The organism is Paenibacillus sp. PvP094 (genome assembly GCF_040546835.1).
In the GTDB taxonomy this organism is placed as follows: domain Bacteria; phylum Bacillota; class Bacilli; order Paenibacillales; family Paenibacillaceae; genus Paenibacillus; species Paenibacillus illinoisensis.
Map to the genome: position 1 here is coordinate 1,845,488 of NZ_JBEPOM010000001.1, position 214,513 is coordinate 2,060,000.

The window sequence follows — 214,513 nt, forward strand, 5'->3', positions numbered from 1 at the left end:
ACCGATCCATCATTCACGCTTTGACTTTTTTAATATTCACTTCGACATTGATGATTCCGAGCTGCGAAGAACGCTGAGCCAGCAGGAATATCGCCTGATTCCCCACAGCAAGGCAGCAACCACTGAACTGCCTGCCTATGTAGCCAAGATTGAACAGGAGATGCAGCATTGTCTGTCCTCGACTTCTTTGTCAGCTCCAAATGGCTCAGAAACCAGAATCACCCTGACCTCTGTTCAGAAAATGGCACTGCAGGCCTACATCCTCCTGATCATTCAGGAGATCATCCTGCTGCAATCCGGAGAAGCTGATTCTATCCCGGACGCCATACCGGAGGTCACCATGCATAAGGCTGATACTGCACATCGCATCGAAGAGCAGCTGCTGAACATGATTTCGAGTGAAGGTTCCATCTCTCAGATGGCCGAAGAGCTGAATCTCAGCCGCAGCCAGTGCACCAAAATATTCAAAGAAATATACGGCATCTCCCCTCGGCAATATGTCACGGAGAAGAAGCTTAACCATGCAAAACAGCTGCTCGTCAGTACCAACAAGACCATTGAGGATATCGCAGATGAACTTGGCTATCACTCCGTCAGCCACTTCTCCAGGCAATTCAGACGGGGAACCGGACTCTCACCAAACCAGTTCCGTCCACGCCCCATGACATAAGGACCGACAAAGCGCATCACTTGTGCATTTGCGGTCCTTTTTCCTCACTGTTTGAAGCTTAACATCCAGGGTAAGAGGAGCTCCTCGCCTCTTCCGTTTTTTCAGTCCTCTGCGTTTCCATCTAATTGTGCAAATTGAATCCATTGCTTATGTTGTTATTTTTGTTATTTATATATCGTTATTATGATTTAGGTTTAGTCTAAAACGTTAGGTTCAGCACGTCAATATAAAAAAAGACACCCCGGAGGGTGTCTATCTTGCCTTGATTTCCTTTTCGGTCATCCTGGCTTTTTTTATTTTTTGCGACGAGCCTTCGTCATTCGATTAAACATAATAAGTGCGGCAATCACCATGGCAATCATGGCGATACTACTTGCTGATTCCTGCGACATGCCGAACAGCATACCCAGATTGGTTACCAGGCTTCTTACAATCAATGCCACTGCAATCAGCAGGATTGGACTCCAAAAATTATACCTTCTCATCCTTCGCAACACTCCTGACCAGATTGTTCAGAATTCCAGGATCTCCTAACAACATCATAACAGTCAGCCTGTCCAGTGACAACATGCCCATCACGGGATGCCTGTATGCCTGTGCTAGACCTGTTTGAACTCAATCCAGTCAATCTGCAGACCCGGTTTGGTGAAGTCCAGCTTCAACTCATACAGCCCTGCTTCCAGTTCTACTTTTACAAGCTTCTGTCTGATCCATTTGCCTTCTGTACCATTGGTCTGAATGGTCGTCATCAACTGGTCATTCAAAAGCACATTACATGCGCTTTGGGCCAGTTCTGGCTCAGGGGACATGATCTGTACGATAATCCGATATTGGCCTGCCTCGTCCACTTTCATGTAGACTGGCTCGTTTACAGCAGGCTTCACCTGTGCATTCTCAGCCAGAGCCTGGGCCTGGTCTGCAGCAAGGGATGCATTGGCCTGGAAGGAAGCCACGTTCTCCACGATTTCGTGTTTTCTCGACGAAACCGGTGCATTCATGATGAACTTGCAAATATTGATCGCCGAGCGCTGGAGCTCTCCGCGTGTCAGGGTTCCATTTGCCAGGGACTCAATCGTGTTATCATCCCAGCCGTTAATCTCTGCGCCATAGTTCGGCACGACCATATACAGATCGTTCTGGGCACGAATCATCCAGTTTGTATATTTGCGGTCAGCCTCTCCGCCTTCGACCACATCGTTCATAATGGCCCACCAGTCTGTCATAACGATCCCGTCGAAATTCCACTCTCCGCGAAGAATGGTCGTGTTCAGATCGTAGTTGGATGCAGCCCAGTGTCCATTAATCGGGTTGTAGGAGGTCATGATGGAATTGGCGCCGCCTTGTTTCACGGCAATTTCGAACCCTTTCAGGTAAATCTCACGCAGGGCACGCTCCGAGACTACGGCATCGACCTTGCTGCGGTGTTTCTCCTGATTGTTGCAGGCAAAGTGCTTCAGGGTCGCGTTGGATCCACCCTTCATAATACCTTTGGTGCATGCTGCCGCAAACACACCCGAGATCAGCGGGTCTTCGGAGAAGTACTCGAAGTTACGACCGTTGAGCGGGCTGCGGCGAATATTGAGTCCAGGTCCGAGCAGCGTATCTACCTGATTTCTTAGCAGCTCCTGGCCTTCCATGACGTACAGCTCTTCAACCAGATCCGTATTCCATGTTGCTGCCAGCAGCGTACCGATCGAGACTTGTGTCGCTTTCTCCCCACTATCCATACGAATGCCGGACGGGCCATCCGCTGTGCAGGCTACAGGAATGCCGTAGTTAAACAGGCTGTCACTGACACCACCGAATGCGGACGCTGTACCGGAGGTAACAAGAGGACTGCTCATACCTTCGCCTCGTACGATCGCAGCCAGATCCTGATCGCTTAATTGGGCGATGAAGGCTTCCAGACTAACTTTTCCGTTTTTGACATCGCTTAATTTGTAACCTTGGTTACCCGTTTGCTCCAGCGTTTGCGGCAGGTTTTGCTCAATCCGGTCTGCCATGGAAACCTGACGCTTCGGTACGTCTACATAAATGAGCTCGTACGACCCATCCGCCTTGCGAACACCTGGCTTCATCCGAGTGAAATCTTCGGTTGGGGCCATCGCCTCTTGCAGCTGCTCTACCAATTGAATCGTTTCTACGATGTACCCTTCCTGACCGTCAATTTCGATGTGGTCTGCTTGTTTTACACTGGTACCGACGTGCAAACAATACGTGCCTTCTTCGAGAACGTAAGCAGAAGCATATCCTGTGACGCCTGCATCATCGTAGGATGCCATGGTATGTACCGGGAAGCTTACCGTCAGCAATTCCGATTCTCCAGGCTGGAGCAGTCCTGTTTTGCCGAAGGCAGCCAGAGCCTTCACAGGTTGTCCGAGCTTGCCTTGCGGTGCTTCATAGTACACCTGTACAACCTCTTTGCCCGCATATGTTGTGCCCGAGTTGGTCACGTTTACACGGACTTCAATGAAGGTTTGGTCTTCTGTGGAAATCGTGCGAGCACCTTGCGGTTGAATGGCAAACGTCGTATAAGACAGGCCGTAACCGAATTCAAACTGCACCTTTTCAGGTCGAAACGTTTCGAAATAACGATAACCCACATAAATATCTTCCTGATACAGGTTCTTGAACTCGTTGCCATAGTTGCTTGTTGAAGGGTAATCTTCGATGGAATACGCAATCGTATCCGTCAGTTTACCGCTCGGTGTAACGTCTCCCGCCAGTACATCAGCAATTGCGTTACCACCCTCCATACCACCATGCCAAGAGTAAATGACGCCCTGAATCGGATGTACATACGTTTCGTTCAACCAGCTCATATCGATAATATTGGAGACATTCAGCACCACAATGGTGTGTTCAAAATGCGCTGTAACCTGCTTCAGCATGGCCTTCTCATCTTCGGTCAGCTGGTAGCTGCCTGGTGCATCGGCATTATCCTGATCTTCCCCTGCAGTACGTCCAATGACCACGATGGCTTTGCCGGACTTGCTTCTTGCCTGTGCAACCAATTCATCTGTCAGAGGCATTTCCTTCTGGTTCCAAGGCTCAGCGGCCCATACTTTACCGCCATCATCAAATGGATTTTCCTCAATCCACTTTTCATAGACTGCTGCCAGCTCTTCATTAACGGTGATATTCTTCTTGCTGCGAAGCCCATCCAGCAGGTTCGTTGTATATGCTACATGCACGCTTCCGCCTGAACCTGTGCCGCTGCGATAGTAGTTAACTTGAATCCGGCCAAAAACTGAAACGTTTTCGTTGTCACGAAGAGGAAGTACCTGACCTTCGTTTCTCAATAGTACCGCGCCTTCTGCGGCAACCGTGCGGCTAAATTCTGCAAACCCTTCCAATGGAACCCCGATTTGATGTGTACTCAATGATTTCCCTCCTGATTGTTCTCCCCATAATCCATGAATCGCTATGTATAAAATGAACTTGGAACCAACCTACATTAGACCACTTCGATTGCAGAACAACCATCCGATCACTCTTATCCCCAGATTTCCTGACTCCCTTTTTTAAGGGAGAAATCCGGTGATAAAGGCGAACGCTTCGCTTCTCCAGGTTATTTCTGCCCTCTCCGTTCTATTGTACTTGTTACACCAAGCCCCTCTTATAAATGAGATATTCAGTGATTTGGTAGATTCACTTGTACATAGTCCCATATTAACAGATTCTATAGAAGAAAATAACTCACGAAACCGCTTTTTCACATTGTCGACATGACATTTTAGAAAAATCAAACCAAAAAGCCACGAACGCAATCCGTCCGTGACTTATAAATTCGTTTTAAACCGCTATTCAAGTCGTCAGCTTCGCATATAGAAGGAAGAATAACATATCTTCACCCACGATAACGTAGTTCGGAACCTGATAGATCAGATCCACAATAACAAATGCAGCCAGTACGCCAACCATCGTTACCAGATGAATCGGACGAAGTCTTAAGTGTGCATGTCGGTAACGATGAAACACGAGCGAGGTTGACAGGAAGTACAGCAGTACAGATCCGAAGCCAAATCCCAGCATGAATACATAATTAAGTTCATTCAGGTACAGCAGTTGAATGGAAGCGGCGATCATGCTCATTGAAATGTAGATGAACAGATGGCCATAGATGATCGCTTGCCCGGCCGTCTGAATTTCCTTGCTGACCTTTTTCTCCACGTTATCGAAATACTGCCACCACATCGCAATGACGAATATGGAAGTAAAGGCGGCAAACAGGATGGATCTCAGATCCCAGTGATCTGCCTGCAGTACGGCAATAATACTAATTACCGACTCACCGAGCAGGATGAGTGTAAAAAGTGCGAAGCGTTCGAGCAGGTGATGCGTCTGGATTGGTACCTTCACCAGATTTTTGCGTCCAATCAGCGGAAGCACGATATCTACGGCAATCCCCGCATACAGCACGACGTAACGCACCCAGGAATCAAAGAACAGGGAACCGGAGGAGATCAGAATACCGATGATAAAGCAGATCCCGAGATAGCGGGCCGCCTGTTGTTGATGTGTGCTTTTGGACTTGTGAACCGTAAGATACTGAATCGCGGTAAACGCCCTCGAACCGATATACCCTACGAAGAATGACAGATAATACTGATCAAAATGGGTGGAAAGACTTGCCGTCATCACGAGAACCGACAGAAGCTGAAGGATGAGAAAGATCCGATGGCTGAGGACATCCTGACCGTATCGATTAATGAATAGGGTCTGTCCCACCCATGCCCACCAGACGGGGATAAAGATCAATACAAATTTCATTAGATATTCAAACGAAATAACGCCGTGTTCGGCATGCAGCAGGACATGTCCTGCCTTGGATACGGCTGCGACGAAGAGCAGATCGTAAAACAACTCCAGCCAGGTAACCTTTTTCTCCATCATCCTTCGATGCTCCTTTGGGTTCAAGTCTTCATTTGTCTTATGTAAAAGTTAATCCATTCGCGGCCGGAACATCGTTCTGGCCGCTATGGTTTATATTGTCCACTTACTTAGCAGCTGTTGCGGCAGGTTCCAACGTTCTTACCACAATCGGCTGCAGATTGCCTTCGATTTGTTCACGGTATGGTTCGAACCACTCTGGCAGCATCAATTTTTCTCCGAGTGCATCGGCAGGTTCATCTTTGGCAAATCCCGGTGGATCTGTTGCAATCTCAAACAGGATTCCGCCTGCTTCTCTGAAGTAGATGGCATTGAAATATTGACGGTCGCGGACTGGGGTTGGTTGGTAGCCATATTGGTATACGGCCCCTCTCCATGCCTCATGCTCTTCAAAATCTTTGGCACGCCACGCAATGTGGTGTACTGTGCCCGAGCCGCCTACACCCAGAGGTATGCGGGTAACCGGAACGTCCACGACGTTACCGATATCTCCGCTGGAGCGGAAACGGACATACTCTTCATTTTCATCCACTCTGACGAATCCCAGAATGTTCTCGAGCGCATCCATCGTTCTCAGTGGATTCACACTGAACAATACAGCACCGCCGAAGCCTTTGATTGCTTTGTTTGCCGGAATTCCTTCATGCTCCCATGTGCTGGCAGCACCCTCTTCCCTTTCAACAAGCTCAATCCGCAAGCCTTCGCTGTCTTCGAATTGAAGAAGCTCTTCATTGAAGCGACTTGTTTTGGTTACCTCAATGTTATACCGTTCCAGTCGATCCTGCCAGAAGCCAATAGTCCCAGGAGGAATGACATAAGAGGTAATGCCGACTTGGCCGCCGCCAATTTTGCCTCGAGGTGATCCGGCAGATGGGAAGAAGGTAATAATGGTGCCCGGGCTGCCTTTTTCATCCCCGAAGTACAGATGGTACACGTCGGGTGCATCGAAGTTGATTGTTTTTTTCACGAGACGAAGTCCCAGAACCCCAGCGTAAAAGTCGACATTGGCCTGTGGATCTCCCGCAAAAGCCGTAATATGGTGGATACCTGCAGTTTGAAGTGTCATAATAAATTCCTCCTTGGATTTTCGAATTGGATATGGTGGTTTTAGTTTTTTTATTTATTGTAATTTGTATTATCTTTATTTTAAGATATATGACCAATTGAACTTAGTTGTTGTTTTGGCTTGCTTGCTCCTGTTTCAATTTGTCCGGAGTAACGTCATCGCCGTTCGGATCATAGATGGTGACATTCAGCAGAATATCATTGATCGAACCGCGAAAGATTTGCAGGTATTCCTGGCGCAGACGAATTTGTTCCGCTTTCTCCATCTCTGTCAGTTCTGCCTCTTTAGCTTTTCTGGAAAGTTCATTTATTCTGGTCAATGTTGGAATCATCATCTTGATCTCTCTCCTTGTAATTGGATTCAGATATTATTCTTTGGTGTCGTTTTCCTTTGAATTAAATATCTTAAATTAAAGATAAATCATTTTTGAGGTATTGTCAACACTTTTATCAAAATGAAATAGCAAAAGAAAAAAAGGCTCCATACAGAGTTTTCACTCCGATGTGAGCCCTTCTTCAATTCCGTTATGTTAAACCAGCTTTTGACCACAGTTGGGACAGAAGTTGGCTCCTTCATTTTTGGCACCACAGTTCGGACAGAAGTTCGGCTTCTTGGCCCCCTCGGAAGAAGATCCTTCCTTGGGCGCGGATGGTTGATCCGTATTTTGGCCTGAACTGTTGTTATTATTATTTTGATTCTGGCCTTGATTCTGGTTCATGTTCTTCATCATTTCGTTAGCCATATTCATACCCATCATCATGCCCGCCATATCCGATGCTGCGCCGCCACCTTTCACCTTGCCGGATGCGATGCCATCCGTCATGCTAACCTGCTGGTATTTCTGCAGATTACCGATCATCTCATGCGAAGCGGTCTTCGTGATCATGTCCTGAATCTCTTGCGGGTAATTGAAACTCATCACTTGGAATCCGGTAATGCCAATCCCGATGTCCATCATTTGCATATCCAGGTCTTCCTGTATGCCTTTGGCAATCTCCGATGCGTTCGCCTGCAGGTTAAACATATCCTTGCCCTCACGGCTAATCCACTTCATAAGCAGCTGATCCAGTACAGAAGTCATGCGGATTTTGACATCCTCGACCAGATAGCTCTGCTTGATGCCAGCAATTTTATCAATGAGCGTGACGTAGTCACTCACCTTGAAGTTGAACGTACCGTTGGCCCGAATCGGCATTCCGCCCGGAAGCTGAGGTGTCGGAATCAGTACAGGGCTTTGCGTTCCCCACCGAACGGTAAATTCCTTTGTATTCACAAACAGCACTTCGACCCGCATGCCGCTGTTGAACCCGAATTTGAAGCCTTTTAATGTAGACAGAAACGGAATGATCTCGGAATCAATATTAAATGAGCCTTCATCTTCAAAGATTCCCTCAACCTTGCCGTTGTTCAAAAAGATTGCATCCTGACCCGAACGGATAATCAGCTTACTGCCCTTCTTGATCTCCCGGTTGCTCCACTTCCAGAAAATCATGTCATCTCTGAATTCTTCCCATTCCACAACATTTGAAAATTGATTTTTGAAAAATCCCATACTCGTTCCCATCCCTTCTATGTGGTACTAATACAAATGTTAAAACGATCTGCTGCTTCCGCTATGTGAGTGACCGCCTCGGGTGGTACCTCCACCACCGCCGCCTCCGCCGCCGTTGTTATTGTTTCTTTCTATTTTTTGTTTGGTGACCGTTGTGCGGATATACCGATCCTGACGATCAATTACACTGGAGGAACCGGAATCCTCATATGTTGCTCGATTGACGGTGACTCTTCCTCCTGAACGGTAGGCCATCACCCCAACTACGATTCCTCCGATAGCCACGGATGCAGCGAGCTGAAACCAGGTTTTGAATAGAATGTTATCCGGGTTCACACCCGGTTTAATTCCCATGTATTCATAGGACAGATCCAGATACTTCTCAAAAGCCAGTCTATAATTCCCTTCCGTTACATCTGAGGCTATTATAGCCGTAATTTTTTTAGCCCTTCCGTTGTCGATGTATTCTTCCCCTTTATAAAAACCAGCTAAATACATCTTTCGATTGTACATATCAAGTGTCAAAATGACCGTGTTTCCGTGAGCCTTATCGTAACCGGGCGCTCGCTCGTCATAGAAATCCTCCGTTAGCAATTGTTCACTCTTGTGCTCTTCATTATTGGAAGTAAAAATAATAAAATCCGTCTGCCTCTCGGCTCCATACTCATTCGCCAGTGCGTTTAATTCGCTTTCTTCCTGCTCGCTTAGCAGATTGGCCTCATCATAGATGAGATTTTTGCTCTCGGCTGCCGAAGCGGTCTGAACATTAAAAAAGGGAAATGCCAGACCAATCACCATCACCACCAGAGCAGTCACCATTGCAAGCTGTTTTACCTGTTTCACAGGAACCCACCTCCCATCATCCAGGAGATCAGTTTCAAGGACAACAAGGACACGGCGGAAACGCCGGCGAACCATCCGGCCACTTTGGCTTTGCTAATGGGCGGTTTGCCGACCACTTTTCCCGTCTGACCATTCATGGCAAAGGTATATTGGGCACGATTGAAATCATAATAGACCATCCATACGGGAAGCAGCACATAGTCTGCATTTTTAAGTGTCGTATCGATTTGTTTGTCCGTGTAACTTACACTGTTATAACCGGATACCGTTGAAGCGATATAAGAATCAATATAAGATCGGGTCTTCTCCTTGGCCCGCGGATATAACTCTTCATCGGTGTAGCTGTATTTCTCTGCAATGTATCCCGCAAGATACGGGGTCTTGAACTCTTTCAGCTGATTATAGGGAAACGGCTCCAGCTTATCCATCAGCTCATCCTTCATTTTCTCCGAAGCATCAATGGGCAGATTCACATAGTTGAGCCGGATTTTCCGGTAAATATCAAAATGCTGTGTCTCCGTATAATGGTAGTCGCCCTGCGTGTAGGTTCTCACCTTGGTTCCGCGGCCGTGAACTTCGATTTTGTTATGTAACTCATATAACCAGAACGGCACATACATCCCGGTAATATTCTGAATCCGGTCTGCACTCATGAATCCGCTCGGAGTCAGCAGACCGTTCCGGCACCACTTTTTGAATGCCTGCTTGGCCTGCTCCTTGCTGATAGAAAAAGGAATAACCATGACGGGTGCCAGATCACCCGTCAGCCGGTCGCTCAGCACAACAGCTGCCCCGCAGAAGCTGCACGTGGTTGCACTTGTCTCCGGTTCCGTGACGATATCCGCGCCGCAGCTGTTACAGTGATATTGCTTCACTTCATTTTCCGTGAACACCTGTTTCTTGAGCGGGTCGGGGATTTGCTCAATGTTGTCCTGCCGCCCACAGCTCGGGCAGGATAATGAACCTGTCGCGCTGTCAAAAACCATACCACTGCCACAGTTGGGACACTTGTATTCAATAACTGGCATCTGCTCACCTCAATATTAACGAAATATAATCGTAAAAATCCTAATTATCCTTCAGCTTCTCCTGAATTGCTGCGAGTTCTTCCTCCGCACTCGGAGCTGTATTGTCACTATTACCCGCTTCCGCGTTCATTTCTCTCTCCAGCTGCGCAATAAGTTCATCCAGATCATCTTCCTGCTTCCCTGCCCGGAGCTCGGCAAGTGCCTCTGCTTCATTCAAAGCCTGATTGGCCTTCTCTTGCATGGCTTGAAAAGCGGCCTCTGCTTTTCCTGCTGAAGCATTCCGGTCATTGGCCTGCTGCTGGGCTTTCGCCTCTGCCATTCTGCCTTTCAGCTCGGTATGTCTGGCTTCCAATTGTCCCAGGTCTGCTACCAATTTCTCATTCATATGCTTCATCATTTTGGCTTTCGCGGAGGCACGTTCATACGCTGCCTGTAATTCGTTCCATTTCTCTGTCTGCTTCACTTTCTTCTCCAGAAAACTCCGGGCCTGATCTTCATCGCCTGATTCTGCCGACTTCTCTGCATACCGCTGCAATTTCTTCATCTCAGCACTGCATTCGTCCAAAGCTCGCTTCGCCCTGCTCTCCTCCGACAGAACGGCCGCCGTCTCTGCCTTTACCTGTCCCAGATCACTGCTTAGACTCCGCATATATTCATTCACGGTCTTCTCCGGATCTTCCGCCCGAGCCAGCAAGCTGTTCACATTGGCCTTCATCACGTCCCTAAACCTCGATAAGATTCCCATTCCTGTGTTCCTCCTCCGAAAAGTTTACATATACCCTATAATACATGAATTCCAAGAACGAGGTTTCATTACCCGGATTGGGAAGGTATTTTCCCAAATGAAAAACCATCAGCTCCTGCTGATGGTTGCTCTTACGCTGCACTATCCTTTTTTAATGGTATGGCTATCCGGATCAGGCGGGAAGACTCTCTACCGCGGTAAAGAATACATCCAGCAGTTCTACACCAAAGTTTGCCTCAACATATGCCGTAATATGCTTCAGGTCCTCCTCATGCTGATACTCCAGACATGGACGACCTTCGCTCCAGAGCACTCTGCACGTAAACTCATTAACCACGCATTGAATGATATGATCCTGCTCTACCGCTTCACGAAATGCTGACATCGCATGACGCTCCTTTCTTCCCTTTCCATCGTTGATGCTTATGTATTCATTTTGAAAAAATGGATTCCGAACTTCCGTGATAATTATCACAAGGTCGTAGTGCAGCAAACAGCATGGCTTATCCCTCCTCTGCGATCTTGCACCTAAAGCTTCTAGAGCAAAGATGCCAATCTCTCGTAAGTTGGCTATAATAAGGGAACCATGAAATGAGATTTCTATAAAAGGCAGGAACATTATGCGTACACGAGTTCATATCATTGCTCCTTACGAATCCATGACTACCATTATACAAGAATGCATTCCCCGGTTTCCTCAATTATCGATTCAATGCGATGTGGGCGACTTGGCAAAGGGGGCCGAACTGGCTTCACAAGCCGAACGAAACGGGGCCGAAATTATCATAAGCCGTGGGGGTACTGCACAGCTGATCAAGGAAGCCGTCACCATTCCCGTTATTGATGTGCAGCTCTCAGGATATGACATGATTCGTTCCTTGACTCTGGCCAGCCAGTTTAACGGCAAAACGGCCATCGTTGGCTTTTCGAATATCACCTCAGGTGCACAGTCCATTATTGATCTGATGGACCTGCCCCTCAAGGTATACACGATTCGCAGTTCCGAAGATGTCGCCAGGCTGCTGCTGGAGCTGAAGGCATCCGGATACCGTCAGATTGTCGGGGACGTTATCACCGTAGATACCGCCAGAACCTATGGGCTCGAAGGGTTACTGATCCAGTCAGGCAAGGAAGCCATTCTGCGCGCGCTTGAAGATGCCCAGCTGGTATTTCGCTATCTGAGCAAGAACCAAGCCATTTCAGTCATTTTGAATAACCTGGTCACACAGGAACACCCCAATCTGCTTATTTTAGATGACCGGAATGATATTGTATTTGAGAACCTGACAGACTTCGAACAGAACCCACTGACGGATAATTACATTCATTTGATTAACACCAATCTGGAGTTTGAGCAATCCGAGGTTCAACATATGTTCATGGTCGACGATTATCAACTGACAGTAACGGCCCATGAAACGACACTGAATAATAAGGGTTATAAAGTCTACACACTTGAAAAAGGACAGCCATACCAGTTTGCACAATTCGGCATAACCACCTACACGGATATATCCATCGAGCCCATTGTTGCCGAATCGCCAGCCATGCAGGTGATGTTGAAGAACATTCAGGCTTTATATGAAAATCACGAACCCATATATCTGCTCGGACTTGCGGATTCAGGCAAATCATTTCTCGTAAAACACATGCATCAGATGTACTCAGGCGGTGGACTGCTGCTGCAAATAAACCTGTCACAGGTACCTGCCGGTCATTTGCATAAAATACCGCTCTCCAAGGTTCGCAACGTGGAGCTGAATCATATCGAACAACGACTCTATGATGAAGAGGTGACCTCCTTCATTCAAACCTGTCTAAACAGGCAGATTGGTGTATTCATTCTGGGAGAAGATCCCTTGAATCCGTATTGGACCCTTGATATCGAGCTCAGTACCATGATGATGCCAAGTCTTGCGGACAGGATGGAGGATCTGGCTCCACTGATCCAGCAGTTCCTTACCGACTATTATCATAAGTATGGAACCGCTGCGGTGAAGATCAAAGAGGATGCACTGCAGTTAATCCGGGAGCAGGTTCCACAGATGACAGTCAGCCAGCTGAAGCATCTTATCAAACAGGCTGCCCTGAATGAGCAGGATTATGTGATCTCGACAGATACGTTGTCCCGCCTGCTGAATCAGCATTCTGCAACGAACACGATGAGGTTGAATGGCACGCTGAAAGAGATCGAGAAGGAAATTATTCAGCACGTTCTGCAGGAGGAAAACAATAATCAATCCAAGGCTGCAGATCGCCTGGGGATTAACCGGGCCACACTTTGGCGCAAACTTAAAGAATAATCTTTAAGTTTGTGCTTTTTTTATGACTCAATGTGTTGCATTATTAAACACTTTAGTGATTACTTAAAATTTACAGCAAATTATTTGTTGCTAAAATAAACAATCTGCTGTAAGATAGTCCCTGCAAGCGCTTCATAAAAACGATTACTTAAATAAGGAGCTACTACTATGAACATTAAAGCGACATTAGATCGTATTCCTGGCGGTATGATGGTTGTCCCGCTGTTACTTGGTGCAACGATTAACACTTTCTTCCCCAATGCCTTGCGGATTGGCGGATTTACCGAAGCCCTGTTCGTTAACAGTTCAAGCACGCTGATCGCTTTGTTCCTCCTGATTGCCGGAACACAAATTACGTTCAAGACAGCTGGTTCATCTGTCGGTAAAGGTATTACACTGCTTGTGTTCAAGTGGGCTGTTGGTGCAATATTAGGTTTGATCGCCATTTTCTTCGCGGATTCCAATGGATTATTCCTTGGTCTGGCACCACTTGCCATTATTGCTGCGATGACGAATTCCAACGGCGGGCTGTATATCGCACTGGCCGGACAATACGGCAAAGAGGATGACAAGGCTGCTTATCCATTCCTCGCGCTCAGCGACGGACCTTTTCTTACCATGGTTGCACTCTCTATTTTCGGTGCGATGGGCTTCGCCAATGGCATGTTCTCCCCGATGGCTTTTGTAGCGGTACTGCTTCCCCTGATCGTCGGTGTGGTTATTGGTAACCTGGATCGCAGCTTGGCTGAATGGCTGCACAAAGGCAGTGACAAGCTCGTTCCATTCTTCGCCTTTTCACTCGGTATGGGAATCAACTTCTCGTCTATCATTCAAGGTGGACTAAGCGGCATCATGCTCGGTGTAATTACAGTATTGATCACAGGCGGTGTTGGCTACCTGCTCTTCAAAGCCATTGGCTGGAATCCCATCGTCGGAGCTTCGGAAGGTTCCACAGCGGGTAACGCTGTAGGTACACCTGCTGCCATCGTGGCTGCGAATGCTTCTTTTGCCCCAATTGCTGAAATTGCTACCGTACAGATTGCAGCAAGTGTTGTAACCACCGCTATTCTATTGCCGATCTTCATTGGTTTCCTCTCTAAACGGCTGGAGAAATCAGGCGGCGTCGAGAAATACAATCAAAGACCGACCACATAAATGGATGTAGCCCTATAACGACCGGACATGAATTCACTTTTTTTGCTCAAGGAGGCGAGAACAGCATGAAATTAGCCATTATTGCAGATGATCTGACTGGTGCCAATGACAGCGGGGTCCAACTTGCCCGTCATGGCTTGAAAACCAGTGTACTATTCGACATGGACGAGAATAACATTCGTCATTACGATGCTGTTGTTTTCGACACGGACAGCCGTTCCATTGCCTCGGATGAAGCTTATCAGCGTGTTCGTAACGCAGCGGAGTTTCTGACGAGAAACGGATTCGATACCATTTTTAAAAAAATGGATTCTACTATGCGTGGTAACATCGGAATTGAGATTGATGCTTTGTACGACGTGATTAAACCGGATTTCATGATGATCGCACCAGGTTATCCGAAAAACAATCGTACGATCCAAAGTGGAGTACATTACCTGAACGGAATTCCACTGGCAGACACTGAGATCTCAAACGATCCAAAAACACCTGTAACTGTTTCGTACCTTCCGGAACTGCTGAAACTACAGACGAAATATGAAATCGGCGAGATTAGCGTATCCGATCTGGAAGCAGGCAAAGACCATATACAGAAGAAGTTAACCCAGTTTAAAGAAAACGGCATTCCATACGTGCTTGTGGATTCGACGGAGGAACTGCATCTGGAGCAAATTTTGCAAATGACCAGCGCACTGGAGTACACCTTTGCATGGGCAGGCTCTGCAGGAATTGCCAATTATCTTCCCGGGCACTACAGTCTGGAGGGTAAATCAACGGAACTGACTATACCGGGAAACTCTGGACCCATTCTAACTGTCGTAGGCAGTGTAAACAAAAACTCACGTGCTCAGTTGAAGAAACTGCTGGGACAGACCAGCGTTTCCTCTGTTGCATTCCACTCCTTCAAAGCCGTATCCGCTGCAGCAGATCGAACAGAGGAAATGGAGCGTGTGTATAAAGAAGTAAAAGCCAAGTCTCTTGAAGGCCATGACGTTGTCTTGTATTCCACGGCAGAGCAGGTCGATATCGAACTGGCACGTGCCACGGGTGAAGCCAGCGGTCTAGATCATACCGAGGTCAGCAACGAAATTGTGCGGGCTATGGGCGAGATTTGTGCCAGATTGCTTGAAGAAGGCAATTTCAAGGGTGTATCCATGACCGGTGGAGACACTGCCAAGCAAATTTGCATGAAGTGGAATATTAGCGGCTTCGAGCTGCTGGACGAACTTGAGATTGGTGTTCCAATATCCAAGTTCATCGGAATAGAAGGCTTACATGTCATTACCAAAGCAGGAGGCTTCGGCACACCAGAAGTCTTCATCCATGCGATTGAAAAATTAAAAGGAGGGATTCCAGTATGAAACCCACAGTTGGAATTACAATGGGCGATGCAGCAGGTATCGGACCCGAGATTATTATGAAGGCACTAGGCCATCAGGAGGTCTACGACAACTGCAACCCACTCGTTATTGGTGATGCAAAAATATTGGAACGCGTTCTGCCCGTTATTGGATCAAGCTTGAAAGTCAACGCTATTCAGGAGCCTTCGGAAGCCAAGTATGAATTCGGCACAGTGGATGTCATTGATCTGGATCTGGTTCCTGCCGATCTCGAATATGGAAAAGTATCTGCCGTAGCGGGAGACGCAGCCTTTCAATTCCTGGCCAAGTCTATTGATCTAGCCAAAAAACAGCAGATCAACTCCATCTGCACTGCTCCTCTGAACAAGGAAGCTCTGCATCAAGGCGGACATCTGTATCCAGGACATACTGAAATTCTGGCTGACCTGACCGATACAAAGGATTTCTCCATGATGCTGACGACACCCAACCTGCGGGTTATTCACCTGACAACACACATGGGCTTGATCGATGCGATCGCCAGCATCAACCCGGAAAGAACCTACACGGTAGTTAAGCTTGCGCACGATACACTCAAAAAAGCAGGCTTCGAAAATCCACGTGTAGCTGTATGCGGCATTAATCCGCACGCCGGCGAGAATGGATTGTTCGGCAATGGTGAAGAAGAAGAGAAACTGCAGCCAGGTATTGAGCGCGCGCAGCAGGAAGGCATTAATGTGGTTGGTCCTCTCCCTGCGGATACATTGTTCTTCCGTGCAGGCCGCGGTGACTTCGATATCGTAGTTGCTTGCTACCACGATCAGGGACATGCTCCGATTAAAGTTATGGGCATCGAAGAAGGCGTGAACATCACCGTTGGCTTAAAAGGCGGCATCATCCGCACTTCCGTTGACCACGGTACGGCCTTTGATATCGCTGGTAAAAACATCGCCGATGATAAAAGCATGCTGGCAGCCATTCGCTCTGCCATTGAGCTTGCTCCAAAAATGTAAATGTAACCGAACGTATTCAAACGTATTTAACTATTGAAGCAAAATAAAGCAGCGACTCTCCCCAGTCGGGAAGAATCGCTGCTTTTTCTTTTGTACACCCTGCATCAATGCCTACCATTCGATCTCCGGTCATACCAGTATCCAGGAATGCCTCGCTCCAAACGCATCAATGCTTCGAGATAGAAATAGTCGCCCCAGATGACATAGTCATCCGGTGAATCCCCACCTCTTACAGAGTAGGAACCATGCTTGAGTAAGCCCTCTTCGGTTTCGGACCCGTGTGTGGAGTAATTCTGTACCAGGGAAGCCATTGAATTTTGCACCGCATCCAGGAAGAACTGACGTTCCGGATCGGTTGGATCCAATCTCTCGGCGATCTCCAGTATCCCGCACGCAGCAATAGCAGATGCAGAGCTGTCACGCTTCGTTTCGGATGTCTGTGGTGCATCAAAATCCCAATAGGCTACATGATCCTCCGATACATGGGCAATGAAGTAACGGGCCAGGCGCCTCGCTGTCTCGAACATCTCTTCACTATGCAGATATCGGCTGCATAACGCAAAGCCATATATCCCCCATGCCTGACCGCGGGTCCATGTTGAGCCATCATTATAACCCTGATGGGTCCCTCCACGAATGGCTTCGCCAGTCGCCTGATCAAAATAAAAGGTATGATAGCTGGAATCATCTCCACGAACCAGAAAACGCCGGCTTTTCTCCGCATGGAGCCTCGCTACACGCCGATATTCTTCGTTATGGGTCTGTTCATACGCCCATAACAATAATGGAAGATTAAGCAGGCAATCGATAATAATACGACCTCCGTTGTTGACATCGCCCTTGCGTCCCCAAGCCTGGATCAGGCCTGACTCTTCACGCCAGCGCTTCATTAGCATATCTGCAGCTTCCAGCGTAAGGTCACGTGCAGCAGGGTCACGTTCCACAATCCATTGGGCCTTGGAGGACAACGAGTAGAGAAAACCTATGTCATGATGGTCAAAAATGCTCTTCCGTTCCATGCGCCCCCGAAAGTTATCGACGGTCTTAACAGCTGCCTCGCGATACAGCGGGTCATGCGTGTATTCTGAGCACAGCCAAAGGATGCCTGACCAGAAACCTGCCGTCCACTCCGTGTTATCATTAAGCACATAATGCTCATCCCCGTTACTCACATGGGGAAATCGCCCCCCAAATCGGTCAATATTGCTTCTCGTGACTTGGAGTGCATCTTCAATGGCATTTTTCCACATGGAACAAGTCCTCCTCTATGAATCTTTTTTCTTCATCCTTCATGTTGGACAAGTCTGCTATTTTGCTTATATTGGCCAGGCGTAATGCCCTCATACTTTTTGAAGACACGAATGAACGAATTGCTGTTGAGAAATCCTACACGCTCGGATACGTCCTGAATGGTCCCTTCCTCTGCCTGTAGAATTTTCTTGGATTGTTCAATGCGATATTGGTTGATGTAATCAATCACGTTGATTCCAGTCTGCTCCTTAAAGTACTTGGAGACATAGGTTGGATGGAAGCGAAAGCGTTCCGACAAATGGGTTAAACCCAGATTGACGTCTGCATAGTTCTCTACAATGAATTCAATCAGCTGATCTTTCAGCTCTTCGTTGCGGGAGCGCTTGCGTTCATTCACCATCTGACAGACGGTCTCCAGGATTCGCAGCAGCTCGGCTTCAATCTCCTCAAACGTCTCGCATGCAAACAATTGCCGAATCAGATCATTACGATGCGTCATCTCGTTCTGGTCATCTGACTTGATCTGTTCCGTGGCTTTCAGAATGGTACCGATTAACTCAAACATCAGGCAGCGTGCCAATTCAACAGACAAGGGCTCTCCTGTAAAATTGGTCATGAGAATTTCGTTCATCACTTCGGTTGAACGGGCATAATTGCCTGTCGCGATATAATTAATGAGCTGTCTCTCCAGATCGAGAGGATAATATAATTCCTCCTTCGGCCTGCGAATCCGGTTTTGGTCAATGATTTGTCCGATCCCCAATATCAGCCGATATTCCAGTGCCTCTTCCGATTCCCGAAAACTGTCTCCAATCGCTGCAATGCCATGATGAACATCGCTTACCCCCACCGAAAAGTACACGCAAAACCGTGATCCGATAAAACGCTGGGCCTCCTCAATGGCGCTGATCAGCCGGTATCCGGTATTCTCCTCATCTGCCCGAATGTTGATGAGAAATGCGATCCGTCCATCAATATCTGCCGAAAACACCTGGCCAATAGGGCCTATCATTTCCTCCAGCACATTGGTCAGAATGAGCTGCACAAATTGTTCTTTCTCCTCCTGGTCCTGCTCGCGTACTTTGGTCCGGAACAACCCATCCACATTCTCAATGTGAAGGAGCAATACGGCAAACGATGGAGTCTCGAAGTGAATACCAAGCCGTTCCAGCGTTGAGGCAAACTCATCACCTGCCTGAACTCTGCCCTTCATCAGCTTGGCAAGCAAATTGCTCCGTACAACATTTTGCTGGTCCTTGAGCCTGCTCGCGAATTGATCCTGCTCTTCCCAGGCACGGACCAGCACGGATTGCAGAATGCCATATTCATCGTCCGGCTGCTCCAGTTTCCATTTGACCTTATCGGAGATAATGTTCATGATCCGTCCCAGCGGACGATAGTTCCTCCTGGTGAACCACCAGGCCGCTACCCCGCCCAGCAGAAGTCCAGCTGCCACGCCTCCAATCGTAATATTGCGAATGACCGTTAGTTTCTTGGCATAGATCCGGGTAGGTATAATCGATATATAATTCCAATCCTGGACCTTGGAAGAGATCTGGGACATGGTGACGGATTCACCGTTCCAATCGATCGTCTCGGTTCTGACTCTCGAATCTTGCCCGAAATTCAGATCTCCATTTATTTTGAAAGGGGTTTCAAAACCTCCTGTGGAAAACAACGTGTTCCCCTCATCATCCAGGATGAATACCGTGCTCTCTTTTTCCAAGCGGACATTATCAATCGCCTGTTGGAATCGATTCGGGTCCAGATTGACCACGAAGGTTGCAGGACTGTCAGCAGCACTCTGGATGGGGAATGGTTGCAGGTAGACAAGTGTATCTTCAATGCGCCGATCTTCACTCCGAACCGCCATTTTCCTGAACCTGCTGGTGTCGGTATCGTGCATAAGTCCGGTCCACGCCTCCTCGGATACATCCGTGCCTTTGTAGAACATGTCATACAGATAGGTCTTCTGAATAAGTGAAGAAGAGGACAAGGCTACATCGGCGTCCTTGATATAAATATATAATTCGCTAATTAGGCCGTTTCCGACGCGTGTTGACTTCAGATTTTTGATGAGCTCCAGTCCCATTAACCGCCACCGGCCATCCTGTTCAGACGCATGATTAATGAAGCTCGTTAACTGAGAGTCGGCCATGAGTTGATTGCTGATGCTGCCAATATCCCCGATCTGGTTATCGATCGTCTCCTGTACCTGGGAGAGCAGCACCATGTTGGAGCGATTCACTTCTTCCTCAAGCAAGATGCGGGACTCGGCAAATACAGCTGCACCGATCACAATCGGGATGAGCAGTATGACCATGTAAGAAATGCTCCAGGACAACAGGATGCTTTTCCTCTTCATGAGTCTCCTCCTCACATGGTGGTTTGGCATGGCCTACGACTGATTTATTCCTTGATTGCTCCGATCATAACACCTTTGACAAAGTATTTCTGCAGAAAAGGATAGATAAACAAAATCGGAAGCGTGGCAACCATTACCGTTGCATATTTTACACTTTCCCCGATTGCCTCTTTGTCCACGGCTGATGCCCCTGTCGTCATGGAGTCCGTACTATTTTGGATAAGGATTTCGCGCAGTACCAGCTGAAGCGGAAACAGATTTCGATCCCGGATGTACAAGATAGCGCCGAACCAAGAATTCCAATGGCTCACTCCATAAAAGAGAATCATCACTGCGATCACCGGCATGGACAACGGTACTACGATCCGCCAGAGGATCAACATCTCTCCCGCACCGTCCATGCGGGCCGATTCCAGCAGGCTTTCTGAGATTTCCTGAAACGAAGTACGCATAATAATGAGATTATAACTGCTGATCAGCCCAGGTATAATCAGAGCCCACAGGCTGTTTCCCATATGAAGCGTGTTGTTGATCAACAGATAGGACGGAATGATTCCCCCGTTAAAAAACATCGTAAACACGATCGCCAGCATGATCGGGTTGCGAAGCATGAAGCTTTTGCGAGACAAGGTATACGCTCCCAGAATGGTGAACAGCAGATTCAGTGCCGTACCCACCACGACGATGAATATGGTGTTTCGGTACCCGGACAGAATGTTCGGGTTACTGAGAACTAGCTTATAGCTCTCCAGTGTCAGTCCTTTCGGAAAGAGCAGCAGACCTCTGTGGGCCATTAGCTGACCGGAATCACTGAATGATGCGTTCAGTACATGCAGCAGCGGATACAAGGTAACAATAATCAGGCCCGTCATCAGAATGGCGTTGGCACCACCAAACAGCCGCTCCCCGAGTGATCGTTTTATTCTCATCTGAACTCCCCTCCTTCACCTCATTCCTGACTAGAATAGCTTGGTATTGGATATCGCCTTGGACAGGCGATTGGCACCAATGAGCAGTGTAAAGTTAATGACGGATTGGAATAAGCCTACCGCGGTTGTATAGCTGAATTCGGCACTTTCGCTAATCCCTTTACGGTACACAAATGTCGAGATGACATCCGCCGTGTCATATACGTTCGGGTTGTATAGCAGAATGATTTTTTCGAAACCGATCTCCATCAATCCGCCAATACGGAGAATCAGCAGAATCAAAATCATCGGAATGATGCCGGGCAACGTAATATGCCAGACTTGGCGAAGGCGACTTGCCCCGTCCACATTCGCAGCATCATACAGCTCGGGATTGATTCCACTAAGTGCAGCCAGATAAATGATGCTGGAGAAGCCAAGCTCCTGCCAGATGGATGAAGCGGTATACATGGTACGGAAATTGGCCGGATCACTGAGAAGCGCACTGCTCTGGCCGCCAAAGTATTCAATAATGGTGTTAAACAGTCCATCCCGGGATGAGAAATCCACAATCATGCCGCAGATGACCACGATGGAAATAAAGTGTGGAATGTAGGAGACGGTCTGCACGGTACGCTTAAATATTTCGTTGCGAAGCTCATTGAGAAGAAGGGCAAGAAGAATCGGTGCTGGGAATCCAAACAACAGTTGATAGAAGCTCAGCACCAGGGTGTTTTTCAAAATCCGCCAGAAATAGTAACTCTGAAAGAAGTCCCGGAAGTGCTGTAGTCCCACCCAATCACTGCCCCATATGCCTTTGCCCACCGAATAATCCTTGAATGCAATGATCGCTCCATACATCGGCAGATATTTGAAGATGAGAAAATACAAAACAACGGGAAGAGCCATCCAATAGATCGCTTTATTCTTTTTGTAATTAAGCCATAACAAGGAAAGCTTGTGCGACACCTTTTCCATCCCCTTCCTTATCAATTCGAAGGAGAGCATCCGTGAGGTAAAAAGTGGGCTTCCCCACGGACAGCTTCTTCGTTATCTGGCGTTATAGCGGTCCAGCGCAGCCTGCTGAATTTCAATGGCCCGGTCGACGTTAAACTTGTTGATCTGGTCGACGTACTTGTCAAAGTTCTCAATCGGCTCGACCCCGATCACAAACTTGACGAACATTTCATCCCGGTACGTTCCAATATCGCTCATGATCTTGCTGTATTCCGTGGACTCTTCTGTTGTCAGACTGGTTGGAGGAAGGCCCACCTTCAGTGTATTCTCGCTGTATTTGGAGAAGAGAATGGCGGCATCCTTCTGCTGCTGGAGCTGATAATACTGCTCATTGTACCGGTCGTCATCTTCACCCACGAAGGGATAGTTCGCAATAAAATGTTTCGCCATCGCTTGGGCAACCGACAATCCATCCGGATTTTTCAAAATCTCATCGGTATAGGTCGGGTAACCGTCCTTCATCGTATATGTGAGGCCTTCCACACCGAAATTTTTCAGCATATGCCCTTCTTCACTGAAGAAGTAATCAAGCGCTTTGACTGTTTCCTCCGGATGTTTATTGCTATTGGTGATCACGACGCCGCTACTGCTCCACTCCCAGGAACGTCCGGTAAACATCGGTTCATCGCCCTTATTCTGCACCGGATATTGGACAGCTGTCAGATTGGCGTTCGGGTCGGTTTCCTGCAGAGCGGGCAGGTAGCGGCCTACACCTCCACCGATGAAGGTGAAAAAGGCACCTGCCTGACCACTCAAAATTTTGGCGTCAAATGTTTTTTGGTCATTGGTGGCAAAATCGGGATCGATCAGCCCTTCCTGATACCAGCGATGGAACATCGTCAGGAATTCCTTGTATTCCGGCTCGATTGGTCCGTAGACCACTTTGCCATCTTTCATAAATATATTGTTGGTTATCCCGTAGGCCTCCAGATAGGTCGGTGCTGCGGGTCCCATCGTTGTCATTTTAGGCGGTGCACCAAACAACAGGGGCGCGGACACGCCTTTTTTCTCTTTGAACGCTTTAAGTACGGTTTCCCATTCACTCAGCGTTTCCGGTTTCTCAAGTTTCAGCTCATCAAGCCAATCCTGACGGATGAATGTGCCGCCGAAGGTTTTATATTCCCCCAGACGCAGATGCGGAATGGCATAGATATCGCCGTTGTCTGCTTTTAACTGTTTAGCGACTTCGGGATTCTCATCAAAAATCTTTTTCAAATTGGGAGCGTATTCATCAATGAGCTCGTTAAGACGAATGATGGTACCATCATTGAACAGCTTGGCGTAATCTCCATTGACAAACATGGCATCAGGCAGCTGATTCGAGGCAATCATGACATTGAACTGTTCGGTCTCGGCACCCACCGCAGGATGCTGGAATTCGATTTTGGTGTTGGTCTTCTTCTCCCATTCCTTAATCGCCGTGATTTCATTCATACTCTTGAGCGTAATGGAAGCATTCGTGTTCATCGACATCCAGATCGATATTGGCGTAGGGCCATCTCCCTCTGCCCCACCCGCGTTTCCATTGTCTCCTGTGCAGCCTGCAAGGATAGTGATTCCCATCATCAGGCAGATTCCAATCGTCAGCCGCTTTCTCCATGACCGTTTCATCGCTTCACGTCCCCCCATGTGTTCGTGTAAGATGTCTGACCCTTGATGTGGAGCTCTCTTCATAAAGGTACTGCCTGACCGCTATTATGGCTATCCTCCATTCTTGCCGAGATATCCAAAATTTGATATTCCCTTATCCGGCGCAGGATTTGCACATGCAGGCAAAAGATCAAGATCATATTCGAGGAATGAACTGTCCGATCCAAATGAAAGCTGATTATCTCCTTTAATCCGTCTAGGTTGAAGCATCTAGATTAATACTGCCATCGACCAAGCCTGTTTCCGAAACCTTAGGGTGTTTGACCAGTCCCCGCCAGAATCCAGGAATACACTAATATCAATTCTTTGACCTGTTCGGCTATCCATAAAAAACATCAACTAACTTAAGGGGGAAATTAGCATGGCGATCCGCTACAGTATCATTATTGCAACCTATAACCGGGCCCATCAGTTACCGCTTACACTGGCGGCTTTTGAGGCGCAGACCTACCCAAAACATCTTTTTGAAGTTATCGTCGCTGATGATGGTTCAACGGATGGAACGAAAGAACTGGTTGAAGCTTATCGTGCTTCATATTCGTTGACCTATGTATCCCAAACAGAACAGCGCGGCAGATCTGCGATCCGTAATTTGGGGCTCCAGCATGCCAAAGGGTTGTACGTTATCTTTTGCGATGCTGACTTTCTGGCACTACCCGAGTTTATTCGAACCGTGCGGCAGTATCATCGTAAAAATCCCAGAGCCGTGGTTTCTGGCTTTCCGCATTCTTTCGATGGTTCATATACCCACTACTATCCGGACTTTTCCCCAGAAGAGAAAGAACATTGTCATGGCGTCCTCACAGCATCAAACTCATGGCGTCCCGAACTAGAAGCTGTGAATGAAATTATCCCGTTGGTAACACCCGCAGATATCATTCATCATACAGATGCTTTGTCACGAGTGGTTTTCCCATCCAAAATGCCGCCAGGTGTCATTAAACAATTTGCAAGCACAGATGTAGCTCCCTGGATGGTATTTGTTACTCGGTGTGTATCCGTCCGGCGTAGTCTGTTGAATCGAGTAGGGGGTTTTAACGAAAGGTATGTACTTTATGGGCTTGAAGACTGGGATTTGGGCTACAGGCTGCACCGTTTGAAAGTGCCTTTCTATTGCATCAAAGAGGTCGTAGGCTATCATCAGGAACACCCAACCCACTTCCGGGGGGATGTGCTCAATACGGAGAATCTGCGAATCATGTTGGAAACCTATGGCTTCAATGATTCCGCACTGAATTTATTTTGCGTTGTGCCTCCATCCGCTGACCTCGAAACCTACAAAAATACACTGAGGATCTTGCGCAGAGGGTTCCGGTCCAGAACAACACGTTCTTCCGCACGATTGTTAAAAAGGACACTACGAATTGCAGCCAAACAGTTCTTACTCCAATCTGATGCAGAGGCATACAAAAAATCGTTAGCTAAAATACAGCGAAGAGCAGCAGGCAGGAAAAGCAGAGTAGCTCGTGTTTTACGGGATATGGTGCAAAGGTCTGAAAAATTGGTGGAGTAGGTTAAGACTCACGTTAGAAGCTTAAACGTACTGATGAGTTGAAAATTCAAATTCTTCTTTTCAAATAAAAACACAACAAAAAGCCTCCTATCTACATCTCTGCAGATGGGAGGCGTCGTTTCCTACATACTCGTTCTTCTTACCCCTATGGTGAATAGTACGGTTCGTTATTTACTTTAAAATTCTTCGTAGTCGCTCGGGTCCTGTCCCCATAACCGTCCATCTTGACGATTGAACGACGAGATCACTTCCATCTCCTGCTCGCTCAGCTCAAAATCGAAGATATCGATGTTTTCCTTCTGGTGTTGAAGGGAGCCTGCTTTCGGAATTGGAATGGAACCCAGCTGGGTATGCCAGCGCAAAATGACCTGTGTTCCCGTTTTGCCATGAGCTTCTGCTATGCGGAGGATCTTCTCATCCTTCACCACATCCTGCACGGCATCATTACCGCGGCCAATAGGACTCCAGGACTCATTCACAATACCATGCTCCGAATCCTTTCTCCGCTGCTCAGCTTGGTCAAAAAACGGATGCAGCTCGATCTGGTTCAGACTTGGGGCTACCCCAGTCTCCTTAATCAGACGCTCATTATGTTCAGGCAGGAAGTTGCTAACTCCGATGGAGCGGATATATCCACGTTTCTTCGCCTCAATGAGTGCCTGCCAGGCTTCAACATACTTATCCTGCTTCGGATTCGGCCAGTGAATGAGATATAGGTCATAGTAATCCAGGTCTGCCCTGTATAACGATTCCTCGATGGCAACGAGAGCCTTATTATAATCGTGATAACGCCCAGGCAGTTTGGAAGAGATCAGCAGTTCTTCTCTCGCAACAGAGCTCTGCTTGATGGCCTTTCCGACTGTCGCCTCGTTCTCATAGTTATAGGCCGTATCAATTAATCGGTAGCCCACATCCAGCGCAGATACGATGGATTTAACGCCTTCTGCACCTTTTAAGCTATAGGTACCAAACCCGATTGCCGGTACTTTCAAGCCATCATTCAACGTATATTCCGGAATTTGATGATTCATCTGAAGACTCTCCTTTGCTAAAAAGGTATACAAAACGATTGGAAAATTAGTTAGTCCCTCTCGTTTATTCTACCCCTCCATGCACGATTGAATCAATTCTTCCAGACGGTACAGGCCTTCCTTAAGCACATGAGCTGAACTCAGTATCCTTTGGTATTCCTATTTTAGTAGCCACGTGAAAATTGCGGGCTTTCCTTAAGCTGAACGATATCGTGACCCGTTGGGTTTTGGAAAGCACGAAGACCAAACGTCGGTGCCACAGCAAAGATGTGGTCAAAGATATCGGCCTGCACCGATTCATACACTCCCCAGGTGATATCATTGCTGAATGCATAGATCTCGAGTGGCAGTCCGTTGTCTCCTGGTGCTAGCTGTCTCACGATCAACGTCATATCCTGATGAATCTTCGGATGATTTTTCAGATACTGATGGATGTATTCCCGGAATACCCCCACATTCGTGAGCTGTCTGCCGTTTACTTTGCTCTCCGTATTAATCTGATGCTCCATATTGTACTCGTTAATTTCACTGATTCGCGTAGCGATATAGTCGGTAAGATAGTGGATCTTCCGGAATTCCTCAATCATGTCTTCGGTGCAAAAGGTGATACTGCTTGTATCAATATAGACGCTTCGCTTAATCCTTCTGCCGCCGGATACCTGCATGCCTCGCCAGTTTCTGAACGAGTCCGATATCAGGGCATAACTCGGAATCATCGTGATCGTTTTATCAAAATTTCTTACCTTAACTGTATTGAGTGTAATGTCAATGACATCCCCGTCAGCATTATACTTCGGCATCTCAATCCAGTCGCCAACACGCACCATGTCATTCGATGACAATTGAACGCCTGCCACGAGGCCCAAGATGGAGTCCTTGAAGACCAGCATCAGCACCGCTGATAACGCACCAAGGCCACTGAGAATAATCAACGGATTCTGACCGATAAGGCTCGAAATGACGATAATGCCCCCGATGATAAAAAGAATAATCTTGGCGACCTGGATGTACCCTTTGATCGGCCTGATCTTGGAGACTTCATAGGAACGATATATGTCATCAAACACATTAAGTAAGGCATTGAAAACCGTAATCATGATGACAATCATGTAGGTCATTGCAGCCTTCTCAATCAGGGCCTGATAGGATGGAAAGACATAAGCAGAATAATAGATAATAATGGCCGGTACGAGATGCGACAGCTTGTGGAACAGCTTTTTCTCCACAAAGATATGGCCCCATTTGTACCGATTGTTATTGACGATATGATGAATCGTCTTCAGCACGATTTTTTTGGCAATATAATTTGCCAGGATGGAGACCACCGCTATAAAAATAACCATGATGATGTTTGAAAGAATGCCAATGGTTTGTTCACTCATGCCCGTTCCGTCTAGTTGTTTTTTGATAAAATCCATTGTTTCCTCCTAACGCAGTCTAGTTTAGCTTTTCATTATAAATGACTCTCTGGTACGAAGCAAAATTCAAGATAAGAGGCACGTTATAAACGGTATGCTAGTTTGTTGGAATTAAGAATCCAGAGTAACTATAGACATATACAGTGCATTTTTTAAATAATAAAATCCAATTATGGTAGAATATACTTACTTCATATTTTTACTGGAGGGTGATTGATTTGAGGAAATATATTGGTTTGGTTTTCTTATTGGGCCTAATTCTAAGCATAACGGCTGCCTGCTCTTCGAGTGAGAGTGAGTCTGCAATTACTCTTGATGATATTGTCACCAAGTTCCGAGAGGCCGGACTTGAAATTGAAGCTCCGACGGAGCCTTTCAGTGAAGATCATGTATTGGCTAACCTAGGGCTTATAGACGAGCAACCCTTTCTAGTTCCGGCCTTGGGTGAAGGTGAGGGTGGTTATCTATTTTTGTTTGAGAATAAAACGGATCTTGAGAAACTGAAGGATTTTTACGAGGAAACTGGAAAATCAACGCTAATGCCTAATTCGCATGCCTATGCCCAAGATAATATCCTTTTGCAGATGAGTAATCAAATGAGTCAAACGGAGTTTGATCGATATGTAGAGGTTATCAAGGATTTATGAGGAAGTAGATAGCTCATCAATAATCAGATCATCAGCTTACGCTTCATATAAACCGAAAAGCCACCAACCTGGTCATAACCCTGTCAAGTAGACAGTACAAAAAAAGACAAGATTTAAGCTGCGGCCGTTTCCCGGTATTCAACCGGGGAACGGTCGTTTAGTTTTTTCTGAAATCGGTTTTGGTTGTAAAACAGTATGTATTCATTCACTTGCTGCTCAACCTCTGCTTTGTTTGCTGCCTTATTCAAATAAATTTTCTCCGTCTTCAAATGAGAGAAAAAAGATTCAATACAAGTATTATCTAAGCAATTTCCACGCCTGGAATGACTGCCTAGCATGCCGAGCTGGTTTAGTTTACGGTAATAGGGCTTCGAAGTATATTGAAATCCTTGATCCGAGTGTAGGATTACGCCACTCAGATCCACGTGCTGACGGAGTCTATCCAGCGTTTCATGAACCAATGCAAGGTCATTTCGTTCAGAAAGATGCCACGCTACAATTTCGTTATTGTATAAATCCTGAATAACAGAGAGATACACAAATTGTTCTCCAGCACGAATATAGGTAATGTCGGTAACCAGCTTCGTTCGTGGTGTATCCGCCCGAAACTGACGCTCCAGCCGGTTCGGGTTCACCACAGAGACTTGTTTTCCAAAGAATCGACGCTTTTTTCGAATGACAGAACAGATGCCTAATTGTTTCATTAATCGGTACACCTTTTTGTGGTTGACCCGAAGACCTTCCCGTCGTAAAGCAACGCTCATTCGAAGATAGCCAAAGTAAGGATGCACGCGATGGATGGCAAGCAAATGGGATTCTAGTTCATGTTCTTTGTGTCTACGCTCTTTTGCCGCTGCTATGCTTTTTCTCCACTTGTAATAACCCGAGCGGGAAACCGCAGCTAACTTCAAGAGCCGAACCAGACCGTGGTGTGCCCGTAGGTCCTCAATGATTTGAAATCTGGCCGCTTTACTCGTCACTCCTTGTGTAGATTTGGATACTGCTTTTTTAAGTATTCAATCTCCGCCCGCAAGTACGCTATCTCTTCTTCCATACTGGAAAACTTGGTTCTAAGGCGTCCCCGTTTGGGTGTAGCAGGTTCTAGACTCATTCCTTGTTTCGCTTTGGCTGCCCACACTTGTACCTGAGATTTATTTTGAATATCTAAACGTGTCGCTACTTCACGTATACTCATATGTTCTTCGTTGACCAGCCGGACTGCCTCCAATTTCAAATCCAAAGAGTACCGCCGGAATGTTTGCCCTTTTTTAGCCATGAAAAAATCCCCTTCGTTTACATGATTAAGTTCATCTTAATAGATGTCTTTTTTCTCATGTCTACTAAAAGGGGATAATACCAACCAGAATCTCTGGCTGATGGCTTTCTTGTTGTCTCACTCTAATGGAGGCGAGGGGCATCGCCCCCCATATGGTACTTAACAATTAAATAAAAAAGATTGATCTGTTCATAGCCCCGTCAAGTAGATATTAAAAAAAGAGAACTTCCATTTAAGCGGCGACTTTTTCCCCGGAATTCAATTGGGGAAAGGTCGCCAAGTTTGTTTTGGAAGCGGTGGGGGCCCATTTGCTTATTTCTTTAATGAACTGGCACCGGGCTTCGAAATCCAGCTTCCCTCCCCGTGTAAGTTTGGATTGAGCTTTTTTAGATATTCTACCTGCGCTTTCAGATATGCATTTTCTTCTTCAGCACTACTAAAATGCTCCTTTGTCCACCGTCCCCGGTAATCCTCAAAACCATCTCCGTTTTGGTTTTTACGGACCCATGTGATGATTTGACTTTCACTCTTGATTCCGAACTTCTCCATAATTCGGCTGTACGGCCAGCCTTCCTCCAATCGCAAACGAACCGCTTCTTTCTTCGTTTCTTCACTATATCGATTAAATGTTTGACCCTTCTTCGCTGGCATAACAAAAATCCCCTCCGGCAGTGATTGAGTTCATTGTAACATGTACTCTTTTTTCACTGTCTACCGTAAATGAAAGGAGTTGATGTTATCGCACTTCAGTTTCCTGTTTAACCAAACTAAATCTTTAGAATCTTGTCGTAAGATCATGAATGTATTTCTTTTGTTTAAGCACTTTGTGAATATTGTAGCAATATTCACACAATATCTAATTCAACGGATGAGGTGGGTAAAAAAATATGAAAAGATTCAAAATTTCATTGCTAGCTGTCGCCGTTCTCGCTGGATCACTGTTTCAAGCGAGCGTGTTTGCTGCTGATAACACGCCCAAAATTTTAAACACAGTTATTGAGGACCAAGGGATTTCACTGACGGTTGAAGGTTTTAATGAAACGTTGGTGGGTAGAAAAGAAAATAGAAAATCGCTTATGAGCCAAAAATCTTTACATAAACTTGATTTGAAGCTCGGGGATTTCACGTTAAAGGATGAAAGTGTTTCATTTAATGCGAATGTTGGTGAAACCGCTATTTCGTTGTCCGGACCGTTGCATGCGAGTTATAAAATTCAAAATGACATGAACAGTATCGTAGGAGATTTAACGGATGCAACGGGCAATTTTAAAGTATTGCTGTTCGAAATCTTCAATGATACCCAAAATGATAATCTTTTGATTAATCACGACCTGAATGGAAAGCCGCATTTGAAGCTGTATTTGCTCGACAGCAATAATAATATCCTTATTTTCGAGATGGATGTACCTGAAACATTGAACACATTGGAAGCGAAGTCTTTTGCTGAAGTTGAAGATAACAAAAAGGAAATGTTCTGGTTTAGTGGATTGGCAGAGCCTTTATCTGTTAAGGAGATACCTACAAGCGAAACGTCGATTGCTGAGGTTTCAGGTAATACCAATACCAGTATCTCCCCAACGGCGTTAAACGAGTTTTCTACCTGGACTAACCCTACCACTTATTACACTTCATTTTACGTAGGATCCGATTATACACAATGCTACTCGTTGCCTTATCTTAGCTACAAACACGTAAATGTAAGCTCATCAGACTCGACATGGATTGCTCAATTTAAAATTGCTGAGCATACAAAAGTCGGCAACTACACCTATTACGGCAATAACGTTTTTGAATATAAGAATGTAAAAATTGCGTTTGGATCAGGCGATTATTCAACCATGATCAGGACGTTCCAACAAGGAAGAGTTTATGATACTACAAGCGGCTTGAAAAAAACCGGCGATAATATCTCTGCTAACCTTATCAAGAAAACAATAAGCAAAGTTCCTTATGGAAGCACAATTAATGATGTCATTGGATATATTAACACCGCAACGTCTGTGGTAGGAGATGTGAGACTTGGTAGTACAGGTGTGAACTTATCAGGTAGTCCTGTTTCCGCGGCAGGCGAAAAGCTCACTAGTAAATATAAGTTAGAGGAGTGTACCGATCATAGCGGGCAAACTGATAACGGTCATTACTTTACTTATCATGTCGTGCTTAATTATGAGGGAAATGGATCCTCAAAAAGTACAACCGGCAATCTACAATTGAAATTTGATGTATGGAACGCCGAGACATACACAACCACCCCAGTCTCCAAAGATTTCTCTCTTTCTTACACAGCAAAACCATAATATTCTGTTCTTTTGTTTTCATTGTCGAATATACTAAAAGGGCCGGGGATATTATTCCCGGCTTTTGGCTTGAAACATTTATCGTGACCGGTTCGTTAATCTAAGTGGGAGAGAGGTGAATTAATGTATGAAAATGAATATAAAAATATCCATTATGCTGCTCATTGCAATTGCTGTAGGTTTCATTCTTGGATGGTATTTAATGCCAAATAGTGAACAGGAGAAGTGGACTCCAGACAAAATTAATCTTTACTATAATGAAGAACAAAGCCAGGTTACAAAAGTAGAGGATCCGCAATTCTTCGATCAGATCCTTCGTTTAATTGTATTTGAAAAAGGAGATATGATGTCAGGAGGAAATGCTCCATTATCAGAAGAAGAAGTCAATGAGATGAGAAAATCTGCAGTAGAATATTTCTATAATAAACCGATCTCGATACAGATCAATAACGGAGATGGCAAATCCGAAAGCATAGAATTCAAATCTATCCTTTTTCCTATAGATGAAAAATGGAACGGTGCGGCTTATATACAAACAACCGATTCAACTTATTTGTATTTTGTATCACGGCCAAGTTTAGATTCAATACTAAGGCATATGTAGATTTTGACGCTTACCGTTCAATTTATATAGCAGAGTAACCTCAAAGCTATGAATAAAGACCAGACAAATGTTTTATACGAGCTAAAGGAGTGGTGGATTCGATCGCTGGAGGGGAAGCCAGCCGGTGCTCTAGGAATTCCCCAAAAGACATTTTGTTTCTGGACAAGATTCCGCTGCTGGTTGTATTTAAGCTCAGTCAATAGCTTTTGGCTTCAGTTTCAGTTGAGGCTAGCCCAAAAGATAAATTCATTAGATTCTAAAGATAAGATATGCTTTTGATTAAACTTCAACGTAGAAAATCCCACCAGGAATATAGTGGGGTTTTCATTACCTATAAGTGAATGACAATAGTGATTTACCAGAATTAGCGTCAATGACTACATTAAACTGGCTATACGTCGGAGCTTCCTTCCCTTTCATTGCGTGCCCCGTACCTTTTATATCAAAAAATGTGACAATGTATACAGGTTGTTTAGCAAAAACCCAAACTTTAGACTTTTAGCTGAAGCAATTATTATCGCTTCTTCTTCGCTTATTTTGGCAGCAAATAGGGGAGTGCTTAGCTTCATTCCTAGCAACTTTAATCTATCCTTGTCATGAAGAGTTATTATTTCAGATTCTGTAGTCGCATCATATGCCTTTATGTCATAAGGCGCTTCTATTTGCCTAACCTCCTGTACACCTTTTAAAGATATGTCAGAGGTCTGAGCTAACGAAATTCCTGATATGCTTAATACTACAGCCGACAATATTGATGAGATAATAATTGTCTTATTGAGTTTCACTTTATAACTCTCCTGTATTCCACGTTTATTGAGTAAGTGCTAGTATCATTACCGAGCCTAAATCATTACCAAATGTAAGGTTTGGTCTAAAAGTTCTCGTTGAATTTGTTCTAGTATAAACAACAGATAAGAATCTCATTTCTGTTTGGGCTAGTCCAAACAAGGAGTAATGAAAGTAGTGGAACATCCTTCAGATGCTCCACTTGTCTAAATTCCTGTATTTCCTATACGCCTTTAACTTTATATCACAACTAAAAAACCACCAACCAGATGATCTGGTTGGTGGCCTTCACGTACTTAGAAAATGGAGGCGAGGGGAGTCGAACCCCTGTCCGAAGATAACGACACATAAGCTTCTACGGGTGTAGTCACAGTTTTGATGTCACCCGAGTATCGCCCCGTAACCGGCTATACGTTGGGTCAGCCTGATTGTCTTCTTCAGCACACCCCAGGCGGAGATGTGACAGCGTATCCCACTAAAGTTGAGCCCTCATCCCGGTACATGGGCGATACAGAGCGAGAGCACGCTCACAGGTTATTAAGCTGCGAAAGCGTAGTTGTTTTGTTGTTTGCCGTTTAATAGGCTTTAGCGTTGATGAAGCGGACGCGTCCCCACTACCCGCTACCCATGCTCGAACTATCCCCGTCGAATCCATAAACGCCCCCTCATATAAGAAGGGCTCCAGGATTAATCCGTGAATACGGAGCAAAGGTGCTGCACATCTTTTTCCTCCAAGGTAAAAAGATGCTCTTTCAAACTCGGCATTCCTGTCTGCTACATGAATAATCATATCACAGGACCGAATGCAGATATAGTACAGATTACTGGAAGTCATACCAGCAGGCTGAGCATCTGTGCAAGATTAACCAATGCACCATCTGAGGCTCAATCGTCTACATATTATACCGCGTCCCTGGGACGAAGTAAAGTTTACCAGATTGAGGTCGCGAACATTTGTATCTCCTTTATTTTACCCACTATTTGCACAGACTACGCAGACAGCAGCTACATTTAATACATCAGCTGAATCCTTTAGCTCAGCAACTTCACACCTAACTCTATCTTATGCATTCTGTGCTTGAAGGTTTACTTTCTCAAGGCTCTCCCCAAATGTTCAAACAGCGACTTTCACTTAAAATAAAAATCCCAAGCTTTGCCCAATCCTAGGCCAAACTTGAGATCCTCATTTACTTCGCATTTAAAGTTAACTTATGACGCATCCTGCGAAGCTGAAGCAATTCGATCAGCGAGCGATCTTCTGCTTCTCACGCAGTGCCCGTTGAATATCGCGCTGTGCATCCCGCTTCGCAGCAGACTCACGTTTATCATACTGCTTCTTACCTTTACCCAGGCCAAGCAGCAATTTCGCATATCCATTACGTACATAGATCTTCAGCGGCACAATACTGTACCCTTCCTGCTTCGACAATCCAAGCAGCTTGTTAATCTGAGACTTGTGCAGCAGAAGCTTGCGTGTACGCGTCGGATCAAGCGGATTATGTCGGTTCCCTTGTTCAAAAGGACTAATATGCATATTATGAATGTGAATTTCACCGTTACGAATGGTGGCAAACGCATCTCCAATATTCGCACGGCCGTTACGAAGAGATTTGATCTCCGTTCCGGTAAGCACCATGCCCGCTTCATACGTATCTTCAATGAAGTAGTCATGGGAAGCCTTTTTATTCTGTGCAAGCACTTTACTCTGTCCATCATTCTTGCCCATGTCCTCACTCCTTCTCCGTAAAATAAGCCGGTACCAATGCTCTATAGCCGCGCACCCGATGATGCCCAGGTACCCTAGCCAGACCTTAATTGTAGCAAGGACCGCTGTTAAAATCAAGAAAGAGGCAGCATATGCCGCCCCTTCTCATTACACACATTTCATGCTGTACGAAACGAATATTACTTTTTCTTCTTCCGTACAAAAGCGGCTGTTCCATTAGCGGAAGCACCTTTGTTCTTTTTCCGTTTACGGCGCGGAGCTCCGCCTTCCTGTGTACCTCCAGGTGTAGCTGCTTCGCCGATAAAGATACCGCTAGGTGACGTCTTTTTGCGTCCACCGCCACCTTTTCCGCCGCCCTTGCCGGATTTGAAGCTGCCTTCGCCACGGCCTTTACCGCTGTTCAGATCAGTTCCTTGGCCGCCAGTGCCGCTGTCCTGACTGGACGGCGCGGAGCTGTATCCACCTTTACCCGAACCAAAACCAAAGCTAACCGCTCCTGTACCTTTGCCGCGAGCAGCAGCTGGTGCACTGGCATCTCCCGTGCGACGTTCACCTTTCGGTTTACCGCCACCTTTTCCACTGAAGCTGCCACGTCCACCCTTGCTGCTCTCTTCCGGTGCTCTTCCACCGCGACTGCCACCGCCTTTGCCTCCACGTGAGCCACTGAATCCACCAGAACCGCCTTTGGCGCCACTCCGGCCACCACCGCCAGCAGGACGTCCACCTCTGCCGCCTCGGTTGCCGCCACCAAAACCGCCTGGCCGTTCACTGCGTGGCTTCATATCCACCATTTCAAAGTCAATCGTGTACTCTTCCATGCTCACGCGAGCAACACGAATCTTCACCTCATCTCCGATACGGAACACTTTCGAGGTTCGCTCACCAATGAGAGCCATATGCTGATCATCAAAATGGTAATAGTCGTCCGTCAGTGCACTCAGTCGGATCAAGCCTTCTACCGTATTCTCGAGTTCAATGAACATGCCGAAGCTGGTTACACTGCTGATCATGCCTTCGAATTCTTCCCCGACCTTATCGAGCATGTACTCGGCTTTCTTCATTTTCTCTGTATCTCGCTCCGCTTCAACCGCCACACGTTCACGCTCAGACGATTGCTGCGCAATGTCGGACATGCGTGACGCCAGGTATTCCTGACGATTCTCAGGCAGCGCACCCTTGTTCTCAATCACTTCCCGAATGACACGGTGAATAACCAGATCGGGGTAACGACGAATTGGTGATGTGAAGTGACTATAGAACTCAGCCGCGAGGCCAAAGTGTCCTGACATCTCCGCATCATACTTCGCCTGCTTCATGGAACGCAGCATCATCGTACTGATCACCGTCTGTTCCTTCGTTCCATTGATATCCTCAAGCAGGGACTGAAGTGCACGAGGGTGAATCGCGTTACCGCGTCCTTTTACATGGTGTCCGAAGTTCGCTGCAAAAGCGAGGAAGTTTTGCAATTTCTCCTGATCGGGATCTTCATGCACACGATAGATAAACGGAACCTTCAACCAGTGGAAGTGCTCTGCCACGGTCTCATTGGCCGCCAGCATGAATTCTTCAATGATTTGCTCTGCAATCGAACGCTCACGTTTGACGATATCGACCGGTTTACCTTCTTCATTCACAATGATTTTGGATTCTTCAAAATCAAAGTCAACCGCACCTCGGCGCATACGCATCGCGCGAAGCTTGAGGGCAATTTCTTTCATCAGATGGAAGTCATCCACCAGATCCTTGTAACGCTCCAGCAATTCCGGCTCTTCGCCTTCAAGAATTTTGCGAACGTTGGCATACGTCATACGCTCTTTGGTCTTGATCACACTCGTGAAGATGTCGTGTTTCACAACCTTCATCTGGTCGTTGAACTCCATTTCACAGGACAGCGTAAGGCGATCCACCTGTGGATTCAAGCTACAGATCCCGTTCGAGAGACGATGCGGCAGCATCGGAATAACACGGTCTACCAAGTACACGCTGCATCCGCGGTTGTATGCTTCCTGATCCAGTTTGGAGTTCTCGCGTACATAGTAGCCGACATCCGCAATATGAACACCTAAACGGTAGTTCCCGTTCGGCAGCTTCTCCACATTGACAGCATCGTCCAGATCCTTGGCGTCTTCGCCATCGATGGTTACGATGTTTAATCCACGCAAGTCACGGCGGCCCTGCTGCACGATCTCTTCATCCGTAATGGATTCCGGAGCTTGTTCTGCTTCTTCCACCACTTCATCCGGGAAAGCTTCCGGCAGCTGATGCTTGCGAATGACGGACAATATATCAATGCCTGGATCATCCTTATGTCCAAGAATCTCAATAATTTCGCCTTCTGCGGCAGCGCGACCTTCCGGGTAGCTCACGATTTTGGCAACGACTTTTTGTCCATCTACAGCCCCGGCAGAATTCGTACGCGGAATGAAAATATCACGGTTAATCCGCTTATCATCCGGAATGACGAAGCCGTATACCTCATGGTTTTGGAATACACCAACCACTTGGGTAATAGCACGTGTAACAATGCGTACGATCTCGCCTTCCAAACGTCCGTTGGATGGACCCTGAGACGTCACTTTAACAAGGACCGTGTCCCCGTTCATCGCGCTCTTCATATCATTGGCATGGATGTAGACATCCGGATGCTCTTTATCCTCAGGGATGAGAAAAGCAAATCCCTTCGCATGTGCCTGCAGCCTTCCGCGAACCAGGTTCATGCGTTCAGGCATGCCGTACCTGTTGTTACGGGTAAGCAGAATCTTGCCGGATTCCTCCAGTGTATTCAGCATGATCAAAAAGGCTTTGAAATCAGCTGCATCTTCAATCTCGAAGTGCTGTTCCAGCTCCTGATAGGTCATCGGTTTATAAGCGGTTTCCCGCATGAAGTCGAGCAATTGTTGTTCTGTTATCATTAATATTCACCTCGGGAAACGTAAAAGTGTAATCTGGTTTGTATCCTGTCTTTATGTATCGGAAATTTTGCAATTTTCTTGCCACGTAACACATGCCCTCACTATCTCATACCCTAGTATACACGAATTCAATCCACCGCATCCGTACCCCGCAAAATAATCCAAACCTTAGCTGAATGCAGCACTTCACATCATGAGTACACGTTTTCATTGGATTTTAGGATAACAAATTCCTTAAAGAACGACGTTCAAAGATGAAATAAAGATGAAATGTATGGAGCAAAGTCGTTCGTATTGAACCACTAAGTACGCAATTGGGCTAAGTAACGGGAAGGAAAACGAAATGGAAGTGGGGAACCGAAGATTACATGGGTAGAAAAAATTAGTTGGTAAACTTTGGACATGCGCCAATGTATTAAAAAACCTCCGTTTCTTCTCGAAACGAAGGTTCATCATCTTAGGTCGTTCATTCATATATGCTTGATCTACCGATCAATACAGCCTTCCTTACTTGGAAATGACTGTAACAATGATAGCCAAGATCATAAATCCTGCACCCAGTACAACGGTTGCACGTTGCAGGAAAAGATCCAATCCGCGCGCTTTCGTTTTACCGAAAAGATGTTCCGCACCACCGGAGATGGCACCCGCCAAACCAGCGCTTTTCCCGTGCTGCAGCAATACTACAGTGATTAGACCGATCGAGAAAACAACGAGCAGCAATTTCAAAGCAATATCCATTCTTTCCACCTCCTACCCATGTGGGCATAACATCTCACCATAAAAACAGTTACTTTAATTGTACCACAGCTATTCCCAATCTACAACCTTATCCATGATACTGTCTATGTTGGGAAGAAAAGAAAAAGACAAGCCGGTTACCCGGCTTGCCCTAGAAGCTGTGAATACAGCTTATTTTTTAAGGTTGTAGAATCCTTTAAGACCATTGTATTGAGCCAGTTCGCCCAGTTGATCCTCGATGCGGAGCAATTGGTTGTACTTCGCGATACGGTCTGTACGGGAAGGTGCACCTGTTTTGATTTGTCCTGCATTTGTTGCAACTGCGATGTCAGCGATTGTGCTGTCTTCGGACTCACCGGAACGGTGGGAGATTACAGCTGTGTATCCTGCACGTTTAGCCATTTCGATTGCATCGAATGTTTCAGTCAGCGTACCGATTTGGTTAACTTTGATCAGGATGGAGTTACCAATACCTTCGTTGATACCTTTTTCCAGACGCTCCGTGTTCGTTACGAACAAGTCGTCACCAACGAGTTGTACTTTGTCTCCCAGTTTTTCAGTGAGCAATTTCCAGCCATCCCAGTCGTCTTCGGACATACCGTCTTCGATTGTGATGATTGGGTATTTCTCAACCCATGAAGCCAGAAGGTCAACATACTCAGCGGAAGTGTAAGATTTACCTTCGCCAGCAAGTGTGTACTTACCATCTTTGTAGAACTCAGTGGAAGCTACGTCCATACCCAAGAATACGTCAACACCTGGTTTGTATCCAGCTTTTTCAATCGCTTCGATGATTGTAGTGATTGCTTCTTCGTTCGAACCAAGGTTCGGTGCGAAACCACCTTCGTCACCCACAGCTGTGTTCAGTCCTTTGGAGCTCAGTACAGATTTCAGGTTGTGGAAGATTTCTGCGCCTACGCGAAGAGCTTCTTTGAATGTTGGTGCTCCAACAGGAAGAACCATGAACTCTTGAACGTCGATGTTGTTGTCAGCATGCTCACCACCGTTGATGATGTTCATCATTGGTACTGGCAGTGCTTTAGCGTTGAATCCGCCCAGGTAAACATACAGTGGCAGGTCCAGAGCGTCAGCAGCTGCGCGAGCTACAGCCATGGATACAGCCAGGATTGCGTTAGCACCCAGTTTACCTTTGTTTGGCGTACCATCCAAAGCGATCATCATTTTATCGATACCCAGTTGATCCAAAGCGTCCATACCGATTACTTCTGGAGCGATTGTTTCGTTTACGTTCTTAACAGCTTGCAGAACGCCTTTACCCAGGTAGCGGGATTTGTCACCATCGCGAAGCTCAACTGCTTCGTGGGCACCAGTGGATGCACCAGATGGAACGATTGCGCGTCCGATTGCGCCGGACTCCAGGTATACTTCAACTTCAACTGTAGGGTTACCGCGGGAGTCGAGGACTTCGCGAGCGTACACGTCAGAAATAATAGTCATGAGTGATAATCTCCTTTTAATTTGAATTTATTTAAATTTGGGACTACTTGTGCTTGCCCTTATGACCACTACGTCAGCAGAATCGTCTTCCGATCGCTGTTATCCCCTGATTTCTTTGAACTTATTTTTAATAAGTTGAAATCATGTGATAAAGGCGAACACTTCGTTTCTTCAGACCATTTCTGCTTCCTTCGTTCGGGGGCAAACTCCAAACTTCCCACTTTGTATATGTGGCTGTGTAACTTACTTACGGGTAGCGATGACAGAAGTACCTGTCATTTCTTCCGGTTTAGGCAATTGCATCAGGTCCAGAATCGTTGGCGCGATATCGGCCAGGATTCCACCTTCACGCAAGGTTACGTTAGCATCAGTTACGATAAATGGAACCGGGTTCGTTGTATGAGCAGTGAACGGACGTCCTTGCTCATCGAATACCATATCCGCGTTACCATGGTCAGCAGTGATGAGTACAACGCCGCCTTTGGCAAGCACTGCATCAACAACACGTCCCATGCACTCATCAGTCACTTCAACCGCCTTAATGGTAGGCTCCAGCATGCCGGAGTGTCCAACCATATCCGGGTTGGCGAAGTTCAGAATGATCGCATCATGTTTATCCGCTTCAATCTCGCGAACACATGCATCAGCTACTTCGTAAGCGCTCATCTCCGGTTGCAGATCATACGTTGCAACTTTTGGCGAGTTGATCAGCACGCGAGTTTCACCTGGAAGCTCAACATCACGTCCACCGCTGAAGAAGAAGGTAACGTGCGGGTATTTCTCGGTTTCAGCAATACGCAGCTGTTTCTTGTTGTTCTGAACCAGAACTTCACCCAGTGTATTGTCGAGGTTTTTAGGCGAGTAAGCCACATAACCTTCAACCGTTTCACTGAACAACGTCAGGCAGACAAAGTGCAAGCCTTCTGGGAATTTCGGACCACGGTCGAAACCACGGAAATCCTTGTTCGTGAATACTTGCGACAGCTGAATCGCACGGTCAGGACGGAAGTTCAGGAAGATTACGGAATCGCCGCTTTCTACCAAACCTACCGGCTCACCATCCGCTTTAACGATAACCGTTGGCTCAACGAATTCGTCAAATACGGACTTCTCATACGATTCTTCAACCGCTCTGAGTGGATCGTTGTATTTTGGTCCATCACCATAAACGATGGCACGATATGATTTCTCAACACGTTCCCAACGTTTGTCACGGTCCATCGCGTAGTAGCGACCTTGAACCGTTGCGATTTGTCCTACACCGACTTCCTCAATTTTGGCGATCAGCTTCTTCATGAAGTCTTTACCGCTATCCGGCATAACGTCACGGCCATCCAGGAAGGCATGAATATAAACGTCATTCATTTCTTCTTTTTTGGCCAGATCCAGCATGGCAAACAAGTGGTCGATGTGACTATGTACGCCGCCATCAGACAACAATCCGTAAAGGTGAAGCTTTTTACCGTTTTGTTTCGCTTCGCGCACAGCTTTGACAAGTGTTTCGTTGTCGAAGAACTCTCCGTCACGAATCGATTTGGAGATACGGGTCAAATCCTGGTATACGATCCGGCCGGCACCAATGTTCAGGTGACCTACCTCGGAGTTCCCCATTTGCCCTTCTGGCAAACCTACAGCTTCACCGCATGCAGTGAGAGTTGTGTGTGGGAATTGGCTCATGAAGCGATCGTAGTTCGGCTTTTTGGCTTGCGCTACTGCGTTGCCTTCCACCGTGTTACGAAGACCAAAGCCATCCATGATGATCAGTGCTACAGGTTTTGGAGCTGTCATTACTTCGCCCCCTCAACAAGCGCGATGAACGAAGCCGGCTGCAAGCTGGCACCGCCAACAAGCGCGCCGTCGATGTCGCTTTGTCCGAGGTATTCTGTTACGTTCTCTGGTTTAACACTGCCGCCGTATTGAATACGAACTGCACTTGCAACCTTCTCGTCGTACAGATCCTTCACCAGGCTGCGGATGTAAGCAATAACTTCATTCGCATCTTGAGATGTGGAGGATTTACCTGTACCAATCGCCCAGATTGGTTCATAAGCGATAACCACTTGTGCTGCTTGATCTGCAGACAAACCTGCAAAAGCAGCTTCCGTTTGCACTTTGCATACGTCTTTTGTTTGGTTCGCTTCGCGCTCTTCAAGTGTCTCACCAAGACAGAAGATTGGAGTCAATCCGTGACGGAATGCTGCATGCAGCTTTTTATTGACAGTCTCATCGGTTTCCGCAAAATATTGACGGCGCTCCGAGTGACCAATAATTACATAATCCACGCCCAGATCTTTCAGCATTACGCCGCTGATTTCACCAGTGAATGCACCGTTGTCTTCAAAGTGAAGATTTTGAGCACCAATTTTGATGTTTGTGCCTTTCACAGCTTCTACCAATGTAGGCAGATTCGTAAACGGTGCACAGATTACAGTCTCTACGCCTTCAACTTCCGCTTTTCCTTTAACTTCCTGAATGAAGTCATTGGATTCGGAAACCGTTTTGAACATTTTCCAGTTACCTGCGATAATCGGTGTTCTCATGGTTTTCAACTCCTTCATGCTATAGCTTAAAACTTACTTGTCGTTCAATGCAACTACGCCTGGAAGCACTTTGCCTTCCATGAATTCCAGTGATGCACCGCCACCTGTAGAGATGTGGTCCATTTTATCAGCCAGTTTGAACTTCTCAGCTGCTGCTGCGGAGTCGCCACCACCGATTACTGTGTAAGCATCCGTTGTTGCACAAGCTTCTGCCACTGCACGAGTACCGTGGGAGAAAGGCTCGATTTCGAATACGCCCATTGGTCCGTTCCATACAACAAGTTTGGAGTTTTTAACAACGTCAGCATAGATCTCACGTGTTTTAGGACCGATGTCGATACCTTCCCAATCTGCAGGAATGTCGCCAACTTCAACAACTTTTGTATTTGCGTTAGCGCTGAAATCATCAGAAATGACGATATCTACTGGCAGATAGAAGTTTTTACCCAGTTTTTTCGCTTTTTCGATGAAGCCCAGAGCTACATCCAGTTTGGACTCATCCAACAGGGATTGGCCTACTTCGTGGCCTTGAGCCTTCATGAATGTATAGGACAATCCTCCACCGATGATTACGTTGTCTGCAATGTTAAGCAGGTTGTCGATTACATCGATTTTGTCCTTAACTTTGGATCCGCCAATGATTGCAGTGAACGGACGCTCAGGGTTGGAAATGGCTTTGCCGAGCACTTCAAGTTCTTTCTCCATCAACAGACCGGATACTGCTGGCAGCAAGTGAGCGATACCTTCTGTTGAAGCATGTGCTCTGTGAGCCGCTCCGAAAGCATCGTTAACGAAAACGTCAGCCAGTTCAGCAAATTGTTTTGCCAGTTCTGGATCGTTTTTCTCTTCGCCTGCATGGAAACGAACGTTTTCAAGCAACAATACGTCACCATTGTTCAGTTCAGCAACTTGCGCTTTAACGGTTTCACCGATGGAATCGTCAGCTTTAACCACTTTTTTACCGAGCAGCTCGGACAAACGCTCAGCCGCTGGAGTCAAACGCAAGGATTCCACAACTTCGCCATTTGGACGACCCATGTGGCTCGCAAGAATGACTTTCGCACCTTTTTCGATCAAGAAGTTGATCGTTGGCAGTGTTGCACGAATACGTTTGTCATCTGTAATTTTACCATCTTCGAGCGGCACATTGAAATCTACACGGACAAAAGCCCGTTTTCCTGTCAATTCGATATCGCGTACGCTTTTTTTGTTCATCTGTATTTCCTCCGCACCCATGTATTTGGTGGACCGATCAGGAGCCTAATCTCCTGTCCATCCTGGTGTTTTTGAGAAATTTGCAAAATGTTGATAGATAAAGAGCGGAAACAATAGCATCTGTTTCCGCTCTATGTTATTGCAGATATTACTTAATCATTTTTGCAAAGTGCTCCAAAGTGCGAACCAATTGAGCTGTGTAGGACATTTCGTTGTCATACCAAGCTACAGTTTTAACCAGTTGTTGGTCGCCAACAGTCAGAACTTTAGTTTGAGTTGCATCAAACAGGGAACCGAAAGTGATACCTTGGATATCGGAAGATACGATTTCGTCTTCAGTGTATCCGAAAGTTTGTGGATCGGAAGCTTCTTTCATTGCTGCGTTAACTTCATCAGCAGTTACTTTTTGTCCAAGAACAGTTACGAGCTCAGTCAGGGAACCAGTAGCTACTGGTACACGTTGAGCTGCACCATCCAATTTACCTTGCAGTTCAGGGATAACCAAACCGATTGCTTTAGCAGCACCAGTTGTGTTAGGGATGATGTTTTCAGCCGCTGCGCGAGCACGACGGAAGTCACCTTTAGGGTGTGGAGCATCCAATGTGTTTTGGTCGCCAGTGTAAGCGTGAATTGTAGTCATCAAGCCTTGAACGATTCCGAATTTGTCTTGCAGTGTTTTTGCCATAGGAGCCAGGCAGTTTGTTGTGCAAGATGCGCCGGAGATTACAGTTTCAGTACCGTCGAGGATTTCATGGTTTACGTTGTAAACGATGGTTTTCATGTCGCCAGTAGCTGGTGCGGAGATAACAACTTTTTTAGCGCCGCCTTTAAGGTGCTTCTCAGCTGCTTCTTTAGTTGTGAAGAATCCAGTACATTCCAGAACGATGTCTACGCCCAGGTCGCCCCAAGGAAGTTCTTCTGGGTTACGGTTAGCCAGTACTTTAACTTCTTTGCCGTTCACTTTGAAGAAGCCGTCGTGTACTTCAACATCGCCATCGAAGCGACCTTGAGTTGTATCATATTTAAGCAAATGAGCCAGCATTTTAGCGTCAGTCAAGTCGTTGATTGCTACTACTTCAATGCCCTCTACATTTTGAATACGGCGGAATGCCAAGCGACCAATACGTCCAAAACCGTTAATACCTACTTTAATCATGAGTAAGTTCCTCCCAAGTTTTGATTTATTTTTTTATGAAGCTATATATTCAAGACAGACGGTGAAGTCCGTCAAGACAACAAGAGTTGTGGTAAAAGAAAAACCTTATTCCATTTCGGCAACGATGACTTCGGCAGCTGCCTCATCAATAATCAGAATATCTTCCTGTCCGAATCGCAGTACGGAGTGAATGGCAGCCGCCTTACTTTTGCCGCCCGCAATTCCGATCACCACATCGGTCCGTTCAATATCCTGAAGTCGCATGCCCAGAGTTAGCATGGTGTGTACCACTTCACCCTGATCGTTAAAATAATAACCGAAGGATTCAGATACGGCTCCTTGCTCCTGAAGCTCTTCTATGATCTCCGTTGCAAGTTTGCGTCTTCGCGCCATCTCCACGGCATCACCGATTCCGTGAATTACGATGCGTGACTGTCTGATCAGCTGAAGAATCTCCTGGACGCTTGGGTCCTGAATTAACGATTCATAGGCATGATCACTCAGCAAATCCGGTACATGCAGGAGTTTATATTGTGCTCCTACCCGTTTTGCCATTGTCGATGCAATCGTATTGGCCTGAATTTCGAGGCTTTCTCCCAAACCGCCGCGTGCCGGTACGAACCAGACACCTTTAAGCGATGTTGGCGGAGTCAGCTGCTCTGCCACTCCTGCCGTTGTTGATCCGCCTGTAACGGCAACAACGTCGTTATCATTCATTACTTGACTAAGAGCCTTCGCTCCAGCCTTACCCAGTTCCCGTTTGGCAAATGGAGAAATATCCGAATCGCCGGGAACGACAACTACCTTTTGCAGACCGTAGGCTTGCTTGATGCGTTCTTCCAGCTCGGATAATCCGAACAGCTCTTTGGCTACTGGCTCTAACTGCTGCAGCAAATCATGCCCTGCCTCACTGATCTTCATCCCTGCACTGTCAATTTCAATAAGTCCCTGAGCCTTTAACAAATCGGTCTCAGCCCTCAGAACCCGCTCGGTCATCTGCATGGAATTGGCTAACGTCCTTCTCCCGATCACATCCGATAACATGATCTGGTGCAGAATCGTATACCTCTTCTTCAAGACATCCATGAGATCAGGCAGAAGCTGCTTTTGCACTTCTAAAATCGTTCGCATGCTTTCCACTCCCGCAAGCTTCTCGTTCCAAGCTCTCTTTCATGGCCCTAAAATGTCCCGGGTTAACTTTTTAAGTCCCACGTCTATTCTACCTAAAACTGACGTGACATGCAAGTGTTTCAAAAGCCTTATTTCACAACGTTTTGGGCCATTGTACGCGCTTATTTTCACAATCTCCGACTTCCACAGGAAAGTGCAGCCGCATTCATACCATATATAGAAGAAAACCAAATTTCTCATCTATATATCGCTTCTATTGACTCCAGGATCGCGCTTCATGCAACCTGTCCAAAACTTCTCTTAGCATTTACTTAAATACTCTCTTTATCCATTCTTCATCATCATGATCAATTTCAGGTCATTCCAAACCATAAGCTTGATCATATCTCTTGCAATTCAGGATTCCATGAGCTATAATCATTATTGCTGTCACATCAACGTGCGCCCGTGGTCCAATGGATATGACGTAGGCCTCCGAAGCCTGAGATCCAAGTTCGATTCTTGGCGGGCGCGCCATTCTTGATTAGCAGCTCATAACCCTTTTAACCAATGGAACCGTAAAGGTTTCTTTTTTTTCAAAGTTAGTTTGACTTTCTTTGACTTTTTGTTTGAAATTGTTTATGATGTGGGTAATACGGTAACAGTTTAAATAGATACACTATTCCATGTACATTTCCGAGGAGGTTTTTCACGTGAGTTATATTCCTATGGTCGTTGAACAGAGCAACCGCGGTGAGCGCGCCTATGACATCTATTCCAGATTGCTGAAGGATCGTATTATCTTTCTAGGCAGCGATGTAAATGACGTTGTTGCGAATGCCATCATGGCACAGATGTTGTTCCTCGCTGCGGAAGATCCGGAGAAAGACATTCATCTATACATCAACAGCCCAGGCGGATCCATTACAGCCGGTATGGCCATTTACGATACAATGCAATTTATCAAACCTGATGTATCTACCATCTGTGTAGGTATGGCTGCTTCCATGGGCGCATTCTTGCTCAATGCAGGTGCAAAAGGCAAACGTTTTGCACTGCCTAACAGTGAGATCATGATTCACCAGCCGCTGGGCGGTGCACAAGGTCAGGCTTCGGATATCGAAATCCGTGCCCGCCGCATTCTGAAAATGCGTGATACCTTGAACCGCATCATCGCTGAGCGCACAGGTCAACCACTGGAGCGCATCGAGAAAGATACAGACCGTGACTACTTCATGAGTGCTGCTGAAGCTGCCGATTACGGTATCATTGATAAAGTCATCGCAAACGTTGGCTCCCAAGGCGTATAAGCCGAGGTAACTGTATATTGAAGATATATGAACAGGCCAATCTGATTGACCTGTTCATACTACGAAGAAGCGCCCCTTGTCATGATCATGACGAGGGGCGCTCTTTTTTTTAGAATGATATGGAATAATTACTCTGCTGCAATTCCACTGAATGGCTGTTTGCCTTTAGGAAGTAACTCTTTGTACGTAAACGGGAATTCCGGGAAACCTTCTGCATAAGCAGTGTACTCATACAGTTGGAAGAACACGACTACCCCTGTAGGTGTTACATAGAAGTCCTGGTCCTTGTTCAGACCTTTATAGCCGTCCAGGTAACCACCGCGAGCCTTAAGCTGTTCACCAACCTTTTTGCCAAGCGTATCGCGCATTGTTTTGTTGTTTTGCAGCACATCATCAAGACTTAGCTCTTTACCTGTATCCAGCGCAAAGGTGTGACCTGTCCGTGTAGTCATCCCGTGGGCTCCGGCATAATCCTCATAACGCTGAGTAACCAATCCCAGCACGCCGTTCTCGTTGTACGTCACCACATAGGTGCTCTCGAATGCATATGGACGGTTGGCTGCTGCCGTTCCGTATTCGGCCGTTTGCTTCTTGAAAGCAGCTACGAATGCATCCACTTCGTCTTTCAACACTTTGTTGATAGCCGCTTCGGCTTCATCGCTAGCAAGTCCACTCACCTGCGGATATTGAATATCCACCTCAGCATTTTTGATGTCCACTTTTACGGTTGCTGATTTCACTTTCACGCTATTTTGCTTCACTTTGCTCAGCGCCAGTGTTTTGGTTTTACCATCCCAGCTGCCTTGAACTCCCAAATAATCTCTCATCGCTGAAAAAGGAATGTACAGACGTCCCTTGATCAGCTTCGCTTCAACGTTAGGATAATAATTATTTACTCTTAGCGACGGTTCACCATCCGCCAGGCTGATTTTCATCGTGTTATTCGCTGCAGTCAGTGCGTACTCTTTTGTTTTTGCGTTATAGGTTAAAGTACCACCAGCTACATCCTTAACAGCAGTGAGGGATACCCACGTGGATCCACCTTGTAGAAGTCCCTTTTGTGTCAACGTTTTGCCTGCAGACTTCAATGTAACATCTGTGGATGCCGTAACTTTGGACGTAACCGAAGCTGCCTGCACGGAGTTATCCTGCCATACCGCCCCACTACCTACAATAATTCCTGCCGCGAGTAATGCACTTGTCCACTTTTTCCATGATGTCATATATAAAACTCCTCTCGAATTTTCCTATGGTTCATTGCGTATGTATCCTGATCGCATATTTCATACGCTCACCTCTTTATTATAATTAACCCAATTCAGGAAAGGTTTACAGCACCAGTTACAATGTTGTTCAATCCAAATCCATTTGGTAAAGGTTTTGTCACGAACAAATATACAAAAAAGACATCAAATCAACGTCATTATCCTCGTTGTAGCAAGAATGTTAATGGCCTAACTTCATTAAAGCTCTTCTTTATAACAAAAGAGACCCTGCCCGATTGGACACAGTCTCTTCATACCTTCATCTACGTCTACAGTTATTTCATTTCATACGTAATGTTAAGCGTTGTGCTTACTTTTACCTGACCTGTTTCAATTTCTGTACCCGCAGCAGACATTGCCATGTCCTTGGCCGTCGAACTTTCTGTTGCATAGAGCACAGGCACATTGGCATCACCTTGAGTTACAGACAACACAGCACCCAATTGACGTTTAACCGCCTTGGCAATCGCTCCTGCTTTCACCTCTGCATTGGCAACTGCCTTCTCGATCACTTGTGCTTCGAAGTTTTCCGGATTTTCTACCGTAAAGCGTACATTCTCGATATTGTTGGCACCTGCCTGTGAAGCAGCATCCAGCAGTTCACCAATCTTGTCCATTTCACGGTACGTAATCGTCAGCGTATGATGAGCGGTATAGCCTTTAACTTTCTGACCTTCTTTATCGCTATACGTATAGTTTGGCTGTACATAGAATTGACTGGTCTGAATGTCGTCTGCACTGATTTTCCACGTATTCTTCAGCAGGTTGGATACCTTTTGAATTTTTGCAGCATTTGCCTTTTGGGCGGAGGCTGCTGTCTCAGCTGTGCTATTCACTCCGATCGACAGATAAGCGATATCCGGCTTTACCTGAATCTCACCTTTGCCCACTACATTAATCACATTTTGCTGTACCCCTTGTACTTCAGCAGCATAGGCATAATTCCCCGGTGCCACCCACGCTGTACCACCCACGAGCAATGTTCCTGCCACCAATACCGCACCAAGCGGTTTCATCCATTGTTTACCCATTAACGCATAGCCTCCTTATATTTAAGATCTCAATCTCAAAGCAGTTTGATACCTTATCAGACGGAGCTATTTTCCAGAATGTTGCACTTGATTATCCGGATAACGCAAAAAAGCCCCTTGCGGGACTTCTTCATGTCATGTTAATCATATCTTATTGGTTTTCAAGTTCTTCCTTGCTCACCAAACTCACTAAAGCGTTTACAGCCTGTTCGGCGTCCGCGCCTTCAGCACTAATTTGGATTTCTGTACCAGTACTGATTGCAAGGCTCATGATCCCCATGATACTTTTTGCATTAACTTTTTTGTCGTCCTTCTCGACGAACACTTCAGATGAGTACTTATTCGCTTCTTGAACGAACAGTGCCGCAGGTCTGGCATGGAGACCCGTTTTCAAACGGACAACTACCGGGTGCTTTGTCATGGAAACTTACCCCCTATTAGAAATCTAGACATTAAATACACAATTATATTTATAACATTATACCATTAACCCGCGCAGGACACTAGAAGAAAAAAAACCAGAACAATTCTGATTATTCAACCAGGTCCAAATCCGTTAACCGTGACGTTCATTCCGCACTTTCTCAGCCAACTCGTCGATCTTGCGAAGCCGATGGTTGACACCCGATTTGCTGACGGTACCTTTTAACAGCTCGCCAACTTCCTTCAGGTTAATGTCAGGATGTGCCAGTCTGACCTCTGCAACTTCACGCAGCTTCTCAGGCAAAGACTCCAAACCGACTTCCTTTTGCAGCAGCTTGATATTATCAATCTGTCTCACTGCAGCCCCGATCGTCTTGTTCAGGTTAGCTGTCTCACAGTTGACGATCCGGTTAACGGAATTACGCATATCCCGCATAATCCGTACATCCTCAAACTTGAACAAGGCTTGATGCGCACCAATGATGCTAAGCAGCTCAATAATTTTCTCGCCTTCCTTAATGTATAGGATGAATCCTTTTTTGCGTTCTATACACCGGGCGTTGAGATGAAATTCATTAGCCAGATCCACGAGGGCCTGACAGTGCTCTTCATACATGGATGCGATCTCCAGGTGATACGAGGATCCTTCAGGGTTGTTGACTGAGCCACCCGCCATAAACGCGCCGCGTAAATAAGCCCGTTTACAACAGTTTTTCCGTAACAGCTCCTGATTAATTCCTGGAGTGAACAAAAAGCCTTCCGATACAATGTACAGATCCTTTAATATCTCCTGTACCATGGACGGAATACGAACAATATATACATTGTTCTTTTTCAGCCGCATTTTTTTGCGGACAAGCAATTCCGTATGCACTTGAAAATGCTTTTTAAGCAGAGAGTATGCCCGTCTTGCGATCGCGGCATTCTCCGTCGAAATATCCAAGATAACTTTTTTATTCGATAACTGCACCGCACCTAGCATACGGATGAGGGCTGAAAGTTCCGCCTTTTCGCAGCACGGTTCACTCTCAATCATGGTTAATTCTTTTTTGGTCTGTGCTGCAAACGACATGGGACTTCACCTCTTCCGTAACATCCAATTTTGTACCAGTTGATAGATGTGGTGACTAAGCTTATCAGCATCATGACGCAGATAGGTTCTAAACAGAACAAGTGTATCCGCAACCACCTGATAGCCTGAACTTTTTAGTACATCCATATCCAAAACAACCGGTTTGGCTCCTTTTTCCGCATACCTATTCTGTACCTGCAGCGGAATTTCACCATTATTAACAATAACATAGTCAAAGAGCTGATGCCCCACGTGCTCATGAACCGCCTTGAGGTGGTCACTCACCGTATAGTTATCCGTCTCTCCAGGCTGTGTCATCACATTGCATATAAACATCTTCACGGCCTCTGCCTCGACGACAGCCTCTGCCAGTTTGGGAACTAACAAGTTAGGCAGAATGCTCGTATACAAGCTGCCTGGCCCAATCAGGATGGCATCTGCCTGGCGAATAGCCTCCACAGCCTCTGGCAACGGCTCCACGTGATCCGGTTCAAGGAAAACGCGTTTGATGCGTCCGCCTGCTTCAGGGATTTTGGACTCGCCTGTAACGATTGAGCCATCCTCCATCTCCGCATGCAGCACAACCGCCTGCCCAGCTGCCGGCAATACCTCACCACGAACGGCAAACACGCGGCTAAGTTCCCGCACTGCGGTTACAAAGTCGCCTGAAATATCCGTCATTGCAGCCAAAATCAAATTACCCAGGCTGTGGCCTGCAAGCCCCGCGCCTGTATTGAATCGATAATTCAGCATATCCGATAGCAATGGCTCAACATCAGCCAGCGCCGTAAGCACGTTACGAATGTCGCCCGGAGGCGGCATTTGTAGTTCGTTGCGCAGGATGCCTGAACTTCCACCGTCATCTGCAACCGTGACGATGGCCGTGATGTCCAGCGGCTTCTCTTTCAAACCGCGCAGCATCACGGATAACCCGGTTCCGCCGCCCATTACAACAATTCTCGGACGTTCTCTTCGTGGTCCGGCTTCTTTCATCCCTTCACCCTCTTCAATGACGATCACGGTCAGCGTCGCGATGGCTCACGGTAACAGCTTCAGTTTCGCTGCTTCCCAACATTTTGCCCAAATATTCGGATATGGCTACCGAACGATGCTTGCCGCCGGTACATCCAATCCCGATAATCACCTGACTTTTGCCTTCCTTCCGGTATTGTGGAATCAGGAAGTGCAGCATATCGAGCAGTTTGGTCAAAAACGACTGTGTCTCAGGCCATTTCATGACATATTCATATACATCACTATTCTGCCCCGTATTCGGACGCAAATGATCAATATAATGCGGATTTGGCAGGAAACGAACATCAAACACCAGATCCGCATCGATTGGAATGCCATATTTAAATCCAAACGACGTGATATTCACCGACAGCATATGACTTTCCAAATGAGAAAACCGAGAAATAATCCGCTCTTTTAACTGCGCCGGCTTCATCGTACTTGTGTTCAGTACCTGGGTAGCCGAATTCTTAAGCTCCTCCAGCATCTTGCGCTCCAGACGGATGCCGTCAAGCGGCATGCCCTCAGGAGCCAGTGGATGTCTGCGTCTGCTCTCCTTGTAGCGCTGTACAAGGACAGAATCAGTTGCATCCAGGAATAAAATTTCGCAATGAATGGTAAAATGATCTTTTATATAGTTCAAAGACTCGGACAAAGCCGTAAAGAATTCCCGTCCCCGCAGGTCAATTACGAGGGCTACCTTACCGATCTTGCCGTTCGATTGTTCAATCAGTTCCGCAAATTTCGGAATCAACACCGGTGGCAGATTATCCACGCAGAAAAAGCCGAGATCCTCCAGGCTCTGTACCGCAATTGTTTTGCCTGCTCCGGACATGCCCGTAATGATAATGAGCGTGGCGCCTGTGCCCGGTGAAACTTCACCTTCAAGCATAAATGTCCCCTCCTTATCATATTGCTGCCTAATCATATGGTTCCGAGGTTACTAAGAACGCAAGAGAAGTCCTGCCGCGCCAACAATTCCTGCATCGTTGCCCAGAGTTGCTTCCAGGATCTGAACACCTTCCTGCAGCGGTTCAGGTGTCAGTTTCGCAAATACAGCACGTACTTCGTCAAACAGGATATTACCGGCTTTGGATACACCGCCCCCGATGATGAACATTTCCGGGTTTATGACTGCAGCAACAGCCGCCATGGATTTACCCAGATAGAATGCAGCACGATTTACGATGCGCAGAGCCACTTCATCTCCAGCTTTCGCTGCATCGAATACTTCCTTGGCTGCAATTTTGTCCACGAGCGCCAGTGACGTATGATCGCCGCGTTCTACCGCATCCTTAGCCATACGGATAATGCCCGTTGCGGACGATACGGTTTCAACACATCCCATTTTACCACAACCACACTGAATGGCTTCCAGATCAGGCACAACACTGACATGACCCAGTTCTCCCGCCATGCCGGAAAATCCCTGATAGATTTTGCCGTTCAGTATCAAGCCTCCGCCAACACCTGTACCCAGCGTGTAGCATACGCAATTATCCACGCCCTTGCCGGCACCTGCCCAAGCTTCACCCAGTGCAGCAACGTTAGCATCGTTATCTATTTTGACTGGCTTGCCCAGACGCTCTTCCAGAATCGAACGAATGGCTACATTCCGAAATCCGATGTTAGGAGCGAGAACGATAATACCCTCGCGTACATTCGTGAACCCGGCTACCCCAGCCCCTACACCTTCAAGCTGCTCCCAGCTATATGGCGATTCTGCCACGATATGACGGACATACTTCTCGATGTTGGCGATAACCGTATCTACGCCCTTATCCACTTCTGTCGGCCCTTCATACGTATGCATAAGCTGACCTTGTTCATTGCATATACCGACCTTGATTGCTGTTCCGCCGAGATCGACCCCAACGTAGATTTTCTCAGACATGCCGCAAGCCACCTTTATCTATCTAAAATAGTTTAATCCTACGTACCAACTATAATTGAAGGATACGCCTGGGTCAAGACGATAAGACCATTGATACAGAACGCTTCGCCGCGATTGTGAACCCTATCACATCCGTATCATGTATACGTATACAACCTCTCCTCTCTTCTACCAAAACGCAAGCTTTCACGATTCCCTAATAGAAAGGGAAGCCTCAACTCATGATATTTCATGATCACTCGTTCCATGCGTAAAAGATGACAGTTGTCATCTGAAAGTCATGAAACTCTAACTAATCCCGTCAATAATCCCTTAACAGAGCGGGAGAAAGAAGTACTTAAACGGGCGGCAACCGGATGAATGCCAATCATATCGCCACCTCGCTCCATCTCTCGTACGGCACCGTGCGTAATTATCTGTCCGAAGCCTTTAACAAGCTTGGGGCAAAAAATCGGATGGAAGCGGTCAGTATGGCTGAGGAGAAAGGCTGGTTGTAAATGGGATATACGTCATCCAGTGACGCGATCCACGGGCGAACTACATATATATAGATGTGGCCTCTGGCCCATGCGCAAAACGAAAACGCCTCCCCTTACGGGAGGCGTTTTAACTTTTTCAACCGTATAATCCTCACTAAACCGAGTCATCGAGCCTTTCGTTATAGCTTGGTTTCCACACGTACCGGCTCCTCGGTCTTCTCCATTTTGTTGACATCCAGGATATCAAGCAGGAAGACAAAAATCGGAATACCGATAATAAGGCCCCAGATTCCCAGGAAGTGCTGTGACAGAATCAGTACGATAAACGTGTAAAACATCGGCAGCTTTGTTTTATGTGCCATCAGTTTTGGATTAAGGAAATACGTTTCCAGTGCATGAATGATGACAATCATAACGATAACGATAATGCTCAGCTGTATTCCGCCCATTTGATAGCCGATCAGACACAGAGGCACCAATGATATAATAACGCCCGCTACCGGTACAAGGCTCAGCAGGAATACGAGAATCGTCAGAGCAAATAGATACGGGAATCCGAGTATCCATAGACCCAGGATGGTCAGAGCCGTATTGAATACGGCAATCAGCAGCTGTGCTTCAATGACTTTACCAAAAGACGATACAAATTTGTCCCCAAGATAAGCCACTTCATTGTAGAACCAACCGATCTTGCTCGTTTTGAACTTGGATGTGAACTTGACGATCTCCTGCTTCTGCAGCAGGAAGAACAGACTGAGTATGATGACCAGCAGAATAAACTCAAGCCATTTGCTCAGAGCGAATATATACTTCAATGCATCGTTCGCATAGTTCTTGATGTCGTATGATTGGAGGAAGCTGGCCACTTTGGCTGCCAGATTATCCCCTTCGGCGGTATCGAAGAATGTCATAATCTCATTGGTTAACTGAATGACCTGATTGACAATCCTCGGTGAATATCTGGATATACCCAGCACAATGGCTGCAATTACGATCAGATATAGCAGTATGACGACGACTTTATAATTAATCGGAAATAGCCGATTTAGTTTCCCCGTAATAAACTGCTGCAACCGATTCATGACATACGTCACTAGAAATAGCAGCAAGATCATGTGCAGCATACTCCCCATGCTGAACAGGACCAAACAAAACAGCAGCAGAATCAAAAAGCGTCTGACTGTTGCATTTTTTAACCACTCTTTAATCATTTCCCCCAAAATCTTCACCTCGCAGCTAATATGCCCATTATGTATACGATCTCATGTCCATTTGGTTTCAAAAAAAGAGAAGCCTCCCGGCTTCTCTCACGTGATGAGACTTCCCGTTGTCTCTTATTATAGTTTATGCAGCGCACTACCTTGGTCATGCTTACTTATCCAGCGTCTCGCTCCAATCGTGGATAATACTGCCTTCAAGGTACTTCTCACAATCCATGGCCGCCATACAGCCTGAGCCTGCAGCCGTGATGGCTTGACGGTATTTCGTATCCTGAACGTCACCGCAGGCGAATACACCCGGAATGTTCGTTTCGGTGGTTCCTGGCTTCACCACAACATAACCGTGATCATCCAGAGCAATCTGGTTACCCAGGAAGCCCGTGTTAGGCGTGTGGCCAATCGCTACAAATACGCCATCTGCTTCGAGCAGCTCCTCTTGACCTGTCTCGTTATTGCGCACCTTCAATCCCTTGACACCAAGTGCCTCAGGCACAACTTCGAGCGGTGTCCGGTTCAGAGCCCATTTCACCTTCTCATTGCTGCGCGCCCGGTCCTGCATGATCTTCGATGCCCGCAATTCGTCCCGGCGGTGAACGAGTGTCACGTCTGTTGCGAAACGGGTCAGGAAGCTGGCTTCCTCCATCGCGGAATCGCCGCCACCCACAACAATGATTTTCTTGCCACGGAAGAAGAATCCGTCACATGTCGCGCACGTACTTACGCCGCGTCCCACATTCTCCTGCTCTCCCGGAATGCCGAGATAGCGGGCAGAAGCACCGGTAGAGATAATAATTGACTCCGCCTCAAGCTCACCAATGCCTCCGACTTTCACCTTGAATGGCGGCTTGCTGAAGTCGACTTCCTCTACCCAGCCATTCTTGAATTCCGCTCCAAAGCGCTCTGCTTGCTTCCGCATGTTATCCATTAATTCCGGTCCCATAATGCCCTGAGGGAATCCTGGAAAGTTTTCAACCTCGGTCGTGGTTGTAAGCTGGCCTCCAGGTTGCAGACCTTCTATGACCAAAGGGTTCAGGTTGGCACGAGCCAGATATATCGCTGCCGTCAAACCTGCAGGTCCGGTTCCGATCACAATCGTTCTGTATTTAGACATATAGATACAGCCTCCTTGATAAGGTTGAGAGTGTGTTGACTGGAAAACTTCTAGAGTGATATGACGAAGCCTATTCGTTAAGTTTACCCGTTTTGCAGGCAATTGTATCCTTCATGAAATTCCGATCTTTCTCAAACTGTCTCCAAGCGCATCATGTTGCTCATCTATACGGCCAACAAGAAAATGGTACATGTAACCCGGAATGTACTACACGGTTGGCGGGATGCTTCCGCACACCCGAACAATCTGCCGTGCGTATTTGCTAACGGTGGAAGCCGATATGCCGTACCGTTCCGCTATACTCTGATAGGTAACGGGACGACTGTGGATTTTGGCCGCGAGATATTCAAGCCCCGCAGCCCAGCCTTCAATTTGCTTGAGCCCCGGACCATCCGGATGCACTCTGGATACATAATCGGTCCAGATCCGTTCCATCTCCTGCTGCAGCTCCGCTTTCGCTTCTGTCATCTGCAGAGCACGCTCCACAACGGCTTGCCAGTGCGAAGTCGTTTCCGACTTGGCGTGCACTGTGCTTGATTGCATCTTAGGGAGAAGACGGTCTGTTCTCCCGGATACCGGTTGTTGATCATGATTCTTGCCCTGATTCTTCTCTTTCATTTGGAGTCCGCTCAGCACAGATTCAGCCGCAGCAACCAGATCCTGATCTTCATCAGCCTCTTGTACGAAGGATTGCAGGGCTTGCTGCACCTCATAATCACCGATCATGGCCAAGGCATGAATGACCTGAAGCTTGGTTGCACGATCTCCATGGCGCAGCGCCCAGAAGAACGATGAACGGATGAGCGGATCATTTTTCATCTCTTCCGGTATACCGTTACCATAGTTCTCCCATTGTCTGAATTGCTCGTCAAACGGAAGATGGTAGTGATAGCTGAGCTTCTCGGGCTCACGCTCCCCTTCCCGAACTGCATCAAGGCCAGACAGATAGAACTTGGAAACCTCTGAGCCCGGATCTAGCTTGGACACATGGCGCCATAGCCGCTCTGCAACGTCGTAACGCTCCGTATTATAAGCCGCTACGGCCGCGTAATGAGCAAGCGCCGGATCGGCTGCCGTCTCTTCATCCTTCAAGAGTCGGCGGAAATGGGTATAGGCCGAGTCATGCTGCCCAAGAATCCCCATCGTGGTAGCCAATTTATACACCTGCTCCTTCTGGTAAGGCACGATGACACGTAGTTTTTTGATCAATAATAGCACTTGGTCTGCCCGATTCTCGTTCTGGTGGAAGATCGCGAGATTACACAAGGCATGCAGGTTTCCCGGCTCCTGCTCCAGCACTTCGGCAATCGTCTCTCTCGCCTTGGGGAACAGTCCCATATAGTAATAAGCCAGCGCGAGATTGTTCCGGGCTGCCAAATAGTCAGGGTAGTCGGGGGACATGCCCTCCAGAAGTTCGGCTGCCTGAGCAAATTTCCCCTCTTCCAGCAGCTCTCTTGCCTGATCGTGCTCAACCACACCTTTACGGGATTTGATCCGGTTCAGCTTGGCCGGGCGATCCAGCTCATAATACAGAAGCTCCATCATCTCTTCGGCTTCCGTCATGAACTGCCCCTGTGGGTCCTCCTCCAAATACGTAACAAGTGCCTTCTCCGCTTCCTCAAACCGGTCCATATTCGCATAATTATTGGCCATATAGAAGTAGCATTCCGTCATGGACGGATCTACCACCTCCAGCACATGCGCCAGAACGGCATTGGAAGCTTCGTAATCTCCCTTCTCAGATAATATACCCGCCATATTGCAATGGTTCACCGGATTCTCCGGTTCATATTCAACAGCTTTACGAAAATATTTTAATGCCTTGTCAACATGATTACGGTCCAGCGAGCGGACAGCTCTCTCGAAAAAGAAAGAAGCATCCAAGTGAATCGGTATAATATTGGCAAGGGGTCCTTCTGCCCGCACTAGCTTGCCCTTCATCTTCCAAGGCACCTCCTCTTTGCTTTCATTCATACTCTCCAGTATACCACATCTGGCGGCGGTCTTCTCAACATGTAGTTTCAAGAGCTTTATGCAAAAATTGCACATAAAAAAGATGCCATTCCATCCTCCTTGAAGGGTGAAATGCCATCCGGATATCATAGGAATTTATTTTTTGAAAATGGAGATCCCTGTCCATTTACAACTTCGCTGCCATCGTCGGTGACAGTGTAATGTCTATCGTCTTTCTGAACGGTGTCATGAAGTTGACCAGCACAACCTTGCACCTGTCTGGTAACCTCGCCTCGCGTACGGTAGCTGCCAGATGGCCCATCTCGCCTCCGGCCAGCTCGACCCAGTCCTCTCCACAGGAATAGCGAAGCGTTCCGCCCTTCCACAGATAGTGACCTCCATCCGTCTCCAGCAGTTCGCCGGAAGACAGCTCTCCCTCATCTCCGAATACGAAGGACAACTGCATCATGATCTCCTCTGGCTCGGTGCCTGACAGTTCCAGCTTCCGACCCCTTCTCTGTCTGTACAACCTCCGCCTGCGTACGGAATGTCTGTTCATGGGTAAGTTCTCGGTTCTGATGAGGTAACACATACCATGGGCTAGTGGAAGTTTTCACAGTCTCGGGCAGCTGATCTGCAGGAATTGGAGCATAATAGCCTTTCTTCTGCTCACCCCTCAGACGATATCCTGCGGGCAATCGGTCCATCTTCTGCATTGGCACATAGCCGGGATTGAAGTAGGAGGCCAGCTGCACGGCCAGCAGACGCACCGAGCCATGACGAAGAGCGAAAAAGGACGGCACTTCCGTCATTATGGTTATGCTTGTCGCATGATCCCTTATACGGGCAACAGGCGCACCAAAGTCCGTATGCATCCGGCTATGAGCAATATGCCCATAATGTCCTGCTGACGCCATTTGTTGTAAATAACCCTCACGCGCAAAGTGTTCATTCAACATGATCTCATACTGCTTAGGCAGTTCGTCTTCCACCTCATATATCTCCTGCAGCTCCGGCTCCAGCAATAACCGAATGAGCGAATTGACCGAACAGACGCCAGGGTCTGTTAGTGAATCGCCTGCCCATTTCGCCATGTTGGCCAAGAGCGGATCATGGTCCATCCGGGCAAGAATGGCATATGGCAGGTAATAAGGGGACAAGTCATGCATACTGCCCAGATCCTGACGACCCGAGTAATCCGTAACAATCTCACCTGTCGGATGTACCAGGTACACCATCATGCGCAGATTAAGTCTGACGGGCTCAAGCAGTTCAGGACGATTCAACAAGCGAGCCGCATGGATTAGCATCATGTCGCTAACTGCGTTATAGATTCCGTTGCTGCGTTCTGTCCACTCCCCATCTGGAGTTATATCCATTCCTTCAGCGAGCCACTGCTCTGCACGCTTCACTGCCTCTTCCAGATCAAACAGCTGATGCAGGAAACCAAGAGCCGCGCATAGCACCCAGCGATGGTTCGGCGTATGGCAACCTCCTGTAAGCATGACGGGTACAGTTCGTTCCAAAAACAATCGCATGTTTTCCAGCACAGGCTGGAGCTTCTCCCATTCCTGCTGTTGAAGCAGCTGGTACAACTGAGCATACCCCACAATGACAAATGCTGTGTCTGGCGGTGAATGATAGTTGGTCCATCCCGGAGATATGGAGCCGTCTTCATGCTGGTTACGGAGCACAAACTCCGTTGCCAGTAGAAGGCGATGTAACAGCTCTTCATTCCGATAATAGATTGAATCGGGGTTAGCAAGCGCTGCCCCCCAGTAACACATATCCGTAGGGGTTCCGGTCGTATGATTAACCCAGGCGATACCTGTGTAGGGATCGATTGTTCCACCGTAGTATCGGCTATTTGGATCAAGCACCTGCCGGGACAAGCCTCTCTCCACCGCCTTGTCATTGCTATCCACCAGTTGCTTGTACATGTGCCATTCCCTCCAAACTGAGTAGTTGCTCGTAGCTGGGCTGGATTGCCAAAGAAACAGCCGCAGCGCAATCATCCAGCGCGCGGTCTGTTTCCAACATCATCGTCCCTCCCTTGCCGTATCCATCTTCTTCATAAGCAGTTCGTGACTCTCGTGAATTTCATCCGGTGTACAAGCTGATTTCAGTTCATAAACCTTCACCCTTGCCCGGCGGATCATGGGGAGGTATGCATCATAGAAATGCATATCTTGACTGTGCACATAAGGGCACCAGTGATCCGAAAGGCCAAGCGTCTCATGAATATGAACGCCTACGATATCATCCATCAGCCCTTGCATCTCACCCACGCTGTCGTAGAGCCCCAGGCGATCCATCATGATGGCATGCCCGGTATCATACCAGATGCCAACCGGAGCCCCTTGTAGAGCCTCAATAATTGTCTTGGCTTCTGCCAGCGTAGGAATCTGCTGTGGTCTGGAGCGGGTTTCGATGCCGAACCGGACATGGAGACCTTTGGCTGCTGCCTGATTGCAGACATCATCCAGGCTGCGGATAATCTGTTGGACGTAACCGGCGTTCAGTGCCTGCCGCCTTTCAACAAATTCCTCCCATTTGCTGCGATACTTAGGTGAATCCTTCCCCCCGTCATGATACAGCTGTGCAAGCTCCTTGCTGACACTCTCCGGGATAGGTACCTCTCCCGGGTGTACAACAACAGCCTCAGCACCGTAACGATGGGCATATTCTGCGGAACCGACAAGCAGCTGGATGGCCTTTTGACGTTTCGTTTCGTCCTGGAATCCGAGCAGTACCGAATCTGTACCGTAATCCAGATCCGGCACATGAGGAAATGTGTTATGCACACTGGAAACACCAATCTCTCCGCGCTCAATCATAGGCTCAATGGACGTCAGCATTTCCTTCGTCACGTTGTAGTTAAGTTCAACACGGCGGAAGCCAAGCTCGCGAATTTCCTGGATCATGGCCTCGCCCACCTGGTGACGCTTAATATTCCAGCATGTGGAGAACGAATACTCACCCTTGTCATTTTGCTGCATACAAGCTCACTCTTCCTTTCTTTGTTGCAACCTTTCCCACGTATAATGGGTACGGCTTCAAATCAACCTTTTACGGCCCCAAGCATGGCACCACTAACGAAATATTTCTGCAGCCAAGGATAGACAAGCAGGATGGGAACGGTAGCGAATATAACGGTGGCAGCCTTCAGACTTTCCGGCGTGAGCGGTGCGCGGTTTGCACCCTCCATCTGTGTCAGTTCACTCACCATATTGTTCTGTACCATTTGGAACAGCTTGAGCTGCAGCGGATACAGCTGTGGATCGTTAATGTACATCAGGGAATCCTGGAATCCGTTCCAGCGTCCCACCGCATAGAAGAGAGACAGGGTTGCCATTACTGGCAGCGAGAGTGGAAGAATAATTTTCAACAACGTATGAAGATGTGAGCTTCCATCGATCTCAGCCGACTCCTCCAGACTTTCCGGGATGCCATTGAAGAAGGAGATCAGGATAATCAGGTTAAAAGGACTGACCAATCCCGGCAATATCAATGCCCAGACCGAATTCAGCAAATGCAGATCACGAATCAGCAAGTATTCCGGAATGATCCCGCCACTGAAGAACATCGTAATGATGATGACGTACATGAAGAGCTTGCGGCCCTTCATTTTTTTCTTGGTTAACGGGTACGCTGCAGCAACAGTAAACAGCATGCATAATACCGTGGTCGCAATCGTCAAAAGCGCAGTGTAACCAAGTGAATAGAGCATGGAATGGTCAGAGAACACCTTGACGTATGCATCCCAATTAAACTCCTTCGGAAACAGCCTCACTTCTCCCGATGTTATCGCTCGGTTGGAGCTAAACGATATGGCAATCGTGTGCAGAAAAGGAGCTAGGCAGAACACGACAAACAGGGTTACAAAGGAGATATTAACGATATCAAAAATCCGATTTGAGGTGCGGTCACTCATATGCGCACAACTCCTTTACTGATGGTCTACAGCATAACGGGCTCGCGTACGTTCTTTTCCTCTACAAAATCCCTTCACCAGTTACCTTTTTCGAAATGTAGTTGGAGCCCAGCACGAAAATAAGACCCACGACGGCCTGGAACAGTCCGACTACGGTTGCCAGTGTATACTGCCCGGATTCCAAACCCATCCGGTATACGAAGGTGCTTAGAACATCTGAATATTCACGCACCGCTGTGTTCCCGATAATGTAAGGACGATCGAACCCAATCGTGACCATGTGCCCCAGATTCAGAATAAGCAGGGTTACAATGGTCGGCTTAATGCTCGGCAATGTAATATGCCAGATCTTTTTGAGACGTGTTGCTCCATCGATCTCAGCCGCTTCAAACAACTCCTTGTTCACACCCGTCAGTGCAGCCAGATACAGGATGGTTCCCCACCCGGCACTTTGCCAGACACCCGTAAACAGGTAGGTTACAAGCCACGGATTCTTCTCCGTTAGAAATGGGATGGGGTTCAGCCCCATACTCTCGAGCACACCGTTTACCATACCTGATTGGTTGCCAAACAGCTGGTATACGATCCCCCCGATAATCACCCATGAAATGAAGTGAGGGATATACAGGATGGTCTGCGACAGCTTTTTGAACCATTTAAACCGAATTTCATAGAGCATAATTGCCAGGATAATTGGAGCAGGGAAAGATACAATCAGATCCAGAAAGTTGAGCATAAAGGTATTTCGCAGCGTGGTGTAGAAGTCCCTCATCCCAAATACCTCGCGGAAGGCATCAAAGCCAATCCACTCGCTGCCGCCAATACCCTGAAACAGGTTAAAATCCTTAAATGCGATCTGTACGCCATACATTGGTCCGTAACGGAAAATCACGAAGTAAATAAGGGGCAGGGAAATCAACGCGTATAATTGCCAATACCTCTTCAAGTAGGGGGTCATGTCTGTCTCCTCCAATCCGTGAAGATAAACTGTGCCGCCTCAGGTGACGGCACAGGTCACTTCAAAGTTTATCCGCTCTCTCCAGTAAGCTCTGTACCACTTGCGAGGATCATTTTTCTTATTTGGCAGCAAGCTCCTGAACAGCCTGTTCAAGTTCTTTCTTCAGTGCTTCGCCGCCGAGTGACATGTAATCATTCATTTCCCGTTCGTATACCGCTTCGAATTCTTCCGGTTTCGCCATTGCTGTTTTGACGATAATGACATTGAGCTTATCTTTGAGCGCCGTGCCGTACTTCATTTCTGCCTCGATCGGTTTATCGAAGATAATAGGTCCTACCGTGTCCGTATTGGCAATATCAATGGACTGCTTCAACATTTCCTGATTGTTCTGCGGGAATCCCATGACCCAAGCTTTTTCATTCATGGCCTGGTCACCCACATTTTTGCCGTTCGAAATGATGGCCATATCCCCTGCATTGAAAAGACGATCCTTGGCTTCCTGCGTAGCATCCTCTTTGACAACGGGAAGTCCATCAACCAGTTCATAGTTCTCACCTTCAACCCCATTGAGGATATCCGACAGGTTATTGTCTGAAGCCATCCAGTCCAAATATTTAATGGCTTCCACAGCGCGTTTGCTGCTTTTAGGAATCATAATGTACATACCGTTGGAGCCGTAACGAGACTTAATATGTTTGTTGTCTACATTCGCATTGGTATAAGCATCGACTGGAACCAGGTTGCTTCCCTCTACATTTTTGCGCAGATTGTCCAGTGTTCCATCCGCGTAGAAGATGGCATCCACATCTTCAGACCAGTAGCCGATGTTACCGTTCTGCACGTCCTTGGCCAGTTGGGTTTTATCTTCATCCAGACTGAAGTCTTTGCTGATTAAGCCCTCGTTGTACAGCTTGTTCATGAACTTCATGGCATCCTTGAAACCCTCATGCAGTGGCAGCTCAAAACGCTGAGCGTAAGTCAGATCACCACTAACCGGCTTGATAAAGGAGTAGATTAATGTTTCAAATTGAGCTGGAGCCAGCGCCATTCCCATTGGAATGTTTTTGCTGCCAAGCTGGCCAGGGTCCTTCTCTTTAAATGCCTTCAAAGTGGTATACAGCTCATCGGTGGTTGTAGGCAATGGCAATCCCAGTTTGTCCAGCCAGTCCTTACGAATGTACGAGCTGTATCGTCCTGTAATCGCACGTTTACCCGGTATAGCGAACTGCTGGCCTTCCAGCTGTCCAAACTTTAATGTATCCTCGCCCAGGAACTTCTTCAGGTTCGGTCCATACTGATCCAGCAATTCACCGACATCGGTCAGCCCGCCCTGCTGGGCATAGCGGTAGAACACACTTGAGTCATATACAAAAACAATATCGGGAACATCGGTATTGCTGGCCATGAGAACATTCAGCTTCGTCACTTCTTCCGAGCGTTGAATCGGTACGAACTGCACATCAATATTATTCGGGTCACCGAATTTTTCCTGCACCAGCTTTGATAAGTAGTTATTCGTAATGGTGTAAGGTGAAGGACTGTTACCACGATCAAACACTTCCACTTTCAAGGTGACACGCTCGCCATTACCTGACGCATTGCCATCTGCTCCGCCTTGTTCTGATGCGGATGAACAGCCGGCCAGCAAGGAAACTCCCATTACCATCGTAAGCGCAAGTCCTACCCATTTCTTTAGACTCCCTTTGGTTGCTTTTCCTGTCATTTGTGTCATCTCCTTTGCCCTTGTGTGAATGGTTAAATCCTGCCCAGAGTATTCCACATCATTCCTGACATTGGCAATAAACCCGTTTCGTAAACGCTTACATAAGGAGAATGGTTTATCCCAGCGACGATTTTCGTACACTGACCATTTTCATTGGTTCCTTGACCCATGTATTCCATTCATGCTGCACAGTGTTATTACCGCCCAACCGACCTGCTTTCAAAATACGATAAACCATTTTCATACACTGCCTATATTCGCATGAACACAATAAACCGGAATCATGTGAGTTTGTCAGCACGATGAACTGTCCCTCTAACAGCGGAATTGTTATGCTACAACAGCAATAGGGCGAATTCGTGCATGATGCTCTCCTGACGGAGAGCGCCTGCACGAATTCCGCCCTATACATGTCCTGATGTAGTCAGCCGCTCGACTCTTTCTCTTTATAATTGTTCGCGGGATGCTCACGCTTCAAACGGCGATAATCACCTGGTGTAATCCCTGTTACCCGTTTGAACACACGTCCAAGGGTAATTCCGTTGGCGTACCCCACTTTCAGAGCAATGTCCTGCAACGAAAGATCGGTGTGGACCAGAAGTCGTTCAACCTCCTTCATCCGCAGCTCGGTCAGGAAATCCACAAACTTCATGTTAAACTCTGTTTTGAATAAATAACTTGCATGCTTGCCCGAAACCTGGAATCGATCACTCAGATGCTTCAGCGAAAGATCCGGATTCGCAAACTGTTCTTCAATGTATGTTTTCATCTCATTGACCAGTGCTCTGTAACTCTTGGTTTCGGTCACCGATACATAGGTTCGGAACAGTTCGGTCAGATCATCAAACAGCATGGATTTAACATCCTCAAGCGTCTTCGCTTCCTTCATCGATTTTAACCACTGATTCAAGTTCTCTTCGGATAATTTCTCCTGCAGCTCCTCTGACATCATGGCCACTTCGCGGCGAAGCATCTGCAGCATGGCCTCTAGAAGAGAGAGAATATCTTCATCGGGCAGCATGTTGTGCTCGAAGGCAGTAAAAATCTCCTCAAGCAGTTCACGCCACTGGCCGCTCGACATTCGGAATCGCTTCACAAAATCGGCGATCATCTGCAAGTAGGTGTAGGTTTCCAGCAACTGCTGAGAGGTTTCACCAGCCCCGGCCAGAACCACATCTCCATTCATCAGGAGCTTGCGCTGCATTACGGCTTCTGCTGCTGTATATGAGTCACGGATTGCTCCTACCCCTCTGGCAATCGGCCCGATTCCGAAGCTAAGCGAAATACGGAGATTCTGTTCCACCCAAGACCTGAACTCTTCTGCAACTGCACAGATTCGGTCAGTCATATCTTCACTTGGTTCCAGGGACTGAAACAGGATCGCAATTCGGTCCGCACTCACCCACTCCATCCAGCATTGCATTCCTGTGTTACGAGTGAGCTCCTGCAAGACGTTCATCAGAGCGAATTTTAGCGTGTTCTGCTCACCGCGCGTATATCGTTCCTGGAACCCCTTCTCATATCGATTGATTTCTCCCAGTACAACGGTAAAGTGTGATGACTGATCCGTATCCGTTAACGGTGATAGCTCCTTTAATCGTTCCGTGGCACGATCCAGATTGTCACCTTGCAATAGATCGTTGAATAGCTTGCTCCGCTGCAGCAGCGCATTTTCCCTGCTTTTCTCGTCATAATCCATCATGTGATTAATCAGATTTTCCAGCACGCCATCAATCAGCTTCATTTCGTCCACACTTGACCCTGATTGCTCCAATGCTCTAATTTGATGGGCCTCAATTCGGTTCATGATAATCTGAATAGGCTTATAATTGCGGCGAGTAATATAGACAATATAAATGATGGCACAGACAACGGTCAGGGCAGCAATAAACACCCATACATAAGAAATGACCGATACCCAGCCAAAGAGATTGCCTGCCTTAATACCACTATGGAGCGTCCAACCAAGCCTTTCGAGGTGAAGTGTATTTAATGGTTGTCCCCCATGAGCGCCTTCACTGTCGGAGTGGGCATTATATACAACCTGACCCTTCTGATCCGTAACAGTCATGAAGGAAAGCTGTCCATTCACCATGCTGTCGATGCTCTGCTCAATACTGCTCATCTTGATGTTAATGACCAATACACCATCGGTACCAAAGGGTAACGGCATGTCTTTATTAACCGTGAGCACCCGGATTGGGGTACGCTGAACCGACTCCACATCATATACGCGGACGGGCTGCCATCCGGGAGCAAGGGAACCAGACATGATCTGTTCAATCCAGTATTGATCTGCAAAACCTTCTATTTCTCGTGCTCCGCTTGAAGTTAAAGCGCTATCATTCTTTTTATCATATAAATAAATCGATTGAATCCAAGAGGAGGAATTCGTCAGTTCACGCAAACTCTGCGCGATGGTATAGACGGTTTCCTTGCTTGCCTGACCTGGATTGTTGAAGTAGAGCTTATACGCCTGCTCACTCTGTACGGCCTCCGTCACCGACAGTTCAATATCACGTATAGTACGATCAAGATTATCTACCAGATAACTGGCGGATATACGGTCCGCTTTTCTCGTTTCTTCTCGGGAGATATCGTTAATGAACACAAAAGCAATAAAAATGAGTATGGTCACGGTAAGAAAAAAAATAGGGAAATACGAAAAGAGTAACCGATAATACCAAGTACGGGACAATAGACCCCACTCCTCACTCCACTGAGCTAATGTACATCAGCTGTGGTTCTCCTATTATTTATCACATTTTCATTCATTCTTGCTCTGATTGTGGCGTTTTCGGGTAACTCCAAATAAGTCCGATAGATGCAATTTGATGTTATTATAGCACAAGCTTCAGAGCAGCCAAGCAGGGAATTATAGCATCAAGCAGTTCATATATAATTTAGATAAAAAACAAAAAACCGTGCTGAGCAGTTAACTACTCAAACACGGATCAGCAAATTTCCATGAACACTTCAGATGCCCGAATCTTTAAACAATGTCGCCATGGAGCCTCCATCCACAATAATGCGAACGGCTCTTGCCAGCATTGGCGCAACAGGCAGGACTTTGAAGCACTCCGGATGGTCATCAGGCAGCGCAATGGAATCTGTGACAACCACTTCGGCTATGGATGGATGATTAAGCTTGGTTAGCGCATTACCCGAGAATAGACCGTGTGTCGCACACACATACACATTTTTGGCCCCGCGTTCCTTCAACCCTTCCACCACATTCAAAATCGTCGTCCCTGTATCAATGAGATCCTCAATGATAATGGGCGTGCGTCCTTCCACATCTCCAATCACATGTGTAATGATGGATTCATTGTGGCTCGGCCGCTTTTTGATCATAATGGCAAAAGGTGAGTCCAACCGATTGGCCAGCTTCTCCGCCATGGATGCCCGTCCTGCATCCGGGGATACAACCACCGGATTTTCAATGCCTTTGCTGAGCAGGTACTCGCTTATCAGATCAAGCGATGTCATATGATCGACAGGAATGTTGAAGAAGCCCTGGATCGCTGCTGCATGCAAATCAATCGTAACTACCCGGTTTGCACCGGCTGTCGTCAGGACATCTGCCACCATCTTAGCCGAGATCGGCTCACGTGGTGCAGACTTGCGCTCCTGACGGGCATATCCGTAATAGGGAACGATAATGTTCACTGTGCGGGCAGAAGCCCGTTTGGCTGCATCAATCATCACGAGCAGTTCGACAAACAGCTCGTTAATCGGATGAGACAGTGACTGGACCAGAAACACATCACAGTTACGGATGGTTTCTTCGTAATGAACGTATATTTCTCCGCTCTTGAACCGGGACAGCTTAATTTTGCCCAACTGTACACCCAGCTTGTCACATACCTGTTCTGCCAGCTTGGGGTTCGATGAACCGGAAAAAATACGTAACGAATGTTGCATAATGCCCCTCCCGAGGGTTAGATTCCCTATATAATCCCTTATTGAACAAGGTTATTTCCTAACCTCATTATACCCCACTGCCTTATACATTTAAAGGAACGAAAGAGCGGCGGCGGCCTTCAAAAACAGCCACCTCCCTGCAACCCAGCTCATGCAGAAGTTGCTCGGCTTCAGGCAAATGTTCACCCAGTTTAAGTGGGTCGTGGGCATCAGAACCAAGGGTGAGCGGGATACCCAGCTTAATAGCTTCTGTTAACATCCGGCGACTAGGGAACATCTCAGCACAAGGCTTCGACAATCCCGACGCATTAAGCTCCATAACACAGCCACTCTGCGCAATGGCTTGCAGAGCAGCACTCTCCAGTGCAATACGCTCTTCCGTCTGCTCCGGTGAGGGATTGAAACCAAAACGCTTAATAACATCAGTGTGCCCCATAATATCGTACATGCCTGTAGCGGCAGCTTTACTTACAGCATCATAATACTGACGGTATACCTCTAAAATATCTTTGCCTTCCCATTGATGGGTCTGACGGAAGTCGGTGATATCCCATTCCCCAAGGAAATGAACTGAACCGATGATGTAATCCCAAGGATAACGTTCAATAATTGACCGGATTTCGGACTCCCATCCTTCGATGTAATCCCCTTCAAGGCCAACACGCACCTCGATCTGTCCGCGGTACCGCTCTTTTAGCGAGAAGCATTCTTCCACATAGCGAGGCAGCTCCTCCATGGGCATGGCCATTTCGGGATAATAATTCGCTGGATCTACATGCAGCAAAGGCATGTGATCAGACAGTCCAATCTGGGACAGTCCAATCTCCACGCCTCGCTGTACATAAGCCTCAAGCTTGCCGACAGCATGACCGCAGCGCTCATGGTGAGTGTGATAATCAATGCGCATTAGAGCACCCCCTAATCGCGGCGTGGCCGTTCATGACGACGGCTCAGCTCAGCCATAATGTCGTCCAGCGGCAGTTTGCGCTCTTGCAATAGGACGAGCAGGTGATACATCAGATCACTGACCTCAAGTCGAAGCTCGTCATTATCTTTATTTTTGGCGGCGATGATCGTTTCGGACGCTTCTTCACCGATTTTTTTCAATATTTTATCAACGCCCTTATCAAACAGATACGTGGTATATGCACCTTCCGGTCGTTCCACTTCACGTTTGGCAATGACGGATTCAAGTTCAGCAAGTACGTCAAAGCGGCCTTCGGCTCTTGATTCCGAAGAGTCTGCGTTTGTCTCATTTCCGGATTGTTCTGTCGATTTCTGAGGCAGTCCCACAATTTCATTATGGAAACAGGTCACTTCACCGGTATGGCAAGCAGGACCGTTTGGTTTAACCTCTACCAACAGCGTATCCCCATCACAATCGTACTTCAGTGAGGTAATCGTCTGTACGTTTCCGGACGTAGCGCCTTTGTGCCACAGCTCTTGGCGTGAACGCGACCAGAACCAGGTTTCTCCCGATTCCAGCGACAACTTCAATGATTCCCGGTTCATATAAGCCATCATTAATACTTGGCGTGTCTCGGCATCCTGCACGATCGCAGGGACCAGACCATCACTCCAGCGGATATGCTCTACAACCTGCTCCAGGGATAAGCGCTCCCTGATCTCGTTACTTACATTACTCACGGATCTCCACCCCTTGTTCTCTCAAATGTTGTTTTAACGCCGGTACAGCGATCTCTTTATAATGAAATATCGTTGCAGCAAGTCCTGCATCTGCTTTGCCAGCAGTAAACACGTCGTAGAAATGAGATTCCTTACCCGCACCGCCTGAAGCAATGACAGGAATTCGTACTGATTCGGATACAGCAGCAGTCAGCTTCAGGTCGAATCCATCTTTGGTTCCATCCGCATCCATGCTGGTTAGCAGAATTTCGCCGGCTCCCAGTTCCTCAGCCTGTTTCACCCATTCGAGCGCCTTGATTCCTGAAGGTTTCCGTCCCCCGTGAGTGTAGACCTCCCACTCTCCCCAGGCTTCATTGTACTTGGCATCTACGGCCACTACAATACACTGGGAACCGAAGCGGCGAGCACCGTCGGCAATCAGCTGGGGATTCAGCACAGCAGCCGTGTTGACTGCGATTTTGTCTGCACCCGCACGCAGGATGCGCTTCATGTCTTCAACTTTGGAGATGCCACCACCAACAGTAAAGGGGATGGCAATTTCGCCAGCGGTCTGCCGTACCACTTCTTCCATCGTTTCGCGACCTTCGACAGAAGCTGAAATATCGAGAAATACCAGTTCGTCTGCACCTTCACGGTCATACAGTGCCGCCAGCTCGACCGGATCACCCGCATCGCGGAGATTCACGAAGTTAACGCCTTTGACAACCCGGCCGTCCTTAACGTCCAGACAGGGGATAATTCTTTTTGCCAGCATACTCCTCTTCCTCTCTATCCAGTTCCTTTACTTGTTGACTGCGTGCACCGCTTCGGACAGATCGATACTGCCGGTATACAGCGCCTTACCAACGATTGCTCCTCCGATTCCATCATCCGCATGACGGCTGAGGCGAAGCAGATCATCCATCACACTTACACCTCCGGAAGCGATAACATTACGTCCGCTCGCCTTGGCGAGTGATACAATGGCTTCCACATTGGGCCCCTGCATCATTCCATCACGGGAAATGTCGGTGAAAATAAACGTCTCGGCACCGAATGCCGCCAGTTCCTTCGCCAGTACTTCAGCTTGCACCTCAGATGTTTCTAGCCAGCCGCGAGTAGCCACATAACCGTTTCGGGCATCGATACCGATCGCCACTTTATCTCCATAACGTCCTAACACTTCTTCGGTAAATGCACGGTCTTCAATAGCTGCTGTTCCGATAATGAGCCGGCTCACACCAAGACCCAGCAAGCGTTCTACATCAGCTACGGTACGCAGCCCGCCGCCTACCTGAACAGGCACGTTCACTGCGGATGCAATGCGACCAATGAGTTCGTCATTGACGGGGTGACCCGCCTTTGCACCATCCAGATCGACTAGATGAACGTATGTACCACCTTGCTTCTCCCAGGAAAGGGCAACCTGTACAGGGTCATCATTATATACCGTCTCCTGATTGTAATCCCCCTGCACCAGTCTTACACATTTGCCGTCCCGGATATCAATTGCCGGATATATGATAAAAGATGACATACAAGGCCTCCTGATTTGTTCTTTATTTGTTTATCCATCTATATGAGTATGACTGCTTATTAAAAGTAGGATAGGGGCTGCCTATCCTGCATAGCTTCAACCTAAACGGTTCTCCTGCCGGGAAATCCGATTTACCCCTGATTAGGCTTGCCTGTCAAAGCCAGGAAGTTTCCGAGCAGCTTCATGCCCAGTTCACCGCTCTTTTCCGGGTGAAACTGCATGCCGAAGTTGCTTCCTCTTCCCACAATGGCTGTCACCGGTTGTCCGTAATCCGTTACTGCCAGCAGATTACTTTCCACTTCGGTACGTGCATGATAGGAATGAACAAAATAAACATGTCCGGCTTCAAGCCCTTCAAAGAGAGGATTTTCCGAATGAAGGAACTCCAGCCGATTCCAGCCCATATGAGGTACCTTCAGCTCTCCTGCTGCAAAACGCACCACTTTACCTGGCAGGATATCCAATCCGGTGTGCTCCCCATGCTCCTCACTGGAACTGAACAGCAGCTGCATGCCCAGACAGATCCCAAGCAGCGGTTTTGTTCCAGCTGCCGCTTCTTTCACAACAGCGTCCAATCCACTCTCCCGCAGGTGCTCCATGGCATCACCAAATGCACCAACGCCAGGAAGGATGACCCCGTCTGCCTGTAAAATCGTTTCCCTGTCACCTGTCACCAGCGCTTCATAGCCAAGACGTTCGACCGCTTTGCCGACGCTGTGCAGGTTCCCCATACCGTAATCGACAATTGCAATCGCCATCGTCTACAGCACTCCCTTCGTGGAAGGCACACCCGTTACACGTGGATCGATCATCGTTGCTTCATCCAGTGCACGTCCCAATGCTTTAAATATGGCCTCAATCATATGATGTGTGTTCTGGCCATAGTGAACAATGACGTGCAGCGTAATCCGCGCCTCCAGCGCCAGTTTCCACAGAAATTCATGCACCAGTTCCGTCGAGAAGCTGCCCACTTGCTGGGATGGATACTCTGCACGATACTCGAAGTGAGGTCTGTTGCTGACATCTATGACAACCTGAGCGAGCGCCTCATCCATCGGTACAAATACGCTCGCATAACGCTTGATGCCCCGTTTATCTCCGAGCGCCTCGCGAAGGGTCTGTCCCAGACAGATTCCGATATCCTCAACGGTGTGATGATCATCAATATCAATGTCACCACGCGCCTGTACATTCAGATCGAATTGTCCGTGCTTCGTGAACAGATCGAGCATATGGTTGAGGAAAGGGACGTCCGTCTCAATCGTCGATTGCCCTGTACCATCTACGGCAAATGCCAATTGAATATTGGTTTCATTCGTCTTGCGGTCAACCTCTGCCTGGCGCACAGCACCTGTAGTTTCAAGCTCTACTCCGTTATTTTGCTTATCCATTGTCCGATTCCGCCTTCCCTTCCTGTTCTAACCGTACAGCGATTGCACGAGCGTGCCCTTCAAGCCCTTCATGGCGGGCCAGTTCTATGATAGCCGCTCCGTTTTGAAGCAGCGCTTCCTTGCTGTAGTATATCAAACTTGATTTCTTAATAAAGTCATCCACATCTACCGGAGAACTGAACCGTGCAGTTCCGTTTGTCGGAATGATATGATTCGGTCCGGCAAAATAATCTCCTACCGGCTCCGAGCTGTACGGGCCGAGGAAGATCGCACCGGCATTTTCGATCCGGCCGGCATAAGCCATGGGCTCCTGCACCAGAATCTCCAGATGCTCTGGTGCAAGCCGGTTCACCACGTCGATTCCTTCATCCATGGAATCGACCACAATAATCGCACCATACTGCTCCACGGAAGCAGCGGCGATCGCCTTCCGCGGCAGCGCCTCAAGCTGGCGCTGCACTTCGGCCTGCACGGCTTCCGCCAGCACGGCCGAGGTCGTGACGAGAATGGCCGATGCCATCTCGTCATGTTCCGCCTGCGACAGCAAGTCTGCGGCGACATACACCGGGTTCGCCGTATCATCGGCGAGCACCACAATCTCACTCGGCCCGGCGATGCTGTCGATATCGACCGCGCCGTAGACTTCGCGCTTCGCGAGCGCCACGTAGATATTACCCGGTCCACAGATCTTGTCGACCGGGGCAATGCTCTCTGTGCCGTAAGCCAGGGCGGCGATAGCCTGCGCGCCGCCAACCCGGTACATCTCGTTCACGCCTGCTTCCGCGGCAGCTACGAGAATGTACGGGTCAATTCCCTCGCCGCCATTGGTTGCCGGCGGCGTCACCATAACAATCTCCGGCACACCTGCAACCTGTGCCGGAATGACATTCATCAGCACTGACGAAGGATATGCTGCTTTGCCGCCAGGTACATACACTCCGACCCGCTTCAGCGGTCGGATGACCTGGCCCAGCAGACTGCCGTCCGGCTGCCAATCCATCCACGAATTACGTTTCTGTTTCACGTGAAACGCTCGAATGTTGGCGGCGGCTTGCCGAATCGCCGTCACGAAGGAAGGTTCTACAGCAGCGTAGGCCGCCTGAAGCTCTTCCTGCGGCACGCGCAGTCCGGCAGCAGTCAGTTTCGTGCGGTCCAGCTCCTCCGTATAGCGCAGCAGGGCCGCATCTCCTTCCCGGCGGATATCACTGACAATGCGCCGGACTGTATCGTTTTGCTCAGGTGTACCGTAATCCACTTCACGCTTCAGATCAAATTCCCGTGCAGGTACAATTTTCATGCCTTCTACCTCCCTGGCCCTGTATTTTCTGTCAGCCATAAGTGTTCATCCATTTCTCTAACCCTTCTTGCCCGATCATTTATCCCTGAATGCTTCCTGCCGAAAATTCATTAGGCGTTGGAATGACCTGCTGCAATGCATCGCACAATGCCTGAATCCGTCCATTTTTCATCCGATAACTCACCCGGTTCGCGATAAGGCGGCTCGTGATATCCAGAATGCCTGTCATCTCAACCAATCCATTCTCACGCAGTGTCTGTCCCGTCTCCACCAGATCCACAATCCGGTCAGCTAACCCGATCAGAGGTGCAAGTTCAATGGAGCCGTTCAACTTGATGACTTCCACCTGCTGACCCTGTTCGCGGAAATATTGAGAGGCAATTCTCGGATATTTCGTTGCCACACGCTGCTGAATACCCGGTGTCCAATCCGGCAGACCGATAACCGACATGCGGCACTGTGCAATCCCCAGATTCAGCAGTTCGTAGACGTCCCGATTTTCCTCAAGCAGTACGTCCTTACCAACAATCCCGATATCCGCTACACCGTATTCCACATATGTTGGCACATCTACAGGCTTCGCCATGATGAACTCCATTCCTGCTTCGGGTACTTCAATGACCAATTTGCGTGTATCGTCCACATCAACAGGAATATCGAGGCCCGCTTCACGGAAGAGCTTGGAAGCTTTTTTATAGATCCGGCCCTTGGGCATGGCTACCTTCAAAATATCCGACATCTCAGCGTCCTCCTTGTTCAGCTTGATAAGTGATAACCTGATCGTAGACGTCCCTTGCCGAACGTACTGAGCTACCACCGGATGATGCAGCCACTTCTGCTGCTGGTTCGGTTACTTCATGATCCGATAAAAGGCTAGTCACCACGTTTTGTCCGGCGCTCCGTAAACGGGCGGCTTCCGCCAGTGCTTCAGCTCGGCGTGCCTTGTCATACTGGATAAGCACAGGTTTGTTCTCTTCCATCGTAATGCCGTGCACTCCATCGATGATCCGGTTCGTTTTCAGTGCAAATCCCGTTGCCGGAAGCGAGCGGCCAAACTGCTGCAGCAGATTGTCATATCGTCCCCCGCTGCACACCGGTGATCCCAGTTCTGCCGCATACCCTTCGAAGGTCATACCTGTATAGTAGGAGAAGTCTCCGATCATTGTCAGGTCAATCAGTACATGTTCTGATACACCGTAGGCTTCCAGTACTTCAAAGACAGCACACAAATGAGCAATCGATTGCGCTGCTTCAGCACTAGAGCTGAGTTCTGCTGCATGTGCACATACTTCTTTCCCACCACGCAACCGCAGAATGGCTTCCAATTGTTCTTTCGGTTTGGGTTCCAGATTAAGCTCCTCGATTGACTGACGATATCCAACATAGTCGCGTCCGAGCAACCCTTCTTTGAGTGCGGCCTGTTGTGCGGTCTGTCCTGGAATGACTTCCTCCAGTAAACCGTTTAGAAATCCCATATGTCCCATTGCTATTTTAAAAGAAGACACACCCGCTGCCTGCAGCGAGGCAATCGCAAGTGCAACCACTTCGGCATCCGCCTCTGGTGAGTCATCCCCAACCAGCTCTACACCTGTCTGAAAGAATTCGGCCTCACGTCCGGCTTCTTCTTCAATGGAACGAAACACATTCGCATGATAGGACAGACGCAGCGGGAGCGGTTCATCTTTTAATAGAGAAGATACTACTCGCGCAATGGGTGCTGTCAGATCCGATCTCAGTACAAGTGTAGTTCCCCGGCTATTCAGCAGTTTGAACAATTTTCGATCCGAGGTCGAACTCGCCACTCCCACCGTATCGTAATATTCAATCGTTGGCGTTATAATCTGGCGGTAACCCCAGCGTTCCATACATTCCAATACGTTCCGTTCAATCGTTCTCAGCTTGTTTACCACAAGTGGTGTATAGTCACGAAAACCTGTCGGTTTTTCGAAGCCTTTTGGTTTGGACATTGGTATCATTCACCCCGAGTCAGTAGTTTGGTTTATGGGCTTTAGCTTTATCTTAAGTAGGATTTATGTATCGTAAATCCCGATTCCATCTTCTATTACCCTTAAATAAGGGACTATGTTCAGATACTGCCGGGCAGCCTTCTTGATGCATTCTTGATCTGTTCTTGATTGATGATAAGTTCTTACTACTCCATAATGCTTTCGTATGGTAAAGTGCTAACAAACTAAAGGATATGGGATATGATAACATGAATGACTCCTCATCGTCAACAATACCGTCCTTTAGTTTACCGGCTCTGCCTTAACATTTATTTCTGTTCAAACAATTCCTTTCAACAACATCTGTATACGAAAAAAGCTGCCATCAGCAGCTTAACTCATCAGAAGCACAAATGCCGTATGCCTCTGTATATCATGTAATTTTGGGCGACTCCTCATAACTTAGATCCGGTGTCCACTGCTACCTTTTGATACCCTACCCTAATGGACACGCTCATCCATTTTCACGTGAAGCTCCAATTCACTGGTATCCACGTTGCGGGATAGGTCACGAAGTGGATTCCCACCGACAAAAGCTCCTGGGGCTACATCCTTGTGAACGACCGCTCCTGCAGCAACCACTGCTCCATCCCCGATAGTTACCCCCGGAAGGATTGTCGTGTTGGCACCGATCAGCACATTTTCACCGATAATGACTTCTCCCAATCTGTACTCTTTAATGAGGTACTCATGTGCGAGAATTGTTGTGTTGTAACCGATGACTGAGTTTTCACCAACTGTGATCTTCTCGGGAAAGAACACATCCACCATAACCATCAGTCCAAATGCCGTATGTTTGCCCACCTTCATACCGAGCATGTGGCGATAGATCCAGTTCTTCACCGGAAGAATCGGACAGTACCGAGACAACTGAATCCATATAAAGTTGCGAACACCCTTCCACGGACTTACCGTCTTGTAGATATGCCAGAGTGCATTGTGGCCCTCTACCGGATAGCGGGTGACTTTCCTCATGAACGTCCCGTTTCAATACGGGTCAGCGCAAGCAAGTCCTTCATGTCATGTAATATATAATCCGGGCCATATTCACTCAGCGCTGCCTCTCCCTTAAGAGACCAGGCAACGCCTGCCGCAAGTGCACCTGCATTTTGGGCGGATTGGATATCGACCGGGCTATCCCCAACCATCAGCGTTGTAGCCGGGTCTGCACCCAGCTCCTCCATTGCTTTAAGTACAGGTTCAGCATGAGGTTTCGGATGGGTTACATCGGTCACTGTTACAATGGATTTCATATATTTCATCAGGTCAAAACGTTCCAGCACTTTAAGCGTAGATGGGCGAATCTTGGTCGTCACTACTCCCATCACAATACCCGCTTGGTGCAGAGCCTCAACAACCTCATTCACATGCGGAAAAGGTTTTACCATCGCTTCATGATGGATATCGTTATATGCACGGTACCCTTTGACATACTCGGCCACCTCTTCCTGTCCGGAGAAGGTACGCATCTGCTGCTCCAGTGTGCCTCCCATGTGCGGGATGATCTGTTCACGCGTCCACGGAGCAGAATGCTCCCATCCTTCCATGACATGCTGGAATGAGCTGATAATCAGCTCATTTGTATCAATAATCGTTCCGTCGAGATCAAATAATACCGTTTCAATCATGCTGCATTACTCCTTTTTATCCTCAGCTTGCTTCGTCTCCTCTTTATCGGGGCTTGGGCTTGCTTTACTCTCTTTGCTGGCAACCGGGCCTGCTTGCGGCATATCATCCGTTGGTTCAGATGAGACCTTGGAAGATACAATTGGATCACTATAACGTGCATCCGCTTTTCCTGTTACTCTTCTCACTACGATAAATATGATAGCTGCAATAATGATGCCAATGGCGAGCAATTGCGAGATTCTTACGTTCCCGTAGGCTGGATCCAGATAACCCTGTTCGAAGCCCAGTGCAGTCATTGGAGACCATAGACCGTTGACGAGCGAAGCAAGCCATTGTGGTGCCTGGAAGCCCAGACTGTCTGTACGCAGAGCTTCAATGAAGAAACGACCGATGGAGTACCAGATAAAGTAGGACATGAACAACTCACCAGCACGCAGAAACTTTTGCCTACGAAGAACTAACAACAGAACCAAGCCAACAAGGCTCCATAACGACTCATACAAAAATGCAGGATGGTGGAATACACCTTCCACATTCATCTGATTGACGATAAAGTCTGGCAAATGCAGCTTGTCCCGTAAAAAGGACTCTTCCACAGGTCCGCCGTAGGCTTCCTGGTTTACAAAGTTCCCCCAGCGTCCAATCATCTGACCAACAATGAGTCCAGGTGCGCAAATGTCAGCCATGCGCCAAAAATTGTACCCTTTACGTCGGAAGAAAATGACGGCACAAATGATTGCGCCAATCAGCGCACCATATATTGCGATACCACCATTCCATATCTTAAAGACATCCCAGAAATTATCCTTATAATCATCCCATCGAAAAGCTACGTAGTATATACGAGCTCCGATAATGGCAGAAGGTACACCCAGCAGGACCATATCCATAAATACTTCCTGCGGTATGTTGTACCGCTTGCCCTCCCGGATGACCAGCAGCAGGCCAACGAGTGCTGCGGTACCGAGAATAAGCCCATACCAGTGAACCTTTAACGCTCCAATGGAGAACGCAATGGGGTTCAACAGTAATAATGTATCCATTCATTCACACTCCTATAAATTCACTCATCTGTATGCATGACCAAATGGGACCTGCTCCAAATCCGTAAGAAGTAGAGCAGGCCATTTTTGGTCTTTATTTTAAATACGTATAACTCATGTTCCTACATTTCTAATAGATATTTCTACAATCCTAGTCCATGTCTTCCATGTCTTCCGAAATCGTTGCTGTCAGCTTGTTCGTAAATTGCAGTGCGGCGTTAAGTCCCATTTGCTTGAGACGATAGTTCATCGCCGCTACTTCAATAATAACAGCCAAGTTTCGTCCCGGGCGAACAGGAATGGTTACCAGCGGTACATCCGTATCGATGATTCGTGTTGTTTCCTCATCCAGACCGAGGCGATCATATTGCTTGTCCTGCTGCCAAGCCTCGAGACGCACTACCAGGGTAATTCTTTTATTGTTACGAACAGCTCCTGCACCAAATAGTGTCATTACGTTGATGATCCCGACTCCACGAATCTCAAGCAGGTGACGGATAAGCTCTGGTGCGGTTCCGTGCAGCTGGAAGTCTGATGTTTGACGGATTTCAACGGCATCATCGGCAATCAGGCGGTGTCCGCGCTTCACCAATTCAAGTGCCGTTTCACTCTTACCAATACCACTGCTGCCAGTAATCAGCATACCAACTCCGTTCACATCACACAGTACGCCATGAATTGTTGCCGTAGGCGCAAGCTTACGCTCCAGGAATCCGGTAATACGGCTGGACAGAATTGTCGTTGCCATGTTGCTGCGAAGCACCGCCAGATTCTGCTCCTCACTGATCTCGATAAGTTCCTGTGGTACTTCCAGTCCACGAGTCACCAAGATACACGGCGTTTCCTCTGTGCATAAGCGCTGCATCCGGTCACGACGTTCTGCTTCAGGTAACATTGCAAAAAAGGCCAGCTCTGTTCTCCCAAGCAGCTGTACCCGTTCTTGTGGATGGTATTCAAAATAACCGGCCATTTCGAGGCCAGGACGGTTCAAGTCATCTACAGTAATTACTCTCTTCAAACCTTGAGATCCGGAAACGACCTCAAGCTGGAACTGCTGTACCAATTCAGATACTTTCACTTTTTTCGCCATTTGTCTCTTCCTTTCAGCATTCGCTGCCTCTCTATGTACATCAGCATTTTTGCGTCTTTTCCATTCCATTATTAGCGCATTCATTTTGTTTTTTCAGGTTACAGACTTTACAAAACAAAACCAGCCTTCAAATAATCTTAAATGAATTCAGTGTTGAATGCAATCGCGGGCCACAGCCGCCATTAATTAAAAAAGCCCCTTCCAGCAACAACGGAAGGGGCTCTGAATACAATGTATGATTGCGTTAACTGATGTTCCATCGGATCCGAGGAATCCCAGTATGATTAGTCTTGAAGGAGAACGTTCACTTCAGTCTCTTTGTCAAAGATATGAACCTTGTTCATGTCAATTGCCATTTTAACTGTGGAACCATCACGAGTATTGGAACGTCCATCTACACGTGCGATAGTCGTATCGTTACCCACACCGCTCAAGTAGAGGAGCATTTCGTGACCCAGGTTCTCTGTTACGTCTACGTGTGTAGAGAATACAGAGTTCGGGGATGCTTCCAGGAATACTGGCTCTTCGTGGATGTCTTCTGGACGAACACCCAGAATAACTTCCTTGCCAATGTATCCTCTTGATTTCAGCACTTGTGCTTTACCTTGCGGGATTTCAACGTCCACGCCTGGAGCTACGAAGTGCAGGTTAGCACCTTGCTCAGCCAGTTTACCCGAGATAAAGTTCATTGTCGGGGAACCGATGAAACCTGCTACGAACAGGTTAGCCGGGTGGTTGTACAGCTCTTCAGGAGAAGCTGCTTGTTGAATGATACCATCTTTCATAACGACGATCCGATCACCCATGGTCATGGCTTCGATCTGGTCATGCGTTACGTAGATAACTGTTGTTTCCAAACGTTTAGCAAGCTTTGTGATTTCCGCACGCATCTGACCACGAAGTTTCGCATCCAAGTTGGAAAGAGGCTCATCCATCAAGAAGACTTGTGGATCACGGACAATCGCACGTCCCAGAGCGACACGCTGACGTTGACCACCGGACAATGCCTTAGGTTTACGCTCAAGCAAATGCTCGATATCCAGGATTTTAGCTGCTTCACGAACACGTTTGTCGATCTCGTCTTTTTTCACTTTACGCAGTTTCAAACCAAACGCCATGTTTTGATATACGCTCATATGCGGATACAAGGCATAGGATTGGAATACCATCGCGATATCGCGGTCTTTAGGAGCAACATCATTAACGACACGGTCACCGATATAGAGTTTACCTTCAGAAATTTCCTCAAGGCCTGCGATCATACGCAGTGTTGTTGATTTACCACAACCGGACGGTCCAACCAGTACCAAGAATTCTTTATCTTTGATGTCCAGGTTAATATCAACTACTGTTGCTTTATCAGAACCCGGGTATTTTTTGAAAATATGCTCTAAACGTACACCAGCCATGATTATTGCCTCCTCAGAGATCATTTTGTAATCGAATACATTTTGTAGTTTTATATTAACCCATCCATGTGATGTTTGACTATTCGCAAACTGCACAAAAATATCAGAGCTTTTTCGTCACTTTGTACATAAGGAGCAAAAGCCGCACCAGAACAGCACTTTCAAAGCTTCTTACATCGTAACCAATCTCCTGTTTGATCTTGTCCAGACGGTATACGAGCGTATTGCGGTGGATGAAAAGGCGCTTTGCTGTCTCACTGACATTGCAGTCCAGACTAAAATAGGTCTCCAGTGTCGCAAGTGTCTCACTATCCTCAAAAATCGCCGTATCCTTACCTGTCTCCTTGATAAAACGAAGACGCTGCTGTTCAGGAATACTCGCCACCAATCGCTCAAGATGCAGTTCCCATGGTAAGTGAATATGCTGAGCCACGTGAAATGCTCTTCCCAAATGAATACTCTCTTCAAGCAGAGCAGTAATTGTCGATAACTCATGTACTGGAATACACGGCATGGACGCAGATAAATGAAACACACCTGCCCATTCACTCGCCACCAACTCATATAGCCCCAAACAAAAAGCATTTAGTAAATCCTTTTTTGCTTCGAGAGTATCCTCTTCCGCTTCACCTGTTACAATCTGCTCATCGCTCAGAAAGAGCCAGTCCTGCTCTCCCAGAGGAATCAGCATAATGTCCTCACCAAAATAACTCCCCAGTAACTTGTTCAATTCCTTTGAACGAATACGATGGGCGTCTGGTGTCTCACATTGCAGTAGAAACGGGATCTTTTCAGAATGCATCTCATCCCGAAATGAAAAGTGCTCCGGAATGGATTCCTGCTCCGCCGGGTGTTCTATCTTCTGCCGAAGCCATTTCCCCAATTCAGCAAGTTCCTGTTCCCGATTATTCTCATATTTTACTGGCAGCTCTTCAGCTATTCTGTCTGAACTGTTAGTAATCAGCAATTCAATTAAACGTCTTGTTTCCATTGTTATGGAGCTAGCAGAACAACCCCAACATACTAAAGTTCCTTCATTCTCCTTAAACTTAACTTTGAAGTAGATACGTTCCTCTGTATTTAAACTTTTTACACTGGCTATCGCGTCAGAAGCAAACTCCTGATTAGGTTGTCCTTCCTCGGGAGTTTCCATCTCAAGTAAACCACTTTGATTCTGTTCCCAACCGATTAACTGCATTGCAGATTGATTCCATTCTTCTACGGTAATCTCGTATTCGTCCAAGCTAGTGCCGATAATGGATTCAATCTGTTGTTTAAGACCAAGTATGAGCTTCATATAATGAACGCCACCACTTTGCTTTTTTCTATTATTTTATCATATCTTACAATACATCGCCTTCCATGCCTTGGAATCTGTAATCAGCTGTTTAATTTTATATACAAAAAGAGCGATTAATCAAATTAATGATTAATCGCTCTTTTTAACAAGATGAGTCATGAAGGGCTCGAACCTTCGACACCCTGATTAAAAGTCAGGTGCTCTACCAACTGAGCTAATGACTCATAAAACTGGTGGAGGATGATGGATTCGAACCACCGAACCCGTACGGGAGCAGATTTACAGTCTGATGCGTTTGGCCACTTCGCTAATCCTCCAGGATTAAAAGGTGGCTCGGGACGGAATCGAACCGCCGACACGAGGATTTTCAGTCCTCTGCTCTACCGACTGAGCTACCGAGCCTTATTTAATTTTAGATTAATGGCGGAACCGACGGGATTCGAACCCGCGATCTCCTGCGTGACAGGCAGGCATGTTAGGCCAACTACACCACGGTTCCAGGCATTAATGGTGCCGGCGAGAGGACTTGAACCCCCAACCTACTGATTACAAGTCAGTTGCTCTACCAGTTGAGCTACACCGGCGTATATGGTGGAGGCTGAGGGGATCGAACCCCCGACCCTCTGCTTGTAAGGCAGATGCTCTCCCAGCTGAGCTAAGCCTCCTGGGTAATATGGTAGCGGCGGAGGGGATCGAACCCCCGACCTCACGGGTATGAACCGTACGCTCTAGCCAGCTGAGCTACACCGCCATATTAATAAACGCTGATTGCTTGTCCATCTTAGGATAAAGATGGCGGAGAGAGAGGGATTCGAACCCTCGCACCGCTTACGCAGTCTAACCCCTTAGCAGAGGGTCCCCTTATAGCCACTTGGGTATCTCTCCAAACAGTCAATTAAACAATATAACAAGGATTGCTCCCTGAAAACTAGATCCGAAACGAAACGTGCAACTAGAACCTGCAATTTGGATAAGCCCTCGACCGATTAGTACTGGTCAGCTCCATGCATTACTGCACTTCCACCCCCAGCCTATCTACCTCGTCGTCTTCAAGGGGTCTTACATACTGGGAAATCTCATCTTGAGGGGGGCTTCACGCTTAGATGCTTTCAGCGCTTATCCCGTCCGTACATAGCTACCCAGCGGTGCTCCTGGCGGAACAACTGGTACACCAGCGGTACGTCCATCCCGGTCCTCTCGTACTAAGGACAGCTCCTCTCAAATTTCCTACGCCCACGACAGATAGGGACCGAACTGTCTCACGACGTTCTGAACCCAGCTCGCGTACCGCTTTAATGGGCGAACAGCCCAACCCTTGGGACCTACTTCAGCCCCAGGATGCGATGAGCCGACATCGAGGTGCCAAACCTCCCCGTCGATGTGGACTCTTGGGGGAGATAAGCCTGTTATCCCCAGGGTAGCTTTTATCCGTTGAGCGATGGCCCTTCCATGCGGTACCACCGGATCACTAAGCCCGACTTTCGTCCCTGCTCGACTTGTAGGTCTCGCAGTCAAGCTCCCTTATGCCTTTGCACTCTTCGAATGATTTCCAACCATTCTGAGGGAACCTTTGGGCGCCTCCGTTACTCTTTAGGAGGCGACCGCCCCAGTCAAACTGCCCACCTGACACTGTCCCCGTACCCGCTAAGGGCACCAGGTTAGAACCTAGATACGATCAGGGTGGTATCCCAACGGTGCCTCCACACAAGCTGGCGCTCATGCTTCAAAGGCTCCCACCTATCCTGTACAGATCGTACCCAAATTCAATATCAAGCTGCAGTAAAGCTCCATGGGGTCTTTCCGTCTTGTCGCGGGTAACCTGCATCTTCACAGGTATTAAAATTTCACCGGATCTCTCGTTGAGACAGCGCCCAAGTCGTTACGCCATTCGTGCGGGTCAGAATTTACCTGACAAGGAATTTCGCTACCTTAGGACCGTTATAGTTACGGCCGCCGTTTACTGGGGCTTCGGTTCACAGCTTCGGGATTGCTCCCTAACCGCTCCCCTTAACCTTCCAGCACCGGGCAGGCGTCAGCCCGTATACTTCGCCTTACGGCTTCGCACAGACCTGTGTTTTTGCTAAACAGTCGCTTGGGCCTTTTCACTGCGGCCCCCTCGTGCTATTCACACTACCGGGGCACCCCTTCTCCCGAAGTTACGGGGTCATTTTGCCGAGTTCCTTAACGAGAGTTCTTCCGCGCGCCTTAGAATTCTCTTCTCGCCTACCTGTGTCGGTTTGCGGTACGGGCACCTTCATCTGGCTAGAGGCTTTTCTTGGCAGTGTGAGATCATGACCTTCGCTACTGTAATTTTCACTCCCCATCACAGCTCAGCCTTACGATGTGCGGATTTGCCTACACATCAGCCTCACTGCTTGGACAGGCATCCATCAGCCTGCGTCACTACCCTACTGCGTCCCCCCATCGCTCGTAACGATTTACGGTGGTACAGGAATTTCGACCTGTTGTCCTTCGACTACGCCTTTCGGCCTCGCCTTAGGTCCCGACTTACCCTGAGCGGACGAGCCTTCCTCAGGAACCCTTAGGCTTTCGGCGGATCAGATTCTCACTGATCTTTTCGTTACTCATACCGGCATTCTCACTTGTATAATGTCCAGCGCTCCTTACGGTACACCTTCAACCCTTATACAACGCTCCCCTACCCCTGATGCAAAGCATCAAGCCATAGCTTCGGTGGTGTGTTTAGCCCCGTTACATTTTCGGCGCAGAGTCACTCGACCAGTGAGCTATTACGCACTCTTTCAATGGTGGCTGCTTCTAAGCCAACATCCTGGTTGTCTGTGCAACTCCACATCCTTTCCCACTTAACACACACTTGGGGACCTTAGCTGATGGTCTGGGCTGTTTCCCTTTTGACAATGGATCTTAGCACTCACTGTCTGACTCCCGGAAGTAAGTCTATGGCATTCGGAGTTTGACTGAGCTTGGTAACCCTTGCGGGCCCCGCACCCAATCAGTGCTCTACCTCCACGACTCTGTTTTCCGAGGCTAGCCCTAAAGCTATTTCGGGGAGAACCAGCTATCTCCGAGTTCGATTGGAATTTCTCCGCTACCCCCACCTCATCCCCGCACTTTTCAACGTGCGTGGGTTCGGGCCTCCAGTGCGTGTTACCGCACCTTCACCCTGGACAGGGGTAGATCACCCGGTTTCGGGTCTACGTCCACGTACTATGTCGCCCTATTCAGACTCGCTTTCGCTGCGGCTCCGGCTCTTCACCTTAACCTTGCACGGGAACGTAACTCGCCGGTTCATTCTACAAAAGGCACGCCATCACCCCTAAAACGGGCTCTGACTTCTTGTAAGCACACGGTTTCAGGTTCTATTTCACTCCCCTTCCGGGGTGCTTTTCACCTTTCCCTCACGGTACTGCTTCACTATCGGTCGCTAGGAAGTATTTAGCCTTGGCAGATGGTCCTGCCGGATTCATACGGGGTTTCACGTGCCCCGCACTACTCGGGATCCGTCTCGGAGAGAGCAGACTTTCAACTACAGGGCTTTTACCTTCTTTGGCGGGCCTTTCCAGACCTCTTCATTTAACCGGCTCCTTTGTAACTCCATGTGAGACGTCCCACAACCCCAGAGAGCAAGCTCTCTGGTTTGGGCTGTTCCGCGTTCGCTCGCCGCTACTGACGGAATCACTATTGTTTTCTCTTCCTCAAGGTACTTAGATGTTTCAGTTCCCCTGGTATGCCTCTACACAACCTATGTATTCAGTTGTGAGTAACTGGATATTACCCCAGCTGGGTTTCCCCATTCGGACATCCCCGGATCAAAGCTTGCTTACAGCTCCCCGAGGCAGTATCGTTGTTCGCCACGTCCTTCATCGGCTCCTAGCGCCTAGGCATCCTCCGTGTGCTCTTAGTAGCTTAACCAAATGCTCCAGTGGAGCAATGCAGTTATCACTAATATTTGAAACTTGTTTTAACACAAGTTCAGCTAAAAGGAATGTTCTAATTCGCAATTTTCGTTTCGATATCTAGTTTTCAAAGAACAAGCTTGAAATCTTGTTGGTGGAGCCAAGCGGGATCGAACCGCTGACCTCCTGCTTGCAAGGCAGGCGCTCTCCCAGCTGAGCTATGGCCCCATATCAAATTATGAAAGTGTAAATGGTGGGCCCTGGTGGACTCGAACCACCGACCTCACCCTTATCAGAGGTGCGCTCTAACCAACTGAGCTAAGGGCCCGTAATTAATATTGAAACCCAATAGGGTTTACGCTTGGCGGCGTTCTACTCTCCCAGGACCCTGCGGTCCAAGTACCATCGACGCTGAAGGGCTTAACGGTCGTGTTCGGGATGGGAACGTGTGGAACCCCTTCGCTATCGCCACCAAACGTTTGAGAGTTTGAGCTCTCAAAACTGAGCAACGAGTGAGTAACTAGCCGACCTGGCTAGATTTTAGATTTGAATGTTTCCGCTACGGGAAACGATTCTCCATAGAAAGGAGGTGATCCAGCCGCACCTTCCGATACGGCTACCTTGTTACGACTTCACCCCAATCATCTATCCCACCTTCGGCGGCTGGCTCCTTGCGGTTACCCCACCGACTTCGGGTGTTATAAACTCTCGTGGTGTGACGGGCGGTGTGTACAAGACCCGGGAACGTATTCACCGCGGCATGCTGATCCGCGATTACTAGCAATTCCGACTTCATGCAGGCGAGTTGCAGCCTGCAATCCGAACTGAGACCGGCTTTTTAGGATTCGTTCCACCTCGCGGCTTCACAGCCCGTTGTACCGGCCATTGTAGTACGTGTGTAGCCCAGGTCATAAGGGGCATGATGATTTGACGTCATCCCCACCTTCCTCCGGTTTGTCACCGGCAGTCACCTTAGAGTGCCCATCCGAAATGCTGGCAACTAAGATCAAGGGTTGCGCTCGTTGCGGGACTTAACCCAACATCTCACGACACGAGCTGACGACAACCATGCACCACCTGTCTCCTCTGTCCCGAAGGAAAGCCCTATCTCTAGGACGGTCAGAGGGATGTCAAGACCTGGTAAGGTTCTTCGCGTTGCTTCGAATTAAACCACATACTCCACTGCTTGTGCGGGTCCCCGTCAATTCCTTTGAGTTTCAGTCTTGCGACCGTACTCCCCAGGCGGAATGCTTAATGTGTTAACTTCGGCACCAAGGGTATCGAAACCCCTAACACCTAGCATTCATCGTTTACGGCGTGGACTACCAGGGTATCTAATCCTGTTTGCTCCCCACGCTTTCGCGCCTCAGCGTCAGTTACAGCCCAGAGAGTCGCCTTCGCCACTGGTGTTCCTCCACATCTCTACGCATTTCACCGCTACACGTGGAATTCCACTCTCCTCTTCTGCACTCAAGTCATCCAGTTTCCAGTGCGATCCGGGGTTGAGCCCCGGGATTAAACACCAGACTTAAATGACCGCCTGCGCGCGCTTTACGCCCAATAATTCCGGACAACGCTCGCCCCCTACGTATTACCGCGGCTGCTGGCACGTAGTTAGCCGGGGCTTTCTTCTCAGGTACCGTCACTCCTTGAGCAGTTACTCTCAAGGACGTTCTTCCCTGGCAACAGAGCTTTACGATCCGAAAACCTTCATCACTCACGCGGCATTGCTCCGTCAGGCTTTCGCCCATTGCGGAAGATTCCCTACTGCTGCCTCCCGTAGGAGTCTGGGCCGTGTCTCAGTCCCAGTGTGGCCGATCACCCTCTCAGGTCGGCTACGCATCGTCGCCTTGGTGAGCCGTTACCTCACCAACTAGCTAATGCGCCGCAGGCCCATCCTCAAGTGACAGATTGCTCCGTCTTTCCAGCTTCCTTCAGGCGAAGGAAGCAAGTATTCGGTATTAGCTACCGTTTCCGGTAGTTGTCCCAAGCTTGAGGGCAGGTTGCCTACGTGTTACTCACCCGTCCGCCGCTAACCATCAGAGAAGCAAGCTTCTCTTCAAGTCCGCTCGACTTGCATGTATTAGGCATGCCGCCAGCGTTCGTCCTGAGCCAGGATCAAACTCTCCAATAAAGTATCGAAAAGAGCGATTAGCTCATTTTGAATCTGACGAGATTAAAAATCTCATTGTTGATCTTGCAAGCAAGATCATTTACTCACTCGTTGTTCAGTTTTCAAAGATCAAACATTCATTCGTTGTCGTCACTATTTTCTCTCAGCGGCGACTTTTATAATATACCATACTTCGTTTGTTTTCGTCAAGCACTTTTTTGAAGTTTATTTTCAAAGCTCTTAGTGACCTTTGTTTTATTTTCAAATTTTCTCGACCAAGCAAGCAAAGCAACGAGATATAATGTACCATAATTCTCTGCACTGAGTCAACTACCCAAACAAAGTAATTTTCAACCCCAGCAAAAGCCCCACTCCTGGCAGGCCCAAAATACTTACTGTACCGATTGTAGCAGGATTCAGAGGTATGTAGGCACCCGTAATCCAACCGGAATAATTGACAACATAGATCCCGATCGCAGCCAAAGCCAGATGTATCCCAAATGATGTTACCCACGACAATCCGATTCGCTTTCTGAACAATATGATCACAAGCGCCAGTAATGAAGCCACAAGCACGCTTCCTAGAATCAAACTTTTCATATTAAGCACCTCCCTGTCTTATTCTTTCATCACACACTCATGCCCCGATCCATTACAGCCGACTTCTTCATCCCTGCCCGTTTCGCCCGCTTCAGATGAATCTGGTACTTACGCTCTGCTGCTTCCAGAACATATATAGCATAATCAATTTCATCTTCCCCCTGCGCTTCTTCAAACTGCCTTACCGCACGCTCCCACTCCGCTTTTGCCTTTTCAATCTCCAAGTAGATCTGTTCTTCTTCCTGCTCCTTCTGCATTTGGGTGCGTTTCTCCACTGCCCGTCCTGCATTTTTCCAGAAAAACATAAGCTCTCCCCCTTTGATTCAGCACAGCATATTCTCATACTTATCAAGGGAAGGACAAACTTAGAACTATGAGCCACAAATTTCTCCGCGGTACTTCGTTCTCGCCAACAAAAAAAGAGAGCCTCTCGGCTCTCTGGATGAATCCATTCATATCTTCAACTATTTCACTCTTTACCAAGCCATGTTCCACTTAATCGCACATACACGCTTATCGGATCTCTCTGCGGCCTTCCAGCGCTTTCGATAGTGTCACTTCATCTGCATACTCTAAGTCCCCACCTACAGGCAGTCCATGGGCTATCCGGGTCACTGTAATCTCGAACGGACGAACCAAACGGGAAATATACATCGCCGTCGCCTCACCCTCAATATTCGGATTCGTTGCCAGAATCAATTCTTGCACACGTTCATCACTCAGCCGGGTCAACAGCTCTTTCAGCCGAATATCATCAGGGCCGATTCCCTCCATTGGAGAGATCGCACCTTGCAGCACATGATAGTATCCATCAAATTCTTTGGTACGCTCCATCGCAACAAGGTCCTTGGAATCTTGAACCACACAAATGACAGAACCATCCCGGGACTTATCCTGACAAATGCGGCATGGATCGGTATCTGTGATATTACAGCATACCGAGCAATAATGAAGGTTACGCTTCACACTAACAAGCGCCTTGGCAAAATCAATAACATCATCTTCCTTCATGTTAAGCACATGAAAAGCTAATCTCGCAGCTGTCTTGGGGCCAATACCCGGCAAACGGGTAAAAGCATCAATAAGTTTCGCTATCGGTTCGGGATAATACAATCGATTGTGTCTCCTTTGACAGGATCAATTTTAATTAAAACAATCCCGGAATTTTCATGCCGCCTGTGAATTTGCCCATATCCTGGTTAGCAATTTCATCAGCTTTGCTCATCGCATCATTTACAGCAGTCATAACGAGATCCTGAAGCATTTCTACATCTTCCGGATCTACCGCTTCAGGTTTAATGGTAATGGACAGCAATTTCTTGTGTCCGTTAACCTCAGCAGTCACTACACCGCCACCCGAAGTACCTTGAACCGTTTTGTCTGCCAGTTCCTCTTGTGCCTTCAGCATTTGCTCCTGCATTTTCTTCACTTGCTTCATCATTTGGTTCATGTTGTTCATGATTGTTCATCTCCTTTGTTATAGTTAATGATGCGCGCTTGCGCTAGGTACATCTATTCCTTGATCACTACAAGATCTTCACCGAAGAGCTGGATGGCTTCATCAATCCAAGGTTGCTTGCTGCCTGACCCGCCGTCTTCATGCTCAGGTTCAAGCTTAAAGTCCTCCTTTGGCGCTTCAGCAGCTCCTTCCATGGCTCCCGTCCAGTCCTTAAGCATCATCGTCACCAGACGAGCTGAACGCCCAAGCTGTTCAGATAGCACGCGCTCAATCACTTCACGATTAGCCTGCTTCTCTGTCGTTTCACGGTGAATGTTGTTTTTGAAAGCAACCAATACATTGTCTTCCAGCATAGATACAGGCTCACCATCCATAAACCAGGCATGGACCGTAACCTTCTCTTCTTTAACACGCTGCAGGATTTGACTCCACTTTCTGCTGATCTCCACGAATTCTGGAGATCCCTTGCGCGCCACGTATTGATCCAGCTGTGCAGGTAGCTTCGCCGGAGAATTCCCCCTGGATACGGGAGCACGAGTTGCCGGTCGCGAAGGACTGCTTGGTGCAGCCTCTCCACCAGAGAGGCCACTTTTCAGTGCACGATCCAGCTTCTTCTCCAGCTCAGCAAGCTGTTGTTTCAAGCGGTTAATTTCGCCGCTGTCAGCTTGTGAGGACGCCGTCGCTCCTGCTGACACAGCGGCTTGATTCGATACCTTTCCCTGCGCAGGTATACTGCACAGCTTGAGCAGAGCCACTTCAAATAACGTTTGCGGCTGTACTGCATATTTCATCTCACTCTGGTATCGGTTAAGTGTATCAATCATCTGGAACAGCTGTTCCTTCGTGAAGGATTCTGCCATATCACGGAAAGACTCGGGGTTAAGCACCCGGTCTGTCAGTTTATCAGCATCCGGTACCATCTTGATCATAAGTAAATCACGGAAGTAATACAGCAAGTTTTCCATACATTTATCTGCACTCTTGCCTTCATGCATAAATCCTTCGATCATCTGCAAAATATGTCCGACATCACCTTTAAGCAGTGAAGCGGCAAGCTTGGCAAATTGCTCTGAAGGAATTCCTCCGGTCATATCCATAACCTGCTGATATGTTACTCTTCCATCGGTGAAAGAAGAGATCTGATCCAGAACACTGAGCGCATCCCGCATTCCCCCGTCCGACAGACGAGCGATGTATTGGAGCGCATCCTGATCAGCCTCCATACCCTCCTGTTCGCAGATCAGCGTAAGTCTTGCCGTCTGCTCCTCCAGGGAAACCCGGCGGAAATCGAATCGCTGACACCTGGAGATAATTGTGGCCGGAAGGCGGTGTGGTTCGGTTGTTGCCAAAATAAACATGACATGCGGAGGAGGCTCCTCCAATGTTTTGAGCAAAGCGTTAAACGCCTCTGTCGTTAACATGTGCACTTCATCAATAATATAGACTTTCTGCCGGACTTCCGTCGGGGCATATTTAACCTTTTCACGAAGATCGCGGATCTCCTCAACACCCCGGTTGGATGCAGCATCAATCTCCTGCACATCCATTACCGAACCGGCCGTGATCCTGCGGCAAGCTTCACATTCGTTACAAGGCTCAGGCGCAGGTCCGCGCTCGCAGTTTACAGCTTTGGCCAAAATCTTGGCGGCACTGGTCTTCCCCGTTCCTCTGGGCCCGTTAAACAAGTAGGCATGGGAAGTCCGCTGTTCACGAATCGCGTTCTGCAAGGTCTGAATAATATGCTGTTGTCCCACCATATCTTGAAACGACTGGGGACGCCAAGCCCGGTATAACGCGATATGCTCCATGTTGCGTTACCTTCCTTCCACTTCGCATTCGAGTCCTTTGTCGTTCCCCCATTATACTATATTCCAGGGTGATTCCAAACTTTATCTGACCCATGATGCGTAGTTTTTTTGTACATATCAAAAAGACCTCTGCATACATACAACTGCAAAGGTCTCTACAATTTCAAATGGTAAGCCGTGCACCTGCTATCGATAATTGCGATCCAAGTGGCACCCCTGAACAACAGCTCAGGCTAGGCAACCCTCCGGCACAAGAGTGATCTCACTTATGGCTGCTTCCTTCCGGACCTGACCAGGTTCATGAGTACTCATTGCGGAGGACCCAACCGTCAACACCACGTTCAGGGACCAAACCTCACATCGACAAAACCTCTAGCAGGAATTCAACCTCGCTATAGCGGATTGCGAGTTACAGGGCACCGCTACCTCCCCATCTAGCACGGTAAGAAATAGTATAACGTAAGCTTATCCAAATTGCAACCAGGCGTGAACTGGAACCTTTATCCCTATATAAAAACCCCTGCCAATAGGCAGGGGTGGCTTGGATGCAATTAGCAGACAATTCACAGGGAATTGCTGAATTAGATTCCGTATTTTTTCTTGAAACGATCGACACGGCCGCCAGCATCGATAAACTTCTGTTTACCGGTGAAGAACGGGTGGCAAGCGGAGCAAATCTCTACACGAAGTCCTTCTTTAACTGAACCAGTCTCAAAAGTGTTACCGCAAGCGCAGGTTACTTGACCGATCGTGTATTTAGGATGAATTGCTTCTTTCATTACCTTTCACCTCTTTCCGCCCTGAGCCTCAAGCGGACCCAGAGTAAATGGCACAACTTCAGAGATTATAACACGGCCTCATGCGTGTTGCAATCGAATATTATCAAGAGGTGATGAGTCGTTTCGGACGCGCCATCCCAGCTGGAGGAACATGTGTATACGAGCCAATAACGACATCAGGCAGCTCTTCTTCGAAGATCTCAATCATTTGCTTCATTCCGAGAATATCACCTTGAGCTGGAGGGATAAGTTCCAGATAACTCTCCGGGTCAATGTTCAGATTCCGCATTTGAATTAAGCGCAGGTCTGTTCTCCGGGCAAACTCAATCATGGCTTCAATTTCCTCTTCCCGATCCGTGACACCCGGGAAGATCAAATAGTTAATCGATGTGTACACACCTTGTTGAGCCGCATACTTCATTGACTTCTCCACGTTAGCAAGTGTATAACCCCGTGGTTTGTAATACGCATTATAGTGGTCATCCAGTGCACTAATCGTACTGACACGCATCAAATCCAGCCCTGCATCCACGATGCCCCGAATATGATCATTCAAACCAGCGTTGGTGTTAATGTTGATATATCCCATATCCGTAATGGAACGCACCTCACGGATGGCCTCAATAATCAACTTAGCCTGAGTTGATGGCTCACCTTCACATCCCTGTCCAAAGCTGATAATGGACTCTGGTGTTTTCAGATGTTCCAGCATAACCTCAACAATTTCGTCCACACGAGGCCGAAAATTCATTCGGGTCTGCGGGGAAACAAAGCCACTGTCATCTGGTTGTTCAGAAATACACCCGAAGCAGCCTGCGTTACAGGAGTACGATACCGGAACTCCACCTTCCCAACGATTCAGGAACGTATTTGACGATGTCAGACATTCATATCCAAGTGCACAGTTAGACAAATGGGTATACAGACGATTCTCAGGATACTTTTCAGTCATCCGCGTAACTCCAGCACGTACATCATCACGGTCACAGTTCAGCGGATTCCACTGATCTGGATGATCGGACATCCGGGCTGTAACGTAGAATGCATCATCTTTCCATACAACTGCGGAGTACCCGAACAAAGGAAGCTTATACTCTTTATCCGTTTTCACATAACCCGGCAAACACAGCCGAGTAAACCCTTGCGGGAGCAAAGCCCCGACCGCCTGTGTATCACTCGGAAGAGGCATCATCTCGCCAGTGTCTGGATCCATCCCAATGGGACGAGTGCTTGGTAATCCAACCAGAGTTGCACCCTCTGGTAGAGGAATGAGTTCATCCTCCATAATTTCAACGATCATATCTCCACTACGGGCAAGCCCATACAGGGATGGGTGATCAAATACATTTCCTTTTTCATCTGCGTATACTAAATACATGATGTTCTCCTCACATCTAATGGGTTAAACCGAACGACGAGTTTATGGTAAATCCAGCAGCAGAACTGCCAAATTCGAATGCGTAAAAGTACTTTTTAAGTTGTTGTTGCCGAGGTAGCCGTCTGTCTCGGCGAACGCCGAGTCGTTGTGGTCCCCGAATTGCTTGTATTGTTGCCCGCTGCATCAAACGCAGCCAAAAATTCTGCATTCGTTTTGCTGTTGCGCAGTTTTTTCAGGAAGCTTTCCACAAAATCATGGGAGTCATTCATATTTTTACGAATGGTCCAGATGGTATCAAGCTCTTCCTTGCTTAGCAGCACTTCTTCTCGGCGTGTACCCGAACGGCGAATATCGATGGCTGGGAAGATACGGCGTTCTGCCAGTTTGCGGTCCAGATGAAGCTCCATATTGCCCGTACCTTTAAATTCTTCATAGATAATGTCATCCATACGAGATCCCGTATCGATTAACGCTGTTGCCAGAATAGTCAGGCTTCCACCCTCTTCCACATTCCGCGCTGATCCAAAGAAACGTTTTGGGCGATGGAATGCTGCAGGGTCAATACCCCCACTAAGCGTCCGTCCGGATGGTGGGATAACCAGGTTATATGCACGAGCAAGACGCGTAATGCTGTCCAGCAAAATAACTACATCTTTTTTCGCCTCAACCAGACGCAGAGCACGTTCCAGCACCAGTTCCGCAACCTTGATATGATTCTCAGGCAGCTCATCGAATGTAGAAGCCACAACTTCCCCTTTTACCGAACGAGACATATCCGTGACTTCCTCCGGACGTTCATCAATCAACAGGACAAACAGTTCAATTTCTGGATTGTTGGTTGAAATGCTGTTGGCAATTTCTTTGAGGAGAAGCGTCTTACCTGCTTTGGGAGGTGCTACGATCAATCCGCGCTGTCCCAAACCTACAGGAGCCAGCACATCCATAATGCGTGTAGACAAATGGTTGGGGGATGTTTCGAGAACCAGCTTTTTCTGCGGATACAATGGGGTTAATGCCGGGAAGTGAAGTCTTTCCGCAGCAGCTGAAGGATTCTCACCGTTTACCGCATTGACTTGCAGCAAACCGAAATATCTCTCGTTTTCCTTCGGCGTTCTACATTTACCAGATACGAGGTCACCCGTTCTAAGATCGAACTTACGAATCTGCGAGGCCGATATATAAATGTCTTCGGTGCTAGGCAGGTAGTTAATCGGGCGGAGAAAACCGTAACCTTCCGGAAGGATCTCAAGCACACCTTGCATAAACATCAAACCGCTCTGTTCAGCCTGAGCTCGTAGTATGGCAAAAATCAATTCTTTCTTCTTCAGTGTGCCATAGTAGGGAATCTGATATTTTTTGGCCAGTTTGTAGAGGTCCGTTAGTTTCATTTCTTCCAAATCGGAAATTTGTAGATCCATATAATAACCACCTATTCAATTAATAAGTCCGTGAAATGGATAGTTTCGCTTGATGATCGGCTAAGGGAGAACAACACAAATCAGCTGCGTTCTCTTCTGTCCATTGTACGGAATGTAACCGTTATAATGCAAATACTTGTCGTTGAGTGTAAGTTTCCGGGTGGGATGACCATGATACAGTGTTACACACTTGTAAGTGAACATATAATTCACGAGGCTTTCGATCCGGGTACCCAGTCATGGAGCACAGACAAATCGGGGTTTGGGGAAAAGGAATGATGTCAGTTCATACAGCCATATGATATTCGATCCAAAAAAAGACCCTCCGGTTAAGGAAACAAAAACCATTTCATCTTATCCCGGAGAGGCTGAGAACTCTATTAGAATAGGTTTACCCAATTGTTGTAAGGTTATGCAGTTCTGTCAAAATAATAACGTCAAGTCACCAATCTTGCAATATGGTAACTTACGCTATTCCGTTTCACGCCACACATCTGCACCAAGAAGACGCAGGTTGGTGACAAGGTGGTCGTAGCCACGATCAATAAACTCGACGCCTGTCACTTCAGTCACACCTTCTTTAACCGTCAGACCGGCAATGACCAGCGCTGCTCCGGCACGAAGATCCGATGCTTTTACTTTGGCCGCATTCAGTGCACCGCCTTCAATGATGGCTGAACGACCTTCCACTCGAATCTTGGCACCCATACGCACCAGTTCTGGCACATGCTTAAATCGATTGCTGTATACAAAATCGCTCAGGACACTTACGCCTGTCGCTTGAGTTAATACACTTGTCATCGGAGACTGCAAGTCAGTTGGGAATCCCGGGTATACCAGTGCCTTAACATCCACATGACTATAGGAAGGTTGTCCAATGACACGAATACTCTCATCAAACTCTTCAATGCCCACACCCATCTCCAGCAATTTGGCAGTTAACGCCTCCAGATGTTTGGGAATGACATTGTCGATCAAAACATTACCGCGCGTTGCCGCTGCGGCAATCATATACGTACCCGCCTGTATGCGGTCCGGGATAATGGAATGTCGGCAGCCTTTGAGCTCCGACACGCCTTCAATACGAATCGTTTCAGTACCCGCACCCTTGATGCTGGCACCCATTGAATTCAAAAGTGTTGCTACATCTATTATCTCAGGCTCTTTAGCCGCGTTTTCAATAATTGTAGAGCCTTTGGCACGTGTTGCCGCCAGCATAATATTAATGGTTGCACCTACACTGCTTACATCCAGGTAAATCTTAGCTCCACGCAGCTCTTTGGCATGCAGATGGATGGATCCATGTTCGTTCGTTACCGTTGCGCCAAGCGCTTCAAAACCTTTGATGTGTTGGTCAATCGGACGAGGCTCAAAGTTACAGCCTCCAGGCAAACCAATTGTTGCTTCTTTGAATCTTCCAAGCAATGCCCCCATCATATAATACGAAGCACGCAGCTTCTTCACGGGACCATTCGGCATAGGTATAGATTTGATATCGGAAGGATCGATCTTCATCTGACTGCCTTCCCAAAATACACGAGCTCCAAGTTCCTCCAAAATTTCCGCATAAACCGCCACATCACTCAAAAGCGGCAGGTTATCCAGCACGACCTCTGATTCGGCAAGCAATGCTGCAGGAATAAGCGCAATGGCGCTGTTCTTGGCGCCGCTTATGGTTACAGTCCCCTGTAACGGACGTCCGCCACTAATCATCAATTTTTCCATAAAGCTTAATGTCCCCCTACGTGTTTTGCAGCCGATGAACGGCATGACGTGCTGATGGCTCCCTACGTGAAATAAGGTGTGAAAATGGAAAGACACCGGCTAGGCGGTGTTCTTTCCACTTCACAGTATGGAACTGGTAAAGATAAATTACGCTTTGTTGTTGGAACCAAACTCGCGGATTTTACCTTTAACGGTTTCTTTGATTGCTTCACGGCCTGGTACGATGAACGTACGTGGATCGTAAGCATCTGGTTTAGCTGCAAGCACTTCACGAACCGCTTTTGTGAACGAAATTTGGTTCTCCGTGTTTACGTTAATTTTGGAAGTACCCAGGGAAATGGCTTTATCGATGTCATGTTTAGGAATACCTGTACCACCGTGCAATACGAGTGGAACTTGTACCGCATCACGAACTTCTTCCATTTCTTTGAAGCCGAGGTTTGGCTCGCCTTGGTAAGGACCGTGTACGGAACCCAGAGCTGGTGCCAATGTGTCGATACCTGTTTCTTTGACGATACGGATACACTCGTTCAGGTCAGCGTATTGGATGCCGCCGATAACGTCATCTTCCTGGCCGCCAACAGTACCTACTTCAGCTTCAACGGAAACGCCTTTAGCGTGTGCATATTCAACGACTTTTTTCGTCATTTCAATGTTCTCGTCGATGGAGTGGTGGGAACCGTCGATCATAACGGAAGTGAATCCGGCATCGATTGCTTCTTTACATTTATCAAAGCTGGAACCGTGGTCCAGGTGAATCGCAACTTCAACGGTGATTTTCATGTCATGAATAAGTCCTTCTACCATTTTAACTACTGTGTAGAAGCCACCCATGTGACGTGCTGCACCTTCGGATACACCAAGGATTACAGGAGATTTCTCTTCTTCTGCAGCTGCAAGAATCGCTTGAGTCCACTCAAGGTTATTGATGTTGTATTGACCAACTGCATATTTTCCTTCAAGTGCTTTGTTCAACATGTTTGTCATAGAAACTAATGGCATGGTTTCAATCCTCCTAGGGTTTGGGTTGTGTCTATGGTTTTTAGCCGAAATCACATACGGGCTTATTATACCACATCCCATGTCAAATACTAAACAAGCATTTGCAAAAATGCTGTGCTTTGCAGCACAGTTTTCATAGACACCGCATGAAGCCGCTCCCATTTCCAATATTCCCTCGTTAATTGGTCGAAATACCCATTGCCCCCAAGAAGTACATGCCCTATAGAGCACAGACAAAAAAATCCTGTATTCACAGGATTCAGCTGCACCTATTCGCCGTATCATTGCGAAGCTGCATGTTGACGGCCACGCGCATTTCATCAATATCGAACGGCTTCGTGAAATGCATAAGTGCACCGAGATCAGTAGCTTCCTTAATCATGTCCAGTTCGCCATAAGCTGTCATCATGATAACTTTGATATCCGGATCAATTTCCTTAATATGCTTCAAAATTTCAAGGCCATCCATGCCTGGAATCTTCATATCGAGCAACACTAGATCAGGTTTATCTGTATTCACAATTTCCAGAGCGATCTTGCCATTGGGAGCCTGGAATGTGTTATATCCTTCACTGCTGAATACTTCCATTAAGAGGATTCGAATCCCGTTCTGGTCATCAACGATTAACACTTTTTTATTTTCCACTCTGTAACCTCCTGGATTTTAGGAAAGCATGTATTTCTCCGAATCTGGATAACTATCCCATAGTCGTCATGATAAGTATTCTACCCTCCCCATTAAAATCCTGCCCCACGGACAAATTACAGCAAACATTTTATCCGTGTCACACTTGCACGGAAGCTATTGCCGAAATAAAAAAAAGAGGTGCTCACCGCACCAGCCTGCAAACACAGGCCAATCGGCAAACACCCCTCTACATTATAGGGTAAACTCAATATTATTTTTCTGCATTTTCCAAAGAAGCTTTTACGAATTCACGGAACAATGGCTGTGGACGGTTCGGACGGGATGTAAATTCCGGATGGAATTGTACAGCCAGGAACCATGGGTGTCCCGGAAGTTCCACGATCTCAACCAGACGGCCATCCGGAGATGTACCGGAGATGACCAGACCTGCTTTTTCAATCGCTTCACGGTACTCATTGTTAAACTCATACCGGTGACGGTGTCTCTCATATACCAACTCGTCATCATAACATGCCATAGCCAAAGAACCTTCTTGCAGCTTACAAGGATATAGACCCAGACGCATTGTACCACCCAGATTTTCGATATCTTTTTGTTCTGGCAGCAGGTCGATTACCGGGAATTCGGTAGCCGGGTTAATCTCGGAGCTGTTCGCACCATTCAGACCCACAATGGAACGTGCATATTCGATTACGGAAACCTGCATACCCAGGCAAATACCGAAGAATGGAATGTTTTTCTCACGGGCATAACGGATCGCTGACACTTTACCTTCGATACCACGATCTCCGAAACCACCCGGAACAAGGATACCGCCAACACCATGCAGCAGGTCGCCTACGTTCTCGTCTGTAATATCTTCGGAATGGATCCAGCGAATCTTCACATCTGCATTGGATGCAAATCCTGCATGAGACAGGGATTCAACAACACTCAAATAAGCATCGTGCAGTGCTACATATTTACCAACAATGGCAATCTCAACGGTACGCTGCAATTTGCTGATGCGGTCAACCAGCCCTTCCCACTCGCTCATATCCGGTGCAGGAGTGGTCAGCTTCAGGTGATTTACCACGATTTCATCCAAACCTTCTTCACGCAGGTTCAAAGGTACTTCATACAACGTGCTTGCATCGCGACATTCAACTACGGCATTTTCATCAATGTCACAGAAGAGAGCGATTTTGGCTTTCATGTCTTTGGACAGCTCGTACTCTGTACGGCATACAATCACATTTGGTTGAATACCGATACTGCGCAATTCTTTCACGCTGTGCTGGGTTGGTTTGGTTTTCACTTCACCAGCTGCCTTGATGTAAGGAATCAGCGTTACATGGATATACATTACGTTGTCACGGCCAACATCACTCTTGATCTGACGAATAGCTTCCAGGAAAGGCAAGCTCTCGATATCGCCTACAGTTCCGCCGATCTCTGTAATAACAACATCCGAACCTGCTTCACGTCCAGCGCGGAATACACGCTCCTTGATCTCGTTCGTAATGTGCGGAATAACTTGTACCGTGCCGCCGAGGTATTCTCCGCGCCGCTCTTTGCTAATAACGGAGGAATACACTTTACCCGTCGTGACGTTGCTGTTTTTGGAGAGGTTGATATCGATAAAACGTTCATAGTGACCAAGGTCCAAATCCGTTTCCGCGCCATCATCCGTTACAAAAACCTCACCGTGCTGATAAGGACTCATTGTTCCCGGGTCGATGTTGATGTATGGATCAAATTTTTGAATGGTTACCTTGAGACCTCTGTTTTTCAGCAGTCTGCCCAACGAGGCAGCCGTGATCCCTTTACCCAGGGAGGACACAACTCCGCCCGTCACGAAAATATACTTTGTCACTGTTATTACCCTCCTAATATAAATGCAGAAATTCAGGCGATATATGGTGTTATCGTAACCCGTTTCCCAGGTAATCATCGTTAAAAAGAGCAATGGCAGAAATTCCCTGCATCTGCGTACTGCTCTTTTGTGCGAAGACCGTGTGTAAACCTTGTTCTGCAGCTAAGAATGGTGCAAATTTTCCGAAAGCCAAACATCCATGCCTGTCCCCAAGATGGCATCAACCCATCTCTTGTCGACGTTTTTTTATATACAAAAAATGGGCCACGGATGTTTGGCCGGGAGCGTGCGGAAATCAATCATTTTGCAATATTCAGCCTCTAAAAATACAAAAAAAAGTACTCCCGCAGGACGGGGCACTTTTTATAAAAAACATAAATATATTCTCGCTCATTCATAAGCCCATGCAATAGTTTACCCGTTACCCCGTTCGCTGTCAAGGCTGACTATCTGGGGAAAACGGGTAAATTATCGACGTCAAAAATGACGGTTACTTATCGGAATCGTCGTCAAAATCATCCTCGTCTTCGGACTCATCTTCATCGTCTTCATCGAGGTCTTCGTCTTCCAAATCATCATCTTCTACAAGAACTTCTTCATCGCTGTCATCTTCATCAAAGATGTCGTCATCGTCATCGTCATCATCGTCATCATCATCTTGATCGTCATTGGCATTGTCGAAGTCTTCGTCGCTGTTGTAGCTGTCTTCCTCTTCGCCAAAGTCCTCATCTTCCAGATCATCGTCTTCATCGTTGATGATGCGCGGACGCTTCGCACCCGTCATGGAGTCTTCTGTTCCACCTACTGGATACCAGCGTTTCAATCCCCAAAGACTTGTACCGACGCAGGCAAAACGGCCATCGATATTGATCTCGGTATATAGCTGGGCGATAAACTCGTTGATTTCTTCATCAGTCATTCCGCGCTGTTTCGCTACCTCATTCATCAAATCACGGTAGTAGTACGGCGTATTGGCCGCTTTCAGCACCATAAAGGCAAGGTCAACCAAAGGAATTTCTCTTACCTTCTCTTTATCAATTTTCAAATTGAGCGAGGTACTCACTGACAGACACTTCCTCTCACACATAATTCACTTTATATCCCTACGAGCTGGACTGTTACGTATAACATATCCATTAACAAACCTAAGTAAAACCTATTTAGCGGTAAAAAGCAAGTTTTTATGTAGGCATTTGATATAAATTCAAGGTGCTGTGCTTCTCGTTTGCAAATATGTCGATTCTGTAAAAGTTAGCGAAAAATGAAAAAGACGGAGTCCCCTCCGCCTTCTGACTGTATACCCCTGAAGGATCGCTCCTCGCCAGGGTCCCCGCAAGAGCCCTCTAGCCCTCCATCCATCATATGTCCCTGCGCCCGTTTTGACACGGAGAGAACGTCTTTTTGTAAAAAAAGGGCAAGTTCCCCATGCGGCGGGATGAACGCATTCATAGAATACCTCAGCATGTTCATCCCGAAGGGGGCAGCCCATAATGGACTATACTGGTTTTTTGCATCAATTAGTTGAAGGAATGCAACGTCCTGAACCGGAACAGGCAGGGCGATATCTGATCCGGTTCGCCAAACCTGGACAGTATGAAGCCTGTCTGCTTGAGCTCTCGCGGATGCGGAATGAGCATACTCATCTTAGCATGGTACGATCCTCACGGCTGGCCCGCTCCATTATCGCTCCGATCCATTGTCCGGAGGTTCTGGATCCATACCGTGATGAGATTACTGTAGAGGAAGATATGCAAATCTCCCTTCATGCAACAGCACTTCACAACAAGCCGGCCACAGCTCAAGGGGTTCCATGGGGAGTGAAGCAGATTCGTGCACCGAAAGTATGGTCCGTCTCCACAGGACACCGGATCAAAATCGGCGTGATCGATACAGGTGCCGATTATCACCACCCTGATCTCAGGTACTCCCTGGCTCGCGGGATCAACCTGTTAAACCGCAGTCTGCTTCCTCATGACGACAACGGTCATGGTACCCATATTGCCGGAACCATCGCCGCAGCGAATAGCACGGAAGGCATGATCGGTGTGGCTCCGCGTTCCCTGATCTATCCGGTCAAGGCATTTGACCATAATGGTTCCGCCTATGTCTCTGACATTGTACTGGGCATCGATTGGTGTGTGCGTAACCGGGTCGATATTATCAATATGAGCTTCGGTATGAAAACTCGCAGCAAGGCACTCCTTGATGTGGTTAACCGTGCACATCAGGCTGGCATCGTCATTGTCGCTTCGTCAGGAAATGACGGCAAACGCCGCAGCATCGATTATCCTGCACGTTATCCGCAGACCATTTCGGTGGGAGCCACCGACAAAAATCGGCGGATTGCGTCTTTCAGCAACCGCGGCGCATATGTGGATGTCTATGCCCCTGGCGACAAGATCATCTCTTCCTGGGTGCAGGGCAAGCACCATGAGATGAGTGGCACATCCATGGCTACGTCCCATGTGAGCGGCGCTATTGCGCTGCTGCTCGCGAAGCATCCGGGTCTCTCGCCCAGCGAGATCAAGACGCTGGTCAAGCGCGCAACCGTTCCGCTGCGCGCACGCAAGTCCACCACCGCGAAGAGCAAAGTGCGCGGTGGCGAGATTGACGCACTCCGGCTGATGCAGGAGGGCGGCGGGTGATGGGGCAGCTGCGTATTGCCGCTGCCCCTGGGGTCTTGCCAGCAGCAGCCTTTGGCAGGCTGGCTGGCTCGGTGCCCGGCTGGTCCGCCAAGCCTTGGCGGGATGGAGCACCGGGCACAGCAAAAAAGTCTCCATGTCCACGCTGCATAGCAGGTGTGATGCATGGAGACTTTTTGCCATGGGCCAAGCCGCTGCTGCGGTGCTTGGCCTTACGGTTTACATTTTGTCTGGTGCGGATACGCCTACCAGACGGAGCGCTGTCGCGATGACGGTGCGAACAGCACCGATCAGCGCCAGACGCGCTTGGGTTTGACCCGCGTCTTCGGTAATGACGCGTTCAGCACGATAGTAGCTGTGGAACAATGAAGCCAGCTCATATACATAACGGATCATGCGATGAGGCGCATATCCGGTAGCTGCTGCGGCAATCTCTTCAGGCAGCTCGCCCATTTTGCGAAGAAGATCGAATTCATGTTCCGTATTCAGCTTGGACAGGTCAATCTGTGCCAGCGGAAGCAGCTCAATACCCTGCTCTTCAGCCTGACGGTATACGCTGCATACGCGGGCATGTGCATATTGTACATAGAATACCGGGTTCTCATTGGACGTCGAAATCGCGAGATCCATATCAAAGTCCAGATGGGAATCCATGCTGCGCATCGTGAAGAAGTAGCGGATCGCATCAATACCCACTTCATCCATCAGATCTTCCATCGTTACCGCTTTACCGGTACGCTTCGACATCTTCACTTTTTCGCCGTTCTGGAACAAGCTCACCATCTGTGCAATCAATACCACCAGCTTGGATGGGTCATTACCCAGTGCCTGCATTGCTGCTTTCATCCGTGGAATATATCCATGGTGGTCAGCTCCCCAAATGTTGATCATCGTGTCATATCCACGGGAGTACTTGTCACGGTGATATGCAATATCCGGCGTCAGGTACGTGTATGTGCCATCGTTTTTGATCAATACACGTTCTTTGTCGTCACCATATTGCATGGTTTTCAGCCAAGTTGCTCCGTCTTTTTCGTAAATTTCGTCACGATCACGCAATTCGTCAAGGACACGAAGCACTTCCCCATTATCGTACAGAGAAGTTTCGCTGAACCAGATGTCGAAGTTAACGCGGAAGCGATTCAGGTCGCGCTTGATTTTATCGAGCTCTTTCTCCAGACCATAGTCACGGAAATAGGCAGCACGATCACCTGGATGCATCGACAGCAAGCTGTCTCCCTTTTCGGCTACCAGCTCCTTGGCAAATCCTTTGATATCCTCGCCGTGGTAACCATCTTCCGGCATCTCGGCATCCTGACCGAGCTCCTGCAAATAACGCGCTTCAATGGAACGTGCCAGGTTAAACACCTGGTTACCCGCATCATTAATGTAGTATTCACGTGTTACGTCATACCCGGCATAATCAAGGATGTTGCAGAGCGCATCACCCACAGCCGCTCCACGGGCATGTCCCAGATGCAAGCTGCCTGTCGGGTTCGCACTGACAAACTCCATCTCGACCTTGCGCCCTTCGCCGACATTGATCCGTCCGTAGTTCTCACCTTGTTCATGAACAAGTTCAAGCACCGGGTAAAGGTAGCTCTTGTCCAATTTGAAGTTGATAAATCCTGGTCCGGCAATCTCTGCCTTCTCGATTCCAGCTTCCACAAGGTTCAGATTCGCAATGATCTCTTCTGCAATCTGGCGTGGATTGCGCTTGGCAATCTTGGTCAGCTGCATGGCTGCATTGGTCGCCAAATCCCCGTGCGACTTGTCACGCGGCACTTCAAGTGTGATGGCTGGCAGTTCCTCTTGCGTAACGAGGCCGGCAGCAACAACAGCATTGCCGATCGCGGTACTTACCCGTTCGTTAATCGTATCTAGTGGATTACGTGTCATGAAATTGGTTCCTCCTGTATGTGCAAACTGATCTCAAAATGTCCGGCTTCTTCGTCAAAGCGGTAAAAGTCATAGCTCCACGCTGCGCGTGCGCTCAATCCCTGTATGGAAAGGTCCAGCTTATGTGTATGCGTGGACAGGGTAAATGACATGTAAGGTGATCGGTAAAAACCTGGGAGCTTGCGATTCATTTCAAACGTTTGCTCCGATTCCACCTCACCATGGCGTATAATCTTGAGGGATTGTCCACCAAGCTTCAATGTTGTTCGAGTAATACCGCCCTCAGGTCCAGCCTGCGGCTCTTCGTAACGAACGTAGAGCACAGAACCCTTCAACACGGCTTCACCCTTCATTTCCTGCAGCACATCTTCGCCTTCATAACGGCTGTGCAGCCGGATCTGAACCGGTCGCATGTTCGACATGAATGTTAACCTCCAATATATTCGAGGCGGCGCAAAATCGGGCAGGACCGGTGAGAACAGCCCTTCCCGAATTCGAGTACCGCTATACGCGCTAATATGACCGGATAGCTCTCTATCCTACACTCTACTGTATAACTATATCCAGTTCACCCGCTCAATTCAAATCCAAATTCAGAGTTTTTGTCCCATATCATCAAAAAAAGCAGAGCTACACCCTAAAAGTGCAGCTCTGCTTTGTTACATTATAATGAAATCAAACGTTAAAGGTTCGACCACCTGGATTCATAAGGGAACGGGCAGATCGATTCTACCAGCTTGGCACGAACCTGGACCAGACAGCCGCAATAGCGGCAGGTAGTGCCATATTGCAGTCCTGGGCAGTCTGCACAGGTGGATAATCGCCTCTTATATTCCTCGTCCTGAACGACAGGGCGTGAACGCGATGCAATCTCCACCAATCGGGCCATTTTGGAATCACTGATGTTGACAGCATGCTGATCACTGCATCCCTTACATGACTCCTGCTTAGCCCCAAAATGATTTGAATCAGATGTGCTCATCGCATTACTCCTGGATTGCAAGTACCCCTACAGATGCAGGAGGCAGAACAAAACGCAATTCCTGATTAACCAGGGTAACACCCTTCCAATCCGTTGGCTCAACCTTGTTCGGATCTTCAAATGTATTGAATGCACCAAAATCGGCATGATGCAGAATTCGACCAGAGACGGAAGAAGATTCTGCAGCTTCAAGCTGGCATACCACTTCCAGTTCATCTGTGTGACTGAGATTGCATGCCGTTACATGAATCACGCCGTCCTTACTGCGGGAAGCGGACAAGCTAAGCTGAGGAATGGTATCTTCACCAAGAGTATATCCAGGGCTCTCATAGTTCAGCTCCAACCGCTGTGCATCCATATGAACCTGATACATATCAAACACATGATATGTTGGGGTGAGCAGCATACGCTCGCCTTCTGTCAGGACCAGAGCCTGCAGTACGTTAACGATCTGTGCCAAATTGGCCATTTGCACTCGTTTATTGTAGCGATTGAACAGGTTCAGGTTAATGCCAGCCACCAGCGCATCCCGCATTGTGTTTTGCTGATACAGGAATCCCGGATTCGTCCCTGGCTCGACGTTGTACCAGGTTCCCCATTCATCAATAATAAGTCCCACCTTGCCATCCGGGTCATATTTATCCATAATCTCGGAATGCTTCACGATCAATTCTTCCATGCGCAATGTACGCTTCAGGGTCTGGAACCATGCTTGATCATCAAATCCGGTAGATTCGCCCTTATCATTCCACACTCCCGTCGGCAATGTATAATAATGAAGGCTTAAGCCGTTCATGTGCTGTCCCGCTTCACGCATCAATACTTCTGTCCAGTGGTAATTGTCCTCGTTGGGCCCGCAGGCAATCTTATAGATCTGATTATCAGAATAATTACGTACATATGTAGCATACCGACGATACTCATCCGCGTAATACTCGGCACGCATGTTACCTCCACATCCCCAGTTTTCATTACCCACACCAAAGTAAGTCAGTTTCCATGGCTTATCCCTACCATTATCCTTGCGCCAGTTGGCCATGGGAGATTCCCCGTCAAACGTAATGTATTCGACCCACTGCTGCATTTCATGGACGGTTCCGCTACCCACATTGCCACTGATATATGGTTCTGTCCCTAACAGCTCACATAATCTTAGGAATTCATGTGTTCCAAAATGGTTATTCTCTTCCACGCCGCCCCAGTTCGTATTAATCATGCGTGCGCGTTCACTTTTTGGACCTACGCCATCCTTCCAGTGATATTCATCAGCAAAACAACCACCCGGCCAGCGAAGTACCGGAATATTCAGCTTCTGCAGTGCCGCCAGCACGTCATTGCGTATCCCTTCCGTATTCGGAATAGGTGAATCTTCCCCTACCCAAATCCCTTCGTAAATACAACGTCCCAAATGTTCAGAAAAGTGACCGTATATATTGCGATTTATTAATCCTTGATCTGAATTTGCCTTTAAAGTAACCCCAACCATGATTTCAACCTCCCAAAATGTGTTGTTATCGCTTACAATAACTTGTTTTCAAACAGGTTTCAACCGTTTTTATTTTTACAAAAACAAGCCCTTTACCAGCATAATTCCTCTGGAAAGGGCTTGTTTATTGGGCAGAATGAACATAGAGCTACGAAATGGTTTTTTTTCGTTTCCACTAATGAATTTGGTTGATTGTTACTTCAAATTAAAGCGCCATTTAATCCCGCTCTGAAGGTAACAACATTTTTTGTACCCAAGAAGTTCCCCCATCTGTCGTTTGATAGACGGCAGGTGAGTTGTCACTTGTTACAACGAGCCAGCCTGTTTGGGCTGATGGGAATGAGATCCGCGAGCTATAACCCAGATCCTTCAGATCGATATTTTCCCACGTGGAACCTGCATCATACGAACGCCCAATACCCACTTTACCAGCAGCAGGAGATCCACCTGAGAGATAAGCAGCCTGGTCGCCGATTAGCGACATATTCCCAGGATGGCCCCCTGGGTCTGCCGGGCCTTTTCCTTTCCCGATATTGCTGCCACCCGGTGCAGGGCCTCCGCCTGCTGTCGACTGAGCAAAAACCTGCCTCCAGCTTCTGCCTTCATTCCCGCTTGCATATAGGGAATATGATTGTTGAGACATGCCTGCATCACCATACAGGACAGCCCATACCTGCTTCCCGTTTGCATATAGATCTGCCCCATTCCATGTAGCCGAAGCGACTTTGAGAGAGGTTGTCCAGTTCTTCCCCCCATCTGTTGTCCGGAGTAGCTGATATCCCAAGCCCGGTACAACTTGTACAGCATAGCCTTGTTTATTTGTAGCGAAAGCCACCGATCTCGTATTTGCGGGGGTATGGATTTTAATCCAGCTTGATCCGCCGTCTTGTGTCCGATACGCGCCATTATAGGTGTAGCCGTAACCTTCGTTTTTATTTTTAAAGTCAATTCGCTTGAACTGCATGCCAGGGGGTATCAAGTCGGTTCCAGTGTGATCCCCCATCTGTCGTGCGAATAAGATACGTCTTGGCAGAATTCATCATTTGCGCTAAGGCAAATCCATTTACGTTATTCGGAAAATCGATCTGCATGAACTGCCATTGTCCAGTATAGATGGATTGCCATGTACAACCCGCATTCGAGGTGCCAATCAGGAACCCCTCCCCAGCAGCACGACCCGTTGTGTTGTTCAGGAAATCAATGTCTGTAAACTGCAGATGCTGGTCTTCTACACCGCTGCCTTTCTTCAATGTAGCAGACAATCCATGATCTCCACTTCCACAAGTGGATGAGGCTGCAGCAGCACTTACACCGGACTGTGCATATACTGGCCCCAATCCCCAAGCCAGCGTTAAGGATAATGCCAATGTCCCAATCCGTTTCCATGTGATCGCACTCTTTATTGTCATCGCGACACCTCCTTCTATGTTTTACCCGAATTTGCACGTTCTAAGGTAACAATTGGTCTATCACCAATGACATTACTGCAATAAAAAAGCCACCTTCACCTACGATTGGTATCTTGTAGATAAGGGCGGTCGTTCGTAAACGTATGGATAATCTAAATTAAAGGGGATATGTCTTCATCGCAATAATAACAAAACTGATACTAAGAAACAGACATAATCCAAAATTCAATTTGTTGTATCTGAATTCCCGAATACTATACGCTGCAAAAAGCATTGCCAGGTTACACAACAGCCAGGTCAGATTAAAAAATACCGTCATCATGAATATAAGATTGATTATAAATATCACAAGAACGGAGCTAAACCACTTTGGAACCATACTCAAGTGAGCCAGAATCGCTTGCATAGACATCCACCTTTCACTATATCCAATATTATACATCATTAATAGATTCACCCCACTCGTTAAATTGTTCTTGAAGAGCGAGGCATTCATGGTATGCAATAAATGGTAGAGTCATGCGAACATACGTGCTATAATTGATGTTAAGGACTCTGAATTACGGTGGATGTTTTCATAACCACGGCGCAGCTTCCCGAGAGGGGGTGACGTCGATGGTCAAGCTTGTGGCGTTGCTTGATGTGATCCGGTGGATTGCTGCGATTCTCAGTCTGGTACTGAGTGTACGAAGGCTATACCGTTGGTTGCGTAAAAAGTTTCGTAACAAGCGAAAACCCACCTCATAGGTTGGAGCCTGACGGTGGGTTTCGCTTGAACTAAGCTATTAAGTTTAATGCACGCCGTGGCAGTCCACAGCCTTTCTGGTCCTCAGAGTCTTTGTCGCTACCAACGACAAGGACTCTTTTTATAGTGTATGGCCGAACCAGACCACCATATACTTCCCTGATGTAGTACATCAATAATTTGATATATTACCTATTACGTTGTAGCCAGTATAACATAGTCGTGGGCCGAGGTTCAATGAAGTGAACCCCACCCAATCAAATATTCCACTCGCTAAAACAGGATGGTGGAGCATCCTTTACAAGTGTCCTGATAATGAAAACACCCTCCCCTACGCAAAATTGAACCCGCGCAGAAAGAGGGTGTTATGTTCTAACCATTATTCAGGTTATTACTTCACGAAGCCAAGCAGCATCTCACGGATCAGCTTAGCAGCTACAATCTGTGTCTGTTGTGTTGGATCATAGATTGGCGCTACCTCAACCAGGTCACAGCCAACTACATTCACATCCGATCCGGCAATCATGTGGACGGCTTCAAGCAGCTCTTTGGACGTGATGCCGCCCGCTTCCGCTGTACCTGTTCCTGGAGCAGCCGATGGATCAAGCACATCGATATCAATGGTCACATACACTGGACGATTGCCCATTTTAGGAAGAGCTTCCTTCATTGGAGCTGCGACTTCAAACGGGTAGAAGTTAATGTTCTCCCTGCCATACTGGAACTCTTCACGGGAGCCGGAACGGATTCCGAATTGATAAATATTTTTGCCGCCCATCAGCTCAGCTGCTTTGCGTACTGGCGTCGAGTGGGACAACGGCTCACCTTCATAGCTTTCACGAAGGTCTGCATGTGCATCAATATGAATCAGGATGAGGTCCGGATATTTCTTGTACATTTGTTGGATCACTGGCCAAGTGACCAGATGCTCCCCGCCAAGACCGATCGGGAATTTGTCATCAGCCAGCAGGCTGCCGATATACTCGTTGATCACTTCAAGGCTGCGTCCTGCGTTACCGAAAGGCAAGAGCAGATCTCCAGCGTCAAAGTAGGTCATATCGACAATACTCTTGTCGAGGTACGGGCTGTATTCTTCAAGTCCAACCGAAGCTTGGCGAATATGAGAAGGACCGAACCGGGAACCCGGACGGAAGCTGACAGTATAGTCCATTGGCATTCCGTAGATGACCGCTTTGGAATTCTCATAATCCTCGGAACTACAAATAAATACGTTACCAGAATAAGCTTGATCCAATTTCATTAATGATTTCCCCTTTATTTCGTTAAGTCTTCCACGAATTTTGGAAGTACAAAGGCTGCCTTATGCAAACGTGGTGAGTAATATTTGGTGTCCATCTCTGGAATTTGAGTCTCATCCACTTGAAGTGGATCATGTTTCTTGCTGCCCATTGTGAATGTCCACAGACCGCTTGGGTACGTTGGAATGTTACAGCCGTATACATGTACAATGGGGAAGATTTCTTTCACATCCTTGTTTACCTTTTGAATCAGGTCTGCTTTGAACCAAGGGTTGTCGGTTTGTGCAACAAAGATGCCATCCTCTTTCAGTGCTTCATGGATCCCTTGATAAAAACCACGCTCAAACAGTGGTGCAGCAGGACCTACAGGCTCCGTGGAATCCACGATGATTACATCGTACTCATTTTTATGTTCAATAATATGCATATAGCCGTCATTCACGAGCACTTCAACATTAGGCTCGTCCAGTTTACCGGCAATTTCAGGCAAATATTTTTTGGAATACTCAATAACTTTGCCGTCGATTTCGACGAGAACTGCTTTTTCTACTGCAGCGTGTTTGATGACTTCACGGATAACGCCGCCGTCACCACCACCTACAACCAAAACTTTTTTCGGATTTGGGTGAGTGTTCAAGGCAGGGTGAGCCGCCATCTCGTGATATACGAACTCGTCTTTCACAGTTGTCATCACCATACCGTCAAGCAGCAGCATGTTACCGAATTCCTCGGTTTCTACCATGGCCAAGTCCTGAAAGTCCGTCTTCTCGCTTACATATGTCTGCTTAATCTTCGCGGTAATCCCGAATGCCGGGGTCTGTTTCTCCGTGAACCACAATTCCATGATCTCTACCTTCTTTCCGTAAAGTTATTGATCAGCCATATCAAGCATGGCGCTGCACGCCGCCCGGTTCGCACAAGCACGCCCAGCGTTCGGCGCCAAAGCATTAGGGTTGCTGGCTGCGGGAAAGGTCCGCGTTCACTTCATTATATAGATTAAATTGACCACAGCGTGCTAAGCGTCTGACCGATCAACGAATCAATGACAATTGGTGCTGTTCGTCTTTCTGTGCCTTTTTGTATGTTGTGCCGAACTGCTACTTTTCATTACCCTTTTGCATTATACGCGATAGATGTTTATCCTGCAAAACGGTTTTTTCTGCAGAAATGCTACATTTTAAACTGTTCCGCGGCAGACTGAATATCCCTGTCCATGAAATCCCATACTGGGAAGAAAAGAAGAAAGGAGCCCGTTCCATGACTCAACATCGCCAGAAAACCCGCAAACGCGGGTTCCGTTTATTAAAATGGATCAAAAGCCTCTCTCTGCTCACTGTTCTCGGCGTTATTGCAACGATTGCAGGATTGGTCTATCTATATGCGACCAGCCTACCCCTAGCTGATTCGGATCGCAACTCAAGGCTGCTGGATAGCCAAGGCGAAGTCATTGCCACCTTCTCTGCAGGCGGCAAGGATTCCGTACCTGTGCAGCTTCAAGACATCTCAAAAGACCTGGTCAGTGCCACTCTGGCTGTCGAGGATCGCAAATTCTATGACCATTATGGTTTTGACATTCAAGGGGTGGGACGGGCCGTGCTCGTTAACCTGCAGCATATGGAAATGTCCCAAGGTGCCAGCACCCTCACACAACAGCTTGCGCGAAATCTATATCTTTCCCATGAGAAGACCTGGACTCGCAAGGCCAAAGAGGCCATGTACACGGCACAGCTTGAAATGAAGTACAGCAAAGATGAAATTCTACAAATGTATCTCAATGAAATCTATTATGGTCATGGTGCCTACGGAATCGAGGCAGCTTCGCGCATGTATTTCGGCAAATCAGCCAAACAGCTCGATTTGGCGGAAAGCGCCATGCTCGCAGGCATTCCAAAAGGCCCCACCTACTATTCTCCATATAACCATATGAAGAACGCGAAGGATCGGCAGAAAATCGTACTGGCCGCCATGGTTGATATCGGCAAGATAACAAAAGCCGAAGCGGACAAGGCTTATGAGGAAATGCTGTCTTTTAAACCGGAGAGTGAACGGAAAACAGTAGAAAGCGCGCCTTATTTCCGGGATTACATTCGCAGCCTTGCGGTCAAGGAGCTGGGCATTAGTGAAGCAATGCTGGACCATGGAGGACTAAATATATACACCACTCTGGATCTGCGTGTGCAAAAAGCAGCTGAAGACGCTGTAGCCAAAGGCATGGATCCGAGCAGTGAACTGGAGACAGCTCTCGTGTCCATAGACCCTCGTACAGGCTATATCAAGGCTATGGTAGGCGGCAAAAACTACCGGAACAATCAGATCAACCATGTTCTGGCGACGACACGCCAGCCAGGATCTGCATTTAAGCCTATTATGTATCTGGCTGCACTGGAGTCCAAAGAGCTGACAAGCGCCTCTATCTTCAATAGCGAACCAACCCTGTTTCACTATGACAATGATCGCAAGACCTATAAACCTGGCAATTTCGGCGACAAGTATCTGGGGGAAATTGATCTAAGGCAGGCAATTGCCGCTTCGGACAATATCTATGCGGTCAATACAATTATGCAGATCGGGCCTGAGCAGGTCGTGGATATGGCCAAAAATCTGGGGATTACAAGCAATCTTAGTGCTGTCCCTTCTCTCGCCTTGGGCACCTCACCCGTGAGCCCACTGGAAATGGCTTCGGCCTTCTCCGTCATCGCTGCAGGCGGACAACGGATGCCTCCTGTCGCCATTCTGCAGGTGACGGATGCAGCAGGACGTGTAATCTATGAAGCACCACAAACCAAGGCCGAAAATGTGGTAGAACCCGCCGCCGCATATGTACTAACACGTTTAATGGAAAGTGTGTTCGAAAATGGTGGTACAGGGAATCGGGTAGCTACAACGATTAAGCGCCCGGTAGCAGGCAAAACCGGCACGACCAATACGGATGCCTGGATGGTTGGCTTCACCCCCGAACTCTCCACCGCAGTATGGGTCGGTTATGATCAGGGCAAAGCCATCTCCACGTCGGATGGACGCCGCGCAGCACCGATGTTTGCCCAATTTACAGAACAGGCACTTGCAAGTGTGCCGCCTAAGATCTTCCCTGTTCCCGATCATGTGGTTAGTGTGTATATTGATCCCGAGTCCGGAAAACTGGCGGGTAATGGCTGTGAAGAGAAACGGCTTGAGGTTTTCATTGACGGTACTGAACCGACAGAAACCTGCAGCGGGGCAACGGAGAATACGGATCCCAAAAAGAATGAAGGAGATCGTGAGGTACAGAATCAAGAAGGAATCCAGGAAGAAAAGCATTCGTGGTGGAGAGACTTTAAACGTTGGTGGGTAGAATGACGCAACTACGTAATGACTTAATTGCGTCACTGTGATTGACCGGCTTCAGGTTCTTTCTGGAGGTCAAGTAAAGCAAAAGCCCCGAACCGATCATTTCGGTTGCGGGGCTTTTCATGTTCTTTTTAAAGAGAACAGTTATAACGCTTTTATCAGAAAGCTTTTATCAGGAAAGTGCTTCTTTTAGTTCATCCGGAGAAGCATTCCACCACTCTTCATTGTGTGTAATCAACAGCTTCTTGAGAGCTGCACGATCCTCTGGTCCGAGCTCATCCAGCATGAAGCGGCGCTTCATTGCATAATCCATCCGGTTTACATGGTCAGCCAGCAGCTTCCATCCCCGTTTCGCCTCGGTATCGATCCACATCTCGCACGCTGTTGCTCCGCCGTACAACTGTCCCTGTTCCGTGCGGTCCACAGCTACCCAAACCAGCCATACCTGGCGACCGTTAGGTACATCTTCCCGATTCGTCGAAAACTTAATTCCACGTTCTACCTTGCTCTTTGCATGCATGGCACCAATATCAATCTTTGCCTCGCCATTATCAATAATAACCGGCGACAGGTTGTTCAGATCAATGGAGCCTGCACCGAAACCTTTATGTTTGCTCTTGGCACTTACGATATTCAAGGCAATCTGTTTTTTGCCGTTTTGCTCGTTTTGATCCATAGTTATAGCCTCCAAGGGTTGATACAAATATTTTAACTAATAATCGCCCCATTGCAAACATATACATGCTGTAGATGCTTGTCAACGGGAGGTATTTAACGATGATTCCACTACGCGCCAAGAGCTGGCTTACTGCAATTCTGGCCCTGTGTGTGTTTACCGGAGCCATATGGATCACTCTGGATCACACTCGTTCTACGACATCCGACTTGCCAACGCTCGCCCCGGAATTGGGCAAGCCTCCGGCAAAGGTCCAAACTCCGGCACCTCCAGAAAGTGTACAGACACCTACTGCTGAGGTGTTCAGCAACCGCGTGGTGGAATATCACATGGATGTGAAGCTGGTAGACGGCAATGTTTTGGAGGGAACGCAGACGCTGACCTGGACTCATCCGGGTAAAAAAACAGTCAGCGAACTTTATTTCCACCTATACCCCAATGCATTCTCTTCTACTGACACCACATTTATGAAGGAATCCGGCGGAAAGCTTCGCGGTGATGTGATGCCAACGGACGGTTACGGCTCCATGAATATTACGGAGATGAAAACAGAGGACGGGCTTTCCCTCCTGCACCGGATGCAGTATGTACAGCCGGATGACGGAAACATGAAAGACAAAACGCTCATAAAAGTGAGATTACCCAAGCCGGTCAAGGGCGGGGAAACTATTACGCTTCACACCCGGTTTGAGGTCAAGCTGCCCAAAATCTTTGCCCGTATGGGAACTGCTGAAAACTTCGTTATGGCGGGCCAATGGTTCCCCAAACTCAGTGTATACGAGCCTGCAGGCACGCGAGGACGTACGGCTGAGGGCTGGAATCTGCATCAGTACCATGGAAATTCCGAGTTTTATGCGGATTTTGGCATCTATAGTGTGCGTATTCGGGTACCGGAAACATACAAGGTTGCCGCGACCGGGTTTCCAACGAAGCAGGCTGTTATTAAAAATGGTGAGAAGATCTATCAATTCTATGCTGACGATGTACATGACTTCGCCTGGGCAGCCTCACCTGACTTTGTTTATGCAGAAGAACCCTTCTCCGCTCCCAACGTGCCAGGTGTACGAATCAAGCTCTATCTGGACCCGGCCCACCAGGATCTGAAGGAACGTTACTTCTATGCGGCCAAAGCAGCTCTTTCGAATTACAGCAAGTGGTTTGGTCCGTATCCGTATTCCACGCTCTCTATCGTTGTTCCCCCAAAAACGGGCAATGGAGCAGGCGGCATGGAGTATCCTACCTTAGTTACAGCCTTCGGCGCGGACGACACTACACCAGGCTACGATCTGGAACGCACGGTTGTACACGAGATCGGCCATCAGTACTTCTATGGTATGGTTGCCAGCAATGAATTTGAAGAAGCCTGGCTGGATGAAGGGTTCACCTCTTACGCAGAAGACAAACTGATGGAGCAGGAATACGGACTTATTCCGAATCTGCCCGTTCAATCCGGCTTAATTACTTCGCCTGCCTCACTCACGCAGGAGTCCTGGAAGTTTGATTCGCAGAATCATTACGCAGCCAATGTTTACACAAGGGGCAAGCTTGTGCTGCTGGGCATCGAACAACAAGTAGGCGCTAAAACGATGGAACGCATTCTTTCAACTTATGTCAAAAAATATCGATTCAAACATCCTACTTCGGCCGATTTCCAAAAGGTCGTGGAGCAAGTGACCCGTAAGTCCTGGTCTGATTATTTTAATCAATACGTATATGAAGACGGAATGGCCGACTTCGCCGTGGAGAATATCCAGGTCAAGCCTGTTGAGAAAGGCGGTCAAACGTTGTATGAATCATCGGTAACATTAGTAAAGAAAGGTAGCGACTACGAGAAAGTACCCGTTCGCATCGTTTTTGAAGATGGACACATCGTCGCCAAGGAATGGGATGGTAGTAACGGTCGAATTACGTACAAGTTAACTTACAGCTCGCCGGTATCCTGGGCCATGACTGATCCGTTATATACCGTTGTGCTGGAGAACCGTCATATGAATAACTTTTTGAAAGCCGATCTGGATGAACCATCCAAGTTCCGCTGGAGCATGAGTGTAACCAAGCTTATTGAAGCAATATTCGGAGGTCTGTCATGGTGAGGTGGAGACAGTGAAAGCAAAAATACGTGAGGGTTGGTTTCTCGTCCGTCAGCATATGTTCATTGTGGCACTTTTGTTTCTCTATCAGCTGGTGTGGGGTTACTTCATTTATAAAATGGTGCAATCGGCAGTCATTCCCTTGCTGCTGCGCTATCCGGACCCTGACGCCGGGGAGCTGAGTACCATTTTATTCAAAATGGAAAGCCAGCTCAGTCTGTCTACCCATCCCGAGGTGCATCGCTATTTATGGATACTTGGGGCCATGCTCCTGCTCCGCATGCTGATTACCCCTCTCATCCAGGCAGGGCTGCTCTATTCATTACAACACTTCAATCATACAGAAGAACGTATTCCTTTTGTACGTGGGATCAAGGCACTGTGGAAACCGATGATGCTGCTTCATTTCATTAAAACGCTATTATTGCTGCTGCCTGCGTACTGGCTGATCCCCAAGCTGTATAGTATCTTTCTGGATGGATTCCACTCGTTACAGCAGCTGCTGCCAGGCATTCCATATGTAGCCGGATGGATTGTATATGGATGGATCATACATCATGCTTTGTTATATATGCAGTTTGGCGCTACAGCTCCCGAGGATCAGGGCGGGGTAAAAGGTACATTTCTCGGTCTATTGCTCGCCTTGCGTCATATCATTTCTCTCATTGGTATCGCAGTGGTTCTGGGAGGAATTCATCTGCTCATCTTCGGTGCCTTCACATCTGCGTCGTGGTTCCTGACAGGTCTCATGGGTCTGATCCTGCAACAAACCTATCCGCTCGCCAGATGTTTGTTGGATATATGGAAGATATGCGCTCATTTCCGTCTGTGGCAGTCCAAGTCCTCCAAAGGTTAAAAAGTGTAATGAACCGCACGAAAATTGTTACCATCTTCATGTAAACTTATGTCAATGTTAACGCTTCACAAACGCAAACCCCGACCTTTCCCCGTCAAAGGTCGAGGTTTTTTTTGCTAATTTTCTTGTTAAACGTTGCCAAAGGCTTACTCCTCTGTTACAATAATCGCAGTGAGTTTTTAGTAACAACTTTGTAATCTTTACCTTATGAATTGTAACTACTTAAAATTAAATCGTCATTTCTTGATTTCGCAGGTGCACAACTAGCATAGCCAAATTCCTGGCACCTGGGAAGCGGGGGAACCAGTTATGGGTGAATTGATCTTGCTACAGAGGGATCATAGGGGACCTTCAACCGAATCCTTAAGCTAACCTCGCAGGCGTTGGAAGGGGTATATCTCTTGTTCAAAAAGAAATTAACAGCAGCTGTACTTAGCTTAACATTCGCACTATCGCTTGGAGCAGGCAGCGCATTCGCAGATTCAAAAATGGATAAAGTAATTGATTCAGCAATGGGAACTACATACAAAAGTGGTGGAACAACGCTTAACGGCTTTGACTGCTCTGGATTCACACGGTATGTATTCGAAAAGCTGGGCATCGATTTGGCTCGTCAATCCAGTTCCCAATTCGACATGGGTGACTCGGTATCCCGCATGGAAATGAGACCAGGCGATCTGGTATTCTTCAATACAACGGGTAAAGGGGTTTCACACGTAGGGATTTTCGTGGGTGAAGGTAAGTTTGCACACTCCTCGTCTTCCAAAGGAGTTACCATTAGTTCTTTGAGTGAGAACTACTGGGCCAACCGCTATGTTGGCGCTAAACGGATTATGAGCACGGACGCATATGAATCACTGGCCCTCGACTAGGGACAAGCTGAGCAACATCATACTGTAACGAAGCATAAATCAACCGCCCGGTACATTCTCCGCAGGAATGTATCCGGCGGTTTTTTTGTGCTTGTTCGTCCGTGCCCTTATGATGTTTTTACCCATCCTGCTATAATATAAACGAAATTCCAGGAACTTTTGTTTCACTTTTTTTCAATGGAGCAAAACCTTGCCAAATGCCCTCCTCTTTTGTAGAGTAAAATCAGGATTAAATATGAAATGACATATGTTATAAACCATTAGCGTATGACTAGAAGTAGCTTGTTCACAATGAAAGGAGCGTGCAGTGGTGTGGATGAAGCTTCTGTAACGTTTCACGTTGTGCCGATGCAAGAAGAACATGCAGCATTGATCTGCGGCTGGACATATGAACCACCCTATAACGTCTATACCTGGCTGCCCTGGGAACAGATGAAGGCGCTGGAGGTTGAATTCGGCGATGAGCAGCTTCGAAAAGAGCAATATGCTGTTGTACTCGGAGAGCAGGACCAACTTTGCGGATTCGTTCAATTCTTTCCTCTTGAAGGCGTGACGCGGATTGGGCTTGGTATGCACCCCGAACAGTGTGGACAAGGTCGCGGTACTGCCTTCGTCTCTGCTATCGTGAAGGAAGCCATTCGGCGGAACCCTAGTCATGAGATCGATCTCGAAGTGCTCACCTGGAATACGCGGGCTATCCGGGTTTATCTCAAGGCTGGATTTGTCACCAAGGATACGTATGAACGACAGACACCAAGCGGTTTGAAGCCTTTTTATTGCATGGTCTATGAAGGACCTCGTTAACCGTTAAACCGCATAACCAAAAGAAATTCATGCCCGTTTATGTGATTAGTTCAAAAAATTACCACAAAATGCTATGATGTCTTAACAGGTTCCGTTATAATGATATGGACAGTTTCAGTTTAGATGATCTTTCATTCTGGAGGGGACATAACGGATGCACAAATGGATCATGAGCGGGGTATTTTTTGCAGCATGCGCATTGGCTATTGTATTAATGTTTACGCTTCCAGGGAAAGAGGAAGTGGCTGAAGAAGCGAAACCAACCATGCCGGAAGTGGCAATGGATGCTGGACAGGCTGAAGCACTGGTCAAAGCCAATTGTATCACGTGTCACGGGGATCAGCTTCAAGGTGGCGTAGGACCTGCTCTAGCAAACATCGGCAGCAAGGATGATGTGGAGAAGATCTACTCTACCATTGTCAAAGGTAAAGGCGGCGGCATGCCTTCCTTCAAGGACAAACTGAAGGACGAGGAAATTGCCAATATCGCGATGTGGCTCGCTGAGAAGAAATAAGGTTAATGAGATACACAGCAAAGAGGCCCCTGCCTTCCCTCTCGGGAATGGTACGGGCCTCTTCGTTATATCGTTCAGTCTCTGGCTGCGTGTTCTGCCAAAAAGGCTTCCACTTCACGTGCATACGGCATCCCCGACTGGGCACCGAGCTTCGTTACGGATAACGCGGCCGCTCCCATGGCATAGCCTACTGCCGCGTCCAGTGTTTCCCCTCGCGCGAGGGCTACCGCCAGCGCGCCGTTGAAACAATCGCCAGCGCCGGTCGTATCGACGGCGCTTACGGCGTAGCCGGGCGCACGGCAAGCGCCGGCACGCCCTGCCTGTACGCGGCCGCCTGGCGCTGCCGCGTACACAGCCCCCTCGGGGCCGAGCGTCGTGACGACAGCGGCCCCGAGCGATGCGGCGAGCTCTGCGACCGCCGCATCCACGTCTTCCGGCCGGAGATCATCCCGGCCGGTAAGCACGGCAAGCTCACTGCGGTTCGGCGTGATCACGTCGACGCACCGCAGGAGCTCTTGGGGCAGACCCGGCACCGCTGGGGCCGGGTTGAGCACCACCAGTGCGCTGCCTTCTGCCGCCAGTTCGGCGGCGCGGGTAACCGCTGGCAGCGGGATCTCCAGCTGCAGCAGCACCGCTGCGGCTGCAGTCAGGCTTTTTACCGTATCCGCCTCTTCCAGCATCTCCGGCACCACTTGTCCATTCGCTCCAGGAATAACGATAATCCGATTGTCTCCCTTGGAGAGCCAGATGGATGCTGTACCTGTTACAGTGTCTTCCAATACACGAACCTGCGAGGCATCTGCCCCACTATCCGTCAGACTGTGCAGCAAGCGCTCCCCAAAACCGTCCGAACCCACTGCTCCAATCATCGTGGTCTGTCCACCCAGACGTGCAGCAGCAACGGCTTGGTTAGCCCCCTTGCCGCCCGCCAGATAGTGAAGCTCCTCACCGCTTACCGTTTCTCCCTCTTCCGGGATGATATCGGTCTTCACCACGAGGTCCATATTGAGACTGCCTACAACCGCGATCAGAGGCTTATTCTGATTCATGTCTGACATGTATGCTTCCTCATTTCTTGGCAGCACAACGATAACCGATCCCGGCTATGTCGTCCTCATTTTCTCAAACGTTTCGTTAAACTGCTCTGCTTCCTTAATATCTACAGATGTAATTCCACCCTCATCCCACGACGTGAGACGCAGCGTAACCGTTGTATAATCAATCGTAATAAAAGGGTGATGATTAAATGCTTCTGAGATCGCGGCAACCTCATCCACGAATGCAATCCCTTTCATGTAGTTGGAAAATACGAACTTGCGGACAATCCACCGTCCCTCTTCCAGTTCCCAGCCTTCCAGCCTTCCCAGATGAGCTTCGACTTCTTCTTGCGTAAAAACCATACGTTATCTTCCTCCCCATAAAGACGGCACAAAGGTTGTCTCTAACCCTCTCCCTCATGCCATCCGAAACCTTGGTGCTACCACAGTAACCCCAACCGTCATAGGTTAGCCGCTCTGCGGCTCGCCCGTTTCATGACTCTCATCTTACCACGTACAGAACTCAAAATCCAATACTGTAAAATGGCGTTAGAGCCAATAGCCGTGAGGCTTCCAGGCGTTTCCCCTCTCGGCTTCCATACTAGAATTCTCCTTAAATTCGGCCCTAGATTAGGGGTACAAATGTCAATTCTTCTTCCCCAATCAAAATATGAATGCGATGCTGCTCCTTGTCATGGATAACCACACCACTCCCTACAGGAATGACCGACTCTGTGCCCAGCGCATAGAACAAATCCTCTGCCAGAGCTTCGTCTACTTCGAGCTGCTCGTTTTCACCCAAACGGGACCAATCCTCTGCATCCATTTCAAAAAAAACATAACGATCCGGAATGCGGCCGATCGCCTGTGTCAAATCTGTCAATATTCCTTCATAATCCCGTCCATGCTTTACGCCCATTGGCTTTTTCACTCCTGTTTGGCCCCTAAAGAGCTGATTTGTTCTTATTATACCTGAAAATAACCCTTAAAAAAAAAGGGCTTCTGGTCGATAAATACTATACATGACCGTTTCAGCTGTTACAGCATTTCTAAAAAATGCCATAGGTTAAACGGATTGCGGCCAAACATTCGCCCGGAAGCCCGAATACAGCCGCTTGAAAGGATTCAATTTTATCTCATGGATGAGGTGTATGATGGAAATTTCAACGATTATCGGACTAGTTTTAGGGCTGGTTTCACTTGTTCTCGGGATGTTCCTGAAGGGTGCTCCCCTGATCAATCTGGTTAACAACCCGGCAGCCTACGTTATTATCTTTGTTGGTACAGCAGCAACAATCTTCATGGCATTTCCAATGTCTGAAGTTAAAAAAATCCCCAAGCTTTTCGGGGTACTCTTCAAAAAGCAGCAACTGATTGACCGTGTTTCACTGATCGGCACATTTATGGAATGGGCTTCCACTACCCGTCGTGAAGGTTTGCTGGCACTGGAATCAAAAGTCGAAGAGATTGACGATCAATTCCTTCGCAGCGGTATGCGCATGATTATTGACGGCAATGACCAGGAATTTGTTAGTGATGTTTTGATGGAAGATATCCATGCCACCGAAGAGCGTCACCGCGGAGGAGCATTGATCTTCGCACAAGCGGGGATGTACGCTCCAACACTCGGGGTTCTCGGGGCCGTTGTAGGTCTGATTGCAGCCCTGGCCGACCTTAGTGATATGGAAAAGCTATCTCACGCGATTGCGGCTGCGTTCATCGCTACACTCCTTGGTATTTTTAGTGGTTACGTGTTGTGGCACCCGATGTCCAACAAGTTGAAGCGGATGTCCAAGAAAGAGATGGAGATCAAGCTGATGATGGTTGAAGGATTGTTATCCATTCAATCCGGCGTATCCACCATTGCCATCAACCAAAAATTATCTGTATTCCTGACACCTTCCGAACGTAGACAGCTGGAAGAGAAGGAGGGATCATCAGGTGAAAAAGGCTAAAAAACATGAGCCGCATGAAGAACATATAGACGAGAGCTGGTTGCTCCCGTATTCTGACTTGATGACACTGTTGCTTGCCCTGTTTATTACGTTGTTCTCCATGAGTTCTCTCGATGCAGCCAAGTTCGAACAGATGGCCTCGGCACTAAGCAGTGCACTGAATGGCGGCGCAGGTGTATTGGATCATACATCCATGAATCCTACGGAAGCCACAACTGACCTGGGCAAAAACAAACAGGTGCCTGAAGAGATCACCAAGAACAAATCTGCTCAGATTACAGATGCACAGATGGCACAAAAAGAGCAGGAAGATCTGGAAAAACTCAAGAAACAACTGGACCAATATATTAGCAAAAACGGGCTATCCGACCAACTCAACACCAAGCTGAATCAATCTGAACTGAAGATCACCATCAGTGATAACGCTCTGTTCTCTTCCGGGCGTGCAGATGTGAAGCCTGAATCGCGATCACTGGCAAAAGCCATATCCAACATGCTTCAGGAATTCCCGCAATATGAAGTGGTTGTATCTGGCCATACTGATAATATTCCCATCTCTAACAGCCAATATAAGGATAACTGGGATCTAAGTGCGGATCGTGCACTGAACTTCCTTAAAATCCTCTTATTGAACGACTCGCTGGACCCTGCGAAGTTCACACCTAGCGGGTATGGTGAGTATCACCCGGTTGCCAGTAACCAGACCAATGTTGGACGAGCTCAGAATCGCCGTGTAGAGGTTTCTATTATCCGGAAGTATCAAAGCAACAATTCGACTGTGAAAGCAGTCAATCCAGCAAACTAGAAGTGAATGCGAGTTCAAAAGGACGTTTTTCTCTCCGGTAGAGGAAAACGTCTTTTTGATGTGTAAATAAGTAAAGCGTGGTATCAAAAAAAGCTCTGCCTTCTTTTCTTCAGAAAAGATATGCAGAGCTTCATGAATTAAACGATTTATTCCAGAGAGTAGTTTAGCAGGCTGCCCAATTCCGACTTCTCCGCAGCTGTCAGCTCTCTCCACTTCCCTGTAGCCTGTTCACCCAGATGAATATTCATGATACGTACACGCTTCAATTTACGCACCTCGTAACCAAAGGCACTGCACATTCTGCGAATCTGCCGATTCTTCCCTTCGGTCAGTATAATCCGGAATACTCGCTCAGAGATTCGAGTGACGGTGCAGGGCAGCGTCATTTCACCGAGAATTTTGACGCCCGTGCTCATCCCCTTCAGAAAACTCGGCGTGACAGGGCGGTCAACCGTAACGATGTACTCTTTCTCATGGCGTCCCTCTGCTCTAAGTATCCGGTTGACGATATCTCCATCGTTGGTCATCAGAATGAGCCCTTCGGAATCCTTATCCAAGCGGCCAATTGGAAAAATGCGCTCCTTGTGACCCACAAAGTCAACGATGTTGCCTTTGATATGCTGCTCGGTTGTACTCGTAATACCGACAGGTTTATTCAGTGCAATGTATACATGTTTTCTTTTTTCCTTGATAGGCTGACCGTTGATCCGTACGTCGTCGCCTTCTTCCGCCTGGCTTCCCAGTTCGGCGGTTACGCCATTAATGGTCACTTTCCCGCTCTCCACTAATTTGTCGGCTTCACGCCGGGAACAATAGCCTGTCTCACTAATAAATTTATTAATACGCAAAAGGTAATCTCACCTCATCTAGTTCTCTTCGTCTGTAAACGCATCTTCCGCCCGATCGTCCTCTTCCACGCTCTCCGGGAGCTGTTTGGTAGCAGGAAGATCAATGATAACGGTCGTGCCCTTGTTCATGACGCTTTTAATATCCATCATGCCCTTATGTGATTGAATGATGCGCTGACTGACCATTAAACCAAGTCCTGTTCCAGACTCCTTATTGGTAAAGAACGGCTCGCCAAGCTTCGGCATCATCTCTTCCGGAATCCCGATACCCTCATCCTTAATTTCAATCCGCACCCGGTTTAATTCCTCATCATGGTCAAGGCGAATCCGAATGCTGCCTCCGTTCGGCATGGCTTCCATACCATTCTTAAGCAGATTGATGAACACTTGCTTCAACTGATTCTCTTCACAGTGTACCATAGCTGAATCCGATGATGCATTTAATACAAATTCAACCCCGTGCAGATGTGCCTGGCTATCCAGCAGCGAGATCACATCGCCGAGAATAAAGCGGATATCCCGCTCCTGGAAGTGAACAGCCTGTGGTTTGGCCAAAATCAGGAATTCGCCTACGATCAGATTAATGCGGTCGAGTTCCGACAGCATCAAGTCGAGATGTCGATGATTCAGTTTGTTCGTCTCCTGCTGCAGCTGCAGGAAACCACGCAGCGTTGTAAGCGGGTTACGGATTTCATGCGCAACACCCGCAGCCAGTTGGCCTACGGTTGTGAGCTTCTCTGAGCGTCTGAGCAGCTCTTCCATCCGGTTGCGGCTCGTGATATCCCTCGACACACTAATCAGTGCGGTAATTTCGCCTAATTCATCGCGCACAGGCGCTGTACTGACACTAACTTCAACCCGTGTGCCATCTTTTTTCATCCATACAGTTTCATTGGAGGTAATGGATAGCCCTTCGATGAGCTGGGCATGCTGCTGCTTCATTTCCTCTTCCGCTTCAGGCGGGATGATCTTCAGCCTGCGGTTTTCGACCTCTCGGCTTCGCCACCCATATAGTTGTTCAAATGCCCGGTTTACACGCAAGACCTTACCATCTAGATCGGTAATATGAATGGCATCGGCGGTTTGATTAATGATGGATTCCAGATGCTCCTTAACTGCCCTGTTCTCCTCATACATCTGTTTTAACCGGTTGGTATAGTGGCCCAGATTGCGAATCATGGCATTAATCCGATTAGCCAGCTGACCCAGCTCGTCCTTCCTTCTTACTTTCAAACGGAAGTCGAAATGTCCATCCGCTACATCATTCACTTTGCCCAGGATGGATTGAATAGGACGTGTAATATATCCTGCTAACAAGTAGCTGCCAAAGATCACAATTTCCAGCAGCACCAGCGATATGGAAGCATGACTGACCAATTGTTCCGATACCATGGAGGATATTTGTTTATAGTCCATGACAATACTGATGACATATGATGCTTCATTCGGCGTGAAGATGGGGATGAAGCTTTTTAACACCTTCTGCTCATGTGTTTCACTGACAAACGATACATTTTGCCCGGTTCGGATCGCCCTCACGACTGCCCGGTGATCCTCATCTGCCGTACCATACTGATACGTACCAAAACGAATCGGTCTATTATTCAACTTGCTGTAGTTGCTATCCCTTCCATCATCACTCATGTTTGGACTGCCAAAAGTCAATGGATTGATACCCGTGATCTCCAAGATGGAAGGATTCACTTCACGAATTTTGTTCAATATCTCATCCGGACCAGAGATCTTCACATAGTCATCAACTTCAGCATTATTATAGAAGGGATTGATTATGTAGTTCCTCTTGCCATCATGATAATAACCCCAGATATCAATATCCGATGGACTGGATGTGGAGTACTCGAAACCATCGGACCAAAAATGATCCAATTTCTGCCCCTGAGTGATGGTAACCTGATGTTTTTCGAACAATTGCTTAAAGGCTTGATACCAATAGGTCATTTTCTTTGTGGATAAACCAACTTCGCGCGGATCGGAAGAGCGGGTTACAACGATATCATCCTCGGTTTGTTCCATGAGAGAGATATGCGATACCCCCACTTTTTTGCTTAAACGTACAAGTTCCTCATTTGTGATATTATTAATATCCGGGTCGAGTTCTTCTGCAGCCATGACTGAAGCAAGCCATAGATTATTACCAATCTGGCGTTTTACATAATCCAAACTATTTTGATTCTGTTCGACAGAAATTGCAATCTGTTTAGCCGTTAGGACCATCTTGGTTTCACTGTCCTGCCTAAGATTTTCCTCGGTAGTATAATAACTCAGCGCGATATTCAGAATCAAAATAACAAGCACCGAGCACGACATAATCATGGATAACTTCGTTTTAATAGACAACTTTTTTAGTTCACCTCTCGGCTTGTACCCTTTGGCGATATATGGCAAAACCTATCTCCATCATAACGGTTGTGTGTGATTTTGAAAAGGATAAATGCCCCTAGTCCAAAAGTTACCGCCTGGCTAAAAAGCTCGAATTTCATTGTTTTTTGTCTTTGCCGTGCCTACAATGAGATTAATCACTAAAACTATACACAAATCCACAGGCTTGTGGATATCCTGTTCATAACTTTGTGAGCAACTTAGTAGTTATCCACAGACTTATGCACAACATGTTAACAAACGAATATTTGTTCGCCGAATAAATGCTTTGGAAGGAGCTTTAACTGTAATGAACGAACACCCAATCCCGGTTGATCTTTCGCATCTTACAGGGGAACAGCAGCATGAATTCTGGATGCGTGAAGCCATTGCTGAGGCGCTAAAAGCTGAGGCACTTGGGGAAGTCCCTATCGGAGCTGTCATTGTGCAGCATAATCAGATTGTCGGACGAGGATATAATTTGCGTGAGACCACTCTTGATTCCACTGCACATGCGGAGATGGTCGCTATTCGTCAGGCAAGCGAAACGATCGGAGCCTGGCGCCTGCTTGATTGCAGCCTGTATGTGACACTGGAACCTTGCCCTATGTGCGCAGGTGCCATTGTACAGTCCCGAGTGCCCCGCGTTATATATGGCACTGCTGACCCCAAAGCCGGATGTGCAGGAACCTTGATGAACTTGCTGCAGGAGCCGCGGTTCAATCATCGTACTGAGGTGATTCCAAACGTTCTTCAACCCGAATGCTCTACGATGCTGACCCAATTCTTCCGTCGGTTACGCAAGAAGTAATACTTATACTTTTGATCTTGAGAGGATGTGCATTGCTATGGCATTAACCCTGTATGATACTCCCAACGGAATTAGCCTCCGGTTACTCACCACCGACGATACGCAAGCTTATCTTGATCTGATCCAGGTTACTCGCGTTCCCTACCAAGCTGTAGAGCCTCTTCGAGATGATGAGTTCTACACACTGGATGCTCAAACAAGGCGGATTCAGGACCGTCTAAAAGCGGCTGAAGAAGGTACAGGTTATCAGTTCGGCATCTACACCATCAAAGACGACCTGCTCATTGGACAAATCAGCCTGAATAACGTCTCCTATGGCGTTGCCAATTATGCCGATATGGGTTATTTTATCCATCCAGACTATCAGGGTGGTGGACGTATGACAGCAGCTGTTAAACTGGCTGTTGCCTATGCCTTCCGCGCCTTGAAGTTGAATCGTGTTCAGGCCGCAATCCTGCCCACTAATGCCGGCTCCCAGCGTGTACTGGAGAAGAATGGCTTTCAGGCAGAAGGCATCGCCCGTAAATATCTGAAAATCAACGGAAGCTATCAGGATCACCGAATTTATGCCGTTCTTGCTGAAGATTTATCGGAGTCCTTGCAATAACAGATTTAAACTATAACAACAAAAAGCCGCCCGACATAAAGTCGAGGCGGCTTTTTTCACTCATTTCTTGGAATGAGCTTAGTATCCGTAAGAAGAATTCATCAGTTCTTCGAACTCTTGCATCGTAATTACATTTTCACCTGTAGGGATGTTGATTTTGAAGGCAGCCTTCTCATTGATTTTGGTGTAAGTGTTGGATCCAGTAAAGGCCAACTTCACTTCATCTTTGGTATCCACTGGTGTGATCAGCAGATCAGCTGCAATCTTTTGATAAACCGGGAAATCCTGCTTATCGAGTGCGAAATCAATGTTGAATTTGTTGATGGTCAGTACTTCGTTAATTCTATCGATTCTTGACATTTCTTCTTTATCTTCCGCAACGGATTTTAGATCTGCCTTAGCCTGATCAATATCAGTTTGGTTCAGTTGCAACATGTCACGATACTCTTCTTTGGCCACAATATCAATTGCTTTTGGCAATGCTTTAGTTATCATAACCTTAACCGCTTCACTTACGTTGTCGTTAGTAACGGAGAATTGCACTACCTGCTTGGCATCTACACCTTCTGGCAGCTGTGCATCCTTAACATCTACGTTTTTGAAGAATTTGTCTTGGTCATATTCACTAAGAACAGCATCCATAACTTCATTGCTCAGTTTTTGTGTTTTGGCTGTGTCCATAGCATCAGGGTTCCATTCCGTACCCTCTTGCTCAGCCAATTCTTTCAGATCCAGCTCCAGGAACTTACCAACCACCGTTTCCGGAATTGGGAAGAACGGAATGCTTGGCACTTTAACGTAAAGCTTCTCAGCTGTCATCACCATTGGAATGGTGAATGTCATGCCCATATCACCTTTGAGCTCAAGGCTAACTGTCATTTCTGTTTGCATTGGCTCGCTTTGATATACACCAGTTACGTTAAACTGAGCATCCTTCAACATGCTCATAAACTGAGTCATAGTTGGGTCTTGTTGTGACTCGTCTGCAGGTTTATAGCTCAATTCATTAATTGTGAAATTGGAACTCATCTCATACGAAGTCAGTTTAGAAGCATTGGCCGCAGCCGTTTTCAGTGCTTCTTTCGGTTCTTGTTTGCTGCTACATGCTGTCAAAGCCAAAGATACCGTTAACAGCAACGTTAGAAGCAACGCCCCCATACGTTTAGTCATTTGTTTCTCTCCTCTCGTGATAACCCCAAAAAAATAATTCAACCTTAATGATATACCATTTATTCTGAAACGGAAACACGATTTGGGAAATTTGTGATCTTCCCACACTAAAATGGCTACAAAGACCTATGTTAGCTTTTCAATTCCTATCATCATTGGTCATTATTTATGTACGAATACGCAAAAACCCCCTGTTAGGTAACAGGAGGTCTCATTATGCATCAATATATATCTCATAATACGATACTAAAATTTATGGGTATTCTTCTTACCCTTGTGGATTGTTATGATCCACATGATTCTGATTTTTTTACTTTTTTGGACCCCGACAAAGGTTCCTGTCCAGATGAATGCTTTTCCGGACGGCGATGCTGCTCAGCAGCTTGAACTTCCGGTACAGGTACCGCTTTTGGTTTGCTCATGCCGTTACCCCCTCTTCATGATTTTAGGAATGGGATGGGTTCATATCTTCCGTTTTGTCATGATTTAACGAATCCTGATGACGACGATCATTGGTATCTTGCTGAATTTGCTGTGCATGATGGCTGTTCACGGCTGGCTGCTCCAGATCAGCAACAACATTCTGCAAGTTTTTATCGATTCCTGCCTTGGCTTTGCTCACTCGAATCACTCCTTCAATTGGGGCTATGTTCTTGTCTTGGACTGTAACGACTGGGCACATTCATGAATATGCCGTGTATAATCCTGAGCCAGCTCCTGGATGGGTTCTGTACGCTCATCTGTCGTTTGTCCATCCCGTTCTACATCAATCAGTTGTACGCTGACCTCACGGGAGTCCACATACGCGCATTTGAAATCGAATGAGTACATTTGGTGTCCTGCAGTCGCGATATGAATACGAATAGCCTTCTGATCGGCTTCATCCGCCATTACCTGTGCCTGATCGCCGACATTCAGTACTTCCGGCAAACGCTCCTGCCATGCGCCTACAAGCTCTGTCTGATCTATATTTAACTCGCGGTTCATCTAACCACCTCCACTCCTATAAAGTGCGGCGAACAAGATGATTTTATACATGCATATGGAGTCAATTAGAGCCTGTTGATGCCTTTAATAAACGAACCATGGCAGATAGCTCGATTGAGGAAAATGTTATATGCAAAAAAGAACCCGAGCTTATCGCTCGAGTCCCTGTTATAAGTGTTGTTATGGCGGAGAGGGTGGGATTCGAACCCACGTGGAGTTGCCCCCTAACGGTTTTCAAGACCGCCCCGTTATGACCGCTTCGGTACCTCTCCAAAATTTGAAGTTTTATAAACTTGCCACGAAATAGATCATACCACATATACAATTAAAAAAGCAAGCTTTAGAATAAAAAAAACCCGTCATAAATAATTGACGGGCTTTTTGGGTTGGCTTTATCATAATAAAACCCTATTCGCTATGTTAGGATCGACGTGCAATCACACTGATTCCACCCATGTATGGACGCAATGCTTCAGGAATAACTACAGTCCCATCTTCTTGCTGATAGTTCTCGAGAATAGCTGCCACTGTACGTCCAACAGCCAGTCCGGATCCGTTCAGTGTATGGACGAACTCAGGCTTAGCCTTCGGCTCTCTACGGAAACGAATGTTGGCACGGCGCGCCTGGAAGTCCTCACAGTTCGAGCAGGAAGAGATTTCACGATATGTATTGCTTTCTGGCAACCATACCTCGAGATCATAGGTTTTCGCGGAAGTGAAGCCCATATCCGCTGTACACAGGGCCAAAACACGGTATGGCAATTCCAGCAGTTGAAGCACACGTTCTGCATTTTGCGTCATTTTCTCCAATTCCTCGTAAGAAGTTTCAGGAGAAGACAATTTCAACAACTCAACCTTATTGAATTGATGCTGACGGATTAATCCACGTGTATCCCTTCCAGCAGAGCCGGCTTCAGATCGGAAACATGAGCTGTATGCCACGAAATGCTTCGGCAGATCCTCCGCATTCAAAATCTCTTCGCGATGATAGTTCGTTACTGGAACTTCTGCGGTAGGGATCAGATAATACTCCGTATCCTTAAGCTTGAACAGATCTTCTTCGAACTTCGGCAATTGGCCTGTTCCGAAGAGGCTGTCGCGGTTGACGATATATGGAGGCAAAATCTCCTCATATCCATGCTGATCACTGTGCAGATCCATCATGAAGTTAATCAGAGCTCGCTCTAGACGTGCGCCAAGTCCTTTGTAGAACGTAAAACGGGAACCTGTTACTTTGGCAGCAGCCTCAAAATCAAGGATATCCAGATCCTGCGCAATCTCCCAATGTGCTTTCGGTGTAAAACCGAACGACTTCGGTTCAGACCAGCGGCGAATCTCTACATTATCATCCTCAGAGGCACCAACAGGTACACTCTCGTTTGGAATGTTAGGGATGGCCATCGTCAGATCATTGATCTTCGCTTCCAGTTCCCGGACCTCTTCATCCATCGCTTTGATGCGATCAGACACTTCGCGCATCTCAACAATCAAATCATCTGCGTTCTCGCGATTCTTTTTCAGCCTAGCAACTTCACCGGATACTGTATTCCGGCGGTTCTTCAACGTCTCGCTCTCTTGCAGCAGTTCCCGGCGCTTTGCGTCCATCTCGGAAAATCCAGCAATGAGATCGAGTGACTTGCCACGGTTCGTTAACGCTTCTTCTACACGGGCGTATTCATTCCGCAATATCTTTACATCAAGCATTATATACTCCTCCTAAATGACCTCACAGAAAACATATCAATAAACCTAAGCCTATCACATAGCCTTTGTGGAGTCGCGTATAACTTCATCTTAATCATTTTCAACAATAAAAAAACAACCTATAAACCCCTGTGACACCCTACGCTGCGATTCCCGCTGTGTAGAGCAGATACGGGCAACATCAGGCATTCGACCAGATACAGCTCCTCCAGCAGTCTTACAGATTGCAGAAGGAGTGTTCCAATCCACCGGGGTATCATAAGTTGTCTAATATGCACTATTGGTTCTGTAGCGACTGCTTATAGGATTGGGCCATATCTACAAAATAAGAATGCAAACGGTAGTCATCGGTCAATTCAGGATGATATGAGCAGGCCAGCAAGTTTCCTTGGCGCGCAGTAACGATCTCACCCTTATAAGTGGAAAGAACTTCAACCTGTTCTCCAACACTCTCAATCAAAGGTGCACGAATAAACACTGCTCTTACCGTTTCATCAATTCCTTTGACAGGCAGGTCTGTTTCAAAACTTTCCCGCTGCCGTCCGAATGCATTTCTGGAGACAGTCATATCCATTAATTCCAAATGGGCTTCTTCCTGTCCTGAAATACGCTCAGCCATTACGATCAGGCCTGCACAGGTGCCGAATACCGGTTTACCCTTGGCAGCAAAGTCCCGAATAGGCTGCATGAAACCATATTTGCGCATCAATTTACCAATAGTAGTGCTCTCGCCGCCAGGAAGAATCAGACCATCCAGTTCATCCAACTGCTCAACCTGTTTCACAGCCAGTCCCTCTGCACCAGCTCGCTCAACACTGCGAATATGCTCTGTAACCGCACCTTGAAGTGCTAACACACCTATCTTCATTTGCGTTCCCCTCTCCTACCAGCCGCGCTCCTGTTATACGTCTAGAAGCCGTAATTAAGGAGATCCGTGTCCAGAGGTATATGGACACTCCAGCAATCCATTTATCGTCCATGTAATGCGTTGTCGCTCCCACTATAACATGTGCAACTAACAAGGTTGTCCTTAGACTTTTGTGCTGAGTTATACGTAGAATTCTAACTTGATATTTTACCGGAAAAATTGTAAATACACAATGCATCCAATCGCAATTTGGTGGCTTATTGTCCTTATTCAAGTGAGGTAGATCGGAAACTTCTATTATCTGTAGTCATGGCCTATAGCATCAATTAGAATAGGTTTTTGATACCGTCAAACAGATCAACGAAGAAGTCCTTTACCGCACGGAAGAACAAACGGAACCAGCCGCCTTTTTCAGCCTCTTCTGCGGTGATCAGGTTCACTGTTTTCTCCTGTGGTTCAATACCATCAGCCTTATAGGTGTAGGTCACCGTTCCAACTTTCGTACCTGCTTTGATTGGAGCAACCAGCTTGTCTGCTTCCGTTACGTTTGCCTTAAAGGTAACATCCAGGTTTTGAGTGCCTTTGGGAACAACAAAGCTAACTGCATTATCAGTCACTACGGGCACATTCGTTTCTTTACCTTTTTTCAGCGGAACAGCTTCCCAGCCAGTTACTTTGGTTTTGCCAGCGACAGCTTGCTTCACTTCGAAGTTGTTATAACCATAATCCAGTACTTTTTTCGTCTCTCTGAAACGTGCAGGCTCGGAATCGGTCCCCATAACGACACTGATCAGACGCATACCATCACGTTCAGCCGTTCCTGTGAAGTTATTCCCTGCATTCGTGGTATGGCCCGTTTTCATTCCATCTAAGCCTTCATAGGCGTAGCTTTTGAAATTGGTTATATCTTTATTCGCTTCCAACATCCAGTTGTAGTTGATAATTGGAGCTTTGTCATTGGGACGGAATTTATAAGATTGAATTGTTGTAAAGTCTGTGTAGTCAGGGTGATCCTGAATGATATATCTGCACAGAATTGCTGCATCCAATGCAGACATAACTGTCTCTTTATCTTCGGCTGGTTGGAAGTCCTTAGGCATATCCGCACGGTCAAGACCTGTGGAGTTAATAAAGAACGTATCCTTCATGCCCATTCGCTTTGCTTCATCATTCATCATTTTCACAAAAGCTTCTTCGGAACCGGCAACATATTCTGCCAATGCCACTGTTGCGTCATTTGCAGATCCAACGGCCATAGCAATATACAGCTCTTTAACCGTATGTTGATCGCCCTCAGCCAGGAAAATACGTGAGCCTATGCTCTCCGCTGCATTTCTTTTAACCGTAACTACATCATCCCAGCCAAACTTCCCTTGCTTGACCTGCTCAGCCACAATGTACTCGGTCATCATCTTCGTCATGCTGGCAGGCGGCATGGCTTTGTCCGCATTCACATTAAGCAAAATCTGGCCTGTCGAAGCCTCCATGAGTACGGCAGATCTAACTTCAAGTCCAAGTGAGTCAACAGAAGGAACCTGCACGGCTTTTTCGGTCTTCGTGGTTGTCGCAGCAGCAGTCAGCACCTGACCCGAATCATTCGCAGCAGCCATCACCGGCATTACTGCAGACATGCAGAGCATATTGACCAGCATAACCGAGGCTACGCTTTTTTTGAGCATTTGGCGTTTCTTTTTGTTCATTTGTTTAGCTTTCAATGATAATACTCCCTTCGTTCCGAAGCTTCGCTTAATTGATGCTTCAGTGCAGCTTGAGCTGCATTTTTCTTGGTCCTTAACGATCGTAGAAGATGTGGTGAAAAGTAGCTTTTTATGCGCTGTATCGAAAGAGCAATATCATTGCTCCATAAGTTTCATTATCGATTGTCACTTAGTTAGCATTATCCAATGCTTATGTAAAAGGACGTCCGCGCTTCTATCTAGCTGGGCAACCTTTTCGTGGCATATGTTCCATGTGAAACAAGATTCATAGATTCACGTCAAAAAGCCGCCGCAACGCCCTAATCCGATAAAGGATCGTCACCGCTTTTTCTATTCTATCACAGGGGTATCCGCAAAAAAAGACAGGCCCGGCGAAAATCGCCAAGCCTGTCCTGGAAATGATTAACTCTCTTCAGATTACAACGAGTAGTTAGGTGCTTCTTTTGTAATTTGAACATCATGCGGATGACTTTCACGAAGTCCCGCACCAGTAATACGGATAAAGCCTGTATCATTGCGGAGCTGCTCAAGGTTGCTTGTTCCGCAATAACCCATACCCGAACGCAGACCACCAATCAACTGATGAATGGTATCTGACAATGGACCTTTATAAGCTACACGTCCCTCGATGCCTTCCGGAACGAGTTTTTTGTCATCATCCTGGAAGTAACGATCTTTACTTCCTTGTTTCATTGCAGCCATTGAGCCCATACCGCGGTATACTTTGTAGCTACGTCCTTGGAAAATTTCAGTTTCTCCCGGGCTTTCTGCAGTTCCCGCAAACAAGCTTCCGAGCATAACTGCATGTGCGCCTGCAGCCAGTGCCTTTGTAATCTCACCTGAATATTTGATTCCGCCGTCCGCGATGATTGGAACTCCATACTCGCGTGCGACAGTTGCACAATCGTAAACAGCAGTTACTTGAGGTACACCGATACCAGCAATAACGCGTGTTGTACAAATGGAACCTGGACCAATACCCACTTTGACAACCGAAGCACCCGCCTCGATCAGATCACGAGTAGCTTCACCAGTAGCTACATTACCTGCAATAATAGTCAAGCTCGGGAAACGCTCGCGCAATTGACGAACAGCTTCAATAATGTTGATGTGATGTCCATGTGCAGAGTCTACAGTAATCAAGTCTACACCAGCTTGTACCAATGCATCTGCGCGTTCAAAAGTATCTTTGGAGATACCAATTGCGGCACCAACCAGAAGACGACCTTGCGCATCCTTGGCTGCATTAGGGAACTGGATAGCTTTTTCGATATCTTTAATCGTAATGAGACCTTTCAGCGTATTGGACTCATCCACCAAAGGAAGCTTCTCAATTTTGTGCTTTTGAAGAATTCCTTCTGCTTCTTGCAGGGTTGTACCTACAGGAGCAGTAACCAGATTTTCACGAGTCATGACTTCACTAATTTTGATACCGTAGTCATGGATGAAACGCAAGTCACGGTTAGTCAAAATACCAACCAGCTTCTGATCACCTTCGACAATCGGTACACCGGAGATGCGATATTTAGCCATAACTTCTTCAGCATCCGATACCAGGTGCTCAGCAGTCAGTGAGAACGGATTGGTAATAACGCCGCTCTCCGAACGTTTAACCCGATCTACTTCTTCCGCTTGCTGTTCAACTGACATGTTTTTGTGGATAATTCCAATACCACCCTCACGTGCGATGGCAATGGCCAGAGTTGCTTCAGTAACGGTATCCATACCAGCACTGATCAGAGGGATATTCAGTTTTACACTATCGCTCAAACGAACCGATACATCCACTTCTTTAGGCAGTGTCTCGGATTTCCGTGGCACTAGCAATACATCATCAAAGGTCAAACCTTCCTTACCAAACTTATCTTCCCACACGCAGGTGTTCCTCCTTATGTTTGCTCAGCTTTACGGTCCAAAACCCGAAGATCTCAGGCAGTATATATGCCGAAAATACGTTTTCTGAAAAATTTATTATTGCCATCTTAGCAAAGCGATATTTAGACTGTCAAGGAAAAGTGCCTGGTTATATCAGGTGTACTGTCTGATGCATACAACTGTATTTCTTGAGCGGACAACTGCCGAATATGCCAAAAACACCATCCGTTTTTAAATGGCGTTTGTCCTCAAAATTTTTTAACTTTGTTTCAAGTAAAACTACATAGCTTCCATATATTTACCTTTAAAAACAAATAAAAACCACCACCGAGTATCTTCGGCAGTGGTTCTTTGCTTGGCAGCGTCCTACTCTCCCAGGACCCTTCGGTCCAAGTACCATCGGCGCTAGAGGGCTTAACGGTCGTGTTCGGGATGGGTACGTGTGGAACCCCTCCGCCATCGCCACCAAACGATGCTGCTATACTCAGAGATTATTCTCTGAAAACTAGATCCGAAACGAAATTTGCGATCAAAACCTGCAATTTGGATAAGCCCTCGACCGATTAGTACTGGTCAGCTCCATGCATTACTGCACTTCCACCCCCAGCCTATCTACCTCGTCGTCTTCAAGGGGTCTTACATACTGGGAAATCTCATCTTGAGGGGGGCTTCACGCTTAGATGCTTTCAGCGCTTATCCCGTCCGTACATAGCTACCCAGCGGTGCTCCTGGCGGAACAACTGGTACACCAGCGGTACGTCCATCCCGGTCCTCTCGTACTAAGGACAGCTCCTCTCAAATTTCCTACGCCCACGACAGATAGGGACCGAACTGTCTCACGACGTTCTGAACCCAGCTCGCGTACCGCTTTAATGGGCGAACAGCCCAACCCTTGGGACCTACTTCAGCCCCAGGATGCGATGAGCCGACATCGAGGTGCCAAACCTCCCCGTCGATGTGGACTCTTGGGGGAGATAAGCCTGTTATCCCCAGGGTAGCTTTTATCCGTTGAGCGATGGCCCTTCCATGCGGTACCACCGGATCACTAAGCCCGACTTTCGTCCCTGCTCGACTTGTAGGTCTCGCAGTCAAGCTCCCTTATGCCTTTGCACTCTTCGAATGATTTCCAACCATTCTGAGGGAACCTTTGGGCGCCTCCGTTACTCTTTAGGAGGCGACCGCCCCAGTCAAACTGCCCACCTGACACTGTCCCCGTACCCGCTTAGGGCACCAGGTTAGAACCTAGATACGATCAGGGTGGTATCCCAACGGTGCCTCCACACAAGCTGGCGCTCATGCTTCAAAGGCTCCCACCTATCCTGTACAGATCGTACCCAAATTCAATATCAAGCTGCAGTAAAGCTCCATGGGGTCTTTCCGTCTTGTCGCGGGTAACCTGCATCTTCACAGGTATTAAAATTTCACCGGATCTCTCGTTGAGACAGCGCCCAAGTCGTTACGCCATTCGTGCGGGTCAGAATTTACCTGACAAGGAATTTCGCTACCTTAGGACCGTTATAGTTACGGCCGCCGTTTACTGGGGCTTCGGTTCACAGCTTCGGATTGCTCCTAACCGCTCCCCTTAACCTTCCAGCACCGGGCAGGCGTCAGCCCGTATACTTCGCCTTACGGCTTCGCACAGACCTGTGTTTTTGCTAAACAGTCGCTTGGGCCTTTTCACTGCGGCCCCCTCGTGCTATTCACACTACCGGGGCACCCCTTCTCCCGAAGTTACGGGGTCATTTTGCCGAGTTCCTTAACGAGAGTTCTTCCGCGCGCCTTAGAATTCTCTTCTCGCCTACCTGTGTCGGTTTGCGGTACGGGCACCTTCATCTGGCTAGAGGCTTTTCTTGGCAGTGTGAGATCATGACCTTCGCTACTGTAATTTTCACTCCCCATCACAGCTCAGCCTTACGATGTGCGGATTTGCCTACACATCAGCCTCACTGCTTGGACAGGCATCCATCAGCCTGCGTCACTACCCTACTGCGTCCCCCCATCGCTCGTAACGATTTACGGTGGTACAGGAATTTCGACCTGTTGTCCTTCGACTACGCCTTTCGGCCTCGCCTTAGGTCCCGACTTACCCTGAGCGGACGAGCCTTCCTCAGGAACCCTTAGGCTTTCGGCGGATCAGATTCTCACTGATCTTTTCGTTACTCATACCGGCATTCTCACTTGTATAATGTCCAGCGCTCCTTACGGTACACCTTCAACCCTTATACAACGCTCCCCTACCCCTGATGCAAAGCATCAAGCCATAGCTTCGGTGGTGTGTTTAGCCCCGTTACATTTTCGGCGCAGAGTCACTCGACCAGTGAGCTATTACGCACTCTTTCAATGGTGGCTGCTTCTAAGCCAACATCCTGGTTGTCTGTGCAACTCCACATCCTTTCCCACTTAACACACACTTGGGGACCTTAGCTGATGGTCTGGGCTGTTTCCCTTTTGACAATGGATCTTAGCACTCACTGTCTGACTCCCGGAAGTAAGTCTATGGCATTCGGAGTTTGACTGAGCTTGGTAACCCTTGCGGGCCCCGCACCCAATCAGTGCTCTACCTCCACGACTCTGTTTTCCGAGGCTAGCCCTAAAGCTATTTCGGGGAGAACCAGCTATCTCCGAGTTCGATTGGAATTTCTCCGCTACCCCCACCTCATCCCCGCACTTTTCAACGTGCGTGGGTTCGGGCCTCCAGTGCGTGTTACCGCACCTTCACCCTGGACAGGGGTAGATCACCCGGTTTCGGGTCTACGTCCACGTACTACATCGCCCTATTCAGACTCGCTTTCGCTGCGGCTCCGGCTCTTCACCTTAACCTTGCACGGGAACGTAACTCGCCGGTTCATTCTACAAAAGGCACGCCATCACCCCTAAAACGGGCTCTGACTTCTTGTAAGCACACGGTTTCAGGTTCTATTTCACTCCCCTTCCGGGGTGCTTTTCACCTTTCCCTCACGGTACTGCTTCACTATCGGTCGCTAGGAAGTATTTAGCCTTGGCAGATGGTCCTGCCGGATTCATACGGGGTTTCACGTGCCCCGCACTACTCGGGATCCGTCTCGGAGGGAACCAACTTTCAATTACAGGGCTTTTACCTTCTTTGGCGGGCCTTTCCAGACCTCTTCGTTTAACCGGTTCCTTTGTAACTCCATGTGAGACGTCCCACAACCCCAGAGAGCAAGCTCTCTGGTTTGGGCTGTTCCGCGTTCGCTCGCCGCTACTGACGGAATCACTATTGTTTTCTCTTCCTCAAGGTACTTAGATGTTTCAGTTCCCCTGGTATGCCTCTACATAACCTATGTATTCAGTTATGAGTAACTGGATATTACCCCAGCTGGGTTTCCCCATTCGGACATCCCCGGATCAAAGCTTGCTTACAGCTCCCCGAGGCAGTATCGTTGTTCGCCACGTCCTTCATCGGCTCCTAGCGCCTAGGCATCCTCCGTGTGCTCTTAGTAGCTTAACCAATTCGCTCGTGTTCGAGTTGTCTCTTCCCTTGGTTTGCTTATGCAAATCCAAAAGTCGTTCCATTCGATCACTCGCTCATACAGTATCACTATTTATTAAAACTTGTTTTAACACAAGTTCAGCTAAAAGGAATGTTCTAATTCGCAATTTTCGTTTCGATATCTAGTTTTCAAAGAACAAGCTCCATGCAAAAGCAAGCTGTTTTGAGAGTTTGAGCTCTCAAAACTGAGCAACGAGTGAGTTAAAAGCTTTACGAAGTAAAGCTCGCTTCGGAAGCATGCTTCCTGAAGACTTTTTGAATGTTTCCGCTACGGGAAACGATTCTCCATAGAAAGGAGGTGATCCAGCCGCACCTTCCGATACGGCTACCTTGTTACGACTTCACCCCAATCATCTATCCCACCTTCGGCGGCTGGCTCCTTGCGGTTACCCCACCGACTTCGGGTGTTATAAACTCTCGTGGTGTGACGGGCGGTGTGTACAAGACCCGGGAACGTATTCACCGCGGCATGCTGATCCGCGATTACTAGCAATTCCGACTTCATGCAGGCGAGTTGCAGCCTGCAATCCGAACTGAGACCGGCTTTTTAGGATTCGTTCCACCTCGCGGCTTCACAGCCCGTTGTACCGGCCATTGTAGTACGTGTGTAGCCCAGGTCATAAGGGGCATGATGATTTGACGTCATCCCCACCTTCCTCCGGTTTGTCACCGGCAGTCACCTTAGAGTGCCCACCCGAAGTGCTGGCAACTAAGATCAAGGGTTGCGCTCGTTGCGGGACTTAACCCAACATCTCACGACACGAGCTGACGACAACCATGCACCACCTGTCTCCTCTGTCCCGAAGGAAAGCCCTATCTCTAGGACGGTCAGAGGGATGTCAAGACCTGGTAAGGTTCTTCGCGTTGCTTCGAATTAAACCACATACTCCACTGCTTGTGCGGGTCCCCGTCAATTCCTTTGAGTTTCAGTCTTGCGACCGTACTCCCCAGGCGGAATGCTTAATGTGTTAACTTCGGCACCAAGGGTATCGAAACCCCTAACACCTAGCATTCATCGTTTACGGCGTGGACTACCAGGGTATCTAATCCTGTTTGCTCCCCACGCTTTCGCGCCTCAGCGTCAGTTACAGCCCAGAGAGTCGCCTTCGCCACTGGTGTTCCTCCACATCTCTACGCATTTCACCGCTACACGTGGAATTCCACTCTCCTCTTCTGCACTCAAGTCATCCAGTTTCCAGTGCGATCCGGGGTTGAGCCCCGGGATTAAACACCAGACTTAAATGACCGCCTGCGCGCGCTTTACGCCCAATAATTCCGGACAACGCTTGCCCCCTACGTATTACCGCGGCTGCTGGCACGTAGTTAGCCGGGGCTTTCTTCTCAGGTACCGTCACTCCTTGAGCAGTTACTCTCAAGGACGTTCTTCCCTGGCAACAGAGCTTTACGATCCGAAAACCTTCATCACTCACGCGGCATTGCTCCGTCAGGCTTTCGCCCATTGCGGAAGATTCCCTACTGCTGCCTCCCGTAGGAGTCTGGGCCGTGTCTCAGTCCCAGTGTGGCCGATCACCCTCTCAGGTCGGCTACGCATCGTCGCCTTGGTGAGCCGTTACCTCACCAACTAGCTAATGCGCCGCAGGCCCATCCTCAAGTGACAGATTGCTCCGTCTTTCCAGCTCCCTTCAGGCGAAGGAAGCAAGTATTCGGTATTAGCTACCGTTTCCGGTAGTTGTCCCAAGCTTGAGGGCAGGTTGCCTACGTGTTACTCACCCGTCCGCCGCTAAGTATCAAGGAAGCAAGCTTCCTATCAACTCCGCTCGACTTGCATGTATTAGGCATGCCGCCAGCGTTCGTCCTGAGCCAGGATCAAACTCTCCAATAAAGTATTGAAAAGAGCGATTAGCTCATTTTGAATCTGACGAGATTAAAAATCTCATTTGTTGATCTTGCAAGCAAGATCATTTACTCACTCGTTGTTCAGTTTTCAAAGATCAAACGTTGTTTGCGTCCGAGTGTTGTTCTCTTCAGCAACTTTTATATCTTATCATATCCGAACCAATTTAGCAAGCACTTTTTTAAGTTTCTTTCGAAGCTCTTCAGTATGCTTACCGCACCGTGTTTCTCGTGTTTTCTTGGCCGGAATTAGAATATACCATGTACAGATTTTTTATGCAAGTACTTTTTCTAAAAAATTATATTTACTATATACTTCAATAACCTGATCATAATCACTTCCGATACTATGTTTTATAACCTGCCTGGATGTAGCGCTGTAATGGACATGCACAAACGGTCTCAATGAGCACATGTCCATCTGGTGATACGGACGTTCTGAATAAATGAAATATTCCCTACTCCACTTTCTTCACAGGCATCTTCCTGGGCCAAAGGGTATAACTGAAACTGATTATGAAGTCGATGACCAATATAACTCCCCACACTCTTACGATGTTCACGAATGCTTCAGTACGGGCAGGATCACCAATCCACCAGATCATAATCAATAAGAAAGAACTCCCTATGATGTAGGCAGCCAGATGTCGAAACCATCCATTCCGTTCCTGACTTGCATGTTCGCTTCCGTATGCTTTCCTGCTGCGTGGTTTCTCTCCACCTCTAAACCAAAATAGAAAGTATCGATCTGCCCACGCAATCATCTGATGACCAAAAGCAATACTGACACCTATATATATGGCTGCAATACCATGAACCATACTTGCCGTAGCGCCTCTTTGCAGATCCACAACCGTAGCCACTAATAACAATAAATCAATGATAGGCGTCGCCATAAGTAAAGCCACCCCTAGACGCTTCTTTCCTAGCAAGTATCTTACACATAACCCAGCAGCGACGAAAATCCAAAAAGCAATTTCACATCCTATTATAAAATAGGCAATCATCATAATCCCCCCCTTTTTTTATGACACAATTGTGCTAAATACAATTTAACACGTTTGTATTATATTAAGCAATAGTGTTATAATTCACATATGCCTAAAATAGTAGATCATGACAAACAGCGACTCCTTGTCGCTGAAGCAGCTTGGCGCATTATACGCAGAGATGGCATGGAGCAAGCATCTGTCCGAAATATTGCTGAAGAAGCGGGTATATCTGCCGGTTCAATGCGTCACTATTTCTCAACTCAATCCGAATTACTTCTATATGCAATGAATTTGGTATCCGAAAGGGTATCAAACCGAATTAAGCAGATGTCGTTCAACGGTTCACCTATGGAGAATATGAAACTTCTGCTGCTCGAATTCATGCCTAACACGGACGAAAAAATGGCCGAAATGGAGGTGTGGTTTGCTTTTGCAGCCAAGTCCAAAACTGATCCGGCTCTCAAAGCACTTGCTGACAAGGTTTATGATGAAATCAGACAAGCCATAGCCACGGTGATCACGTACCTTGTTAAACTTAATCTCTCACGAGCTGACCTCAATGAAGAACTGGAGATAGAGCGTCTCTATGCCCTGGTGGACGGACTGTCCATTCACGCCGTACTCAGACCCGATCAGATGACCTCTGAAATTATGGAAAATGCTCTTTCACTACATCTTGCAGCATTGTGTCGCGCAGAAGAATAAAAGCTTGGTACTGTTTTATTACAACTAGACTTAACGAAAGCTTGAACAACAGAACCCTGCCCATAAAACAAAAAAACCGTCAGACGTTTCGAGTCCACTTCCTGTTATTGCAGGAGGTAGACCGCTGTCTGATGGTTTTTTCTCTATCCGATAATAATCCGGCCTTCCGGATGACGGTACAACTTCTTCTCTTTGCGTGGACGAAGTGCATATGCAATGGTTAATGGTCCGATCCGGCCAATAAACATCGTAAAACAAATAATGACTTTTCCTATATCTGTTAACTCATGAGTCACTCCTACGGACAGACCCACCGTACCTATCGCGGAAGCAGCTTCAAACATCAGTGGCAGGAATGGGGCATCTTCGGTTGTAAGCAGGAGCATGACCACAATCATGAAGATGATTAACGAGACCATAATGATGGTCAATGCCCTCATGAGCAGTTCTTTGGGAACACGAGAACGGAAAAACACAATATCCTTATTGCCGCGAATCATGGCATACACCGCTCCAATCATAATCAAGAACGTCGTTGTCTTGATTCCGCCACCGGTTGAACCCGGTGAAGCTCCAATAAACATGAGCAGTATGAAGAAGAACTGGGTCGCCTGTCTCATCTCCGTTATATCAATCGAGCTTGTTCCAGACGATCTTGTAGACACAGACTGAAAGATGGAAGCATAGATCTTCTCAGGCCAGCTCAACGAAGCGAGCGTATGTCCATTAGTGAATTCAAAGATAAACACCACAAGGGCTCCAATACCAATCAACGCACCAGACACGGAAAGTACCAGTTTCGACTGAAGCGATAAACGACGGCGTTTATGAAATTCAAACAGATCATTCAGAACCACAAAGCCGAGTCCACCAGATATAACGAGCACAGATGCAGTCAGGTTAAACAACAGGTCCCCGGTATAATACTGAAAGCTGTTGCCAAACAGGTCAAACCCACCGTTATTAAACAGGGAAACCGAGTGAAATATCCCATAGTAGGCTGCTTGTCCCAGAGGCATTTCCGCTGCCCAGCGCAAAGCCAGGATCACAGCAGCCACACCCTCAATCGTGAAGGAAAAGATCAGTACCTTGCGGATAATGCGCACAATACCTTCCATGCTGTCTGCATTAATGGCCTCTTTCAGAAGCAGTCTGTCTTTGAGGGATATCCGTTTACCCAGGACAAGTGCAAACAGCGTTGCAATGGTCATGAAGCCGAGTCCGCCAAGCTGCATGAGTACCATGATGACAATCTGTCCAAACAGATTAAACGTCGTTCCTACATCCACAACGACAAGTCCGGTCACACATGCTGCTGAAGTTGCTGTAAATAACGCATCAATGAACGCCAGATGCTCACCGCTTCGGTTCGAAATAGGCAGCATCAGCAGAATGGTACCAATAGAGATAATCAGCAGGAAACCGCCAACCAAAATAAGCGGGGGTGACAGAAATTTGGCAATGTGAAGCCTGAATTTCATGAAGGGCACCTCTTTTAACATAATACAATCTGTAATCAGATCAAAACGAACCAAGGAGCCTTGGAAAGCGTCCTATGTAAACCTAAAGAGGAACTTGCCCCAGCATGATACTGAATGGCAGGTTCCTCTCTATTATGAACGTGTAATACGTTCCTTATTATTCTTGCGTACGTGGACGCATGTGAGGGAAGAGCAGTACGTCACGAATGGACGGTGAGTTGGTGAGCAACATGATCAGACGATCGATCCCGATACCCAATCCGCCTGTTGGTGGCATTCCGTATTCGAGTGCACGAATGAAGTCGTCATCCATTTCGTGTGCTTCATCATTCCCGTGTTCTTTCTCCAGCAGTTGTGCTTCAAAGCGTTGACGCTGATCAATCGGATCATTCAACTCGGTGAAGGCATTTGCGTGCTCGCGTCCAACGATAAACAGCTCGAAGCGGTCTGTGAAACGCGGATCTGCATCACTTTTCTTCGCCAGTGGAGAAATCTCAACCGGGTGTCCCATAATAAACGTTGGCTGAATCAACGTTTCTTCAACAAACTGTTCGAAGAATGCATTCAAAATGTGGCCAAACGTCATATGCGGCTCTACCGGAACCTTGTGCTCTTTGGCCAGCTGGTGAGCTTCTTCATCTGTCATTTGCACGGAGAAGTCCACACCAACGACTTCCTTAACCGCATCTACCATCGTTACACGGCGCCATTGCGGAGTAAGATCTACTTGGTAGTCAGCATATTGGATCACTTGTGTTCCAAGCACTTCCTGCGCAATATGAGCAACCAGATTTTCGGTCAATTGCATGATATCTTTATAGTCGGCATACGCCTCATACAGCTCAATCATCGTGAATTCAGGGTTGTGACGAGTCGACATCCCTTCATTCCGATAGACACGGCCGATTTCATACACTTTTTCGAGTCCGCCTACAATCAGACGTTTCAAGTGAAGCTCAATTGCAATACGCATGTACAGCTCCATGTCGAGCGCATTATGATGCGTAATGAACGGACGTGCAGCCGCACCACCAGCGATGCTGTGCAGTGTAGGAGTTTCCACTTCAAGATAGCCAAGGGAGTCCAGGTAGCGGCGCATCGACTGAATGATTTTGGAACGTGTAATAAAGGTCTGTTGTACTTCTGGATTCATGATCAGGTCCACATAGCGCTGACGATAACGCAACTCTACATCGGTGAGACCATGATATTTATCCGGAAGCGGGTACAGCGACTTGGACAGTACTTCCAAATCTTTTACTTTAACTGACGTTTCACCGGTTTTGGTCTTGAAGACTACACCGCTAACTCCAACGATATCACCGAGGTCCAGCAGGCTGAAAGCCGCAAACTTGTCCTCAGCTACCGTATCCTGACGAACATAGATCTGGATTCTGCCGCTCAGGTCCTGAATATGCGCAAAGCTTGCCTTACCCATTCCCCGCTTCGCCATAATCCGTCCGGCAATACTGACTACGATCTGCTTCTCTTCCAGCTCTTCCTTGGTCAGTGTTTCATACTTCTTCAGAATAGAACCGGCTTCTTCGGTACGTACGTATTTTTGGCCAAAAGGGTCGATTCCCAATTTGCGGAGCTCGTCCAATTTGTCGCGGCGAATTTGCAAAAGCTCGCTAAGTTCGGTTTCCTGATTCAAGACTTCATCCGTCATGATCTATATTCATCTCCTTATTTACATTGCAGACATCCTCAGATGTATTCTTCCTCAAATGTTGAAAAAAGCTTCCCTAAGGAAGCTTTTGTCTCAGTGCCCGACTGCTTCATTACAATACTAACTATTGCTTCTTAATATCTACAATTTTATATTGAATTACGCCAGCTGGTACGCTTACGTCAACAACGGTGCCTTTTTTCTTGCCCAAAATGGCTTTTCCAACAGGGCTTTCGTTCGATATTTTGTTCTGAAGCGGATTGGATTCCGCGGTACCTACAATGGTGTACTCTGTAATATCTCCGAATTCCAGATCTTCTACAGTTACGGTTGCACCTACGCTTACCGCATCGGTATCAATTTCATCGCTGTTGATGATCCGCGCATTCCGGAGCATTTTCTCCAGAGTGATGATACGACCTTCAATGAAGGCTTGCTCATTCTTCGCGTCTTCATATTCGGAGTTTTCACTGATATCGCCATACCCGATGGCTACTTTGATCCGTTCAGCCACTTCGCGGCGCTTAACCGATTTCAGTGTTTCCAGTTCTTCTTCCAGCTTCTTGAGTCCCTCTTGTGTAAGGATAACTTCCTTATCGCTCATCTCAACCGATTCTCCTGTCATGGGAATAATTTGATTGCACGGGAACGGAACCAATGCTGAATACAGAGCTCCGACCGCATATATCTTCAAAACTATATGAAGTTCTCCAGAGAAACAGAACGTTCCTCCTGATGCACTAGCCTTATAACGCACATGGCGAATTTATACTGTGAAATTATAGGGGAACGGTCTCGAAAAGTCAATGTTACACCCCTTATATCTGTAAACGTTTTACAGGACAGGATCAGGATGCATTTTCGGCTACTGCTGATTCCGCATCAACGTGCTCTTCATTTTGAATCTGGCCTACAAAGTTCTCCAAAATCTGTACCATCTGATCACGTTTGGTTCCTTCCATAATAACGTCCTTGATGCGTGCAGAGCCTTTCAATCCTTTCAGGTACCAAGCCAGATGTTTACGCATCTCCTTAACCGCTACGGCCTCATTCTTCAAAGCAATCAGACGATCCATATGGAGAATGGCAACACGGATTTTCTCTTCTGCACCCGGATCAGGAAGCAATTCGCCGGAACTCAGGTATTGAATAGTACGATACAGCATCCAGGGATTACCCAGTGCAGCTCGGCCGATCATGACCCCATCACAGCCCGTTTCGTCCAGCATGCGGCGTGCATCTTCAGGAGAAGATACATCACCGTTCCCGATCACCGGAATGGAGACTGCCTCTTTTACATTTTTGATATGGGACCAGTCAGCTGTACCTGTATAGAGCTGCTCTCGTGTACGGCCATGCACACTTACCGCCTGACCTCCAGCACGTTCTACCGCGAGTGCATTTTCAACGACGAAAATGTGCTCGTTATCCCAGCCGATACGCATCTTGACGGTCACAGGCTTCTCGACTGCGTCCACAACAGCGGATACCATATCATAGATTTTGTTTGGATCAAGCAACCAGCGCGCTCCTGCATCACAGTTCGTTACTTTTGGCACAGGGCATCCCATGTTGATGTCGATGATATCCGCGTTGGTTTCTTTGTCTACAATCTTGGCTGCTTCTACAAGCGCTTCACGGTCCCCACCAAAAATCTGCAGGCTGAGCGGTTTCTCCCGCTCATCTACAAACAGCATCTCTCGTGTACGCTTGTTGCCATGCACGATGGCTTTGCCACTTACCATTTCCGCACATACAAGCCCTGTTCCGAATTCCTTTGCAATCAGGCGAAAAGCCGGATTACACACGCCAGCCATCGGCGCAAGTACGACCTGGTTTTTCATTTCAATGCCACCGATTTTCAGCATTTCTGTGTTTCTCTCCTTCTAAATACCGCGAATTCTTACATGAATCCCGGTCCTGTTGTGCTATATACAATCAACGATTAACGATATGTGTCTCCATAAAACACGTTATATACTCATGAGTGACTATAGTGAATGAACTCTATTTACCCTGCATTTCTTCAACGCTGATGTTCAGCACGCTCGCAATGCGTTCCAGCTCCTGTTCGGATACCTTGCGGTTCCCCCGTTCAATCGTTCCCAGAATAGCAAGCGATATGCCAGTACCAGCTGCAAGTTCCTGTTGTGTTAAACCTTTCAGCTTCCGAAAGGCCCGGATGCGGCTCGCCAGTTGCACGTTTTCCAAAGCTGTATTCCATCCTTTCCATCCAGTACAGACAACGATGAGTGTACATAGGTATACAAGCCTGAAAGCTCGCCTTCAGGTACGATATCTGACAATGGGACAAGCACAAATGCCCGTTCTCCCATCCGTGGATGCGGTAATTGAAGCAATTCGGTATCCCGACTCTGCCCATTCATCCAGAGCAAATCGAGATCTACTGTTCGAGGACCCCAGCGAATATCGCGAACTCGCCCAAGCCGATTCTCGACATCCAGCAATTCGGTCAGGAGCTGCTCGGGAGTAAGACGCGTCTGTACTGCAGCAGCCATATTCAAAAATGAAGGCTGATCCACATAACCTACAGGCTCTGTCTCATATAGCGATGAACAACGAAGGACTTCTATATCAGGGTGTGCATCGAGTAACGTCAGCGCTTCAAGTAGCGTCTGTTCCCGGTCACCCAAATTGGCCCCTAAAGCAATATAAGCCTCTGAATATTCAGAGGTCGAATGTGCAGTCATGATCGGTTCTCACTTTCTTGTGCGGCGAAGCTCTACCGTTACGCCCTCAAAATGAATATCAAACGGTGGATGCGGCTTCGTCACCTTAACTGTCAATGCATTGATAATAGTATAAGTGTCCAGTAACGAAGATGCAATATGTTCGCCCAAAGCTTCAATTAACTGGAATGATTTGTTTTCCACAATATGTTTCACAAGCTCATGAATTTCGGCATAATTAACGGTCTTGGTCAGATCATCTGTACGCCCAGCTTCCCCAAGATCCATATCCAATTCCAGATCTATGTAGTAGCGCTGTCCGAGCTTCCGCTCTTCTGCAAAAACACCATGATATCCGTAATATTCCATCCGATGCAGTACCATTCTATCCATAGGATTCGCCCGCCTTCTATAATATTGAGATTGTGTGTTACTACTCGTTCGTTACCTCGTGCAAAACGCTGCGCTCCTAGAGCGGGTCAATTGGACCCGCCAGGTTATTTCCTCCGCAGACCCGGAGAGGCATACAACATGGCATCACACATGTCTGCCGTCCGCCGAATCGGCTTCACATCATGAACCCGAACCATCTGGCAGCCTTGGGCGATGCCGAATGCAACCGTTGCTGCTGTCCCTTCTACTGCGTCATTCGCCTGCACTTGAAGAGTGTTCTGAATGAATCGCTTGCGTGAAGTAGCCAGCAGAACCGGATACCCCATCTCGTTAAGAAGCCCAAGGGAGGACATCAGAGTCAGATTCTCCGTAATATCCTTCACGAAGCCAATACCAGGGTCGAGAATAATCTGATCCGGTTGCACTCCGGCGTTCAAGGCAATTTGGATGCTTTCCTGCAAATCTTGAACCACATCATCCAGATAACTTGTGTAATCCCGCTCGGGTCTATTGTGCATTAAAATGATTGGACATCCCAGATCTGCAGCCGTGCGGGCCATATCCGGGTCTGCCTTGGCTCCCCATACATCATTAATGATGTGAGCACCGGCTAGGATAGCCTGCCTTGCAACTTCCGCCTTATAGGTATCCACGGATATCGGAATATGCGGTGCCTGAAGCTTCAATGCTTCGATCACAGGTATGATTCGGCTGAGTTCTTCCTCGGCACTGACGGTCTCCGACCCTGGGCGTGTCGATTCGCCTCCGATATCAATCAGATCTGCTCCATCCTCCATCATCTGTATCGCATGGGCAACTGCCAGGTCTACCTGATTGTAGCGTCCGCCATCGGAGAAGGAATCCGGCGTAACGTTAAGGATACCCATGATCTGTGTCCGTGTACCAAGCTTGAGTTCAGCTGGCCCCCATGAATAGTTCCGTTCGTAAATAACTGGTGTGAGTGTCATGAAGTATACCCCGCTTTCTGACGGTACATACCCAGAAGTGCTGCTGTAACCGGGCCGATATGTCCGTTACTGATTATCGTTTCGTTTCCGTTCTGTCCTCGTAAAGTCGTAACCGGCACAAGCTCTGCTACCGATCCTGTCAGGAATATCTCATCTGCTTCCTGCAGCTCATTCCAGGTGTACAAGCCCTCGGTGCTGGCTAATCCCATATCAGCTGCAAGTTCCAGAACTGCTGCCCGAGTGATGCCTGGCAAAATCCCCGTCTCGGTGGATGGTGTATGGAGAACACCTTGCCTCACCCAGAATACATTGCTGACAATGCCTTCAGCCACATGACCTTCCCGGGTCAGCTGCAGGCCTTCTGCCCCTTGAGCAGGCTTACCGTATCCATTCAATTCCCGTTTGGCCAGGATGCTGTTCATGTAGTGCAGTGATTTGAGCCGTATAGTACCTTCAGGTGTGTTGCGAACCGTCGATAAGCACTGAAGCATTTTGCCCTTCTCGTATAAGAATGGAGAGGGCTCAGGCAATGCTTTTGCAAATACAATATGATTGGGGCGTTCATAATCCCCGGAGGGCAATCCTAGCGCGGCTTCACCTGCTGAAACCGTGTATCGTACGTACGCATCTCGAAGCCCGTTTGCCTGCAGCAGACGATCGATCCAGTCCTTCAGTTCCTCAACTGTCGTAGTAAATGGGATTCCAAGCTCCGCACAACCTGCAGCCATTCGTTCCAGATGTCGATCCAGCAGGAAGGGGACGCCTTGATAAGTCCGAAAAGTCTCGAACAAGCCCAGTCCGTACAAAAAGCCGTGATCCGTTACCGGAACCACGGCTGCCGCCATATGAACCACATTTCCGTTTATCGCGGCGTACTGCATTCCTATACCTTCACCTTCTGGGACAGAAAGTTACGCAGCATCTGATGCCCATGATCTGTAATGATCGATTCAGGATGGAACTGAACGCCCTCAATGGCAAACTCCTTATGGCGCAGTCCCATAATTTCACCTTCTGCCGTCTCGGCTGTGATCTCCAGGCAATCCGGCAAACTGCTGCGCTCTACAATAAGGGAGTGATAGCGGGTTGCCGTAAACGGGGAAGGCAGTCCGGCAAAGACAGACGTTCCATGATGATGCATTTCTGAGGTTTTGCCATGCATCATGCGATCTGCACGAATAACGTTGCCTCCAAAAGCCTGTCCAATGGCTTGGTGTCCCAGACAAACGCCAAAGATCGGAATACTACCCTTGAAATGATCGATAACAGCCAGACTGATGCCTGCTTCATTCGGGGTACAAGGTCCAGGAGAGATCAAAATATGATCAGGTGCCAATGCCTCAATGCCTGCCAAGTCAATCTCATCATTCCGGCGAACCTCCACCGTCTCTCCCAGCTCACCCAGATATTGAACCAGGTTATATGTGAAGGAGTCGTAATTGTCGATAACCAGTATCATATTCTTGTTCCTCCTCTTCTTCCGTCATGTAATGACGGTTGCTTCGATTAGTTTAGTTTGACTGCTTCCGCTTGCTCACTGTAGTTCACGGCCCTCATCATGGCTCTCGCCTTATTCCGGCACTCCTTGTATTCCCGATACGGGTCGGAGTCAATAACAATGCCTGCGCCCGCTTGAACATAGCCCACTTCATCCTTGATGGCAAGTGTTCGGATAACGATGTTCAGCTCCATATTCCCACTGTAGTCCATCCACCCGATGGATCCTGTATAGGGACCTCTCCGCACAGGCTCAAGTTCCTCAATAATTTCCATTGTCCGTACTTTGGGAGCGCCAGTAATCGTTCCACCAGGGAAGGTGGCTGCAATGACATCGAAAACGGATAAACCCTCCGCAAGCCTCCCCTCGACTTGAGAAACCAGATGCATAACATGCGAATACTTCTCGATGGTCATCAGTTCGGGCACATGGACTGACCCATAGGCTGCAATGCGCCCAATGTCATTGCGCTCCAGATCAACCAGCATAATATGCTCCGCCCGTTCCTTCTCACTGTTCAACAGCTCAGCGGCCATAGCTTCATCCTCGGCTACATCACGACCTCTTCTCCGGGTGCCCGCAATTGGTCGTGCACTTACCTTGCCGTTATCCACTTTGACAAGAAGCTCCGGTGAACCACTCACCAGTTGAAAGTCCGGACTGCGAAGCATTCCCATATACGGCGATGGGTTCACAAGACGCAGCCATTCGTATATATGCTCGGCAGTGGATTGGATTTGCTTTTCCTGCCGCAGCGAAAGGTTTACTTGGAACACATCACCCTGCCGGATATATTCCTGTACGGTGCGTACAGCCTGTTCGAAATCTTGTTGGGGAAATGATGTCTGCCATCCTTCCGTTTCCCTGTCCGCCTCTTCCTGCTTCTGCGCCAGATGCATGTGCCTGCTGCGATGCTCCAATGCCTGCTGCTGCTCCTCTGCCTGAGCATAGCCCACAATATGCAGCCACCGCTGCCGCATGGCTTCAGCTCGCTCTTCAGCTTCTGCATACAAGACTTGAAGGTGTGCCTCGTCCGGTTCAGCTCTTAGCGGCAGATGGACCATACAATACAGTGCCTCTTGTTCGTGGTCATAGGCCCAAAGCTCTTCAAAACGCATCCACCAGTAGTCAGGCAAAGCGGGATTGTCTTCAGCGAGCGTTGGCAGCTTCTCCAGTGATCTGGCTACGTCATAGCTGAGGTAACCTGCACTCCCCCCACCAAAATCAGGAGCCTCACTCACTTTAGGAGCACTGTACGGAGCTGACCACCTTTTTAACACGTCCAGCGGCTTACCCGTATCTGTGGACGCCAATCCATTTTTCAGATCATAGATGACCGCTTCATGTCCCTTGCCTGAAATAACGGATACCGGGTGCAATCCCAGAAATGTATATCTTCCGCCCTTCCCGTTCTCCAGCACCATGGAATAGGGCGAAGCCTGGTGCCAAGCTGCTTCCCATGTTAACGGTAAACCGCCATGAACCGGTCCCTCATCCGACTTGATCATGTACGGCATCATGGTCCATCCTTGTCTGGCCCACTCTGTCCAGTCGGCGTATGTTGTCATCAGGTGTGTCATTGCGGTTAGCCGCCCTCCATCTGTCGCTAGTTCTATTGTCTGATAGTATACTAAAGCGCCGCATCTTTTAAAAGCATTCAGCAAAAAATCCCCCATACCCAGCATGTGGGTACGGAGGATTGATATCATTTTGCTTACGATTAAGCTTCGAAGTTGTATAGTGGTGTGCTGAGGTAACGCTCTCCGTTACTTGGCACGATAACAACAACACGTTTGCCTGCACCCAGCTGTTTGGCTACTTGCAGACCTGCACGAATCGCTGCACCGGAAGAAATACCGGACAGAATGCCTTCTTCCTTCGCAACTTGACGAGCCGTTTCGAACGCATCATCATTCTCAATGTGAATGATCTCGTCATAGATTTCCTGATCCAGAATCTCAGGAATGAAGTTCGCCCCGATTCCTTGAATTTTGTGAGGACCCGGCTTGCCACCTGCCAAAATTGGAGACGCAGCTGGCTCTACAGCAACGATTTTAATTGAAGGGAAGGCTTCTTTCAATACTTCGCCTGTACCTGTAATTGTTCCGCCAGTACCAATCCCTGCAACAAAGGCATCCAATGTACCACCAACCGATTGAATCGCTTCTACGATCTCCGGACCTGTAGTTTCACGGTGAATTTTTACGTTTGCTTTATTTTTAAATTGCTCAGCCATGAAGTACGATGGGTTTTCCTTAAGCAATTCTTCTGCTTTTTTGACAGCACCGTTCATTCCCTCGGATCCTGGCGTGAGCACCAGCTCAGAACCATAGGCACGAAGCAAGTTACGACGCTCCAAGCTCATCGTTTCAGGCATAACAATGACAGACTTGTAGCCTTTGGCTGCAGCTACCATTGCAAGACCGATTCCTGTGTTACCGCTAGTTGCTTCAATGATGGTATCACCTGGTTTCAGCTTGCCTTCTTTTTCCGCTTCTTCTACGATGCTGATCGCAATACGGTCCTTAACGCTCGAACCTGGATTCTGATACTCGAGTTTCACGAATACTTCAGCACTGCCTTCAGGTACGATACGGTTGAGACGAACAAGCGGAGTACCTCCGATGAGTTCTGTTACGTTATTAACAACTTTAGCCATATGAATGCCCTCCTTAGTGGGATGAATAATACTTAAGTCCTGTTGCTTGTATTGTGCGGCCGGAGCAGCCTCTTGATGTTATAGAAGAACTGCGGAAATCCCTTACTCCATCTGGCCCAAATGCCTATCCATGGAATGGACATGAGGTTTCCGAAGGTTTCTTAGGGTTAAATATTGCTTTTAATCCGAGTAAACGAGTAGGTATTTATTATTTTTATCTTATCAACGTTGCACGCCATTGTCAATATGAGTACTCAAAAAAATACTCTGTCCTGGGCCCTAAGCCTGTAGACAGAGTATTTTTATCACGGTGTAGCATTTCAAACAACCCATCCATTAATCGGTAAAAATCAGGAAGCAGGAATTTCGGCGATAATCACGGCTTCATATTTGTTGCGCAGCCTCTCTTCCACCTGGGGAAGTGGATCAGCCTGGCTCAGAGCCAGCTGCATCCGGATATCTTCGCGCACCTCTTCTGCGGATTGAACCTGGGCATCCTGCTTATCGTTTAATTTGATAATGGCATATCCATCTTCGACCTGTACTGGCCCAGCAATATCACCAACATCCAATTGTTCAGCCAGATCCATAACGTCTTCCGGCTGAAACGGATCATTCTGTTCAATCCAGCCAAGCCGCCCTCCAGCGTCACGGGTGAAGCTGTCTGTTGATTCAGCTTTTGCCATATCTTCGAAGTCTGCACCCTGCTCCAAATCATCCAGTAACGAATCGGCTTGCTCTTCGTTTTCCACCATAATCATGGACAGATCGTATTTCTCGGGAGAGATGAAGTCCTCGCGATGCTCGTCCCAATAATGCTCAATGTCTGCATCCTTGACCTGAATGCCGCTCGTTGCGATTTTCTCCAACAAAAGCCGATAACCCGCTTCCAGCTCAAGCTCTTGTCTCGTCAGGCCAAGCTGGGACTTCATCTCGTCAAAGTATGCCTGCTCCGAATCATAGCCATCCATCGCAACAGACAGTTCCTTCGCTATTTCCTCCGGGGTGACTGTCAGATCCCGATCAACTGCCTCCGCATAAACCGCTTTGCGGTTTAGCATCTGAAGCAGCATATCGCTCCCATAACGCCGTTTCAGCGCATCGGTCCATTCCTTGTCCGTAATGACCTCTCCGTTGATTGTGGCAATGGCGCTTCCTTCCTCCTGACCTGTTTCATGAGATGCATCTGCATCATCCCTACCGGGTCTGATACCCTGAACCACCATTACCGTCCCCATCACCAGCATGCCGAGCGTCAGGACAATTACAGCCGTCCACAGCCCTTTTTCCTGTCTCGTCATTCCGCGTCCCGTCCCCGCTTATATCAGTTCTTGGCTTGCTCTAGAATGGTCTCGAGTTGTTCTTTATTGAAATCATAAGCTTCATTGCAGAACTGGCACACCACTTCTGCTTTGCCTTCTTCTTCGATCAGCTGTTCCATTTCGTGCTGACCCAGACTGATCAATGTTTTTTCGACCCGTTCCCGGGAACATTCACAGCGGAAATGAATGTCCATTCCATCCATAACCTGTACATCCGGCAGTACACGCTTCAGCAATTCTTCCAGTTCAAGCCCTTGCTCGAGCAGTGTTGTTACAGCAGGCAACGTGCTGATCGCATTTTCAATTACGGTGATTTCATCGTCGGCCAGCCCTGGCAGCAGCTGTATAATGAATCCGCCAGAAACAATGACCGAATTGTCGGTATCTACAAGTACGCCAACGCCTACAGCAGAAGGTGTCTGCTCCGATTTGGCAAAATAGTATGTGAAGTCTTCGCCCAGCTCTCCCGAAACAATCGGTACACTGCCACGATAAGGTTCCTTCAGGCCAAGGTCCTTTGTTACGTTCACGAAGCCTTCGGTGCCCACAACTCCTCTAACGTCAAGCTTACCCAAACTGTTGCTTGGTAAATGCACATGCGGATTCGTCACATAACCACGAACTTCCCCTTTGGCATTCGCATCGGCAACAATCTGTCCAATGGGACCGTCTCCCTTAACCTGAATGGTCAGCTTCTCTTCACCTTTAAGCATTGCACCCATGATGGCTGCAGTGGTTACCGTACGCCCCATGGCAGCTGTAGCCGTGGGAAACGTATCATGTCTTCTGCGCAATTCCTCAACCAACTCTGTTGTTTGGACAGCAAAGGCTCTAACCCGTCCTTCCATTGCTGTACCGCGAATCAAGCGGTCCTGTTTGTTGTTTTCCAAGTCATTCAGCCTCCTTTGGCGTATACTATAGTATCTCTGATACACGATATATAAATTGAATGTGATATTCGTTCAACTTATAAACCCGTTCAATTTACAGAAAAAACGGCACAATACGTAAGACTGTAAAATCAGCCCGCTGCATGCCGTCTCTTTCCTTACCTTTCCCGGTTCCGCTCATAAATGATACGCAGCCCTTCCAGCGTAAGCAGCGGATCAACTTCCTCGATGCTGCGTGTTTCCTCTGCAATCAGCGGTGCAAGTCCCCCGGTTGCAATAACTTTGGGCTGTACACCCATCTCTGTACGAATGCGATCAACAATTCCGTCGACCTGTCCAGCATAGCCATATATGATACCAGCCTGCATGGCATGCACCGTATTGCGTCCTATAACCTTCTTGGGCTTCTCCAACTCGATGCGAGGCAGCTTGGATGCCCGCTCATAGAGCGCTTCAGTGGCAATATGAATGCCCGGTACGATCGCTCCCCCAAGGTAGTTGCCCTTCTCATCAATGCAGTCGAAGGTCGTCGCAGTACCAAAATCAACAACCACAAGTGGACCACCGTATTTCTCAACGGCTGCCACTGCATTCACAATGCGATCTGCGCCTACCTCACGCGGGTTCTCGTACCTTAGGTTTAGGCCCGTTTTGATGCCAGGTCCCACAACCATTGGCTTTTTGCCAACATATTTTTCACACATCGTTTCCATCACATGCACAAGCGGAGGAACCACCGATGAGATGATGACTCCTTCAATGTCGCGTGTGGATATATCCGACATATGAAATAAATTATAAATCAATACGCCGTATTCATCCACTGTGGACTGACGGGATGTGCTCAGACGAAAATGGTGGAGCAACGACCGGCCTTGATACACGCCGAGTACAATATTACTGTTGCCCACGTCTACAACAAGAATCAAAGAGGTTCACCCCTCTTTCTTTTCGTTTAAATCTAAGCTGATATCAAGGCTCTCGAAAGAATAGGTTAACCTTCCAACCGAAATTACATCCACACCACTCTCGGCAATTCCACGGATGGTATCCAGAGAGACATTGCCTGATGCCTCCACCTTCACATGCGGAGCCTGTTTACGAATAACCGTAACAGCCTCACGCATCTGATCCGGATGCATATTGTCCAGCATAATGATATCCGCACCTGCCTGCAAGGCTTCATTCACCTGTGTCAGATTCTCAGTCTCCACCTCAATAGTCATCGTATGAGGAATGACATCTCTTGCCCGCTTCACGGCTTCTTTGATGCCGCCTGCCCCTTTAATGTGGTTATCCTTAATCATAACCGCATCGTACAATCCGAATCGGTGATTCGCCCCTCCACCGATCCGTACTGCATATTTCTCAAGCATGCGGTGTCCAGGGGTTGTTTTACGTGTATCCACCAATCGCGTAGAGAGGCCCTCTAATGCATCAACATATGAACGTGTGCGCGTTGCAATCCCCGACATGCGCTGCAGCAAGTTTAGCGCCAGACGCTCACCTGTAAGCAGACTGTGGGTGCTTCCTTCCACTTCTGCCAGCGTTGTTCCCCGAGTAACCTCATCTCCATCTTGAACCATCGGTCTAAATACGAGCGATGGGTCTACTACCTGAAATACCAGTTCAGCTACCGATATACCTGCGATGAACCCGTGGTCTTTGGCGTGAATAACTGCCTTGGATTGATGGCCTGCCGGAATCGTCACACTCGTAGTGACATCCCCTGCCCCCACATCCTCTCGAAGCCAGTTTTTGATGGATTGGATGAGTCCTTCATTATATCCGTTCAGTATCATGACATCAATTCCTCCACAATCGCTTGTTCTCTTTGCTGCAAACTATGCTTCTGCCAAGCCGCATCATCACGAAGCGGGAAATCCTCACGGTAATGTGCTCCCCGACTCTCCTGACGATGTAATGCTCCACTGGTGACCAGCCAGGCACAGGTCAACAGGTTGGCGTATTCCATCTCTTCCTTGTGTGTCAGCAAATAATTGAAGATGTCCATTTCACTCTCCAGTTTATCCAAGGCTCCCTGTAAGCCGGCACCGTTACGTCTCAGACCCACCTGACGGACCATCATCTTCTGCAAACTCAAACGCCGTTCCGAAATCGGCTGTTGCTCTTCCCATGTTCTATTCCCGACACTATGCGGCGGCAATTGGGAAACAATTTGTATTGAATTTAGCGGTGGCAGTGTTTGAATGCGTTCAACAATTCTGTGCCCAAATACAATGGCTTCAGACAATGAGTTACTCGCCAGACGATTGGCTCCGTGGACTCCCGTTGAGGAAACTTCACCACAAGCAAACAACCTTCCAATGCTGCTCTCCCCGTTCAAATCCGTTTTGACGCCGCCCATCATATAGTGTGCTGCAGGAGCAACCGGAATCCAGTCTGTGGTCATATCCAGTCCGTACCGCATACATGTCTCATATATGGTAGGGAATCGGTGCTTGATTAACTCAGCCGATTCATGAGTAATATCCAGATACACGAATGTACTGTTCGTCATCTCCATCTCACTAACAATCGCTCGTGCAACAATATCGCGCGGAGCGAGTTCAAGCTGTGGATGATAACGTTCCATAAAACGCTCACCTTTGATATTTCGCAGAAACGCGCCTTCGCCCCGTACCGCTTCAGAAACCAAGAAGCGCGGAGCACCCGGATAACATAGGGATGTCGGATGGAATTGAATGAACTCCATATCGCGAATGACTGCACCTGCACGATATGCCATGGCAACACCGTCAGCTGTGGCAACCTCCGGGTTGGTTGTATAGCGGTACAATTGCCCCGCCCCACCGGAGCAGAGCACCGTAGCACGCGCTTTTACAAACACCTTGGTACCGTCAGACTTCTGAACCAATGCCCCTACACATTCTCCGTGATCCGTGATCAAGTCAATGACAAAATGCTCATCCCAGACTTCAATACCTGAATGTGCACTTGCCTGTGCTGCAAGAGCCCTCACGATCTCGTATCCAGTCGCATCACCATTTGCATGCAAAATACGGCGGTGACTGTGCGCACCCTCCTGCGTCAACGCCAGCTCGCCGTTCTCCACATCAAACAATGTGCCCAGACGGATTAGTTCCTGTACTCCATCCGGGCCTTCGTTTACCAATGCTTCCACTGCCTCGCGGCGACACAGGCCCGCTCCAGCCACAAGTGTATCCTGCAGATGGTACGCAGGGGAATCATCTTCAGCGATTACCGCAGCGATGCCACCTTGTGCATAGCGGGTATTGCTCTCCAGTAACGACTTCTTTGTAATCATCAATACCTGATTATGTTTGCTTGCCCTGATGGCTGTATATAATCCGGCAATGCCAGAACCAATAACTAGTACATCCGTCTCCACAATGGGCAGCTGGGACAGATCAAAATCCACTATATATTGCGGTATCATCCTATTCACCTGTCTCGGAGCAAGAGTAGCGCATGCTACTTCACCAGTAACATGCGCTCTAGCGATTCTCTGGCTTTGTCGGCAACGGCCGGTGGTACGTAAATTTCCGGCTTCATCGTTTCCAGGCATTTTACCAGTTTCTTCAGGTTGTTGACCTTCATGTTTGGACACACCAGGAACTTGGTGGCAAAATGAAACTGTTTATCCGGGCTATCCAGTCGCAGCTGGTATCCTGTACCATCTTCCGTTCCTACGATAAATTCCTTGGCAGAAGAATTTTTACAATATTCAAGAATGGCTGTCGTGCTGCCTACAAAGTCTCCCATCTCCACGACTTCGGGACGACATTCCGGGTGTACGACAAACTCGGCATTTGGGTATTTGGCTCTCATCTCGACGACGTCTTTTACAGTCAGCATATCGTGAGTGTTGCAATACCCTTCCCAGATAATCATTTTTTTGTCTGTGTGCTGCTGAACATAATGTCCGAGGTTTTTATCCGGCACCCAGATAATCTCATCAGAATCAACAGATTGAATAACCCGGACTGCATTGGCCGATGTACAACAGATGTCGGTCTCCGCCTTAATCTCAGCCGAGGAATTGATATACGTCACTACTTTTGCATTGGGATGCTGCGCTTTCAGTTTACGCAGGCCCTCAACATTGACCATGTCTGCCATGGGGCATCCAGCACGTTCATCCGGAATAATAACCGTCTTGTTCGGGGCCAAAATCTTAGCGCTTTCACCCATAAAATGAACCCCGCAGAATACAATGACATCCGCATCCGTTTGTGCGGCTTTCTGTGCCAATAGAAATGAATCCCCACGAAAATCGGCTACTTCCTGTACTTCGTCACGTTGGTAATAATGAGCAAGAATAATAGCATTACGTTCCTTCTTCAACTCCATCAGCCGCGCTCGCAGCTCCCGGTTCATCTCAGCCTTGCGCTCTAAAGCCAGAGCTTCCACCTGTGATCCTCTCCTTTGACGGACAGCGCCATGCGCCGTTTCCTGTGACTATCTGCGTCGATATTTTCGCTTGAGAAACGAATCACAAGCGGTTTAACACCTAATGTACACAACGTTCACGACTCTGTCAATAAATGAAAAGGGCACAGAACAACACCCTAATCAACCGTTTCCTGCGTAGTTCGCGCTCTAGCTCGCAGTTATCATTATCTCTGCAATTTGAACAAAACGCACAAAAAAAGAGAGCCTCTCGGCTCTCTTTGATCTGTTCTCAGAACAGGTTCTGTTAGACATTAAGACGTTGGCTTCGTACCACCATCATCTGGATCATTACTGTTGCCTTTATCCAGATTCGGAGCATCGTTAGGGATATCTCCGGCAGGTGGTTCAGGTGTTTCGTCTTTGCCTTGAATGCGAACACGCACATCACCGATGTTATCGACGATTGGTTCTCCGCCTTCACTTGGCGTACCTTCGTTATCATTATCGCTCTCCGGTTTTGGAGTCAAGGAACCTGTCTCGATCAATTGTTTGATCTGATCCATTTCCAGAGTCTCCACTTCAAGCAACGTTTGAGCGATCAAATGCATTTCTTTGGAATGTTTTACGAGCAAGTCCTTACATTTCTCGTAACATTCATTGATAAAGCGCTGCATTTCCTGATCGATCTCATAAGCGATGGAATCCGAGTAATTCTGTTCATGGCCGATATCCCGTCCAAGGAATACCTGTCCTTGTGAACTTCCGAATTGCATAGGTCCCAATTTCTCACTCATACCGTACTCCATAACCATGCTGCGAACAATACCTGTCGCTTGCTGGAAGTCACTGTATGCACCGGTACCAATTTCACCAATGAACAATTCTTCTGCCACACGGCCCCCGAGGAGCCCTGTAACTTTGTCCAAGAGCTCTTGCTTGGTAACCAGCATACGGTCTTCTTTTGGCAACATGATTACATATCCACCCGCACGTCCGCGCGGAATGATGGTCACTTTATGTACCATATCGGCATGTTCCAGGAAGTATCCTACAATGGTATGGCCTGCTTCGTGATAAGCAACGATTCGTTTCTCGCGATCACTGATGACACGGCTTTTCTTCTCCGTACCTACGATGACACGGTCGATCGCCTCGTCTACCTCACGCATGGAAATATCTCTTCTGTTACGGCGTGCCGCAAGCAATGCCGCTTCATTCAGGAGATTCTCAAGATCCGCACCAGAGAAGCCTGTTGTACGCTTCGCAATAATGTCCAGTTTCACATCTTTTGTGAGTGGTTTGTTACGGGAGTGTACTTTCAGTACCGCTTCACGACCTTTTACATCAGGGCGGTCAACCGTAATTTGACGGTCAAAACGTCCCGGACGCAGCAAGGCAGGGTCCAGAATATCTGCACGGTTCGTTGCAGCCACGATGATAATACCCTCGTTGGCTCCGAATCCGTCCATTTCAACGAGCAACTGGTTGAGCGTTTGTTCACGTTCATCGTGACCACCGCCAAGGCCAGCTCCACGCTGACGACCTACAGCATCAATCTCGTCAATAAAGATGATACATGGGGCGTTTTTCTTTGCATTTTCGAACAAGTCACGTACACGGGATGCACCGACACCGACAAACATTTCGACGAAGTCAGAACCCGAGATACTGAAGAACGGCACACCCGCTTCACCTGCAACGGCACGAGCAAGCAACGTTTTACCAGTACCCGGAGGCCCCACGAGCAATACGCCCTTAGGAATCCGTGCACCTACAGCTGCGAATTTGCGAGGATCTTTGAGGAAGTCAACGACCTCAACAAGCTCCTGCTTCTCTTCGTCCGCACCTGCGACGTCTTCAAATGTAACCCGCTTCTTCTCTTCGTTATAGAGACGGGCACGGCTTTTACCAAAGTTCATTACTTTACCGCCGCCGCCTTGTGCCTGATTAAACAGGAAGAAGAACAGCAGGAACATAATGATCAAAGGAATAAAGGATGTCAGAAGTGTCAGCCAGATGCTGTCACCTCTCATTGGCTCCTGATTTAACTTGAAATTATTAGCTTCACTTGCCGCAACAAGCTCACTAATCGCTTCATCCGTAGGAGGAATGTACGTTGAGAAATTTTCTGATTTGGCTTCGCTAGGCTTCTCTCTATATTGACCGGTCACAAGAAAAGACTGACCGTCGAATTGAACCGTCAATTCCGAGATGTTGTTCGCCTTAACCGCCGTGCGCAACTGATCATATCTAGGATTATCTGTGGCTTCGCCGCCATTGCTGACGAACTGCACTATGCCCACCACGACTAAAAAAAGAATCAAATAAAAACCAGAATTCCGGATGAACCGATTCATCCCCTACCTCCTCTCGAGACACTTTAATTATTTTAACATAGCCCGACATGGCTTCTCAACAGAAGGCACGAGCAGAACTGGGCTTGGAACTAGCATGCTTATTAACTGCTGTATACTTCCGGTTTCAAAATCCCGATGTAAGGGAGATTTCGGTACTTCTCGGCATAATCCAAACCATATCCGACGATGAATGCGTCAGGAATGTCAAAGCCGGTGTAATGAGCTTCAAGCTCAACCTTACGGCCTGAAGGTTTGTCAAAAAGCGTAACCACGCGCACCGTTTCGGCACCGCGATTTTGAAGCAGTTCAATTAAGTAACTGAGCGTAAGTCCACTATCGATAATATCTTCGACAATGAGAACCTCACGGCCTTCAACCGAGACGTCGAGATCCTTGATGATCTTAACAACGCCTGACGATTTGGTGGATGCTCCATAACTTGATACTGCCATGAAATCCATTTCAACAGGTACCGTTATGTTTTTAACCAAATCAGCCATAAATATAAACGCACCCTTGAGCACACAAATGACCAAAGGATTGCGACCTGCATATTCGGCACTTAGTGTTGCGCCTAATTCCTTGACTTTACTTTGAATTTCTTCTTCACTGATCAATACTTCCTGAATGTCGTTCTGCAACTGTGCGAACCTCCTAAGTTATACTATGAAAGCCTTACCTGAACCATAACCACTACCCCTGAATCGCTGAATTGCCTACAGTCATGTACAGGATGGCGGAAGTATCCTCCTTCACCGGTGCAATATTCGACCGGCGAACACCCGGCAACCAGACAATGTTGCCTGCTCCGTCGCAAACCACGGGAATACGCGGACGGACAGAGGGGGGGATTTTTTCATCGATGAAAATATTTTTCACCTTTTTGCTTCCGTTTAATCCCATGACTTTCATGGTATCTCCAGGTAACCGTGAACGCACAACCAGCGGCATGAGCAGTTGATCCGCATCAAATGCGGCCTGATCAGCCGTTTCCGGTACAAGATAGTCCTCGGGACTCATAGGAACGATCCGAAGATATCGGTCAATCTCCCTGAGTGAAAGCTCATAAGGTCCGTTCCATTGCACGAGACGATACTCGAAAGATTGATCCTGTACGTCTGTCCGTAAGCCAAAGGAAACCAGATCATACTCCCGGGTACAAACGAGTGTCTGTCCTAAATCTAGGCTCCAGGTCTTCGCATAAGGCTCTATCACCTTGCGGCGAATGGTTTCGATACGGGTAAAGTCGACAAAATCACTGTCCAAAGGCAGATAATTCAATATTAGTTTAATCAACCTTCGTTGTAAAGCGACATGTAACTTCAAAAAGGAAGGCACCTCAAAGGTTTGCCTTCCGCCGTTCACCTGCACTAGACACCTGTATGCGTCATATGCACCTTGCTCCATGAAATCGTCTTCATCGCCCACAATTTCGGCAAGCCGATTCAAAGACGGCGTGAGCTGTCCATTATATTGCCCCAAATAAGGAAGCACATCCAAGCGAATGGCATTGCGCCGATATTTACGCTGGGAATTGCTTTCATCATTAAAGTACAGAAATCCCTGAGTATTACAAGCTTCTACAAGGTCTGTCTTGTTTATACGAAGACATGGACGAATAAGTTCCACATTTTTTTCACGGCGTTTAAACTTCATTCCGGACAGTCCGGTTAACCCGCTGCCACGTAATAAATGAAGCATAACGGTCTCTGCCTGATCATCCGCATGATGTGCCAGAGCAATGCTTGCTGCACCATATTTATCAGCTACCTCATGCAGAAATGTATACCGCCTATCGCGTGCTGCTTCCTGTGATCCCTTCCCTGTAAGCTTCATATAGGAAGGAATATCGGCCTTCACCCATTCAAAAGGAATATTCAGCTGTGCTGCCATTTTCCCGACCATTTCGGCTTCTTCATCGGATTCTGCGCGGAATCCGTGATGTACATGAGCACAGACCAGTTCCAGCGGAACATGTCTCGTACTGATCTCATGCATAATATGCAAAAAAGCCACCGAGTCCGGTCCGCCCGATACTGCGACGATGATCCGATCCCCGGGAACCCATAACTGATGCTCTTCCGCTGCCTCCAGCACATGATTCACCAGCTCGTTCCAGCGTAAAGCCTCCATACCTGTTCCTCATTCCTTGCGTTATGTATATGCACCTGTAAAAATTAAAAACGCAGTGCATAGATGAGTACCCCAATAAGTAATATAACGGATACAGCGAATGCATTTTTCAGCCAGCGTGGTGTAGTGCTTGATGAACGCCGGCGAAGATGTGTTGGCCGGGCCATCATGTCTTTCCAGGCCTTGGCTGCATGTCCGGCATCCCGGAACTGTCCCCGAAGGGCCTGAATCGTCCAGTTACGAAACGGTCGCAGCCTTTCGCTCCGCTCCACCAGGGCCGTGAGCTGATTGACACTCCGCAGTTGTGGCAATCCTTCGGCAGCCAGCGCCTTGAGTGCTTCACCCTCCAATACATGAATCAGTAACAGGGCAAAAGCAAAAACATCGTAGGTGCCATCTGCTGTTCGGCTTCCGCCATTCCAGAAGCCCCTGTCATACCATTCGGTAAACTGTTTCACACTTCGTCCAATCGACGTTACTCCACCATAATCAATGAGCTCCACTTGACCAAAATCGGATACCAGTACGTTCTGAGGCTTAAGATCACCAAACACCCATCCCGCCTGATGTAATTGTGCCAGCTTCTGCAAGAGTCTAAGCCCAACCAGCAGTGTCCAGTCCGTCCCTTGACGCCTGATGAAGTGGTGAAGAGCTTCACCCCGAACATAACGCATCACATAAAAGGGAATGTCCCGTCCCTGAATGGCATAATCGTCCACATCCTTGAGATAGGAAGGAATACCACTCTGCTTCAGGGCCTCATGATTACGCTGTAGCTGAAACGATTTGAGCACATTGATCTCTGATTGCAGATCGAACGGATCAAATCCCATCTTAAGTGCATAGTGCTTGCCATTCTCACCCCGCTGGACAAGAAAAACGATGCCGTTGGCGCCTTTGCCCAGCAGCTTGCGAATCGTATAACGGCTGCGATTCCATTTTCCCGTAATTACTGTTCCTGGCGGGAAAGAGGCATCAGACAACGTTGTCACCGAGCATCCCTTCTCTTTCAATGCGATAGTTCCCTTCTATTTCCTGCTGTCCCTCCAGTGTACCATAACGGTAAAAATCAATCACCTTCTGAATCGCAGGACCTGTCGGGGTCGCACCTTTCATCTGCAGACGTCCAAACAGCGAACGGACACTGCCCAGATCCGATGTCCAGTTGATATCCATCACAGCCTCTTCTCCACTATGGCGACCCGGGAAATGAAATACCGAGAGCTTGCTCTGCCCTACACGCGACTGCAAGCTCAACATCAAATCCCGGATTCCTTCTTCAACCGCAGCGAGCTTCGGCTTCATGCTTGCACTTACATCGATCAACAGGATTACCTGAAGAGGGGCTGTTTCAGCCAGATTATCTATTACTTCTACCACCTGAGCACGCTGTGCAGGTTCAAGGTCTGTTACGGTTTTGGACACCTTCTCTCCCAAAATTTGTGTTAACTCTCTATTAACCGCCTGCTGAATGGTCTGAACCACCGTTTTCCTTGTCATCATCTGCATCGTATGGGCAAGCTGCCTTGTGCCGACAATTTGGCTGATCCCCCCTCCGGCTTTTGCAATATCCTCAATCTCCCGGCTACCCAGTTCACCAATGGTCCCATAATCGATCACACCAACTACATTGACCGTGATTCCCTCTTCACGGGCTTCCGCTGCTGCCAGTACCGGACTTGTACCTACATTAGAACAACCGTCGGTGATCAACAAGATCTGCTTCATCCGAAATCCCTCCGTTTTTCGTTACTCTCCAATTCTATGACTAGCATTGCCAGAATGAAGAGACTTCAAACAGAGAACGATGCAATTAACTTACTGTACGGGGACGCTCCATCCGGTTAATACCCGGTACTCGCAATGTGGCCCATTCCGGACGGTAGTGCTCTACTTTTCCTACAACGACAGTCATATCATCCAAAATCTCATGCTGCTGATATCGAATCACGCTCTCTAGCAGGCAGTCCGCTACCTCCTGCGGATCGTCACTATCAATCTCCTGAATGAGACGTTTCATCCATAGCTCTTTGTTGACGGCATACCCTGGGGCATCATAAATTCCATCCGTCATCATAATCAATATGTCGCCCGGTTGAAGCTGTACAGTGACCAGATCCACTTCGATATCTTTAATAATGCCAATGGGCAGGTTGCTGGCCGATACCTGAATAACCTCCTGTCCGCGTTTAATAAAGCTCGGAGTTGAGCCGATTTTCATAAATGTGGTCTCTGCCGTATATTCATCGATTAGAGCCATGTCCACCGTCGCATACATCTCTTCAGGTGAGCGCAGCATCAGCACAGAGTTCACGGACTTGATCGCCAGCTTCTCATCCATGCCTGATTGAAGCAACTGTTCCAAAATATTTAACGCGGCACTGCTCTCCATGCGCGCACGTTCCCCGTTGCCCATACCATCACTGAGTGCCACCGCAAAGGTACCATTCCCCAGTTCAACCGTGCTGAAGCTGTCCCCGGATAACAAATCTCCCCCTTTGGCAGCCGCAGCTACCCCTGTAGTCACCTCATAGGTTTTGGCTGATCCAAAGGTAACGGTTGCCAGACCCTGACGCGGATCCGTCATCGTCTCATGAAGAACAGCAATATGCTCGTCCAGAACATCCGAAATCAGCGGTGCGATCATCTTCCGGCATTCATCAAATCCCCTCGTGTAGGCATGAACAATCTCGATTTCCACATTGCCTGCTTCCAGATTGATAATCTCAATCGAATGAATGGACAGGCCCAGCGACTCCAGCGCATCCCGAATCTGTTCCTCCTGCTGTACCATCTCCTCACTTTCCCGTTGGATTTCTCTGGCCAGGTCCTCCATCACCTGGGATACTCCGGATAATTGCTCGGCAACCAGCTGTCGGCTGTCCACAATCTGACGCTTCCACTGCATATTATGCTGGTAGAGCCCATACTGGGCACGCATAACCTCGAGCACCTCCTCCGGTTTGGCACATACCCTGTTCCACTCCACAGGAATTTGTTTGCCCGACATCTCCGGGTTTGCCTCAATGGAACTCATCACATCCGTCATGTATTTATAGGTTTGAATAAACTTTGCATCCCAGCACTGTGCACGTTTGAAGCACCCTGCACACGTTCCCTCTGCTACCGCATTCATGAAATGCTCCATGCCGCCTTCGTTCTGTACCGGTTCCCCCGTACCGGACATCTGATCGAAGCTGCGGGAAAGCTGGCGGAATACCTGTGAGAAGCGGGTCACCCGTTCTGCCGTGATATCCCGAATTCGCTTCGCATATTCATGCTGCGATTTGGTATGATCCTGTGTACCTGGCACATATTTGGATATGGCCGCCATCATGCTTTTAGGTGTAAGCATGAAAAGAACAATGGCTGCGCACGTCTCCCATAAGGAGTTCATCACGTCACCTGGACCGCCCAGATAAATGGATAGAATGGATGAGCCGAGCAGCATCCCCAGTGCAACGCCTGCACGTTTGCCCTCTCTAAGCATACCCGCCAGCATCCCGGCAAAAGCGAGCAAACTCATTTGGTATACGGCGGACATGTCAGCGAGACTCAAAATCAGCCCCGTAATGACCCCGACGGATGCCCCAAGGGGGGCTCCGCCCACCAGCGCGAAGATCAGAATTAAATAACGAGAGAGCATATGCTCCACGGAAAGGGACTGAATGGTCCAGCCCACCGCGCCTGTCATAACGGAGGCCAGCAATATGATCAGGCAGAGGATCTCCTCGCTCTTTAGGTTGAATTTCTTTTTGCGGTACGTAAAAATCGGTATGGCTTGTATAAAAACCAGGGTAAGCACGAAGCTGAGTACGGAGTCCATCGTGAGCATTAACATGGCGTACCAGCTGAAAGACGGCCCAATGACGACTGCGAATAACTTGACCATAAAAGTAGTCGTAAACACCATTGTTGGTGCATAAGATAATTCAGCACGGTCATAAGACTCCAGCCCTCTGAACAAGAGATAGAAGATCGCCATCTCAGACGCAACGATAAGTGGAACCGGAAACGGAGCAAACAGACTCCCCGCCAGCAAAGCGGCCCCAACGGGAATAATGTAATCCCTTCGCATGAAGGCAATCACCGCGAAGTAGGCAATTGCAAAGGGCGATAGTTCATTCAGGATCATGGCCTTCCCTAATAAAAATCCCATAAATGTAAGGAGCAGCACCCATTTGCGTGCAGCAACGAACTGGACAGCCTTGCGGGAGGTAATCCACTGTTTGAGACGTACGGACAGCTCCTCCCGAGCTTCTGTACTCCCTTTACCAGCTTTCATTCCCGGAAATTGAATGACATTCCACTTTTCCATCATCCCAAGGCACCCCATTCGATTATTTGTTTTCGTGTTTCATTCTCGATGGTTCTGATTATAGATAGATTAGAAGACGTAGTTTGTCACAATAGGTGGACAGGGTTCAAAAAGTTTACGACAAAAGAAACAAGCCTGGCGCGGAGGAGCGAAACCCCCGGCCTTATTGTCATTCCATCCTTTACAACCTGATTCACCGAGGACGGGGTTGTCTTATTTTGAATGGCATTTGTTCTGCCTTTAACTTGAATTGAACGGGATACCTGCGGAATGGCATGGAAACATGTCGGTAAAAAATGGTAGACGACAAATGTTCTTATTTCCTATGGTCCTTGTGCGAAAAAAGTGCATCTGTGGAGCACTACTTTACAAGAAAAGCCAGGAATCCAGTGGAACGCGCATAGGCGACGGTAAACCCCAAAAAATATGCGCAACCAACAGACTAAAAGAAAAAAAGGACAAAACGCAAAAAAGCCGTCGACCCTTACGGGTTAACGGCTTTTCTTATATTTTAAATCAGGTTGATACAGATTACACGCGCTTGGCTCCACGGCCTCCGCGTTTGCCCTCTGTGTTCTTCTTGAGCGAAGAGATCCGCTCTTCACTATCTTTCAGGAAGCGTGACATTTTATCCTCAAATGAAGGTTTGCCTGCTGCGGGCTTGAAAGAACGGCCTCCACGGTCGCGGTTAAATCCACCGCCGCCGCCACGGCCTTGGCCGCCACTTGGGCCTCCACCGCTGAATCGTTCGCGATCTCCTCCACTGCGTTCCGGTCTTGGAGCTCTTGGGGGTCTGGATTGTGTTTGTTGCTCAACCGGTTTGTCAACAGCTTGCTTAATGGAAAGTCCGATTTTGCCATCCTTGTCAACGTTGATGACCTTCACTGTAACGACGTCATTAAGTTTCAGGTGGTCGTTGACATCTTTGACATAATTGTCGGCGATTTCCGAGATGTGAACGAGACCCGTGACACCTCCTGACAGATCCACAAATGCTCCAAAATGCGTGATGCCTGTCACCTTGCCCTCTAACTTGGTGCCCACTTCAATTGCCATAGAATAAAATGATCCTCCCTTAAAAATATACAACCCGATTTTTTAGATGCCAAAATCAATGCTGTGCTAAATGTAATTATACCTTATGCCGCAAACCAAGGTCAACAGAGCTCTACCCCGCAGGGGAGCCTATTTTTTACAGTATAACGGCTTCAGATATATGGATAATAATTCTTGCTCAGTCATGAGCGTAATTTCATCAGTTCCCTGACTCTTCAACCTGGATTGGCGTCTCTTCAGGCAAGTAATAGCCTTTTTTCCGCGCCAGCTGTCCTATGTATTCAGGGTCCTTCAACCGACTGACTTCATACTTCAACTGATCCAGCTTCTTCTGCGTCTCTTCCTTCGAAGCCTGCTGTGCGGCCAATTGCGAACTCTTGTCCGAAATCTGTGCATTCTGTACAAGGAACGTATATCCTGCCCAAATGACAAATACAACGATGAATGTCATCCAGAGCATGAGGCGTCTTCTTGCGCCGGCAGATTTCCCTTGGCCTGTTGGGGCTGCAGATCTCCCCACAGGTGTTTTACCCATTTTTGGACCTCCTTAAAACCAGCGTTTCCATATCGTTGCAATACTTGAACCCGCACGGATCATCCAACGGGGCGTTACCCAATGCTTCAGGAGCGGCCTAAACATCCAGCGGAACAACTTGCCGAAAGGTACCAAACATTGCAATACCAGCTTGCCCAGGAATATCAGTATCGCGAGCACAAAACCCAATATCACGCGAACTAGCTTGTATAGTCCCTTCGCTGGCATAACGAACAGGATGTTAAGGATATGTCCACACCAATGAATAAGTGTTCTTGCGAGTTTAATTAACATTACCACAAAACGCTGGGTTGTAACACTTAAAAGCCAAAAATAGAAGCAAACCCCTATAATTAGTCCCAAAAAGACATAAAACCGCAGCTGTCCGTGGTTTCCGGCATACAGCATCCGGAAAACGAACAGCGCGGAAGCAACCCAGTACAACAGGTCAAGCGTGTGCATGCTCCATCTCGGGAAGCGCAGCTGACCGGACAGTACCCGGTAACTGTCGTAGGCCATACCCATTACGATTCCCGACAACAGCATCCATGTTAATGTGATCCACTGCGTGTCCAGACTCATCGGAACATCTTGCCGAACAGGCCTTTACTATTCTTGTTCTGGGAACCGGGGTCCAGATATTGCAGAGAACTGACTGTACCTTCAATGGATAGCAAACCTTCCTCCAGGCTCAAGTTTTTGATATGTAAATTGTGCCCCCGGATGGTCAGATGCCCAAGTTCAGTCTGCAGCAAAAATTCCTCACTGTCGAAGCTCTCTACATTGGAGACACCTGTCAGATCCAGCAGTTTGCGATTTTGCATGCTCAAATGATGCTGTTTCGGTTTACCGTGCTCAACCATGGCATGTACCCCTCCTTCTTACACCTAGCTTATGGAGGCGAAGGCGGGAATAGAACCAGGGATCATGAAGGAAATGCTTCTGCTTATGCAAACACAAAAGCACCCTTCCTGTATAGGAAAGGTGCTTCTATCTCACTTACTTTCATTCACAAAAGAGCATATCGGGCAGATGATTACCAGTTCAGCCCGTTATCCTTGGCGATCGGCTCTTCCTTAACCAAGGTATAGAGGCTGCTCGCCTCGTCCTTCTTGGTGCTCTCAGCAAGACGTTCCACCTTCACAGTGACCAGCTTCTGACCGAACTGAACCGTCAGCTCATCGCCCACTTTAACAGCAGCGCTTGGCTTCGCTTCACGTCCGTTAATCAGAACACGCCCCTGTTCGGAGACGTCCTTGGCCACAGTGCGGCGTTTGATCAGCCGGGAGACCTTCAGGAATTTATCAAGACGCATTATTTTACGGCTTCTTTAAGTTTGTTGCCTGCTTTGAATGCAGGAACAGTGGACTCAGGAATAACGATTTCATTCCCTGTTTGTGGGTTACGTCCGGTACGACCGGAGCGTTTGCGGGTTTCAAAAGTGCCAAAGCCGATCAGTTGTACTTTGTCTCCGCTTGCGAGTGCATCTGTAATTTCTCCCAAGAAGCCGTTCAATACGGACTCAACGTCTTTTTTAGTCAAACCGCTTTTGGTGGAAATGTTGTTAATCAGATCTGTTTTGTTCATTTTTAAAAGCCTCCCAAATTAAAAAGAAAGTATCTGCGAATCCTGGCAAACCGACTGACTGCCGCGGCTTTCGCGCAAGGTTACTACACATGTATTCTGGCTTGGATTCTGAATTCCTGCCTCGGCCAGCGACTTTTTTTGGCTGATGATGAACCTATGCCTATAGAAAGTCTAAGTCCAATACCCGGAATGTTGTCCGATCAATCAGGAATAACCCTAATCCAAATATGAACACATGTTCGTATAGCATATCATACCATTGAAAAACATGGAACAAGGATATTTGAACAGTTTACTTGGTCTACCCTGTTACAGTCCAGCCTTCTTCGCCGCTTGCCAGAATTGCTCCATCTCTTCGACGTTACTATCTGCAGGTGTCCTTCCAAGTTCACGAAGCCGCTCCTCAATATATCGGAACCGCTGAGTGAACTTGCGGTTGGTGGCAGCAAGAGCCTCCTCCGGGTCCGTATCAATGAAACGAGCCACATTCGCCGTAGCAAACAGCAAATCGCCCAGTTCCAGCTTCCGCTCTTCAGCCGATTGATTGCTACGCACTGCTTCTTTCAGTTCTGCCAGCTCTTCTTCAATCTTGGCAAATACGCCATTCACATCATCCCAGTCAAAACCAACCTTGGCTGCTTTCTTCTGGAGCTTGTACCCTTTCATCAAGGCAGGCAAATCGCGGGGAATACCATCCAGCACCGAAACGGTCTGTTGATCGATCCCTTTGCGCTTCTGCTCCTCTGCCTTCATCTGTTCCCAGTTCTGCAGTGCTTCATTCGCATTCTCGGCCTGATGCTCGCCAAATACATGAGGATGACGGAAAATGAGCTTGTCATTAAGCCCTTCAATGACATCAAACACATTGAAGGTGCCCACTTCCTCTTCCATCTGGGAATGCAGCAGAATCTGCAGCAATAAGTCCCCAAGCTCCTCTTTCATGTGGTCAGGATCATCTTCATCGATCGTTTCAATGACCTCGTACGTCTCTTCAATCAGGTTCTTGCGAATCGACTGATGGGTCTGCTCCTGATCCCACGGGCATCCGCCCGGGCTGCGAAGAATATTAACAATTTCATGCAACCTTGCAAAAGAGCGGCGTCGCAGGGCATCATCCGTGTTTTTCGGCACGTAAATGAGGGAGAGGTTTCCGTAACCTTCAATCCGGTCCAGCTCATGAAGAGGTACCTTGTGGATGATCTCCTGATCCTGTACACCGAGGGCGTGTCCAACAAATACCGGATAATCATCTGGATATACATCCATCAGGCATAGCTTCACATCAGACGCAGTAAACACATCATAAACCTGCCCGATCAAGGTATGCAGCTGAGGCTGCACTAGTTCCGTGCTCAGGCTGCTTGCATCAAGAAGTTGGAAGCCTTCAATGGGGTCAAATCCGAGACGGATAAAGGCTTCATCCAGGAAACTCTCTCCCCCCATGACACGAAGTGAGATCCCCATTTGCGGGCAGCGTTCCTTAAGCAGCCGTACACTCGCCTCTGCCACCATCGGATGGCCTGGCACAGCGTAGACAATCTCGGTTCCCGGCTCTCCCTGACGGGCAGCCTCAATGAGGCGATTGGCAATCTCGTCATAGACCTCCGGGAATGATGCTTTCGCCTCGTAGATTGCATCAAATGATGTCATCTCCAGCCCTTCCTGCTTCAGATCATTCAGCACAGGATGATCCAATGTGCGGACATACAGCGTAGCCGCTTGTTTCATTTTCTTGATAATACCTACTGTCAGCTGATCTGCATCTCCTGATCCAAGACCAACGACGGTCAAAGCTGCTGCGCTCATTTTCAAGCCTCCATCCGAACCATTCTGCAGAATGCCTCCCTTTGTTACATCGACATGAGGAACATACGCAGAACAGCGCTCTATAATTACACGTATTATAACAGAATCAGTGGATATCCAATAATTTCACACGTAAAAGGGTGAGACAGGGCTACCGCAGGACATGCATCCTGCGAAGCAATTTGGCCAGGCGCGGTCCAAGCTTCGGGATCGCGGCCAGATCTGTGGCGGTCAGCAGCCCGGTACGGGCTGACGCCAGCAAGAACACGGCTGCGCCTGCGGCAATGCCAAGCAGGCTTATGCCTACCGCGGCCAGCCTGCGATCGGCCGCGATGCCCATGCCGCCGAGCACCGCTCCGGCAGCCCAGGCCATGCCTGCCGCCGCCACGCTCATGGCGGCGATCACCAGCGCCGGCTTCACCAGAACGGCGCCAGGGTCAGGGCGCATCGCGGTACGCCGCGCCAGCAGGGCCACATTCAGGCCGGCCGCCAGCATATAGGCGACTGCGCCTGCCAGGGCCGCGCCGCTGATGCCCAGCGCGGGCACAAGCATGACGTTCAGCAACGCCTTGACGCCTGCGGCGGCCAGCATGCTGAACGCGGGTGCGCGCACGGCGCCGAGGCCCTGCAGCAGCGCCGCCGCAATGATGCTGACGGTGCTGCCCGCCGCCGTCAGCGCCATATACCGCAGAGCTTCGGTGCCTGCGGCATCACCGTACAGCATGCGGTTGATCGGTTCTGCCAGCACCGCCAGACCAGCGGATGCAGCCAGACCGATTAACCAGAACCAGCGCAGCGCGATGCTTGCCTGCTGCCTGACGGCTTCCGGCCCGCCCTTCAGGCGGGCTTCGGCCATCGCCGGAATGAACAGCACGGATAGCGACGTAGCAAGCATCGTCACGAGCTGTACAAGCGGTAACCCCCGATTGTAAATTCCGAACGACACCATGGATTCGACCTCATCCAACCCTTCACTTCTTAGAAGCCGGGGCACCGTGAAGGTATCCACCAGGTTCATCAGAGGTACAGCGAGCGAACCCAGACAGACGGGAATGGCATATACCAGCAAGGTTCGAATCCATTGACCATTGGTGGGGAGCTTCTCCGGTCCAGGCCCGTTTTTTGTCCATTGCTGTAGTTGTCCCTCCCTGGCTTCCGATCTCTGCAACCCTTCCATCACTTCTTGGGATAGACCCGTTTTCCTGCTCTTTCGCCGCCTACCGTACATATAGGCGAGCATGGTGAGTAACCCCACAAATCCACCGGCAACGGAACCTAGCATGGCTCCGGCAGCAATGGACTCCAGTGATGCTTCCCGCTTCATCAGCCATAGCAGCAGCACAATCATTACCGTCACACGAATCGTCTGCTCTACAACCTGTGACACAGCGGTCGGCACCATCTGCTGTAAACCCTGAAAATATCCACGGAGTCCAGTCATTAGCGGGACAAATAGCAGTGCAAGCGCTGCAGCCCGAATAGAAGGAATGACATGTCCATTACCAATCAGATGACCTATAAGTGGTGCACCAATGTACATCAGTATGGCCAGGATTAATCCGATGCCTCCAAGAAGCATGGAAGACAGACGGATAATCCGTTTGCCCTCCTCGGGCCTCCCCAGCGCATGTTGTTCGGCAACAAATTTGGATACGGCAACAGGCAGTCCGGCGGCAGCAATCGTAATAATAAGCATATAGAACGGATATACCGTGTTATAAATGCCAAAAACACCGTCGCCCCCTAGATTCTGTAACGGAATCTTTTGAAAAGCACCGATGATTTTAGAAATAATGGCAGCAAGGCCAAGCACAAATGCACCCTGCAGCAATCTTGAGCCAGTAGTAGACGGCTGTTTCATAAGTCCCTCCTACAGTTATCCAAGCGATTATATCCAGTAAGCATACTTTGCTATTATACCTGCCTGAAGCCGCACAGACTAACCTTCTGTTGAAGTTCCCTCTATCCGCTCTTAATTCAGCCTTTTTAAATGCAAAAAAACTCCTGTCTGCCGAATAGGCATCAGGAGTTAATCTGCTGTTTATTGTTCCATCTGCTTGCCAAGGAAGCCAGCAGCTGTCTCAGCCATTTTTACTTCCATCTGGGACATCTTCACGGATTCATCCTTGTTATACAGAATGACGGTTCCAATAGGGTCTCCACCCGAAATGATGGGTGCGATGACGAAAGAGGATAATGTTTCATCATGATCCTTGCTGATCTCATAGGAGCCACTACCTGTCTCAACGATGGTCTTGCGATTTTCCATGCAGCTCTCTACCAGCTGACCTACCTGCTTGTCCAGATATTCCTTCTTGGAGCCACCCGCTACCGTAATAATGGTATCGCGGTCGGAGATCATGGTTACATGACCTGTACTCTCATACAACGATTCAGCATATTCTTTGGCGAAATCGCCCAGTTCGCCGATCGGCGAATATTTTTTTAGAATGACTTCTCCATCACGATCCACAAAAATCTCAAGCGGATCTCCTTCACGAATTCGTAACGTACGACGGATTTCTTTTGGAATGACCACACGGCCGAGGTCATCAATACGGCGGACAATACCAGTAGCTTTCATTTCACATGTTGCCCCACTTTCTCGAGAAGATTTTTCAACTACTGTTCCTTAATGGGTAGAGGAAAGTCCCAGAACGTTTAGTGTGATATCTTGACCATAGTATTCATCTGTTCCCATTTCCTTATACATACTTTGAAGAATATAGTTGTGTTCTCTTCGCAGAAGGTGACCATGTACCCATTACGCTGCTGTCTGTACAAAAAGAAGCAAGGGGCAGGCCATAAGTCCTCCCCTTGCTTCTCTAAGCTTGTCCAGAAAGTAAGTGTGCTGCAGCTCGTTTCTTACTTGCTGCTTGTATCTGCGCTATCGCCTGTTGTTGCATCGGACTCTGTTTTAGTACCTTGATCTGTCTTAGCGTCAGTACCTGTGGACTCGTCCGTTTTGGTTTCTGTAGATTTGTCACCTTCGGTTCCAGTTCCAGTACCCGTTGTGCCTTCAGTACCTTCCGTAGTACCTTCTTCAGCCTTGTCTGTCTTCGGCAGGTTTACTTCCTTCACGATCTTATCCAGTTCATTTGTCATGAACGTATCGATCTCTGCAGCTGCCAATTGGCTTTTGAGTGTTTCTTTTTGCTCATCTGTCAATTTGCTGTAGTCTGCTTCCGTACGGGATTCCACTTTCATCACGTGATAGCCGTATTCCGTCTCAACCGGATCACTGATTTTGTTGATCGGCAATGTTTTGGCAGCTTCTTTGAACGCTTCTACCCAGTTGGATACAGGGGTATTTTCGTACAATCCGCCATTATCTGCAGAGCCTGGATCTTCGGAGTATTCTTTTGCAACTTTTGCAAAGTCTTCACCGGCATCCAGTTTAGTTTTAACTTCTTTCGCAATTTTCAAGGCATCTTCTTTTTTACGCTCTTTTTGCGTATCTGGGTCCGTGAAGTTAATCAGGACGTGACGAACCGAAGCGGTTGTGAACTGATCCTTGTTTGTTTCAAATTCTTTTTTGATTGCATCTTCCGTAACGCCAGTCTCTTTATCCTTGATAACAGTCATGATGCGAGTCATGTAATCCTTGATGTTTTGATCTGTCAGGTTCTGAGCTTTCAACATTTCAGTCCATTGATCGGCTTGAACAGAAGCCTTCATTTTGTCGAACTGCTCGGTAGCCACTTTGGCACCTTCTGTTTTGGCTTCTTCACTCGCTTTGCCACTCAAATATTCATAAGCAACTTCCTGGCGCACCAGGTAGTCCTTGAAATCGTCCATCTCCATCATTTGTGCATATTCCGGATAGAGGAATTTCATGACCCGTTGCTCCATATCGAATTCATTGGCTGTAATTGTACCGCCATCATATGTCGCTACAACAGCGCTTGTATCATTGGTTTCTGGTGTAGCTGCTTCATCCTTCTTGCCGCATGCAGCAAGCAGTGATAAGGACAGTACTGCAACCATACTCACGGAGAGTACTTTCCCTACTTTTTTATACTTTGGTAACATCCTTTGGTTCCCCCTTTGATTTAAAAGCACTCTTCATGGACTCCAGAAATTTCTCTACCAGCTCCATCAGTTGCTTGTCCCCAAGCCCTTTGCCTTTGACATGAATAAGCATATGGGGTCCTTGTTCAAATTGTACACGTCTTTCGAACTGATTTCCAATGTGCGCAATTTTCGAGAGCTCAAATGCATGCTCACGGCCTTCGTAGAATTTCACGGTAAGGTCGTCACCACGCTGCGTAATGGACTCAATTCCGTACATTTTCCCGTACACTTTCAACCTGGCTACAGCCATAAGATTAATGACAGCTTCCGGAAGGTCGCCGAATCGGTCAACCAATTCGTCTTCCAGCTCCATGGCATCGTCGAAAGAGGCAATAACCGCCACTTTTTTGTAAATCTCAATCTTCTGTATACTGTCATAGATATAATCACCCGGCAAGTAGGCATCGATGCTGAGATCGAGCGTGGTGTTCCATTGATCGGAAGGTACCGGCTCTTCCCCGAGCATGGTGACTTTGCGTTTGTTAATTTCCTCGGCCAACATCTGAGAATACAGGTCGAATCCGACTGAGGCAATGAAGCCGTGCTGCTCTGCTCCCAGCAGGTTCCCTGCTCCGCGGATCGATAGATCTCGCATCGCAATTTTGAATCCCGACCCCAGCTCGGTAAACTCCTTAATAGACTGCAGACGTTTCTCTGCAACCTCGGTCAGCACTTTATCCCTTTGGTACGTAAAGTACGCATAGGCAATTCGATTGGACCGTCCAACGCGCCCACGCAGCTGGTACAGCTGGGAAAGGCCCATTTTGTCTGCATCATGAACAATCAGGGTATTTACATTCGGGATATCTACCCCTGTCTCAATGATGCTTGTGCTTACGAGCACATCATATTCGCCATCCAGGAAGTCCAGGATGGTTTTCTCCAGCTCTGTCTCCGACATCTGACCATGGCCCACGCCCACTTTCGCTCCAGGAACCAGGTCAGCAATTTCGGCAGCCATCTCCTGAATTCCTTGAACACGGTTATACAAATAATAAACCTGACCCCCACGTGCCAGTTCCCGCTCAATGGCTTCCCGAACAAGCGCCTGGCTATGTTCCACGACATAGGTTTGCACCGGGAAACGATTCTCTGGTGGTGTTTCAATAACCGAGAGATCACGGACTCCCAGCATGGACATGTGGAGGGTACGCGGAATTGGTGTAGCCGTCAGTGTGAGCACGTCCACGTTTGTTTTCAGCTTCTTCAGTTTCTCCTTATGGGTTACACCGAAGCGCTGCTCTTCATCAACGATAAGCAGTCCTAGATCCTTGAATACCAGATCCTGCGATAACAACCGGTGCGTACCAATGACAATGTCGACTGTTCCACTTTTAATGCCTTTGGCGGTCTCATTTTGTTCCTTACGGGAACGGAACCGGCTTAGGACATGAATATTGAATGGATACCCCGAGAAACGTTCACGGAATGTCTCATAATGCTGCTGTGCCAAGATCGTGGTCGGAACGAGTACCGCAACCTGTTTGCCTTCGATTGCCGCTTTGAAAGCAGCACGAATGGCAACCTCGGTTTTTCCGTAACCGACGTCTCCACATAGCAGACGGTCCATGGGACGATTTTGTTCCATGTCCTTTTTAATTTCTTCAATCGCACGGACCTGATCACGAGTTTCATCATAAGGGAACATGGCCTCAAATTCCTGCTGCTCGGCAGAGTCCTTCTCAAAACCGAAACCTTTTGAGGTCTGACGCTCCGCATAGAGCTTGATCAGATCGTCGGCGATATCCTGTACAGATGAACGAACTTTATTTTTAACCCGTGTCCACTCGTTACCACCCAGCTTGTAGATCTTGGGCTCTTTCTCTTCTGACCCGACATATTTCTGGATCAGATCGATCTGTTCGATCGGTACCGACAGTTTATCCCCACCAGCATAGAGAATATGCATATAGTCCTTATGAATACCGCCAACCTCAAGCGTACCAATGCCTAGATATTTACCAATCCCGTGGTTCTGATGGACAACATAATCGCCCACTTTCAGCTCACTATACGATTTAATCCGTTCTGCATTATCTACATTACGGCTTTGTTTGCGTGCCTTGCGCTGCTTTTGGGAGAACATCTCACCTTCGGTTACGACGGCTAAATGAATGGACGGCAGTTCGAATCCGGTCTGCAGGTTACCGATAAGCATTTCCGGTTCCGGTATATCGTAGTCCATGAGGACGCGCCGCATACGATCGAGTCTTTCTTCCCCGCTCGCCAGCATAAGCACATGCACTCCGGCTTTCTGCCAGCGCTCCATCTCGGCCTTAAGCACATTCATCTGTCCGTGGAAATCCTGCATGCCCCGACTGATAAAATTCAGAATGTTTTGAGGCTGTGTATGTGGAACCTGACGCAAGAAGATCGACATAAACAGTGTCTGGAATGGACGTTCATATAACAGCTCATCCCCATCTGCCGACAAATGAAGATCAGGCAGCGTTTTTCCATTTTGCATCAAATGCAGATTCCACTCCGATTCATCCCGGTCGAGCTGCTTGGATGTTTCAGCCAGCCGTGCAGGTTCGTCCAGAACAAGCAGCGTGTCCTCCGGCATGTAATCGTAGATGGTTTTATGCTCCGGATAGAGCGGTGATATATATTTATACATTTCAGAGAAATACACATGCTCCCGCAGCAGCTCAATCTCCCGGTGAATTTCTTCACGGAGACGCAGCTTGGCCTGGCGATCAGTCATTTTCTCCAGTTGTTTTTCCAGTAAAACGACAGTTTCATCCGCAGCCTTCTCCATACGTTCGCGGTCAGCAATCAATTCCTTGCACGGCAGCACCGTAACTTCATCGATACGTTCAATGGAGCGTTGGTCCGCTGGGTCGAATGTTCGTATGGAGTCAATTTCATCGTCAAACAATTCCACCCGATAAGCAATGGACGATGTCACTGGATAAAAGTCGATAATTCCTCCGCGCACGCTCATCTCACCGCGAGATTCAACCCGTTCTACCCGTTCATATCCAAGCTTCACCATCTCCAGAAGGAACGAGTCCAGATCGAGTGTATTCCCTTGTTTGATGGTAATCTGAGCATTCGCCATCACTTCCGGAAGAGGGACATAACGCCGCACGCCGGAAAATGGAATAACAACAACGCCCCTAAAACCTTGGGCGCAACGAACTAACACATCAATACGCTGACCCAGTGTTTCCGGACTGGAAACAGCGGCTTCAGCGGCTACAAGTTCATTCGCAGGATAGAGCAGCACCTGATCTGGTGAAAGCGCTTCCTGTAAATCTTCTGCGATTTTTTGTGCGGAAAACATATTGTGTGTAACGACGAGCAGTGGTCGGTTCATCTCTTGGTGCAGAGCTGCCAGCATGATCTGGCGCGCTGATCCGGACAATCCTGAGACCAGCTGCTCTTTCATACCGGACGTAATACCGGCAGTAATGGATCCAAAATCGGGATCTTTGGAAAAAGCCTGTATAAGTGCTTGTAACAAAAGGGGCACCTCTCTTATAACTTACTTGATTAGTTCACGCCAAAGCGCAGTATTATCATTCTGAATTGGATACAAATTCCTTTTTGTCCTGTTTCATCATATCGGATTACTCGCTTCATTACCACATCAGGTTCAACCAATAACCCAAATTCCGTCATCAGCATTTTCATTCCCAAATTGAAAAGAAGCCTCAGCAGGCTGCCAAGGCTATAAAGGTGGAGCGGTATTCCGCGGCCCCCATCATCTGTTATCCATCTTCGCTGCGAACCAGGCTTATTATTGAAGCGGGCTCGCCAGTAAGCTGAGCTCAGGATTGAGTTCAAGCGCTTCTTTGCAATAATCGCATGTAATCCGAACGGTAATATCCCCACCGGAATTATACGCTATTATATCCCTCCGCTCGTCGGGGGTCAAGAAATGAAAGCCCAACTGTTCTTCTGATATTCGGGCAGAATCGATTCGGCCAATAAAGGTACGGCAGTGCCTGCACACATAATTCACTGACATGTTTATGCCTCCTGAACATGGTTTATACGTCCAGTATGCCCATTATGACTGAATTGAACCCGGTTTTGATCATTTTTTCCAGCATGCCTTCCAACAAGTATTACCCGTTAAACTTAGCCATTGTCTGCTCAAATGTATGATCCAGGCTATGCTCCAAAGCATCACAGGTTTGCTCAATGGTATGTTCGAGCGCTTCCTTCTCTTTCTTCATAAATGTAGACAGTACATAATCAACAATGGCGTGTCCAGGTTCCGGGCGCGAAATGCCCATCCGTACACGGTTGAATTGCTGTGTGCCGGTATGCTGAATAATGGATTTGATTCCATTATGGCCGCCAGCGCTACCTTGATAACGCAGTCTGACTTTGCCAATCTCCGTGTCCATGTCATCATAAACGACAATCAGATCTTCCAGACTGACTTTGTAAAAGTCCATATATGCCCGTACCGACTCACCGGACAGATTCATGAATGTCATGGGTTTGATCAACACGGTTTTCACACCGCCAATATTTCCTTCTCCAATTAACGCTTTGCATTTGCTCTGAGTAATGGAAATCCCATGACGACTGGCCAGTTGGTCCAGTGCCATAAAGCCAATATTATGTCGTGTTTTGGCATAGTTTGAGCCCGGGTTACCCAGGCCGACAATCCACTTCATCTTATTCCCTCCTTCGGATGACATGAGGTGAGGCATAGACTTCGAATGTTATATTTCATATAATATCAAGAAAGTGAACTTCCTATTTACTGTAATTTTCACGATTATTATCTTATTAACCCAGGAAGGTGAGCGGGTTTTTGCGCGAAGATAACGGACAGCTGACTCAACATAGTGATTTTATCTATCATCTCGAATACCATGTACCCGTACAGGTATATGATCGCGACACCCATATTGAGATCGGATTGATTACACGTTTCGATAATCAATTTGTCGAAATTGCCGACACTCTTTTTCATCGGCGGCGTTTTCGCTTCATTTCACGGCCTGGATATTAATCATCCGGCCTCTCCAAGCTTCGTTATAATGGCACGCCGACAGGGGTTACATTTTCCGTTCGACCGGAAAACGTAACCCCTCTACTACTTTGTGCAGACATCCTTATTCAATTTCAAACAGCTTGCTGATTGACAATTCCTCATGAACCCGGATAATGGCTTCCCCGAGCAAAGGTGCTACAGACAACACTTTAAGTTTGCTTGTCGGATTGGCATGCGTGATTGGAATCGTATCCGTTACGATAACTTCTTTCAGTGGTGCATTCTCCAAACGCTCCATCGCTGGTCCGGACAATACCGGGTGAGTACAGCATGCGTATACTTCCTTCACGCCGCCTTCCATCAGTGCATTTGCACCCAGCACAATGGTTCCTGCCGTATCGATGATATCATCGATCAGGATCGCTGTTTTACCTTCAATGTTACCGATAATGTTCATAACTTCACTTACATTCGGCTCCGGACGACGTTTATCAATGATGGCCAGAGGTGCATTCAGGAAATCAGCCAATTTCCGTGCACGAACTACACCACCGTGGTCAGGGGATACAACGACCGGATTTTCAATCTGTTTGGAGCGGAAATATTGAGCCAGAATCGGCACACCAAGCAGATGATCCACTGGAATATCAAAAAAGCCCTGGATTTGCATGGCATGCAAGTCCATCGCAATCACGCGGGTAGCTCCTGCTTTTTCGATCAGATTGGCTACCAGTTTCGCCGTAATTGGGTCACGCGAACGTGCCTTACGATCCTGTCGTGCATAACCGTAATACGGAATTACAACGTTAATTGTCTTGGCTGATGCCCGTTTCAGTGCATCAATCATGACGAGCATCTCCATCAGGTTGTCGTTAACCGGCAAGCAAGTGGACTGCACAATGTATACGTGACAGCCCCGAACGCTCTCGGAGAGCTTCACTTGAATCTCACCATCGCTGAAGCTGGTTGTGTGAGATTCACCCATAGGAATTCCGATATAATCAGCAATTTGATGGGCAAGCTTGGGGTTAGAATTGCAAGTAAATATTTTTAATTTCGAATCAAAATAAGTCATAAAATAAAAACCCTCCGTGCTGGTTCATTGGAATCTATAAGCGTCTGCGACATGTCGGCACCTCCCGAAGATCGGGAGGCAATCAGAATATCAATACCCCTTATTCGGGTTTGGCATTTTGTTTCTTGGCTTTGGCACGTCCGCGAATTTTCTCCGCGTAACCAGGTTTGTTCTCCTGGCGAGGACGAGCAATAGCCAGATCGTTCTCCGGAACGGAATGTGTAACGGTTGAACCGGCAACCACATAAGCGCCTTTTCCTACCGTGATCGGTGCAATCAGATTGACATTGCTGCCTACGAACGCATCATCTTCGATTGTCGTTACAGCTTTATTATATCCATCATAATTAACCGTTATTGCCCCGCATCCAACATTTACGTTCTTCCCTACTTTAGCATCCCCAATATAGCTGAGATGTGATACTTTGGATCCTTCATCAATTGTAGCATTTTTCACTTCGACAAAGTCACCAATTTTTACTTTCCGGCCCAGCTTGGTACCAGGACGCAGGTAAGCAAATGGTCCTACCGTTGTCTCTTCGCCTACTTCGGCTTGGGACAACACGGAATGTTTAATCGTCACACCGTTCTGAATAACACTGTCTTCAATATCGGCCTGAGGACCAATATGGCAAGCTTCACCAATGGAGGTTGTCCCTTTCAGAATGGTTCCCGGATACAATACCGTGTCTGATCCAATCGTAACATCCGCTCCGATATATGTCGATGACGGATCAATGATCGTAACACCGTTCAACATATGTTTTACAGCCAAACGTTCACGCATATATGCTTCTGCTTGGGACAGAGCAAGTCGATCGTTAACTCCGATGGATTCCGCGATATCATCTGACATATAAGCTTCAACCACTTCACCATCGTTACGGAAAATCCCAACAACATCGGTCAGGTAGTACTCTCCTTGGGCGTTCTGGTTGGTCACTTTCTCCAGTGCAGCAAACAATTTCGCATTATCGAAACAGTAAGTCCCTGTGTTAATTTCTTTCACAGCATCTTCCTGCTCGTTGCAGTCCTTCTGTTCCACAATGCGTTGTACAGAACCGTCTTCTCCGCGAATGACGCGGCCGTAACCTTTTGGATTGTCCAATTGAGCCGTTAGCACGGTTGCTGCAGCTCCGCGACTCTCATGAAGCTTCATCAGACCTTCCAGCGTTTCACTGGTTACCAGTGGTGTATCTCCACATACGACTATAGTAGAGCCTTGCTCACTTCCAAGCAAAGACTTCACTTGCTTTACCGCGTGACCCGTTCCCAATTGTTCAGCCTGAAGTGCATACTCTGCTTTGGAACCCAAAAATGACTGCACCGCTTCGGCACCATGACCGACCACGACTACACTGCGCTCAACGCCTGCGCGTAGAGCTGCATCCAGCACATGAGCTACCATAGGTTTACCGCATACGGGATGCAGTACTTTGTACAATTTAGATTTCATTCGTTTACCTTGCCCTGCAGCAAGTACAATTGCCATTCGTTTCAAATTTCACGACCTCCTGTTCTGAAAACCCCATCCGGAAGACCCACCTTAATGGATCATCCCTGATAAGTATCGTTCAGCCGGCCTGAAGCCGGTCTTGTTCATCGCCTACTGTCTCTGTTATCACACGTAACAACGCGGACACGAACAAATCGTGACCTATATGTATACGCCGTGTACCTGCGAGCCTTAACCGAATCCCAATGACTCTTAAGATGCCGCCCTGTCACCAAGCGCACGCTGCGCTAATGTTTCCTTCAACATTTTCCAGCAATAAAGCTGCTAAATGTTCCTGTTTGAATAAACTCAATACTGAATATATCTTATTCCGGTCAAAAAGAAAAGAGAGCCATAAGACATGGCTCTCTTTTCCTTCGAACCCCAATAATGTTCTCAGGCACCTTCTTCAATGACTTCTTCCTCAGTTGCAGCGCGGTCATACTCAGTCAAAACAGCAGCCTGAATCTTCTCACGAGTACCGGAAGAGATCGGGTGGGCGATATCACGGAATTCTCCGTCAGGAGTCCGCTTGCTCGGCATAGCAACAAACATTCCGTTGTTCCCATCAATGACGCGAATGTCATGAACGACGAATTCGTTATCGATGGTAATGGATGCGATAGCCTTCATTCTCCCTTCCGAGTTAACACGGCGGAGTCTGACATCCGTAATTTGCATGTGTGTGTTCACCACCTTTTTCCATCAGAACTTGGTGTATAATTCCACACAGCCTATACGAACTCCTTCTTTTTATAACCACAAAAATGTCCTAATTTCAGGAATTTTTTTATTTAATACACAATTCGACAACGTTAGTGCCAGGTCGATGGAAAAGAACCTTTCCCGACATGTTATTCGTCATCTTTCTACAGGTCAAAATAGTTACCAGGCTTGACCGAAATGTGTCTGCTTTTTGCATCCACGGCTGTCAGCTGCGCAAGAGATACGTAATCGGTCAGCAAACGCTCTTCCGAATCAACTGAACCAGATTCTACCAGTACCCCTACACCTGCTACCGTTGCATTAAACTCGGCGAGCAAATCAATCATGCCCTGTACCGTTCCACCGGCTTTCATGAAATCATCCACGATCAGAACCCTTGAATGCTCACGCATCGCTCTGCGGGATAGGGACATGGTATGGAGACTTTTATGGGACCCCGATACATAATTGATACTTACGGCCGATCCTTCCGTAGCCTGATGGTCCCTGCGCACGAGCACTACAGGCAGGTTAAGCTGGGCTCCAGTCGCATAAGCCAGAGGAATACCCTTCGTTTCTACCGTCATGACTACATCGATATCCATGTTGCCAAAAGCAGTCGCAAATATTTTACCTGCTTCATTCATCAATGCAGGCTGTCCAAGCAGGTCAGACATATAGAGATACCCGCCAGGCAAAATACGGTCAGGCTGCTCCAACTGATTGCTTAGTCGTTCGGCAAAAGCCAGAGCATGTTCTCTGGACACCTTCGGAATCCATTTAACTCCCCCGGCAGCTCCTGCCAGTGTCTGCAGTTCTCCCGACCCACCTTCTTCGAACACTTCCTTGATAATCGCCAAATCCTCACTGATTGACGACTTCGCGGCACCATAACGTTCGGCAAAAGTGGTTAACGGAATAACCGTATGCGGTCTTGACAATAAATACTGCGTCATTTCAACCAGCCTAGCGCTTCGTTTTAATTTCTTCACAGAGATCCATCCTCACGATCACGGAAAACATCCAAATCCGAATAATTATTTAAAAATATACCACCTTTATACGTGTTTGTACATTATAAAAGCGAATTCTAAGTCAACATGCGTACTGCATACACTTCTTTGCAGAAGCCGCGCAGCCCATTATAGATCCGTGCAACCTTTGCTTCCTTGGAGACCAATCCGAATACTGTTGGGCCACTACCCGACATGAGCACCCCATCTGCACCCAGCTTCATCATGGCATCCTTCAGATGCTGAACTTCCGGATACAGCTTAAGCGTAACATCCTCAAGCACATTCCCCATCTGTCCGCATACCTCTGCAAAGGAATGATTGCGAATGGCCTGCTCCATTTTGGCCGCACTTGGATGCCGAACAATCTTGTCGCTGCGGAATCTTCCGTACACATCCGCTGTCGACACATTGATTGGAGGCTTCGCCAAGATGACCCAACATTGCGGTGGGTTAGGCATTGGTTTCAGTTTCTCTCCACGGCCTGTAGCGAGCGCTGTACCCCCTGTAATACAAAAAGGTACATCCGAACCAAGCTCTGCCCCAAGCTCCTGGAGTTCGTGATCCGGGATATTCAGACGCCAGAGGCGGTTCAAGCCACGCAGCGTAGCTGCAGCGTCACTGCTGCCGCCTGCCAGACCGGCAGCCACCGGAATCTTTTTGTCCAGATGAATGTGCACTCCAGTACGCACGTCATAGCGCTCTTTGATTAATCTGGCCGCCTGGAATGCCAGATTCTTCTCATCAAGCGGAATATACCCGGCCTGACTGGAGATAAATATCGTATCGCGAGGCAGTTCCGACATTTCCAGCCGGTCTGCCAAATCGACCATGGTCATGATCATCTCAACTTCGTGGAAGCCATCGCTTCGTTTATGTAAAACGTCCAGCATCAAATTAATTTTAGCAGGCGCTTTTTCGTAAATTTTCAAGGCGTTCACCCGTCCTCACCTTTTCCCTAAGACAACTTAACATATTATATCAAAATGGGGCTGTCAAGTCATTTTTATTCCGAATTCATGGGGAAAAAGCGAGGTCAACCTCGTGGAAGGCCCCGCTCTCCAAACCGTCTAGATCGAATTACGATTTGCGTGCTGCCTCTTCAGCAAGCTGAATGGCACGCTTCACCATATTGCCTGCATCCTTGGCTTTGATGCCACCCCAACCTTCCTGCTGTACGGTATCATAAAATCCCAGGTCTTTTGCCAGCTCATACTTGAGCTCATCTGACATTACACTTCTTCTTCTGCGACTCATGAAACCATCCTCCTTGAAGTAACAGTTCTGATTAGTCCATTTCACCAGGATTCTTCCTGACAGCTTCAGAGCCACCATTTTCGATGAACAGTTCAGCATATCAGTATGGGCCTGTTCAAGTAGTATGCCGTTTCTGGTTAAACCTCATTCCTGCAGTTGCCTGTCTGGACAGTATTTCTACACAAATAAAAAAGCAGTTCGCCCCAAGGGGCAAACTGCCTGTAAAACGATGCTTACGTCTCCATGTAGGAGTTAGGCGTCTGGTCGCCTGGGTTAAATACCATGACTTCCACCGACTCCGTAAGTATATCTGCATAACTGTAAGAGACTCGCTTGAACGTTTCTTGCTCCTCATCAAGCTTGACGATAAAAACAGAAGGGTACGTTTCTTCCAAGACACCCGTACGCTCGATAGTCTTACGGCGGCCACCATTAGCCCGCAACATAATTTTTTGACCTATATGAGCATCGAGATTGCGTTTGATATCCAACAGCGTATTTTTAGCCATTGTCGACGACCACCTCTTTTCTTGTCCATTATACCTGAATTTACAGTCAATGTCAAATCAAAACTAAATATTATATCAGCATGGAAAAGTTGCTGTCAATGAATTTTTTTGCAAATGAAAAAAGCCCCAAATTGGGACTTTAATTGACTTATATCAGACGACTGATGGGTTAACTTTAAGTGTAGATAAATCATTCAAACCAGGCAGGCCAACGCGGTAACTGCCGCGTGTTTCGACACCACCTACACCCTGGCTGCCACTAATTGTGTTATGCAGAATATCATTCATATTCACCGTTTCCCTAACGGATGTAAAGGCTGCCTTGGCAGCCACATATACCGGGTCAAGGGCATGAATCAGAATTCGGCCTGGTGAGCTGGCAAAGTTCGCACCTGCCCGCAGAAGTGCCTCAAAATGGGACTGACATGCTCCTGCAACGATCGTGAGCGCATCCAGATGACGCTCATATTGTCTTGCAACCTGGATCGCCGCTACAAAATTTTGCGAATTCTTGTAACTTCCGAGACTGTATAAGTCGTAAGGCTGACGGGTCTTCAGCACTCCGTCATGGCCCGTAATGACTACAATGTCAGGCTGGACTTTGGGAAGAAGACGATACAGGGCATCAGCCATGGCTGACTCATGGACATATTGACCCTCTGCCGGGACACGAAGCTGCTCATAGAGAGCCATACTTTTCTTCAGGTAATTTGGATCCCCATCCAAGTGAAGCACCTTGCCGGGCATTTCAAAATAAGCCGGCTCCCCGCTGTGCAGCCCAGTCCTGCGTCAGGCCTTCACGGTTGCGTTCCGCCTGTTCAATCCGGTTCTGCTGCAGCCTGGAGAGTGTTTGATGTGCTTTTACATGTGCCTGCCTGGTCTTGGCACTCTGCGGCTCATAAGGAACCTGTATCAAATCGTCCACCGGGGAGTCGGCAAGCAGCCGGAATTCGGTCCCTTTAATGACCGCGCTATCCAACTGGAGGCCTTCCACCCGAAAAGTCACATCTCCACCGTATGACTTACGAACGACCAAGTCTCCGATATTCATCAACATAATCACCTCTACCCCATCGTATGGGCAAAGACCCGGTTTGGTTCATCCGAATTTATTCACAGGCCGGCACGAACTCCTGCATCCCACATCACCGTGCTTAGCGTCGCATATTCCTGCAGACTAAGTGTCTCACCCCGTCTGGACGGCTGAATGCCAGCCTGCTCCAGTAACTGATCAGCCTGCTCCCGATTCTCCTTGGTGAAGAAGCGAGCTTTCAGATTGTTCGAGATGGTTTTTCTGCGCTGGGCAAATGAGGCTTGTACCACTTCGAAAAAGTGTGCTTCACTCGGCACTTCGACAGGGGGCTGCTCACGAACCTTGAGCTTGATGACAGCCGATTCAACATTCGGCTGCGGAATAAATACGGTTGGCGGCACAATACAAACCAATTCAGGCACACTGTAATATTGGACCGCAATGCTCAGACTTCCGTAGTCCTTCGAGCCGGGGGCAGCTGCCATACGTTCTGCTACTTCCTTCTGAATCATAACGACAATGCTGTCTACCGGCAGTTTCTCTTCCAGCAGTTTCATCATAATAGGAGTCGTCACATAGTACGGCAGATTGGCTACAACACTCACCTTGCTCACACTAGCAAAGTCTGTGCGGAAAAGCTCTGCCAAGTCCAGCTTCAGCACATCGCCGTGCTGTATCCGAACGTTGGGATAAGGCTCCATTACTTCTCCAAGGATCGGTAACAAACGCTGATCGATTTCCACAGCCGTTACAGGACCGGCTACCCGGGCCAATCTCTCCGTAAGCGCTCCAATTCCCGGGCCAATTTCGAGTGCGCCCTTGGACTCGTCCAGATCCGCTGCATTTACAATTTTGTTCAATATATTCTGATCAATCAGAAAGTTCTGACCTAAACTTTTTTTAAAGGAGAAACCGTGTCTCTGAATTATCTCTTTCGTTCGCTTGGGTGTTGCAATTTCCAAAGTCTCATCCATGCCATTCATACGCTCACAATCCTTCACGTTCAATTTGCGATAATGCTGCAGAAAACTCTTCCCGGCTAATTTGGAATACACCCAGCCGCTTGTGGAACTGCTTTCCGTTGCAGTAACCGATGCCCAGCAGATTCCCCATCTCCATACGTCTTGCGGCTGCCTGCGGGTGCACAATCAGTCCTGCTGCAATCAAGTCCTCCCAATCGATCTGGCTCGGTATACCCTCATACGAGGTATGCACACGCTCCAGCGCATGGCGGATTGCCTCAGGTGAGGCATTCTCGACCCCGATATCCCCTTTACGGGTTGCATCCGCTTCCGGAATAAAAGCATGCTTGCAGCCTGGGACCTTATTTGCAATGATTTTGCGAATGCGCTCACCGGCATGATCCGGGTCCGTAAGAACAATCACCCCTCGTCTCTCCTGTGCCAGTGCAATTCGCTTCAGGATTCGCTGATTGATGGCTGATCCGCCGGTCTCTATGGTGTCTGCCTCAACAGCCCGCCGGATGGCGACGGTATCGTCGCGTCCTTCTACCACAATGACTTCTTTTATCATGTTCCATTTCTTCCTTTCTAACGCAAAAAGAAGAGGAATATCCTCTTCTCTGCCAAACGGCGGCGAGCCTATTCAGACTCCACCGCCGCATATTCCGCATGATTCATTCATGCAACTATTTTATAGCATTCCCATTTCAAAGTAAAACGATTTTAGTTCGCTTCCGGCTTAACCGGACCGATCACATATACCGTCTTGCCTTTCTTACGTCCGAAATTCAGGGCATGCTTTACACTGTCATAATACACATCGATTTTGTTGCCTTTAATGGCGCCGCCGGTATCTTCCGCACGACGGAAGCCGAGGCCCTCAATGTACACCCACCAGCCGATCGGAATCACTTTTGGATCGACCGCAATGGTCCGTCCTTCAGTTACCCGGGTACCGGAAGCTGTTTTTGTACCAATGCCAGGCTCCTCAGAAGAGTACGCGGTCATCGATACATTTTTAAGTACTTTAGAATATTTAAAAGAAGTGCCTGAGACGGTAATCACTTTGCTGCCTGATGCAGCGGTTTTCTTCGAGTTCGTTGTCGTTGCTTTCTTTGCTGTGGAGGTTTGGGCCGATACCGTCTGAATCTCCGGCTGCTTCACAACAGGTTTTGCTTTGGTTCCGACAGCAATAACTTTATCGACACGGTTGGTCGATACCGATTTGCCCACCATCTTTTTGGAGACTAGCTCTCCATCCTGAAACACCTTTTCGATATGCTGTACAAGTGTACCTTCTTTGCCGTTTACGATGACGCGATTGTCACCTTTGTACAAGCTAGGGTCAGCCGTTTTGATTACTTTGTACGCAATCGGCTGTTCCACTTCCACTGTACGCTTTGTTACACGCACTACGCGAATTTTCATATCTGCCTTGATTGGTGTTGCGAGCGCAGGATAAACCTTATCCTCACTGGCAACTTCAATTCCAGATTTCTGAATTGCATCTTCTACCGATGAATCGGTTGTATACAGAGTCTTGGTGTCTCCGTCTGCCGTAATGTTGACTGGAACGGCCCGCTCAATAACAATGCGGTCTCCATCTGCGATTGCCCCGTTCAAAGGCATGGATACCTCATCGTGGGGGCTGACTGTGATTGATTGCTCCTCCAGCATTTCTTGAAGCATTCCTGTACGAGTCTCTACCGCTTGAGCTTTGCCATCAATAACCAGCGAAATTTGTTTCCCGGCTTGACCGTAAACGACTAACAAGATCATGATTGTAAGCGCGATTGAGAAAATAGCGATCAGTGCCATTTGACGCATGTTCTCATGCTTCCACCGCAACGCGTAAGACTTACTGGATGATCGTGACTCATGGGTCTCTTCTGGTTGGAATGTGCCCACTTCTCCGTCCTCCTTCATAGCCTCGCCGTCTAAAGTTAATGCATGATGTCTTTGACGCGACTATACCAAATTTTCTACAGAACTGATCGATATCTCAATAACCGGTTCTGCACCATGAACCACTCTTCGCAACATGATGTCACCACCTGAATTCTTACCGTATGATGACCTTATTTCTTTTATTCAAAAACAAAAAAGCCAAAGAAAGAGTGTAAGAGGAACTCTTTCGTGGCTTCCGAATGATTTTGAATATCGGAAATTCATGCACGAGGTTGCCTCTCTTTTTCCGCTTGCGAGGTTAGCTGTCGGGTTCGGGCGAAAGAGAGCCGCCCTATCTCCGGTCACCCGCTCATGGCGGATGCCCTTGAATTCACCCCGAGACCCAAAGAAGAAATCAAATAGTGCTTCGCAAATGCATCCGCTGCTTTTGGGTCAGCGAACGATGCGCATCAGCTGCTAACACTGATGTTTAAGCCCTATTGGTTCCCCCGCTCTCCGTTAACGGAGACTCAGCGAGATCGGTTCATGAAAAGTATTGTTGTGTCATCGGAAAGTGTCCCTTTGTTCATCCCCCGAACATCTGTCCAATTTTCCTCACAACAATTCACTGAAAAGATGATATCCTGTTTCGATGCATGTTGTAAAGCGTTGTTCAAGTACGTTTTTCTAAATATTTGGTTAAAATATTGTAATATTCTTCATTTATTTGGATCAAAAAGCAAATTCGCTCCGTCTACCTCTCTTTTTCACCGCATTTGCTTCGTTTTTTAACGAATTCCAAATCGTTCCATGGCATTTTTGGTCGTTATTGCAGCAATTTCCTCTACCGAAATGCCTTTAATTTCCGCAGCTGCTTCTGCAACCAGACGTACATGCGCTGTTTCATTTCGTTTTCCACGATAAGGATGTGGTGTAAGATATGGGGAGTCGGTTTCAATGAAAAATCGGTCCATCGGTACCTTCGCCAGTACCTCTTTCGGCTGCTTGGCATTTTTGAACGTAATTGGTCCACCGAAGGATAGATGGAACCCTAGATCAAGACAGAGTTTTGCCGTTTCCCAGCTTCCTGAGAAAGAGTGCATGACACCCCCGACTTGTCCAGCTTTCTCTTCACGCAAAATTTTGACAATATCCTCATGAGCATCGCGATTATGAATGACAATAGGCATGTTAAGTTCACGAGCCAGTCCGATCTGTTGTCTTAATACACGATGCTGCACATCCTTGGGTGAAGTGTCCCAATAATAATCCAGGCCAATCTCGCCTATGGCAACGACTTTTTCATGTTTGCACAGAGACGCAATCCACTCGAGATCGCCCTCCTGCATCGTAATGGCATCCTGAGGATGCCAGCCTACAGCAGCATATATAAAATCATACGTTTCGGCAAGCTTCATCGTGGATGGAATGGTCTCCCGGTTGAAACCGACATTGATCATACGGCCAACCCCGGCGTCTACAGCACGTTGAATCATCTCCTCGCGGTCCTCGTCGAATTGCGGTGCATCCAGGTGTGTATGTGTGTCGAATAACATCATTTGTATTTCTCCCTTCCTGTCGAATAACTGTTTTCTATCCCAATCAAAATCCTATAAAATGCACCCATTTTATCATCATCATTGATTTTTCAGAGTACAACATGTGGAATTACCAAATTTAATTTCTACTATATATAGGAGCCCTTATAACCTCAACTTGTTCAAAAAAAGTGTACATTACAAAATTATGTCGATCTACATATACTCTCCATTAAAGCAGATTACTGTATCATGATAATATCTCGAAATAGAAATTCTTTCTGTCATAGCTAATTTGTAAATTTTTTGCTCTCCACGGCTCACTTCATAATCATGAGAAGTATGGGCGAATATGAGATGGCAGCTCGTGAATGATGGCGTCCACCTTGTTTTGCGGATAGTACAGATGGTGCTTACCACGATGTATACCGCTGATTGAACGGACGATGTCCGAAACCTCGGATAATTCATGCAACTTGTCCTGTCTATCCAGCAGCAGAATCTGTTTGTCTGTCGATTCATCCGGACGAAAAACATCATACGGAAGATCCGTCGGAAAATCAATTTCCAGATCATACTCGGGATGAAGACCCGCTTTGGCAAAGGCAACCCGAATTTCTTCAATCGTTTCCACATCGATCTGTTCAACCTCTACATACTTATACAGCCTGCGATCCATAAAACGTTCGCATAACTCGCTCAGAACAGAATCGTTCTCTTGACGCCACTGCATGAATGTGGTCTGTATTAAAGCTTCATCCAATTGGAGATATTCATCAACAGAGAGCACTCCGTCAAACAGCTGCGGCAGTGGCTCCAGCATGAAACGGAATTGGAACCCCTGCTTTACTAGCTCTTTTGCACGCTTAAATATTTGTCTCAGGATAATTTCGGAGCTTCGGGTCACCGGGTGGAAGTAAATCTGCCAGTACATCTGGTATCGTGACATCAAATAGTCTTCCACGGCATGCATACCGGATTCCTTGACTACAATTCTCCCGTGATAAGGACGAAGCATTCGCAGGATGCGGTCAAGGTCGATGGTTCCGTAGTTTACACCTGTAAAGTATGCATCCCGAAGCAAATAGTCCATCCGGTCTGCATCAAGTGGGCTAGTGACCAAATTCACGACGATTGGCTTTTCATATGTTTTCTGAATAACAGATGCCACCTTCTCCGGGAAATCGGGAGCAACCCGTCTCAGGATCGCCCCCACTTCGGTATCCCCAAGGATAATTCGGCAGGTCCAGTCCTCATGGTTCATGTCGAAGGCTTCTTCAATGGAGTGAGAGAATGGCCCGTGACCCAAGTCATGCAATAATGCAGCGCAGAGTGCAACGGCTTTTTCTTCCTTAGGCCAATCGGAGTAGTGACTTCTTTCAAATTGAGAGATAATCTTCCGTGTAATTTCGTAAACACCCAATGAGTGTGAAAACCGGCTGTGTTCAGCACCGTGAAAAGTCAGATAGGATGTTCCCAACTGACGGATCCGTCGCAAGCGCTGAAACTCTGGAGTATTGATCAACTGCCATATGATCGGATCTTGCACATGAATATAATTATGTACCGGATCTTTAAACACTTTCTCTTCGGTTAAACGCTGTTCCATGTCGCTTCGCTCCCTTGTTTTTGAGTTGTGTTTGTCGCTTTCAGCCCTAACCAGCCCAATTATTCGACACACAATGACGAATTTTGTCGAATAAGGCACTTTTAATGTTTTCCAAATCGACAAAGCTGACATTGATGTTTAAATATGAAAAATCGCTCTTAACCCCTTGCCACCCGTAATCTTATCCAAAACAGCCTTAATTTTAAGCTAATTTTAAGGTTGACTGTTTTGGGAATCGTTGGTATGATGAGTATCATAAAACATAAAATAATGTCGAATAATGACAAAGATAAGTAGCTGAGAGGAGCACTGATTATAATGATGAAATCAACAGGTATTGTTAGAAAAGTAGACGAACTGGGACGGGTAGTTATTCCAATCGAATTGCGCCGTACACTGGGTATCGGTGAAAAAGATGCTCTGGAAATCTATGTTGACGGTGAGCGCATCATGTTGAAAAAATACGAGCCAGCTTGTATCTTCTGTGGTAACGCTGAGAACGTTACATACTTCAAAGGTAAAATCGTTTGTAACGAATGTATTTCTGAAATCCCTGCACCTGTGACAAAATAAGAAATTTCAGGTATAATGGACTTATTGAATTGTTAATTCTAACCTTTTTATATTCCTTACTTGCCTTCCCGGTGTGAACCCCACCGTTGGAAGGTCTTTTTTTTATTACCCTATTCGGACCAACCATAAATGCAGGCATGACATAACCAGGAAAGCGGTGAAAAAATTCAAGATTTATTTTTGCACCGCCTGTGACTTTTAATATTTCTGTAAGGTTTCCAATAAGAAACTTTTCAGGTTATGTTCCCCTATTTAACCGTATGTTTGGATCATGCAGAGGATTAGATCAGCGCGTTATATACATCACGTTTCGTTAATCCTCGGTCCGCTGCTGTTTTTTTCATCGCATCTTTGCGGTGAAGTCCTTCGCCTTCATAATGGCTGACGTGGTCCTCCAGGGACAATTGCTGCCACCAGGCTTCACGCTCTGCTTTACGCTCCTGTTCCTTAATGCCTTCTACAAGCAAACAGTACTCTCCAAGCGGCGGATGTTCCTCCAGCCAGTCTATGCACTCGCGAACCGTGCCTCGTGCAAATTCCTCATGTCGCTTCGTCAGCTCACGAGCCAGCACAACCGAACGATCCCCCAGAATCTCTTCCAGATTGACCAACGTTTTGCGAATACGATGCGGTGACTCATAAAACAACAACGTACCGTTAGATTCGTCAAAACCCTCCAGCACTTTTCGCATATCCTTTTTCTCGCGCGGCAAAAAGCCGCCGAACGTGAAGCGTTCCGTCGGTAGTCCGGATACAATTAGAGCAGACAATGCTGCATTGGGACCCGGAATCGGAATAACATGAATTCCTGCCTCAATTGCTAGTTGTACCAGATCAGAACCCGGGTCTGAAATGGCCGGCAGACCAGCATCGCTGACCAGTGCCAAATTTTTTCCTTCTATTATATAGCGTATCAGTTCAGGGCCACTTGCCGCCTTATTATGTTCATGATAACTAAACAACATGGAAGGGGTGATCTCAAAATGAGTGAGCAGCTTTCGGGTTTGCCTTGTATCTTCTGCCGCAATGATATCACAACTCTGCAATGTCTTAATTGCTCGAAATGTCATATCATCCAAATTCCCAATCGGTGTTCCAACCAAATATAACTTACCCCGACCATCATGGGCTTCCGCATAGCTTTTTTGAATGTGCAAAGTCACTTACACTCCTCCTTCCGTAGTACCCGTTGGTTGTTGTGATCCGTAATAAATATCCATAATTTCATCACAGTAGGTTCCTTCTTCATTGTAGACAATGAGGGGCGGAAGCATGCGCACTTCGGGTTTGCCATCCTTCAGCGCTTCGATTAGCACCATATTAGCTTCAAGGTGAGCGCGTGGATGTACCATTCGGATCCGCTTCGGCTCAAGCTTGTACTCCCTCATCAGAGAGATAATCTCCCCTAGCCGTTGAGGGCGGTGAACCATGGATACCTTTCCTCCATTACGCACGAGACGATTGCATGCCTGAATGACTTCCTCCAATGTACATCCCAACTCATGACGTGCCATGGCTTGGTGTGTATTCATTTTAAGGTCACTTCCATTTAGCGGCATATATGGCGGATTCACAGTAATCGCATCATACACAGCATGTCCTGTCTGTTTCACCAGTTCCCGCAGGTCGCCTTCATGAATTGTGATCGATTGGTCCAGAGCATTCAGTTTCACGCTTCTCCGTGCCATATCTGCCAGCCTTGGCTGAATCTCGATTCCTTCCAGGGTGGCCTGCGTACGCGTTGTCAGCAGAATGGGAACAACCCCATTCCCCGTACATAAATCGAGTACACGGCCTCGTTTAGGAACAGAAGCAAACCGGGCAAGCAATACGGCGTCCATAGAAAAACTGAATACTTCATCACTTTGAATGATTCTCAAATCATGAGAGAGCAGATCATCAATCCGTTCTGATTCATGCAAAATTACTTCTTTAGCTTCATTGGCTGTCATATGATACGTTCATCCTCCGGTACTCTATATTGCATTTTAGCTTTAGTTTAGGTATATAACCTTGAAAAAAAACCGTAGGGGATCTTCCCTACGGTCACTTCATTTATTCAAAAAAGACAGGCAGAACAGACAATCGCCTTCCGTCCGCAGATGTCCGTAATAGACATTGCAGATATGGAATCCTTCGTGATACAGCCGGGCCAGATTATCATATCCTTCACCTACCACATCTTCACCTGTAGCCGGACCTGCCGGTCTAGCGGCTGGAGCCAGTGCAGATGAAACAGGCAGATCTACCGGAGCCTCACGCTTGAGCAGTTTGCGTAGCTGCTCATTCTCAATCGTAAGCCGCTGATTATCTTCAAGCAGCTCTTTGACAATCATTTTTAACTCTCCTAAATCACTGTGCAACTGACCCAATTGGGTTTCCATTTCATGAATGTGCGTAAACAGATTTTTCTTTTCCAAGTTTCCACCCCGAAGCAACCTTTATGGTTTACTTGATAACGACGTCATCCAGCGGAAGTTCTTTGACTTTACTGATGTCGAACAGTTGAACATGGACTGTGCGATTACCGGCATTGATGCCGACAACTTTCCCTTCACCCATAGAGGTGACGACCAACTTGCCTACAGCCGGCAGTTCTTCTCTCACACTTTCATAGTTATCATGCTCAAATTTCAGACAGCACATGAGTCTTCCGCACAACCCTGAAATTTTCGTCGGATTCAGTGACAGGCTCTGATCTTTGGCCATCTTGATGGATACCGGCTCAAAGTCTCCCAGCCAGGAAGAACAGCATAATACACGGCCGCAAGGTCCGATTCCTCCAAGCATCTTGGCCTCATCCCGTACACCAATCTGACGCAGCTCGATCCGTGTCCGAAAAATGCTTGCCAGATCCTTAACCAGCTCCCGGAAATCCACTCTTCCTTCAGCTGTAAAATAAAAAATGATCTTGTTGCGATCAAACGTAAATTCCACATCGACCAGCTTCATCTTGAGGCCATGGTCTTTGATTTTATTTAAACAAGTACCGAATGCTTCTTTGGCTGCCCGCTTGTTCTCATCCACCACACGGGCATCTGTATCTCCCGCAACCCGAATGACCTTTTTGAGTGGCAGCACCACATCGGACTCGCTTACTTCCTTCTTGCCAACAACTACCTTACCGTACTCTACCCCCCGCGCTGTCTCCACGATAACGCAGTTTTCTTTCTCAATGGGAAGGTCCAGGGGATCGAAGTAATAAATTTTGCCCGCTTTTTTGAAACGGACACCCACTACACTATACAAAAAATTAACCCCCTTGTAAGCCAATCCCACTTCGTCTGAAGCCCTGTCTTCTTAGGGAACCCTCCGAAGTAATAACCGTTTGCATATGAATGGAACTAAAACTGTCCTCTCCCCAGCCTTATGCCAAACCGATCAAAAATTGCTCCAGACAAAGCTGGCCATTGACGTTGAAACGCAATTTTTTTCTGCATGCTGCGGCCAAATCCATATAGGACACCCACTGCTCCGTGCTGCGGGTATTAGCCAACTGAGACAGCATGTCCAACTGATCTATAAAAACGATATGTTCATGCCTACCGTGCTGGACATACAGCATATCCCTAAACCATAAATGGAATAGACTTAGCATAATATCCAGATGTTCTGAGAGTCCGGTTTTAAAAAGCTTCTGCTGTGCAGAGATTAATGATGTGCTGCCTCTGCCCAGGGACTCCTTCCCTAATTGTAACATTACGTTTCTAATTTCTGCAAACCAATTCTGCTGGAGAATTTCTCTACATGATTCGAGTCCTGACGCCAAATGAACCGCTGAACGTGCAAGATTGGCCGGATGCCCCTCCGCAATCAAAGCTTGCAGCATTTCTTCCGGATTCAGTGCACTGAAAGGAACAAGCTGTGAGCGTGAACGGATAGTTGGAAGCATGGCTTGACCATTGTCCGTAATCAGAATTCCTACCGCAGGCACCTGCGGCTCTTCCAGGAACTTCAGCAGACTATTCGCCGCCTGTACGGTCATTTTTTCTGCCTGTTCTATAATATAGACTTTGGGATGGCCAGCCTCTGAACGATATGAGAAAATACGCTGCAGATCCCGAATCTGATCAATTTTAATATTGTTTCCATCTGGTGCAAGCATCGTTAAATCCGGATGATTACCATGCTCGACCTTACGGCACTCCAGACATTGTCCGCAGGCATCATCTTCAAGCTCTGTACAGAATATGGCTTTGGCAAACGTGACCGCTGTCTTCAGCTGCCCGCTGCCCGCTGGCCCGCTAAACAAATACGCATGGCTGATTGCCTGGCGTCTCAAGCTGCTCTGCAACATCTGCTTGGCTGCCTGCTGACCCATAATTTGTTGAAAGGACATACTTCCTCCTCAGAAGCTTAAATTAATAAGCATTCCCCGAATTTCTCCTACTTGTTGTAATAACGTGATTTTACCTTCTTCTGTTTCGAGCAGTTCATCAGCCATGGATAACAGCGCAGAGTCGATTTCATCAATTAGCTTGTATCTTTTGCCTCTGCCCCGCCGATCCCATCCTCTGGTCTCTTTCATGGATACACCCCGGCGAACCGTTTCTTCCAGAAATCTTTTGACAAGCTGCTTGTATGCTTTCAGTTCACGAATCGTCATGGAACGAGCCAAGCGATCGCCCTGCATCTGAATTTCACTTAGCCGGCGGTTAAGCTCGGCTTGTGAGGCTCGTTCGCCCTGGTGGCTCATCATGTCAGAGAAACTTTTGGATTGAACCGGTTTGGAACTGGAGTCAGTAGAATTGATCCCGCTCTGCATCGGTCTAAATCCAGGATTGATTTTCATCGATATGCCCGCTTTCTATTATAGTAGACCATCGACCATCAGCACAGTGCGCGCTGCGCCTGTGCGTGGAAGATACCCTTGTATGAGTCTCTATATATAATGGTAGATAAAACTTGCCACCATTAACCTGCTTGGTAGTCAACTTCCGCCCGAAAGAAAGCATTCCCTTCATAAGATGGCCTAATTTCGGACGGAAAACGCCGATTCCTGTTATCAAGAAGGACGCATATAAGTCGCCTAAGAACACTAGCAATCATTTTGCATCATAGATACAGAACGCATTATTAGAAGTGTTCAAAACGATCCACTGGCAGAACAAACACAGTAGCTCCACCGACTTGGACTTCAACAGGCAGCGGCAGGTAAGAGTCGGTTGTTCCGCTCATCGGTGTGACCGGGGTCACGAGCTGTTCACGAACCTTACAGCTGCTGCGAATGACATTCATTACGGACTCGACTTGACCATCATCGACACCGATCATAAACGTCGTGTTGCCTGCCTTCAAAAATCCACCGGTACTGGCCAATTTCGTTGCCCGAAAATTAGCTTTGACCAATGCGCTGGATAATCGGTTGCTGTCTTTATCCTGTATAATCGCAACAATCAGTTTCATCCTGCATAACCTCCTTCAGAATAAGCACCTTTGAAATGCCCTGTCTATATATTAGACAATTACTCGCCAAAATCCTTCAAAATCCCTGTCTCCAGCGACAAAATCAATGCTGCTGCGACTTTATCAGGCTGTCTGGAAGCATCAATAACCTGGATTCGTTCCGGGAATTGTTCCTTTAACAGGAAGTACCCTTCTCTAACCTTACGATGGAATTCCAGACTCTCTAGATCCAGACGGTTTACCTCACGTCCATCGTGGGCATCAATCCGGGCAAGACCTGCTTCAGGCTCGATGTCCAGATATAGTGTAACATCCGGCATGAGCTCACCTATTGCGAACCGGTTAATGGCCCAGACATTCTCTATTCCGAGCCCACGTGCATGACCCTGATATGCCAGACTGCTGTCGACAAAGCGGTCGCAGATGACCGTCTTGCCTGCCTTCAGCGCCGGTTCCACCTTCTCGGCCAAGTGCTGGCTGCGTGCAGCTGCATAGAGCAGTGCTTCGGTACGCGCATCCATTGCCGTATGGAGAGGGTCAAGGATAATAGCACGTATTTTCTCCGCGATCTCGATCCCGCCAGGTTCACGAGTAACTACGTAAGGTATACCCTGTTCCTCGAAGTAAGAACCCAATCTGCTGATCATCGTTGTTTTACCGGACCCTTCTCCCCCCTCCAACGTAATGAATTTACCTCTGCCCTGCATATGCTTCCCTGCTTTCTATGTCGATAATGGCATCTTACTCTGCTGTGAATGTTATATGGCTCTGATCTTTCTACTTCAGATTATGAAATCACACGCCCAGAGGTGTATGTTCATGATCATGGTATTGTCGTTTGGGCCATATTGTACAAGCTTCTTACTATAATACTATACATGATCAAGCGATAGCGGTCAGCTATTCCGCCAATATTTTCAATAGAGATGACCGGTCAACCATAGATAATGGACACCCATAAGGGAAGGAACAATGATCCGGCTATTGCACTGACAATCATGGAGACAGAACTTAATGCTACAGCATTCTCGCCATATTCAAAGGATCTGGCCATGCCAAGTGCATGAGAAGCTGAGCCGAGTCCAATGCCATAGGCACTATTATCCTTTATTCGAATCCAATTCATCATCAGCGGCCCAAGTAATATCCCCGAAAAACCGGCAATCATTACAAATAGGGATGTAAATGAAGCGTTGCCTCCTGCCTGATCTGCCAACTGGATGGCAACAGGAGTAGTGACTGACTTTGGCAGTAAGGCGATCACGATATCTTTGGGATAACCAAGCAGCAGAGCTACCGATGCTCCGGTAAACATCCCTACGATGCTTCCTCCAAGCGTACCACCCAGAATGGGAATGACGTTCCGTTTCAGCACATCCATGTGTTTGGATAAAGGGAAGGCTAAGGAAACGACCGCAGGCCCCAGAAGATCCTGTATCCATTTGCCACCCAGCATATAGGTATCCAGTTTAATTCCTGTAATAAGCAGAATGACTACAATGACTGCCGTTGTTGTGAGTACTGGCATAAGAATAGGCCACTTTATCCTCTTATATAGACGAGTCGCCGGGATATACAAGGCCACAGTCAGAGCAATCATAGCTATTCCGATGATGAATGTTGACATGAGATCGCCTCCTTCTTGTCTCGATGCGATCTTATCCACGTCATGAGCCACTCACCAATTTTGGCAGATAGCAAGCAAGTTACTAGGGTACTGAGGATCAATCCCAACACAAGCAAGATTGTATTCGCAGTAAAAAAATCAAAGTGATTAATGATGCCTACCGTAGGCGGGATAAACAATAACTGCAGATTGGACTGGAGCCAGGATGAACCTTCATTTCCCCAGCTGATCCTGATCCAACCCAGTTGAATGACAATGAACAAAAGCAGCATACCCACAATGCTGCCTGTCAAAGGTAGATGCAATATAGACTGTATCCAGGTTCCTATCCAATAAAAGCCATACATTAACATGACTTGCAGGACTATTCCTGTATATTTCTTTATCGGAATATCCAAAATAATTCCCTTCTTTCTTATGTCCGGACAGCACATGATGTCTTAGATGGTACGAATAATGGAATGAATGAGGGATGAGTTAATGAAAAGAAGAGTTAGTGAATATAGTTAGTGAGTACGCAATGAGTAGTAAGTATCATCCCCACATTTTTTGGTTTAACTTCACTTCTGCCCTTCCTTTATAATCTTCAATGATTGAAGAGTACCATCCGCTGCGCCATGAAACCTTGCCCCTTCATCCCTCAGAAGCTGTATACGTTTTACTGCAGCAGGACTTATTCGTTCCCCAGCATATAGAATTGGGATTCCAGGAGGATAAGGAATAATCATCTCAGCGGATCGATAGCCTGCACAGTCTTCCAGTTTAACTTCTGCTGTATCTTTTTCTGATATAGATTGCAAGGAAAACGAAATAGGCTCTGAAAAGGGCTCCACAGATGCATCTTGTAAATTGTTCCACGTGGAAATATAGTGAACTGCCTTCTTCGCAGCTTGCGCTGATGGTTCGTTCAGGCCTTGCCTAAGCTCATTCTCATTAGCCTGACTAATGTGCTCTAACGCCTGCAGCAGATGCTCAGCATCACTTCGCGTTGAGCCAAGGCTGAAGAGCAGGACGACGTACCGTTCGTCGCTCATCTCGGGCACGCAGCCGTATGCTTCCAGCTGCTGCTGCAGCCCATAACCGCTCAGTACCCCCGCCCCGTCATATATGACGACTTTGAAGGGGTCCTGAGCGGTGTAGCCCGCGGCAGAAGGCATCGCCGCCGCGGGAGGTGCTGTTGGCCGCCCCGATGCATCGGCGGCCTTATTACCGCCAGCAGCCGGCTCTGCCCCGGCTGGCGGCTCTTGCTGCAGCGCCTGCACAGGCTGCAGCAGCTGAAAGCGCGGCAGCTCTGCAAGGCCGCGCTTGAAGGCATCCACGGCGGCAAGCCCCGCCGTGAAGGTGTCTGCGCCCTGCACATGCAGCAGTCGGCGCGCAAGATCAAGCGAAGCCATCACCAGGTATGATGGGCTTGAGCTCTGCACCATGGCCAGGCGCTGCCTCAGCAGGGACCTATTCAACAACGGTCCCTGAATGTGCAGCATGGCTCCCATGGTGAAGGCAGACAGCATCTTATGGGTCGACTGCACCACCCCGTCCGCTCCGCATGACAAGGCTGAAGCAGGCAGCTCTGGATGCTGTCCATAATGCGCGCCATGCGCTTCGTCCACGAGCAGTGGCATGCCCACAGCGTGACATATGTCGGCTATGGGCGTCAGATCAGCGCCCATGCCGTAATAATTCGGCAAAGTAACAAGTACCCCTTTTGCCTCAGGATATGCCTGGACAGCAGCCTCAATCGTCCCTGCCGACGGCATAACGGCAAGTCCGCTGGATGGATCAACATGCGGCTCCAGAAACACAGCTCTGGCCCCAGCAAGCATCAGACCATGAATGACTGATTTATGTACATTACGTTGGACAAGCACGATACTTTGTGGCTCATCACACACCGTAAGCAGCATAGCCAAATTACCTGCCGTACTTCCCCCCACAAGGAAGAAGCTCTCCTCCGCACCAAAACAATCAGCCGCCAGCTGTTGAGCTCCCAGAATCACCCCTTCTGGATGATGCAGATCATCCGTACCGGTAATTTCCGTTACATCCATCTGCATCATGTCCAGAAAGGCCGCCGTTGGTATAACGTCAGAACTTCCGTGCTGCTTCCTATGTTCTGCATTCATCAAACCTCGATAAGCTTGTCCATTCTTATGCCCAGGCACATGAAAAGAACGATTCCCTGACTCCTGGTAATGAAGCAGAGCCTCGTACAAAGGAGCATGATATGGTTTATATTTCATAGAATTACCTTCCTATATAATCACTAAATTTGAATTCACGTTTGCTCTTTAACTTCCTATTATAATAAGAGTTCTTTTGCGAACTGTCCCTCTCTCGATCGGGCATTAAGTGAAAAGCACAAGTTTACTCTTATTCTGCTCCTCATTACCCCTTTTATTATATCAGTCTTTTTGCCAAATCCGCGGCTCTTCCTGATCCTCTGTTCTACAATCCTCCGTATCAAACAGAAAAAGGCCCTATGGGCCCCTGAATACACCTACATCAATGGATGTTTCGGCTTATGGTCATTATGCGTTTTTTTGCACCCAAATCTGTTTCATTTGGTGTATAAAATAATTGTATTTGGCATCCTGTGCATCAGTATGAACCATCTCTGCTTCGCAAGCATCGCATATAAATTCAGATACAATAAAAATGCCTTCTCTTTTTTTCTGTTCGCAGATAATACATGTGTGTTCGGTGTGTTCTTCCATCAACCATCCCACCTTGTTTTACGTTTACTATCAGTATTGCACAGTTTCTATTATTTTAAACCTTTTCATAGTGCTTTCTTTCTGTAAAATATATATATTCGCCCACCACCCATTGGGTGTCTGTACCGATTCAAAAGTTTAACAAATCGCATACCGCTCGTACTTTTCTGCACTCATGCTTTTCAAAAGCTTATATCTTCTCCCTCATATATACACTTTCAACTTCACCTCCACTAAAAACTTATATTCTATAATCTTAAAAAAACTTTGATTTTCAGCCGATATATAATACATCAGAACCTGACAGCCAGGATGTTCGTGGATATACTTGTATGAGGTCTCCTACTCTTAAACTTGTACATCATCCCTATAGCGCTTCCAAGGTTCCTATACGCATATGGATCATTTGCATGACAGCAACGTACAAGCATACGTCCACACACGAAACGTGATCCCAGAAGGAGGATTTGTAATCGTATGACCGCTGAACCGGAGAATAAAGCTACATTTTATCAATACCGGCTTCTGAAAAAAAAGGCTATTGCCCGCAGTGTCATCTACAGCTATCTGTGCTTGCCTATCATTATGCTCTTCTTTAATCTACTGGCATTCTCCTGGACCGGCCTCTTCTTTTTTCTGCTGGCAGGGCCGATCACCCTATGGATTCATTACGTCATTGCCAGAACCATATTGCTTCTGGTCCGTGCCTCTTATGCCAAACGCTGGCGCTGGAACTTCCATATGCCTTGGTTAGGTTATATTCCGGATCAGCACTTTAGCTACCGTATGTTTGTCAGAGTACATTTGAACATGAGCTGGATTGGACTATGCATCATTACCGTTTGCCTGATCTGGTCTCCGCTGTCCTTCACGCTTTCACTGATTTTCTGGCATCTGTGGCTGCTCGTCCCTCGCCTATACGTGGTTATGATTCTCTCACGTGAACGCAAAGACGGATTAATCAAGCTAAATGAAGAGGACGTTTCGTACTATCTGCAATAACGCCTTTACCTCTTTTATGAAAAGCATCATGTACAAGTGTAATACATAAACTATGCTCCCAGCTTGGCTTGGAAAATGTCCCATGGTCTTCATAAGCAATTGAGCATTCTTCTACTCTTTAATAATGAACAAAGGTTATCCACAGTGGATAACCTTTGTTTGATCTAACTAACCTTTCTTTTATCCACAGCATGGGTACAAGCTAACAAGGTTATCCCCACATATTTTATTCCCGTTCTCATCCTCTATCTAGTGATCAGACATTGTAGCCGTTTAAACTGTACCCCATTAAGCAGCCATATTTCTACTGCTCTTCGTCTCAAGACTATTTTCAGCTCATGTCTTTACGCTTTAACTAGTGGCTTGGACTACCATGACTGAGATCCCTATATGCTTATAGAAGCTGCTTTAGGGCCCTCCCTCTAATATAGGAGTATCGACTTCCATGGAGCCCATGGTACGTGCAGTAACTTGACAGCTTATGAAGCTCAACTCATCTTAATCTTAGGCCAGGTTCTAGAATGGACTCCATTAGACTTCTAAAGCAACGCACAGGATCTACCTCTTTCAATGAAATAAAAAAAGCCCCCGTAGGCTTACGGGAACTTGTATCGTCTGAACATTACAATGTTACAAAACAAACCGTACTCTTACTCTTACTCTTCATCATCAGCAAGGGATTTCACTGTTGTTGTCGCAGTATCATTCCGAGGTACCATTAGCGTAAAGAATCCATCATGTACAGCTAGATGCACAATATGCCCCTCTTTAGCAAACACACGAAGAGAGTTTGAGGTATTTGATGTACTCTTGGCTTGTGTCTCTGTCCAGCCCCAGCTTTTAATCTCGTCTAGATATACTTCCGGCAAGCTGGTGCTCTCACTTATACCTGACAATGTATATCGAACATAGTCCATCTCCGAATTGTTTCCGGATTGGTCCGATCTATTCGCTACTTTCGGTACAGGGAAACTCTTCTCGTTGACTGCGCCTTCATAAGAAGTCCAGGAAGGTCCGGCATCACCGCATCCTGTAAGCACACCCAACAAACCAATCATTAGAAATGAATACAGCCCAAGTCTCCGCCAACTTAACACACACACCCTCCTTTTCACAGCTGCACATTTCACAGCTCTGTGGTCAGGTACTTTTAGCATATTTAACATAGTCCTATTATACTGATTTCCTACTTATATTCTGTAACAATACTGTTACCTTCTGATGACGCTTGCATTCACTTAATACAGCCTTATAAACAAAATAAAAACCACCACCGAGATACTTCGGCAGTGGTTCTTTGCTTGGCAGCGTCCTACTCTCCCAGGACCCTTCGGTCCAAGTACCATCGGCGCTAGAGGGCTTAACGGTCGTGTTCGGGATGGGTACGTGTGGAACCCCTCCGCCATCGCCACCAAACGATGCTGCTATACTCAGAGATCATTCTCTGAAAACTAGATCCGAAACGAAACCTGCGACTTACAACCTGCAATTTGGATAAGCCCTCGACCGATTAGTACTGGTCAGCTCCATGCATTACTGCACTTCCACCCCCAGCCTATCTACCTCGTCGTCTTCAAGGGGTCTTACATACTGGGAAATCTCATCTTGAGGGGGGCTTCACGCTTAGATGCTTTCAGCGCTTATCCCGTCCGTACATAGCTACCCAGCGGTGCTCCTGGCGGAACAACTGGTACACCAGCGGTACGTCCATCCCGGTCCTCTCGTACTAAGGACAGCTCCTCTCAAATTTCCTACGCCCACGACAGATAGGGACCGAACTGTCTCACGACGTTCTGAACCCAGCTCGCGTACCGCTTTAATGGGCGAACAGCCCAACCCTTGGGACCTACTTCAGCCCCAGGATGCGATGAGCCGACATCGAGGTGCCAAACCTCCCCGTCGATGTGGACTCTTGGGGGAGATAAGCCTGTTATCCCCAGGGTAGCTTTTATCCGTTGAGCGATGGCCCTTCCATGCGGTACCACCGGATCACTAAGCCCGACTTTCGTCCCTGCTCGACTTGTAGGTCTCGCAGTCAAGCTCCCTTATGCCTTTGCACTCTTCGAATGATTTCCAACCATTCTGAGGGAACCTTTGGGCGCCTCCGTTACTCTTTAGGAGGCGACCGCCCCAGTCAAACTGCCCACCTGACACTGTCCCCGTACCCGCTGAGGGCACCAGGTTAGAACCTAGATACGATCAGGGTGGTATCCCAACGGTGCCTCCACACAAGCTGGCGCTCATGCTTCAAAGGCTCCCACCTATCCTGTACAGATCGTACCCAAATTCAATATCAAGCTGCAGTAAAGCTCCATGGGGTCTTTCCGTCTTGTCGCGGGTAACCTGCATCTTCACAGGTATTAAAATTTCACCGGATCTCTCGTTGAGACAGCGCCCAAGTCGTTACGCCATTCGTGCGGGTCAGAATTTACCTGACAAGGAATTTCGCTACCTTAGGACCGTTATAGTTACGGCCGCCGTTTACTGGGGCTTCGGTTCACAGCTTCGGATTGCTCCTAACCGCTCCCCTTAACCTTCCAGCACCGGGCAGGCGTCAGCCCGTATACTTCGCCTTACGGCTTCGCACAGACCTGTGTTTTTGCTAAACAGTCGCTTGGGCCTTTTCACTGCGGCCCCCTCGTGCTATTCACACTACCGGGGCACCCCTTCTCCCGAAGTTACGGGGTCATTTTGCCGAGTTCCTTAACGAGAGTTCTTCCGCGCGCCTTAGAATTCTCTTCTCGCCTACCTGTGTCGGTTTGCGGTACGGGCACCTTCATCTGGCTAGAGGCTTTTCTTGGCAGTGTGAGATCATGACCTTCGCTACTGTAATTTTCACTCCCCATCACAGCTCAGCCTTACGATGTGCGGATTTGCCTACACATCAGCCTTACTGCTTGGACAGGCATCCATCAGCCTGCGTCACTACCCTACTGCGTCCCCCCATCGCTCGTAACGATTTACGGTGGTACAGGAATTTCGACCTGTTGTCCTTCGACTACGCCTTTCGGCCTCGCCTTAGGTCCCGACTTACCCTGAGCGGACGAGCCTTCCTCAGGAACCCTTAGGCTTTCGGCGGATCAGATTCTCACTGATCTTTTCGTTACTCATACCGGCATTCTCACTTGTATAATGTCCAGCGCTCCTTACGGTACACCTTCAACCCTTATACAACGCTCCCCTACCCCTGATGCAAGCATCAAGCCATAGCTTCGGTGGTGTGTTTAGCCCCGTTACATTTTCGGCGCAGAGTCACTCGACCAGTGAGCTATTACGCACTCTTTCAATGGTGGCTGCTTCTAAGCCAACATCCTGGTTGTCTGTGCAACTCCACATCCTTTCCCACTTAACACACACTTGGGGACCTTAGCTGATGGTCTGGGCTGTTTCCCTTTTGACAATGGATCTTAGCACTC

186 protein-coding genes, 12 tRNA genes, 8 rRNA genes, 2 other RNA genes, 3 pseudogenes and 2 riboswitches (2 of these 213 cut by a window edge) are annotated in these 214,513 nt (G+C 47.7%); of the genes and pseudogenes, 29 read left to right on the plus strand and 182 right to left on the minus strand.

The window, feature by feature from the left end:
• On the plus strand, window positions 1–670 hold the 3' portion of the coding sequence (locus ABIC22_RS08615) for a helix-turn-helix domain-containing protein (protein WP_127540554.1). It extends 263 nt beyond the left edge of the window; the window shows 670 of its 933 coding nt (coding positions 264–933); its start codon lies off the left edge, out of view; its stop codon occupies window positions 668–670.
• A 293-nt stretch (window positions 671–963) separates the two neighbouring features.
• Here ABIC22_RS08615 and ABIC22_RS08620 read toward each other — a convergent pair whose 3' ends face one another.
• From ABIC22_RS08620 to ABIC22_RS08665, 10 genes are all read right to left on the minus strand, one after another.
• Window positions 964–1,155 carry a hypothetical protein gene (locus tag ABIC22_RS08620; RefSeq protein ID WP_095362005.1) on the minus strand — a complete coding sequence of 64 codons (192 nt, stop codon included), beginning with the start codon at window positions 1,153–1,155 and terminating at the stop codon, window positions 964–966.
• A 114-nt stretch (window positions 1,156–1,269) separates the two neighbouring features.
• On the minus strand, window positions 1,270–4,053 hold the full coding sequence (locus tag ABIC22_RS08625) for a glycoside hydrolase family 3 C-terminal domain-containing protein (protein ID WP_127540556.1): 2,784 nt from the start codon (window positions 4,051–4,053) through the stop codon (window positions 1,270–1,272).
• Between the two features lie 424 nt (window positions 4,054–4,477).
• The gene (locus tag ABIC22_RS08630) at window positions 4,478–5,566 is read right to left on the minus strand and encodes a low temperature requirement protein A (RefSeq protein ID WP_354480178.1); all 1,089 of its coding nucleotides are present in this window, start codon (window positions 5,564–5,566) and stop codon (window positions 4,478–4,480) included.
• A 103-nt stretch (window positions 5,567–5,669) separates the two neighbouring features.
• Complete coding sequence (locus ABIC22_RS08635) at window positions 5,670–6,629, minus strand: ring-cleaving dioxygenase (RefSeq protein WP_127540560.1); 960 nt, start codon at window positions 6,627–6,629, stop codon at window positions 5,670–5,672.
• Window positions 6,630–6,732: 103 nt separating this feature from the next.
• The gene (locus ABIC22_RS08640) at window positions 6,733–6,960 is read right to left on the minus strand and encodes a DUF896 domain-containing protein (protein WP_095293145.1); all 228 of its coding nucleotides are present in this window, start codon (window positions 6,958–6,960) and stop codon (window positions 6,733–6,735) included.
• Window positions 6,961–7,158: 198 nt separating this feature from the next.
• Complete coding sequence (locus ABIC22_RS08645; RefSeq protein WP_095362009.1) at window positions 7,159–8,181, minus strand: SPFH domain-containing protein; 1,023 nt, start codon at window positions 8,179–8,181, stop codon at window positions 7,159–7,161.
• Window positions 8,182–8,220: 39 nt separating this feature from the next.
• Window positions 8,221–9,000 (minus strand): TPM domain-containing protein, encoded by a 780-nt coding sequence (locus tag ABIC22_RS08650; RefSeq protein ID WP_483312582.1) that lies wholly within the window; start codon window positions 8,998–9,000, stop codon window positions 8,221–8,223.
• 20 nt (window positions 9,001–9,020) lie between these two features.
• Complete coding sequence (locus ABIC22_RS08655; protein ID WP_127540562.1) at window positions 9,021–10,052, minus strand: TFIIB-type zinc ribbon-containing protein; 1,032 nt, start codon at window positions 10,050–10,052, stop codon at window positions 9,021–9,023.
• A 40-nt stretch (window positions 10,053–10,092) separates the two neighbouring features.
• Window positions 10,093–10,797 (minus strand): PspA/IM30 family protein, encoded by a 705-nt coding sequence (locus tag ABIC22_RS08660; RefSeq protein ID WP_354480183.1) that lies wholly within the window; start codon window positions 10,795–10,797, stop codon window positions 10,093–10,095.
• 172 nt (window positions 10,798–10,969) lie between these two features.
• Window positions 10,970–11,182, minus strand: coding sequence for a hypothetical protein (locus tag ABIC22_RS08665; protein ID WP_153976516.1), 213 nt, complete (start codon window positions 11,180–11,182; stop codon window positions 10,970–10,972).
• A gap of 235 nt (window positions 11,183–11,417) precedes the next feature.
• Between ABIC22_RS08665 and ABIC22_RS08670 the strand changes: the two genes are divergently transcribed.
• The 4 genes from ABIC22_RS08670 to pdxA all read left to right on the plus strand — a co-directional run bounded on the left by ABIC22_RS08670 (window position 11,418) and on the right by pdxA (window position 16,608).
• Window positions 11,418–13,100: a sigma-54-dependent Fis family transcriptional regulator gene (locus ABIC22_RS08670; protein WP_354480187.1), complete on the plus strand. Its 1,683-nt coding sequence runs from the start codon at window positions 11,418–11,420 to the stop codon at window positions 13,098–13,100.
• 168 nt (window positions 13,101–13,268) lie between these two features.
• Window positions 13,269–14,255, plus strand: a complete 987-nt coding sequence (locus ABIC22_RS08675) for a 2-keto-3-deoxygluconate permease (RefSeq protein ID WP_095293059.1) — start codon at window positions 13,269–13,271, stop codon at window positions 14,253–14,255.
• Between the two features lie 65 nt (window positions 14,256–14,320).
• The gene (locus tag ABIC22_RS08680) at window positions 14,321–15,616 is read left to right on the plus strand and encodes a four-carbon acid sugar kinase family protein (RefSeq protein WP_354480190.1); all 1,296 of its coding nucleotides are present in this window, start codon (window positions 14,321–14,323) and stop codon (window positions 15,614–15,616) included.
• Window positions 15,613–16,608 (plus strand): 4-hydroxythreonine-4-phosphate dehydrogenase PdxA, encoded by a 996-nt coding sequence (gene pdxA, locus ABIC22_RS08685; protein WP_127540573.1) that lies wholly within the window; start codon window positions 15,613–15,615, stop codon window positions 16,606–16,608. The genes ABIC22_RS08680 and pdxA overlap by 4 nt, the downstream gene beginning before the upstream one ends.
• 104 nt (window positions 16,609–16,712) lie before the next feature.
• Here pdxA and ABIC22_RS08690 read toward each other — a convergent pair whose 3' ends face one another.
• The 5 genes from ABIC22_RS08690 to ABIC22_RS08710 all read right to left on the minus strand — a co-directional run bounded on the left by ABIC22_RS08690 (window position 16,713) and on the right by ABIC22_RS08710 (window position 23,760).
• The gene (locus ABIC22_RS08690; protein ID WP_354480194.1) at window positions 16,713–17,858 is read right to left on the minus strand and encodes a glycoside hydrolase family 88 protein; all 1,146 of its coding nucleotides are present in this window, start codon (window positions 17,856–17,858) and stop codon (window positions 16,713–16,715) included.
• A gap of 32 nt (window positions 17,859–17,890) precedes the next feature.
• Window positions 17,891–20,224 carry a helix-turn-helix domain-containing protein gene (locus tag ABIC22_RS08695; protein ID WP_354480197.1) on the minus strand — a complete coding sequence of 778 codons (2,334 nt, stop codon included), beginning with the start codon at window positions 20,222–20,224 and terminating at the stop codon, window positions 17,891–17,893.
• A gap of 44 nt (window positions 20,225–20,268) precedes the next feature.
• Window positions 20,269–21,153 (minus strand): carbohydrate ABC transporter permease, encoded by an 885-nt coding sequence (locus tag ABIC22_RS08700; RefSeq protein WP_095362018.1) that lies wholly within the window; start codon window positions 21,151–21,153, stop codon window positions 20,269–20,271.
• Between the two features lie 30 nt (window positions 21,154–21,183).
• Window positions 21,184–22,110: an ABC transporter permease gene (locus tag ABIC22_RS08705; protein WP_227779990.1), complete on the minus strand. Its 927-nt coding sequence runs from the start codon at window positions 22,108–22,110 to the stop codon at window positions 21,184–21,186.
• A gap of 72 nt (window positions 22,111–22,182) precedes the next feature.
• Window positions 22,183–23,760 carry an extracellular solute-binding protein gene (locus ABIC22_RS08710; protein WP_354480201.1) on the minus strand — a complete coding sequence of 526 codons (1,578 nt, stop codon included), beginning with the start codon at window positions 23,758–23,760 and terminating at the stop codon, window positions 22,183–22,185.
• A 400-nt stretch (window positions 23,761–24,160) separates the two neighbouring features.
• On the opposite strand from ABIC22_RS08710, the gene ABIC22_RS08715 reads away from it, so the two are divergent.
• Complete coding sequence (locus tag ABIC22_RS08715) at window positions 24,161–25,312, plus strand: glycosyltransferase family 2 protein (protein WP_354480204.1); 1,152 nt, start codon at window positions 24,161–24,163, stop codon at window positions 25,310–25,312.
• 176 nt (window positions 25,313–25,488) lie between these two features.
• Here ABIC22_RS08715 and ABIC22_RS08720 read toward each other — a convergent pair whose 3' ends face one another.
• Both ABIC22_RS08720 and ABIC22_RS08725 read right to left on the minus strand, forming a co-directional pair.
• Window positions 25,489–26,343 carry an aldo/keto reductase gene (locus ABIC22_RS08720; RefSeq protein WP_354480207.1) on the minus strand — a complete coding sequence of 285 codons (855 nt, stop codon included), beginning with the start codon at window positions 26,341–26,343 and terminating at the stop codon, window positions 25,489–25,491.
• 164 nt (window positions 26,344–26,507) lie between these two features.
• Entirely contained in the window at window positions 26,508–27,761 is a 1,254-nt protein-coding gene (locus ABIC22_RS08725; protein ID WP_354480210.1) for a mechanosensitive ion channel family protein, read from the minus strand.
• Window positions 27,762–27,979: 218 nt separating this feature from the next.
• Here ABIC22_RS08725 and ABIC22_RS08730 point away from each other — a divergent pair, with 218 nt between their 5' ends.
• On the plus strand, window positions 27,980–28,408 hold the full coding sequence (locus tag ABIC22_RS08730; protein WP_354480213.1) for a stress protein: 429 nt from the start codon (window positions 27,980–27,982) through the stop codon (window positions 28,406–28,408).
• A gap of 113 nt (window positions 28,409–28,521) precedes the next feature.
• Here the strand turns inward: ABIC22_RS08730 and ABIC22_RS08735 are convergent.
• Both ABIC22_RS08735 and ABIC22_RS08740 read right to left on the minus strand, forming a co-directional pair.
• Window positions 28,522–29,684, minus strand: a protein-coding gene (locus ABIC22_RS08735) for an IS3 family transposase (RefSeq protein ID WP_483312534.1) whose coding sequence is annotated in 2 segments (ribosomal slippage) — window positions 28,522–29,420 and window positions 29,420–29,684 — 1,164 coding nt in all. Because the reading frame shifts where the segments join, the coding sequence is not laid out codon by codon here.
• 298 nt (window positions 29,685–29,982) lie between these two features.
• Window positions 29,983–30,335 (minus strand): annotated as a pseudogene (locus ABIC22_RS08740) (transposase); the annotation flags it as partial.
• Between the two features lie 236 nt (window positions 30,336–30,571).
• On the opposite strand from ABIC22_RS08740, the gene ABIC22_RS08745 reads away from it, so the two are divergent.
• A complete protein-coding gene (locus tag ABIC22_RS08745; RefSeq protein WP_354480216.1) occupies window positions 30,572–31,981 on the plus strand; it encodes a hypothetical protein in 1,410 nt (469 codons plus the stop codon).
• A 127-nt stretch (window positions 31,982–32,108) separates the two neighbouring features.
• Window positions 32,109–32,585 (plus strand): hypothetical protein, encoded by a 477-nt coding sequence (locus ABIC22_RS08750; RefSeq protein WP_354480219.1) that lies wholly within the window; start codon window positions 32,109–32,111, stop codon window positions 32,583–32,585.
• A 437-nt stretch (window positions 32,586–33,022) separates the two neighbouring features.
• Here the strand turns inward: ABIC22_RS08750 and ABIC22_RS08755 are convergent, their stop codons facing one another.
• The 11 genes from ABIC22_RS08755 to ABIC22_RS08805 all read right to left on the minus strand — a co-directional run bounded on the left by ABIC22_RS08755 (window position 33,023) and on the right by ABIC22_RS08805 (window position 46,250).
• Window positions 33,023–33,370, minus strand: a complete 348-nt coding sequence (locus ABIC22_RS08755) for a hypothetical protein (protein WP_153976500.1) — start codon at window positions 33,368–33,370, stop codon at window positions 33,023–33,025.
• A gap of 302 nt (window positions 33,371–33,672) precedes the next feature.
• Window positions 33,673–34,036: a transfer-messenger RNA gene (ssrA, locus tag ABIC22_RS08760) on the minus strand.
• A 578-nt stretch (window positions 34,037–34,614) separates the two neighbouring features.
• Complete coding sequence (gene smpB, locus ABIC22_RS08765; RefSeq protein WP_095293038.1) at window positions 34,615–35,097, minus strand: SsrA-binding protein SmpB; 483 nt, start codon at window positions 35,095–35,097, stop codon at window positions 34,615–34,617.
• 179 nt (window positions 35,098–35,276) lie between these two features.
• On the minus strand, window positions 35,277–38,009 hold the full coding sequence (gene rnr / locus ABIC22_RS08770) for a ribonuclease R (protein WP_354480223.1): 2,733 nt from the start codon (window positions 38,007–38,009) through the stop codon (window positions 35,277–35,279).
• A gap of 507 nt (window positions 38,010–38,516) precedes the next feature.
• On the minus strand, window positions 38,517–38,750 hold the full coding sequence (secG, locus tag ABIC22_RS08775; protein ID WP_095293034.1) for a preprotein translocase subunit SecG: 234 nt from the start codon (window positions 38,748–38,750) through the stop codon (window positions 38,517–38,519).
• A gap of 171 nt (window positions 38,751–38,921) precedes the next feature.
• Entirely contained in the window at window positions 38,922–40,208 is a 1,287-nt protein-coding gene (gene eno / locus ABIC22_RS08780) for a phosphopyruvate hydratase (RefSeq protein WP_095293032.1), read from the minus strand.
• A gap of 243 nt (window positions 40,209–40,451) precedes the next feature.
• Window positions 40,452–41,996: a 2,3-bisphosphoglycerate-independent phosphoglycerate mutase gene (gene gpmI / locus ABIC22_RS08785; protein ID WP_110821830.1), complete on the minus strand. Its 1,545-nt coding sequence runs from the start codon at window positions 41,994–41,996 to the stop codon at window positions 40,452–40,454.
• On the minus strand, window positions 41,996–42,748 hold the full coding sequence (gene tpiA, locus ABIC22_RS08790) for a triose-phosphate isomerase (protein ID WP_095293028.1): 753 nt from the start codon (window positions 42,746–42,748) through the stop codon (window positions 41,996–41,998). The genes gpmI and tpiA overlap by 1 nt, the downstream gene beginning before the upstream one ends.
• Before the next feature lie 33 nt (window positions 42,749–42,781).
• The gene (locus ABIC22_RS08795; protein ID WP_095293143.1) at window positions 42,782–43,963 is read right to left on the minus strand and encodes a phosphoglycerate kinase; all 1,182 of its coding nucleotides are present in this window, start codon (window positions 43,961–43,963) and stop codon (window positions 42,782–42,784) included.
• A gap of 148 nt (window positions 43,964–44,111) precedes the next feature.
• Complete coding sequence (gene gap / locus ABIC22_RS08800) at window positions 44,112–45,119, minus strand: type I glyceraldehyde-3-phosphate dehydrogenase (RefSeq protein WP_095293026.1); 1,008 nt, start codon at window positions 45,117–45,119, stop codon at window positions 44,112–44,114.
• A gap of 105 nt (window positions 45,120–45,224) precedes the next feature.
• A complete protein-coding gene (locus ABIC22_RS08805) occupies window positions 45,225–46,250 on the minus strand; it encodes a sugar-binding transcriptional regulator (RefSeq protein WP_095362035.1) in 1,026 nt (341 codons plus the stop codon).
• A gap of 441 nt (window positions 46,251–46,691) precedes the next feature.
• Here ABIC22_RS08805 and ABIC22_RS08810 point away from each other — a divergent pair.
• Window positions 46,692–46,766 (plus strand) — tRNA-Arg (locus ABIC22_RS08810).
• A 176-nt stretch (window positions 46,767–46,942) separates the two neighbouring features.
• The gene (gene clpP / locus ABIC22_RS08815; RefSeq protein WP_095293022.1) at window positions 46,943–47,539 is read left to right on the plus strand and encodes an ATP-dependent Clp endopeptidase proteolytic subunit ClpP; all 597 of its coding nucleotides are present in this window, start codon (window positions 46,943–46,945) and stop codon (window positions 47,537–47,539) included.
• Window positions 47,540–47,667: 128 nt separating this feature from the next.
• On the opposite strand, the gene ABIC22_RS08820 is transcribed toward clpP, so the two are convergent.
• From ABIC22_RS08820 to ABIC22_RS08850, 7 genes are all read right to left on the minus strand, one after another.
• On the minus strand, window positions 47,668–48,762 hold the full coding sequence (locus tag ABIC22_RS08820) for a PdaC/SigV domain-containing protein (protein ID WP_354480231.1): 1,095 nt from the start codon (window positions 48,760–48,762) through the stop codon (window positions 47,668–47,670).
• Between the two features lie 317 nt (window positions 48,763–49,079).
• Complete coding sequence (locus ABIC22_RS08825) at window positions 49,080–49,835, minus strand: SIMPL domain-containing protein (RefSeq protein ID WP_127540600.1); 756 nt, start codon at window positions 49,833–49,835, stop codon at window positions 49,080–49,082.
• A 151-nt stretch (window positions 49,836–49,986) separates the two neighbouring features.
• Entirely contained in the window at window positions 49,987–50,256 is a 270-nt protein-coding gene (locus ABIC22_RS08830; RefSeq protein WP_017691248.1) for an HPr family phosphocarrier protein, read from the minus strand.
• A 135-nt stretch (window positions 50,257–50,391) separates the two neighbouring features.
• Window positions 50,392–51,330, minus strand: a complete 939-nt coding sequence (whiA, locus tag ABIC22_RS08835) for a DNA-binding protein WhiA (protein ID WP_095293015.1) — start codon at window positions 51,328–51,330, stop codon at window positions 50,392–50,394.
• A 6-nt stretch (window positions 51,331–51,336) separates the two neighbouring features.
• Entirely contained in the window at window positions 51,337–52,323 is a 987-nt protein-coding gene (locus ABIC22_RS08840) for a gluconeogenesis factor YvcK family protein (RefSeq protein ID WP_127540601.1), read from the minus strand.
• A 13-nt stretch (window positions 52,324–52,336) separates the two neighbouring features.
• Window positions 52,337–53,236 (minus strand): RNase adapter RapZ, encoded by a 900-nt coding sequence (gene rapZ, locus ABIC22_RS08845; protein WP_095293011.1) that lies wholly within the window; start codon window positions 53,234–53,236, stop codon window positions 52,337–52,339.
• A gap of 51 nt (window positions 53,237–53,287) precedes the next feature.
• Window positions 53,288–54,238, minus strand: a complete 951-nt coding sequence (locus ABIC22_RS08850) for an ROK family glucokinase (protein WP_183526484.1) — start codon at window positions 54,236–54,238, stop codon at window positions 53,288–53,290.
• 306 nt (window positions 54,239–54,544) lie between these two features.
• Between ABIC22_RS08850 and ABIC22_RS08855 the strand changes: the two are divergent.
• Window positions 54,545–54,735: pseudogene (locus tag ABIC22_RS08855) on the plus strand (response regulator transcription factor); the annotation flags it as partial.
• Between the two features lie 161 nt (window positions 54,736–54,896).
• On the opposite strand, the gene ABIC22_RS08860 reads toward ABIC22_RS08855, so the two are convergent.
• The 53 genes from ABIC22_RS08860 to rpoE form a co-directional block, all read right to left on the minus strand.
• A complete protein-coding gene (locus tag ABIC22_RS08860) occupies window positions 54,897–55,928 on the minus strand; it encodes an AI-2E family transporter (RefSeq protein WP_095293142.1) in 1,032 nt (343 codons plus the stop codon).
• A gap of 160 nt (window positions 55,929–56,088) precedes the next feature.
• Window positions 56,089–57,048, minus strand: a complete 960-nt coding sequence (trxB, locus tag ABIC22_RS08865; RefSeq protein WP_095293000.1) for a thioredoxin-disulfide reductase — start codon at window positions 57,046–57,048, stop codon at window positions 56,089–56,091.
• 207 nt (window positions 57,049–57,255) lie between these two features.
• The gene (locus ABIC22_RS08870; protein ID WP_354480236.1) at window positions 57,256–58,989 is read right to left on the minus strand and encodes a tetratricopeptide repeat protein; all 1,734 of its coding nucleotides are present in this window, start codon (window positions 58,987–58,989) and stop codon (window positions 57,256–57,258) included.
• Window positions 58,990–59,188: 199 nt separating this feature from the next.
• Window positions 59,189–59,461, minus strand: coding sequence for a hypothetical protein (locus tag ABIC22_RS08875; protein ID WP_354480239.1), 273 nt, complete (start codon window positions 59,459–59,461; stop codon window positions 59,189–59,191).
• Complete coding sequence (locus ABIC22_RS08880) at window positions 59,439–60,941, minus strand: hypothetical protein (RefSeq protein ID WP_354480242.1); 1,503 nt, start codon at window positions 60,939–60,941, stop codon at window positions 59,439–59,441. The genes ABIC22_RS08875 and ABIC22_RS08880 overlap by 23 nt, the downstream gene beginning before the upstream one ends.
• Before the next feature lie 99 nt (window positions 60,942–61,040).
• The gene (locus tag ABIC22_RS08885) at window positions 61,041–62,000 is read right to left on the minus strand and encodes a sugar phosphate isomerase/epimerase family protein (RefSeq protein ID WP_354480245.1); all 960 of its coding nucleotides are present in this window, start codon (window positions 61,998–62,000) and stop codon (window positions 61,041–61,043) included.
• A gap of 62 nt (window positions 62,001–62,062) precedes the next feature.
• A complete protein-coding gene (locus ABIC22_RS08890) occupies window positions 62,063–62,935 on the minus strand; it encodes a carbohydrate ABC transporter permease (protein WP_154896763.1) in 873 nt (290 codons plus the stop codon).
• Between the two features lie 61 nt (window positions 62,936–62,996).
• Window positions 62,997–63,893 (minus strand): ABC transporter permease, encoded by an 897-nt coding sequence (locus tag ABIC22_RS08895; RefSeq protein ID WP_095292991.1) that lies wholly within the window; start codon window positions 63,891–63,893, stop codon window positions 62,997–62,999.
• 118 nt (window positions 63,894–64,011) lie between these two features.
• The gene (locus tag ABIC22_RS08900) at window positions 64,012–65,616 is read right to left on the minus strand and encodes an extracellular solute-binding protein (RefSeq protein WP_354480249.1); all 1,605 of its coding nucleotides are present in this window, start codon (window positions 65,614–65,616) and stop codon (window positions 64,012–64,014) included.
• Window positions 65,617–66,040: 424 nt separating this feature from the next.
• Window positions 66,041–68,314: a helix-turn-helix domain-containing protein gene (locus ABIC22_RS08905; protein WP_354480252.1), complete on the minus strand. Its 2,274-nt coding sequence runs from the start codon at window positions 68,312–68,314 to the stop codon at window positions 66,041–66,043.
• Between the two features lie 278 nt (window positions 68,315–68,592).
• The gene (locus ABIC22_RS08910) at window positions 68,593–69,540 is read right to left on the minus strand and encodes a ribose-phosphate diphosphokinase (protein ID WP_127540618.1); all 948 of its coding nucleotides are present in this window, start codon (window positions 69,538–69,540) and stop codon (window positions 68,593–68,595) included.
• An 82-nt stretch (window positions 69,541–69,622) separates the two neighbouring features.
• On the minus strand, window positions 69,623–70,447 hold the full coding sequence (hisJ, locus tag ABIC22_RS08915) for a histidinol-phosphatase HisJ (protein WP_354480255.1): 825 nt from the start codon (window positions 70,445–70,447) through the stop codon (window positions 69,623–69,625).
• An 11-nt stretch (window positions 70,448–70,458) separates the two neighbouring features.
• The gene (gene hisIE, locus ABIC22_RS08920) at window positions 70,459–71,187 is read right to left on the minus strand and encodes a bifunctional phosphoribosyl-AMP cyclohydrolase/phosphoribosyl-ATP diphosphatase HisIE (RefSeq protein WP_154896759.1); all 729 of its coding nucleotides are present in this window, start codon (window positions 71,185–71,187) and stop codon (window positions 70,459–70,461) included.
• Window positions 71,180–71,941, minus strand: a complete 762-nt coding sequence (hisF, locus tag ABIC22_RS08925) for an imidazole glycerol phosphate synthase subunit HisF (protein ID WP_095362053.1) — start codon at window positions 71,939–71,941, stop codon at window positions 71,180–71,182. The genes hisIE and hisF overlap by 8 nt, the downstream gene beginning before the upstream one ends.
• A gap of 27 nt (window positions 71,942–71,968) precedes the next feature.
• Window positions 71,969–72,703, minus strand: coding sequence for a 1-(5-phosphoribosyl)-5-[(5-phosphoribosylamino)methylideneamino]imidazole-4-carboxamide isomerase (gene hisA, locus ABIC22_RS08930; RefSeq protein ID WP_354480260.1), 735 nt, complete (start codon window positions 72,701–72,703; stop codon window positions 71,969–71,971).
• A 131-nt stretch (window positions 72,704–72,834) separates the two neighbouring features.
• The gene (gene hisH / locus ABIC22_RS08935) at window positions 72,835–73,461 is read right to left on the minus strand and encodes an imidazole glycerol phosphate synthase subunit HisH (protein WP_354480263.1); all 627 of its coding nucleotides are present in this window, start codon (window positions 73,459–73,461) and stop codon (window positions 72,835–72,837) included.
• Between the two features lie 3 nt (window positions 73,462–73,464).
• Window positions 73,465–74,094: an imidazoleglycerol-phosphate dehydratase HisB gene (hisB, locus tag ABIC22_RS08940; RefSeq protein WP_095292974.1), complete on the minus strand. Its 630-nt coding sequence runs from the start codon at window positions 74,092–74,094 to the stop codon at window positions 73,465–73,467.
• Window positions 74,087–75,391: a histidinol dehydrogenase gene (gene hisD, locus ABIC22_RS08945; RefSeq protein WP_127540626.1), complete on the minus strand. Its 1,305-nt coding sequence runs from the start codon at window positions 75,389–75,391 to the stop codon at window positions 74,087–74,089. The genes hisB and hisD overlap by 8 nt, the downstream gene beginning before the upstream one ends.
• Window positions 75,392–75,470: 79 nt before the next feature.
• Window positions 75,471–76,130, minus strand: a complete 660-nt coding sequence (gene hisG / locus ABIC22_RS08950) for an ATP phosphoribosyltransferase (protein ID WP_127540628.1) — start codon at window positions 76,128–76,130, stop codon at window positions 75,471–75,473.
• Window position 76,131: 1 nt separating this feature from the next.
• Complete coding sequence (locus ABIC22_RS08955) at window positions 76,132–77,358, minus strand: ATP phosphoribosyltransferase regulatory subunit (protein WP_354480268.1); 1,227 nt, start codon at window positions 77,356–77,358, stop codon at window positions 76,132–76,134.
• Window positions 77,359–77,838: 480 nt separating this feature from the next.
• Complete coding sequence (locus ABIC22_RS08960) at window positions 77,839–78,372, minus strand: acyltransferase (RefSeq protein WP_154896753.1); 534 nt, start codon at window positions 78,370–78,372, stop codon at window positions 77,839–77,841.
• Window positions 78,369–79,025 carry a pyrophosphatase PpaX gene (ppaX, locus tag ABIC22_RS08965; RefSeq protein ID WP_354480271.1) on the minus strand — a complete coding sequence of 219 codons (657 nt, stop codon included), beginning with the start codon at window positions 79,023–79,025 and terminating at the stop codon, window positions 78,369–78,371. The genes ABIC22_RS08960 and ppaX overlap by 4 nt, the downstream gene beginning before the upstream one ends.
• 6 nt (window positions 79,026–79,031) lie before the next feature.
• Window positions 79,032–80,069, minus strand: a complete 1,038-nt coding sequence (gene lgt / locus ABIC22_RS08970; RefSeq protein ID WP_354480274.1) for a prolipoprotein diacylglyceryl transferase — start codon at window positions 80,067–80,069, stop codon at window positions 79,032–79,034.
• A gap of 151 nt (window positions 80,070–80,220) precedes the next feature.
• Window positions 80,221–81,159 (minus strand): HPr(Ser) kinase/phosphatase, encoded by a 939-nt coding sequence (gene hprK / locus ABIC22_RS08975; RefSeq protein WP_095292959.1) that lies wholly within the window; start codon window positions 81,157–81,159, stop codon window positions 80,221–80,223.
• 284 nt (window positions 81,160–81,443) lie between these two features.
• On the minus strand, window positions 81,444–82,568 hold the full coding sequence (locus tag ABIC22_RS08980) for an ABC transporter ATP-binding protein (RefSeq protein ID WP_095292957.1): 1,125 nt from the start codon (window positions 82,566–82,568) through the stop codon (window positions 81,444–81,446).
• A 103-nt stretch (window positions 82,569–82,671) separates the two neighbouring features.
• Entirely contained in the window at window positions 82,672–83,865 is a 1,194-nt protein-coding gene (locus ABIC22_RS08985; RefSeq protein ID WP_354480278.1) for a PucR family transcriptional regulator, read from the minus strand.
• 154 nt (window positions 83,866–84,019) lie between these two features.
• Window positions 84,020–84,092: transfer RNA gene (locus tag ABIC22_RS08990), tRNA-Lys, on the minus strand.
• 7 nt (window positions 84,093–84,099) lie between these two features.
• Window positions 84,100–84,185 (minus strand) — tRNA-Tyr (locus tag ABIC22_RS08995).
• 12 nt (window positions 84,186–84,197) lie between these two features.
• A tRNA-Phe gene (locus ABIC22_RS09000) sits at window positions 84,198–84,270 on the minus strand.
• A gap of 19 nt (window positions 84,271–84,289) precedes the next feature.
• Window positions 84,290–84,367 (minus strand) — tRNA-Asp (locus ABIC22_RS09005).
• Between the two features lie 9 nt (window positions 84,368–84,376).
• Window positions 84,377–84,452, minus strand: a tRNA-Thr gene (locus ABIC22_RS09010).
• Window positions 84,453–84,457: 5 nt separating this feature from the next.
• A tRNA-Val gene (locus ABIC22_RS09015) sits at window positions 84,458–84,533 on the minus strand.
• Window positions 84,534–84,542: 9 nt separating this feature from the next.
• Window positions 84,543–84,619: transfer RNA gene (locus ABIC22_RS09020), tRNA-Met, on the minus strand.
• A gap of 42 nt (window positions 84,620–84,661) precedes the next feature.
• A tRNA-Ser gene (locus ABIC22_RS09025) sits at window positions 84,662–84,753 on the minus strand.
• An 81-nt stretch (window positions 84,754–84,834) separates the two neighbouring features.
• A 23S ribosomal RNA gene (locus ABIC22_RS09030) occupies window positions 84,835–87,762 on the minus strand.
• Window positions 87,763–87,898: 136 nt separating this feature from the next.
• Window positions 87,899–87,974 (minus strand) — tRNA-Ala (locus ABIC22_RS09035).
• Between the two features lie 23 nt (window positions 87,975–87,997).
• Window positions 87,998–88,074 (minus strand) — tRNA-Ile (locus ABIC22_RS09040).
• A 31-nt stretch (window positions 88,075–88,105) separates the two neighbouring features.
• Window positions 88,106–88,222, minus strand: a 5S ribosomal RNA gene (gene rrf, locus ABIC22_RS09045).
• Window positions 88,223–88,328: 106 nt separating this feature from the next.
• Window positions 88,329–89,880, minus strand: a 16S ribosomal RNA gene (locus ABIC22_RS09050).
• Together the 16S, 23S and 5S rRNA genes with 10 tRNA genes alongside form the textbook arrangement of a ribosomal RNA operon.
• Window positions 89,881–90,189: 309 nt before the next feature.
• Window positions 90,190–90,459, minus strand: a complete 270-nt coding sequence (locus ABIC22_RS09055; protein ID WP_354480281.1) for a pro-sigmaK processing inhibitor BofA family protein — start codon at window positions 90,457–90,459, stop codon at window positions 90,190–90,192.
• Between the two features lie 29 nt (window positions 90,460–90,488).
• Window positions 90,489–90,716, minus strand: a complete 228-nt coding sequence (locus tag ABIC22_RS09060; RefSeq protein ID WP_127541158.1) for a DUF2508 family protein — start codon at window positions 90,714–90,716, stop codon at window positions 90,489–90,491.
• A gap of 256 nt (window positions 90,717–90,972) precedes the next feature.
• Window positions 90,973–91,572 carry a recombination mediator RecR gene (gene recR, locus ABIC22_RS09065; RefSeq protein ID WP_127541111.1) on the minus strand — a complete coding sequence of 200 codons (600 nt, stop codon included), beginning with the start codon at window positions 91,570–91,572 and terminating at the stop codon, window positions 90,973–90,975.
• Window positions 91,573–91,606: 34 nt separating this feature from the next.
• Window positions 91,607–91,918, minus strand: a complete 312-nt coding sequence (locus ABIC22_RS09070; RefSeq protein ID WP_095293487.1) for a YbaB/EbfC family nucleoid-associated protein — start codon at window positions 91,916–91,918, stop codon at window positions 91,607–91,609.
• Between the two features lie 53 nt (window positions 91,919–91,971).
• Entirely contained in the window at window positions 91,972–93,726 is a 1,755-nt protein-coding gene (gene dnaX, locus ABIC22_RS09075) for a DNA polymerase III subunit gamma/tau (RefSeq protein WP_354480286.1), read from the minus strand.
• Window positions 93,727–93,901: 175 nt separating this feature from the next.
• An RNA gene (gene ffs, locus ABIC22_RS09080) (signal recognition particle sRNA large type) lies at window positions 93,902–94,169 on the minus strand.
• A 138-nt stretch (window positions 94,170–94,307) separates the two neighbouring features.
• Complete coding sequence (gene rpmE / locus ABIC22_RS09085) at window positions 94,308–94,505, minus strand: 50S ribosomal protein L31 (RefSeq protein ID WP_095293485.1); 198 nt, start codon at window positions 94,503–94,505, stop codon at window positions 94,308–94,310.
• A 103-nt stretch (window positions 94,506–94,608) separates the two neighbouring features.
• A complete protein-coding gene (locus ABIC22_RS09090; RefSeq protein WP_095293484.1) occupies window positions 94,609–95,883 on the minus strand; it encodes a radical SAM family protein in 1,275 nt (424 codons plus the stop codon).
• Window positions 95,884–95,978: 95 nt separating this feature from the next.
• Window positions 95,979–97,301 (minus strand): transcription termination factor Rho, encoded by a 1,323-nt coding sequence (gene rho / locus ABIC22_RS09095; RefSeq protein ID WP_095293483.1) that lies wholly within the window; start codon window positions 97,299–97,301, stop codon window positions 95,979–95,981.
• Between the two features lie 471 nt (window positions 97,302–97,772).
• On the minus strand, window positions 97,773–99,026 hold the full coding sequence (locus tag ABIC22_RS09100; RefSeq protein ID WP_154896988.1) for a UDP-N-acetylglucosamine 1-carboxyvinyltransferase: 1,254 nt from the start codon (window positions 99,024–99,026) through the stop codon (window positions 97,773–97,775).
• Window positions 99,027–99,173: 147 nt separating this feature from the next.
• Window positions 99,174–100,028: a class II fructose-1,6-bisphosphate aldolase gene (fba, locus tag ABIC22_RS09105; protein ID WP_095293481.1), complete on the minus strand. Its 855-nt coding sequence runs from the start codon at window positions 100,026–100,028 to the stop codon at window positions 99,174–99,176.
• Between the two features lie 259 nt (window positions 100,029–100,287).
• Window positions 100,288–100,674 carry a response regulator gene (locus tag ABIC22_RS09110; protein ID WP_095293480.1) on the minus strand — a complete coding sequence of 129 codons (387 nt, stop codon included), beginning with the start codon at window positions 100,672–100,674 and terminating at the stop codon, window positions 100,288–100,290.
• Between the two features lie 253 nt (window positions 100,675–100,927).
• Window positions 100,928–102,532, minus strand: coding sequence for a CTP synthase (locus tag ABIC22_RS09115; RefSeq protein WP_095293479.1), 1,605 nt, complete (start codon window positions 102,530–102,532; stop codon window positions 100,928–100,930).
• A gap of 490 nt (window positions 102,533–103,022) precedes the next feature.
• On the minus strand, window positions 103,023–103,595 hold the full coding sequence (gene rpoE, locus ABIC22_RS09120) for a DNA-directed RNA polymerase subunit delta (RefSeq protein ID WP_354480293.1): 573 nt from the start codon (window positions 103,593–103,595) through the stop codon (window positions 103,023–103,025).
• A 427-nt stretch (window positions 103,596–104,022) separates the two neighbouring features.
• Here rpoE and ABIC22_RS09125 point away from each other — a divergent pair, with 427 nt between their 5' ends.
• A complete protein-coding gene (locus tag ABIC22_RS09125) occupies window positions 104,023–105,177 on the plus strand; it encodes a S8 family peptidase (protein WP_354480296.1) in 1,155 nt (384 codons plus the stop codon).
• Window positions 105,177–105,446 carry a hypothetical protein gene (locus ABIC22_RS09130; protein ID WP_354480299.1) on the plus strand — a complete coding sequence of 90 codons (270 nt, stop codon included), beginning with the start codon at window positions 105,177–105,179 and terminating at the stop codon, window positions 105,444–105,446. The genes ABIC22_RS09125 and ABIC22_RS09130 overlap by 1 nt, the downstream gene beginning before the upstream one ends.
• Here ABIC22_RS09130 and argS read toward each other — a convergent pair.
• The 6 genes from argS to ABIC22_RS09160 form a co-directional block, all read right to left on the minus strand.
• Window positions 105,394–107,073: an arginine--tRNA ligase gene (argS, locus tag ABIC22_RS09135; protein ID WP_127541121.1), complete on the minus strand. Its 1,680-nt coding sequence runs from the start codon at window positions 107,071–107,073 to the stop codon at window positions 105,394–105,396. The two genes, ABIC22_RS09130 and argS, sit on opposite strands and share 53 nt — an antisense overlap.
• A complete protein-coding gene (locus ABIC22_RS09140) occupies window positions 107,070–107,495 on the minus strand; it encodes a YwiB family protein (protein WP_095293474.1) in 426 nt (141 codons plus the stop codon). Before ABIC22_RS09140 ends, argS begins: the two co-directional genes overlap by 4 nt.
• Before the next feature lie 260 nt (window positions 107,496–107,755).
• Window positions 107,756–108,055: a DUF6171 family protein gene (locus ABIC22_RS09145; protein ID WP_127541123.1), complete on the minus strand. Its 300-nt coding sequence runs from the start codon at window positions 108,053–108,055 to the stop codon at window positions 107,756–107,758.
• A 4-nt stretch (window positions 108,056–108,059) separates the two neighbouring features.
• Window positions 108,060–109,541 (minus strand): alpha-N-arabinofuranosidase, encoded by a 1,482-nt coding sequence (locus tag ABIC22_RS09150; RefSeq protein ID WP_174818740.1) that lies wholly within the window; start codon window positions 109,539–109,541, stop codon window positions 108,060–108,062.
• A 217-nt stretch (window positions 109,542–109,758) separates the two neighbouring features.
• Entirely contained in the window at window positions 109,759–110,505 is a 747-nt protein-coding gene (locus tag ABIC22_RS09155; protein ID WP_354480304.1) for a beta propeller repeat protein, read from the minus strand.
• Entirely contained in the window at window positions 110,486–110,950 is a 465-nt protein-coding gene (locus ABIC22_RS09160) for a beta propeller repeat protein (protein ID WP_354480308.1), read from the minus strand. The genes ABIC22_RS09155 and ABIC22_RS09160 overlap by 20 nt, the downstream gene beginning before the upstream one ends.
• Window positions 110,951–111,565: 615 nt before the next feature.
• Between ABIC22_RS09160 and ABIC22_RS09165 the strand changes: the two genes are divergently transcribed.
• The gene (locus ABIC22_RS09165; protein ID WP_260504323.1) at window positions 111,566–111,697 is read left to right on the plus strand and encodes a hypothetical protein; all 132 of its coding nucleotides are present in this window, start codon (window positions 111,566–111,568) and stop codon (window positions 111,695–111,697) included.
• Window positions 111,698–112,086: 389 nt separating this feature from the next.
• Here ABIC22_RS09165 and speB read toward each other — a convergent pair whose 3' ends face one another.
• Both speB and speE read right to left on the minus strand, forming a co-directional pair.
• On the minus strand, window positions 112,087–112,956 hold the full coding sequence (speB, locus tag ABIC22_RS09170; protein ID WP_095293470.1) for an agmatinase: 870 nt from the start codon (window positions 112,954–112,956) through the stop codon (window positions 112,087–112,089).
• A gap of 14 nt (window positions 112,957–112,970) precedes the next feature.
• Window positions 112,971–113,798, minus strand: a complete 828-nt coding sequence (speE, locus tag ABIC22_RS09175; protein ID WP_095293469.1) for a polyamine aminopropyltransferase — start codon at window positions 113,796–113,798, stop codon at window positions 112,971–112,973.
• A gap of 413 nt (window positions 113,799–114,211) precedes the next feature.
• On the opposite strand from speE, the gene ABIC22_RS09180 reads away from it, so the two are divergent.
• The gene (locus ABIC22_RS09180; RefSeq protein WP_354480313.1) at window positions 114,212–116,290 is read left to right on the plus strand and encodes a transglycosylase domain-containing protein; all 2,079 of its coding nucleotides are present in this window, start codon (window positions 114,212–114,214) and stop codon (window positions 116,288–116,290) included.
• 163 nt (window positions 116,291–116,453) lie between these two features.
• Here the strand turns inward: ABIC22_RS09180 and ABIC22_RS09185 are convergent, their stop codons facing one another.
• On the minus strand, window positions 116,454–116,957 hold the full coding sequence (locus ABIC22_RS09185; RefSeq protein ID WP_095293467.1) for a YwhD family protein: 504 nt from the start codon (window positions 116,955–116,957) through the stop codon (window positions 116,454–116,456).
• A gap of 101 nt (window positions 116,958–117,058) precedes the next feature.
• Here ABIC22_RS09185 and ABIC22_RS09190 point away from each other — a divergent pair, with 101 nt between their 5' ends.
• From ABIC22_RS09190 to ABIC22_RS09210, 5 genes are all read left to right on the plus strand, one after another.
• Entirely contained in the window at window positions 117,059–119,050 is a 1,992-nt protein-coding gene (locus ABIC22_RS09190) for a M1 family metallopeptidase (RefSeq protein ID WP_354480316.1), read from the plus strand.
• A 10-nt stretch (window positions 119,051–119,060) separates the two neighbouring features.
• Window positions 119,061–119,903, plus strand: a complete 843-nt coding sequence (locus tag ABIC22_RS09195; protein ID WP_354480318.1) for a hypothetical protein — start codon at window positions 119,061–119,063, stop codon at window positions 119,901–119,903.
• A 260-nt stretch (window positions 119,904–120,163) separates the two neighbouring features.
• Window positions 120,164–120,301, plus strand: a riboswitch (cyclic di-AMP (ydaO/yuaA leader).
• Window positions 120,302–120,304: 3 nt separating this feature from the next.
• On the plus strand, window positions 120,305–120,775 hold the full coding sequence (locus tag ABIC22_RS09200) for a C40 family peptidase (protein WP_095293464.1): 471 nt from the start codon (window positions 120,305–120,307) through the stop codon (window positions 120,773–120,775).
• Window positions 120,776–121,123: 348 nt separating this feature from the next.
• Window positions 121,124–121,579: a GNAT family N-acetyltransferase gene (locus ABIC22_RS09205; RefSeq protein WP_354485911.1), complete on the plus strand. Its 456-nt coding sequence runs from the start codon at window positions 121,124–121,126 to the stop codon at window positions 121,577–121,579.
• Between the two features lie 154 nt (window positions 121,580–121,733).
• Window positions 121,734–122,093: a c-type cytochrome gene (locus ABIC22_RS09210; RefSeq protein ID WP_095362315.1), complete on the plus strand. Its 360-nt coding sequence runs from the start codon at window positions 121,734–121,736 to the stop codon at window positions 122,091–122,093.
• Between the two features lie 74 nt (window positions 122,094–122,167).
• Here the strand turns inward: ABIC22_RS09210 and rbsK are convergent, their stop codons facing one another.
• The 3 genes from rbsK to ABIC22_RS09225 all read right to left on the minus strand — a co-directional run bounded on the left by rbsK (window position 122,168) and on the right by ABIC22_RS09225 (window position 124,049).
• Window positions 122,168–123,178, minus strand: coding sequence for a ribokinase (rbsK, locus tag ABIC22_RS09215; protein WP_483312535.1), 1,011 nt, complete (start codon window positions 123,176–123,178; stop codon window positions 122,168–122,170).
• An 18-nt stretch (window positions 123,179–123,196) separates the two neighbouring features.
• Window positions 123,197–123,493, minus strand: coding sequence for a 4a-hydroxytetrahydrobiopterin dehydratase (locus ABIC22_RS09220; RefSeq protein ID WP_095293460.1), 297 nt, complete (start codon window positions 123,491–123,493; stop codon window positions 123,197–123,199).
• A gap of 262 nt (window positions 123,494–123,755) precedes the next feature.
• Window positions 123,756–124,049, minus strand: coding sequence for a hypothetical protein (locus ABIC22_RS09225; RefSeq protein ID WP_095293459.1), 294 nt, complete (start codon window positions 124,047–124,049; stop codon window positions 123,756–123,758).
• Between the two features lie 235 nt (window positions 124,050–124,284).
• Between ABIC22_RS09225 and motA the strand changes: the two genes are divergently transcribed.
• Window positions 124,285–125,085: a flagellar motor stator protein MotA gene (gene motA, locus ABIC22_RS09230; RefSeq protein WP_095293458.1), complete on the plus strand. Its 801-nt coding sequence runs from the start codon at window positions 124,285–124,287 to the stop codon at window positions 125,083–125,085.
• Window positions 125,072–125,890 carry a flagellar motor protein MotB gene (gene motB, locus ABIC22_RS09235; RefSeq protein ID WP_354480323.1) on the plus strand — a complete coding sequence of 273 codons (819 nt, stop codon included), beginning with the start codon at window positions 125,072–125,074 and terminating at the stop codon, window positions 125,888–125,890. Before motA ends, motB begins: the two co-directional genes overlap by 14 nt.
• A 146-nt stretch (window positions 125,891–126,036) precedes the next feature.
• On the opposite strand, the gene rluF is transcribed toward motB, so the two are convergent.
• Complete coding sequence (rluF, locus tag ABIC22_RS09240; RefSeq protein ID WP_095293456.1) at window positions 126,037–126,738, minus strand: 23S rRNA pseudouridine(2604) synthase RluF; 702 nt, start codon at window positions 126,736–126,738, stop codon at window positions 126,037–126,039.
• An 18-nt stretch (window positions 126,739–126,756) separates the two neighbouring features.
• Window positions 126,757–129,096 (minus strand): ATP-binding protein, encoded by a 2,340-nt coding sequence (locus tag ABIC22_RS09245; RefSeq protein ID WP_354480326.1) that lies wholly within the window; start codon window positions 129,094–129,096, stop codon window positions 126,757–126,759.
• Window positions 129,097–129,427: 331 nt separating this feature from the next.
• Between ABIC22_RS09245 and tadA the strand changes: the two genes are divergently transcribed.
• Window positions 129,428–129,928, plus strand: coding sequence for a tRNA adenosine(34) deaminase TadA (gene tadA / locus ABIC22_RS09250; protein ID WP_354480329.1), 501 nt, complete (start codon window positions 129,428–129,430; stop codon window positions 129,926–129,928).
• Window positions 129,929–129,965: 37 nt separating this feature from the next.
• Window positions 129,966–130,535, plus strand: a complete 570-nt coding sequence (locus ABIC22_RS09255) for a GNAT family N-acetyltransferase (RefSeq protein ID WP_095293454.1) — start codon at window positions 129,966–129,968, stop codon at window positions 130,533–130,535.
• Between the two features lie 78 nt (window positions 130,536–130,613).
• Here the strand turns inward: ABIC22_RS09255 and ABIC22_RS09260 are convergent, their stop codons facing one another.
• The 13 genes from ABIC22_RS09260 to ABIC22_RS09320 all read right to left on the minus strand — a co-directional run bounded on the left by ABIC22_RS09260 (window position 130,614) and on the right by ABIC22_RS09320 (window position 145,118).
• On the minus strand, window positions 130,614–131,705 hold the full coding sequence (locus ABIC22_RS09260) for a hypothetical protein (RefSeq protein WP_354480333.1): 1,092 nt from the start codon (window positions 131,703–131,705) through the stop codon (window positions 130,614–130,616).
• A gap of 284 nt (window positions 131,706–131,989) precedes the next feature.
• The gene (locus ABIC22_RS09265) at window positions 131,990–132,127 is read right to left on the minus strand and encodes a small acid-soluble spore protein P (RefSeq protein WP_354480336.1); all 138 of its coding nucleotides are present in this window, start codon (window positions 132,125–132,127) and stop codon (window positions 131,990–131,992) included.
• A 23-nt stretch (window positions 132,128–132,150) separates the two neighbouring features.
• A complete protein-coding gene (locus ABIC22_RS09270; protein WP_167301673.1) occupies window positions 132,151–132,327 on the minus strand; it encodes a hypothetical protein in 177 nt (58 codons plus the stop codon).
• Window positions 132,328–132,350: 23 nt separating this feature from the next.
• A complete protein-coding gene (locus tag ABIC22_RS09275; protein ID WP_095293451.1) occupies window positions 132,351–132,692 on the minus strand; it encodes a hypothetical protein in 342 nt (113 codons plus the stop codon).
• 183 nt (window positions 132,693–132,875) lie between these two features.
• A tRNA-Ser gene (locus ABIC22_RS09280) sits at window positions 132,876–132,964 on the minus strand.
• A 148-nt stretch (window positions 132,965–133,112) separates the two neighbouring features.
• Entirely contained in the window at window positions 133,113–134,396 is a 1,284-nt protein-coding gene (gene serS, locus ABIC22_RS09285; protein WP_127541150.1) for a serine--tRNA ligase, read from the minus strand.
• A gap of 277 nt (window positions 134,397–134,673) precedes the next feature.
• Window positions 134,674–135,264 carry a pyridoxal 5'-phosphate synthase glutaminase subunit PdxT gene (gene pdxT, locus ABIC22_RS09290; RefSeq protein ID WP_127541152.1) on the minus strand — a complete coding sequence of 197 codons (591 nt, stop codon included), beginning with the start codon at window positions 135,262–135,264 and terminating at the stop codon, window positions 134,674–134,676.
• Window positions 135,265–135,590: 326 nt separating this feature from the next.
• Window positions 135,591–136,979 carry a D-alanyl-D-alanine carboxypeptidase family protein gene (locus ABIC22_RS09295; RefSeq protein ID WP_153976451.1) on the minus strand — a complete coding sequence of 463 codons (1,389 nt, stop codon included), beginning with the start codon at window positions 136,977–136,979 and terminating at the stop codon, window positions 135,591–135,593.
• Window positions 136,980–137,399: 420 nt separating this feature from the next.
• Window positions 137,400–138,857, minus strand: a complete 1,458-nt coding sequence (gene guaB / locus ABIC22_RS09300) for an IMP dehydrogenase (RefSeq protein WP_127541156.1) — start codon at window positions 138,855–138,857, stop codon at window positions 137,400–137,402.
• Between the two features lie 353 nt (window positions 138,858–139,210).
• Window positions 139,211–139,327 (minus strand): 5S ribosomal RNA (rrf, locus tag ABIC22_RS09305).
• A gap of 73 nt (window positions 139,328–139,400) precedes the next feature.
• Window positions 139,401–142,326, minus strand: a 23S ribosomal RNA gene (locus ABIC22_RS09310).
• Between the two features lie 333 nt (window positions 142,327–142,659).
• Window positions 142,660–144,211 (minus strand): 16S ribosomal RNA (locus ABIC22_RS09315).
• A 469-nt stretch (window positions 144,212–144,680) separates the two neighbouring features.
• On the minus strand, window positions 144,681–145,118 hold the full coding sequence (locus tag ABIC22_RS09320) for a 2TM domain-containing protein (RefSeq protein WP_354480341.1): 438 nt from the start codon (window positions 145,116–145,118) through the stop codon (window positions 144,681–144,683).
• Window positions 145,119–145,319: 201 nt separating this feature from the next.
• On the opposite strand from ABIC22_RS09320, the gene ABIC22_RS09325 reads away from it, so the two are divergent.
• Window positions 145,320–145,919 carry a TetR/AcrR family transcriptional regulator gene (locus ABIC22_RS09325; RefSeq protein ID WP_127540899.1) on the plus strand — a complete coding sequence of 200 codons (600 nt, stop codon included), beginning with the start codon at window positions 145,320–145,322 and terminating at the stop codon, window positions 145,917–145,919.
• Between the two features lie 143 nt (window positions 145,920–146,062).
• Here ABIC22_RS09325 and ABIC22_RS09330 read toward each other — a convergent pair whose 3' ends face one another.
• The 37 genes from ABIC22_RS09330 to pth all read right to left on the minus strand — a co-directional run bounded on the left by ABIC22_RS09330 (window position 146,063) and on the right by pth (window position 186,369).
• Window positions 146,063–147,400, minus strand: coding sequence for a TrkH family potassium uptake protein (locus ABIC22_RS09330; RefSeq protein WP_354480345.1), 1,338 nt, complete (start codon window positions 147,398–147,400; stop codon window positions 146,063–146,065).
• A 157-nt stretch (window positions 147,401–147,557) separates the two neighbouring features.
• The gene (gene lysS / locus ABIC22_RS09335) at window positions 147,558–149,069 is read right to left on the minus strand and encodes a lysine--tRNA ligase (RefSeq protein ID WP_127540895.1); all 1,512 of its coding nucleotides are present in this window, start codon (window positions 149,067–149,069) and stop codon (window positions 147,558–147,560) included.
• Window positions 149,070–149,193: 124 nt separating this feature from the next.
• Complete coding sequence (gene greA / locus ABIC22_RS09340; RefSeq protein ID WP_095293395.1) at window positions 149,194–149,673, minus strand: transcription elongation factor GreA; 480 nt, start codon at window positions 149,671–149,673, stop codon at window positions 149,194–149,196.
• Between the two features lie 244 nt (window positions 149,674–149,917).
• Window positions 149,918–150,937: a tRNA dihydrouridine synthase DusB gene (gene dusB / locus ABIC22_RS09345; RefSeq protein WP_110756297.1), complete on the minus strand. Its 1,020-nt coding sequence runs from the start codon at window positions 150,935–150,937 to the stop codon at window positions 149,918–149,920.
• Between the two features lie 139 nt (window positions 150,938–151,076).
• Window positions 151,077–151,280 carry a helix-turn-helix domain-containing protein gene (locus tag ABIC22_RS09350; protein ID WP_095293384.1) on the minus strand — a complete coding sequence of 68 codons (204 nt, stop codon included), beginning with the start codon at window positions 151,278–151,280 and terminating at the stop codon, window positions 151,077–151,079.
• Complete coding sequence (folK, locus tag ABIC22_RS09355; RefSeq protein WP_354480350.1) at window positions 151,232–151,780, minus strand: 2-amino-4-hydroxy-6-hydroxymethyldihydropteridine diphosphokinase; 549 nt, start codon at window positions 151,778–151,780, stop codon at window positions 151,232–151,234. Before folK ends, ABIC22_RS09350 begins: the two co-directional genes overlap by 49 nt.
• A 9-nt stretch (window positions 151,781–151,789) precedes the next feature.
• Window positions 151,790–152,152, minus strand: coding sequence for a dihydroneopterin aldolase (gene folB, locus ABIC22_RS09360; protein WP_095362233.1), 363 nt, complete (start codon window positions 152,150–152,152; stop codon window positions 151,790–151,792).
• 104 nt (window positions 152,153–152,256) lie between these two features.
• Complete coding sequence (gene folP, locus ABIC22_RS09365; protein WP_354480354.1) at window positions 152,257–153,120, minus strand: dihydropteroate synthase; 864 nt, start codon at window positions 153,118–153,120, stop codon at window positions 152,257–152,259.
• The gene (locus ABIC22_RS09370; protein WP_354480356.1) at window positions 153,117–154,001 is read right to left on the minus strand and encodes an aminotransferase class IV; all 885 of its coding nucleotides are present in this window, start codon (window positions 153,999–154,001) and stop codon (window positions 153,117–153,119) included. The genes folP and ABIC22_RS09370 overlap by 4 nt, the downstream gene beginning before the upstream one ends.
• A 2-nt stretch (window positions 154,002–154,003) precedes the next feature.
• Window positions 154,004–154,579, minus strand: a complete 576-nt coding sequence (pabA, locus tag ABIC22_RS09375; RefSeq protein WP_095293379.1) for an aminodeoxychorismate/anthranilate synthase component II — start codon at window positions 154,577–154,579, stop codon at window positions 154,004–154,006.
• Between the two features lie 47 nt (window positions 154,580–154,626).
• A complete protein-coding gene (locus ABIC22_RS09380) occupies window positions 154,627–156,198 on the minus strand; it encodes an anthranilate synthase component I family protein (RefSeq protein ID WP_354480359.1) in 1,572 nt (523 codons plus the stop codon).
• A 140-nt stretch (window positions 156,199–156,338) separates the two neighbouring features.
• The gene (gene cysK, locus ABIC22_RS09385; RefSeq protein ID WP_127540883.1) at window positions 156,339–157,277 is read right to left on the minus strand and encodes a cysteine synthase A; all 939 of its coding nucleotides are present in this window, start codon (window positions 157,275–157,277) and stop codon (window positions 156,339–156,341) included.
• 350 nt (window positions 157,278–157,627) lie between these two features.
• Window positions 157,628–158,578 (minus strand): peptidyl-prolyl cis-trans isomerase, encoded by a 951-nt coding sequence (locus ABIC22_RS09390; protein ID WP_153976441.1) that lies wholly within the window; start codon window positions 158,576–158,578, stop codon window positions 157,628–157,630.
• A 23-nt stretch (window positions 158,579–158,601) separates the two neighbouring features.
• The gene (hslO, locus tag ABIC22_RS09395) at window positions 158,602–159,489 is read right to left on the minus strand and encodes an Hsp33 family molecular chaperone HslO (protein WP_354480363.1); all 888 of its coding nucleotides are present in this window, start codon (window positions 159,487–159,489) and stop codon (window positions 158,602–158,604) included.
• Between the two features lie 158 nt (window positions 159,490–159,647).
• Window positions 159,648–160,418: a type III pantothenate kinase gene (locus ABIC22_RS09400; RefSeq protein WP_095293374.1), complete on the minus strand. Its 771-nt coding sequence runs from the start codon at window positions 160,416–160,418 to the stop codon at window positions 159,648–159,650.
• 6 nt (window positions 160,419–160,424) lie between these two features.
• Complete coding sequence (nadC, locus tag ABIC22_RS09405) at window positions 160,425–161,291, minus strand: carboxylating nicotinate-nucleotide diphosphorylase (protein WP_354480366.1); 867 nt, start codon at window positions 161,289–161,291, stop codon at window positions 160,425–160,427.
• The gene (gene nadB, locus ABIC22_RS09410) at window positions 161,288–162,910 is read right to left on the minus strand and encodes an L-aspartate oxidase (RefSeq protein WP_354480368.1); all 1,623 of its coding nucleotides are present in this window, start codon (window positions 162,908–162,910) and stop codon (window positions 161,288–161,290) included. Before nadB ends, nadC begins: the two co-directional genes overlap by 4 nt.
• 35 nt (window positions 162,911–162,945) lie before the next feature.
• On the minus strand, window positions 162,946–163,884 hold the full coding sequence (gene nadA, locus ABIC22_RS09415) for a quinolinate synthase NadA (RefSeq protein ID WP_095362242.1): 939 nt from the start codon (window positions 163,882–163,884) through the stop codon (window positions 162,946–162,948).
• Window positions 163,885–164,177: 293 nt separating this feature from the next.
• Complete coding sequence (gene ftsH, locus ABIC22_RS09420) at window positions 164,178–166,223, minus strand: ATP-dependent zinc metalloprotease FtsH (protein ID WP_127540874.1); 2,046 nt, start codon at window positions 166,221–166,223, stop codon at window positions 164,178–164,180.
• A 101-nt stretch (window positions 166,224–166,324) separates the two neighbouring features.
• Complete coding sequence (gene hpt, locus ABIC22_RS09425) at window positions 166,325–166,864, minus strand: hypoxanthine phosphoribosyltransferase (protein ID WP_127540872.1); 540 nt, start codon at window positions 166,862–166,864, stop codon at window positions 166,325–166,327.
• A 52-nt stretch (window positions 166,865–166,916) separates the two neighbouring features.
• On the minus strand, window positions 166,917–168,356 hold the full coding sequence (tilS, locus tag ABIC22_RS09430) for a tRNA lysidine(34) synthetase TilS (protein ID WP_354480373.1): 1,440 nt from the start codon (window positions 168,354–168,356) through the stop codon (window positions 166,917–166,919).
• A gap of 44 nt (window positions 168,357–168,400) precedes the next feature.
• Entirely contained in the window at window positions 168,401–169,348 is a 948-nt protein-coding gene (locus ABIC22_RS09435; RefSeq protein WP_127540868.1) for a serine/threonine protein kinase, read from the minus strand.
• The gene (locus tag ABIC22_RS09440; protein ID WP_095293366.1) at window positions 169,332–170,084 is read right to left on the minus strand and encodes a vWA domain-containing protein; all 753 of its coding nucleotides are present in this window, start codon (window positions 170,082–170,084) and stop codon (window positions 169,332–169,334) included. Before ABIC22_RS09440 ends, ABIC22_RS09435 begins: the two co-directional genes overlap by 17 nt.
• A gap of 85 nt (window positions 170,085–170,169) precedes the next feature.
• Complete coding sequence (gene spoIIE / locus ABIC22_RS09445; RefSeq protein ID WP_170948307.1) at window positions 170,170–172,677, minus strand: stage II sporulation protein E; 2,508 nt, start codon at window positions 172,675–172,677, stop codon at window positions 170,170–170,172.
• Window positions 172,678–173,205: 528 nt separating this feature from the next.
• Window positions 173,206–173,730, minus strand: a complete 525-nt coding sequence (locus ABIC22_RS09450; protein WP_095293365.1) for a S1 domain-containing RNA-binding protein — start codon at window positions 173,728–173,730, stop codon at window positions 173,206–173,208.
• A 199-nt stretch (window positions 173,731–173,929) separates the two neighbouring features.
• The gene (locus ABIC22_RS09455) at window positions 173,930–174,265 is read right to left on the minus strand and encodes a septum formation initiator family protein (RefSeq protein ID WP_154896921.1); all 336 of its coding nucleotides are present in this window, start codon (window positions 174,263–174,265) and stop codon (window positions 173,930–173,932) included.
• Window positions 174,266–174,277: 12 nt separating this feature from the next.
• Window positions 174,278–174,847: a spore cortex biosynthesis protein YabQ gene (gene yabQ, locus ABIC22_RS09460; RefSeq protein ID WP_127540864.1), complete on the minus strand. Its 570-nt coding sequence runs from the start codon at window positions 174,845–174,847 to the stop codon at window positions 174,278–174,280.
• The gene (gene yabP / locus ABIC22_RS09465; protein ID WP_095293362.1) at window positions 174,844–175,128 is read right to left on the minus strand and encodes a sporulation protein YabP; all 285 of its coding nucleotides are present in this window, start codon (window positions 175,126–175,128) and stop codon (window positions 174,844–174,846) included. The genes yabQ and yabP overlap by 4 nt, the downstream gene beginning before the upstream one ends.
• Window positions 175,129–175,301: 173 nt before the next feature.
• A complete protein-coding gene (locus ABIC22_RS09470) occupies window positions 175,302–175,580 on the minus strand; it encodes an RNA-binding S4 domain-containing protein (RefSeq protein WP_095293361.1) in 279 nt (92 codons plus the stop codon).
• Entirely contained in the window at window positions 175,580–175,852 is a 273-nt protein-coding gene (locus ABIC22_RS09475) for an HU family DNA-binding protein (RefSeq protein ID WP_017691362.1), read from the minus strand. Before ABIC22_RS09475 ends, ABIC22_RS09470 begins: the two co-directional genes overlap by 1 nt.
• A gap of 309 nt (window positions 175,853–176,161) precedes the next feature.
• Window positions 176,162–177,658 (minus strand): bifunctional methyltransferase/pyrophosphohydrolase YabN, encoded by a 1,497-nt coding sequence (gene yabN / locus ABIC22_RS09480; protein ID WP_354480381.1) that lies wholly within the window; start codon window positions 177,656–177,658, stop codon window positions 176,162–176,164.
• Window positions 177,659–177,809: 151 nt separating this feature from the next.
• Window positions 177,810–179,519, minus strand: a complete 1,710-nt coding sequence (locus ABIC22_RS09485; protein WP_354480384.1) for a putative polysaccharide biosynthesis protein — start codon at window positions 179,517–179,519, stop codon at window positions 177,810–177,812.
• A 180-nt stretch (window positions 179,520–179,699) separates the two neighbouring features.
• Entirely contained in the window at window positions 179,700–180,242 is a 543-nt protein-coding gene (gene spoVT, locus ABIC22_RS09490; RefSeq protein ID WP_095293358.1) for a stage V sporulation protein T, read from the minus strand.
• 281 nt (window positions 180,243–180,523) lie between these two features.
• On the minus strand, window positions 180,524–181,690 hold the full coding sequence (locus ABIC22_RS09495) for a peptidylprolyl isomerase (RefSeq protein ID WP_354480387.1): 1,167 nt from the start codon (window positions 181,688–181,690) through the stop codon (window positions 180,524–180,526).
• Window positions 181,674–185,201: a transcription-repair coupling factor gene (mfd, locus tag ABIC22_RS09500; RefSeq protein WP_354480390.1), complete on the minus strand. Its 3,528-nt coding sequence runs from the start codon at window positions 185,199–185,201 to the stop codon at window positions 181,674–181,676. The genes ABIC22_RS09495 and mfd overlap by 17 nt, the downstream gene beginning before the upstream one ends.
• Window positions 185,202–185,477: 276 nt before the next feature.
• On the minus strand, window positions 185,478–185,708 hold the full coding sequence (fin, locus tag ABIC22_RS09505; protein ID WP_095293355.1) for an anti-sigma-F factor Fin: 231 nt from the start codon (window positions 185,706–185,708) through the stop codon (window positions 185,478–185,480).
• A gap of 100 nt (window positions 185,709–185,808) precedes the next feature.
• On the minus strand, window positions 185,809–186,369 hold the full coding sequence (pth, locus tag ABIC22_RS09510) for an aminoacyl-tRNA hydrolase (protein WP_336784354.1): 561 nt from the start codon (window positions 186,367–186,369) through the stop codon (window positions 185,809–185,811).
• Window positions 186,370–186,509: 140 nt separating this feature from the next.
• Between pth and ABIC22_RS09515 the strand changes: the two genes are divergently transcribed.
• Window positions 186,510–186,710 (plus strand): hypothetical protein, encoded by a 201-nt coding sequence (locus ABIC22_RS09515; protein WP_024633712.1) that lies wholly within the window; start codon window positions 186,510–186,512, stop codon window positions 186,708–186,710.
• Window positions 186,711–186,813: 103 nt separating this feature from the next.
• On the opposite strand, the gene ABIC22_RS09520 is transcribed toward ABIC22_RS09515, so the two are convergent.
• From ABIC22_RS09520 to ABIC22_RS09580, 13 genes and pseudogenes are all read right to left on the minus strand, one after another.
• Window positions 186,814–187,767 (minus strand): ribose-phosphate diphosphokinase, encoded by a 954-nt coding sequence (locus ABIC22_RS09520; protein WP_017691370.1) that lies wholly within the window; start codon window positions 187,765–187,767, stop codon window positions 186,814–186,816.
• A 100-nt stretch (window positions 187,768–187,867) separates the two neighbouring features.
• Entirely contained in the window at window positions 187,868–189,259 is a 1,392-nt protein-coding gene (gene glmU, locus ABIC22_RS09525) for a bifunctional UDP-N-acetylglucosamine diphosphorylase/glucosamine-1-phosphate N-acetyltransferase GlmU (RefSeq protein WP_164764365.1), read from the minus strand.
• 399 nt (window positions 189,260–189,658) lie between these two features.
• Window positions 189,659–189,943 (minus strand): septation regulator SpoVG, encoded by a 285-nt coding sequence (gene spoVG / locus ABIC22_RS09530; RefSeq protein ID WP_017691372.1) that lies wholly within the window; start codon window positions 189,941–189,943, stop codon window positions 189,659–189,661.
• Window positions 189,944–190,131: 188 nt separating this feature from the next.
• The gene (gene purR / locus ABIC22_RS09535; RefSeq protein WP_095293352.1) at window positions 190,132–190,959 is read right to left on the minus strand and encodes a pur operon repressor; all 828 of its coding nucleotides are present in this window, start codon (window positions 190,957–190,959) and stop codon (window positions 190,132–190,134) included.
• Window positions 190,960–191,057: 98 nt separating this feature from the next.
• Window positions 191,058–191,912, minus strand: a complete 855-nt coding sequence (gene ispE, locus ABIC22_RS09540; protein WP_095293393.1) for a 4-(cytidine 5'-diphospho)-2-C-methyl-D-erythritol kinase — start codon at window positions 191,910–191,912, stop codon at window positions 191,058–191,060.
• Between the two features lie 148 nt (window positions 191,913–192,060).
• Complete coding sequence (locus ABIC22_RS09545; protein WP_095293351.1) at window positions 192,061–192,237, minus strand: small, acid-soluble spore protein, alpha/beta type; 177 nt, start codon at window positions 192,235–192,237, stop codon at window positions 192,061–192,063.
• A gap of 233 nt (window positions 192,238–192,470) precedes the next feature.
• Window positions 192,471–192,746, minus strand: a complete 276-nt coding sequence (gene veg / locus ABIC22_RS09550) for a biofilm formation stimulator Veg (protein WP_095293350.1) — start codon at window positions 192,744–192,746, stop codon at window positions 192,471–192,473.
• A 153-nt stretch (window positions 192,747–192,899) separates the two neighbouring features.
• Window positions 192,900–193,797, minus strand: a pseudogene (yabG, locus tag ABIC22_RS09555) (sporulation peptidase YabG).
• A 62-nt stretch (window positions 193,798–193,859) separates the two neighbouring features.
• On the minus strand, window positions 193,860–194,762 hold the full coding sequence (gene rsmA / locus ABIC22_RS09560) for a 16S rRNA (adenine(1518)-N(6)/adenine(1519)-N(6))-dimethyltransferase RsmA (RefSeq protein WP_354480398.1): 903 nt from the start codon (window positions 194,760–194,762) through the stop codon (window positions 193,860–193,862).
• Between the two features lie 4 nt (window positions 194,763–194,766).
• Window positions 194,767–195,312 carry a ribonuclease M5 gene (gene rnmV / locus ABIC22_RS09565; RefSeq protein ID WP_354480401.1) on the minus strand — a complete coding sequence of 182 codons (546 nt, stop codon included), beginning with the start codon at window positions 195,310–195,312 and terminating at the stop codon, window positions 194,767–194,769.
• A gap of 152 nt (window positions 195,313–195,464) precedes the next feature.
• The gene (locus ABIC22_RS09570) at window positions 195,465–196,649 is read right to left on the minus strand and encodes a resuscitation-promoting factor (RefSeq protein ID WP_127540850.1); all 1,185 of its coding nucleotides are present in this window, start codon (window positions 196,647–196,649) and stop codon (window positions 195,465–195,467) included.
• Window positions 196,650–196,920: 271 nt separating this feature from the next.
• Window positions 196,921–197,174, minus strand: a riboswitch (cyclic di-AMP (ydaO/yuaA leader).
• Between the two features lie 242 nt (window positions 197,175–197,416).
• On the minus strand, window positions 197,417–198,187 hold the full coding sequence (locus tag ABIC22_RS09575; RefSeq protein WP_174818735.1) for a TatD family hydrolase: 771 nt from the start codon (window positions 198,185–198,187) through the stop codon (window positions 197,417–197,419).
• Window positions 198,188–198,497: 310 nt separating this feature from the next.
• The gene (locus tag ABIC22_RS09580) at window positions 198,498–199,775 is read right to left on the minus strand and encodes an HD domain-containing protein (RefSeq protein ID WP_354480406.1); all 1,278 of its coding nucleotides are present in this window, start codon (window positions 199,773–199,775) and stop codon (window positions 198,498–198,500) included.
• 318 nt (window positions 199,776–200,093) lie between these two features.
• On the opposite strand from ABIC22_RS09580, the gene ABIC22_RS09585 reads away from it, so the two are divergent.
• Complete coding sequence (locus ABIC22_RS09585; RefSeq protein ID WP_024633700.1) at window positions 200,094–200,348, plus strand: AbrB/MazE/SpoVT family DNA-binding domain-containing protein; 255 nt, start codon at window positions 200,094–200,096, stop codon at window positions 200,346–200,348.
• Window positions 200,349–200,629: 281 nt separating this feature from the next.
• On the opposite strand, the gene rsmI is transcribed toward ABIC22_RS09585, so the two are convergent.
• The 12 genes from rsmI to ABIC22_RS09645 form a co-directional block, all read right to left on the minus strand.
• Window positions 200,630–201,511: a 16S rRNA (cytidine(1402)-2'-O)-methyltransferase gene (gene rsmI / locus ABIC22_RS09590; protein WP_354480409.1), complete on the minus strand. Its 882-nt coding sequence runs from the start codon at window positions 201,509–201,511 to the stop codon at window positions 200,630–200,632.
• Window positions 201,512–202,300, minus strand: coding sequence for a tRNA1(Val) (adenine(37)-N6)-methyltransferase (locus tag ABIC22_RS09595; protein WP_095293344.1), 789 nt, complete (start codon window positions 202,298–202,300; stop codon window positions 201,512–201,514).
• Between the two features lie 99 nt (window positions 202,301–202,399).
• Window positions 202,400–202,768: a DNA replication initiation control protein YabA gene (gene yabA / locus ABIC22_RS09600; RefSeq protein WP_095293343.1), complete on the minus strand. Its 369-nt coding sequence runs from the start codon at window positions 202,766–202,768 to the stop codon at window positions 202,400–202,402.
• A gap of 28 nt (window positions 202,769–202,796) precedes the next feature.
• Window positions 202,797–203,597, minus strand: coding sequence for a PSP1 domain-containing protein (locus ABIC22_RS09605; RefSeq protein WP_095293342.1), 801 nt, complete (start codon window positions 203,595–203,597; stop codon window positions 202,797–202,799).
• A gap of 118 nt (window positions 203,598–203,715) precedes the next feature.
• A complete protein-coding gene (gene holB / locus ABIC22_RS09610; protein WP_095293341.1) occupies window positions 203,716–204,687 on the minus strand; it encodes a DNA polymerase III subunit delta' in 972 nt (323 codons plus the stop codon).
• 9 nt (window positions 204,688–204,696) lie between these two features.
• A complete protein-coding gene (locus tag ABIC22_RS09615; protein ID WP_127540844.1) occupies window positions 204,697–205,140 on the minus strand; it encodes a YaaR family protein in 444 nt (147 codons plus the stop codon).
• 284 nt (window positions 205,141–205,424) lie between these two features.
• Complete coding sequence (locus tag ABIC22_RS09620; protein WP_017691391.1) at window positions 205,425–205,754, minus strand: cyclic-di-AMP receptor; 330 nt, start codon at window positions 205,752–205,754, stop codon at window positions 205,425–205,427.
• Between the two features lie 59 nt (window positions 205,755–205,813).
• Window positions 205,814–206,461 (minus strand): dTMP kinase, encoded by a 648-nt coding sequence (tmk, locus tag ABIC22_RS09625; protein ID WP_354480415.1) that lies wholly within the window; start codon window positions 206,459–206,461, stop codon window positions 205,814–205,816.
• A 227-nt stretch (window positions 206,462–206,688) separates the two neighbouring features.
• Complete coding sequence (locus tag ABIC22_RS09630) at window positions 206,689–207,381, minus strand: LrgB family protein (RefSeq protein ID WP_354480418.1); 693 nt, start codon at window positions 207,379–207,381, stop codon at window positions 206,689–206,691.
• Window positions 207,357–207,815: a CidA/LrgA family protein gene (locus tag ABIC22_RS09635; protein WP_354480421.1), complete on the minus strand. Its 459-nt coding sequence runs from the start codon at window positions 207,813–207,815 to the stop codon at window positions 207,357–207,359. Before ABIC22_RS09635 ends, ABIC22_RS09630 begins: the two co-directional genes overlap by 25 nt.
• A gap of 126 nt (window positions 207,816–207,941) precedes the next feature.
• Complete coding sequence (locus tag ABIC22_RS09640; RefSeq protein ID WP_354480424.1) at window positions 207,942–209,621, minus strand: aminotransferase class I/II-fold pyridoxal phosphate-dependent enzyme; 1,680 nt, start codon at window positions 209,619–209,621, stop codon at window positions 207,942–207,944.
• Window positions 209,622–209,909: 288 nt separating this feature from the next.
• Window positions 209,910–210,095 carry a sigma factor G inhibitor Gin gene (locus ABIC22_RS09645; protein WP_095293335.1) on the minus strand — a complete coding sequence of 62 codons (186 nt, stop codon included), beginning with the start codon at window positions 210,093–210,095 and terminating at the stop codon, window positions 209,910–209,912.
• Window positions 210,096–210,572: 477 nt separating this feature from the next.
• On the opposite strand from ABIC22_RS09645, the gene ABIC22_RS09650 reads away from it, so the two are divergent.
• Window positions 210,573–211,097 carry a hypothetical protein gene (locus ABIC22_RS09650; RefSeq protein WP_127540835.1) on the plus strand — a complete coding sequence of 175 codons (525 nt, stop codon included), beginning with the start codon at window positions 210,573–210,575 and terminating at the stop codon, window positions 211,095–211,097.
• A gap of 656 nt (window positions 211,098–211,753) precedes the next feature.
• Here ABIC22_RS09650 and ABIC22_RS09655 read toward each other — a convergent pair.
• From ABIC22_RS09655 to ABIC22_RS09665, 3 genes are all read right to left on the minus strand, one after another.
• Entirely contained in the window at window positions 211,754–212,194 is a 441-nt protein-coding gene (locus ABIC22_RS09655) for a hypothetical protein (RefSeq protein ID WP_354480429.1), read from the minus strand.
• Window positions 212,195–212,396: 202 nt separating this feature from the next.
• A 5S ribosomal RNA gene (gene rrf / locus ABIC22_RS09660) occupies window positions 212,397–212,513 on the minus strand.
• A 74-nt stretch (window positions 212,514–212,587) separates the two neighbouring features.
• Window positions 212,588–214,513, minus strand: a 23S ribosomal RNA gene (locus ABIC22_RS09665) (it continues 999 nt past the right edge of the window).

Coding starts and splice junctions, on each gene's coding strand:
- ABIC22_RS08620 (WP_095362005.1), bottom strand. CDS start 1,155: ATGAGAAGGTATAATTTTTGGAGTCCAATCCTGCTGATTGCAGTGGCA.
- ABIC22_RS08630 (WP_354480178.1), bottom strand. CDS start 5,566: ATGATGGAGAAAAAGGTTACCTGGCTGGAGTTGTTTTACGATCTGCTC.
- ABIC22_RS08635 (WP_127540560.1), bottom strand. CDS start 6,629: ATGACACTTCAAACTGCAGGTATCCACCATATTACGGCTTTTGCGGGA.
- ABIC22_RS08640 (WP_095293145.1), bottom strand. CDS start 6,960: ATGATTCCAACATTGACCAGAATAAATGAACTTTCCAGAAAAGCTAAA.
- ABIC22_RS08645 (WP_095362009.1), bottom strand. CDS start 8,181: ATGGGATTTTTCAAAAATCAATTTTCAAATGTTGTGGAATGGGAAGAA.
- ABIC22_RS08650 (WP_483312582.1), bottom strand. CDS start 9,000: ATGGTGACTGCTCTGGTGGTGATGGTGATTGGTCTGGCATTTCCCTTT.
- ABIC22_RS08655 (WP_127540562.1), bottom strand. CDS start 10,052: ATGCCAGTTATTGAATACAAGTGTCCCAACTGTGGCAGTGGTATGGTT.
- ABIC22_RS08660 (WP_354480183.1), bottom strand. CDS start 10,797: ATGGGAATCTTATCGAGGTTTAGGGACGTGATGAAGGCCAATGTGAAC.
- ABIC22_RS08665 (WP_153976516.1), bottom strand. CDS start 11,182: ATGTCAGCATTTCGTGAAGCGGTAGAGCAGGATCATATCATTCAATGC.
- ABIC22_RS08670 (WP_354480187.1), top strand. CDS start 11,418: ATGCGTACACGAGTTCATATCATTGCTCCTTACGAATCCATGACTACC.
- ABIC22_RS08675 (WP_095293059.1), top strand. CDS start 13,269: ATGAACATTAAAGCGACATTAGATCGTATTCCTGGCGGTATGATGGTT.
- ABIC22_RS08680 (WP_354480190.1), top strand. CDS start 14,321: ATGAAATTAGCCATTATTGCAGATGATCTGACTGGTGCCAATGACAGC.
- pdxA (WP_127540573.1), top strand. CDS start 15,613: ATGAAACCCACAGTTGGAATTACAATGGGCGATGCAGCAGGTATCGGA.
- ABIC22_RS08690 (WP_354480194.1), bottom strand. CDS start 17,858: ATGTGGAAAAATGCCATTGAAGATGCACTCCAAGTCACGAGAAGCAAT.
- ABIC22_RS08695 (WP_354480197.1), bottom strand. CDS start 20,224: ATGAAGAGGAAAAGCATCCTGTTGTCCTGGAGCATTTCTTACATGGTC.
- ABIC22_RS08700 (WP_095362018.1), bottom strand. CDS start 21,153: ATGAGAATAAAACGATCACTCGGGGAGCGGCTGTTTGGTGGTGCCAAC.
- ABIC22_RS08705 (WP_227779990.1), bottom strand. CDS start 22,110: ATGGAAAAGGTGTCGCACAAGCTTTCCTTGTTATGGCTTAATTACAAA.
- ABIC22_RS08710 (WP_354480201.1), bottom strand. CDS start 23,760: ATGAAACGGTCATGGAGAAAGCGGCTGACGATTGGAATCTGCCTGATG.
- ABIC22_RS08715 (WP_354480204.1), top strand. CDS start 24,161: ATGGCGATCCGCTACAGTATCATTATTGCAACCTATAACCGGGCCCAT.
- ABIC22_RS08720 (WP_354480207.1), bottom strand. CDS start 26,343: ATGAATCATCAAATTCCGGAATATACGTTGAATGATGGCTTGAAAGTA.
- ABIC22_RS08725 (WP_354480210.1), bottom strand. CDS start 27,761: ATGGATTTTATCAAAAAACAACTAGACGGAACGGGCATGAGTGAACAA.
- ABIC22_RS08745 (WP_354480216.1), top strand. CDS start 30,572: ATGAAAAGATTCAAAATTTCATTGCTAGCTGTCGCCGTTCTCGCTGGA.
- ABIC22_RS08750 (WP_354480219.1), top strand. CDS start 32,109: ATGAAAATGAATATAAAAATATCCATTATGCTGCTCATTGCAATTGCT.
- smpB (WP_095293038.1), bottom strand. CDS start 35,097: ATGGGCAAGAATGATGGACAGAGTAAAGTGCTTGCACAGAATAAAAAG.
- rnr (WP_354480223.1), bottom strand. CDS start 38,009: ATGATAACAGAACAACAATTGCTCGACTTCATGCGGGAAACCGCTTAT.
- secG (WP_095293034.1), bottom strand. CDS start 38,750: ATGGATATTGCTTTGAAATTGCTGCTCGTTGTTTTCTCGATCGGTCTA.
- eno (WP_095293032.1), bottom strand. CDS start 40,208: ATGACTATTATTTCTGACGTGTACGCTCGCGAAGTCCTCGACTCCCGC.
- gpmI (WP_110821830.1), bottom strand. CDS start 41,996: ATGACAGCTCCAAAACCTGTAGCACTGATCATCATGGATGGCTTTGGT.
- tpiA (WP_095293028.1), bottom strand. CDS start 42,748: ATGAGAACACCGATTATCGCAGGTAACTGGAAAATGTTCAAAACGGTT.
- ABIC22_RS08795 (WP_095293143.1), bottom strand. CDS start 43,963: ATGAACAAAAAAAGCGTACGCGATATCGAATTGACAGGAAAACGGGCT.
- gap (WP_095293026.1), bottom strand. CDS start 45,119: ATGATTAAAGTAGGTATTAACGGTTTTGGACGTATTGGTCGCTTGGCA.
- ABIC22_RS08805 (WP_095362035.1), bottom strand. CDS start 46,250: ATGCGAACGATTTTAGAAGTGCAAAAGCAGCTTCTGCCTGATCTCATG.
- ABIC22_RS08820 (WP_354480231.1), bottom strand. CDS start 48,762: ATGACATCATGGAAAAAGTGGACAAGTGCATTACTCGCGGCAGGAATT.
- ABIC22_RS08825 (WP_127540600.1), bottom strand. CDS start 49,835: ATGGGTAAACAATGGATGAAACCGCTTGGTGCGGTATTGGTGGCAGGA.
- ABIC22_RS08830 (WP_017691248.1), bottom strand. CDS start 50,256: ATGACAAAGCACCCGGTAGTTGTCCGTTTGAAAACGGGTCTCCATGCC.
- whiA (WP_095293015.1), bottom strand. CDS start 51,330: ATGTCGTTTGCAGCACAGACCAAAAAAGAATTAACCATGATTGAGAGT.
- ABIC22_RS08840 (WP_127540601.1), bottom strand. CDS start 52,323: ATGAAAGAAGCCGGACCACGAAGAGAACGTCCGAGAATTGTTGTAATG.
- rapZ (WP_095293011.1), bottom strand. CDS start 53,236: ATGCTTGAAGGTGAAGTTTCACCGGGCACAGGCGCCACGCTCATTATC.
- ABIC22_RS08850 (WP_183526484.1), bottom strand. CDS start 54,238: ATGTCTGAGAAAATCTACGTTGGGGTCGATCTCGGCGGAACAGCAATC.
- ABIC22_RS08860 (WP_095293142.1), bottom strand. CDS start 55,928: ATGATTAAAGAGTGGTTAAAAAATGCAACAGTCAGACGCTTTTTGATT.
- trxB (WP_095293000.1), bottom strand. CDS start 57,048: ATGTCTAAATACAGAACGATTGTGATCGGAACCGGACCTGCAGGTTTG.
- ABIC22_RS08870 (WP_354480236.1), bottom strand. CDS start 58,989: ATGAAGGGCAAGCTAGTGCGGGCAGAAGGACCCCTTGCCAATATTATA.
- ABIC22_RS08880 (WP_354480242.1), bottom strand. CDS start 60,941: ATGTACAAGCAACTGGTGGATAGCAATGACAAGGCGGTGGAGAGAGGC.
- ABIC22_RS08885 (WP_354480245.1), bottom strand. CDS start 62,000: ATGCAGCAAAATGACAAGGGTGAGTATTCGTTCTCCACATGCTGGAAT.
- ABIC22_RS08890 (WP_154896763.1), bottom strand. CDS start 62,935: ATGAGTGACCGCACCTCAAATCGGATTTTTGATATCGTTAATATCTCC.
- ABIC22_RS08895 (WP_095292991.1), bottom strand. CDS start 63,893: ATGACCCCCTACTTGAAGAGGTATTGGCAATTATACGCGTTGATTTCC.
- ABIC22_RS08900 (WP_354480249.1), bottom strand. CDS start 65,616: ATGACAGGAAAAGCAACCAAAGGGAGTCTAAAGAAATGGGTAGGACTT.
- ABIC22_RS08910 (WP_127540618.1), bottom strand. CDS start 69,540: ATGCAACATTCGTTACGTATTTTTTCCGGTTCATCGAACCCCAAGCTG.
- hisJ (WP_354480255.1), bottom strand. CDS start 70,447: ATGCGCATTGATTATCACACTCACCATGAGCGCTGCGGTCATGCTGTC.
- hisF (WP_095362053.1), bottom strand. CDS start 71,941: ATGCTGGCAAAAAGAATTATCCCCTGTCTGGACGTTAAGGACGGCCGG.
- hisA (WP_354480260.1), bottom strand. CDS start 72,703: ATGTCATCTTTTATCATATATCCGGCAATTGATATCCGGGACGGCAAA.
- hisH (WP_354480263.1), bottom strand. CDS start 73,461: ATGGCGATTGCAATTGTCGATTACGGTATGGGGAACCTGCACAGCGTC.
- hisB (WP_095292974.1), bottom strand. CDS start 74,094: ATGGATAAGCAAAATAACGGAGTAGAGCTTGAAACTACAGGTGCTGTG.
- hisD (WP_127540626.1), bottom strand. CDS start 75,391: ATGAAAATTGTACCTGCACGGGAATTTGATCTGAAGCGTGAAGTGGAT.
- hisG (WP_127540628.1), bottom strand. CDS start 76,130: ATGTCGGATATTTTGAAGGTAGCCATGCCCAAGGGCCGGATCTATAAA.
- ABIC22_RS08955 (WP_354480268.1), bottom strand. CDS start 77,358: ATGTCCAAACCAAAAGGCTTCGAAAAACCGACAGGTTTTCGTGACTAT.
- ABIC22_RS08960 (WP_154896753.1), bottom strand. CDS start 78,372: ATGAGGAAAGTCACCCGCTATCCGGTAGAGGGCCACAATGCACTCTGG.
- ppaX (WP_354480271.1), bottom strand. CDS start 79,025: ATGATTGAAACGGTATTATTTGATCTCGACGGAACGATTATTGATACA.
- lgt (WP_354480274.1), bottom strand. CDS start 80,069: ATGGATACATTATTACTGTTGAACCCCATTGCGTTCTCCATTGGAGCG.
- hprK (WP_095292959.1), bottom strand. CDS start 81,159: ATGGCGAAAAAAGTGAAAGTATCTGAATTGGTACAGCAGTTCCAGCTT.
- ABIC22_RS08980 (WP_095292957.1), bottom strand. CDS start 82,568: ATGGCTGGTGTACGTTTAGAGCATATTTTCAAAAAATACCCGGGTTCT.
- ABIC22_RS08985 (WP_354480278.1), bottom strand. CDS start 83,865: ATGAAGCTCATACTTGGTCTTAAACAACAGATTGAATCCATTATCGGC.
- ABIC22_RS09055 (WP_354480281.1), bottom strand. CDS start 90,459: ATGAAAAGTTTGATTCTAGGAAGCGTGCTTGTGGCTTCATTACTGGCG.
- ABIC22_RS09060 (WP_127541158.1), bottom strand. CDS start 90,716: ATGCAGAAGGAGCAGGAAGAAGAACAGATCTACTTGGAGATTGAAAAG.
- ABIC22_RS09070 (WP_095293487.1), bottom strand. CDS start 91,918: ATGAACAACATGAACCAAATGATGAAGCAAGTGAAGAAAATGCAGGAG.
- dnaX (WP_354480286.1), bottom strand. CDS start 93,726: ATGGAGCATATCGCGTTATACCGGGCTTGGCGTCCCCAGTCGTTTCAA.
- rpmE (WP_095293485.1), bottom strand. CDS start 94,505: ATGAAAGAAGCAATTCATCCTAAATACACGATCGGTCAAGTAACCTGC.
- ABIC22_RS09090 (WP_095293484.1), bottom strand. CDS start 95,883: ATGTATTTAGTATACGCAGATGAAAAAGGAAATGTATTTGATCACCCA.
- rho (WP_095293483.1), bottom strand. CDS start 97,301: ATGGATCTACAAATTTCCGATTTGGAAGAAATGAAACTAACGGACCTC.
- ABIC22_RS09100 (WP_154896988.1), bottom strand. CDS start 99,026: ATGGAAAAATTGATGATTAGTGGCGGACGTCCGTTACAGGGGACTGTA.
- fba (WP_095293481.1), bottom strand. CDS start 100,028: ATGCCATTAGTTTCTATGACAAACATGTTGAACAAAGCACTTGAAGGA.
- ABIC22_RS09125 (WP_354480296.1), top strand. CDS start 104,023: ATGGACTATACTGGTTTTTTGCATCAATTAGTTGAAGGAATGCAACGT.
- ABIC22_RS09130 (WP_354480299.1), top strand. CDS start 105,177: ATGGGGCAGCTGCGTATTGCCGCTGCCCCTGGGGTCTTGCCAGCAGCA.
- argS (WP_127541121.1), bottom strand. CDS start 107,073: ATGACACGTAATCCACTAGATACGATTAACGAACGGGTAAGTACCGCG.
- ABIC22_RS09140 (WP_095293474.1), bottom strand. CDS start 107,495: ATGTCGAACATGCGACCGGTTCAGATCCGGCTGCACAGCCGTTATGAA.
- ABIC22_RS09145 (WP_127541123.1), bottom strand. CDS start 108,055: ATGAGCACATCTGATTCAAATCATTTTGGGGCTAAGCAGGAGTCATGT.
- ABIC22_RS09150 (WP_174818740.1), bottom strand. CDS start 109,541: ATGGTTGGGGTTACTTTAAAGGCAAATTCAGATCAAGGATTAATAAAT.
- ABIC22_RS09155 (WP_354480304.1), bottom strand. CDS start 110,505: ATGCAGTTCAAGCGAATTGACTTTAAAAATAAAAACGAAGGTTACGGC.
- ABIC22_RS09160 (WP_354480308.1), bottom strand. CDS start 110,950: ATGACAATAAAGAGTGCGATCACATGGAAACGGATTGGGACATTGGCA.
- ABIC22_RS09165 (WP_260504323.1), top strand. CDS start 111,566: ATGGTCAAGCTTGTGGCGTTGCTTGATGTGATCCGGTGGATTGCTGCG.
- speB (WP_095293470.1), bottom strand. CDS start 112,956: ATGAAATTGGATCAAGCTTATTCTGGTAACGTATTTATTTGTAGTTCC.
- speE (WP_095293469.1), bottom strand. CDS start 113,798: ATGGAATTGTGGTTCACGGAGAAACAGACCCCGGCATTCGGGATTACC.
- ABIC22_RS09180 (WP_354480313.1), top strand. CDS start 114,212: ATGACTCAACATCGCCAGAAAACCCGCAAACGCGGGTTCCGTTTATTA.
- ABIC22_RS09185 (WP_095293467.1), bottom strand. CDS start 116,957: ATGGATCAAAACGAGCAAAACGGCAAAAAACAGATTGCCTTGAATATC.
- ABIC22_RS09190 (WP_354480316.1), top strand. CDS start 117,059: ATGATTCCACTACGCGCCAAGAGCTGGCTTACTGCAATTCTGGCCCTG.
- ABIC22_RS09205 (WP_354485911.1), top strand. CDS start 121,124: ATGCAAGAAGAACATGCAGCATTGATCTGCGGCTGGACATATGAACCA.
- ABIC22_RS09210 (WP_095362315.1), top strand. CDS start 121,734: ATGCACAAATGGATCATGAGCGGGGTATTTTTTGCAGCATGCGCATTG.
- ABIC22_RS09220 (WP_095293460.1), bottom strand. CDS start 123,493: ATGGTTTTTACGCAAGAAGAAGTCGAAGCTCATCTGGGAAGGCTGGAA.
- ABIC22_RS09225 (WP_095293459.1), bottom strand. CDS start 124,049: ATGGGCGTAAAGCATGGACGGGATTATGAAGGAATATTGACAGATTTG.
- motA (WP_095293458.1), top strand. CDS start 124,285: ATGGAAATTTCAACGATTATCGGACTAGTTTTAGGGCTGGTTTCACTT.
- tadA (WP_354480329.1), top strand. CDS start 129,428: ATGAACGAACACCCAATCCCGGTTGATCTTTCGCATCTTACAGGGGAA.
- ABIC22_RS09255 (WP_095293454.1), top strand. CDS start 129,966: ATGGCATTAACCCTGTATGATACTCCCAACGGAATTAGCCTCCGGTTA.
- ABIC22_RS09260 (WP_354480333.1), bottom strand. CDS start 131,705: ATGACTAAACGTATGGGGGCGTTGCTTCTAACGTTGCTGTTAACGGTA.
- ABIC22_RS09265 (WP_354480336.1), bottom strand. CDS start 132,127: ATGAGCAAACCAAAAGCGGTACCTGTACCGGAAGTTCAAGCTGCTGAG.
- ABIC22_RS09275 (WP_095293451.1), bottom strand. CDS start 132,692: ATGAACCGCGAGTTAAATATAGATCAGACAGAGCTTGTAGGCGCATGG.
- serS (WP_127541150.1), bottom strand. CDS start 134,396: ATGCTTGATGTAAAGATATTGCGGAATGAATACGCCCGTGTAGAAGAA.
- pdxT (WP_127541152.1), bottom strand. CDS start 135,264: ATGAAGATAGGTGTGTTAGCACTTCAAGGTGCGGTTACAGAGCATATT.
- ABIC22_RS09320 (WP_354480341.1), bottom strand. CDS start 145,118: ATGGCGACGCCTATCATTGATTTATTGTTATTAGTGGCTACGGTTGTG.
- ABIC22_RS09325 (WP_127540899.1), top strand. CDS start 145,320: ATGCCTAAAATAGTAGATCATGACAAACAGCGACTCCTTGTCGCTGAA.
- ABIC22_RS09330 (WP_354480345.1), bottom strand. CDS start 147,400: ATGAAATTCAGGCTTCACATTGCCAAATTTCTGTCACCCCCGCTTATT.
- lysS (WP_127540895.1), bottom strand. CDS start 149,069: ATGACGGATGAAGTCTTGAATCAGGAAACCGAACTTAGCGAGCTTTTG.
- greA (WP_095293395.1), bottom strand. CDS start 149,673: ATGAGCGATAAGGAAGTTATCCTTACACAAGAGGGACTCAAGAAGCTG.
- dusB (WP_110756297.1), bottom strand. CDS start 150,937: ATGCTGAAAATCGGTGGCATTGAAATGAAAAACCAGGTCGTACTTGCG.
- folK (WP_354480350.1), bottom strand. CDS start 151,780: ATGACTGCACATTCGACCTCTGAATATTCAGAGGCTTATATTGCTTTA.
- folB (WP_095362233.1), bottom strand. CDS start 152,152: ATGGATAGAATGGTACTGCATCGGATGGAATATTACGGATATCATGGT.
- folP (WP_354480354.1), bottom strand. CDS start 153,120: ATGACACTCACACCAGTTATTTACGAACGGAACTATTCATGGGGGCCA.
- ABIC22_RS09370 (WP_354480356.1), bottom strand. CDS start 154,001: ATGCAGTACGCCGCGATAAACGGAAATGTGGTTCATATGGCGGCAGCC.
- pabA (WP_095293379.1), bottom strand. CDS start 154,579: ATGATACTGGTTATCGACAATTACGACTCCTTCACATATAACCTGGTT.
- ABIC22_RS09380 (WP_354480359.1), bottom strand. CDS start 156,198: ATGACACACCTGATGACAACATACGCCGACTGGACAGAGTGGGCCAGA.
- cysK (WP_127540883.1), bottom strand. CDS start 157,277: ATGGCTAAAGTTGTTAATAACGTAACAGAACTCATCGGAGGTACTCCG.
- ABIC22_RS09390 (WP_153976441.1), bottom strand. CDS start 158,578: ATGACGAGACAGGAAAAAGGGCTGTGGACGGCTGTAATTGTCCTGACG.
- nadC (WP_354480366.1), bottom strand. CDS start 161,291: ATGATACTGAACGGATATAATGAAGGACTCATCCAATCCATCAAAAAC.
- nadB (WP_354480368.1), bottom strand. CDS start 162,910: ATGATACCGCAATATATAGTGGATTTTGATCTGTCCCAGCTGCCCATT.
- ftsH (WP_127540874.1), bottom strand. CDS start 166,223: ATGAATCGGTTCATCCGGAATTCTGGTTTTTATTTGATTCTTTTTTTA.
- tilS (WP_354480373.1), bottom strand. CDS start 168,356: ATGGAGGCTTTACGCTGGAACGAGCTGGTGAATCATGTGCTGGAGGCA.
- ABIC22_RS09440 (WP_095293366.1), bottom strand. CDS start 170,084: ATGAAGCAGATCTTGTTGATCACCGACGGTTGTTCTAATGTAGGTACA.
- spoIIE (WP_170948307.1), bottom strand. CDS start 172,677: ATGATGGAAAAGTGGAATGTCATTCAATTTCCGGGAATGAAAGCTGGT.
- ABIC22_RS09450 (WP_095293365.1), bottom strand. CDS start 173,730: ATGGCAATTGAAGTGGGCACCAAGTTAGAGGGCAAGGTGACAGGCATC.
- ABIC22_RS09455 (WP_154896921.1), bottom strand. CDS start 174,265: ATGGGTAAAACACCTGTGGGGAGATCTGCAGCCCCAACAGGCCAAGGG.
- yabQ (WP_127540864.1), bottom strand. CDS start 174,847: ATGAGTCTGGACACGCAGTGGATCACATTAACATGGATGCTGTTGTCG.
- yabP (WP_095293362.1), bottom strand. CDS start 175,128: ATGGTTGAGCACGGTAAACCGAAACAGCATCATTTGAGCATGCAAAAT.
- ABIC22_RS09470 (WP_095293361.1), bottom strand. CDS start 175,580: ATGCGTCTTGATAAATTCCTGAAGGTCTCCCGGCTGATCAAACGCCGC.
- ABIC22_RS09475 (WP_017691362.1), bottom strand. CDS start 175,852: ATGAACAAAACAGATCTGATTAACAACATTTCCACCAAAAGCGGTTTG.
- yabN (WP_354480381.1), bottom strand. CDS start 177,658: ATGAGCGCAGCAGCTTTGACCGTCGTTGGTCTTGGATCAGGAGATGCA.
- ABIC22_RS09485 (WP_354480384.1), bottom strand. CDS start 179,519: ATGAAACAGCCGTCTACTACTGGCTCAAGATTGCTGCAGGGTGCATTT.
- spoVT (WP_095293358.1), bottom strand. CDS start 180,242: ATGAAAGCTACTGGTATTGTCCGCCGTATTGATGACCTCGGCCGTGTG.
- ABIC22_RS09495 (WP_354480387.1), bottom strand. CDS start 181,690: ATGTTACCAAAGTATAAAAAAGTAGGGAAAGTACTCTCCGTGAGTATG.
- fin (WP_095293355.1), bottom strand. CDS start 185,708: ATGTCAGTGAATTATGTGTGCAGGCACTGCCGTACCTTTATTGGCCGA.
- pth (WP_336784354.1), bottom strand. CDS start 186,369: ATGAAGTGGATTGTCGGCCTGGGTAACCCGGGCTCAAACTATGCCAAA.
- ABIC22_RS09520 (WP_017691370.1), bottom strand. CDS start 187,767: ATGACTTATTTTGATTCGAAATTAAAAATATTTACTTGCAATTCTAAC.
- glmU (WP_164764365.1), bottom strand. CDS start 189,259: ATGGCAATTGTACTTGCTGCAGGGCAAGGTAAACGAATGAAATCTAAA.
- spoVG (WP_017691372.1), bottom strand. CDS start 189,943: ATGCAAATTACGGATGTCAGACTCCGCCGTGTTAACTCGGAAGGGAGA.
- ABIC22_RS09545 (WP_095293351.1), bottom strand. CDS start 192,237: ATGAGTCGCAGAAGAAGAAGTGTAATGTCAGATGAGCTCAAGTATGAG.
- veg (WP_095293350.1), bottom strand. CDS start 192,746: ATGGCTAAAAATACGCTGTTGGATATCAAACGCAATCTCGATGCTCAT.
- rsmA (WP_354480398.1), bottom strand. CDS start 194,762: ATGAATGGCATGGATGAGACTTTGGAAATTGCAACACCCAAGCGAACG.
- rnmV (WP_354480401.1), bottom strand. CDS start 195,312: ATGATAAAAGAAGTCATTGTGGTAGAAGGACGCGACGATACCGTCGCC.
- ABIC22_RS09575 (WP_174818735.1), bottom strand. CDS start 198,187: ATGATGTTATTCGACACACATACACACCTGGATGCACCGCAATTCGAC.
- ABIC22_RS09580 (WP_354480406.1), bottom strand. CDS start 199,775: ATGGAACAGCGTTTAACCGAAGAGAAAGTGTTTAAAGATCCGGTACAT.
- ABIC22_RS09585 (WP_024633700.1), top strand. CDS start 200,094: ATGATGAAATCAACAGGTATTGTTAGAAAAGTAGACGAACTGGGACGG.
- ABIC22_RS09595 (WP_095293344.1), bottom strand. CDS start 202,300: ATGACAGCCAATGAAGCTAAAGAAGTAATTTTGCATGAATCAGAACGG.
- holB (WP_095293341.1), bottom strand. CDS start 204,687: ATGTCCTTTCAACAAATTATGGGTCAGCAGGCAGCCAAGCAGATGTTG.
- ABIC22_RS09615 (WP_127540844.1), bottom strand. CDS start 205,140: ATGAAAATCAATCCTGGATTTAGACCGATGCAGAGCGGGATCAATTCT.
- ABIC22_RS09620 (WP_017691391.1), bottom strand. CDS start 205,754: ATGAAACTGATTGTTGCGATTATACAGGATAAAGACAGCAACCGATTA.
- tmk (WP_354480415.1), bottom strand. CDS start 206,461: ATGCAGGGCAGAGGTAAATTCATTACGTTGGAGGGGGGAGAAGGGTCC.
- ABIC22_RS09630 (WP_354480418.1), bottom strand. CDS start 207,381: ATGTCAACATTCATCATCGGAATAGCTATGATTGCTCTGACTGTGGCC.
- ABIC22_RS09635 (WP_354480421.1), bottom strand. CDS start 207,815: ATGTGCTGTCCGGACATAAGAAAGAAGGGAATTATTTTGGATATTCCG.
- ABIC22_RS09640 (WP_354480424.1), bottom strand. CDS start 209,621: ATGAAATATAAACCATATCATGCTCCTTTGTACGAGGCTCTGCTTCAT.
- ABIC22_RS09645 (WP_095293335.1), bottom strand. CDS start 210,095: ATGGAAGAACACACCGAACACACATGTATTATCTGCGAACAGAAAAAA.
- ABIC22_RS09650 (WP_127540835.1), top strand. CDS start 210,573: ATGACCGCTGAACCGGAGAATAAAGCTACATTTTATCAATACCGGCTT.